Origin of the sequence: Bradyrhizobium sp. BRP22 (genome assembly GCF_020194175.1) — a bacterium.
In the GTDB taxonomy this organism is placed as follows: Bacteria; Pseudomonadota; Alphaproteobacteria; order Rhizobiales; family Xanthobacteraceae; genus Bradyrhizobium.
In genome coordinates, this window is the sequence record NZ_JADYVX010000009.1 from 1 (window position 1) to 229287 (window position 229287).

Sequence of the window (229287 nt, forward strand, 5' to 3'; positions counted from 1 at the left end):
GGGAAGTGGTGGATGGGGGGCATGAGGCACCTTAAGTTTTTTTCGCTATTCTGCCGCTCGAGCCATGCGCGCCTCGTTGAAGACTCGCTGCTGGGAAATGACCGAGCAATCGGTGTGTCCTTGTCCTTCCACAGGTTGGAGGATCTGGGCGGCGACTAACACGGCACGGTCACTAGGACAAAACTCCGATGACTTATGATCCAATTCTTCGAGGCTTCTCGGAAATGAAAGAATACAGGCGTCAGGGCTTCGTAAGCCGGCGACCCGTGCAATTGACTTGAGGATCAGCTTGTAGGCGCGCGTTGCGGTGATCTCGGCACCTCCGCGGTGGTGCAGCTTCGGGTCCGCGGCGTCGAGCCGAGCCATCGAAACGACGCCGACGTGATAGGGAGTAGTCTCATCGCCGAAACTTGTCGAGAAAACATACCGCCACGGGGATGCTTTGAGATCATACGGAACGAGCAAGTATTTGAATGACCGTGGCCCCCCGTCGGTAGCAGTTGCTCGGATGAACTGATTTCTAACCTTCTCAACGTCGAACTGGGTCGGGGTTGCGAGCAATTCGGGGCCGAGTTCAAGGCTCGATGTTTTCGTCGAAACGGGTGCAGATAGCACCCGTTGGAGGGCGCAAACCAGCGGCTGAACGAAATCAACGCTCTTCAAATCCGAATGGACATAAAGAATGACCTCGCTAGGTGCAATGAGGCCGCTGCTCGTCACGCGCGGCAGTCCCTGCGCCCATGAAATGGTTGCGCCGACGGGAAGCCAAGCAGTGACGAACAGAAGCAATAGTCCGCGGGTCAAACCCTTGCCCATCGGTTACTCTCAAAGCACCCGATTACTCTCCTTCACCTTCTCCGCATCGAGATACACGCTGCTCCCCATCTCCCTGAACTTGGCGCTCATTGCCGCCATGCCGTCCTCGATCGTGCCTGACACCGACATCCCCACGCTCGCCGGATCGTTCAGTGTCGCCGCGTAGTCCCGCACATCCTGGGTGATCTTCATCGAGCAGAATTTCGGGCCGCACATCGAGCAGAAATGGGCGACCTTGTGGGCTTCCTTCGGCAGGGTCTCGTCGTGGAAGTTCTTCGCGGTCTCGGGATCGAGGCCGAGGTTGAACTGGTCGGTCCAGCGGAAGTCGAACCTGGCGCGCGACAGGGCGTCGTCCCGGAGTTGCGCGGCGGGGTGGCCCTTGGCGAGGTCGGCGGCGTGGGCGGCGATCTTGTAGGTGATGACGCCGGTCTTGACGTCGTTGCGATCGGGCAGGCCGAGATGCTCCTTCGGCGTGACGTAGCAGAGCATGGCGCAGCCGAACCAGCCGATCATGGCGGCGCCGATGCCGGAGGTGATGTGGTCGTAGCCCGGCGCGATGTCGGTGGTCAGCGGACCCAAGGTGTAGAACGGGGCTTCGCCGCATTCCTTGAGCTGCTTGTCCATGTTGATCTTGATCTTGTGCATCGGCACGTGGCCGGGGCCTTCGATCATGACCTGGCAGCCCTTGTCCCAGGCGATCTTGGTCAGCTCGCCCAGCGTCTCGAGCTCGGCGAACTGCGCGCGGTCGTTGGCATCGGCGATCGAGCCGGGACGCAGGCCGTCGCCGAGCGAGAACGAGACGTCATACTTGCGCATGAGGTCGCAGATCTCGTCGAAATGGGTGTAGAGGAAGCTCTCCTTGTGATGCGCGAGGCACCACTTCGCCATGATCGAGCCGCCTCTGCTGACGATGCCGGTGACGCGGTTGGCGGTGAGATGGATGTAGGGCAGGCGCACGCCGGCGTGGATGGTGAAATAGTCGACGCCCTGTTCGCACTGCTCGATCAGCGTGTCCTTGTAGAGTTCCCAGGTCAACTGGACCGGATCGCCGTTGCACTTCTCCAGCGCCTGGTAGATCGGCACGGTGCCGATCGGCACCGGCGAGTTGCGCAGGATCCATTCGCGGGTGGTGTGGATGTTGCGCCCCGTGGAGAGGTCCATCACGGTGTCGGCGCCCCAGCGGATCGCCCACACCATCTTCTCGACTTCCTCCTCGACCGACGACGTCACGGCGGAGTTGCCGATATTGGCGTTGATCTTGGTCAGGAAGTTGCGGCCGATGATCATCGGCTCGAGCTCGGCGTGGTTGATGTTGGAGGGGATGATGGCGCGGCCGCGCGCGATCTCGCTTCGCACGAACTCGGGCGTGATGAAGGCCGGCACTGACGCACCAAAGCTTTCGCCATCGGCGAGCGCAGCTTCGGCGCGTTCGAGCTGCTGCTTGCGGCCGAGATTCTCGCGCTCGGCGACGTAGATCATCTCCTTGGTGATGATGCCAGCGCGAGCGAATTCGAGCTGGGTCACCTTGTGGCCATCGAGGCCGCGCAGCGGCTTGTGATGCGCAGTGAAGGCGCGCGCCGCCTTGTCGGCGGAGAGATTGCCGTTGTCCTCCGGCTTGATCGTGCGCCCCTCATATTCCTCGACGCCGCCGCGTTCCCTGACCCAGGCGAGACGGTTTCGCGGCAGGCCGGCATTGACGTCGATCACGATGGACGGATCGGTGTAGGGGCCCGAGGTGTCGTAGACCGGAAGATTGGGCTCGCCGGCGCCTTCGCTGAGGATGATCTCGCGCAGCGGCACGCGCAGGTCCGGCGCGGCATCGGGCGAGGCAAAAATCTTGCGCGAGGAAGGCAGCGGGCCGGTGGTGACGGCGGGAGTCGTGGTGTCAGGGTTGGAACGGATGTTCATGGAGTTCCTCCTTCATCTTATCTTGTCGTCATTCCGGACGGTCCGAAGGACCGATCCGGAATCTCGAGGTTGTGGCGCGAGATTCCGGGTTCGCGCTTTGCGCGCCCCGGAATGACGCTGGTGGTTGTTTCTCCGTCATTGCGAGCGTCAGCGAAGCAATCCATCGCGCCGCAAGCGGAGACGTGGATTGCTTCGTCGCTTCGCTCCTCGCAATGACGGGCGGTGAGAGTTGCATCATGCGGCCTTTGCGCTTTCGCCAAGCCATTGTCTGACCCGCGCATCGGGGTCGGCGTTCTGGGTGATGTCGGAGACGACGGCGATCGAGTCGGCGCCGGCGGCGAAGATCTCCGCGGACTGCTCGAACTTGATGCCGCCGATTGCAACCAGCGGGATGTTGCCGATGCGCTGCTTCCATTCGGTGATCTTCGGAATGCCCTGCGGGGCGAAGCGCATCGATTTCAGCGTGGTCGGGAAGATCGGGCCGAGCGCGACATAGTCAGGCTCGGCCTTCAGCGCGGTGGCAAGCTCCTCGTCGTCATGGGTGGAGATGCCGAGCGTCAGCCGCGCTTTACGGATCTCGGCAAGGTCGGCGTCGACAAGATCCTCCTGGCCGAGATGCAGATGCTCGGCTCCGGCGACGATCGCCGCGCGCCAATAGTCGTTGACGACCAGCTTTGTCGGCGTGCCCTTGGTCACCGCCAGCGCATCGGTGACGATCTGCAGCGCCTCGGCATCGTTCAGATCCTTGGCGCGGAGCTGGATCGTGCCGACGCCAAGTTTTGTCAGCCGCTCGACCCAGGCGACGCTGTCGACCACCGGGTAAAATGGATCAGGATACGCGTAGCGATCAGGATACGGCATGCCAGAACGGAGTCCCGATGACAGGGGTGGAGGGGGAGGCGAAATCGCGGGCTTCCATCAGGCCGGCCTCATAGGCGGCGCGGCCGGCCTCGACGCCGAGGCGGAATGCATTCGCCATCGCGACAGGATCGGCGGCTTTCGCCACCGCGGTATTGAGCAGCACCGCATCGTAGCCGAGTTCGAGGGCGTGGGCCGCATGCGAGGGCGCACCGATGCCGGCGTCGACCACCAGCCTGATGTCCGGCAGGCGGTCGCGCATGAGTTTCAGCGCGTCGCGATTGGTGATTCCCTTGGCGCTGCCGATCGGCGCGGCCCATGGCATCACCACCTTGCAGCCGGCATCGACCAGCCGCATCGCCACCGAAAGATCCTCGGTGCAATAAGGGAGCACCTCGAAGCCGTCCTTGATCAGGATCGAGGCGGCTTCGACCAGGCCGACGACATCGGGCTGCAGCGTGTCGTTGTCGGCGATCACCTCGAGCTTGATCAAGCTTGTGCTGAACAATTCGCGCGCAAGCTTTGCCGTGGTCACCGCCTCGCGCACGGTGCGGCAGCCGGCGGTGTTCGGCAGCACCGTGACATCAAGTTCGCGGATCAGCGACCAGAACGCATCGCCGGTCTTGCCGCCGGCGGCCTCGCGGCGCAGCGACACGGTGACGATGTTGGCGCCGGAGGCGCGGATCGCGGCCTGCATGATCGCGGGCGAAGGATAGAGCGCCGTGCCGATCAAGAGGCGGGAGGAGAAGGTCTTGCCGTAGAAGTTCAGCATGATGTCAATGTCCTCCGCTCGTCATTCCCGCATGCCGCAGGTCACCGCGAAAGCGGGGATCCAGTAACCCGCAGCGCTTTTGATTGAACCGCAACGCCGCCGCGTACTGGATCGCCCGGTCAAGCCGGGCGATGACGGCTGAATTTGTGGCGTGCCTACAACGGAGCCCTGTGGTTATGAGTCCCCGTTTTCGCGGGGACGACCGGCGGAGGGAGTGTGCGTTCATGGCTGTCACCCACCCTGCCGCGGCGTGATGATCTCGATCTCGTCGCCGGCTTTCAGCGCGGTCTCCGCCCAGCGGCTCTTCGGCAGCACGTCGTAATTCAGCGCGATCGCGAAATGGCTGCCTTCGTATTCGAGCTCGGCGAGCAGCGCGTCGACGCTGGCAGCTCGGATCTCCCGCGGCTCGCCGTTGACGATCACGCGCATTGCATCACCTCGTTGTCGATGGTGCCGCGCGCGACATAGGAGAGCGTCAGTTCCGCCAGCGCCGGCGCCAGCAGGAAGCCGTGACGGTAGAGGCCGTTGACGCTGATCCTGTCCTTGTCGATCCGGATCCGCGGCAGATTGTCGGGGAAGGCCGGGCGCAGGCCCGAGCCGAATTCGAGGATGCGCGCCTCGGCGAAGGCCGGGTGCACCGCGTAGGCGGCGCCCAGCAGTTCCAGCGCCGAACGGACGCTGACGCCGGTGTCCTCGGCTTCGATCGAGGTCGCGCCCAGCATGAAGCGGCCATCGCCGCGCGGGATCACATAGAGCGGCCAGCGCGGATGGATCAGCCGCACCTGGCGCGAAAGCTCGACCTCTGAGGTCTCGACGATGATCATTTCGCCCTTGACGCCGCGAAGCTCCGGCTCGTCCTCGCGCGCGGCGAGCCCGCGGCAGTCGATCACGATGCCCTCGATCTCTTCAGTGCGCGCCTCGCTGTTGAAGTGGATGGTGCCGCCGGCCTTGGCGATCGCGGCATGGAGCTGCGGCAGCACCCGCCGCGGCTCGACCAAGCCCTCCTCGGGATAGAACAGGGCGTCGCGGAAGCGGCCTTCCAGCGAGGGTTCGAGTTCGCCGAGCTCGCGGGCGTCGAGCCGGCAATAGCCCGACGTCAGCCGCGCGAAGCGTTCGAAATCGGCGCGGTCGCGCGGGTGCGTCACCACCAGCGAGCCGTTGAACGGGGCTTTGGGGAAAAGCTCGCGCCACAGCGCCAGCGAGCGCAGGCCGAGCCGGCTGATCACGGGCTCCGAGGCCTCGGCCTCGCACCAGGGGGCCAGCATCCCGCCGGCCCAATGGCTTGTGGATTCCGTCATCGCGGCGTCACTGCGCTCGTGCAAGGTGACGGCGTGACCGGCCCGCGCGAATAATAGCGCCTGCCAGGCGCCGGCAATGCCCGCGCCGATGATGGAGACGGGGGAATCCCCCCGCGGAGACTTGTTCTGGTACATCCCTGTCCCTTCGCCGGTATGACCCGGATCAGGTTCAAAGGGTCACCGCGGTCCCGGACATCGGCCGACATGGCCAAGCCCGAGCTTGCGATATCTCAGCTCCTCCTCGGAGCACCCCTCGGAACGCGTCTAATGTAAGCGGATGCGCAGGCCTGTCAACGTCGCGCTTCGCGGCCGCCCCTCAGTTGCCGGGGATCTGCTGTGCGTCGGCGTTGACCGTGCTTCCCAATGGCCCGGCCGCCGCCTGCTCGTTTTGCGATGCGGCGGCGAGCGTCGGACGGGCTTCCCCTCTGGCTTCCCGCAAGTGCTGCATCCGCTGCTGCTTGGCGGCGTAGTAGTACCCGCTGGCGTAGTAGCGCACGGCGCGGTCATGGTTGCCGCCGGCGGCACGGTAGGCGCCGGCGAGATATTTGATGCCGTAGGTGAGGTTGGTTTCGGGATCGCGCAGGCCCGCCGCATCGCCCTTGTAGCCGAGGCCGCGCGCGGTCGCGAGCTTGATCTGCATCAGCCCGATCGCGCCGCCGCGCCCGATCAGGTTCGGGTGATACTTGCTCTCGCGCACGATCACCCGGTGCACCAGCTCGTCCGGCACCAGATTAGCCTGCGCGTGGGACGCGACCAGCGCCTCATATTGCGAGCGCTGCTGCGCCTGCGCAGGCGAGCCCGTGAGCACCCCGGCAACGGCCGCAAGCGAGGTGAAAGCGAAGGGGAATTTCATCGAACGAGGTCTCGGCGACGGAATGGTCTGTTCCACTTACAGAACCGAATTGTTGCGGCCGCCGGGCATGGATGTGGCGATAATGAGGCGTTATGCGGCGGGCTTTAGTAAAGTCTTAGACGACGATTTGCCGCGCGGCCGCAAGATGGCTGTCGCGCAAATGACTCAATGCCGCCTTAGGATTTTGCATGACGGGCGCGGGGTTCAGCGCGTTCTGCAACGAAAATCAAGAAACGGCAATCAAAAAAGCCGACCAAGAAAAGTCGCACAAAGGGAGGACGCATCATGGCCCAATTTGATTCCGCCGACCTGCCGCGTGGCAATCCTTGCGCGCAATGCGGCAAGCCGATCACGAAGCCGGATTGGGTCGAGCGTGATGCCGGCCGCACCTTCTATCTCTGGCATTGCCGCGCCTGCGATTATCGCTTCGAGGCCATCGCGATCTATCCGGAACGCGACAGCGAGCACGCGCCGCTGGCCGCCTAGGCGTTTTGTTCGAGCATGATCTCCACGCAAACGCTTCGCGTTTGCGCCGTCAGCGCGCGTGCCGCCCACAGCCCGAGCGGCGTGAGCTGATGACCATGAACAGCAGCGTCATCATCCAGGGACCGCCGAGGAACGGAGGCCAGCGCCGATCCGCAAGCAGCCTTGCCGAGATCATCGCGCCGTCGGGCAGCACGACGCCGATCCTTGCGGTGTCGCCCGTGACCCTGGCGCCGCTCGTCAACGCTGACGCGAGTGTCCCGGGTTGCGCTTCGCTCCACCCGGGCTACGAAAGGGAAGGGTGGCTGTCTCGACGGCCGAGGAACCAGTCCTGGAATGCGGCGTTGAACCTCTCGATCATTCGTGGGGAGGGTCAGATGGCAGCCGACGCCAGCACCAATCCGCATCGGCTCATTGCCAGCGATCGCGTCGAAGGCACTGCGGTGCGGCGGCCGAACGGCGAGATGATCGGCCATATCGAACGGCTGATGATCGACAAGGTCTCCGGACAGGTATCCTATGCCGTGCTGAGCTTCGGCGGATTCTTCGGCTTGGGAACCAACTTGATTCCGGTCCCGTGGGCGCGGCTGCGCTACAATACTCGCTTCGAAGCCTATGAGCTCGACATCTCCGATGAAGAGTTGAAACGCGCGCCGTCGTTTCGCGCCGACAAGGATTTCGATTGGGGCGATCGGTCGCAGGAAGTCGAACTGCATCGCTATTACGGCATACCGCCTTATTGGGGCGGCTTCTGAAGCGCGCATCCGTCGCTTAACTTTTATCTTTTCGATTCGGTCTTCTGGATTCGATTGGCATCGCGGGTTCCGTCTCACTTGATACGGAACGCTTGCTGACGTGCCGGGTTTTCTCAGCATCGATTTCGAAACTGGAGGACCCCATCATGTTAGCGAAGTACACCATTACCGGTCTTGCGGCTTCGGCGCTGCTTGCCAGCGTCGCGTTCGCGCAAACGCCGAGCACGGCGACGGGAGACCGCCCGAGCACCGCGGAGACCACCACAACAACGGCTCCGTCATCGTTCAAAGGCAACTGGCGCGCGTCGAAAATGTCCGGCCTGAACGTCTATAACGACAGCAATGAGAGCATCGGCTCGATCAACGACATGTTGATGGACAAGAGCGGCAACATCAAAGCGGTCGTGATCGGCGTCGGCGGCTTCCTCGGCGTCGGCGAGCACCTCGTCGCCGTGCCGTTCGAGAAGGTCAAGTTCGTCAACGAGCCAGTCGCCTATACCGGCGCGTCGAACACCGGCGCGAAGCCGTCGGGCGGTGCCGGCACCGGCACCTCGACGACCACGGGCGCTGCGCCAAGTTCGACCTCGACTTCCAAGCCGAACCCCTGGTACCCCGATCACGCCGTCTACAGCGCGACCAAGGACGAGCTGAAGGCAATGCCGGAGTTCAAGTACGCGACCGACTAACGCGCATTTCTGACCTCCCCCGCCTGCGGGGGAGGTCATCGCGCGCGCAGCGCGAAGGCGGTTTGGGACTCTCTCAACGCGAGAGAGTACAAAGCGCATGACAAAGTACGAGCCCCCTTAGCCGGCCCGCGCGAGGGCGCGCAATATTCGGCGCGGCTGCAACCCCGGTCGGACGTGATCGAAGTCCTCTAAGCAATCCAGAACGTAAACCTGCTGTAGCCGGCGGCCGCCTCAGGCGCGTTCGAATCCAGATCTGATTTCGGACGGCCGCGCATCCTGCTGAAGAGCGCCGCTTGGCGGCTTTGCCGTATTTGGCTGTTCGCTTACAATCGTAATCGTTTCTCGCGAGACCGAAATAGCGCGGCAACACGCGCCCTTCAAACTGAAGGCAGTATCGGCAGTGGGAAGCAGCTCCGGCGTGGCCAGTCCTCGCTGACGCTCTACGTATCGAGCCGGATGACGCCCGCTACGCCGACGCAATTATCGCAATCGCGGCCACGGACTGGCTGGAGGGTCAACGAGCGTCGAGCGAGTAGCGCGCCACAGGAGATGCGATGAGAACGTTCGCTTTCAGACGGCTGCAGTGTGCTTGCGCCGTTCTACTGCTCAGCGCGCCCGCTACCGCGGCTGAATTCAAGTCGGAATCCGCCGGTACGACCACCATTCCGGCAGCGATGCATCGCGTCTATGTGCTGGATGCCGCGCTTCCGCACATCGTCGATGGACGCATCTACGTGCTCGATGCGGCCGATCTCAGCCTGAAGGGAATGTTGGAAGCGGGCTTCGCCGGGATGATGCTCGCAGCCCCGGACAGGCGCCGGATCTATGTCGCAACGACGTTCTACGAACGATTAACGCGTGGCAAGCGGATCGACGTGGTCCAGGTGTTCGACGATCAGACCTTGAAAGTGATCGACGAAATCCCGATTCCAACACGCCGAGCGCAGGCGCTCAGCTATCGCAGCCTGTTTCAGCGCTCCAGCGACGGCAATGTCCTCTTCATCCAGAACGCGACGCCTGCGACCTCGATCAGCGTCGTCGACACGGCGAGCAAGCGCCAGCTCGAAACGCCGGCCCCCGGGTGTTATGGCATCTATCCCGCGCCGACCAAACCACTGCGCTTCAGCACGCTATGCGGTGACGGCACGATTGGCACCTACACGATGTCGTCGAATTTCCAGTCATCCGAGCGCAAGACGAGCGCCAAGCTGTTCGATACCGGCGCCGATCCGCTCTTCATCCATGCCGAGCGCGATCAGGACGGTTACGTCTTCCTGAGCTTCAAGGGCAAGCTGTTGCGCGCCTCGCTCGACGGCGAAAGCGCGACGATCACGGAGACGCTCGATATCATTCCCCCCGACGCCGCCGATTGGGCGCCGGGCGGCTATCAGCCGTTCGCGGTCGATCCCAAGTCGGGAATGGCCTACATCCTGATGCACCCCGGCAACAAGGATGGTGACCACAAGAATCCGAGTGCCGAGATCTGGGCCTATGACCTCCGCGGCAAGCGATTGGTTGCGCGGTCGCGGGCGGCCAATCTGACGTCGCTGACGCTTTCGGCCGTCGATCCGGCGCTTCTATTCGGGATCAATCCGGTCGATCTGACGATCGAGCGTTTCACGATCGACGCCAGTTCACACCAAATATCGCGCGCGGGACAGATCAGGCTTGGCGAGACGGCCGCTTTGGTCGAGGCTCCCAGATGAATTGGCAGCTCGATCCATTGCTGCATCTGGTCGCGACGGGTTTTGTCATCGTAGTGCTGGCACGCGCCGTCGTGGAGAAACTTTCCGCCTATGGCTTCTTCGTCGCCAACCTGCAGGACTATCGGCTGCTGCCGGATGCGCTTGCGCCCGTTGCGGCGCCGACCTTGCTGATAGCGGAGCTTGCAGCGATCCTGTGTCTGCCGCTGCCGACAATCAGCGCGATCGGGTCCATCACCGCAGCCTCGCTGTTCGCCATTTATGCTCTCGCGATGGCCATGGTCCTGCTCGCCGGCCGCCACGAGATCGAATGCGGCTGCGGCGGCGAAGGGCAGGTGGTGAGCTGGGCGCTGGTGGCGCGGAACGGCGTACTCGGCGCGATCAGCGCTTCCATCCCGTTGCCAACTTCGAACCGCGCGATGAGCTGGCCGGACATGCTGGTTGGCGTGGCTGCCACATTCCTGGTCTTCCTTCTGCTGGCGATTGCCGAAAAGGCCATCGGGACGTTCGCGGCGATTCGGCGGCTAGGTTCCGGCTCGCATTGATGAGGTGTCCATGGACGGTCTTGTTGTCGCGTTTGCGCTGCTCTGGGTGCTGGTGATCGCGCTGGCGATTGCGGTGTTCGCGCTGGCGCGCCAGGTCGGCATCCTGTTCGAGCGGATTGCCCCGATGGGAGCACTCATCACCGACTCCGGCCCCACGGTCGGCGAAAAGATTTCACGCTTCGATCTGACCGCATTGGATGGTCGCGCCGTTGCGATCGGCTCGGCCACCCTGCGCTCGCAGCTCCTGTTCTTCGTCTCGCCGACATGCCCGGTCTGCAAGAAGCTTCTGCCGATCCTCTCCTCGGTCGCGGCGGCCGAGAGCTCCTGGCTCGATGTCGTGCTTGCCGGCGATGGCGACGCTGCGGCACACCGCACCTTCGTCGCACGGCGTCGCCTGGAGAAATTTCCCTTCGTGCTTTCGCGCGAGCTCGGCATAGCGTTTCGCGTCAGCCGCCTGCCTTATGCCGCGTTGATCGACAGCACAGGAGCCGTGCGGGCGAAGGGGCTGATCAACAATCGCGAGCAGCTCGAAAGCTTGTTCAACGCTCGCGAGCTCGGTGTCTCATCGGTGCAGTCGTATCTCGATGCGGTGCGCACGGCCCAGTAGTTTCGCTGATTTCGGAGAAGCCGGATGTCGGACATCATCATCAACAGGCTGATGGCGGCCTTCGACCGCGCCGCCGAGCAGGCCTTTCGCCGCTCGGCCCAGGCGATCGGGCGGCGCTCCGCGCTCAGCACAATCGGAAAACTGCTGGTGGGTGGCGCAATGCTCCCGGTGCTTCCGTTCGACCGATCCAGCGGAGTCCACGCAGCCGACGCGCCGAAGGCGGATGCCGCCGACGGCAGTTGCGACTACTGGCGCTATTGTGCGCTGGACGGCTTCCTCTGCTCGTGCTGTGGCGGCAGCGTCTCGGCCTGCCCGCCTGGTGCCGAGCCGTCCAAGGTGACCTGGATCGGAACCTGTCACAACCCGGACGAGGGCAAGGATTATCTGGTCTCCTACAATGACTGCTGCGGCAAGACGAGCTGCGGCCGCTGCCTGTGCAACGGCAATGTCGGCGAGCGCCCCGGCTATCGGATGGGCCTTCACAACGACATCAACTGGTGCATGGCCAATACCCAGAGCATGTACCACTGCACGGTCTCGGTGCTCGTCGGCATGGCGGAGAGCAAATGAAGGCCACCCGCGTCCTTGCCGGCGCGGCGCTCGTCCTGGCTTGCTCGGCGCCTGCGTTGGCTGCAGACGGGGCCAAGGTCTATGCCGAGACCTGCCAGGCCTGCCATCAGGCGGGCGGCGTCGGATCGCCGGGGCTCGCGCAGCCGCTCGTCTCGTCGGTGATCGCCAACGCGGCCAGCCGACAGAAGGACTACCCAGCCATGGTGGTGATCCATGGCATGTCCGGGTCGCTTTCGCTGTCAGGCGGCGACGTGATTGCGAGCGCGATGCCGCCGCAGCAAGGATTGAACGATGATGAGATTGCGGCCGTCGTCAGCTACGTCTATCGGCTCAATCGCATGAAGGCCTCGGTGAAGCCTGCGGACGTCGCCGGGGTTCGGGCGCAGTCAGCCGGCGGTGACGAACTGAAGCGAATCCGCTCCGGGCTGATGCCATGAAACGTCTCGCCACGCTCTTATTGGTAATCTCGATGCTTGTCGGCGCTGGGGCGGCGAACGCCGATGAAAACGTTGACTATCTCTACCGGCTGCATTGCTCCGGTTGCCACGGCGTCGATGGTGCAGGATCCAAGGTCGGTCGCATTCCACCCTTTCCTGGCATTGTCGGGCATTTCGCCGACAGCCCGGACGGGCGACTCTACCTCGTGCACGTGCCGGGGGTTGCCGGTGCGGCGCTGCCTGATGCTGAGACGGCAGAACTACTGAACTACGTGTTGCGTAGCTGGGGACGCCAAGAGCAGGCGGTGCGCGCGAGAGATTTCACGGCCGGGGAAGTGCGCGGCCTTCGAGAAATGCGCATGGACGATATTACCGCACTACGACAGAAGCTCGGCATAGAGCTTGCCAAACGGCGCATCTCAATCGCGTATTGAGGCGGAGCGGTTCGGGCCGCCCTTTGGCAGCGTCACCTCTGGCGCTATCCCAGCTCAAAAGTGGTGACGCCGAATATCCGCTCCAGCCGCAATGGCGGCACCGGGCCGGTATACATGCGCGCGGTCTCGAACACAGGCGCAAGGCCCAGATCGTGCGCCAACGCGATCGCGTCGCGGTTGATGCCGGGAACGTCGAGGAAGGTCTCGCCGTCGCCTACGCGGGCCAGCAAAGCCGACAGAACCACCTCGGCGCTGGCGCGGTCGTCGGCGACCAGCGGGCCGATCTTGCGGCCGCTGCGGCACGGACGGATCACGCCCCAACCGGCAAGCTCGCCGTCGCGCAGGAGCGCACAACCGACATGCCCGGGCGAGCCGATCCAGGCGCGCAGGAATGCGGTGCGCCGCGCCGGAAACACCGTCGCGTCATAGGCCTCCACGGTTGCCAATGGCACGTCGCGTAGCCTGACGACCTTGGCCTGCGGCGCATCCGGAGCCGTGACTGTTCCGCCATAACGGATGTTGGCATAAGCGAGCTCGAACCCGGACTTCCTGTAGTTGTCCTGCTGCGCCACCACGCCATCGAGCCCGATCACACGTCGGCCGGCATGCGCGATGGCCGCGTTCCATAGGCGCAGACCATAACCGCGGCCGCGCAAGTCCTTCCGGACGATGTAGAAGCCGAGGAAGGCGAAGCTCTCATCGTAATTGACGCAGGACACGGTCGCGACCGGGGCGCCGTCGCGTTCGCCGATGAAGAAGCCTTCCGGATCGGTCGCGGCGAAGCAGGCGGCGTCGGCGAAGCCTGGATTCCAGCCTTCGGCGGCCGCCCAGTCCACGGCTATCGAGATTTCGTCCGGCCGCATGTTGCGGATGCGCAGGCCGTCTGTCGCGGGCGATCGTACAGATGGACTCATGAACCGATATCACCACGAATGAGCTCTTGCCGGCAAATGAAGAAACGCCGCGGCGGCTGCGCTCGGGCTGGACTGCGCACCCGGATTTGAATCGCTTCCCAACCGGCGGGTGTCTATGCTGCGCTCATGTCCCGATTCATGTGTCTCTTGATTGCCATCGCCCTATCGCTGCTGCCGGTCGTGGCGCCGGCTGCGCCGGCTCATAAACGAGTGCCGCCTCGCTGGCACGGCTACGGCTTCCTCCCGGGCTATCGTCAGCCACCGAACAACAGCCTTCCGCTCTACGCCGAGAAAGCTTCGGTTTCGCGGATGGCGCGCCGCAACCGGCGCCCTTGGTACATCGATCCAGTCCCACGGTATTACGGGTACGATGGTGAGTGGCACTATTTCGGCCGGCCTGGCTTTTACGGCGGTCGCTACAATGGCGGCAGCTTCGGCCCCTGCTGGACACGGACGCCGATCGGGCCGATCTGGAATTGCGGCTGATGAGCGCGTACTCACTGCCCGCGTTTTGCGCGTCTTTGGCGCTGAAGCATCCTTGAAAGCTGAAGCACCCTTGCAAAGCGGAAGCACACCTGGAAAGCTGAAGTAGACTTGGAAAAAAGCCTACACAGGACTCAGTCAGGGTGCGAGCTCTGCTCTGACCTCACCGAGCAGCGCCATGCCACCTAGCCGGCCCAATTCGTCCGAACATTTCGCGCTCTTGCCGTAGCAGCCGAATGCAACCGCTACGCGCTGCGAAAGTGGTCCGATGCATCTCTGACTTATGGTTCAGCCAGCGCTGATGATGTAGCGAGGGCGCCTCGCGGCTCACTTCTTCACCGTCTTCGCCTGGGCCTTCGGTGGCGCCGGCTCTTTCTTCGGCACGGCCGGCTTGGCGTTGTCGACGGCGGTGTTGATGTCCTCGATCAGCTTCGACACGCGCGCGGCATTGCTGCCGAGGTCGGCCTCGAAATAGCGCGAGGCGGAGCGGATATCGACCCGCGAGTCCTCGCCATCAGGCATGATGCGGATCGCGATGTCCTCGCGGAAGCCCATGATCGGCGTGCGCGCCACCGCCTCGATGCGGCCGATGCGGCGCGGTGGCGTCGGCGGCCGCTCGTCGATGACGAGCCATTTGCGCCGGTGCACGAGCTGCAGCGTCACCGCGTAGGCGCGGTCCACCGGCACCTCGAGCTCCACGGTCTCGATATTGGGGTAGGCGCGGCGCTGCTGCTCGGCCGAGTAGAGCCCGGCATAGGCGGCCGAATTGGTGTCGTCGCTGGTGCGCAGGCGCGCCAGCGCTTCGAACCGCGGCGGATCGACCGGATCGGTGGTGATGTCGTGGATCGGCGGCAGCCGGCGATATTGCACGGCGAGATAGGCCGGATAGGCGAGCACCAGCGCGTCGATCAGGAAAGCCAGCAGGATGCGGCCCATGCCGCGCGAGCCGTTCTGCCAGATCGCGGCGAAGGCGGCAAAGCCGATCAGGATCGAAAGTCCGGCAAGGACCAATGCGCCGAAGAAGGTCGCGAGCGCCGGCTTCATCTCCAGGAAACCGAAGCGGACGATCAGGACCGAGACCACCACCGCGACGATGGAGAAGATCGCCAGGTTGCGCGCCCAGGTGGCGAGGCTGGACACCGGTTCCGATTGGTAGGGAACGGAAAACCTGCGGGCCATCGTCGAAAATCTGCCGCCTGAGACGTTGCGGGGCCGGGAAGTACCTGGCTGCTGCTGGCCGTGTGAGACCACGAACCTGCGGCAAATTCAAGGGAATTTGGAGCCTTCACCTTCTCCCTTGTGGGAGAAGGTGAAGCTCGCACAAATGCGCGCCGGACAAGGGATTGTCTCCGCGAGCGCTGGCCTTTGTGGAGAGAACCCCTCACCCTGGTGAGTCCGCTGCCGGCAGCGGAGCTGCCCTCTCCCACAAGGGGCGAGGGCACATCAATTGGCAGCGATCGTTTCTCCCGCGAGAGGGAGAGGGTACATCGTTGGCGTTGATCCTACGCCGCGGCGGTCGGGAGGCTGTAGCTCTTGAACTGATCGCGCAGCGCGGTCTTCAGGATCTTGCCGGTTGCGGTGTGTGGAATGCCGTCGACGAAGACGACGTCGTCGGGCATCCACCATTTCGCGATCTTGCCGTCCATGAACTTCAGGATCTCCTCGCGCGTCGCCTGCTGGCCCTGCTTGAGTTGCACGATCAGCAGCGGACGTTCGTCCCACTTCGGATGGTAGACGCCGATCACGGCGGCTTCGGCCACGGCCGGATGGCCGACCGCGAGGTTCTCCAGGTCGATCGACGAGATCCATTCGCCGCCGGACTTGATCACGTCCTTGGAGCGGTCGGTGATCCGCATATAGCCGTGCGCATCGACCGTCGAGACGTCGCCGGTGTCGAAGTAGCCCTCTTCATCGAGGATGTTGCCGTCGACGCGGAAATAGGCCTTGGCAATCGACGGGCCGGAGACCTTGAGCCGGCCGAAAGTCTTGCCGTCCCACGGCAACTCCTTGCCCGCATCGTCGGTGATCTTCATCTGGACGCCGAACGGCGGGTAGCCCTGCGTCTGCAGGATGTCGAGCCGTTCCTCGCCGGTGCGTTCGGCGAAGGGCGGTTTCAGCGCGGCGACCGTCCCGATCGGGCTCATCTCGGTCATGCCCCAGGCATGGCGCGGTTCCACGCCCATCTTGAGGAAGGCATCGATCATCGATCGCGGCATCGCCGAGCCGCCGCATATCACCATCTCCAGATGCGGCAGCTTCAGGCTATTGGCGGCCATGTGCTGCAGCAGCATCAGCCACACAGTCGGCACCCCGGCGGTGTGCGTGACCTTCTCGGTATCCAGCAATTCGTAGACCGAGGCGCCGTCGAGCTTCGGCCCGGGCATCACGAGCTTGGTGCCCATCGAGGGCGCGGAGAAAGCGATGCCCCAGCTATTGGCATGGAACAGCGGGACCACCGGCAGCATTGTATCTGTCGCGGATGTGCCCAGCGCATCCTTGTTGTTGGCCATGAGCGCATGCAGCACGTTGGAACGGTGCGAATACAATACGCCTTTGGGATCGCCCGTGGTGCCCGACGTGTAGCACATCGCTGCTGCGGTGTTCTCGTCGAACGTCTTCCACTGGAACTTGCCGTCGGATGCCGCGATCCAGTCTTCATAGGCGACCGCGTTCTTCAGCGTGGTCTCCGGCATATGCGCCTTGTCGGTCAGCACGATATAGCGCTCGACGCTCGGAAGCTTGTCGGCGATCTTCTCCAGCACGGGCACGAAGGTGAGGTCGGTCATCACCACGCGATCCTGGGCGTGGTTGATGATCCAGGCGATCTGTTCCGGAAACAGGCGCGGGTTGACGGTATGGCAGATCGCGCCGATACCCATGATGCCGTACCAGACTTCGAGATGGCGCCAGGTGTTCCAGGCGATGGTGGCGACACGGTCTCCGAGCTTGATGCCGTCGCGCTCCAGGCTTTGCGAGACCTTCAGCGCGCGCGCATGGATCTCGGCATAGGTGGTGCGGTGGATCGGGCCTTCGACCGACCGCGTCACGACCTCTTGTGTGCCGTGATACTTCGCTGCGTGTTCGATAATCCGGTGACACAGCAAAGGCCAGTCTTGCATCAAACCAAGCATACGAACGTCCCTCCTCAGTGTTCTTCCCTCGCATGACCGGCCGGCCGGACAGTATGGCCAGCCGTCCAATCATGAAATTGACATGAACTGTAGCGCGGAGAAAGCAAGCCGAAAATCCAATTATGGTGCGTTTGGCCGCACCGGAATGGCACTGGTTACCGCTGTAGCCATATTGCTCGGAATGCTGGCCGAACCCGCCGTGGCAGCCCGCAGATCGGTCCCGTTTCCCTTCGCTGACCTGTTCGCGCCGCCCCGATCAAGACCGCATCGCGCCGTCCATCGGGCAGTGGTGGTGCCATTGCCAAAGCCGCGTCCGGCCGAGGCGCCTGCCGCGAAGCCGCCTGAGCCGCCCGCAGCCGCCGAAAAGGCCCGTCCGGCCGACCATGGCAAGGCCGCCGAAAAAGCGCCGCCGACCGACCACGGCAAAGCCGCCGACAAGACACCCGACGACAAGGCGGCCGAGACGGCTCCGCCGCCGCAGCCCTCGGCCTGCCGGCAGGCACTGACGGAGGAGATCGCCATCGCGCCAAGCGTCCCCGACATCCATGGTCCCGGCGCCTGTGGCGGCGACGATCTGGTGCGGCTGGAGGCGATCGTCCTGCCCGACAAGCGAAAGGTTGCGGTGAAGCCGGCAGCGATCCTCCGCTGCATCATGGCCACGGCCATCGCCGATTGGGTGCGCTCCGACATCGCGCCGCTGGCGACAGGGCTCGGCAGCAGTATCAGCGAACTCGATAATTTCGATTCGTTCGAATGTCGCGGCCGCAACCGCGTCAATGGCGCGCAGCTCTCCGAGCATGGCCGCGCCAATGCGATCGATGTCCGCGCCTTCAAGCTCACGAACGGCCGCTCGATCTCGCTCACCGACCGCATTGTGCCGCGCGATCTGCGCGAGAGCGTGCTGCATTCGGCCTGCACGCGTTTCACGACCGTGCTGGGGCCTGGCTCCGACGGCTACCATGAGGACCACATCCATCTCGACCGGATGGAGCGGCGCAACAATTATCGGATCTGCCAGTGGGATGTCTGGGATCCGATGCCGGCCATCGCCCCCCTGCTGCCGGCTGAGCGCCCCGAGCAGGCGCCGCCGCGCGAGGTCGCGGCAAAGCATGATCCGGAGAGCGACGCCAAAACTGGCAGCAAGTCGGATGGGTCCAAGTCGGAGAATACGAAGCCGGAGAATGCGAAGTCGGAGAATACGAAGCCGGATGCTGGCAATTCCGATGCGGCGCAGTCAAAACGTGCGGCGACCAAACCGGAGCCAACAAAAAAGCGCCGGCATAGCCGGCGCCCCTGATCGCGTCTCGTGCGAGCGGACTACTGCACCATGGCGTTGCTGCCGCCGCCCTGCAGCGCCATCTTCGAATTGAACGGCGAGTCGCCGTGCTTCGGCTCCAGCACCACCACGACCGTGCCGACACCGACGCGGTCATAAAGGTCGATCACGTCCTCATTGGTCATGCGGATGCAGCCGGAGGAGATCGAGGCGCCGATATATTCCGGCTGGTTGGTGCCGTGGATGCGGAACAGCGTGTCCTTGCCGCCGGAGTACAGATAGAGCGCGCGCGAACCCATCGGATTGTCAGGTCCCGGTGCCACATAGGTCGGAACGCCGAGCCGGGAGATTTCGCCGGGGGTCGGATGCCAGGCCGGCCACTCGGTCTTGCTGCCGACCTTGGCAATGCCGGACCATGCCATGGCTTCTTCGCCGACGGTGATGCCGTAGCGGATCGCCTTGCCGTCCTTCTGCACCAGGTAAAGATAATGGTTGTCGGAATCGACCACGATGGAACCCGGCGCCTCCTTGCGGTGATAATCCACAATGGCGCGGCGGAACGGCTCGGCAACCGGGACTTTCGCGTAGGTGGTCTTCGCCAGCAGGTCCTTGTCGCGCTGCTTGAAGTTGGCGGTGTTGGTTGCTTCGTAAGTTGTGGCCTGCATGCAACCCGACAGCATCAGGCCGGCTGCCACAATTCCCAGCATAACTTTCAGCGACGACATGGTGCACTTCCGTTGAAAAACCTGCGTTCGCAGCGCGAAAAGTGCGCCCCAATCGCCACGATTCCATAGTTCTATTGGTCGCATTATTGCCGAAACCTGCCGCTATTCCCAGCGTTTAGAGACCTATCCCGCGCTGCGGGACCTCTGCTGTGGCTTTTTTGCCGCAATCCTGACATCGGCGGCCGGTTTCTGGGCAGATCGGCAACGGTTGCCAAATCGGGCCGCGCCGGAGCCATTTCCGCGCCACAAATATGCATGGGCGGTTAAGGCGCCGTCATGAAGCCCTTGCCAGAATCGCGTTTAGTCCTGTTGGGTGCGCCGGTGCCCGGTTCCGGAGTTGCTGATGCTGTCGGTGTTCGTTCCTTTCGATCTCGCGCTGAAAAAGGCCGTTTCCCCCGAGCTCGCGGCACTGCCGGAGAACGCGGTCTGGATCGATATGGTCAGGCCGACCCCGGAGGAGGACCGTGCCGTGGAGCGGCTCGCCGGGATCGCGGTGCCGACCCGCGAAGACATGCAGGAAATCGAGATTTCCAGCCGGCTCTATATCGAGAACGGCGCGCGCTACATGACCGCGACGCTAATGTGCCATTCCGACACCGACATGCCCCGCACCACGGCGGTCACCTTCATCCTGGCCGGCCATCGGCTGGTGACCGTGCGCTACGAACAGCCGAAACCGTTCGCGCTGGTCGAGGCCAAGCTTGGGCGGTCCTGCGCGCCCACAATCAACGGCGAGATGGTGCTGATGGAACTGCTCGACGCGGTGATCGATCGCTGCGCCGACATCCTGGAGCGTTGCGGTTCCGAGATCGACCAGGTCTCGCACGACATCTTCGAACCTGAGAGCGAGCGGCACGGCCATGCCAAGCAATATTCGCGGATCCTGATCGAAATCGGCCGCAAGGGCGACCTGACCTCGAAAGTGCGTGAAAGCCTGGTTTCGATCGGTCGCGTCGTCACCTTCATGTCGGCGGTGATCGAAGGCGTCAAATGGTCCAAGGACATGCGCGAGCAGCTCAAGACCATGCAGCGCGACGTCGCCTCGCTCACCGACCACGCCTCCTATCTCTCCAGCAAGATCACCTTCACGCTCGACGCCATGCTCGGTGTCGTCAATCTCGAGCAGAACAACATCATCAAGCTGTTTTCGGTGATGGCCGTGGTGCTGATGCCGCCGACCCTGATCGCGTCGATCTACGGCATGAACTTCAAGACTATGCCCGAACTCGACTGGCCGCACGGCTATCCGATCGCGCTCGGAATGATGCTGATCGCGGCGATCGTGCCGTACTGGATTTTCAAGTTGAAGAAGTGGCTGTAGCTACTCTGAAGTCGAGTTCCATTGCAGTCGCCATTGCGGCAACAAAGCTGCCGCAATTCCTCCGCTAATCCTCCGCTAAAATTTGAGTGTTGCGCTGAACGTTTGAGCGAAACTTTGCTGCGATAACCGCCGGCCTCAAGCCGGAGGACAGCAATGGTTGAGAAGATCATAACGCCACGGCGTAACATCATCGACTTCGCGCGCTATCAGCAGGACCGCATGGTCGGAAAGATGCAGGCGATATCGCCGCGCATCTGCCGTCACTGCGGCGCTGCCCTGCTCGATGGCGAAAACGAAGACGAGTGCTCCAGCGCGTTCAACACCAGCGCGCCGCGAGTAGTAGAGAAGCCGCGTAAGTTCTACGCGGATTGACGGCCAGGACGGCCGCTTGACGAGTGCAAGCAAAGCAATCCAGAAGACGACGGCGGAAACGGTCTGGATTGCTTGGTGCTCTCATTTGTTCTCAGCAGCGATCACCGGTCCTATACGTGCTGACCACCATTGATGTGGATCTCGGCGCCGTTCACGTAGGAACTGGTCTCCGTGCACAGCACGTAGATGATCTTGGCGACTTCGTCTGGTGTGCCCAGGCGATGCATCGGGATCTGCTGCTCGACGATCTTCTCGGTGCCCGGCGACAGGATCGAGGTGTCGATCTCGCCCGGGGCGATCGAGTTGACGCGGACGCCGACGCGGCCGAAATCGGAAGCCATCTCGCGCGTCAGTGCCGCGAGCGCCGCTTTCGAAGTGGCATAGGCCGCGCCCGCGAACGGGTGCACGCGTGAGCCGGCGATCGAGGTGACGTTCACCACCGCGCCCTTGGCGGTCTTGAGCTCGTTGATCAGCCCGCGCGCCAGCATGATCGGCGCGAAGAAATTTACGCGGAAGACGTGCAGCCAGGTGTCGATATCGGTGTCCATGGTGCCGAGCCGCGCACCGCCGGGACCTTTCGGCGAGATCGCCGCATTGTTGACCAGCGCGTGCAGCTCGTCGTTCTCCAGCCGTCTGCGGATCTCCGAGATCGCGCGCACGGTGTCGTCATGGTCGCCGAAGTCGACCTCGATGTGATCTTCCGGTCCCGCGCCCCACGGGCACACTTCCGGAAAGGCGTGGCGCGAGCAGGTGATCACGCGCCAGCCGGCCGAGGAGAAGCGGATCGCGGTGGCATGGCCGATGCCGCGGCTGGCGCCGGTCAGGAGCAGCGTGCGCCGCGGCGCATTGGAGATGTTCGGCATGGTGATCTTTCAGATTGTCGTCATCACGGATAGAGCCGCACCTTGGTCCAGGCCTGGCCCGGGCTCTCGCGGCGGAATTCGATGCGGTCGTGCAGGCGGTAGGGACGGTCGTGCCAGAACTCGATGCTGACAGGCGTGACGCGCCAGCCGCTCCACCCCTGCGGGCGCGGCACCTCGCCGATCACATATTTGGCGGCGACCTTCGCGATCGCCTGTTCGAACGCGAAGCGGCTCTCCAGCGGCTGCGACTGCTTGCTGGCCCAGGCGCCGAGCTGCGCCTGCTTCGGCCGCGTCGCGAAATAGGCGTCGGCTTCGGCGTCGCTCACCGGCGACACGTTGCCGCGGATGCGTACCTGCCGGCGCAACGATTTCCAGTGGAATAGTAAAGCGGCTTTAGGATTTGCGGCGAGTTCGCGGCCTTTGGCGCTGGCGACGTGGCTGTAGAACACGAAACCATCCGCGTCATAGCCTTTCATCAGCACCATCCGCACATCCGGCAGCCCATCGGCATCGACGGTTGCGAGCGCCATCGCGTTGGGATCGTTCGGCTCGGACTTGGCCGCTTTGGCAAACCATTCGGCGAACAGCGCAAACGGTTCTTCGGCGGCGGTAAAATCACCCGATGTTAACGGTGTCGGGTGTTTGATGGAGGTCGTGTCTGTCATGTCAGGAGTCCAGCGTTGCCTCGATCGGCCTCAGAGCGCGCGTTACTTGCCCTATATAGGACATGGGGACGCGTTGGCCTATCGGCGATCCGCCCGGCAGGCACGGTGATGACACTGGTTCTGATCGGCCTCAGCGCCGGTGGCTGCGCCCTGTCGCGCGGTGACAGTTTCGCCCGGCTGGACGACAAGGACTTGACCGGTGCGCTCGGCGTGACCCAAGTCAAGCGATCGGCGCCGACCGACAGCGATCTCGCCTTTGCCCGCAACGCCGCCTCCGACGTGCTGGCCAAGGGCGACAAGGATTCCAGCCAGGCCTGGGAAAACCCCGAGACCGGCGCGCGCGGTTCGGTGACGCCGCTATCGCAGGCTTACGCCGCCGAGGACGGTCGGACCTGCCGCGATTTCCTGGCGAGCTATGTCAACGGCCGGACCGAGAGCTGGCTGCAGGGCGCCGCCTGCAAAAGCGGACGCGGACGCTGGGAGATCCACAATCTGAAACCCTGGCGGTCCTGAAAGCAGTTGCAAAAATGCCACTGCGTCCCCAAATGACATCAAAGTGGGGCGACAAGCCCGAAAATTTCAGGTCTGATTTCCCGTGAAGGAGACGTGACGGATGCGCGACCCCTATGAGGTCTTGGGGGTGCCGCGGGGCGCCAGCGCCGCTGCGATCAAGAGCGCCTATCGCAAGCTCGCCAAGAAGCATCATCCCGACAACAACAAGAACGATCCGAAGGCTGCCGCGCGTTTCGCCGAGATCAACTCGGCCAACGAAATCATCGGCGACGAGGAGAAGCGCAAACAATTTGACCGCGGCGAGATCGACGCCGAGGGCAAGCCGCGCTTCCAGGGCTTTCCCGGTGGCGGCTTTTCGGGTGGCGATGCGCGCGGCCGTGCCGGTCCGGGCGGGTTCGAAACCTATACGTTCCGCAGCGGCCCCGGCGGCATGGAAGGCGGCGCAGGCGGCTTCGAGGACATCCTCAACAGCATGTTCGGCGCCGGCGCCCGTGCGCGGGGTGGCGGCCGCCAGTTTGAATTCGACACCGGCGGCGTCGGGCTCGACCTCGACCTCAGCGTCGCCATGACGGTGTCGCTGGAGGAAGCGGTGCAGGGCGCCGAGAAGCGCGTCCGCCTGCCGACCGGCAAGGAACTCAACGTCAAGATTCCCGCCGGCGTCAGCTCCGGTCAGCAGATCCGGCTGAAGGGTCAGGGCGAGACGGCGCCCGGCCACCGCCCGGGCGATCTGCTGATCACCGTGACGATCGCGCCGCATCCCTTCTTCAAGGTCGACGGCAACGATCTTCGGGTCGAACTGCCGATCACGCTGTACGAGGCGGTGCTGGGCGGCAAGGTCCGCGTGCCGACGCTCGGTGGCGCAGTCGAATTGTCGATTCCGAAGAACACTTCAAGCGGCAGGACGTTTCGGCTGAAGGGCAAGGGCCTGCCGAAAGCAGGCAGCCCCGGTGATCTCTATGTCACCGCCCGCATCATCCTGCCCGATGGGAACGATGCGGAGCTGGAAGCATTGATGGAAAAGTGGCGCGACCAGCATCCCTACAATCCCCGCAGCGATCTAGGCTGAGGGAGCGGCCTCGAGAGGGGGACCAGCGCTGTACCAAACCCCAATCGAGGCCGCGAGCGCCGATCGGCGGATCGAGCGCTGCGCGATAACGCGGGAACATCCGGTGCGATTCTGAGACGCGCCGATGTCCTGATTCCAGATTTTCAACGGCGGAATTGGGACATCGGGCAAGTGTGGCCGTTGCATCACGGAGCTCCGCGAAATGCGGGCGTTTTCGCAAAACCCGGAATCGCCCGGTCTTTCGAATCGCCGTGCGCGAACTACATAAGGCTGTGCGATGGCGCTTCGCGCTGTCGCAGCCCTCCTTGGGCGTTTCCTCCCTAGACTTGGGCCGCTTGCTTCCGCAGGTGGCCCTTTTTTCTTGGTCTTGGCCGGTGACGATGGTGCTCGCTCAGCCGCCGTTCTTTTCCATCTGGTCGTACACGGCTTGCGCGATCTGGGTCAGGCGGTTGCGGTCGCTGCCGCCGCTGACGACATAGCCGACGCCGCGATCGGCCCAGAACAGTGCGCCTTCATTGCCCTGCGTGGCGTAACGCATCTGCGTGGTCTCGGCCTGTGCCTTGGAGGCATAGACCGTGAAGCGCTCGCCGGAGGCGCTCTCATACATCAGGAACGAGGCCGGCCGTCCGGTCGGGCCGGGTAGCAGCCGGCCGCCGACCAGCTTCAATCCCGCCGCCGACATGTCCGGCGCACGCACTTCCCAGCCGCAGCGCTTGGTCAGCCAGGCCTGCAGATGGGCCCGTTCATTGCCGGGCACTTCGACCGGATGACGGACCTCGACCACATAGAGCCGGTGCGCGTCCATCGCATCCAGCGTGAAGCTCTGCACCGGCGAGGGCGTGGCTGCTGCGCCATGTGCGATCCAGCCGAGGCCGCCGCCGGCCACGAATGCCACCAGCGTTGCGGCAACGGCGCCATAGACCAGCTTGCGCGGCTGACGCACCAGCCGCTCGATCTCGAGTCGCCTCGGCACCGCTTCATCGGCGACCGAATCGTAGCGCGCATGCAGCACGTCGGCCATGGCGAGCCACGACCGCACCCGCTCGGCGTCATCCGGGTGCGCCGCCAGCCACGCCTCGACATCGCCGCGGCGCTCCGCCGGCAATTCGTTGTCGACGTAAGCGTGCAGCTCATCCTCGGTGACGGGAATCCTGGGGTTGGTCATGTCAGTCGTCTCTGTCTAATCCTTAAGAATCAAAAAACGTTCGAACCTGATGTCATGGCCATGCATACCGCCTGCCATCATTTCACCCGCCTCAGCTCCGTCGTCCGTTCGCCTTCGAGGAAGGCTTTAACGTGGGCGCGTGCACGCGCAAGCCGGGACATCACGGTGCCGATCGGCACGCCCTGGATGTCGGCGACCTCGCGGTAACTCAGTCCTTCCAGCATCACCAGCAGCAGCGCCGCGCGCTGCTCTTCCACCAATGTCGCCAGCGCGCGGGCAATGTCGCGGCCTTCGGCCTCGGTGCCGCTGGCGTCCGGATTGTTGTCCAGGAGCGGCATGAATTGCGGCCGTCGCGCCAGCGAGCGGCGGCGGTTCTTGTTGAGGTTGGTCAGGATCGTATAGAGCCAGCTCCTGACGTCGCCGCCGAGGAACAGCCGCTCCGACCGCAGCGCCCGCACCAAGGTATCCTGCACCAGGTCGTCGGCAATATCGGCATCGCGCGCGAGCGCCCGCGCGTAGCGGCGCAGCGCCGGGATCATGGCTTCGACACTCTGCCGGAACGCGGTCATGGCACCGGAATCTTCATCCTGCTTTGGCTCTGACGCCTACTCAACATAACACCTGAGTGACGTGGCTATTCCTTGTAGCGATTTGTAGCACGGGCGGAGCCGGGCTTCAGGATTGGGCAAAATGGGCGTGAAGGGGGCTGTACCGCGGTGGAGCGCTGGTGTACCTCGGAATGACAAATCCAATGCGGGAATGGACAGCGCATGGCACAGAAATCGGGTCTGATGCAGGGCAAGCGCGGCGTGATCCTTGGCGTCGCCAACAACCGCTCGATCGCCTGGGGCATCGCCAAAGCATGCCACGACGCCGGCGCCGAGATCGCGCTCACCTGGCAGGGCGATGCCCTGAAGAAGCGTGTCGAACCCTTGGCGAAGGAATTGAACGCGCTTCTGCTCGGCCATTGCGACGTCACCGACGCCGCGACCATCGACGCGGTGTTCGACGTCGCCAGGGAGAAATGGGGCAAGATCGATTTCGTCGTGCATGCGATCGCCTTCTCCGACAAGGACCAGCTCGACGGCCGCTACATCGAGACCACGGCGGAGAACTTCTCCAAGTCGATGCTGATAAGCTGTTATTCGCTGACCGCGATCGCGCAGCGGGCTGAAAAGCTTCTCGTCGATGGCGGCTCGATCCTGACGCTGACCTATTACGGCGCCGAGAAGTGGATGCCGCATTACAACGTGATGGGCGTCGCGAAGGCGGCGCTGGAAGCAAGCGTGCGCTATCTCGCCGCCGATCTCGGCGAGAAGAACATCCGCGTCAACGCGATCTCGGCAGGCCCGATCAAGACGCTGGCGGCCTCCGGCATCGGCGATTTCCGCTACATTCTGAAGTGGAACGAATACAACGCGCCGATGCGGCGCACGGTCACGATCGAGGAGGTAGGCGACAGTGCGCTCTATCTGCTGTCCGATCTCTCGCGCGGCGTCACCGGCGAGGTGCATCACGTCGATTCCGGCTATCACATTGTCGGCATGAAGCGTCCCGATGCGCCCGACATTTCGCTCGCCAAGGAATAATTACTGCTCCGATGCCAATGCCGACAATCTACTACATCCGCCATGGCGAGACGGCATGGAACGTGGAAGGCCGGCTGCAGGGCACCAAGGACGTTCCGCTGAACGATCGCGGCCGCACGCAAGCCTCGCATGCTGGCCATGTGCTCGCCGACCTGCTCGCGCGCGACCGGCATGACAGGGCGTCGCTGCCTTACGTCTCGAGCCCGCTGGGGCGGGCGCGCCAGACCATGGAGCTGGCGCGCAACGTGCTCGAATTGCCGCCGGCCGATTATTCGCTCGACGACCGGCTCCGCGAGATCGCCTATGGCGTCTGGGAAGGTTCGACCCTGGCCGAGATGCAGCTCGCCGATCCCGAGCTCTACGCCAAGCGCCAGACCGCGAAATGGACGATGGCGCCGGAGGGCGGCGAAACCTATGCCTCGGTGCAGCTTCGGGTGCGCGACTGGTACGACTCGCTCCTGGTCGACACCGTCGCGGTGGCCCATGGCGGCACCTGCCGCGCCCTGATGGTATCGCTCGGCATCGAAACCCCGAACAGCGCTGCCGATCTCTACATCGAGCAGGGTGCCGTCTATGTGTTTCGCGACGGCGGGCTGACGAAGTATAGTTAACCAGCTCTCCGTCATTCCGGGGCGATGCGAAGCATCGAACCCGGAATCTCGAGATTCCGGGTCTGGTCCTTCGGACCATCCCGGAATGACGGCGAGGCGGTTTGACCGCCGTGCCCTCGCGCGTTACGACAAGTCAGTATTGACTTACGAGTTAGACGACGAATGTCCCACAACACCTTCGGCCATTTGTTCCGGGTCACGACCTTTGGCGAGAGCCACGGGGTCGCGATCGGCTGCGTGGTCGATGGCTGTCCGCCGCTGATCCCGCTGACGGCGGAGGACATCCAGCACGATCTCGACCGCCGCCGGCCCGGCCAGTCCCGTTTCACCACCCAGCGCCAGGAGCCGGATGCGGTGAAGATCCTGTCCGGCGTGATGGCGCATCCGGAGACCGGCGTGCAGGTGACGACGGGCACACCGATCGCGCTCCTGATCGAGAACACCGACCAGCGCTCGAAGGACTATTCCGAGATCAAGGACAAGTTCCGCCCCGGCCATGCCGACTTCACCTATGAAGCCAAATACGGCCTGCGCGACTATCGCGGCGGCGGCCGCTCCTCGGCGCGCGAGACCGCAACCCGCGTCGCGGCCGGCGCCATTGCGCGCAAGATCCTGCCCGATATCAAGGTCCGCGGCGCGCTCGTGCAGATGGGCCCCTACAAGATCGATCGCGACAAGTGGGATTGGGATGAGGTTGGGCGCAACCCGTTCTTCTGCCCGGACAAGGACAAGGCAGCGTTCTTCGAAGACTATCTCGATGGCGTCAGGAAGAAGGGCTCTTCGATCGGCGCGGTGATCGAGGTCGTGGCCGAAGGCGTGCCGCCCGGGCTCGGCGCGCCGATCTACGCCAAGCTCGATAGCGAGCTGGCGGCCGCGATGATGAGCATCAATGCGGTGAAGGGCGTCGAGATCGGTGCCGGGTTCGGCGCCGCCGAATTGTCGGGCGAGGAGAACGCCGACGAGATGCGCACCGGCAATGATGGCGTGCGCTTCCTGTCCAACAACGCCGGCGGCATCCTGGGCGGCATCTCCACCGGCCAGCCGGTGGTGGTGCGTTTTGCGGTGAAGCCCACTTCGTCGATCCTGTCGCCGCGGCTGACCGTGGACCGCAGCGGCGCCGAGACCGACATCATGACCAAGGGCCGCCATGATCCCTGCGTCGGCATTCGCGCCGTGCCGGTGGGCGAGGCGATGATGGCCTGCGTGCTCGCCGATCACTTCCTGCGGCACCGGGGACAGGTCGGATAGAACCTGACGAGGGCACGGGCCGCGATGCAGATCGACATCAGGGGGATCGCGGACTGGCTGATCGACGGCGCAAGGTCGACCCCTGTCGTCACCGACATGATCTCCGAACTGTGCGGGCGGCTGATCGCGGCCGGCATCCCGCTGTGGCGGGCGGGCTTCTTCATCCGGACGCTGCACCCGGAAATCTATGGGCGCAATTTCATCTGGAAGCCAGGTGAGCCCGTCGTCGTCGGCTCTGTCGATTTCGACATCAGGCAGAGTCCGGAGTTCATGGCGAGCCCGCTTGCGATCGTCTTTGGCGAGGCCAAGGAGGTGCGCTGCCGCATCGATGATCCCGAGAGCCGACGATTTCCCTTCCTCGATGACATGCGCGCGGAAGGCGTGACCGATTATGCGGCCATGCCGCTGCGCTTCATCGATGGCTTCACGCACGTTTGCAGCTGGACCACCAAGCAGGTCGGCGGTTTCACCGACGAGCAGCTCGCCGCCCTGCGATCGGTGTTGCCGGCGCTGACGCGCCTGATCGAGGTGATCGGCCTTCGCCGCGTCGCCGCGACCTTGCTCGACACTTATGTCGGCAACCGCGCGGGCATGCGCATCCTCGACGGTCAGATCCGGCGCGGGCATGGCGAGACCATGCACGCGGCAATCTGGCTGTCGGACTTGCGTGGCTTTACGGCACTCTCGGATCGACTCCCGGCCGAGACCGTCGTCGACATGCTCAACCGCTATTTCGACTGCCAGGTCGCCTCGATCCGCGCCCACAATGGCGAGGTGCTGAAATTCATGGGCGATGGACTGCTCGCGGTCTTTCCGATCGACGAGTATGTCGGGGATGCGCAACAGGTCTGTTCGCACGTGTTGGAAGCCGCACAGGAGACGCGCGCCAGCATCGAGGCGCTGCAATATCCGGTCGGCGACGTCGTCGAGCGTTTCCGTTTCGGCGTCGCGCTGCATGTCGGGACAATTCTCTACGGCAATGTCGGCGGCGGCAACCGGCTCGACTTCACCTGCATCGGGCGCGCCGTGAACCTTGCCGCGCGACTGGAGAAGATCGCGGGCCGGCTCGGCCGCACCGTCGTGGCCTCCGAAGGCTTCGCCGGCATCTGCAGCGGCAGTTGGAACGATCTCGGCGAATTCCCGATCGCCGGCTTCTCAAAGGCCCAGCGCGTTTATGGTCTGGTGGACGAGGCTCCGCAAATTCGGTCGTAGCCCGGGTGAAGCGAAGCGCAACCTGGCCGCCAAGATGGCGGTGCTCCCCCTCTCCTGCTTGCGCAGGGCTGGGGTGGGGGTCTCTCCGCGATGGACACTCTTTGAGAGGAGAGAGCCCTCACCCGGCGCTACGCCATAGCCGAAGCTCCGCTTCGGCGTTCTCCAAGGACGGCCGCCGAAGGCAGCCTATGCCTCTCCCGCAAGCGGGCGAGGTGAGCGAACTCGCAGCTGTAGCGCGCTACTCTTCCGGTTCGGTGGTAAACAACAGCGGATAGCCCTTGGCGCGGCCGGCGTCGGTGGCGCGTGTCGCCTTGGTCTCGGCGACGTCCTTGGTGAAAACAGCGACCACGCAGACGCCGCGCTGGTGCGCGGTGAGCATCACCTTGTAGGCCTGGTCCTCGGTCATGCGGAATTCCGCCTTCAGCACGGTGACGACGAATTCGCGCGGCGTGTAGTCGTCGTTGACCAGGAGGACCTTGTGCAGGCGCGGCCGCTCGACCTTGGTCGTGACCTTGGTTTTCGGGGTGGTGACCGTGTCGCTCATAGCCCGGCACTTCCTGCTGCTCTGCAAACGCGGCAGGATATAGCCTCCCCGGCGATCCTGAAACCGGCGGTTTTTGCACAGGCTCCTTGCAGGAGCGGGATGATCGCGGATGCACGACAAAACCTCGCCAAAATCGGGGCGAGCGCATGGCCAAGCTTGCATCCTGGACGGAAGGCTAACCTGAATGTGAAGGACAAATGATGTTCGCTCTTTGCGCGGCGCAGTTTGCGTGTCACCATCATTGACGTTCGACGGGAGGGCAGCTTATGCGCTGGTATGTCTCGATCGGGGTTGTGCTTGTCGCAGGCTGGCTTGCCGGCGGCGACCGGGTCGGTTTCGCGGCGCCGGGGCCGGGCAACCAGGGCACCCGCCAGGTGGTGGAGAAGGATGCGAACCCCACCGTCGATGTCGAACTGATCCTTGCCGTCGACGTCTCCTATTCCATGGACATGGATGAACTGGCGATCCAGCGCGAAGGCTACGCGCAGGCGATCGTGTCGAAGGAATTCCTGCAGGCGCTGAAGGCCGGCCCGAACGGCAAGATCGCGGTGACCTATTTCGAGTGGGCCGCCTCAAGCGACCAGAAGATCATCATTCCCTGGCGGCTGATCGACGGCCCGGAAACCGCTGACGCCGTTGCCGCCGAGATCATGAAGACGCCGATCCGCCGGGCGTCGCGGACCTCGATCTCGGGCGCGATCAATTTCGCGGTGCCGCTGTTCGATGAAGACCCGTATCGCGGCCTTCGGCGGGTGATCGACATTTCCGGCGACGGGCCCAACAACAACGGCGCGCCGGTCACGACCGCGCGCGACGCGGCGCTGGAGAAGGGCATCGTCATCAACGGGCTGCCGATCATGGTGAAGGAGCCGTCTTATTCCACCATGGATATCGACAATCTCGATCAATATTACGAGGATTGCGTGATCGGCGGTCCCGGCTCCTTCGTAGTGACGATCAAGGAGCGCGACAAATTCAAGGAAGCGATCCGCACCAAGCTGCTGATGGAAGTCGCCGGCCACACGCCCAAGGTTGTCCCGGTCGCCGAGAAGGAGCCGCGCGTGAGCTGCATGATCGGCGAAAAGATCTGGCAGGACAGGTGGGGAAGGTAACATCCCTTCCTTCTCCCCCTGTGGGAGAAGGTGGCGCGCATGCAATGCGCGCCGGATGAGGGGTTCTCTCCACGAGTGACCGTGCCCGTGGAGGCAACCCCGCACCCCAACGAGTTCTTGGTCGGCACCGGAGCGGCCCTCTCCCACAAGGGGCGAGGGCACATCAACCGGCAGCCGATACGCATCCGCTATGATCCCTCGCGCATCACCTGTTCCGGTGCCCGGCGGAGCGAGTTCGGGAGCGCGGGGCCCGCGCCGAAGCGCATGATGATGTCCGGGCGCCGCTCGCCGAGGTTCAGGAACGAGGCGAATTGGGAGCGGACCGCCGCCACCTCGACCGGCTGATTGATAAACGCATATTTCAATCCGAGCGCGGTCGCCTGCAGGCCGAAGCGCTGGCAGGCGCGGCCGACGGCGATCCAGTGAGCCTTGTCGCCGGCATCGGCGGCAAGGACGACGATGCCTGCCGAACTTTCGATCTGCTCGCGGTACTTCCTGTTCTCTCCGTTCTCGGTGAAGAAGAGGCCGAGCAGCGGCCGGGCAATCCAGGCAGGAAGCGCCGGATTTCCGGAGCAGCGCGAGAACAGTCCATCCATCGTCGCCATCGCATCCGCTTCGCTGAACCGCAACCAGCGCTGCAGTTCGTCCATGAACGCCTTGTCGCGCATCTGTGCCGAATTGCCTTGAACGACATAGTCGGCGACGTTCGATATCCTGGCACGGTCGGTCAACATGATGGCGGAGACGCCGGGCTCGCGACATGCGCTCTCCAGCAGGCGCAACGTCTCGCCTGAAACGGGTCTGCCGTCGTAGGTCGTGCGGGTGCTTTGGCGGACCGTGATCGCATCGGCAAGCGGCGATTTCACAGGCGACGTGGTTTCCAGATCAATCACGATCTCCTCGCCTGTGGCGACGGGATTCGCCTTCAGTCCGAGCATCGAGGCGGCAAGCACAAGATTTTCCGCAGCGCATCCGAGGCTGACGAAGAGATGGTGGTCATCCGGATCGACCGCGGGGCATCTGCGCGCGAGGTCCGGCGCGATGACGATCCTGTCGGCGCTCGCGGTGAAGATCCAGGGCTGGGTATTATGGCTGTTGGCCGCCAGCGTGGCAAAGCGCACGAGTTCGCGGCTTCTCGGCGTGGGCTGCAACGGTGCCCTGACGATGCCGGCGGCTTCCTCATACGTCATTGGTGCTGCTCCTGCCTGCGATGATGGCGCTGCCATCACCGCGGCGCCGAGACCGAGCGCGGTTCCGAACATCTGTCGTCTGTCGATGAGCATCGATCCGCTTCCGGATACATTCGCAAGGAAGCAGTTAGCGCCGTGGCGAGCCGCAGCGGTTGACCGAGGTCAAGGCCGGCCGGGCTACCTCCTGAACCTGGCCACCAGCTCGACGTGCGGCGTGTGGCGGAACTGGTCGACCGGCGTGACGCCTTCGATCCGGTAGCCGCCGTCGATCAGGATTCTTGCATCGCGGGCGAAGGTCGCGGCATTGCAGGACACCGCGATCACGACCGGCACCTTGCTTGCGGCTAGCTGCGTTGCCTGCGCCTGCGCGCCTTGCCGCGGCGGATCGAACACGACGGCGTCGAAGTCGCGCAACTCCTGCGGCATCAGCGGGCGGCGGAACAGGTCGCGCGGCTCGGTCTTGACCGGCTTCAAACCCGGTGTCGAGGTCGCGGCCTTCTGCAGGCTCGCGACCGCGTCGGCGTCGCTGTCGAAGGCGGCGACGCGCGATTTCGCGGCGAGGCGCAGGGCGAACGGGCCGACACCGCAGAAGAGGTCGGCGATGTGCTTGGCGCGCTGGCAGCGATCGCCGACGAGCCGCGCCAGCGTCTCCTCGCCGGCGACGGTCGCCTGCAGGAACGAGCCTGGCGGCAGGATCACCTGGGCCGTTCCGATCATCACCGCAGGCGGCGCGCGCATCAGCACCAACTCGCCATGCCGCGTCAGCCGCGCCAGGCGATGCTGTTCGGCGATGCGCGACAGTGCCGCGATCATCGTCGAGGGCAGGGCGCCCGAGCCGCGGACGTCGACGTCGAGGCCATTGATGGTCGCGGTCACCTGGATGTCGAGCGGCTTGCCTATCTTTATCAGCGGCTCGGCAATTGCCCAGGCGGCATCGAGCGCGCCGCCGAGGCCGGGATCGAGGATGGGACAACGATCGACGGGGATGATGTCGTGCGAGCTTGCCACGGCGAAGCCGACCTTGAGCACTTCGTGCGTGCCCATGCGGGCGTGCAGGGTGATGCGGCGGCGCCCCAATCCGTGGGCGTCGATCAGCGGGGCGACCTCCGCCGTAACTCTGGCCTGCGCCAGCGCCTCGACGACAAGCTCGCGTTTCCAGGCGCGGTAGCTTTCATTGTCCCAGTGCTGGATCGCGCAGCCGCCGCAGAGCCCGAAATGCGGGCAGAACGGCGCGATACGCTCAGGGCTCGCGCTCTCGACCTGGAGCAGGCGTCTCCGATCGGGATGGCCGGGGACGGCGGCAACCTCGACCGTCTCGCCGGGAAGCGCGTAAGGAACATAGATCGCCTGGCCGTTTACGATCGCGACGCCATCGCCGCGATGGCCGACATGGTCGATCGCCAGCCGTTCAGCCACGGCGCGCGCCGAGGAAGAATTCGATATTGCCGTCGCCGCCGGTGATCGGGGACGGAAATACCTGGATATCCGTGCAGCCCTGAACAGCCGCGAAGGCCGCGATGTCGTCGCAGATCTCCTGATGCACCATCGCGTTACGGATGATGCCGCGGCGCGAATGTTTTCGCTGTGCCTCGAATTGCGGCTTGATCAGCGCGAGCAGGTGCATCGGCGCCGCCGCGAGCGACAGCGCCACCGGCAGCACCATCTTCAGCGAGATGAAGCTGACGTCGATGACGACGACATCCGGTCGCGCCGGCAGGCGCTTGCCCTCGAAGGAGCGGATATCGGTCTCTTCCATCGACACGATGCGGGGATGGCCGCGCAGCGATGGATGCAACTGGCCGTGGCCGACATCGATCGCAAACACCAGGCTTGCGCCGTTGGCGAGCAGCACCTCGGTGAAGCCGCCGGTGGAAGCGCCGACATCGAGGCAGACATGGCCTTCGATGTCGATCGGGTATTGCTCCAGCGCGCCGGCGAGCTTCACGCCGCCGCGCGACACATAGGGGTGCGCGGGCTCGGCTGACAGCTCCGCATCGGGCGCCAGCGTATCGGAGGGCTTTGTCACCTGCTTGCCGTCGGCGATCACGAGTCCGGCCTCGATCGCGGCCCGCGCCCGCGCCCGGCTCTCGAACAGGCCGCGCTCGACCAGCAGCACATCCGCGCGCTTGCGCGAGGCCTGCTCGCTTTCGCTTTTCTTCATATGCTTCGGCCTGTCTTTCGGTCGTGCGCCGCCGCAAGGCGGACGCAAGTCTCGAAGCAGGTAAGGTCGTGCCAGATATCCGCAGGCGCGGCCTTCGGCGTCACCAGCGGGCAGCCGTGCAGGTCGAGGGCGTGCATCATCATCAGATTGTCGGGCAAGCCAAACTCTTCCACAGTGAGACCGTGTCCGTCGGCCAGGTAGCCGTCCGGCAACGTCGTCACCTCATATAGGCGCGCCACGCGAGTTGCATATGACGCGGGGTCGTTTGAGTAGCCGAGGCACAATTTGCCGCGCCCCGCCATGTAGCCGAGCTCATAGACGGTGCCTGCGTCGGCACTGGGGCCGCGAAACGGCGTCAAATTGGCGATGATGGCATCGGCAGCCTCCATCATCGCTTCGTTGCCCTTGAAGATGGTGAGGGACGCATCCGGCGCCGACAGATCGACCGCGTTGTCGAGCGGATAGAGTCCGCTCAGGCCATAGCCGGCGCAAATCTCGACCTTGCGCCGTCCGATCTCAATCGGATCCGGCAGGAACACATCGGGACCTGCCAGATAGATCTTCATCGCGGAATCCGCGCGGGTTGGGCGTCAGGCGAGTTTGACGGTCTCGGTCTTGAAATCCTTGCCGAGGGTCTCGAACACCTTGGCGACGATGCTCTTGGCGTCGAGGCCGGCGCGCGCATACATCGCTGCCGGCGTATCGTGATCGAGGAACACGTCGGGCAGCACCATCGCGCGCATGCGCAGGCCGCCGTCGAGCATGCCGTTCTCGGCGAGGAACTGCATCACATGGGAGCCGAACCCGCCGATCGAGCCTTCCTCGATGGTGATCAGGATCTCGTGGTCGCGGGCGAGCTTCATGATCATCTCTTCGTCGAGCGGCTTCATGAAGCGCGCATCCGCAATCGTGGCGGAGAGGCCGTGGGCCGCGAGTTCGTCGGCGGCCTTCTCGCATTCGGCGAGGCGGGTGCCGAACGAGAGCAGGGCAACCTTCTTGCCTTCGCGGATGATGCGGCCCTTGCCGACCTCGAGGGGAATGCCGACCTCGGGCATTTCGACGCCGCGGCCTTCGCCGCGCGGATAGCGCACCGCGCTCGGGCGGTCGTTGATCGCCACCTGGGTTGCGACCATGTGCACGAGTTCGGCCTCGTCGGAGGCGGCCATGATGACGAAATTCGGCAGGCAGCCGAGATAGGCATTGTCGAACGAGCCGGCATGGGTCGCGCCGTCGGCGCCAACCAGGCCGGCGCGGTCGATCGCGAAGCGCACCGGCAGGCTCTGGATCGCGACGTCATGGACCACCTGGTCATAGCCGCGCTGCAGGAAGGTCGAGTAGATCGCGCAGAACGGCTTGTAGCCCTCGGCGGCAAGCCCGGCCGCGAAGGTCACCGCATGCTGCTCGGCGATGCCGACGTCGAAGGTGCGGGTCGGGAACGCCTTGTTGAAGATGTCGATGCCGGTGCCGGACGGCATGGCGGCGGTGATGCCGACGACCTTGTCGTCCTTCTGGGCTTCCTTGACGAGGCTCTGGCCGAACACGTTCTGGTAGGCCGGCGCATTCGGCTTGGCCTTGGCCTGGGTGCCGGTGGCGACGTCGAACTTGACCACGGCGTGGTACTTGTCGGCGGAGGCTTCCGCCGGCGGATAGCCCTTGCCCTTCTGGGTCACGACGTGGACCAGGATCGGTCCGGTGTCCATGTCGCGGACGTTCTTCAGCACGGGCAGCAGATGGTCGAGGTTGTGGCCGTCGATCGGACCGACATAATAGAAGCCGAGTTCCTCGAACAGCGTGCCGCCGTCCATCATGAAGCCGCGGGAATATTCCTCGACGCGGTTGGCGCGGTTGGCCAGCACCTTCGGCAGGTGCTTGTTGATCTGCTTTGCCGCCTCGCGCAGCGAGCGGTAGGTCTTGCCGGAATACAGCCGCGACAGATAGGCGCTCATCGCACCGACCGGCGGGGCGATCGACATGTCGTTGTCGTTCAGGATCACGATCAGGCGCGAGTTCATGGCGCCGGCATTGTTCATGGCCTCATAGGCCATGCCCGCCGACATCGCGCCGTCGCCGATCACGGCGATCACGTTGTTGGTGCCCCCGGAGAGGTCGCGCGCCACGGCCATGCCGAGGCCGGCGGAGATCGAGGTCGAGGAATGGGCGGCGCCGAACGGATCGTAGTCGCTCTCGCTGCGCTTGGTGAAGCCGGACAGACCGCCGCCGGTGCGGAGCGTGCGGATGCGGTCGCGCCGGCCGGTCAGGATCTTGTGCGGGTAGGCCTGGTGGCCGACGTCCCAGATCAGCCGGTCGCGCGGGGTGTCGAAGATGTAGTGGATCGCGGTCGTCAGCTCGACCACACCCAAACCTGCGCCAAAGTGACCCCCGGTCACGGAAACCGCGTCGATGGTCTCCTGGCGGAGTTCGTCGGCGACTTGCCGCACCTGATCAATCTTGAGCCGGCGCAGGTCGTCGGGCGTCCGAATAGTGTCGAGAAGCGGCGTCTTACTGTATGTGGTCACAGCGATATTCCAGTTCTTGAGGTCAGGGCCAACGAGCCCGACCGGAGATGGGGCGCATCGATTGCGCCGTGAGAGTCCAGACGCCAGTTGCCGTCTTGGCAGGCCGGTGCCTGATTTTGAAAGCCTAGATGCACTCAGGATCGAACCACGTGATATGCATCACGCCGGTAGCTTCACCCGTCCCGGTCATTTTCGTCAGCCCTTTCAGAGGTATCCGCTGCCGCCAAATTAGCGGCAAGCTGCCCCCAAACAGCCATAGAACGGCAAGCTTTACACCAAAGCCAACCGCAAAGCCAAGCGGCCCACCCGCCAAGTTCCCGGAGGACCAGGGCGGGGGGAATTGAAAAATCTAGGTTTTTTAACCGCGGCGACGGGCGGAAGGTTCCAACTCAAGCAAATTCCCGCTAGCCGTGTCGTTCGCGCCGCACTGCTCGATCTGCCGCCAAGCCCGCTCGCGGGCCGCCGGATCGCCGATCGCAACGTCCAGGGCTGCCTTCGGAAATTCCATCCGCTCCTTCAGCGGCACCGGCCCGCACACGATCATGAAGAAATCGTATGGGTGCGGGCGCTCATTAGCCATCACGAACTGGAAATGCACCCGGAAGAAGTACCAGCGGAAGGTATTGTAGTGTTCGGGCTTGACGATGTCGCGGAAGCGGACCGGCACGATGGTCGGATTGCGCCTCTCGTCGCCGAGTTTGATGCCGTGGCCTGAGATCGGATCGAACTGGTAGAAGTTCATCACGTCCTTGCGGGCCTGACAGTCGACCCATTCGATCGAAGGCTCCAGCGCCAGCAGCCGCAAATGGTCGCGAAAATCCTGCGACACCTTGTGAAAGCCCACGATAGGAAGATTGCCGCCGATGGTGAGCAGCACCACGCGGGGGCCGTGGCGGCCGAGCGACGGGTCGCACTTCAGCGCCCGCGCCAATATCTCGGTCCCCAGGAACGATCCCGAGCTGTGGCCGACCAGCACGATCTCGTCGGCGTCGCTCGTGCGCGCGACCTTGATGAGGTGTTGCGCAAAGCGGTCGATGCGCTCGTCCCATTCCGGCCGCTGTCGGTGCGAGAACTCCCAGGTCCAGATCGTATCTGACAGCAGATAGAGCACGTAGGTGTTCTTTTCGGTGTATTTCAGCACCGTGCCGATCAGGGCGACGAAGATGGCGGTCGCCGCGGCAACGCTGAACAGATCGGGGATGCCGATCGCATTGAGGCCTTGTTCGAACACGAACGCGACTGCCGCAGTGCACAAGGCCTCCAGCAGCAGCACGACATGCGGATAGGTGATGAACGCCGTGAAACGCCAGTTCGCCCGCGTGAACCGCGCGATCGTGCCGGTGAAGACCAGCCCCCAATAGATCCAGACGGCATGAAACACGGTGCGCCAGATCGGCGCGGCGAGGTCGCGCTGAATGAAATCCTCGAATCGAAGGAAATCGTAGGAGGTGCGGGTCTGCCAGTCGGCCGCCTTGGTCTCGATGGTCCATGACGCGATCTCGTCGTCGGGAGCGACCGTCGGCCGGCTTATGGTGGCCGATAGCTGATAGAGGCGGCTGAATTTCCGCAGTTCGGTCCTGAACATGCGATAGTACTGCGCGAGGCCGCGCGGATCATACCCCTGGATATAAATGATATGGCGGTGCCGAACGCGCACGTACTGTCCCCAGATGACGTCGGGACTATAGCAGCCAGCGCCACGCGCCAAGAGCTATTTCGCTCGACTCTGGGGAAGACCGGCGAATTCGCCCGATGTTCTTGACGGTTGCGACGCAGCGCCGCGCTCGGATGGCGCTTTACTGTACGTCGAGCGGCTCGGTTCCGGTGGGCTGACCGCTGGCGTCGGTCGTGATCTTGTCGACGCGCGCTTCGGCCTGCCGCAGCAATTCCTCGCAGCGGCGCTTCAACGCCTCGCCGCGTTCATATATGGCGACCGATTCCTCAAGTGGCACCTTGCCCTCCTCAAGCCGCCTGACGATCGATTCAAGTTCCTCCATCGCGCGTTCGAAGGAGAGCTTCTTGACGTCGACCTTGTTGTTTTCGACTTGGGTGGTGTTTTCGGCCATTACTCGCGTTTCCCGATTCGCGTTTTTCGGCTGCGCCCCGTTCCCGGCGCAGAATCAAAGCAATTTTCTGCGGAAGTATTGTGGCGCCGATTTATGCGCCCATCAATGCGGTGACATGCGCGGCCACCGACTCTTTCAGTCCCTGCAGATCATAGCCGCCTTCGAGCACGGAGACCACCCGTCCATCGGCGTGCCGATCAGCGAGATCCAGAAGCTTGTGCGTCACCCAACCGAAATCCTCGGCCCTGAGGTTGAGCGAGGCAAGCGGATCCCGGTAATGCGCGTCGAAGCCCGCGGAGATGATGACGAGCTCGGGCCCGAATTTTTCCAGTTGCGGCAGGATCAGATTGTCGAACGCCGAGCGGAACTGCGCGCCGCCATCTTCGGGCGCGAGCGGCGCATTGACGATGGTGTCGTGCTCGCCGCGCTCGCCGCGGCTGCCGGTGCCTGGAAACAGCGGCATCTGATGCGTGGAGCAATACATCACGGTCGGATCGGCCCAGAAGATATCCTGGGTGCCGTTGCCGTGATGAACGTCGAAATCGACCACGGCGACACGACCGATGCCGAACTTGCGCTGGGCGTGGCGCGCGGCGATTGCGGCGTTGTCGAAGAAGCAGAAGCCCATCGGCCGGCTGGCTTCGGCATGGTGGCCCGGCGGCCGAACAGCGACGAAAGCATTCTGATGCTCGCCCGACAACACGGCATCCGCGGCCGCAACGGCGCCACCGACGCCACGCATCACAGCTTCCCAGGTGCCCGGCGACATCGAGGTATCGCCATCGATGTAAACCAGGCCGGAGGTTGGAGCGACGTGCCGGAGTTCGCCGACGTATAGCTCGCCATGGCAGAGCATGACGGAATCAAGGCTGCCTTCCGGCGCTTCGCCGCGCGACAGCGCCGAGAAGCGCTCTTCCCCGAGCACCTCCGCGACCGCACGCAACCGGTCGGGGCGTTCGGGGTGGCCTGGAGGCGTCAGGTGATCGAGGCAGGCGGGATGCGTCAGAAGAAGGGTCATGCAGGTTTCCGGCGCATGCGCTGCGCGTTCTTGCCAGTAAGACCCTATTTAGGCGTTCAACCGCCGCAGCGAAAGCCCCGCAGCCCCGGGGGTGGAGCGAAGCGTAACCCGGGAAACCCCCGCGCCGATCGAAGATACCCGGGTTGCGCTTCGCTCCACCCGGGCTACAGGTCAATTGACCCGCTCGATCCGATGACCTGCGACCGGCCCGACCGGGCTGTTCGCCTGGAAATAGGCCTGGAGGGCATCGACGTCATAGGGACCGGTCACCGGCGCCCGGCCTTCTTTCAGGACCGTGAAGCCGTCGCCGCCGAGCGAGAGGAAATTGTTGACCGTCACCCGGTAGCTCGCGACAGGGTCGATCGGTACGCCATTCAGCGTCATCCGTTCGGCGATGATGCGCTCGCCGTCGCCCTTGCTCGCATCCCAGGCATAGGCGAACCCTTTCGACACCTGCAGGATCCGCGGGCGCTTCGGGTCGAGCCATTGCTGTTCGAGCGTGTCCTTGATCTGCTTGCCGGTGAGCGTCAGCGTGATCAACTGGTTGCGAAACGGCTGGCTCGAGAACAGGTCGGCGTAGGTGACGGGGCCGTTCTCTCTCCGCGCAATATCGGTGCGCACGCCGCCGGGATTGGTGAAGGCGATCACGGCTCCGCCTTTGTCCGGCGCACTCGTTGCGGCGAGCTGGGCGTCGGCGATGACGTCGCCGAGCGCGCTTTCGCCGGCCTGGTTCGGCGCGCGCGACAGCGTTTCCGTCACCGAGCCCGCCGGACGGTTGGCGATCGGCGCGGCGAGCTTGTCATAGGCGTCAATCAGCGCGGTTTGATTCGGATCCTTGGCCAGCGTCTGGCTGCGGACGATGGTGTTCTCGGCCTTGGCGCTGATGACGTCACGCGTCTTCGGATCGAGCTTGAGGTCGATCGCGGTGACCAGCGTGCCGTATTTGTCGCCGGAGGTGACGAGCCGGCCGTCGATGTCGCAGACATAGGCCTGATGGGTGTGGCCGGAGATCACGACGTCGACCGCGCGGTCGAGCTTCTTGACGATGTCGACGATCGGGCCGGAGATGCCGGGGCATTCATTGTAGTCGCCGGTCGGGACGCCGCCTTCATGGATCAGCACCACGATCGCCTCGACGCCGCGCGCCTTCAATTCCGGAATGAGCGCATTCACCGTCTCGGCTTCATCGCGGAATTCGAGTCCGGCAGCGCTCGCCGGCGAGATAATGTTCGGTGTGCCCTTCAGCGTCAGGCCGATGAAGGCGACCGGGATGCCCTCGAACTCCCTGATTTCGTAGGGCGGAAACACCGTCTTGCCGGTGGCCTTCTCGAAGGTGCTCGCGGCGAGATAGTGGAATTTCGCGCCGAGGAAGGGATGAGGACCCTGGCATTTGTCGATGGGATGGCAGCCGCCATTCTGCATCCGCCGCAATTCGTCCATGCCCTCGTCGAACTCGTGATTGCCGACAGAAGCGACCTCGAGCCCCATGATCGACAGCGACTCGATGGTCGGCTCGTCATGGAACATCGCCGACAGGAACGGGCTCGCCCCGATCAGGTCGCCGGCGGCGACGAAGATCGCGTTCTTGTGTCCTTCGCGCAGTTGCCGCACCAAGGTCGCCATGTGCTCGGCACCGCCGGCCGGCACCACGATCTTCTTGGCCTTGTCGTCGGGATCGCTGATCCGGATGCCACCCGGCGGCGGCCGCAGATAGCCGTGGAAGTCGTTGATCGCGAGGATGCGAAGATCGACCGCCGCGCCGGTTTGGGCCTGGCAGGGCGCAAGGGCAAATCCAGCCAGCAGAGCTAGCGCTGCAAGGGTATGATGGAATCTCATGAGGCGACTATGGATAAGCGCCGCAACCATTTTGCGACGTCACGGATCAATTCTGCTTGCGCGTCAAGAATGCCTTGAAGGCGGCGATCGCTTCCTTGGAGCGCATCCGCTCGCCGAACAGATGGGCCTCCTGGTCGATCCGCCGGGTCAGGTCCTCCGGTGGGAGTCTTATCAGCTTGCGTGCGATCGCGACCGCGTCGGCCGGCAGCGCACAGATCTCGCGCGCCGCTTTCCGCGCTTCGGCTTCGGTGTGGCCCGGAGCCACCACGGCATTGACGAAGCCGGCGACGCGGGCGTCGTCGGCGTCCATGGTGCGGCCCATCACCAGCATTTCGAAGGCGCGCTGGTGCCCCATCGTGCGCGGCATCAACAGGCTCGAGGCGCCCTCGGGCACCAGTCCGAGATGGATGAACGGCGTCGAGAATGTCGCGGTGTTGCTGGCGAGCACATAGTCGCAATGGAACAGCATGGTGGTGCCGATGCCGATCGCGATCCCGTCGACGGCGGCGATGATTGGCTTGACGTTGTGCGCCAGCGAGTAGAGGAATTTGACCGCGCCGGAGGTGCGCACCGCGTCGGGATTGGCGGTGCCTTGCTTGACGAAATCCTCGACATCATTGCCCGCGGTGAACACGCCGGAGCCACCCGTGATGATGAGGCAGCGGATGTTCGGATTGTTCTGCGCGGTGTCGATCGCATCGCTCATCGCGCGATACATCTGCTCGGTGATCGCGTTCTTCTTCTCGGGCCGACGCATCGTGATCACGCGCGTTGCGGCTTCGTCGGTAACGATGAGGTGCCCGGTCATCAAGCGGTCCCTTGCGGAGGCGGCCACATTGCCGCCGGCGAACGATCGGCAATTCTACATGATCTTCGGTCGGCTCCCAACGTCCCGCCCGGCTTTCCCACGCTCTTGTCATTCCGGGATGCAGGCAGATCACATGGGCGCGCAATCCGCCCGCCCGCAGGCGCCGACGATCACGACCGCCACACGGTGTCTTCGGTCCAACCAAGGCTGGCGAATTCGGCGGCCCGGAGCGGGGCTTCTCCCTCCGAAAAGAACTCATCGAGCTGAGGCGGCGCGGCGGCCGTTCCGGACAGCATCGCGTGCGCCTGGCCGCGATGATGGATCTGGTGCTGGAACAGATGCATGAGGAGGCGGTCGCGACGTTCGGTCTGTACGGACGTGTCGCGATTGACCCGCACGATGCCGTTCAGCAGGTCAGGCGTCAGTCCATTGCAGATCGCGATCAGGCGCCCGTCGATGGCCGCTTGAGCAGGCTGCAGCTCGGCGACGGTTCGACATGGCACTTCGTTTTCCCAGGCTTGCGGCCCGAGCCATCCGCCTTCGAGCGCATCCACGTAGAACAGGTCGATGACGTAGATGTGGTTCAAGGTCCGCTGCAGGCTTGGAAAGAAGCCGGTCCGCTCGGCCTCAAAATCCTCCTGGCTCAGCTTTGCGCAGGCCGTGAGTAGCCGATGGTTGGCCCACGCATTGTTGTAGGCGAAAGCGCGATAGGTCTGAACAAGTCCGGCTGTCACGGCTGTTCCCCATGCGAAGATGGTGCCAGGATTACCCCAACAACACCGCGTCCGCGCCGTTGATGGCTTCCGCGCTGTCGGTCACCGTCTTCTCCAGCGATGGCGCCTGCACTGCGATGTTCTCGGCGAAGAAGCGTGCCAGCGCGATATGGCGTTGCGGGTCGCCGGCCGCGCCACCGCCCTTCACGGCAAGCGCTTCGCCGGCGAGCATGCAGCCGCCGAGCGTTGCGCCGAACAGGCGCAGATAGGGCGTGGCGCCGGCGAGCGCATCGTTCGGCGCCGAGGCGAGGCGCTCGAGCAGCCAGCGACTGGTGCGCTCCAGCGCGGCGAGCGCGTCGCGCAGCTTGGCGCCGGTGGTGCCGAAGGCGGGATCGTTGGAGGCCTCCACCTGCTTGACGATAGCGGAGAGCTCGTCGAGCAGCGCCCAGACCGAGGCGCCGCCATTGGCCGCGAGCTTGCGCGTGACCAGGTCGATCGACTGGATGCCGTTGGTGCCCTCATAGATCGCGGTGATGCGTGCGTCGCGATAATGCTGCGCTGCGCCGGTCTCCTCGATGAAGCCCATGCCGCCATGCACCTGCACGCCGAGATAGGCGACCTCGTTGCCGATATCGGTGGAGAAGGCCTTCGCGATCGGCGTCAGCAGCGCGCCGCGCGCGGCGGCTTCGGCGCGCACCTTCGTATCCTTGGCGCGCGTCGAAACGTCGAGTGCGACTGCAGTCGCATAGCAGATCGAGCGCGCGGCGGCGGTCATGGCGCGCATCTGCATCAGCATGCGCTTGACGTCGGGATGCACGATGATCGGGTCCGAGCCTTCGCCCTTGCTGCCGACGGCGCGGCCCTGGCGGCGTTCCTGGGCATAGGCGAGCGCCTGCTGGGTGGCGCGATCGGCAAGGCCGACTCCTTCGAGGCCGACCGCAAGGCGGGCCTGGTTCATCATCGTGAACATGCAGCGCATGCCCTGGTTCTCTTCGCCGATCAGGTAGCCGATGGCGCCGCCATGGTCGCCCATGGTCATGGTGCAGGTGGGCGAGGCGTGCATGCCGAGCTTGTGCTCGACGCCGGAGGGATAGATGTCATTGCGCGCGCCGAGCGAGCCGTCCGGATTGACCAGGAATTTCGGGATCAGGAACAGCGAGATGCCCTTGGTGCCCGCGGGCGCATCGGGCAGGCGGGCGAGCACGAAATGAACGATGTTGTCGGTCATGTCGTGGTCGCCATAGGTGATGAAGATCTTGGTGCCCTTGATGCGGTAGCTGCCGTCACCGGCGCGCTCGGCGCGGGTGCGCAGCGCGCCGACATCGGAGCCCGCCTGCGGCTCGGTGAGCTGCATCGTGCCGGTCCACTCGCCGGAGACGAGTTTTGCAAGATAGATGTTCTTCAGCTCGTCGCTGCCATGGGCGTCCAGCGCCTCGATCGCGGAGAGCGTCAGCAGCGGGCAGAGGCCAAACGCCGAGTTGGAGGCGCTCCAGATCTCCGTGCAGGCGGCATTGATCGCCAGCGGCAGGCCCTGGCCCCCGAACGCTTCCGGACCCGACACCGCGTTCCACCCCGCGGCGGCCCAGCGCTGATAGGCGTCGGGCCAGCCCGGCGCGGTCGTCACCTTGCCGTCAGCGAGCTTGATGCCGTGCTGGTCGCCGACCCGGTTGAGCGGCGCCAGCACGTCGCTTGCGAACTTGCCGGCCTCCTCCAGCACCGGCTGAGCGATGTCGCCGTCGAAATCGCCGTAATGGCCTGCGGCGAGGGCGGCTTTCAGACCGGCCCCATGGTTGAGGGCGAGCAGGATATCGTCAATCGGCGCGCGGTAGGTCATGGCGTCACTCCCGAGGGAACATTGGCGCCGTCTTCCCACGAAACCATGCGTCCCTCAACCGTCCGGATGACCGATTTGGGGGGAGAAACAGTTGAAATGGCCCGACTCCCTCTGTAGACCGGCGTTGCCAGACCGAGAGGGCTGCGGCTATGGTCCGCGCGCCTTCCGGGCCTGAAATTGGGGCGTAGCCAAGCGGTAAGGCAGCGGATTTTGATTCCGCCATTCGGAGGTTCGATCCCTCCCGCCCCAGCCAGCCGCTACCTTAACGCAAGATCGTTTGATAATCCGATTGTGTCAGCGACCTTCGGGGCTTATGCCCTGAACGGGCCGACCGCGATCAATCTCGTATTCGGCCCTGGTTGTGCCCTCTCGCGCTGGGTGCGCCCGGCACTTTGTCGATCAAAACAAGCCGTTCGCTTGGAAGGAAACTCGCCGTGACAGAATCGAAAGCCGTCATCATCGACCGGCATCCAGGCCGCTCTGCCCAAACCCTCGGGATTGCGCGAGAGCTTGGCACCGATCCGGATCTGATCCACGAGCCGTCGGTTGGCGTGGTCGGCACCAAAGGCGACAGTCAGTGCTACATGGGTGTGACGGCGAAGGTCGATGCCATCCACCAAAGCCTCAAGAGCCGTATCGGAAAGGGAGCAGGCCAGTTGAAGCTGCGCCTGGTCCAGCCGGAATACACGATCGCGACGTCGGACGGCATCCGCAATGGAACCCGCGAAATGCGCTATTCGCTGATCGGGCGGGAAGTCACTCACGATGCGCTCTGCGAGCACTTGAGCGCGACCGGTCTCGGCGGCACCATCGCCGTCGTAGCCTGTGACAAGCCGCCGGTCGGCACGCTGGCCGCGCTGCTCGAGCACAATCAGCCCGCGATCATCATGTCGGATGGGGCGATCCATCCCGGTACCGACCCGAGCACCGGCGAGAAGCTCGACATCGTCAGCGCCTATCAGGTCGCGGGTAACCCAGACGCCGAGTACCGCGACCACATCGCCTGTCATGCCTGCCCCGGATACGGCAGCTGCGGCGGCATGTTCACCTACAACACCATGCAGACATTCATCGGCGTCGTCGGCATGCAGCCGCTGCACATGGTGGCGCCACCGTCCGACGATCCCCGCCGCCTCAAGGAATTCCCGGACCAGCTGGTCGACTACCTCGCGCAAATGATCGCGAAGAACCTGAAGCCACGAGACATCGTGGTTCGCGATTCGATCCGAAACGCCGTCATCGTCGCAATGGCGGTCGGCGGCTCGACCAACGTCACCCTGCATGCGCCCGAGATCGCGCGCGCCGCAGGCTTTGCAGACTTCTGGAAAGAGGTGATGACGCCGGCCGAGTTCAATCATCTGTCGCAGCATGTCGTTCCGGTCCTCACCGATGCCCGTCCGTATGGCAAGTATTCGATGGTCGACATCGACCATGTTGGCGGCGTGCAGGTGATCGTGCGCGAGCTGCTGGAGGCCGGGCTTCTCAACGGCGACGTGATGACCTGCACGGGCGAAACGCTGGCGCAGCAGGTCAAGCACCTTAACACCAAGGCCGTCGATGGCACGGTGATCTATCCCGTCGCCAAGCCGTATAAGCCGACCGGAGGCCTGCGGGTTCTTGGCGGCAATCTGTCGCCGGAATTCTCCGCGATCCTGAAGCTTGCCGGCGTCGAAGGCGGACTGGAAAACAATCTATTCCGCGGCAAGGCGCGTGTGTTCGAAGGCGAGCAGGCCCTGCTTGACGCGCTCGACAAGACGCCCGAGCGATTCCAGAACAACGACATGATCATCGTGCGCTACGAGGGGCCGAGCGGCGCTCCGGGCATGCCGGAGATGCTTGACCCGACCTCGCGCATCACCACGCTGTGCCGCGAGCGGGGAATCGTGGTGGCGCTGATGACCGACACGCGGTTCTCCGGCGGATCGGTCGGCCTTGTCATCGGCCATGTCGGCCCTGAAGCGGCCCTTGGCGGACCGATCGCCCTCGTTCAGGACGGTGACGAGATCGTCGCGGACTTGAACAAGAACGAGCTCAACTGCACGGAGCTGTCGGATCCTGCCGTTCTCAGACAGCGCAAAGCCGCATGGGACAAGGTGGTGGCTGATAACGGCGGCATCCACCCGAATTGTGGCGACGCGGATACCCGCCTGCTGCATCGCGCGCGGCTCACCGCCGTTCCCGCGACCCGCGGCGGCGGCCTGCATCCGAATCGCGAGGTCTGGGTGCGCCAGCCGCGCGAAGCAAAGCCGTCGGGTTTTGTACCGACGAACAAGCACCGGCCGGAGACAAGAAAGGCATTCTAGAAACTGCAGTTAGCACCGCCGATGGAAATGTTTTCCGCGATCGAGACCGCGCCGTTCCCCCATGCAAACAGCGCGGTCGCTCGTCTCGGGGAAAGCCTCTTCAATGCGCAGACGGAATGAGAGCGCGCAAGACGTCCCAATTCCAGATCTGTCGTGCGCTATCGAACGCCGCGAAGTCATGGTCGAACTGCCAGTAGGCCCACGCCCAGCCAAATCGGTCGGCATTTCTCGCCACGAACGACAAGTATCTCAGGCGGCTTCGAGATGGAGCACGCTCATAAACCCCGAACTCGCCAAGATAGATGGGCCGTTTTTCCCGCTGTGACCAGAGAGCAATTCTGCTGAAATCGGCGACAATTTTCGCTTCGTCCTCTGGGGTACCCCAATCCAAGGGCCCAATCTTCGAGAACGTTCGGGACCATGGCGCGCCTTGATGCGTAAACCTTATGGGTGCGTAATAATGAAAGGTCACGATCAGCTTTCTGTCGCCGGCCGGCAGCACCAGTTCGTCAATAGGCGCATCGTCGGTGTTGAGAACAGCGGCAATCACAGTCCGCTCAGGGTTTGTGACCCGTACGATGCCAAGACATTCATTAAGAAGTGAGTTCCATTCGGCCGAGGTCATGTGTCCCCCGGGCTCATTCAGAATTTCGAAGATAAGCGCGGGGTATTTCCCCGCATACCGCGACGCAATCTGCGCCCAGAACGATTTGAGCTTCTCGGCGCATCCCGAGATGTTGCGTTGGCAAAAATCAGTATCGTGCTCATCGAGAATGGGAATGAGTTTCCGCGCAAGGACCTCTTCGATGACTGTATCAAGGCGTCTCAAGACGATTTCATCAAGGACGTTCTCCGAATCCATGTACTTGAAGCCGAAGAAGTTGATTCTGACGTGCGAGAAGCCTGCCTTTTGAATTGCGGTCAGATTCTCCAGGCGAAACGGCGCATTCTCGGCGCCTTGCCAGATGCCATCGTATCCCAGAATATTGATGCCGCGTCCCAGCGCCGCCGTGTCGCGAAATGCGCCCTGCTCAGACCCGTGGGCTTGCGGGCTCCAGGCTGCAAGGACAAATGCCAGCAGCGCAAGCCTGAACGCCTTTGCCGAGCGGGCAAGTATCGCAATCATCTTTACGCCAACTCGCGATAGCTGTGATCTTCCAACAGCACCGGCCGACAGGTTGCGAGAAAGAAGGCCAGCAAGAGCACCGAAGTGAACATCGTGGAACGAAGGAATATCGTCTCCGTGAAATTCGTCTGAAAGCTGAGGACGGAAAATCCTATAATCAGCGCACAGTGAAACCGATCGATCGATCGGGATGAAATCAGATAGAGCACCTTGTTCGAAAACAGGAAGACGCTCGCCGCAAAAAGCAGGTAACCCAGAAATCCCGTCTCCATGAGGATGGCGATGTAGCCGCTATGGTAGTTGTCGAGCACCCAGCCGTGGTTCTGCTCGAAGTAATCGTAGATCGATGGGGTCGTCCAAAATCCGTTTATTCCAAATCCGAGCAGGGGGGCGTCGTCGAAATGGCTTATGGCGTATTGCCAGATGAAGGTTCTCTCCGTGAAGTCGATTGTCCAGTCAGCGAGATGGATGGCGTCGTATCCGGTCAAGTAAAAATACAGGATCAAGAAGCCGGCGGCGATGCACATGACAAAAGGCAGCACCGCGTAGACTTTCATGCAATTCACCGACCGCAGCGAGGTGAAAAGCAAGCCGCAAGCCGCCAATGCCACGGCGCCGGCGCCTCGCGATCCCGAAGCCAGGACGCAGGTTGAAGCGAGCAGGAATGTAACGAGGAAGGGTAGCCATCTCTGCCCCGTTATCTTTCGATAGTAGGCGAAAAACATGAGATAGGCGCCCACAAAGCCCAGGGTTTGTTTTGACTCGAAAACACCTTGCCATTGACCACTGTGCATCCAGCTCTGGTCGATTCCGATATCGGGCACGAAAGCCGCGAAGGCAGCGGATGCCGCCAGCAGTATAAAGAGGCCGCGAGTGATCGATTTGACGATGTCATCGATGTCAAGCCGCGTGATAAGACAGAACGCGCCGAAGGTTGTTATCGCGAGAGCCGCGCTTTTCATGATTGCCGCAAGGCTCAGATTTGTCCAAAGCACGGAGATGGCGGCAAGCACGTAGAACGAGACGATCGCGACCAAGTCAGGGTTGAACGCCAGCCGCAGATTGGGTCGCACAAACGCGCTTGCATAGATCAGCAGGATCCACATCGACAGAGCAGCGAATTGCTGCAGATAGGTCTGTTCCACCGCCAACAGTGCAGTGTTGAAGGTCCCCATCGATGCGACGACGTTGATGGTGATGGACCAATTCATGATGAGCTTCGCGGCCCGCTCGATGTCGATGCCGCGCGTTTGGCGGATCGCGCCGTCAAACGTGCTCGTGTCGATCTGAATTTGTGCTCCGGCCATGGAATGAGCTTGGTGAAGCACGGTTAATTATTTGCTAGTCCAGCCGGGCGGGGCGGACACGAGGCGTGCCGAGCTGCGCAGCGTCAGTCGTGCTTGGTTGCCGTGGAACGGCTCCTGTTAAACAGCAGATAGAGCGCGCGCGGGTTGGTGGTCAGGTAACGCCAGAACAGCCGGCGCGGCTCGAGCCAGACTCGCCAGGCCCATTCCAGCCCGACATTCTGCATCCATTGCGGAGCGCGGGGACGGGTGCCGGAGAGGAAGTTGAACAGCCCGCCCGAGGTCTTGATGACGCCGACATTGGAGAGCCGCGGCGTGAACTCTTCGACAAAGGCCTGCTCGTAGGGTACGCCGAGGGCGACCCAGAGATAGTCGGGAGCCAGCGCATTGATCTCGTCGACCTTGGCGCGCAGCGCATCGCCGCGCAGATAGCCATGCGAGTGGCCGACGATCTTCAGCCTTGGATACATTCTGCGGACATTGGCGACGGCGACTGCGTTCTCGGCCTCGTCGGCGCCGAACATATAGAAGGAGAGCCCGGCCGCCTCGGCCTTGCGAGCGACGATGTGGAACAGGTCGGTGGTGGCGACCCGTTCGGGGAGCGGCTGCGATGATTTGAAACGCGATACCGTGACCAGCGGCTGTCCGTCGGCATTGATGAGGTCGGCGGCGCGGAACAGGCGCTCGGTCATCGGCTCGGTCGAGCAGCGCGCCACCACCTCGCCATTCGCCGAGGTCAGATAGAGCGGACGGCTCGCGCGGCGTTCTGGCGAGACCTGTTCGATCATGAAATCGGCGGTCTGCTCGAGATCGAGCACGGCGAGGCGGAGCCCTCCGACCGTGACGCGGGGGATTTCGGCGGTGACGGCCCTGCCGATGGGGTTTGCGCGACGTTCGCGCGTATCGTCTTTTTCCGATGCTTGACGGCGTGACGTCGGGCCCATCGGCGCTCCGCGCGACCTGTCGCAAATCCGGACAGCCGAGACAGCCCGATCGAAACCGAGACGTCTACTCCGTTCGCCCTCGTCCCGTGACGTCGAAATCGGGCCGGAAACCTGCTCTTTCACCATGACACAAGCGCTTCAGTTAGAGATTCCAATTACCGCCCACCCGAAGTGCAATATGCGGTCCATCAGCGGCCGGGACCGCATGCGGCAGTTCGATGCCGCATGAACTGGTTAACCGTGCGTGAAGGTGTGGAGGGCTCGCTAACCACAATGAATGGTTACGCGATGCGCGGCGACCGCAGGGCCGGCCATTATCAAGCCTTTGGTAAGAAGCCGGGCGCCGCCGCAACCACGATACGTTAATCCAGATCGCGTTTTGCCCATGTCTCCGGCAGTCTGCCTCTGCTAAAAGGTCGCAGGCCCGGCCCGACCGGCGCCCTGAGTAAGTCCGGCCTGTCTGCTCGCACGTATGAACAAGAACAAAAATAATAGCGGCGCGTTCGATGTCTGCATCGACGACGCATTTGACTTTCTGTCTCAAGAGTACGCCGAACTGTTCGAGGGTTCAGACGCCACGGCGTTTCAACATCCGGTGTGGCTGGACACGCTGTATCGCAAGCTGGCGCCCGCCGCGGCAGCGAAGCCCCTGGTCGTCGCGATCCGCCGTCGCGCGACCGGAAGGCTGGCGATGGTGTTGCCCTTGCTGCGGGTGCCGCGCGGACCGATGCAGACGGTCGAATTCGCAGACCTCCGTGTGTCCGATTATCTGACCCCTGTCTGCACGGCCGAGGTATTTTCTGATCTGCTTCGCGACGAGGATGCCTGCCTGACGCTCCGGCAGCTCGTCAGGCCTTTCGACCTGTTGCGAATGTGCAAGCTTCCTGATGGAAGAATGCCGGTCGAAAATCTTCTGGCGGCGCCTCGCCGTGTCTTCATGGAGACGAATGCGTACGCGACCGTGCTGGTCGCGCCGTTTGAGCAATGGCGAGCCAGCGCGCTGAGCCGCTCCTACCAGAAGGAACTCGCAAAGAAGCTGCGCCAGCTCCAGAAGAAAGGCACGTTGAGCTTTTCATGCTGTGATGACCGTGCATCCGTCATAGCCGCGATGGAGATGATGAAGAAATTTCGCGGCCCGCGTTTTCGAGCCCGTGGCGATGGCGACCTGTTGCAACGTCGCGAATATTTCGACTTCTATTCGAACATAGCGCTCCGCGGTCTGGGAGCTTTTGTTCGGCTGTACACCATGAAGATGGACGGAAACCTGATCGCGGCAGTATTGGGATTGTGCCACCGCGGCAGCTTCCTGGTCATCATGAGCGCGTTCGACATCGCGGGATACAAGAGCCAATCCATCGGCGCGCTGATGTTCGAACAAGTCGCCAGGGATTGCATCGAGCGCGGGGATCAGGTCCTGGACTTCACCATTGGCGACGAACCATACAAGAGGATGTTTGGCGCTCAGCCCTCGCCGTTGTGGAGCGTGACTCAGGCCGGTAGCGTCGCCGGCTCCCTTGCCTTGTTCGCGCTACGCCAAGCGCCCTGGATCAAGCTGGCCGCCAAAAGGATGGCCGCATTCAAGCTGCTGCCGGTCCGCACTTGAACTTGAATGTTCTCGGCAGCCCTTGGGTTGTCTCAGGCACGAAGCACGCTGCGGACGCGCGCGATCCATCCCGGTCGAATCCGATCGACCCGATGGGTGATATTGCGACGAAGAAAATGCATCCTGCGCCGTACGTTCCATCTTATGTCGCTGCTCGACGTCAGGGCCCGGCGAAAGTGCGCCATCCGCAGCGAGTGCTGGTCGGCTGCGATCTTGCCCGGATCGGAATAGAACTGCGATATCTTCTCCTTGCCCATGCCGTCGGTTTCGAGCCAGCGCGGCACATACTCCGTGCAAAGGCGCTCAACATCCACCAGAAGACGGCTTACTCCGGTGCCGGCTGCAGGACAGTTGGTTTGAAAAGCATCACCAATCAGCACGACGCCCGGCTGCAGATGTCCTTCGGCGGCAGACAGGTCCATCACCCAATTCTGCACCGGACCGATAACGTTGAAATCTCCGAGATAAGATTGCAATCCCGGCATGAGGCGGAGCAGCGTCGATTTCGTTTCGCGTCTTAGCTCGCGCATGATCGGATCCGTCGGATCGCGAAACATGAACAGATTTGCCCGCATACCGGCCCGTACGGGAAACAGACTGAGATAGTCGACGCCGTCGGCGGCCCGTTCGCCATAGCAGGTGAGCGCCTCGAATCCGAACGGCGAATTGTCTGGACGTGCAATCGTGAAGCCGAACGAAACCGAATGGCGTTCGGCGAGAATGCGCCGCGTGATTCCGAGACTGTGCCCAAGAGCTCCGGCCATACCCGTCGCCAGGACGACGAGCCGCGCAGTGACGCGCTTCCCGGAGGCCAAACGGAGATGTTGAACGTCATCGCTGCAGCTTACGGCTGTAACCTGGTCGACGATGAAGCCGGAATGCATCGACATCAGGCGTCGCGCCATGGCAACGAGATCGGCATAGGGAAGGCCATAGGTCTGTCCGGCGCTGACGTCGACCACCCGACCTTCCCTGATGTTGATCACGCGGTCATACGCACACGCGACGGTCTCGAGTTCGCGAATGAAACCCAGCCTGCATAGGATATCGACTTGTCGTCCGGCGATCTTTTCGACGCGGAATTCTTCCGGATAAACCGCGCGCTTATCGATCAGGACAACCTGGTGTCCCGCCCTGGCGAGAACAGCCGCCGCGAGCGATCCCGCCAGCCCGCCGCCGACGATCGCGACGTCAGTGGTGATGGATTCGTCTTCCGCGATCGGTCGTATCACCTTCTCACTCACCATCATGCTGTCGTCCCCGACGATTGATGGCGGCGGAACTGCAATTTCCTCGCCTGATATTCGCTTCGCCGAGTCGGCACGATCATTTTTGAGCATCGCGGTTAACGCCGGCATATCGGCACGATCAGGGTATGTCCCGGCACGCGCTTTGCTCAACGAGTATCGTGAAATCTATTCCCGATTGCTCAGTGAAAGGGCGGACCATTGTTTACCGTCAGGTCGGGAGGCCATTTTCGCGCAAACGGACAGTGGTTGCGCGGATTTGGCTTCCGTAATCATCGTTGTGCCGTCGCACCGGCAATTCCGGGAGTTTATCGTCTGCCCTGTCCGGAAACAGACGGGACAGCGGCGTTCCAGAATGAAGCAGGCTTGCCCCGGAGCACTGCCGCGCGCCGAGAACCAAATCTTAGGCGCCGGCTATTAACACTCGCGGCTTGCACGCATGTTAGGTTTTGGACCGGCTATCAGCTACGAGCATCTTGAAAGGATAGATGCCCTGTACTTCGCATGATCGATTCCATTCTCCAGTTGATGCGACGCGACGTGACGCGCGGTGTTGCCGGGACCATTCTTCTCAAGGTCGGCAGCGGCGGCCTTGCGTTCGCGCTCTTTTCGCTCGCAGCACGGGCCATGTCGCCGGATGCCTTTGGCGCTTTCGCGATGTGGCTGTCTGTCGCCCAGATCGCATCGGTCGTGGGGCTGGTCGGCCAGGAGCTGCTCCTGGTTCGATTCCTGAATGAGTACCAGGTGCGGGAACAGGCCGATCTCACCAAGGGTGTGCTGCTATCGAGCTTGAAGATCTCCTCCATTGGAATGCTGATCGTCATTATTGCGATCGCAGCAGGCGCGAGCGTGCGCGGCGATACGTGGCTGCTGATCCTTGCGGTCTCCGCCTTTACGGCCGTGAATGCAGGGCTCATGCTCGGCAGTCAGATTGCACGATCCCTGATCAGCATTCTGATGGGCGAAGGCAATCGGGAATTTTTTTGGCGGATTGCCGTCGTGTTGTTCTTGGTTGCGGCATTGTTCGGCCATGGACGACTCGATCCCGCACAGTTGCTCGCCGTGATGGCGATCGCGATGGCCATTGGGCTCGCGATTCAAGTCGTTACGATCGCACGGGCTCTGCCGAATTTGCGCAACGTGCCGGCGGGCTCGGAGAGCTCCCGCTGGAGATCAAGCGCGCTTCACTTCTGGGTTTCTTCCATTCTTGAGGCGGCCAATCAGTACTTCGACGTGATCCTGGTTTACTGGATGCTGGATCCGGCCACGGCCGGCGTCTATTTTGCCGCCTCGCGCCTGGCGAACATCTTCGCCATGCTCTCGGCCGCCCTTTACAGTTTCGGCGCCCGCCGTCTGCCGTCGCTGTATTTCAGTAAAAATCACCGGGAGTTCGGCCACACGCTGCAGCTCATGGCGGAGGTGACCGCGCTTTGCGTTATCGCCGGGCTCGCCGTTGTCTGGATCGGCGCGCCTCATCTCCTCGGCCTGTTCGGACCTCATTTCGCCGCCCAGCAATGGGTGCTGATCGTGCTTGCGCTCGGCACTGCCTTTCAGGCTGCCGGCGGTCCATCCGCCGCCATCCTGCAGGTGACGGGCCATGAGCGTGACTATGTTCCCGTCGTCGCCGGGAATGTCGTACTGCGCCTTGTCGGGTTTCTCGTCCTCATTCCCTGGCTCGGCGTACTCGGCGCCGCCATTTCGGCCACTGTTTCACTGGCGCTCGCCACCATCGCCCTCAACGTGCTGTGCCGTCGCCGAACCGGCGTTGATCCTTCGATCCTTGCGCTTTCGCGCTTCTTGTCCTCGAAAGCAGAACCCTATGCGGTCCGCGTCGCGGACTCTAAGGACTAATGGCCGTTCAACTCGCCAGCCCCAACGTCTCGCGCTGAGATTGCGCAATGACGGAACCGATGGACACGCGATTGACGACGAGTCCCGTCGGCACCGCGCCGAACTTCGACAGGCCGGCCGTTGCCCGTTGAATTGCCGCCGGGGCGGAAGCTCCGTCGCGAACCACGACAATGATCAGATCGGCATGGGGTGCCAGCGTTCCCGCGTCGGGCTGCGCAGCGAGGGATGATGCATCGACGACGATCATGTCGAACTCTTTGCGAATGTCGTCGGCAGGGAGCGGGCCTGTCTGTGTGCCGGCACTCAAGAGGACATTGACCGAGCGAAGGTCTGTCCTGGTGATGCCTCGCTCTTGCCGGTCGGCTGCGGCGGCCCTTGCAGCGGGGAGATCCGATTGCAGCTCGATCAGAACGCTGAGCATCCCCTTGTTCAGGGCGGATCGATTCAGCGATCGTGCAACGGTGCTGCCGCCTGCGCCATTCTCGATCGACATCACGAGGACTACCTTGCCGCCGGACCCCGGCAGCTCGTCGATTTTCTCGATCAGCGAGCGCAGGTAGGCACTCAGGTCAAGTTCGGCAGTTGCCACGATCGGCTTTTGCCAGACACTTCTGGTGGATTCCTGTGCCGGAAGGTCGGGAATGCGGACCCAGACCGGCAGCTTCGGCGGCAATTCGGGCTGGGGCGGCAGTTTGGGCTGGAGCGAAGGTGAATTCGCCCGGCGCACCTTCGGGGCGGGCCTGTCCAGAACGGTCTTGATGTCCGGTACGGCCACCACCGCCGTCGATATCAGCATCGAGGCAACGGCAAGCGCGGCCAGCAGCAGCAAAAGCGGCGGCCGGGTGGGACGAAGCGGCGGAATGGCAAGCGAAGCGATCTTGGTCTGCGAGCTCTGCAGCAGGCGCTGCTCATTGGTGGTCTTGAACCGCGACAGAAACTGCTCGTAGATATTCCGGTTGGCCTCCGCGTCGCGCTGCAGCTCCTGCAGCCTGACGAGTGCCTGACCGTCGATCAGTATCTGCGATTCGGCCGCCTTCAACTGATCTTCCAGTGATTTCTGCTGCTCGCGTTGGGCTTCATATTCGGACTTTGCGGTTTCGATGTTCTTCTTCCGCTCGATCTCAATCTGCCTGTTGAGATCGTTGAGCTGGCTGTAAGAGATCACGAGATCAGGATGGCGATCGCCGAACACCGCACGTTTCTGCGCGATCTGGTCATTGAGCGCCGACCGCTGAGCGCGCAGGGCGCTCAGCAGGTCCTGTCTGACCGGCCCATCGACATTGGCCTTGAGGTCGCGTTGCGCCTGCTCGTAGCGGGCCCTTGCTTCTTCGGTACGCGCGCGAGCAGCAGAGACCTGCTGCGTCAGATCGGTAACGCGCAATTGCTGGGTCGTGGCATCCTTGCCGGCATTGACGATCCTGTGCTCGAGCTTGAACGCGGCCACGGCATCCTCTGATGCTCGCAACCGGTCGTTCAATGTCTTGAGCCTGCTGCTGAGCCAGTCGGCCGCCTCGTCGGTCGCCACGGTGCGGGCGCGGCCCTGGTTGGCGACGAACGCCTCAGCCACGGCGTTAGCGTAATAAGCGGCTCGATCCGGGCGGTTCGAAGTGAACCTGAAACCGATCACGTAAGTCAGCCCGCGGCGGGAAATATCGAGCCGGTTGCGGAATCGTTCGAGCAGGCGCGTGGTGTCGGTTTGACCGCCGGCGATATCTTCGTCGTCTCGAACCTTGAGCTGCTCGATGAGCGGTCGGAGAAAGCCGTCGGACTTGGCGATTTCAACCAGGCTCTGAAGCGCGGCGGCATCCTGGCCGATACCCGGCAGCACGTCCTGATCGGTGGTCACGCGCTGCTCTCGCGGATCGACAACAACCAGTGCGGTTGCTGCATACCGAACCGGAATCAACAGCAAGGCGATGACACCAATCGTGAAGATGACCAGCGCGAGCATCACGATGCGCCGGCCATTTTCCCGCAGAAAGGAAAGCATGCCCGAGATGGTCAGCAATCCCTTAATGCGTTGGGCAGAGGTCGCGCCGGGCGGCGAACCTGGAGCTTCCCACGACGCCGCGGTGGACTCCGTCGGACCGGAACTTCTCGGGCCTGCGCGGCTACCGAACATCATGGGTTTTGACTCGAATTCAACTGGCAGACACGGTTCAGTGGCCTGCCCCAACGTAAATATCTATGGTTAATCCGCGGTTACCCCCTGTCGGCGACGCCATGACCAATTAGTTAACGAACTGGCTCTATCTTCCCGCGATGCAACGACGTCTCTTCCGCAGCGATGTGGTCAAACAGGGGTGTGCTGCATTAACCCCGTTACGCGCCGGCCGGTGTACGATCTAGCACCGCGTGATAGGCACGATTGCGAAAATGGGGGAAACGTCCCAGTCCCTCAACGGGTGAGGAATCCGTGCTCCGTTACCAGCCAAGCACAGAATTGCGCGAGGCACCGATACGATCGTCGACAGCGTCACGTGATCGGTCAAACAGCATAAAGCCGAAACGACGTATCGTTCTGGTGCAGACCCAGGCGGAGAATGCCGGTGCTCAGGAGATCACAAGGCTGCTCGGTGCCGGCCTGACCGCGCGCGGCTATGAGGTCTTCAATCTATTCTTCTTCCGCAAATCAGATTCCTTCGACGAGCCGCCGAACACGTTCTATTGCGCTGAGAACCGGCCAGGAAATCCGGTAGCGCTGCTGCGGATGCTGTGGAAGCTCGGCGGCCATCTCAGGGTCATCAGACCCGACGTTGTCCTCACATTCCAGCATTTTGGCAATGTCATCGGCGGAGCGGTATCGCGCGTCGTCAGTCGCGCTCCGGTGATTGCCAACCAGGTTTCCTCGGCGATGTCGATGAACTGGCCGGTCCGCATCGCCGATATCATCATGGGCAGCGTTGGCTTCTTCAAATGCATAACGCTCAACTCGCTGGAGATGGAGCGCGAGTATGCGCGGTATCCGGCTCCTTACCGATCGCGCATGAAGCATGTCCCACATGGTTTCGACGACAAATCGCTCGATCTGCCAAAGGATATTGCGCGGCAGCGGTTCGAACTGCCTTCGGATCGCGTGCTGCTCGGTTGTGCTGCAAGATTGCACCCTCACAAGCGGCTCGATGCGGCGATACGTCTCTTGCCCGGTGAACCGTCCTGGCATCTTGCGCTGGCCGGGCAAGGCGCGGACGAGGCACGGTTAAGACTGTTGGCCGATGAGCTGAAAGTATCCGACAGGGTGCATTTTGTCGGCGAGATTCCGCCGCGACGGATGGCGGACTTTCTCGCTTGCCTCGACGTGTTCGTGTTCCCCTCGCAAGCCGAAACTTTCGGTCTGGCCGCGGTTGAGGCCGCGAACGCTGGCGTTCCGTCCGTCGTGAACGATCTCCCCGTTCTGCGCGAGGTGTTGTCGTTCGAAGGCAAGCCTACGGCGCTCTTTGTCGATGCCGCGGACGATGGGAAACTATCGGCCGCCGTTTCCACAATCTTAACAAACAGAACGTTGAGCGACGAGCTGCGGCAAAACGCTCGAGGCCTGAGATCGCGCTATTCGGTAGACACGATGGTGGAGGAATACGTCCAAATTCTTAGCCAGACTGTTTGATCAGACGCGCAGTGGGCAGGTGGGCCGGTCATGATGATCGAATTTCGGTGCGAACGCGAGCGTGCACGGCAGTGGATGTGCCGCGAAACGCTCTCCGTCAACGGCCGGGACGTTCCGGTTCAAGTCGCGTGGACAACAACTGCGGAATCGCGGCCTGCCGGCCTGGAGGCGCTCTTCGAACTTGAACGGATGGTATTGCGCAAGGGCAGGCGCGGTGGGGCCGACCAACTGAAAATCATCCCGGAACGGTCCCAGGCCCATACCGGCAACGCCGACGTGATCGTCGATTTCACACACGCCGCACGGGATCCGGACTGCTCCGCCCGACTATATCTTCGCCCGCTGTTTAATGGGGTGCCAGGGGAAAACGCCGCGCTGGCGGCCATCCTCGCGGGTGACTTGCCGGTTATCGAAATCGTCAATGAGCTTGACGGCACGGTTCTCGATCGCGGGCATCCGTCCGGAGAAATTGCAGTCGGCTTGAGCGGCGCGCTCGAAACAGTCATGGCGCGAACCCTGACCATGCTGGCGGCAATCCTGTCGGGAGCGCCAAGACTGGTTCCGGAGCTGGCTTATTCAGCCGGCGCGCGCACTTCACAATCGGCGGCCACGTATGTTGTGCGCGGCTTGGCCCTGTCGATCGCGAAGGAAATATATCGGCTTTGCTGTTACGCGCCGCATTGGCACATCGGATGGCGCTACAGCGATCATGCCGATGTGTGGCAGACCAGAAATCTATCCGGGCCGGACTGGAAAGTGCTCGGGGATCCCGGACATCGCTTCTACGCCGATCCCTTTCCGGTCAAATGGAAGGGAAGAACATTCGTCTTCTTTGAAGATCTCGATCACAGGGTCGGCAAGGGTATCATTTCCGCGGTCGAGTTCGACCACACGGGACCGGTCGAAAACGTCGTGCCCGTCCTGGAAGAGCCCTGGCATCTGTCTTACCCGTTTCTCATTGAGGACAATGGTGAACTGTGGATGATCCCGGAAAGCTCGGAGCATCGGGACGTCGCTGTCTACAAATGCGTTCGGTTTCCGGACAAATGGGAGCGTCACTGCACGCTGCTTTCAGGACTTGAACTGGCCGACGTCACCATCACGCGGCATAACGGCATGTACTATCTGTTCGGAGCCTGGCGCGACGGGACCGGAGGCTATTCCGACACCCTGGCGATCTATTATGCCGAGCAGTTCTTTGGTCCCTGGCGGCCACATGCAAGCAATCCGGTCCTGATGGATCGCGCAAGTGCGCGGCCGGCCGGCAACTTTGTGACCATCAATGGGGGCCTGTGGCGGCCGGTGCAGGATTGCTCCAACGGCTATGGCGCAGCGCTCGGTCTTGCGGAAGTTCTCGAACTGTCGCCGACCACGTTCAAGCAGGTCGTTCGGCACTCGCTTCAGCCAGGGCCTGCATGGCCCGGCAGGAAGTTGCACACGCTGAACCGCTGCGGCGAACTCGAGGTGATCGACGGATCGCGGGTGCAGCCGAAGACCACGGCGTTCGTGAACGGACCGATATCGGCCGTCTGGCCACTCTCGGGGAGTGGGGTAGCCCGGCGGAGCGGAGGCCGATCGCGAGGCGTCCCTAACAGCGTTCTGACCGCTGATTAGTTTGGCGCTGCTCAACGATGGTCGCCGAGGGTGCGCGGATATTAGCTACGTTTACGCACGATTGATGGGTCCTGGAAGCTTGTCTGGAGGATTTCGTTGAATAGCGCCTCGGCGGCTGCCGACAGTGTACGACCGCGCCGGCGTCGCCACGATAGGAATCGCTGACGGATATTGAACGGTGAAGGTCACTCATGATCCATGCCCGGTGACGAGGTCAGATGGAGAGGGTCGTCGTGCTCGCGCCGAAATCGAGCGGCGCATCGAATGGCTTCGACAGCATCGCGAACCGGTTAAGGATGGATCTTGCCTCTTCGCCCTCTGCGAGACGTGGGCGGCCCCGCAGATGCCTCCGTTCGCCAAGACCAAGCGAAACAGGATGAATCTCAAGGCCAGACAAGCGGCCGTCCTTGAAGCGGCAGATTGGAACGACAGTTTCCCAAAAACGACGGTCGGCAGGAAAGCTCTTGCGATCGCCATCGGTACGCTGCCAGTAGGCCATCCCCGGTGTGAGCTGCGGATCGACGCGAAAACGTTCGTAGGAATCGGCGGGCAGGCGCGACACCAATTCATTTTGTCCAATGAAATTGCCGAGGCTGTAGAAGATCGGGCTGCCGTTGTATATTTCCATGCCTCGCAGCAAATGCGGGCCATGCCCGACCACAAGGCTGGCGCCTTCATCGATCATGCGGCGTGCGAAAATCGGGACGAATTCGGCGGGACTCTCTTCGTGCTCGCCGTATTCATGGGTATGGATGCTCACCAGCACCACATCGCTGAGCTCGCGAGCCTCGCGCACCCACCGCGCAATACCCTCGACGTCCTCTGACTTGGCGTACATGCGGATCGCCGGCCGCTCGGCTGCGCGGAAGCGCAGGTCCTTGAATTCGACCAGCGCAGGATCATCCGGCGGAAAACCGAATCCCAACTCGATGATCTTGCGCCGCATGCGCTCGAGGCCGAGCTGCTCGGCGATCTCTGCAAGCGAGGAAAGTTGGTGTGGTGTGACCTCGTAGACCGTGCTGTAGCGCAGCGGGTTGACGCCGGGCCGGCCGGGCATGTCAGGTCGTTGCGCGCTCGCTTCCTGACCTTTGGCGAAAGTAGCTGAGCATGACAGCAGGGCGACTGTTCCGTTTGGATGCGTATGGTAGACGGGACGACGCGCCTCTTCGAGATTGCGTCCGACGCCGGCGAAACTCAGTCCGCGTTGTTCCAAGGCGTCGATGCCTCGAAGCAGCCCGGAGACGCCGTAGTCGAGACAGTGGTTGGTCGCCGCCGCGAACAGATCGAAGCCGGCTTCGGTCAGTTCATCCAGCACCCAGGCCGGAGCGCCGAAATGCGATCCTCCGCTCTCGAGCGCCGGATCACCCTCGAAATCATTCGGGACGACTTCGAGATTCGTGAAGGACACGTCGGCGTTCCGGATGAGATCGAACAGTGGACGGACCGTCGTGTCCTGGTGCGTCAGTAGCCGTCGCTGGACGATACTGTCTCCCGTCAGGGCAAGGCGTAGCTCGGATCGATTCGTCATCATAGCCTCCCCAAAATGGTCGGAAAGATGGGGGCGCGTCGTTCATGGCCATGTTGCGGTATTGGGCGCTACGCTAGTATTTCCGCCTTCGGGATTAACGCTTCAATTGTAACCTACTTCGAATAGCTTACATGTGAGCAGCCACTGCAAAGCGTGGGGTGTGATGGCGGAAGCCGAAGCGGCCCGGATATTGTTCTCGTCGAGATAAGCGGGACGGTTGCCGGTGCGGCTGGCGTGCTCGCAAAAATCGTGATTTTGGGCGGCTCGGTTACAGGCGTAATATGATCCTTGTGTACTGAAACGGTCGCGTAGTGCGCGCACTGCACAATCTCTCCCGATTTGCGAGGCGGAGACAAGAACGTGAGCTACAGCGATACTCAGGCGGGCTCGCAGCGGCCGGCAAAAACGGGTGCGATGGCTCCAGCCAAGCGACGTTTGGAGGATCTTCCGGCGCCGCGCGGATTGCCATTGCTGGGTAATTTGCTCCAGCTCGATCCAAAGCAGCTGCACATCCAGCTCGAAACATGGAGCCGGGAGCTAGGATCGACCTATACGATCAAGCTCGGCTCGAAACGCGTCCTCGTGACATCCAGCGTCGAGATCGCGCTCTCTGCGTTAAAGGATCGCCCAACCCGGTTTCGGCGGTTGTCCGCGATCGAGTCGGTGGCCAGGGAAATCGGAACCAACGGTGTTTTCTCTGTCGAGGGAGAGGCGTGGCGCCCGCAGCGCGATCTCGTCATGCGCGCACTTGCGCCATATCAGCTCGAGGGCTTCTTCCCCACGTTGCAGCTCATCTCCGATCGGTTGCGTCGACGCTGGCAAAAGAGCGTCGATGCCGGCACAGACACGGACGTGTTGCAGGATCTCACGCGCTTTACCGTCGACGTCACGACAAGCCTGGTATTTGGACGGGATGTGAACACGCTGGAGACGGACGAGGACGTGATTCAGCAGCACCTTGGTGTCGTTTTTCCGATGATCAATTACAGGATAAACGCAGCGCTTCCCTATTGGCGCTATTTCAAGCTGCCCCAGGATCGTCGGCTCGACCGCTCCCTGCATGCGGTTCGCAGCTTCGTTGAAGAGATGATCCGGCATGCGCGCGAGCGCATGCGGCGGGAACCGGCGGAGACGCCGCGCAACTTGCTTGAGGCCATGCTCGCGCTCAGGGACGAGCCCAATTCCGGTTTCAGCGACGGCGACGTCTACGCCAATGTCCTCACGCTGCTGCTTGCGGGCGAGGACACCACGGCCCACAGTCTGGCCTGGGCCATGCACGGCCTGGCCGGCAATCCCGAGCTGCAATCGCAATTACAGCATGCGGCGCGGGACGCTCTCGGCGCGGCGCGTGTGCCGGCAAGCTTCGCCGACACGGCCAAGCTTGCTATCTTTGAAGGTGTCGCATTTGAAGCGATGCGCATGCGGAGCGTGGCGCCGCTGCTTTTTCTGGAGGCCAACGAGAACACTGAGCTGGCCGGCATCGAGATTCCCAAAGGCGCCCCGGTGTTTCTGCTGACCAGACCCCCGACGCTCGACGACAACAACTATCGGGATGCCAGCGAATTCAAGCCGGAACGATGGGTCGGCCCTCGCGAAAGCAATCGCGATGGGCACAATGCAAGGGCGTTCCTTCATTTTGGCGCTGGTCCGCGCTTCTGCCCGGGGCGCTATCTCGCCAGTCTGGAAATGAAGATGGTGCTGGCAACGCTGGCTCGCAATTTTTGCGTTGAATACGCCGAAGAGCCGAGCGCCACCCGGGAAGTGTTGGCCTTCACCATGATGCCAAGCCGCCTCCGTTTGCGCCTTACCGCCATCGACTGATGGTCAGCATCCGCGATCGAGCGTAGCGTGTTTGCTGCCAACGGTCCCGCAACGCGTTGGCCGGGTTCAAGCTACCTCGCTCATGGTTCGCGGAGCATCGCGTGCAGACGCCGGGCCAGGTCTGCAAGTCGGAAGGGCTTTTCGACAATTGGAAACTCTCCGACTGCATTGTGTCGCTCCAGCACATCCGCCGCATAGCCAGAGGCGAGAAGGATTTTGATACTCTTGCTGAGCTTCCTCGTTTCGCGGGCAAGCTCAACGCCGCTCATTCCGTTCGGCATCACGATATCGCTCAACAAGAGATCAAAATCCTGCCCGCTCTGGAGGATCCGAAGCGCATCCATGCCGTTCCGGGCACAAGCAACACGATAGCCGCACATGGTCAGCATCGCTGACGTGGCCTCCAGCAGATCCTCATTGTCTTCAACGAGCAGAATCCGCTCCGTGCCCGTTGGTATGGCCTGGGGTTGACTGCGCTCCGGTTCAGCTTCGCGCGCTTGCGCAGCCTTGGGCAGATACAGATCGATCGTCGTTCCGAGCCCCGGTGCGCTGTCGATGGCAATATGGCCGCCAGACTGTCGAACAAAACCATAGACCATGCTGAGTCCGAGCCCCGTACCCTTGCCGACGTCCTTGGTCGTGAAGAAGGGCTCAAACACGCGATCCAGCACTTCCGGGGTCATTCCGCAGCCGGTGTCTGAAACGGACAGCCTCACATACGATCCCGGCTGGCCGCCGGACATTGAGCACTTGTCTTGGACGATGTTCCGGGTCTCGATCTGGAGCACACCTCCATCCGGCATGGCATCGCGTGCATTCAGGGCCAGGTTGAGCAGAGCCGTCTCCAGTAGCGACGGATCAACGTGACACATCCACAATCCTTCATCCAGGTGCAGTTCGACTTCGCATCCGTTCCCGACAGCTTGGAGGATGAGCCCCTGGAACTCGGAAAGAAGCTGATTGGCATTGACCAGTTTTGGCTTCAATGCCTGCCCACGGGAAAAGGCGAGAAGCTGCGTCGTCAGCTTTGTCCCCCGATGGACGGAACGGCGCGCCGCCGCAGCGTACTGGCGGACCTTGCCGATATCTGCCGCGTCCTCGATGAGTTCGAGGTTCGCTGAGATCACCGTCAGCAGGTTGTTGAAGTCGTGCGCAACGCCGCCGGTGAGCTGGCCGACGGCCTCCATCTTCTGGCTCTGATGGAGCTGCTCCTCCATCAAGCGACGTGCCTCCAGGGCCTGCTTGTGATCGGTGATGTCTCGGACGAAGATCGCAAGACCTTGACTTGAGGGAAACGCATTGATTGCGTACCAGACGTTCCTGCGCGGACAGAATATTTCGATGTAACTTGGGCGCTGTTCTGACACGGCCTCGCGAATTTTGTCCAGGACGTCCAGACCGGCGACCACTGGAAAGGCTTCCGTAACGGTCATGCCGACGATGTCTCGACCTTCGGCGACCTTCGCCGAAGCCGGTCCATTGAGATAGCCAATCTTCCAGTCCTGATCGATGATGAGCACGCTGTCGGTGGTGCTTTCGAAGATCATCGTGATCCGGGCGGCAGCTTCCTCGGCTCTCTCCTTTGCCTCGGACAATTCGTGCTCGCGGCGTTCGAGCGCATCGGCCATCGTGTTGAACGCTTCCGCGACCCGCACGATTTCGCATGTTCCATGGATGTTCACGCGTTGTGCAAGATCACCGAGCCGCCATTGGTTCGCGGCATCGACCAACTGCCCAAGCGGGCGATGGATGAACCGCCGAGCACCCAACGATGTCAGGCTCAACACCAGTGCGGCGCTCAGCACGATCAGGAAGACGCCGCGCTGTGTGCCGTGTTGGATCTCAGTAAACGCCCGGGCCTTGTCGAGGCCAAAGGCGATAACAAGCCCTCCATTTTGCAGGACTGAATAGCCGACGATCCGCTCCACGCCATCGAGATCGACAATGTCGGCCGTGCTCCGATGGCCAGGCTTTCGATCGGAAATCCCGGGCACCCTTCGGCCAACAAATCGGGCGTTATCAGGATAGCGGGCCAGATACGTGCCGTTGCGGTCCATGATCGCAAGTGCGGCCCCCGGCGGCACATCCTGCTGAGCGATCGAGTCGGCAAGCCAATCCAGGCTGAGAGCGGCTATGACGACGCCGCCAAGCCGGGCATCGTCGCCATAGAATGGTAATGCGAAGTGCAGGACGTTCCGGCCGGTCTGCCGACCGACTGCAAACTCTCCGATTGTGAATCGGCCGGTCTTCAATACGTCGGCGAAGTACGCCCTTCCAGCCGCGGTCGACCGCTTGTAATCATTGTTTGTATCGCAGAAGGCGTCGCCGTTGGTATCAACCACGATAAAGCTGATGAATCCTGGGTATCGCCGCATGATCCTGGCGAGGTAGGCATTGCATCCCTCCGTGTTCTTCGCCTTTATCGCCGGAAGCTCCGATAGCGCGATCAGGGCTTGATGCGTCCCCATGACGATCTGCCGTTGTTCCGCCGCGGCGAGCTCCACCAGGTTGAGCGCCTGGGCTTGCACTTCGACCTGGCGGGCGCGACGCAGTTGCAATTCGTTATATGCTTGAATCGCGATGGCTGGAATCAGTGCGATAGCCACCAGCACGAATAGGCGTGATAAAAGGGTCACCTGGTTTCTTACCTTCTGCCGCGATCCTGCGCCCGTGGAGCCCGTGGCGCTCTGATGTCGATCGTCGGCGAAATGCCGTCTGCGATGTGCAGGACAATTATCCTTATCGCGACGTTGATCGTAACGTTGCGTAAATGTCGCCTCAGACAAATCCTTCAGTCTCCTGCTCCCTCAGTCTCCGATGCCCGGGGGCGACGTTCGTTCCACGTCCTCGCGAGCGTGATGCAAGGTCGCTGCCAGATGCGACCCTGCCGTCTTCAAATGTTAGCAAGCTCTGCTACCGGATCATGACTTGAACGGACTGAGCAGTTACAGCCGTAACGATCGGAGCGCGCATGACGGATGGTGACCACGAAGGTGAGGGGTATTACGTCGACAACGTTATCCTGAGGCCTGCCATCAATCGGTAACCGTGGACGCCGCACTCTACATCCGATGTATCCACGGAGTTGCACCATGAATGTCTTCGTTTACGGGACCCCGCGCGCGGGGGAGGTTAACGACATCAGCGTGGTCGCATCGAAGCACGATATTTCGGCCCCTGCACTGCCCGCGTCAATTCCCGCAGCCTCGCCTAATCTGTGAATGAAACTGGCGGTGCTTGAACGCCGTCAACGCGACGACGACCGCGCAGCACAGCGCGTTGAACCCATTGATCAAGCCCATGGTGATGTCCCCGAGATTGGAGAACGAGTAGACGGCCGTCGACCCGTTCGCAGCAGTCCAGAGGAACCAGGTCGAATAGGAAATGGCTGACGCGCCATTGACATCCTGTGCGATCCTGTAGATCTGCGGCAGATAAGAAACGAGCCGCAGAGTGTTGAAGATCGTGAACAGGTAATACGCTATATCTGCGAACGTCATTCCTGCACCCGGTTTTGTCCGATCTCAAATAGAGCTCGTTCGTCAAGCGCCCGGTTTTACGGCGCGCCGCTCTCTGTGCTTCTTGGAATGTTGGCTAACTCTGCTACCGGATCATGACGCGCGCCGGCTGAGCGGCTACATCCGTAACCGAAGCGCGATCTGCCGCACCGCGGTTTGAGCCATCACACGGTTCGGCCATATGTCGCTGAGGCCGCGTGTCAAGCGTTAGACGAAGCAGTCGAGATCAGTACACGCGCTCTTTTGGCGGAATCGACTGCACCTCGTTCGAGAGGGGCTGCAGATGCACTGGCCTGTAGTCGAGACGCGCGCGGCCGTTATCATCGAGCCGGCACAAGGTATGCTTCAGCCAATTCTCATCGTCGCGCTTGGGGAAGTCTTCTCGCGCATGGGCGCCGCGGCTTTCTGTGCGGCCGATTGCCGAATGAAAGCTGACGCTCGCCTGTGCAAGCATGTTGTCCAGTTCGAACGTCTCGGCGAGATCCGTATTGAAGATCATGGTATGATCAGCGACCCCGATGTCATCCCGCATCATGGCGATCACATCGTCAAGTTTTGCCAGACCTTCCTCCAATAGAGCGCCGATGCGAAACACGGCGCAGTGGCGCTGCATAGTCCGTTGCATGGCAAGCCTGACCTCGCCGGCGCCAGCCTCGCCTTTCGACCACCTGATGCGATCGAGACGCGCGATGGCACGATCGGTTGCCTTGTCGGGGGCTGGCGCGTGGCTTTCCTGCGGACGCAAGGTCTCCCGCACCCGGTGAGCGGCCGCTCGTCCAAATACGATGATGTCGAGAAGCGAGTTGGAGCCGAGGCGATTCGCGCCGTGCACCGAAACGCAAGCTGCTTCCCCAATCGCCATCAGCCCTGGGACAACCGCTTCCGGATCGCCGTTGCGAGACGTGATGGCCTCACCATGCAGATTGGTCGGAACTCCGCCCATGTTGTAATGGACGGTTGGCAGCACCGGAATGGGCTGGCGCGTGACATCGACTCCTGCGAAGATTTTCGCGGTCTCGCTGATACCCGGCAGGCGTGTGTGCAGAAGCTCCGGGTCGAGATGCTCCAGATGCAATTCGATGTAGTCCTTGTGCGGACCGCAGCCGCGCCCTTCGTTGATCTCGATCGTCATGGCGCGGCATACGACGTCGCGTCCGGCAAGATCCTTCGCGCTTGGCGCATAGCGCTCCATGAAGCGCTCGCCTTCGGCGTTGGTGAGATAGCCACCTTCGCCGCGCGCCCCCTCGGTGATCAGACAACCGGAGCCATAGATGCCGCTCGGGTGAAACTGCGTGAACTCCATGTCCTCGAGCGGCAAGCCCGCCCTCAGGGCCATCGCGTTGCCGTCACCGGTGCAGGTGTGTGCGGCGGTGCAGGAGAAGTAGACGCGGCCGTAACCACCGGTGGCCAGCACAGTGCGGTGAGCATTGAAGCGATGGATGGTCCCATCTTCCATGTTCCATGCCAGCAGGCCACGACAGGCGCCGTCATCGTCCATCAACAGGTCCAGCGCGAAATATTCGACGAAGAACTCCGTGCCGTGGGCCAGGCACTGCTGATAGAGCGTGTGGAGGATGGCATGGCCCGTCCGATCGGCCGCCGCACAGGTGCGTTGAGCCATCTTCTTTCCGTATCCGATGGTCTGGCCGCCGAAGGGACGTTGATAGATCCGACCATCCCCGGTGCGCGAGAAGGGCACGCCATAGTGCTCCAGTTCAAGCACCGCGGGTACGGCTTCGCGGCACATGTACTCGATCGCGTCCTGATCCCCGAGCCAGTCTGAGCCCTTGATCGTGTCGTACATGTGAAAGCGCCAATCGTCGTCATCGCCCATGTTCCCGAGCGAGGCGGCCATGCCGCCCTGTGCGGCGACGGTGTGGCTGCGCGTCGGAAAGACCTTTGTGATGCAGGCGGTCTTCAGACCTGACGACGCCATTCCGAGTGCGGCGCGCAGTCCGGCGCCTCCAGCACCGACGATCACGACGTCATAGTTCTGGTCGATGATTTCGTATGCTTTGGCCATCCTGCGGTTCTCCGGCCGTTCCTGCGATACAGCTCAATATGGCGCCGCGCGGGTCGAATTCCATCGGCTTAGCTATGATAATACTTATCTCGGCAAGGAGAGATTCCGATATCGCTGGATGAGATGATACGCATCTCGATATTTGATTTTTCAAGGTGGAGATCGAACCTATATCTTCGTGCATCAGACAGTCAGGGGATGCCGATGGCAAGCCTCGTCGCGCTTCGCTGTTCGCAGGACATGTCTCTTCGCGCGTTTCGGCGCAAGTCAACCAAATCGTATTGCCGGAGGTTTAAGGATATGAAGCTTCCAACCGTTCTATCGGCCGTCGCGGCGCTTGCCGTTGGTCAGGGCACCCGGGCCGCAGCCCTGCCGTCGACGTCGGCTACGATCACCTATCATCGCACGCAGGTGGACGGCGTCGGCATCTTCTACCGCGAAGCGGGGCCGAGCGACGCGCCGACGATCGTGCTGTTGCACGGCTTTCCATCATCCTCGCGGATGTTCGATACTTTGCTTCCGCTTCTTGCCACGCGCTATCACCTGATCGCACCTGATTATCCGGGGTTCGGCCAGAGCGAGGCGCCGCCGCCCTCGCGTTACGCCTACACCTTCGACCATCTCGCCGAGACCACAAATGCCCTGCTCGAGCAACTGAAGATCAGCCGTTACGTCCTTTACCTGCAGGACTATGGCGGTCCGGTCGGCTATCGCATCATGCTGGCTCATCCCGAGCGAGTGCGTGCGCTTGTGATCCAGAATGCGAACGCATACAGGGAAGGGCTCGGCGCCAAATGGAGTGGCATTGCGCAATATTGGGCCGATCGTGATGCCCACCCGGAGCAAGTCGACGCCTTCACCTCGCTCGAAGGCGCCAGGATTCGTCACATTGGCAACAGCCCGAACCCCGAGCGCTACAATCCCGATACATGGACCGACGAATATGCGTTCCTGTCCCGACCTGGACAGCGCGAAATCCAGGCCGACCTGCTTTACGACTATCGCACGAACGTAGCCTCCTATCCCGCATGGCAGGCGTTTCTGCGCGAGCACAGGCCGCCGACGCTGATCGCGTGGGGACGTTACGATCCGTCCTTCATTGCTCCGGGCGCAGAGGCGTTCAGGCGCGACCTGCCGGACGCTGAGATTCATCTGCTGGACGCCGGTCACTTCGCGCTCGACGAGAAGGTCGACGAGATCGCGCGTCTCATGATCGACTTCCTGTCGAAGCAGCCCGAATAGGGCCCAATGCGAACGACACCAGGAGCGACTGCGTCGACCGCCGATCTGCCGTATCGACCAGGGTGCCTGACGATGTGTCTGTTCTAATTGAAGAAAATATCTAGGTGGGGCATAACTCCGGCGATTGAAGCGCTGATTGCCCCCACCGATATGACCAGGCCCCGGGTTCCATCCCTCGTTGCGTTGAGAGCTTTTGAAGCTGTTGGCCGCACCGGCAGCATGCGTGCCGCTGGCGACGAGTTGGCGGTGAGCCATACGGTCGTTTCGCGTCACATCCAGAATCTCCAGGAAAGCCTCGGCGTAACGCTCGTCCGGGCCCAAGGTCGCGGCGTCATACTGACCGAGCGAGGTTCGTTTCTCTATGAGCAGTTGTCGCAGGCGTTCGATATCATCGCGCGCGCCACGGTTGCGGTGCGCCCGCCGTCGCGAACCACTCTGAACATCTGGTGTATTCCCGGCATCGCCAACCGTCGTTTGCTGCAGAGGCTTCCCGAACTGACGGACCCACCCAACCGGTGGGAAGTCAACCTGCAGCCGACATTGTCGCACCCCGATCTCTCGCGTGGTGAGGCAGATGCCGAGATCGTCTATGCCGACGTGATCACCACGCATCTCGATATCGCGTCCGAGCCTTTGATCCGTCCGAGGGTCTTCCCTGTGGCCAGCCCGAGTTATCTGGCCCGTCATCCCGCCATCACGAGCCTGAAGGACCTCGCCTCGATCGCGTTGATCCACGAAGAATCGACGGAGCAGTGGGAGCGCTGGTTTAGACTGGCGGGATTGGTCGATTTGCCGCAGCTCGGCGGTCAGCGCCTTTGGCATGCCCATCTCGCCATCGAGGCGGCTCGACTGGGGCAGGGCGTGGCGATCGCCAATGACGTCCTTGTCGAGGACGACCTTCGCACCGGCGCATTGGTTGAGCTGCTCTCCACCTCCGTTTATATGGGCACGTATCAATTGGTCGCCTTGAAGGAGCGCTGGCGCGACCCGGCGATTGTTGCATTGCGGAATTGGCTACAAAATGTGCTGGCCGGCGCACCGAACGGCCGGACCGGTGCATGTGAGTCACCATAACGAGATAATAAAACTGGTTGTTCGTTCGATACCGCCAACTACGGTCCCCCCAACTTGGGGAAGTAAGTATGGCGCTAAACTCCGAATTGATGTCGCGCAGGCAGTCTGCGGTGGTGCGTGGTGTTGGTCATGCCACGCCGGTTTTTGTTGACCGGGCACTCAACAGCGAGCTTTGGGACGTCGAGGGGCGACGTTACGTTGATTTTGCCGGTGGTATTGCGGTTCTCAACACCGGCCATCGCCATCCGCAGGTGATCAAGGCGGTTCGCGATCAGCTCGATCGCTTTACGCATACGTGCTTTCAGGTCGCGCCCTATGATTCCTATGTTGAACTCGCGGAGCGTCTCAACGCGCTGGTGCCGATCAGCGGGCCGGTAAAGTCGATCCTGCTTACGACCGGTGCCGAGGCTACTGAAAATGCGGTCAAGATCGCTCGTGCGGCAACCGGCCGCAGCGGAGTCATCGCGTTCACTGGCGGCTTCCATGGGCGCACAGCCTTTGCCTCGGTGATGACGGGAAAAGTCGTCCCCTACAAGAAGGGTGTCGTTTCTCCTCTGCCCGGCGTGTGGCATGTACCGTTCCCCATCAGCGGCAGCGAGATCAGCGTCGACGACGCGCTGCGCTACATCGGCTTCATTTTCAAGGCCGATATCGATGCATCTCAGGTGGCGGCGATCATCATCGAACCTGTGCAGGGCGAAGGCGGCTTCCACCAGGCTCCCCCTGAACTGATGCGCGGGCTGCGCCGCATTTGCGATGAGAATGGAATCGTTCTGATCGCGGACGAGGTTCAGACCGGATTCGGTCGGACCGGGAAAATGTTCGCGATGGAGCATTACGACGTCAAGCCGGACCTCATCTGTGTCGCGAAAAGCCTTGCCGGCGGTTTGCCGCTATCGGGCGTGATCGGACGTGCCGCGATCATGGATGCGGCGGAGCCGGGCGGCCTCGGGGGCACGTATGCCGGCCATCCGCTGGCATGCGCGGCTGCGCTTGCGGTCCTCGATGTGTTCGAACAAGAAAACCTTCTCAAGCGTGCCAATGAGATCGGCGCCCGCTTGCGTGATGCGATCGACCGCTTCGCGCAGGCCAACCACCTGCTGCCGATTTCCCGGGCTCGTGGATTGGGGGCGATGATCGCCTTTGATGTGCTCAAGCAGCGGGGAAGCAACGAGCCGGACGCTGAAGCCACCAGTCAGGTCACGAAGCTTGCGCACCAAAACGGTCTGATCCTTCTTTCTTGCGGGACGACTGCGAACACGATTCGGATTTTGGTCCCGCTCACGGCATCGGATGAGATCGTCGACGAGGGGCTTTCGATCCTCGAATCTTGCCTCGTCGCGTGAAGAGCCGGGTGGCTCCCATACCCATGCACTACGACCGGCGAAAATCGACCAACGAGAAACATTCGGGTGAATTTAACCCTGCGAACAGGAGAGGACCTTGGAAACTGAACTGACCAAGACCAACAGTCTTGCGGAAGAGTTGCGCGCTGCGGTCGATCGCAACTTCGACGACCAGGTGGCTTTCCTCGCACGGCTGGTCCAATTTCGCAGTCTCCGCGGTCAGGAAGCCCCGCTCCAGGCCTGGATGGCCGAGCGTCTGGCCGAGCGCGGCTACAAGGTCGATCCCTTCAGCCTCGCCGATGTCGATCTGATGAGCCATCCGAAGGCGGCCCCGATGGATGGGATCGATCTTGCCGGCTCGAGACAGGTGGTGGCGACTTATGACGGCGGCGGAAAGGGACGCAGCCTGATCATGCAGGGCCATATCGACGTGGTGCCGGAAGGTCCGGTCGATTTCTGGGAGTTTCCGCCATTTGACGGCGTGGTGCGCGACGGCTGGATGCACGGTCGCGGCGCTCAGGACATGAAGGCGGGCGTCTCGGCGATGATCTTTGCGCTCGATGCGATCCGCGCGGCCGGCTACGCGCCGCAGGGCCGCATTCACTTGCAGACCGTCACCGAGGAGGAGAGCACCGGCAACGGCGCGCTGTCGACATTGATGCGCGGCTATCGCGCCGACGCGTGCCTGATCCCGGAGCCGATCGGCCATAAGCTTTTACGCGCGCAGGTCGGCGCCATCTGGTTCAGGGTGCGCGTGCGGGGCACGCCGGCCCATGTCGCCTACTCCGAGACCGGAACCAGTGCGATCTTGTCGGCCATGCACGTGATCCGCGCGTTTCAGGATTATACCAGGCAGCTCAACGAACAGGCCGTGGATCATCCATGGTTCAAGACCGTCAAATCGCCGATCAAGTTCAATGTCGGCATCATCAAGGGCGGCGACTGGGCGAGCTCCACGGCAGCCTGGTGCGAGTTCGATTGCCGACTCGGCCTGCTTCCCGGCACGACACCGCAGGAGGCGATGCGTGGCATCGAAAAGTGTCTGGCCGATGCACAAAGCACCGACAGCTTCCTGTCGAGCAATCCGGCTGAGCTGATCTGGAGCGGTTTCCAGGCAGATCCGTCGGTCTGCGAACCCGGAAGCGAAGCCGAGCAGGTGCTCGCCTCGGCGCATCAAGCGGTTTTCAACGCGCCGATGGAATTGCAGATCGGCACCGCCGTTACCGATACGCGCTACTACAACGTCGACTATGGCATTCCGGCGCTGTGCTACGGCCATTACGGCATTGGGCCGCACGCCTTCAACGAGCGCGTCGATCTCGAAAGCGTCCGCAAGATTACACTAAGCATCGCGCTCTTCATTGCCAATTGGTGCGGGCTGAAGAAGCTGTGATGGTCGCCGCCGCATCTTTATGCGGCGCGTCTCATCCGAAGAGTTATGTGAACAGGAGTGGGGGGTGTCATGGGAATGAATAGACGTGAGTTCGGCAAGCTGGGACTGGCCGCAGGAATGGCCAGCGTCGCGGGAATCCCTCTCGGCTTGCAGCGTGCCGCGGGGCAGACGCGCGGCGGCACGCTCAACACCATTATCCATCCGGAGCCGGCCATGCTGGTCAGCGCGATCAGTCAGCTCCAGCCGACGCTGACTGTCGGCGGCAAGATCTACGAGAGCCTGCTGCGCTACGATTTTGACCTGAAGCCGATCCCGGGATTGGCGCAGTCCTGGACCGCCTCACCCGATGGCTTGACTTACACGTTCAAGCTCTTCCCGAACGTCACCTTCCACGACGGCAAGCCGCTGACGGCCGACGACGTGATCTTCTCGATGACGAAGTTCCTGCCGGAAACCCACGCGCGGGCCCGGCCGATCTTCACCCGCATCGAAAGCGCGGAAGCTCCCGATCCGCTGACGGTCGTGTTCAAGCTGAAGTCGCCGTTTTCTCCGTTCCTGGGAGCGTTCGATTGCACCACGGCACCGATCGTGCCGAAGCATATCTATGAGGGCACCGACTTCAGGACCAACCCCGCAAATGACAAGGCGATCGGTTGCGGCCCATTCAAGCTGAAGGAATGGGTGCGGGGATCGCACATTCACCTGGTCAAGCATGAGGGCTATTACCGCGCCGGTGAACCTCATATCGACGAGATCATCTACCGGGTCATTCCCGATGCCGCGGCGCGTTCGGTCGCGCTCGAGCAAGGAACCGTCAAGCTGACGCAGTGGAGCGACATCGAGCAATACGATGTGGCTCGCCTTGTCAAACTGCCTCATCTCGACATGACCACGAAGGGATATGAGTACTTCGCGCCGCATCTGTGGCTCGAACTGAACAACCGCATCGCGCCGATGAACGACAAGCGCTTCCGTCAGGCGGTGATGTACGCGATCGACCGCAAGGCGCTGCTCCAGCGCGTCTACTTCGGTCTCGGGAAGATTGCGACCGGTCCGATCTCGACCAAGACCCGCTTCCACGAGAAGAACGTCAAGCAGTACGAGCATTCGCCTGACAAGGCAAAGGCTCTTCTCGACGAGATGGGATTGAAGCCGGGCGCGGACGGCAAGCGGATCACCGTTCCGTTCCTGGTCACGCCATCGGGCGAACTCTATCGCCGCGTCGCGGAATTTCTCCGGCAGTCGCTGCTGCGGGTCGGTATCGACCTGCAGTTTGAAGGCACCGACGTCGCGGGCTGGATCCAGAAGGTCAGCAACTGGGAATACTCGATGACGACAAATCTCGTCTATCAGCTCGGGGATCCCGCTGTCGGCGTATCGCGCACCTACATTTCGTCGAACATCCGCAAGGGCATCATGTTTTCCAACACCGCCGGATATTCCAATCCGGAAGCCGACCGGCTGTTCGAGGAGGCGGCGACAGCCACGTCGGACGAAAAGCGCCAGGAACTCTATAGCGCGGTGCAGAAGATCCTGGTCGAGGATGTGCCGATCGTGTGGCTGCTGGAACAGGACTTCCCGACGTTCACCGACAAGAAGCTCAAGAACGTGACGACGACCGCCATCGGCGTTCACGAAACCTTCGGCGCGGTCCGGTTCGAATGAGCGTCGTCGCCATCACCCGGTATGGCGGCCGCTTGTCGGCCTACGTGCTGGGCGCAGCCTCCGGAGCGGTGAAGATCATCGGCGTGATCCTGGTCATCGCGACCTTCAACTTCATCCTCGTTCACGCGGCGCCGGGCGACCCGGCGCAGGTGATCGCCGGACAAAGCGGCGCCGCCGACGAAACATTGCTGCGCCAGATACGGTCGGCCTATGGCCTTGATCAGCCGTACCTGGTGCAACTGGCGAGCTCCTTGAAGAAAACGCTGACGCTCGATCTCGGCTATTCCTATCGGCAGCAGCGTACAGTGTTGTCGCTGCTGCTCGAGCGGCTGCCGGCGACGTTGCTGCTCACCGGTACGGCGTTCATCTTGTCGCTCGTCTTTGGCACGGCGCTCGGAACGATCGCCGGCACACGGGCGGGAAAATGGTCCGACACCTTCTTTACCATTGTCTCGCTGCTGCTTTATGCCTTGCCGGTGTTCTGGCTCGGCCTGATGCTCGTGCTGCTGTTCTCCGTGCAGCTCAACTGGCTTCCGCCCTTCGGCTACGTGACTGTCGGCGTCGAGATGACGACGTGGCAGCGCATCGCGGATATTGCCTGGCACATGGTGCTGCCGACCTTGTCGCTGGCCGCGGTCTATCTCGCGATCTACGCCAGGCTGATGCGTTCCTCGATCATCGAGGTCAAGCAGCAGGATTTCATCAAGACCGCGCGCGCCAAAGGCGTGACCGAGTCCCGGATCGTGATGCACCATCTGCTTCGCAATGCGATCCTGCCCGTGATCACGGTTGCCGGAATGCAGGCCGGCGGCGTGGTAGGCGGCGCGGTGGTCGTCGAGACGGTGTTTGCCTGGCCCGGCCTGGGGCGGCTGATCTATGACGCCGTGCTGCAGCGCGACTATCCGGTCATGCAGGGCATCTTCCTGATCATGTCGATTGTCGTGATCGGGCTGAACCTGCTCACCGAGGCGGTCTATCGCATGGTCGATCCGCGCATCTCGGTAAGGAGCGTGACGTGAGGCGCGCGCTGAACACCCTGGCATCCTTCCTTCGGCATCCGGCCGGCGTCATCGGACTGGTCATCCTGATCGGAGTCGTCGTGCTGGCGATCGTGGCGCCGACCCTGTTTCCTGTCGATCCCTGGGATATGGTCGCTGCGCCGTTTCAGCCGCCGTTCGATGGCGAGACGTGGCTCGGCTCCGACATGCTCGGCCGCGATGTTGCCGCCTGCATTGCCTATGGCGCACGGGTCTCGCTGCTCATCGGCGTGTCGTCGACACTTGCCGCGCTCGTGATCGGCGTCACCGTGGGAGCTGTTGCCGGCTATTTCGGCGGCCGGGTCGACGAAGTCCTGATGCGCTTCGTCGAACTGTTCCAGACGATTCCGGGCTTCATCCTTGCCATCCTGCTGGTGGCGACGCTCGGGCCTTCACTGACCAACGTGATCCTCGCCATCGGTGCCGTGAGCTGGCCTCAGCTCGCCCGGCTCACGCGCGCCGAATTCCTGCGGCTGCGCAGCAGGGAATTCGTGCAGGCCGCGGTCTGCCAGGGACAGCCGCCGCTGTCGGTGGTGTTGCGTCACATCCTGCCGAACGCCGTGTCGCCGATCATCGTCACTGGCTCGCTGATGATCGCGAGCTCCATCCTGATCGAAAGCGCGCTGAGCTTCATGGGGCTCGGCGACCCCAATCTGATGTCGTGGGGTTTCATGATCGGGGCGTCCCGTTCGGTGATGCGCCAGGCGTGGTGGATGAGCGTGTTCCCCGGCATAGCCATCTTCCTCACCGTGCTGGCGATCAACCTCGTTGGCGAAGGACTGAACGATACCCTGAACCCGAGATTGTCGCGGAAGGCGCGAGGGGCATGACGGACGAACCGCTGCTTTCAATCGAAAATCTGTCCGTTGCCTTGCCCAAGGGCGGCGATCGCCAGTTTGCGGTGGAAAACGTCTCGCTTGCCGTGCGCCGCAACGAGATCGTTTGCCTGGTCGGCGAGTCCGGTTCGGGCAAGTCGATCACCGCGCATGCCGTGCTTCGGCTGCTGCCGCCCGGTCTTGATGTCGCCGCTGGCGCCATCCGGTTCAAGGATACGGACCTTGCGCGGGCGGATGAAGGGACCATGCGGGCGCTGCGGGGCGGCCCGATCTCGATGATCTTCCAGGAGCCGCTTAGCGCGCTCAATCCGTTGACGCGTGTCGGCCAGCAGATCGCGGAAGCCATCATCACGCACGCCGGCGCGAAGCTGTCCGGCTCCGAGGTCGACGCGCGTGTCATCGAACTGATCGCGGCCGTCGGCTTGCCCGATCCGCCCGCGCTTGCTCGCAGCTATCCATTCCAGCTTTCCGGCGGTCAGCGCCAGCGCATCATGATCGCGATCGCGATGGCGAACGAGCCGGCACTCCTGCTCGCCGACGAGCCGACCACTGCGCTTGACGTCACCACGCAGAAGCAAATCCTCGCACTGGTCCGGCGGTTGCAGGCCGAGCGAGGCATGGGCGTCCTGTTCATCACACACGACTTCGGCGTTGTCGCTGATATCGCCGACCGCGTCGTGGTGATGCGCAATGGCTGTGTGGTTGAGCAGGGCGCGGTCGATGAAGTGCTCCGCGCTCCGAAGAATGACTACACCAAGGCACTCATTGCGGCCGTGCCGGGTGGCCGGCCCGCCTCGATGCGCGGCCACGCTTTGGGGACCGATCCGCTGTTGGTCGCCCGTGGTCTCAACAAGGTGTTCACATCGCGTCAGGGCGTTTTCAGGCCGGTGCGACGGGTGCCGGCCGTGCAGGACGTCGCCCTCACGTTGCGGCCACGCGAGACGGTCGCTGTCGTCGGCGAGTCCGGATCCGGCAAGTCGACGCTCGCACGCATGATCATGCGGCTGATCGAGCCCGATACCGGCGCGATCGATTTCGATGGGGTGGACTTTCTCAAATTGAAAGGCGTGCAGTTGCGCGCCATGCGCCGCAAGGTGCAGATCGTCTTTCAGGATCCCTTTGCGGCCCTCGACCCACGACAAAAGGTCGGCGAAGCCATCGCGCGCGGACCGATGACCTATGGAACGCCGCCAGTCGACGCGATTGCGGAAGCAAAGCGGCTGTTGGCGCGAGTGGGCCTGAAGGAGAGCGCCTACGAGCGTTATCCTCATGAATTCTCGGGCGGGCAGCGCCAGCGCATCTGCATCGCGCGCGCGATCGCTTTGAAGCCGCTGGTGCTGGTTGCGGACGAGGCCGTTTCGGCGCTCGACGTTTCAGTGCAACAGCACATCCTGGAATTGCTGGCGGAATTGCGCGAGGAAATGAGCCTGGCGATGCTGTTCATCACGCACGATCTGCGCGTCGCATCCGAGATTGCCGACAGGATCGTCGTGATGCGGCGCGGCGAAATCGTCGAGCAGGGTGAGACGCAATCGGTATTCGGCGCGCCGCAGCACGCTTACACCCGCGAACTGCTCGAGGCCATCCCAGGGCGTTCGCTGTTCGGTCGGCCGCACGAGCCGTCGGCCAATCTGCGTTTTGCTTAGCGGACAATAGCCTTGCCGGACGAAAACTGAAAACAGGGCGCAATGACATGAAAACTGGTGCGGATCATCTCTGCGACGCGCTGCTCGCTCTTGGTGTTGATACCTGCTTCGCCAATCCGGGGACATCGGAGATGCACTTTGTCGCCGCGCTCGATCGCCGACAGGACATGCGATGTGTGCTTGGCCTGTTCGAAGGCGTCGTTACCGGCGCTGCCGACGGCTACGGCCGGATGACGGACCGGCCCGCGGCCACGCTTTTGCATCTCGGCCCGGGTCTCGCGAATGGGCTAGCCAACCTCCACAACGCCAGGCGCGCCGGCACCCCGATCATCAACATCGTCGGCGAGCATTCGACCGCGCATCTCCCGCTCGACGCACCATTGACGAGCGACATCGAGACGCTCGCCCGGCCGATGTCGGCGTTCGTACGCCGGATCGGCAGTGCTGCCTCGATCGAGCAGGATGTCGCCGACGCCTGGGACGCAAGCCTGGCAAATGGCATCGCGACGCTGATCCTGCCGGCCGACATGGCCTGGTCGGAACGGTCGGCCGGCGCTCTGCTCGCCAGGCGTTCGCCACCGGCCAGGCGCGAGGTCGATCCGGACAAGTTCAGGACGGTCGTCGATCGGCTGCGCGGCGGTTGCAAGGCCGCATTGATCCTGTCGGGGCAGGCGTTGCGCGCCGATGCGCTCGCGGACGCCGAGAGGATTTGCGCCACGACCGGCGCGAGGCTGTTTGCACAGGGCGTCAATGGACGCATCGAGCGCGGGCGCGGTCGGGCGCCGATCGAAAAGATATCCTTTGCCTGGGAGCCGGGTCGCGCCGCATTGGCGGGTCTCGATACGATCGTGCTGATCGGTGCCAAGGAGCCGGTCACCTTCTTCGGCTACCCAACGCAGTCGGGTCGTCTCGCGCCCGAGGGTTGCAGCGTGGTCGAGCTCGGACGGCTCGACCACGATCTGAAGGGAATTCTTGCCCACCTTGCGGAATCCGTCGGCGCCAGGTCGGCAGCAGGTGTGCGTACGGATAAGCCGCCGGTCGCCGAGTTGTCCCTCCAGGCCAACGGACCCCTGACGGCCGACATGATCAATCGCGTGGTTGCGGCAAAACTGCCGGAGAACGCGATCGTATGCGACGAGGCGATCACGTCCTCCGGATTCTACGAGCTGTCTTACAATGCGCTACAGCACGATTATCTGCAGATCACCGGCGGCGCTATTGGCATCGGAATGCCGATGGCGGCAGGGGCTGCGATCGCCTGTCCGGGACGGAAGGTCGTGTCGCTTCAGGCTGATGGCAGCGGCCTCTACACCCTTCAGGGGCTGTGGACGCAAGCGCGCGAGAAACTCGATATTGTGACCATCATCTTTGCCAACCGTGGCTATGCAATTCTCCACGGGGAGATGCGCAAGGTTGGCGTCGCAAGCCCCGGCCAGAATGCCCGCCGGATGCTCGACATCGAGGATCCCGAGGTCGATTGGGTCAAGCTCGCCGGCGGCATGGGTGTCGCGGCGGAACGGGTGACGACCGTCCAGCGTTTCGCAGAGGTGTTCGACGCTGCGCTTCGGCAGCGCGGGCCGTTCGTGATCGAGGCCTCGTTGCTGTAACTTCTAAGAGGCGCTATCCATCGACGGGCAAAGCCAGATGACGCATTCCGATGCGACCGATCTTGACGGAACCTTCGCGACGCACAGCGCGCATTGGGGAGCGTTTTCTGCGCGCTGGGACGGTCAGGATGTCTCGATCCTGCCCTATGCCGGCGATCCGGCGCCATCGCCGATCCTCGGCAATTTCAAGGGTGCGCTGCGCCACAAGGCGCGCATCCTGAAACCGATGGTCCGCCGCAACTGGCTCGAGCATGGTCCAGGCCCGCAACGCCGCGAGATCGGCGACGATTTTGTCGAATGCGGATGGGATACGGCGCTCGATCTGCTCGCCGGCGAACTCGCGCGCGTTCGCGACAATTTCGGCCCGCAGGCGATCTATGGAGGCTCATACGGCTGGGCCAGCGCGGGACGTTTTCATCATGCGCAGAGCCAGATCCACCGCTTTCTCAATCTGGTTTGCGGCGGCTATGTGCGTTCGGTCAACAGCTACAGCGCGGGCGCGTCGTCGGTCATTCTGCCGCATGTGATGGGGCCGTTCGAGGTGCTTTCGCGGCGTAATGTCACCTGGGATCAGGTACGCACGTACACCGACGTGGTGCTCGCGTTCGGCGGCATGGCGATCAAGAACTCGATGATCGCCAGTGGTGGGCTGAGCCGTCATGTCGAGCCCGATGCCATGCGCGAAGCGGTGAAGCGAGGCACACGGTTCATCTCGATCAGCCCGTTGCGCGACGATTTTCCGCCCGAGGCCAGGGCCGAATGGATTCCGATTCGTCCGGGTACCGACGTCGCCGTGATCCTCGCGATGGCGCACACCTTGCTGGTCGAGAATCTTTGCGATCGCGCGTTTGTCGATCGCTACACGACAGGCTTCGACGTGTTCGAACGCTATTTGCGGGGCGACAGCGACGGACAGCCCAAGCATGCGGATTGGGCGGCTGCGATCAGCGGAATTGCGGCCGACAGGATCAGGGATATCGCCCGCTCGCTGGTGCATGGCCGCAGCCTCATTGCGGTGGCGCATGCGTTACAGCGCGCGCAGTATGGCGAGCAGCCGGTGTGGGCCGCCGCGGCACTTGCGGCGATGGTCGGTCAGATCGGCCTGCCCGGCGGCGGCTACAATTACGCGCTCGGCGCGATGGGCCACACCGGGCGCCGTGTCAACGCCGTGCCGATTCCGACGATGCCGCAAGGATCCAATCCGGTCCGCGAATTCATTCCGGTGGCGCGGATTTCCGACATGCTGCTTAATCCGGGCGCATCGTTCGCGTATAACGGCAGCGAGTTGCATTATCCCGATATCAAGCTGGTCTATTGGGCCGGCGGCAATCCCTTCCATCATCATCAGGACATTCATCGTCTGCGCCAGGCGTTCGCGCGCCCTGATACGATCGTGGTTCATGAACTCGCCTGGACGGCGATGGCACGGTCCGCCGACATCGTGCTGCCTGCGACGATGACGCTGGAGCGCGATGATATCGGCGCGGCCGCGACCGATCCGCGATTGATCGCGATGCGCCAGGTCGCGCCGCCTATCGGTGAAGCGCGCGACGACTTCGCCATCCTCCGCGATCTCTCGGAACGGCTTGGCGCCGCAAACGTCTTTGCCGAAGGGCGCGATGCCGCGCAGTGGATGCGTCATCTGTATGAGCCGACCCGGCGCGCCCTGGCCGAGCGCGGCTGGGAGGCCCCTGATTTCGAGGAGTTCTGGGAGCGCGGCGAACTGGCGCTTCCCTCGGAGCCGGACGACGGAGGCATCCTGCGCCGCTTCCGAACGGAGCCGGACGCAAATCCGCTGCCGACGCCCAGCGGCAGAATCGAGATATTCTCGAAGACGATCGCCAGCTACGGCTACGATGATTGTCCGGGGCATCCCACCTGGCTTCCTTCCACCGAGCAGCCGGACACGGCAGCCCCATTGTGGCTGGTCGCCAACCAGCCGGCGACGCGACTTCACGGCCAGCTCGATTTCGGCGGATACAGTCAGTCCAGGAAGATCGAGGGCAGGGAAGTCGCGCGCATGCATCCAGACGACGCCGCGCCGCGCGGGATCGTCGACCGTGACGTCATCAGGATCTTCAATGCGCGCGGCGCCTGTCTTGCGGCGGTGCAGGTGACCGACGACGTCATGCGCGGCGTCGTCCATCTGCCGACTGGCGCCTGGTACGATCCTGCCCCTGATGGTGCCGAGAAACCCCTGTGCCTCCATGGCAATCCCAATGTGCTGACGCGCGACGTCGGCACGTCACGATTGGCTCAAGGCTGCTGCGGCCAGATCACCGTCGTCGATTGCGAGAAGTTCGTCGGAACGGCTCCGTCCGTCCGCGCCTATGAGCCGCCGGTCCCCACGTCCTCGCGTAAGCGATGAAGGCCGCTCAGTGGCCGGGTGGCAGCACGGCATAGTGTAGCTGAACGACGCCGTGCTCGAGCGTATCAGCGGACTTGAGTTGCAACGCCAGCTTGCCGGCGAGTCCATCGCCATAAGCGACGATGCCTTGCACATTCTCTCCGCCGTCGATGGCGGGCGCCACCAGGATGCGCATTTCGTCAACCAGTCCTGCCGCCAGGAAGGTGCCATTGGTGCCGGCACCGCCTTCGAGCACAAGGTGACGGATCCCAAATTCGCGTCCGAGAACGTCGAGCATGGCGGCGATGTCAATGTCCGCCCTGTCCGAGACGATGTACGACACGCCATCGGCTGCCAGCTCTGCGAGATGGCTGTCCGGGACGTCACGACCCAGCAGAGCGATGACGTGGTCACCGCCAAGGCCGCCGGGCTTGAAATGCACTTTGCCCGACGGATCGAGTGCTATGGCATAGCTCCCCTCGCTCTTGCTTGCGATGTGCAGCGGCCTTTCGACCGCAGCCGCTTTAGATGGCGCGTGCGGACCAGCCTTGCTGATTTCGGCCATCGTGACGCGGCCGACGAGCCAGGCATCGGCCTTGAGGGCCTCGTGAACCTTCTCGTACTGCGCGGACCAATCGCGGCGCGTCCCATCCGGGCTGCTCGTGAAGCGGCTGGGATGCAGGCGGCCGTCGACGGATGTGATCATGAGCAGCGTGACTTTGGGTTTCATGTGAACGTTCCTTTTGGCGGCCGCCATTCCTGCCATTGCATGGTCGTTTCTTCCACCGCGGCGGATATCGAAAGAGGTAGGCAAAAGTTGCTGGGCTAGGCAATTCTGATCTGGCTTCCCTACCGGGCTTCATCTCCATCTATATGATTTTACTGTGATTTTCGTCTGGCAGGATGCTTGCACCGCCCGCACCGGTTGCGGCCATTACAGCGATAAACATCCCGGCGGCCGCCCGGATCCCAGTTGGAGACGATGTCATGGGTATCTTCGGCGCTCTCACCACGTCCGTCGCAGGGTTGCGGGCAAATTCGTATGCGCTGGAAAATATTTCCGGCAACATCGCGAACTCGCAGACGACGGGCTTCAAGCGCATCGACACCAGCTTCCTCGATCTTATTCCCGACACCGGCACCAACGCACAGCTTGCGGGCAGCGTCGTCGCGAACTCGCGGAGCACCAACACGATCGCCGGTTCGGTCCAGTCGGCTTCGGTCGCCACCTACATGGCGATCAACGGCGACGGCTTCTTCGCGGTGCAGAAGCCGGGCAGCATGTCCGACAACCAGCCGATATTCGACGGCGTCAACCGGTACACCCGCCGCGGCGACTTCACGCTGGATCAAAACGGATATCTCGTTAACGGTGCAGGCTACTATCTCGAGGGCGTGAAGATTGATCCGACGACTGGGAATCCCACCGGAAGCGCGCCGGAAGTCCTGAGGTTCCAGAACGATTTCCTGCCGTCGCAAGCAACCACCAAGATCGACTATCGCGCCAATCTCGCCAGCTACCCGCTGACGACCAATCACCAGACATCGGTGCCGGGCTCTGAACTGCTGAGGCCTGCGGATTTCATATCCAATCCACGGACCCTTGGAACGGCCGCGACGCCGTTTGCCAATACAGGCGTCACCGGCAATGCGCGAAACAACTTTGAGACGATCGCGCAACCGATTTCCGCGGCGACGGCCCTTGCGGGCGCGTCGGGCACGAACTCGCTTACCGCCGGCTTTGCGAGTGGCGACACGCTGGTGCTGAAGACCACCAATGGCGGCGTCACCACAACCAACACCATTTCATTCTATACCGGAGCCGCGCCTGCGCCCGTCGCTGGCACGACTTTTGTCGATCTTTCCACCGCGACGGTCGGAAGCCTCTTAAGCACCATTGACGGTCTTACCGGCAACGTTTCGCCATCACCGGCGTCCAGCGTGTCGAGCACCGGTGCAATCACCTTGAACACCGGTACGGCAAATGACTTCAGCCTTGCCCCAGGCTCCTCCGCATCGGCGGTCGCGGCATTTCAGGCGCTGGGCTTTTCGGGCACTGTTACCGGGTTGCGTGCGGGCGGCGGGACGGCCGGTACCGGCATCGTCATTGGCAGCGACAATCAAACCTTTCTGAATGAGTCGATCAGCGGCGGTACCACGACCGCATATGACGGCAACGGCGCTCCGGTCAGCCTGCAGTTCCGATGGGCCAAGGTTGAATCGTCCACCATGGGTGGGACCGATACCTGGAATCTGTTTTACCAGGTGAATTCCAACGCGACCGGAAATACCGTTGCCTGGCAGAACGTCGGAACGGACTTCAAGTTTGGTCCGAATGGACAAATGCAGCCTGTGATCGGCCAGATCACACTGGCCGGGCTCACCGTCAACGGTACCAGCTTGGGCAACGTCACGATGGCATTTGGCACCGGCGGACTGACGCAGTTTGCGGACACCAATGGCAACGTGCAAGTGAACCAGCTGCAGCAGGACGGTTACGCCGCAGGTCAACTGCAAAGCGTGTCGGTCAGCGACGAGGGACGTGTTGTCGGCACCTATTCGAACGGCCGCAACATCGATCTCGCGGAGGTCAGCATCGCCACCTTCAACGGCGCCAACTTCTTGAAGCGTGTCGACGGCGGCGCCTTTGAAGTGACCAACGAATCCGGAGAAGCGCTCTACGGGAAGGGCGGGAGTATTTCGGGCTCGTCACTCGAATCGTCGAACACGGATATCGCCGACGAATTCACGAAACTGATCGTAACGCAGCAGGCCTATTCGGCGAATACCAAGGTGATCACGACGACGAATACCATGGTCCAGGATCTCTTGAACGTGATGCGGTAATCAACACCGGGCGCGCACGTAATCGCTTGGGAGCATTGTTGTTATGAGTCTGAATGACGCCCTCGCTATCGCCATGTCCGGCCTCCGTGCCAACCAAGCGGCGATGTCGCTGGTCTCGTCGAACGTCGCCAATGCGGAAACGCCCGGCTATGTTCGCAAGACGCTCGACCAGGTCACGTCCTATTCTGGCGCATATGGCAGCAATGTCGTCGTTGCCGGCATCAATCGTGAACTCGATCAATATATCCAGGCGCAGTTGCGCACGGAAACGTCCGGCGCGGGTTACGCCTCGTTGCGTTCAAACGTGCTGCAGCAGCTGCAAAGCCTCTATGGCGATCCGGGCTCCATCGGAACGCTGGAGAACGCGTTCAACGACCTCACGACGGCGCTACAGGCGCTCAGCACCAGCGCTGACAATCAGTCGGCCCGAATAAGCGTTCTCAACGCGGCGTCGACGCTCACGCAGCAACTCAACTCGATGACGCAAGGTATTCAAACCTTGCGCGGCAATGCCGAGACCGGCATCAGGGACTCCGTTGCGACGGCGAACAATCTGCTGAAGCAGATTGCGTCGATCAACAACCAACTGATGGCCAATCCACGCGGCGGCACGTCGACGGATGCGTCGACTGCCGCATTGCTTGATCAACGTGACCAGTACGTGACTCAGCTGTCGGAGCTGATGGATATCCGTGTCACGACCAACAGCGCCAACCAGATCACGGTTTTTACCGGCTCCGGCATTCAGCTCGTGGGCAACGAAGCAGCGACCCTCACGTTCAACGCTCAGGCTACCGTCACTGCTGGTACGACGTGGAGCAGCGACCCGAACCAGAGCCAACTCGGCTCGGTCATGCTTGAGTTTCCAGGCGGTGGCGGGTCGGTCAATCTCACGGCCACCGGTGCGATCAAATCGGGCCAGATCGCGGCTTATACCGAGCTGCGAGACAAGACGTTGGTCACGGCGCAGAACCAGCTCGACCAGTTTGCCGCCTCGCTGTCGAGCGCGTTGTCCGATCAGACAATAGCAGGCACGGCAATAACGGGTGCGCCGGTCCCAACCGGAACGCCTGCAGGATTCGCGCTCGATATCTCGGGCATGAAATCCGGCAACGTCATTCATCTCACCTATACCGATGCGGCGACCAATCAGCAGCGTCAAATCTCCCTCGTGCGCGTTGATGACGCTCGCGTGCTGCCTTTGTCGAATGACGTGACGGCGGACCCGAACGATCAGGTGATCGGGATCGATTTTTCCGGATCGTTCTCCTCGGTGCTCAATCAGCTCAATGCTGCACTGGGCGGCAATGTCACGTTCAGCGGGACCAGCACATCGCTGAGCGTTCTCAATAATCCCGCCTTCTCCCGGATCGATAGCGCCTCGGTGACGGTCACCAAGGACCCGAGCGCCTTGAACGACGGCAGCCCGCAGATCGCTCTGTTTACTGACAACGGTTCATCTTACAGCGGTGCGATTGGCGCCTCTGGATCTCAGATGACGGGTCTTGCAGGGCGCTTGTCGGTCAACAGCGCGCTGATCAATGATCCCGCCAAGCTCGTGATGTATGGGAGTTCGACGCTCGCTGGCGACACCACGCGGCCCTCGTTCATTCTCAGCCAGCTAAGCAACGCGACCTACACATTTGGTGCGCAGGGTGGCGTCGGCAGTGCGAGCGCGCCGTTCAAGGGAACGTTGCTCAGCTTCATGCAACAGTTCACCAGTCAGCAGGGTGCAGACGCCGACGCGGCGAAGCAGCTGGCCGATGGTCAGAACGTCGTGCTCAGCACGCTCGAGCAGAAGATGTCGACGTCCTCTGGTGTCAACATGGACGAAGAGATGGCGCATCTGTTGTCACTGCAGAACGCTTATTCGGCAAACGCGCGCGTGATGTCTGCGGTCAACGACATGTACAAAACCCTGATGCAGGTATTCTGAGGCAGCCATGACAATATCCGGGGTCAGTCAACGCACGTCCTATATCGGTTCAGGCATTCTCGATTTGCGCAGTCAGCTGGATACGCTGACGCAACAACTCGCGTCCGGCAAGATTTCCAATACTTACGCCGGGCAGGGGAGTGGCCGCAGCCTTGCCATCGCGCTGCGCGCGCAGATCACCGGGATAGGAGCCTATTCCGATACGGCGACCAACCTGAACACACGCGTTGGTGTCGTCAACCTTTCGCTGCAGCAACTCGTGAAGATCGGGTCGGAAGTGAAGGGCGCCGCCGTCAGCGGGAGCACGGATCTCGACAATGAGGGCAAGACCTCCGGCCAGAAGACCGCATTGCTCGACTTCACCGATTCAGTCGACATGCTCAACGCGAAGTCGGGTGATCGCTATCTGTTTTCCGGCCGCGCCACGGATACCGCGCCCGTGGCACCGTCTGACGAGATCATGAATGGCCGCGGCGCTCAGCTCGCCGGACTGAAGCAGGTCATTGCCGAGCGAAAGATCGCGGATCTCGGTGTCAATCAGAACGGTCGCGTCGGCAGTGCCGTCGGCACGCCGGCAACGTCGGTTGTTCTCACCGAGGAGGATGCAACACCGGCACCTCCGCAGCAGGCCCAGCCGTTCGGGATCAAGCTCACCGGCGTATCCACAAACATAACGGGCGCGACCGTCACTCAGCCTGTGGACCTGCCCGCGACCGTTCCGCCGGCGCCGCCGGCCACACCGGTGCAAAAGTCCATGTCTGTAGACCTTGGTACGACCAATCCGAAGGTCGGCGACCAGGTCAAGTTCACCTTCACCATGCCGGATGGCACGAAGGAAGATATTGTCATGACGGCGTCGGACACCACGCCGCTTGCCGCCAACAGCTTCCTGATTGGTGCTGACAGCACCGAGACCGCCGCCAACCTGAACACCGCGCTGGGAACTTCGATGAAGAACCTGGCGAACGGTCCGATGGTGGCGGCTTCCGCGATGGAGGCCGGTGAGAATTTCTTCGATCAACCGCCGCTGCGGGTTGGCACGACGCCGCTTGCGTCGGCTACGACACTTGTGGCCGGCACGCCCGACAACACCGTGTTTTGGTACAACGGCGAGCCGAATACCTCAGCGAACGGTTCGGCGCGCGGATCGGCGGTAGCCCAGATCGATACATCCATCACGGTGCAGTATGGCGCCAGGGCCGACGAACCGGCATTGCGTGCGCAGCTGCAGACGGTGGCAGTGTTCGCAGCGGTGAGCACGTCGGCGACGGATCCCTATGCCAGCGCCCAGGTTACGGCGCTCAACCAGCGGGTGGCGAACAGTCTCGCCGTGGTCCCAGGGACCCAGACGATCGAAGATATCCAGGCCGACTTCGCCGGCGCGCAGGGCTCCATCAAAGCGGCCACCGATCGGCAGGTTCAGACCAAGGCGATGGCGCAGACGATGCTGGATTCCATCGAAGGCATCAATGACGACGAAGTCGCGACCAAAATCCTGGCACTGCAGACGGCGCTGCAGGCGTCATATCAGACGACATCGATGCTTTACCAGATGAGCCTGGTTAAATTCATCTAAGCGGCACGACAGGACGCGACGCTGCTTGCGCCGCAAAGCTCAGCCGCGTCCGCCGAGAAAAGCGTCCGAAACGACCGGGTCTTCGATCAGCTTCTGCGCCGCGCCCGATGCGACCACGCGGCCGGTCTCGAGCAAATAGGCCCGATCCGCGACCTTCAACGTTTGACGCGCCTTCTGCTCGACCAACAGCACGGACAATCCTTCGGCGCGGGTCTCCGCAATGACGCCGAAGAGGTAGGCCGTCGCCTGCGGAGCGAGGCCGAGCGATGGTTCATCCAGCAGCAACAGGCGCGGTTTCGACAACAGCGCACGCGCCGTTGCCAGCAATTGCTGCTCGCCGCCGCTGAGCAGGCTGGCCGCGTTGTGACGCCGCTGCCCCAGGATCGGAAAGCGCTCCTGCATGCGCTTGAGGTCAGCAATCCCCTGGCTTTTGTCCGCGCGGGTGTAGATCCCCATCGCCAGGTTCTCCTCGACCGTCATGCGCCCGAGGATGCCGCGGCCTTCGGGAACCAGCACGATGCCGCGGCGAACGTTGCGTTCGGCGTCGTTCGGCCTGAGCTTCTCGCCTTTGTAGGCGATCTCGCCCTGGAAAGGCAGCAAGCCGGCGATCGCGCGGGCGATCGTGCTCTTGCCTGCGCCATTGGCGCCGAGCAAGGCGACGATCTCGCCTTCAGCGACGTCGATGTCCACGCCGCGGACCGCGGTGATGGCGCCATAGCGAACCTGCAAGCCTCGCGCCGAGAGTATCATTCGTCCTTACCGAGATAGGCGTCGAGGACGCGGGAATTGGTCCGGACTTCGCTTGGCGTTCCTTCTGCGATCAGCACGCCGAAATCGAGCACGTAGAGATAATCGCAGAGCCGCATCACGAAGTTCATGTCGTGCTCGATGAGGAGGATCGTCAATCCGGTTGCACGAAGCTTCAGCATCAATTGCCGGACCTCTTCGGCCTCGTCATGATTCATGCCGGCGACGGGTTCGTCGAGCAGCAATAGTTTCGGCCGCGCGGTGAGGGCGCGCGCCATCTCCACCCGGCGCTGCAATCCGTAGGGCAGCGACTTGGCAGGGCGGTCGCGCAAGTCCGTCAGGCCGAAGAACTCCATCACCTCCTCGGCGCGTACCTGTGCGGCGGGATCGCCCCAGCCGACCGGCAGCAATCGGCGCCACCAGGCCTCGCCGTGCGGCTGCACCACGAGCAGATGCTCCCAGACCGTCATGCTGGGGAAGAGACGGATGTTCTGGAAGGTTCGCGCAATGCCTTCGCGCGCGATTCGGTGCGAAGGCAGGCCGTTCAGCGCCGCGCCATTCAGGCGGACGGCGCCGGAATCGGCGCGATAGGCACCGGTGATGACGTTGAACAGCGTCGTCTTGCCGGCGCCGTTGGGACCGATGATGCCGACGATCTTGCCCTCGGGCACGCCGCTGGTCACGGCGGAGAGCGCATGGATGCCGCCGAAGCTTTTCGTCACCTCGGTCAGTTGAAGCAGCGGCGCGCTCATGACGCCGCCTTCCTGAACGTCAACCCGCGCAGCAGCGTGCGGTCGACGATGCCCTGGCGACGCACCAGCAGCACCAGGATCAGCAGCGTGCCGAACGCGGCGAGGCGCCAGTCCGCGATCGGCCGCAGGAACTCGGGCAGGAATACCAGCAATATCGCGCCGATCAGCGAGCCCAGCCCGAGCGTGGAGCCACCGAGGATGGTCGCGAGCACGAAGTCGATCGAGCGTTCGAAGCCGAAATTGGCGGGCTCGATATAGACGTGATGATGCGCGAACAGCCCTCCAGAGACCGCGGCAACGGCTGCGCCGATCCCGAACGCGCTCACCTTGATCGCCACGGTGTTCAGTCCGACCAGCCCTGCGGCAGTTTCGTCGTCGTGCACGGCCTGCATTTCGAGCCATACGCGCGAGCGCTCGACGACGATCAGGACAACGAGGATGCCGCCGGCCCACGCCCAGATATACCCGACCGAGATGTGCGCCATGCCATGAAAGCCTCCGGACCCGCCCATTGCCGGGAAGTTGATGAAGAAGCTGCGGATCATCTCGCCGAAGCCGAGCGTGGCCATCGCAAGATAGATGCCCTTCAGCCGAAGCGCAGGGAAGCCGACGATGACGCCGATGATGCCGGCCGCGATTGCGGACACGATCAGCGCTGCCGTGACCGGCATGCCGACCACCACGGTGAGGTAGGAACTCAGATAGGCGCCGATCGCCATGAAGGCGGCGTTGCCGAGTGACAACTGGCCGGTCGCAAGGATGATGTAAACGCTGAGCGCGCCGAGCAACAGGATGCCGGCTTCGGCGAACAGGCTGGCGTAATAGGTCGACATCAGACGCGCTGGCCCTGGTCGGAACGCGCGCCGCCGAGCAGGCCTTGCGGGCGCAGCAAAAGGATCAGAATCATGAAGCCGTAGACGACGAAGTCGCGGACCTGCGAGCCGCCATAGGCCACCGTGAGCACCTCGACCACGCCGATCAGGGGACCCGCGAGCAGCGCGCCCCAGATATTGGTGGTGCCGCCGATCACCATCACGGCGACGGCCTTCAGCCCGATCTCCACGCCAAGATATGGCGTGATGGCGCCGTAATGCAGCGCGATCAGGACGCCGGCGACGCCGGCAAGCGCGCCCGAGAGCGCGAATGCGAACAAGGTCAGCCGGTCCGCCGAGACGCCGAGCAGGCGCGACACTTCACGATTCTCGGCGACCGCCCGCAGCGCACGGCCAATGGTGGTTCGCTGCACGGTGTAGGCAACCAGCGTCACCAGCACGATGGTGGCGCCCACCACGATCAACTGCATCTGGCCGATGTTAACCGGGCCGACCGTGTATTGCCGCCCCAGATACTCATCGGGCAGCTGCAGCGGGTCGGAGCCCCAGAAGTTTGTCGCGACGTTCTGCAGGATGATCGAGAAGCCGAGCGTGCTCAGCATCGGCGTGACGACGGGGGCGCCGCGCAACGGTTGATAGCCGATCTTCTCGATCAGCATGGCGGCGATGGCAGCGCCCGCCATGCCGCCGAGCACGGCGACAGGAAGCGGAAAGTTCGCGGCGATCAGCGTGAATCCGAAATAGCCGCCGATCATGAAGAGTTCGGCGATCGCCAGGTTGAGAATGCCGAGAATTCCCATCACGATGGAGAACGACAGCGCCAGCAGCGTGTAGATCGCTCCTAGCGTGAGGCCGTTCACGAGTTGCTGCCACAGCATGAAGTTTTCAGTCGGTCGGATGAGCGTTAGGGAGAGTGGCCGGGCGAACCCGGCCACCGAATGACTGTTGCGCCGATCAGCAGCCGGCGTGGTTGGGTGCGGAGCTGCATCCGCGGACCTTGGTGTCCCAGGCGCCGTTCTGGCCCTGCAGCACGTAGAACGCCTTGATTGCGTCGCCGTCGTCGTTGAAGCCGATCGGGCCGCCGAGGCCCTGGAAGCCTTCCAGCTTGGCGAGATGGTCGCGGATCTTGGCGCGATCGGCCTCGACGTCCGCAGGCTTGCCGGTCACGCCGGATCTCTTGATGGCATCGATATACATGCTGACGATCTCGTAGATGTTGGCATCATACATGCTCGGTTCGATCTCGGCCGGCAGGCCGCTCTCCTTGCGCAAGAGCGGCTGCAGATTGGCGACGAACTTCTCGGCCGCCTCGCCCTTCATGGTGGCGAAAAAGGTCGCGGGCGCGATGATCGGGATTTCCGGCGCGGCCTTGAGGATCGCCGACGAGATCAGCTGGGTGGCGCCGACCACCGGCTTGATCAGGCCCTGGCGCTTCATCTCACGCAGCACCGTGATGGCCTGGCTGTAGTCCGCGCTGACGACCACGCCGTCCGGATTCAGCGACTTCAGCTTGGTGACCTGGGCGCTGACGTCGAGATCGCCGGTGTTGAACGACAGCGGGTCGGATTCGTTGACGATGGAAATCTCGTTCGCCTTGAGGGCGGCGGGCATGATCGCCTTGCCGACGGTGGCCGCGGTGGCATCCTTGGCGTCGAAGATGATGCCGACGGTCTTGATGTTGAATGCCTTCTTGAAATAAGGCACCGTCGTCTTGGCGAGCACGCCTTCGTCGATCGTGTTGCGGAAGGCCCAGGGGCGGTTCAGCTTGGCGACGCCCGGTTTGGAGGAGGCCTGCGAGGTTGCGACCACCTTCATCTCGTTGGCGACAGGAAATGTCACTTCGGCGGCGCTGCTGGTCAGCGGGCCTGCGACTGCGAGAACCTTTTCGTCGCCGGCCAGCTTGCGCAGCGAGCTTGCCGCCTGCGCCGGCTTGGCGCCGTCGTCGAGAATGGTGATCTTCAGCTTGGCGCCGTTGATGCCGCCGGCATCGTTGGTCTGCTTCTCCAGCATCTTCAGCGTGACGCTGTTGCTGCGTCCCCATTCGGCGAATGGGCCGCTGCTCGGCACGATCGCGCCGAGCGCGATCTCCTGCGCCGAGGCGCCACCCGCGCCCAGCGAGATCACGGCGAGAGCGGCGAGAGTGCCCAGCAGCCGCGACGGGTTCGGTTTGACCTTCAACATCGACTTCTTTCCGTTGCTGTTAACCATGGCTGCCTTCGACGCAGCCGATCTCGGAAGCATGCAATGCACGCGGCGTGCCAGCGGCCCGCGACGTCGCCAATGTTCCAATAGATTTGGCTTTTTGACAAACGATAATTTGAGAGCTTTGTCGATTAGTTCTCTTTAGAAGCTATTTTTTCGGCACTGCGGCGAAGTTTGCGGCAACCTGTCGCGCCTTGCCGCTCTTCCGCGGCTTCGGGGCGGACTTGCGCGAAGGCGTGGCGATGGGCTGGACGTTGGTGTCAGCCAGGTAGCGCTGCAGCGCGATGGCGCGGTCGCTCGAGTCGACCAGGCGCTGTACGAGGTCGAGCAGCAACTCGAACTCCCGCGCGCTGAGGCAGCCGAATTCTACGTCGTTGACCTGCATCTGGGTCGGCGCCAATCGCTCGAGCAGTTCGGCGCCCCGCGACGTGACGCTGAGCGAGAGCCGCCTGCGGTCGCTCTCATGGGCGGCCTTTTCGATCAAGCCCTTGCCTTCCAGCTTGTTGGTCACGGTGGTAACGAAGGCGCCGCTCAGATGGAGGTGATCGGCGACAGTCTTGACGTGCACGTCGCCCTGCAAGGCCAAATGCCGGATCGCGATCAGCGTGGTGTATTCGATCCCGGGAAGACCGATGACGGCGGCATGGCCGTCGCGCAGGGTCTGATGCCGGACCAGGAATCCGAACAGGCTGTGCACCAGTTTGCGAAACTGCTGGTCGGAGCCGCCTACGAGCAATTCGGGGCGGGAAGTCGTGAGCGCAGCGCGATGGGCGATGCGTCCGGCGCCGGGCTTGGTGGTGATGGCGCGCGCTGCTGTCTTAGCCAAGGGATCATCTCGTTGATTGGGTTCGTCGCAAGATTGAACGCTCCTATCGGCAATTGCAATGCTTGTGTCCGGATGAGCACAGCGTTTATTGCCGTCTTGACATTCAATTGATAATAGCTTCGGATATTAGCTATCTAATCCTACATCAGGTTGGCCGGAAACGCCATCCGGTGTTTCGTTTTTTGGGGATCGCGATGAGCGAGGCATCATCCGGGACGGCGGCGGGCGGTTTGGTCAAGAACGGCGCCGAGCACGTCGCAAGCGTGCGCGACGGCAGAGCGGTCTTTCTCGACGGCGAGCGCGTCGCCGACGTATCGACGCATCCTGCCTATCGTCATGCCGTCGAATCGGCCGGCGTGCTGTACGACTATCAGGCGCATTCCGACAATCTGGAGCGGATGACCTTCGACGTCGGCGGCGGCCGGCGCATCAACCGCGCCTGGCAGTTCCCCAGGAGTTACGAGGATCTGGTCGAGCGTCGAAAGGCGTTGGTGGAATGGGCCGAATTGTCCTGCGGCTATCTCGGCCGGTCGCCCGATCACGTCGCGTCCTCGATGTGCGGCATGATGATGGGCATCGAGGTTTTCGAGAACTATGACGTGAAACGCGCCCAGGCGTTTCGGGACTGGTTTGACTACGCCTGCAAGAACGACCTGTTTCTGACCTACGTCATCAACAACGTGCAGGGCGACCGCTCCAAGGCGTTCGGCAGCCAGGGCAAGGGCGCCGAAGACATGGTGGCCCGCATCGTCGACGAGGATGCTTCCGGCATCACCATTCGCGGCGCCAAGCTGTTCGCCACCAGCGCGATCATGGCCAATGAGCTGTTCGTCGGCTCCGGCCAGCCGCTCCGGCCGGGCGAGGAGCATCTGGCATTCTCCTGCGCGCTGCCGATGGGCACCAAGGGATTGAAGATGCTGTCGCGGAAGTCGTTCGAGGCGCATGCGGTCAGCGAGTACGACAATCCGCTGGCCTATCGCTACGACGAGAACGACGCCCTCGTGTTCTTCGACGACGTCAAGGTGCCGTGGGAACGCGTGTTCCTGCTGCGCAACACCGATATGTGCCGGGCACAGCTGCACGATACGCCCGCGCACATCTATCAGAACTATCAGGCGCAGATCCGGCTTTCGGTCAAATTGCGATTTCTGGTCGGCCTCGCGCGCGGCATCGCGCAGACGATCGGCACCATCAATTTTCCTCCGGTGGTCGAGACGCTCGGCAAGCTGGCGTCGCAGGCGGCGCTGATCGAGGGCATGGTGTTCGGCATGGAAGCCGGCGGCGCCATGCGCGGCGAATATTTTCTGCCCAACAAGCATCTGCTTTACGCGGCGCAGGTTCAGTCGCAGGAAATGTACCCGCAGATCATCAGCACTATCCGCGAATTGGCCGGCGGGGCGCTGTTGATGCTGCCGTCATCGGTGCGGGATTTCGCCAATCCGGAATTGGCCGACATCATTTCGCTGACCCAGATCTCGCCGGCGATGAGCGGCGAGCAGCGGGTCAAGATGCTGAAGATGACCTGGGATGCGGTCGGCTCGGAATTCGCCTCGCGCCATCTGCAGTATGAGATGTTCTACGCCGGTGCGCAGTTCGTCACCCGCGGCCACAGCTACCGCACCTATGACTGGGATCGCGCCTCGGGCCTCGCCGACCGCTTGGCGAGCAAGTATCGGCTGCCGGAGTTCGGAAACTAATGCGCGGCGCCTGAGAAGTCGCGCGGCAGGCGGTTTTCCGCGACGCGCACGTTGCGGATGCCGGCCGGCGTGTTGCGGCTGCGACCCACAAAGCGCGGAACGCCTGCCGTCAACACGGCTGATACCGCGGGAACGTCGCCGTTGCGCAATGCCGACAACGCATCGTCCTGCGAGCCACCGGCGCAGGCATCGATCAGGAGCACGTCGGCTTCCTTGCCGGGTTGCAGCAGGCCGGTGTTCAGCCGATAGAGGCGCGCATTGTTGCCGGTCGCCGCGGCGATCGCCTGTTCCGGCGGCATGCCGCCGAGACTGGCGAGATGGCTGATCGTGTAGAACATGCCGAGCGGCATGATGCCGCTTCCGGTCGGCGTATCGGTCGCGATCAACAGCCGCTCCGGCTGTCCCGCTTCGTCGAGCAGTTTTGCCGTCAGCAGTGCGGTGCGCAGATTGCCCGCGGTGCAAAGCTGCAGGGCAATGCTGCTCTCATTGACCAGTCGGGCAAATCCCGCCTCCGGCATCGCCACCGGACCGCCATTGACGTGAAAGGACACCGTCGGATTGGATGCCAGCACATGCTCGGCCCAGATGCCTGACGAGCCGGGGATCGACGAGCCACCGGTGTGCATGGTGGTCACCATGCCCAACCGTCGCGCCGCCAGCATCAACGGCGCATAATCGAAGGGCGTTGCGAAGGCGCCGAACCCCGCCTTGGCGAGCCAGATCCCGGCGCGCGCGAGATCCTCGAGGTCAGCTTCGGTGAGGCCGGGCTCCAGAATGACCGAACCGGCGTGAACCCGCACGCCGCCGGGGCGATAGTCCAGGAAGCAGGCCCGCGCCGCCAGCGCCAGCGCCTTGACGCCGGCCGCATCCTTCGGCCGGCCCGGCACATGCACTTCCGATGCGGTGATCGCCGTCGTCGTGCCGCCGTGCAGATAGCTCTCGAGATAGCCGACGACGCGCTGCCGCGGGGTGTAGTCGCCGAACGTGATGTGCACGTGGCTGTCGATCAGCCCGGGCACCGCCGTCGTTCCCGCGGCGTCGATCACCACATCGCAAGCTGCGACCGCGTCAGCGGAAAGCGTTCCGATCTCGACGATCATGCCATCGTTGATCAGGATGCCATCGCCCTTGGCGAAGGGCATGGCGAGGTCGCCTGTCACGATGGTGCCGATGTTGACGATCGCGGTGTGCATGGGGTGGATCCGTGTCGCTGGAGCATGATCCGGAAAAGTGGAGACCGGTTTTTCCGAAAAGATCATGCTCAAACAAGAGATGAGATCATGATCCGATTCCATCCAATCGGATCATGATCTCGGCTAGTGCAGGCCGTCCTCGCCGACGACGGCGTCGGCAGACAGGCCTCCAACGCGCGCGTTGAGGCGACCGCGATTGGCGAGGCAGACGATCAGCGCGATTTCGTCAGCGGCCGGTGCATCCGGCGGCAGCGTCACCGAGACGCCGTCGTAATGCGAGCGGACGTAAAGCGCGTCCTTGTGGGCCAGCGGAACGTCGATCAGGCACCCCGGCGCTGCGAGTTTCGTGAAGGAGGGGATCCAGGCCTTGGCGCCGCCGACGGCCTCCCGCAGCGGCGTTGCAAAGGTCGTGGTCAGCAAGGCGTTGGCATGCTCGAGCTCGCCGCCGAGGCCGACGACGCCGCCCTTGCCATAGCTTTCAGCCTTGTGCGGCCCTAGCGCCTCAATTGCCAGCTTGGCCAGCACTGCCCCGATCTCCACGCTCGCAGCGATTCCCTCGGACAGGTCCTCGACGTAGCGGCCGGCATAGGGGTTCTGGATGATCGCGACCGCGGCAACGCGGCGCAGCGGGCTGGCGTGGCGCCGGCCGGCCTCGACCTCCTTGTGATCGGTGAAACAGAGCAGGCGCCTGACGTCGAGTTTCATTTGGATGAGTCTCTCTTAAAACAGCTGCCGCAAATCCTGCCGCATCAGATATATTTGGGCAATAGCTTAGTTGCGAAGCGAGAGCGTGCCGCGCGGACACCAACACGAGATGGATGGCGTGAAGCGCGAGGGCGGCGCGCACATATCGTCCGACGCAAGCGCAAGCAAGCTTGCGGTGCATTGCCGCAAAGATCGGCAGCGGCTTGCTTGACAGAGGTCTTTTTACCTCGATAATATAGCTTTGTTATAAAGCTAATTATGGATCTGCGACTCCTGATGACGGCGACCTCGGATCTCGATGCGCGTGCCTTCCGCCGGGCGCTGGGGCAGTTCGCCACCGGGGTTGCCGTGATCACCGCGCAGGCCGCGGACGGAAGCGCGATCGGGCTGACCATGAGCTCGTTCAATTCCGTCTCGGTCGATCCTCCGCTGATCCTGTTCTCGATCGACCGCAAGGCATTCAGCCTGGCCGCAATGACGGAGGCCAAGGGCTATGCGGTGAACATCCTGGGTCACGATCAGGAACATCTGTCGAACCAGTTCGCCCGGGCGCTCGGCGACAAATGGACCGCCGTGGAGCACACGATCGGCCATATGCAGGCGCCGCTGATTGCCGGCGCGCTGGCGCATTTCGAATGCGCGCCCTATGCGCAGTATGACGGAGGTGACCACGTGATCTTCGTCGGGAGGGTCGTGCGGTTTTCCGCCCATCCTCCCAAAGAACCGCTTATATTCTTTCGCGGGGCCTATCGCAGCCTTGCCGGAACCGAAAGCAGCCCGGAATGGCCGCTGCCGATGCACTACTAAATCCATCCACGGGATCTCGAGGCCTTCATGATCAAGACTGGCGCCCAGCACATTGCGAGCCTACGCGACGGACGAGAGGTTTATCTCGACGGCGAATTGGTGACGGATGTCACCACCCACCCGGCGTTCCGCGGCGCGGTGGCTTCGGTCGGTCGGATGTTCGACTTCCAGAGCGCGCCGGAAAATCGCGATCTGATGACGTTCGAGACCGACACCGGCACGCGCGCCAACCGCATCTGGGAATTGCCCGGCAGCTATGAGGCGCTGGTCAGGCGCCGCCGCGGCCTGGAAGCCTGGACCGAGTTGCATGCCGGCTTCATGGGTCGCTCGCCCGACCATGTGGCCTCGTGCATCGCCGGCATGTATATGGGGCTCGAGGTCTTCGAGGCTTATGACAAGGAGCGCGCCAAGGCGCTTGCGGATTATTACCGCTACGCGCGCGACAACGATCTCTATCTGACTTACGTCATCATCAATCCACAGGCGGACCGCTCGAAGAGCGCCGCCGGACAGGCCGATCCATACCTGACCGCGGGCGTCGTGTCGCGCGACGCCGACGGCATCACCGTGCGCGGCGCCAAGATGCTGGCGACCGGCGGAATCATGGCCAATGAGGTGTTCGTCACCTGCATCCAGCCGCTGCAGCCCGGCGATGAGAAATACGCGCTCTCGTTTGCGATCCCGATGAACGCCAAGGGGCTGAAGATCCTTTCGCGCAAATCCTACGAGGCTGCGGCCGGCGCGGTGTTCGACAATCCGCTCTCCAGCCGCTTCGATGAGAACGACGCGGTTCTGTATTTCGACGACGTCAAGGTGCCCTGGAACAGGGTGTTCATCGTCGAGGACATCGCGATGTGTCAGAAGCAGTTCCACGTCACGCCGGCGCACGTCTATCAGAACTACCAGGCCATGATCCGGCTCTCGATCAAGCTGCGGTTCCTGGCGGGGATCGCGCACCGCATCGCGGAGACCAACGGCATCATCGGCTTCCCGCAGGTGAAGGAGACGCTCGGCCAGCTCGCCGCCGAAGTCAGCATGGTGGAAGCGTTCATGGTCGCGATGGAGACCAAGGGCCAGCAGCGCGGCCCCTATTTCGTGCCGGATCGGCAGATGCTCTACGGGGCGCAGACCATGACGCAGCAGCTCTATGCCAAGATCATCAACGCGCTGCGCGAACTTGCCGGCGGCGGCATGATCATGCTGCCGTCCTCGGTGAAGGATTTCGACAATCCGGATCTGGCCAGATTGATCGGCAGGACCCAGCAATCGCCGGCGGCAAACGCGGTGGACAAGGTGAAATTCTACAAGCTCGCCTGGGATGCGGTCGGATCGGAATTCGCCTCGCGGCATGCGCAGTATGAAATGTTCTATGCCGGTGCGACCTTCGTCACCAAGGGGCACGCCTTCCGCACCTATGACTGGCAGAAATCGGCGGCGTTGCTCGACAAGATGCTGTCGAGCTACGATCTGACCGATGAATTGACCAATGGCCAAAAACCGGCTTCATCGTCCCGGGCCGTTGCCTAAACTTCAGGAAAGTCGAAAATGGCAATCAACAAGCTTCACGACGAGTTTCGCGCTATCGATATGTCCAGCGGGTGGGAGACGCCGCCGGGCTATCCGGCCGGGATCCAGCAGAAAATCCTCTCAGGCGCGCTCGATGAAGTGAACAAGCGCGGCAGCCGCACCCGGCTGCTTCGCTTCGAGCCGGGCGTCTACACGACCAAGCCGTTCGTGCACGAATATTGGGAAGAGGTCTTCCTGTTTTCGGGCGACCTGATCGTCGGCAATGACGAGCAGGGCAATGGCGGCGAGTCGTTCAAGCCGAATACCTATGCCTGCCGTCCGCCGGGCGTCTATCATGGACCGTTCAAGTCGGTGACCGGCTGCCTTCTGATGGAGATCCACTATTTCGATCCGGCCTGAGGGCGAGCCGAGGCGTCTGATCGTCGGCATTACCGGAGCATCCGGCGCCATCTATGGCGTCCGGCTGCTGCGGCTGTTGAAGTCGGCGCCGATCGAGACTCATCTGGTGATGAGCCGCTCGGCAAAGATCACGCTGACCCAGGAACTCGATGTCAAGGTCTCTGATGTGATGGCCTTGGCGGATGTCGTCCATCAGGTCGATAATATCGGCGCCTCGATATCGAGCGGCTCGTTCAAGACGCTCGGAATGGTGATCGCGCCGTGTTCGGTGCGCAGCCTTGCCGAGATCGCCAGCGGCGTCACGTCATCGCTGGTGACCCGCGCAGCCGACGTGGTGTTGAAAGAACGGCGCCGGCTCGTGTTGATGGTGCGCGAGGCGCCGCTGCATCTCGGGCATCTCAGATCGATGGCGGCTGCGACCGAAATCGGCGCCATCGTCTACCCGCCGGTACCGGCGTTCTACGCACGGCCGGAAAGCCTCGAGCAAATGGTCGATCATACGCTCGGCCGCGTCCTCGACCTCTTCGATATCTCGACCGATGTGGTCAGCCGTTGGCAGGGGCTGGCGCCGGCCGATGCGAAAGAATCGCGTTGAGCGGCGACGCGCCGGGGCCTGAACGCGGCGCCATGGCCGGCGCGAGCCAGGCGATCGATGCGGAAAGCTGGGCGTTTGCGCTGGAGCTTTATGCCGAGCCCGGCATCGCCGATGCCTGTCTTCAATTGCAGAACGAATGCGGCGTCGACGTCATGATGTTGTTGATGGCGACGTTCGCCGCCGTCCGCCGTGGGATCGTGTTGACGCGAACAGATATCGCGGAGATGGATGCGGCTTGCCGCGACTGGCGCGAGCGGATCGTGCGTCCGCTGCGGGCGTTGCGCACGACATTGAAAACGGGGCCGGCTCCCGCGCCGAACGAGCGCACCGAGAAATTGCGGTCGAGCATCAAGGCGGCTGAATTGTCCGCCGAACGGCTGCAAAACGAAGTGCTGGCGCAATGGCTCGCGAAACTGCCGCCGCAGCCGCGTGCAGTGCAGCGTAAGGACATGATCAGCGCATTGCGAGCCGCGATTGATTTCGCGTTGCGGGAGCGCGGCGCAGAGCCGAGCGCCGCGCAGCTCGCACTGATCGAAACGATGGTCGACAAAGCGCTCGGGATCTCCCGTTAAGCACCACGCGCACTTCTTCACCACATGGTGCCTAGCAAGCAGGCTTGACTAGCTTTATTGCTTAGCTATTCTTGTTTGGCAATTTTCAGAGCGTGATCCGGAAAAGTGGAGACCGGTTTTCCGAAAAGATCATGCTCCAACAAAGAAAAGAGATCATGAGCCGATTTCTTCCACTCGGATCATGATCTAATGGGATCGATCTTGCAGCCTGAAGTTCTCGATACGCGTTTCCGTTCGGCGTTGGCCCGTTTGGCGCAGCGTGGCCGCATCCTCACCTTTGAAAAGCCGGTTGATCCGCATCTCGAGCTCGCCGCGATGCTGAAGAAGCACGACGGCAAACAGGTGTTGCTGTTTCCGTCGGTGAAGGGCGCGGACGTTCCGGTCGTCGGCAATCTCCTGAGTTCGAAAGAAAACTGTGAAGCCGGCTTCGGGTTGGACTTCAGGGGCATCCGCGGTCTCGTGCAGCGCGCCCTCGGCAATCCGATGAAGCCGGAGCTCGTGCGCGAGGTTCCTGTTCAGGAAGTGGTGCTGCGCACCGGCTTCGACATCACGAAGATCATTCCCGCGCTGTTTCATGCGCCTGGCGATGCGGGGCGTTACATCACTGCCGGCATCGTGGTGGTGAAGGATCCGGTCACCGGCATCTACAACGCGTCCTATCATCGCCTGCAGTTGCTGGGGCCCGACCGGGTCGCGATCAAGCTCGACTTCGGTCGTCATTTGCGGCTCGCATTCGAGCGCGCCAAGGAGCAGGGCAGGTCGCTGCCGGTCGCTGTCTGCATCGGCGCCGATCTCGCGCTGCATTTCACCGCGGCAACCATGGGCTCGCAGATGCCGGAAAGCGCCGACGAGCTCGCCGTCGCGGGCGCACTGGCGGGCCGGCCGCTCACGGTCGGCAAAGCGGTGTCACAGGACATCGTGGTGCCGGCAGAGAGCGAGTTCGTTCTCGAAGGTGAGATCCTGGCCGACGAGGTGGCGCCCGAGGGACCGTTCGGCGAGTTCGTCGGCTTCGCCGCGCCGGCGGCCGACGCGCCGGTCCTGAAGATCACCGCGGTCACGCATCGGCTGCGGCCGATCTACCACGTCATCAACGGCTTCGGACGCGAGACCATCATCCTGCGGAAATACGTTCTGGAGGCGAGCCTCCTGAAAGTGTTGCAGTCGGCGATCCCGATCGTGACTGACGTCGAGATGACGTCGGGCGGCCTGCATCGCTTCCACGCGGTGATCCAGGTCCACAAGCAGAGCCGGCAGCACAACGGGCTTCAGCGCAACGCCATCCTGGCCGCGTTCGGCGCCTTGAAGGACCTCGATCTCATCACCGCGGTCGACCACGACATCGACATCCGCGATCCCATCGATGTGGAATATGCGGTAGCAACGCGGATGGAGGCTTCCAGCGATCTGTTTCTCATCCCGGGTGCGCGCGGCCACGAATATGTGCGCGTCAGCAAGGAAGGCGTGCGCACCAAGCTCGGCATCGACGCCACGGTGCCGTTCGAGGATCAGGCAAAGTTTCGGCGCGTCGAATTCGCGCCGACGTCGGTCGAGCTCAGCGATTTTGCCGCGGGTGAGGCAGTCGCCAGGGGCGCTCTAGGCCTTGCCGGATCGAACATCACCTGAAGCATTTTCACTAAGCAGATCACACGGGGGAAACCAAAGATGATGCGAGTTGCGGCCGCCATTCTGTCGGCGGGCATGGCATTGAGTGCCACGGCGGTATCGGCACAGGAGTGGCCGAGCAAGACCATCAAGCTGGTCGTGCCCTATGCCCCCGGCGGCTACACCGATTCGGTTGCGCGCATCACCGCGCGATATCTCGAGAAAGAGCTTGGGCAGACGGTGATCGTCGACAACCGCGCGGGTGGCGGCGGCATCGTCGGCTCGGACCTCGTGGCGAAGTCGCCCGGCGACGGTTACACGCTCTGCATCTGCAGCGTGGGCGCCATCTCGGTTGCTCCGGTCGCGCAAACGACGTCGTATGATCCGCTGAAGAGCTTCAAGCCGGTCAGCGTCGTCAGCACGATTCCGCAGACCGTGATCGTCAACCCGTCGCTCCCGATCAACACGATGCAGGATCTCGTTGCCTATGCCAAGTCCAATCCTGGCAAGCTGAGCTATGGGTCCAGCGGCGCCGGCGGTCTGATGCATTATTCGGTGCAGCTGTTCGATGCACGGAACGGGACCCGGATGACCCACGTTCCATTCAAGGGCGGCGCGCCTGCCACGGCAGCCGTGGTCTCGGGTGAGGTCAACGTGTCCTTCACCAACATGACCGATGCGTTGCCGCAGATGGAAGCCAACAAGGTGCGTGCGCTGGCGGTGACGTCCGCGAAGCGCAACGAGTTCGCGCCGCAGTTGCCGACGGTTTCTGAAACGGTGACGCCGGGCTACAGCGTCGAGTCGTGGAACGGCGTGATGGCTCCGGCCAGCACGCCGGACCCTATCATTGCCAAGCTATCCGATGTGCTGAAGAAGATGGCGGCCGACCCCGAGGTCAAGAAGAGCATGGCTGTGGTCGGCGCCTCGACGGTGTTCACGACGCCAGAGGAATACAAGGCGAAGATCGCGGCTGAAGTCGAGCAGTGGCGCGAGCTCCTCAAGGAAATCGCCGAGAAGAAGAACTGACGGGCCTCAGGGCAGGTCAGCGGGGAGGCAATACGAGTATGAGATCACCTGCCCGGCGCGGCCACAACACCGACTTCTATTCCGGCTTGCTGCTGGTAGCCGTCGCGACCGTCGCGCTGCTTTATATCCGCACGCTTTCAGTCGGCACTGTCCTAGAGATGGGGCCGGGCTACTTCCCGCTCGGGCTTGCGCTCGTTCTGCTCGGCATGGGGCTTTGCCTTGCCATCAAGGGGCTGTTCGCCGAAGGCAGTCCGATTGGATCGTTCCATCTGCGGCCGTTGATCTGCATCCTGCTGTCCTTCACGGCGTTCGGCGTGCTGGTCGAGCGCGCGGGGTTGATTATCGCGATCCTGGCGCAGGTCGCGATCGCGCATTTCGCGTCCGTCGAGACCCGTTGGCGGCAGAGCCTCGTGAGCGGCGTGCTGCTCGCGGCGGCGTCGGCCGTGATCTTTGTCTGGCTTCTCAAGATCCCCGTGGACCTCTTGCCATGACCGATGTCTTCGCCCTGCTTGGTCATGGCTTCGCTGTCGCCGCGACGCCGATAAACCTGTTCTTCTGCCTGGTCGGCGCCATCTGCGGCACGCTGATCGGCGTGTTGCCTGGCCTTGGCCCGGTCGCGACGATCTCGTTATTGCTGCCGGCGACCTACGCGCTCAGCCCGGTCTCGGCGATCATCATGCTGGCCGGCATCTACTATGGCGCCCAGTATGGCGGGTCGACCACGGCGATCCTGGTCAACATTCCCGGCGAATCCACCTCCGTGGTCACCGCCATCGACGGCTACAAGATGGCGCAGCAGGGCAGGGCGAGCGAGGCGCTCGCGATTGCCGCCATCGGGTCGTTCATCGCGGGGTGCATTGGCACGGTCGTCATCGCGCTTCTTGGCCCGCCGCTTGCCTTGATGACGCAGCAATTCGCTTCGCCGGATTATTTTTCGCTGATGGTGCTCGGACTGGTCTCGGCCGTCGTGCTCGCCAATGGCTCGGCGTTTCGCGCCATCGCAATGATCTTTCTCGGCCTGCTGCTCGGCATGGTCGGCATGGACCTCAACACCGGCGAAGCCCGCATGACGTTCGGCCTTGTCGAACTGTCCGACGGCATCAATTTCGTCGCGCTTGTCATGGGACTGTTCGGGGTCGCCGAGGTGATCTCGAATCTCGAAGGAGCGTCAGTCCGCATCGTCAACAAGATGCGCATCGGCACCATCTGGCCGTCGTTCAGGGCATTGCGAGGCGCCTGGGGCGCGGTTCTGCGCGGCACCGCGCTCGGCACGCTGTTCGGCATCCTGCCGGGCGGTGGCGCGACCATCGCCTCGTTCTCTGCTTACGCGCTCGAGAAGCGCGTCGCCAGGGATCGGTCACGGTTCGGCAACGGCGCCATTGAGGGCGTGGCGGGGCCCGAAAGCGCCAACAATGCCGCGGCGCAGACCTCGTTCGTGCCCTTGCTGACCATGGGCATTCCGACCAGCGCGACCATGGCGCTGATGGTCGGCGCCTTGACGCTGCACGGCATCGCGCCCGGACCGATGATCATCTCCCGGCAGCCCGACCTGTTCTGGGGCCTGATCGCCAGCATGTTCCTCGGCAATGCCATGCTGGTGATCATCAATCTGCCGATGATCGGAATCTGGGTTCGTCTGCTCGCGGTTCCCTACCGGCTGCTTTATCTGGCGATCGTCGTGATCTGCGCGATCGGCGTCTACTCGGTGAACAATTCGAGCTTCGACGTTTACATGACGGTCGGCTTCTCGGCGTTGGGCTACATCCTGCGCAAGCTCGACGCCGAGCCGGCGCCACTGTTGATGGGCTTTGTGCTCGGACCCACGGTCGAGGAGAATTTCCGGCGCAGCCTGATCACCTCGCATGGTGATCCCATGATCTTCCTGCAGCGGCCGATCAGTCTCGCGCTGCTCCTGGTCTCGGCGGCGTTGCTGATCTCGATCATGATGCCGGCGGTCCGGCAGCGGCGCGTCGAAGTCTTCCAGGAATGAGCGGTCGGCACAACGCATAGCGCGACAAGGGACGAGTTCGTGAACAAGCATGATCCGGCCAGCCCGGTAAAGGCTCTGCGTAGCGGCGGCCAGTTGCTGGTCTCAGCCTTGCGCGTCAATGGGATCGACCGAATGTTCGGCGTGCCCGGCGAAAGCGCGCTGCCGATCTTCGATTCGCTCTTGGATGGAGGCATCCAGTTCGTAACCTGTCGTCACGAAGCCACGGCTTCGCACATGGCCGAGGCGGACGGCAAGATGTCCGGACGCCCCGGCGTCTGCGTCGTCAGCCGCGGTCCCGGCGCGATGCATGCCGCGATCGGCTTGCACACGGCCTGGCAGGATTCGACGCCGATGATCCTGATCATCGGGCAGGTGCCGCGCAGCCACCGCGGCCGCGAGGCGTTCCAGGAGATCAATTATGTTAGAACATTCGACGACATGACGAAGTGGGTCGGCGAGGTCGAGTCGCCGGACCAGATCCCGGAGTTCGTCAATCGCGCCTTACACATTGTGATGCAGGGACGCCCGGGCCCGGTGGTGCTGTCGCTTCCGGAAGACGTCCTCAGTGCCACGAGCGATGTCGCCGATCCGCTCCCCGCGCGCATGATCGACACCGCGCCATCCAATGAGCAGATGGCGCAGGTCCGCGAACTGCTCGATCGCGCCCGGAAGCCGCTCGTTATCGTCGGCAATCTCGGCTGGACGCCGGAGGCGGCCGAGCAATTCAAGGCGTTCGTTGCGCGCAACGACCTGCCGGTCGTGGCAGGTTTCCGCTCCCAGGACGTGCTCGACAATCGAAGCCCGCATTATGTCGGCGATCTCAGCCTCGGCTGCAGCAAGGCGCTGATGGAGCGCGTCAAGGCGGCAGACCTGCTGCTGGTGATTGGCGATCGGCTTGGCGATGTCACCACCAACCATTTCTCCCTGCTTGACGTGCCGACGCCGAAGCAAGTCCTGATCCATGTGTTTCCTGGCGCCGAAGAGCTCGGCCGGACCTACAATCCGACGCTCGCGATCCAGTCGAGATCATCCAGCTTCGTGAGCGCGCTGGCGAAGCTGCCGCCGCTGGATGCAAGGCCGTGGGCGGCCTGGCGCGAGCAGTCACGTCAGGCTTTGGTCGACTATCAGGCGCCACGAACAGATACGGCGAGCTTCGACCTCTCCAGGGTGATCGCCCACCTCGATCGCGTATTGCCCGATGATGCTGTGGTCACCAACGGCGCCGGGAATTACACGATCTGGCTGCATCGCTACTACCGCTACCGGCAGCTCGGCACCCAGATCGCGCCGAAATCCGGTTCGATGGGCTATGGGCTGCCGGCCGCGATCGCAGCCAAGCTGCGTCACCCGAACCGCACGGTGGTCTGCCTCGCCGGTGACGGCTGCTTCATGATGGCGTCGCAGGAGTTCGCGACTGCGGTTCAGCACCGGCTTCCGATCATTGTCATCATCGTCAACAACGGCATGTACGGCTCGATCCGGATGCATCAGGAAAACCATTTTCCTCATCGGCCGAGCGGCACCGATCTCCTGAACCCGGATTTCGCGGCCCTGGCGAAATCGTATGGCGCGCGCGGCGAGGTCATCGATCACCATGATCAGTTCCCCGATGCCTTTGCCCGGGCGGTGAAGGCGGATCGACCGACAATCATCGAGCTGCGCGTCAACTGTAATCAACTCACCCCGGACCGCAGCTTGTAAAGCTCGGCTGAAAGATCGGGCACAGGCCCATATGGAACGGACATGAACAACGATATCGAATTCACCCTGGTTGCCAGGAACGCCACCACGCCGCTCAAACTGTCGATCACGCAGGCGGTGATCGCCGGCTGGACCGGGCGCGATCCGGTCGCGCGCGACAAGCACATTGCCGAACTGGCGGCAATCGGCATCGCGCCTCCGGCCTCGACGCCGATCTATTATCGATGCGCCGCGCGCAGGCTGACGACCGCCGGCAGCATCGAATGCACCGGCGCCGAGTCGAGCGGGGAGGTCGAGTTCGTATTGTTTGGATTCGAAGGGCGCACGCTCGTCGGCGTCGGCTCTGACCACACCGATCGCAAGGTCGAAACCTACAACATCACGGTGTCGAAGCAGATGTGCGACAAGCCCGTGGCGCCGATGCTGTGGGATCTCGCCGAGATCGAAGGCCACTGGGACCAGATCATGCTGCGGTCCTGGGCGACGATCGATGGCGAGCGCGTGCTGTATCAGGAAGGCGCGCTGAGCGGGATGCTGCCGGTGCGTGACCTGATCGAGCGCGGATTTGGCAGCGCCGGACTGCCCGACGGCTGCGCGATGTTCTGCGGCACCTTCGCCGCCAAGGGCGGCATCCGTCCGGCCAGCCGCTTCGACTATGTGATCGAAGATCCCGTTCTGAAGCGCAGCATCAGCCACGGATACGAGATCATCACGCTGCCGGTGCTCGGCTAAGTTGTTGCGCCCGGATTTCAGCGCTTGGGGGCGTCAAATTCGCAGAAGCGCTTGTAAAGCCATTTGTGGCCGTCATGCCGACGCCACACGCGGCCGCGCACCAGTTTTCCCGTGATCGATCGCCGAGGGACGATCACGGTCCATAGATGCCAGAGTTTCGTCCAGGATGGCTTTGCGCGACGCGTGATCATCAGCGGTGCTTCCGGTGTTGGAACGAAGCCCACCGGGCGGAATATGATCGCCCGGTGGGCATCGCCATGCTAGGCCCCGGAGACAGCAATTTCCGGTAGGTCAACGCTATCGCGACCGCGCGCGAGGTCTCAACGACATTCGGTCGTTAAGCTTGATGCCGATGATTCCGGTTAATTCTGGAACTCGGTCGGTGGCTTCCGATCCGGCTCTCGATCCTTCTTGTTGCTTTCGGACAGCCGGATGCGCCGCTCATAATGGTGAGCCAGTTGCAGCAGGCGCCGTTTGATCAAGGGATCCGCTTGCTCCGCAATGGCCCGAACCGCGCGCGCTCTTTCTCTGCAAAACTCGTCGTCCATGGATTTGTCCCCGCAGATATTCAGCAAGCGCCGGGGACGTTAGCGCGGTTCGCCGGATTTTGTTGTGATCGAGATCACATCTCCAGGTCTAAGTCGCGATCATGCGATCGCTTGAATGCTGTCGGCGAACACGCTTCCCGGCCGGTCGAGGCCGTAATGGTCGCGCAATGTCTTGCCGGCATACTCCTCGCGGAACAGGCCGCGCTTGCGCAGGATCGGCACGACCTGTTCGGCGAAGATGTCGAAACCGCCGGGAAACCATGGCGGCATCACGTTAAAGCCGTCGGCGGCCCCCTTCTCGAACCAGGTCTGGATATTGTCCGCGATCTTTTCCGGCGGCCCGGCGATCACCCAATGGCCGCGGGCTCCGGCGAGACGCTGCACCAATTGCCGGATGGTCGGCTTCTCGCGATCGACGATGTCGACCACGAGCTTGAAGCGGCTGGCGACGCCGCGGGCGCTGTTCGTATCGACCAGATGCCGAGGGAACGGCCCGTCGAGGTCGAAGCCGGAGAGATCGAGCCCGATCATCTGGCGTAGCTGGGTCAACGAATACTCCGGCTGAATGAGCTCGTTGAATTCGTCCTGCAGCCGATCGGCTTCAATTTGCGTCGAGCCGATGAAGGGACTGATCCCGGGCAGGATCTTGACCTGGTCCGGGTGACGATCGAAGGCGCGCGCTTGCCGCTTGATGTCGGCATAGAACTCCTGCGCGCTCGCTAAGGTCTGGTGCGCGGTGAAGATCGCCTCGGCAAAGCGCGCCGCGAAGGCGCGGCCGTCATCGGACGAGCCGGCCTGCACATAGACCGGCCGGCCCTGCGGCGGCCGCGAGATGTTGAGCGGGCCGCGGACGCGAAAATATTTCCCGACGTGGTCGATCGTGTGCACCCTGTCGGTGTCGGCAAAGATGCCCGAGACGGGGTCATTGACGAGGGCGTCGTCTTCCCAGCTATCCCAGAGCCGGGTGACGACGTCGAGGAATTCCCTGGCGCGTTCATATCGCTCGTGATGGGGCGGGTGCTCCGGCAGCCCGAAATTCTGCGCCGCCTGCGGCACGCTTGTCGTGACGATGTTCCAGCCGGCGCGGCCGCCGCTGATATGGTCCAGCGAGGCGAACAGTCGCGCCAGGTTATAAGGCTCCATGTAGGTGGTCGACGCGGTCGCGATCAGGCCGATGCGCCTGGTGACGGCGGCGATCGCCGAGAGCCAGGTGATGGGCTCCAGCCGGAAGCGCTGTGCGTAGCGGACATTATCGGCGAGAGCGGGTCCGTCCGCAAAGAAGATCGCATCGAATTTGTACGCCTCGGCGCGCTGCGCCAGCTCCTGATAATAGCTGACGTCGAGGATCCGCTCGGGTGCGGAACCCTTGTAGCGCCACGCGGCCTCGTGATGGCCGCCGGGATAGATGAAGAGATTGAGGGTTAGCTGCCGTCGATCGCTCATACCTGAAGCCTTCGGATGTTGTTTATGAATTGGACGATGGCGCCTTGCGCGCGAAGGCGAAGCGCAAATAGCGTTCGAGCCTCAAGCCTTCAGGGATACGATTGGCTTCGACCAGTTCGGCGAACGCGGTGCTCACGCGGTCGCGCTCCGCGTTCGAGAAGCCGTCGAGGAAATTGCCGAAGGCGCTTGCTTCCGACCATCTGAGAACAGTGTCTACATCGCGATGCAGATCGATCAGGGATCGCAGGTCGCTGCGGTAGTCGATAAAGCCGGCGGCGGTGAACAGCGACTTGAGCTTGTCATCGGTGACGCCGAGAACAGGGTTCGAGTCCCGATGCGCATCGCCGAGACCGGCCTGCACGATCGCTGCACGAAGAAGCTGGCGCGACTGGTGCGGTCGCGAAGGATCCTGCACATTGAGCCCGAGCCTGCCGCCGGGCTTCAGCACGCGGTGGATTTCCCGCAAGGCACGGCCCTTCTCTGCGATCCAGTGCAGCACGCTGTTGAGATAGACCGCATCGAACTCACCGTCGCCGAAGCGCGACAGGTCCTCCGCGCGCCCGGTCTCGAACGTCAGAGTCTCCGACTGCCTGAGTCGCGCGATCTCGATACGGCTTTCCAGCGGATCGATGCCGACCACGCGGCCCTGCGGACCAACCAGGCCGGCAACGAATTCCGCGAGGCGCCCGGTTCCGGTGCCGATATCGAGCACATGCTCGCCCGCCTTCAGCGCAAGCGGGCCGATCAGGAATTTGCCGTGATGGAATTGAACGATGCCGGCCTGTTCATAGGCGCGGGCAAGTTCGGGAGTATCCTGCTCAAGGCTGATGACGCCGCTGGGTTGCGACATTTCCGGACTGTCCATCGTCACTGCATGCTGCGCTCGAGCATGAGACGCTGCCGGCAAACTCTACGTCTTCAGTCGCGAGAATGTCGATGAAATGAATTTGCATAGTTGCATCGGAAGCGAGCATGAACATTTTGGGTTGCTCGCCAATCGGAGACGAGACCGTATGCCGCGACGGATATTTCGACATACGAAGCGATCCACGTGGCTTCTGCATACGCCGGTTGCAGCGATGAAGTCCAATTTTGATCGGACGATGAACGCGTCGCGCGTCGGTGTGGCGGCGATCGTCGCAAATCTTCCAGCGCTCGCATTGGCGACAACGCGATCATTGCCTGTCCTCGCAAACAAAGCTGGTTTCATTTCATTGACTGAAGATCGATCGCTCTTACGATTTGCGGATCATTGCGAGGTTGATCAGCATGCCGCAATCCGATCCCGACAGCGTAGCCCGTGAAACCCTTCGTTTGATCGGGCCGGATCCGCAAGACTGGGTGCCGGACCGCGATGGGATCGACCACAACGTCTTCGTGGTCGGCGGCGGACAATCTGGGACCGCCTTCGCCTTTGCGCTGCGGCGCGCCGGGATCGGCAAGGTCTCCGTGATCGATGCGGCCGCCGGGAGCGCCGGCGTCGGCGTGTGGCGGACCAGCGCGCGCATGCACAAGCTGCGCACGCCAAAGAACCTGCCGGGGCCCGAGTTCGGGTTGCCTGGGCTCGGCTTTCAGGCGTGGTACGAAACGCGCTACGGCGCGGCGGCCTATGAGGCGCTCGACCGCATTCCGCGCCTGGATTGGGCTGCCTATCTCGACTGGTATCGCAACATCCTCGACGTCCGCGTCCGCTACGGCACGCGGCTGACCCGCATCGAGCCGAAGGCCGATCACTTGCGCCTCCATCTGGAAAAGGACGGCGCGACGAGCGTTGAGACCACGAGAAAGCTCGTGCTCGCGACCGGTTTCGTCAGCAATGGCGGTCCCGCCGTGCCTGACGTCGTGAAGCAAAATCTGCCGAAGAGCGCCTATGCCCATACCTCGGAGGCGATCGATTTCGAGGCGCTGCGCGGCAAGGCGGTTGCTGTGCTCGGCAGCGCGGCGTCGGCGTTCGATGCCGCGGCGGTTGTGCTGGAAGCGGGCGCCAAGGAAGTGCATCTGTTCGCGCGGCGCGAAGCGCTCGCTTCGCTGCCGGTAATCCGCATCCGCGGCTATCCCGGTGCTTATGACAATTACGGTGCGCTGCCCGACGTCGTGCGATGGCAGCAGGCGGTCCGCTTCCGCCGCGCCGGCTCGACCCCGCCGCCGGATGCGATCACGCGCGCGGTGAGATTTCCTAACTTTCATCTGCATCTGGCCTCGCCCTGGATTTCCGCGAAGCCCACGGCGTCGGGGCTCCTGGTCGGTACGCCGAGCGGCGAGTTCGCATTCGATTTCGCCATCATTGCCACCGGCTATTCCGTCGATCTCGCGGCGCAGCCGGAGCTGCGCGACTTCGCGCACGAAATCCTGCGCTGGCGCGATCGCTTCGCGCCGGCGGATGATCAACAGGATGAGACGCTGGCCGTCTATCCCTACCTCGGCGCAGGGCACGAATACCTGGAGAAGGAGCCGGGTCGCGCGCCGCACCTGAACGACATTCACGTCTTCAACCCGGCGGCGTTCGTCAGCTTCGGCGTACCTGTCGGCGATGTCTTGAGCTTCAAGCGCGACATTCCGGCGATCGTGGCGCGCATCAGCCGCGATCTGTTCCTCGCCGACCTCGCGGCGCATGAAGAGCGCATCAACGGCACGATCGCGGAGGATTTCGCGGCCGATCTCTACGCACCTGCAGTCTGGCAATCGCCGCAGAACGTGGCGGCGGAATAGGAAGCATAACCATGGCTCAAACCGACCTCATCGACAACGTCATTCCGCGCGCGGACATCGTCAAGCGCGCGGCCCGCCTCGGCGCGGAGATCCGGAACATCAAGCTGTCGGGCGATCTGTCCGACCAGACGATCGCCGCGATCAACAAGGTGCTGCTCGAGCACAAGGTGATCTTCTTCTGCGACCAGGATCATCTCGACGATGCCGAGCAGGAACGCTTCGCCATTCGGCTCGGCAGACTGGTGCCGCATCCGACCATCGGCGCGGCCAAGGGCACCTCTTCGATTCTCGAATTGGACTCAGGGCGGGGCGGGGGCCGCGCCGACCAGTGGCACACCGACGTCACCTTCGTCGACGCCTATCCGAGGATCTCCGTGCTTCGCGGCGTGGTGATCCCGCCCTATGGCGGCGACACCGTCTGGTCGAACACGGCCGCCGCCTATCTCGATCTGCCGCCGCCGCTGCAGCGCCTTGCCGACGAGCTCTGGGCGATCCACAGCAATGCCTATGACTACGCGGTGAAGTCGCGCGCGACCGAGGCGGACAAGAAGCACTTCGACGAAGTCTTCACCGGCACGGTCTACGAGACCGAACATCCGGTGGTCCGTGTTCATCCTGAAACCGGCGAGCGGACGCTGGTGCTCGGCAATTTCGTGCAGCGCTTCGTGGGCCTGCCGAAGTATGACGGCCAGAAGCTGTTCGATCTGTTCCAGTCGCATATCACCGCGCCGGAAAACACCGTGCGCTGGAGCTGGAGGGCCGGCGACGTCGCGATCTGGGACAATCGCGCGACGCAGCACTACGCCGTCAACGACTATGGCGACCAGCATCGCGTCGTCCGCCGCGCCACGATCGATGGCGAGGTGCCGGTCAGCATCGACGGCCGCCGCAGCGTGACGCGCATGAACGCCACCAAGCCGCAAGCGGCCAAGGCCGCGTAACAGGGAGTTCGGCAGATGAACATGCGGCGTCCAATCGTTCGTTTGGCTGGCTCCTCGTCAGGGGCCAGTGTTGCAACAAGGCTCCGGCATCTGTCATGGGCGCTGCTCCTGATGCTGGGCTTCATCGGCCAGGCCTTGGCGGAGCCGTTGGAAAAGACCGAGATCCGCTATCAGGGCTGGGCGGGCCAGGTGACGTTCCCCGAACTCGCCGAGGATCTTGGTTACCTCGCGCCACTGAAGCTCAAATGGGTCGGCAACACCATCAGCGGGCCGCAGGACATTCAGACCGTCGTCACCGGCGACATCGATGTCGGCGGCGCCTTCTATGGCGCGATCATCAAGCTGATTGCCGCCAAGGCGCCGATCAAGGCCGTAGTCGGCTATTACGGTTCCGATGCGGATACGTACTACGGCTATTACGTGAAGGAGGACAGCCCGATCAGGAGCGCGCGCGACCTGATCGGTAAGAAAGTCGCGGTCAATACGCTCGGCGCCCATCTCGAATTCGTGCTCCGCGAGTATCTGGCGCGCAATGGGCTCAGCGCCAGCGAGGCGAAGCAGGTCACGCTGGTGGCGGTGCCGCCGGTCACCGGCGAGCAGGCGCTGCGCCAGGGGCAGGTTGAGGTAACCGCGCTCAATGGCGTGCTGCGTGACAAGGCATTGGAACGCGGCGGCCTGCGAAAGCTGTTCGCAGATACCGACCTGTTCGGCAATTTCACCGGCGGCGCCTACGTGCTGCGGGACAAGTTCATCAGGGAGAATCCGAACACGGCTCGCAAGCTGATCGAAGGCATCTCGCGTGCCATTGAATGGGTGCGGGAAACCCCGCCGGAGGAAGTGCGGGCCCGCTTCGACAAGATTGTCGCCGAGCGCAAGCGCAACGAGGACGCCTCATCGATCAAATATTGGAAGAGCACCGGCGTCGCATCGAAGGGCGGGCTGATCGCCGATCAGCAATTGCAGGTGTGGATCGACTGGCTGGTGAAGGACGGGCTTCTGAAGCCGGACCAGATCAAGGCCTCGGACATCTATACCAACGATTTCAACTATTATCGTCCGGGCAAGACAGCGGAAGCCAAATGAGGACCGCAAAGATCCGGTTCGAGCAGGTCCGCAAGGAGTTCCTCGTTCGCGGCGAAAGTGGCGGAGCGGCGCGACGCTTCACGGCGCTCGAGGATGTCACGCTCGACGTCGGGCCGGGCGAATTCCTGGCGCTGGTCGGCCCGAGCGGCTGCGGGAAATCGTCCTTGCTCGATCTCCTGGGCGGGCTGACCGCGCCGACCAGCGGCCAAATCCTGCTCGATGGACGACCGATCTCGGGCCCGGCACGGGACCGCGGCATCGTTTTCCAGCAATACGCGCTGTTTCCCTGGCGGACAGCGGCGCAGAATGTCGAGTTCGGGCTCGACATTGCAGGCCTGAAATCGAAGCAACGGCGCTCGATCGCATTGCATTATCTCGACCTCGTCGGGCTTACCGGGTTTGCCGACCGCTATCCGCACGAGCTGTCCGGCGGCATGAAGCAGCGCGTGGCGATCGCGCGCAGCCTCGCCTACGATCCGGAAGTATTGCTGATGGATGAGCCGTTCGCGGCGCTCGACGCCCAGACCCGCGAGACGCTGCAGGGCGAACTCCTGCGCATCTGGCGAACGACCGGCAAGACCATCGTCTTTATCACGCACGGGATCGACGAGGCGGTCGTGCTCGGCCAGCGTGTCGCGGTGATGACGTCACGGCCCGGCCGCATCAAGCATGTCGTCGAGATTCCCGAGCTGTTGCGCAGCGAGGCCGACGACGTCCGATCGCTGCCCGAATTCGGGCGAGTCCGGCACGAGGTCTGGCGCCTGCTGCGCGAGGAAGTGCTCAAGGCCCAGCAGGGACAGCTTGCCGGTGCCGGCGTCGCGGCGCGCGCCAATCGTTCGGTGGAGACTGTTGCGCATGTCTAGTCTTGAGATGCTGACGCTGCTCGAACTCGCGCACGGAAGGCCGGCGTCGCTCGGCAGGGTGGAGGAAGAACCATCGGCTGTGGCGCGGGCGGTACGTCGGGTCGCACGCTGGCTGGTCGCGTTCGGCCGCCGGTCGCTGTTGGTGCTGGTCCTTCTGGCGGCATGGGAGGCTGCGCCCCGGTTCGGCCTGGTTGATCCGGCGTTCCTGCCGCCATTTTCGGAGGTGGTCGCGGCGGGCTGGCAGCTTGCACAGAGCGGCCAGCTCTACGACGATGTTTCTGCCAGCCTGTTGCGCGCATTGAGCGGCTTCCTGATCGCGGTCGTGTTGATCGTTCCGCTGGGGCTTGCGGTCGGCTGGTATGCCCGGCTTGGCGATCTCCTCAATCAAACCATCGAGATTTGCCGCAACACGGCCCCGCTGGCGCTGCTGCCGGTGTTCATCCTGCTGCTCGGGATCGGAGAGCTCTCGAAGGTCACGATGGTGATCTATAGCTGTGCCTGGCCGTTGCTCCTCAACACCATCGCCGCAGTGAAGCAGGTCGATCCGCTCCTGATCAAGTCAGCGCGCACCATGGGCGCAACACCGCAACAATTGTTCCGCAAGGTGATTCTGCCGGCCGCGCTTCCGACGATCTTCGTCGGTATCCGCCTGGCGAGCGCTGCGGCCATGCTGGTGCTGGTTGCTTCCGAGATGGTCGGCGCGAAGGCCGGGCTCGGCTACCTCATCATCTACAGCCAGTACAGCTTCCTGATCCCGCAGATGTATTTCGGGATTCTGGGGATCACCGTGATCGGTCTGACATTCAATGCCATCCTCGAAGCGCTCGAGCAGCGCTTCATGCGGTGGAAGACCGGGATGGCATGAAGCGCGGCGGTTCAGGCGGAATCCTCGTCCCCGAGGATGGCGCGTAGCCGCGCAATCAACTCCCGGTTCGCCGGATCGTCGCGGCGGCGAGGGCGGGCAACGTCGATCGGAATGGAAGCGGCAAGGCGCCCCGGCTTTCCGGTGATCGCGATCACTTCGTCGGCGAGATAAACCGCTTCCGTGATCGAGTGGGTCACGAAGATGACGGTCTTGTGGGTGGCGGCATGGATGCGCGCCAATTCGTCCTGCAGCGCCTCGCGGGTAAGGGCGTCGACGGCGGCGAACGGTTCATCCATCAGCAGGATGTCGGGATCGACCGCGAACGCACGCGCCAGCGCCACGCGCTGACGCTGGCCGCCGGACATCTCGTGTGGATATCGCTTCTCGAAGCCGGGCAAGCCAACCAGCGCTAGCGCAGCGCGCGCCATCTCGTGGCGCTCATGGGCGCCGACCTTGCCGTGCTCGAGGCCGAAGCCGACATTGGAAAGCACCGTGCGCCACGGCAACAGGCGCGCATCCTGGAACACCAACGCGACCGGTAGCCTGAAGCCTTCCGTACGCGCATTCACGCTGACCTCTCCGGCATTCGGCTGCAGCAATCCGGCGATCACGCGGAGTAGCGTCGACTTGCCGACGCCGGAAGGACCGAGTACGGCGACGAAGCGGCCGGGCGCAATGTCGAGGTCGAGATCGCGCAGCACCTCCGTCCGCTCGCCATCGCGCGCGAACGTTAGGCCGACACCGCGCAGCGAGATTATCGCTTCCATCGCAGCACCCGCGATTGCAGCGCAATGAAGGAGGTGTCGATCAGCCCATACAGCGCGGCCATCGTCGCCATGTAGATCACGACGACATCGCTCGCCAGCAGGTTGGAAGCCTGCATCATGCGTTGGCCGAGGCCCGGCACGCCGAAGATCTCGGAGGCGACGACCGCCATCCAGGCCTGGCCCAAAGCGGTCCGCAGCCCGACCAGGATGCCGGGCGCGGCGGCCGGCAGGATCACCTTGACCAGCTTTTGATCCGCGCGGCGGAATCCGAACGCATCAGCTACTTCGATCAGGTCGCGGTCGACCGCGTGGACCGAGCCAAGGGCGGCGAAATAGCAGATCCAGAACACGCCGGTCGAGATGATGAAGATCGCGGCCGCCGGATCGATGCCGAACCACAGGATCGCGAACGGCACCCAGGCAAGCCCTGGGATCGGCCGCAGGATGCGCACGACCCAGGCGAGAAAGGATTCCAGCGTCTTCGACATGCCGGTGGCGACGCCGAGGGCGATGCCGAGCAGGCTGCCGATCGCAAGCCCCGCGAGATAGTTGCGCAGGCTGGTCGTCAGCGCCGCGAACCAGATGCCGCTCGAAAGCTCGCGCCAGAACGCCTTCGGCAGCGCGCTCGGCGGCGGCAGCACCGATGCCGGCACGATATGAAAGGCGGGCATCGCCTCCCACAGCGCGAGGAACACGACAAGTCCCAGCGCGCCCAGCGTCAGCGATCGTGTGCGTGTCACCGGCCGCGTCCGTTCCTTGAATGACAGACGGCGTTAATTGGCCGCGGCGCGGTTATAGACGTCGAAGGCAAACAGGCCTTCGAGCGGCTCCGCCTTCTGCAGCGCGCCGATCTTCACCTGATAGTCCTGCAATTGCCGCGTCGATTCCTCGATGCGGTGCGGATCGGAAGTGAACTGGGTCTGCGGCGATTTCAGCGACTCCAGCAGGATATCGTCGGGCACGAGGCCGTTGCCGAAGGCGGCGCCGACATGCTTCACGGCTCGCTCGGGATGCTCCTTCAGGAACGCTGTGGCGCGGATGACCGAGCGCACCAGCCCGTCGACCGCTTTGGGATTCTTGTCGGCGAAGGAACCCATGACAGCAACCACGACACCGGGGAAATTAGGGAACATGTCCTTGCCGGTCGCGATCAGCTTGATTGCCGGGTTCTGCTTGCGGATGATGGAGAGCGCGGGCTCGCGCACCGAGCCGCCTTCGACCGCGCCGGTTGCGATCGCGCGCTGGGTCGCATCGATGCCCATCTCGACGATCTGGACGTCAGCCTTGTCGGCCTTCACGACTTCCCACAGCCAGTGCTGCAGGGCCGTGTTCGGTCCCGAGCCGATCGGCTGCGTCGCGAGCTTGACGGGGCGGCCGTTCTTCTCGCGGAACGCCTTGAACGCCGCGGCCGCATCCTTGCCCTCGATCTGCGGAGAGAACGCGGCGCTGGTCGCAAAGCCCATTTCTTCGACCACGGTCGCAGCGACGATGCGCACATCGATGCCCTTCGATCGCGCCACCAAGAGCGGCGCAAGGCCGGCGACATAGACGTCAAGCGTGCCCGATTGCAGCGCCTGGATCATGTTCGGGCCGGATTCAAAGGTGCTCGTGGTCAGCGTCAAGCCGGCCTGCTTGATCCAGCCCTCACCCTCGGCGACGAAGACCTGCGCCGCGCCCATCACCGGGATGAAGCCGACGCGCAACGGCTGCTGAGCCTGGACCGGAGCCGACAGGCCGAGCGCGATCCCGACCGCCGTCAGGGCAGCAAACATGGTTGTCACGAGGCGCATCGTCATCCTTCCGAGCGATGAGGGGAAATGTGGCCGTAACGTCTCTTTTCGGGGACATCCGGTCCATTGCGTTGTTTCACTTTGGATGAATGAAATATGCTGTCTTGACGCCAAATAATAGAAGATCGTTCTAAGTTGACGTCAGAACACCTCTCGCCAAGCCTATAGCGGCGGCGGCCTACACATTCCCGTTATCTCGGTGTCTCGCTCGGATCGATGCCCGTGCCGACTTTGTTGCGGGCCGTGGCCTGCGTCACCACGCTGTTTGGCGGCACGTCACGCGTCAGCCAGACATTGCCGCCGATGGTGGAGCCGCGGCCGATGGTGATCCGGCCGAGAATGGTCGCGCCCGCGTAGATGACCACGTCATCCTCCACGATCGGGTGGCGCGCGTCGCCCTTGACGACGTTGCCTTCGTCATCGGTCGGGAAATGCCGCGCGCCGAGCGTGACGGCCTGGTAGATGCGCACATTGTCGCCGATCACGGCGGTCTCCCCGATCACGACTCCGGTGCCGTGATCGATGAAGAAGCCCGATCCGATGCTGGCGCCCGGATGGATGTCGATGCCGGTCCTGGCATGAGCGATCTCGGCCATCAGCCGCGCCACCAGCCGTGCGCCCTGGCGATGCAGGATGTGGGCGAGGCGATGGTGGATGATCGCGGTCATGCCGGGATAGCCGATCAGGATCTCCGGAAAATTCCGCGCCGCCGGATCGCCGACGAAGGCCGCGCGCAGGTCACTGATCAGGATGCCGCGCACCGAAGGCAGCTCCGAAGCGAAGCTGCGCGTCAGCTCGATCGCGTCCTCGCGGCGAAAGCCCGGCAACAGCTCGTCGCCGATGAACAGCGCGCCGCGATGGATCTGCTCGAACAGCGAATCCAGGGCCACGCTCAACGTGCTGCCGACGAAATAGTCGATGTTCTCGCCGTCGAGATCGAATTGCCCGTAGTGCCTTGGAAACAGCGCTTCGGTCAGGCCGTTGAGGATGGCTTCCAGCGCCTCGCGGGATGGCGCGCGGCGCGCCTCGCCGTCGCGGCGGATGCTGTGGGTCTCCTCGCGCGAGACGCGCAATTCGGCGACAATCCGGTCGAGCTGCCAGCGTGCCGTCGGCGCGCCGCTGTCGTTGGCTGCGACGAGTTGCGATTGCGGCGGAACTTCACGCTTCATGCTGTTTCGCCCCGTGTTGCCCCTCAGCGGACGTGCGCCAAGGGAATGCTCACCTCCGCAAGTCGGTCCAGATCCGTGTCGTGATCGATCCCGACATATTGACCGTTCCAGTAGACGAGGCCGGACAGGCGGTGCGACAGCTCCATGCTGAGCAGGCGGCCGACGATGATGCCATGCGAGTAGCGCTCGATGATCTCTTCGGCTTCGCATTCCACCGTCGCAAGGGACTTCGTCAGCAGCGGCACGCCGGAGGAGCCAGCGGACCAGGGCGTCCCCTCGAACCGCTGCCCACCTTTCAGCCGGCGATTGCTGAAACGCGCCGCCAGCACCTGCTGGTCCGCGCCCAGTATGTTGACGCCGAACAGCCGATGCCGCTCGATCAAGGCAAAGGACGAGGCCTGCCGGTTGATGCTGACCAACAGTCGCGGCGGGGCGGCGCTGAGCGAGGTCAGCGAGCTGACCGTCATGCCGGTGATATCGTCACCATGTCCGGCGGTGACGATGGTCACCCCGCCGGCGAGCCGGCGCATGACCGAGTGAAACTGGCGTTCGATCTCGTCATTCTCGTTGACGAGATGGATATCCGCTTTGCCCATCGGTTACTCCTCTCGTCGCCTGCGGATATGGTCTCCGCTAGAAGAAGCCCTTGGCCGGCAAGGGCGTACCGCTGATCTCGTATTGCCCGATCGAGCGCGCCTTGAAGGTGGTCGGGTTGTGCGAGGACAGGGTCCGCGCATTGCGCCAGTGGCGGTCGAAATTCGTGACCTTCTTGGTGGCGGAGGCGCCGCCGACGTCGAACAGCAGGCTCCCTGCGCGGATCGCGAATTCATCCGCCACGATCTTGGCCTTTGCCGACAGCAGCGCCGCCCTGTGCGCTGCTTCGACCGCATTGGCGGCGCCTGCGTCGAACGCGTCGGTTGCGACGTCAAGCGCTTCGGCGGCCGCGAGCACCACGGTCTCGGCGGCGAACGCGCCGCTTGCGATCTGGCCTACGGTCTGCTGCAGCAGCGGATCGTCGGTCGGGGTCTGGCTCGGCGCGTAGTAGAAGGTCCGCTTGCGGGAGCGGACGAGAGCCGCGGCTTCATGCAGGCTGGCGCGCGCGATCCCGGCGACGATCGCGGTCAGGAACAGCTGCGCGAACGTGTTCGAATAGGGCACGCCATAGCCGATATCAGGCGCGTCGAACACGACCTCCTGCGGCTTGACCTTCACATTGCGAAAATGGGTGGTGCCGGTCGCCGTCAGCCGCTGGCCGAGCCCGTCCCAATCGTCGATCAGTTCGATGCCTTCGCGCTTGACGGGGATGATCGTCGCGCCGGCCGCGCCGGACGGATCGGCGGCGCGCACCAGGACGTAGTCCGAATACAGCGTGCCGGTGCTGTAATATTTCGTGCCGTTCAGCAGGAAGTCACCGTTTGCGTCGGGCGTCAGCGTCGTGTTGGGCGTGATGTCGCCGACCTTCGGGCTTTCCAGCTCGGTGGTCGCAAGTCCGATGATGGCGCCTTCGGCGACCGCCTTCTGCCATTGTCGGCTCTGCTCGTCCTTGGGAGTCCGCACCAGCCGCTCGACGACGCTGAAATGGTTGCGCAGGATATGCGCGACGTTCGCGTCGGCCTCACCCAAGCGGATGACGACCTCGAACAATTCGCGGATCGTGCTGCCGGCGCCGGCGGCCGCCGTCGGCAGCCGCAACGCGCCGAGGCGCGCCTTGCGGATCAGATCGATCTCCTGGAACGGAAGGACACGGTCGCGCTCGCGTTCGCTGGCGCCTTCGGCGATATGCTTCAGGAGCGCCTCAAGGTCTGGTGAACGGAGATCGAGACGGTGCGACGATCCCAGGGAATTTGCGGATACAGGCTTGTTCATCGTTTAACCCGGATGGAGTTGGAGTAGTGGTTACAGTTGCGCAAGGTGATCGGTGATCTTGACCGGCTCGGGCAAGACCTTGCGCGCCACCAGCCAGTCGGCCGCCTTCTGCAGCTCGGCGAGGAACTTTTCGTCGTTGACCGGGAAGTAGCGATACTGCCGCTTCAGCGCGATGAACTGATCGCGCACCTGGTCGCTGTACTTGCCGGCCTTCTGCGCGATGTATTCGGCGTCCTTGCTGTTCTCCGAAATCCATTTGCCCTCGGCGCGGAAGGCGTCGTTGACGGCGCGGACCAGGGCCGGATTGTCGGTCGCGAATTTGCGGGTGGTGAGATAGGAGGTGTAGTCGATCTGGAAATCGAGGTCGCGGCCCTCGAGGAAGATGTCGTGCGCCTTGTATTCGAGCCGCGCGATGTCGACGCCCGGACTCCACATCGACCAGGCATCGACCTTGCCGGAGGCGAGCGCCGGCGCTGCATCGGGCGGATTGAGGTAGACGAATTTCACCGCGGAGCGGTCGACCTTGTGCTTCTCCAGCGCCGCCACCAGCAGGAATTCGCCGAGGCCCGAACGGTTCACCGCGACCGACTTGCCAACGAGGTCTTCGATCTTGTTGATGCCGGAATCGTCCTTGGCGATGATCGCGGTGGTGCGCGGCTCGTAGACGACGAACTGCGTAAACACCAGCGGCGAGCCGGCGATGATCGCTGCCAGTGCCGGCGTGGTGCTGCCGCCGAAGCTGAAGTCCGCGCTGCCGCCCGTCACCGCCTGCAGTGTCGGCGCATGGTTCGGGAACGGCCCGAGCCATTCGACCTTGATGCCGTCCTTGGCGAGCAGCTTATCGAACTCGCCGCGTTCCTTGGCAATCAGATTGAGGCCGCTGAGGCCCCAGGTCAGGCGGACCGTGTCGGTGGTGCGCCCGGTCGCCGATTGTGCGGTCTTCGGCAAGCCTAGGCCGGCAAGAGCGCCGAGGCCCGCGGCCGCCGAGCCGAGGAAGCTCCGGCGGGACGGTTTTGCAAACGAGAAGTCAGACATGGATGAACGATCCTTCCGAAGAAACTCAAGCAGTGTGGTGAGACGCAACGACGCCGAGCTCGGTAAGCAGCTCGGCGCGGGCTATCCGGCTCGCACCATGGCCCTTGGTTCGATGCTCGAACGCGATCCGGCCCTCGCGCATCACCAGGATGCGGTCGGCAAGCGCGATGGCTTCGTCCACATCGTGCGTCACGAGCAGGACGCCCGGCCGATGGCTGGCCACGAGTTCGCGGACGAGATCGTGCATGCGGATGCGGGTCAGCGCGTCGAGCGCGGCAAAGGGCTCGTCGAGCAGCAGCAACTCCGGCTGCTGCACCAGGGCGCGGGCCAGCGCGACGCGCTGGGCCTGCCCGCCGGAAAGATTGCGCGGCCAGTCATCGAGCCGGTCGCCAAGGCCCACTTCCGCCAGAGCCGCCGCGGCGCGCTCGCGCGGATCGTTGACCTGCAGCCCGAGCGACACGTTGCGCCAGAGATTGTCCCACGGCAGCAGGCGATGCTCCTGGAATACAACTGCGGGACGCCGCGGCGCGACGATGCGGCCGCCGTCGATCGAATCGAGCCCTGCGAGCGCGCGCAGCAGCGTGGTCTTGCCGCAGCCGCTCTCGCCGAGCAGCGCGACGAATTCGCCGCGCTCGATGCGCAAATTGAGGTTCTCGATCACGACGCGATTGCCATAGGCGCGGCGCAGGTTGGTCACCACCACGGCCGGCGCGACGGTCGACGATGGCACGACGTGAAGGGTCACCGTGCGCCTCCATAGTTCGGGTGCCAGGCGAGCAGGCGCCGTTCGAGGAAGCGTGCGATCCCGTCCGCCGCGACGCCGATCAGCGCGTAGATCACGATGGTCAGCACGATCACGTCGGTGCGCAGGAATTCGCGGGCATCCATCGCGAGGAAGCCGATGCCGGATTGCGCGCCGATGGTCTCGGCCACGACCAGCGCGAGCCACGCCGTTGCGAGCGCATAGCGGACACCGGTCAGGATCGAGGGCAGGGCGCCCGGCAGAATGATCCGCCGGATCAGTTCAAGCGTGCCGAGACCCTGGATGCGTCCGAGTTCGACCAGCTTCGGATCGACCTGGCGGATCCCCAAGGTGGTGTTGATGTAGATCGGAAAGGTGACGCCAAGCGCGACCAGGAAGATCTTCTCGGCCTCGCCGACGCCGAGCCAGACGATCACGAGCGGCAGGGCCGCCAGGAAGGGAATCGCGCGGATCATCTGCACGCTGCGGTCGATCGCGGCCTCCGCGATGCGGGAGAAGCCGACCAGCGTGCCAAGCGCAAAGCCGACGGCGCCGCCGATTGTAAAGCCCGCGGCGGCGCGCAACAGGCTGATGCCGAGATCGTTCAGCAGGCTGCCGCTCGTCGCAAGCTTGAATGCCGTCCTGACGACCTTGCTCGGCGCCGGTAACACTTGCGGCGACAGCCAGCCGGCCTGCGCGAGTACCTCCCAAACGATGAGGAGCGCGACCGGCGCGAGCCAGGAGAGCAGTTGCAGTCCGCGCCGGCCCAGCTCGAATGGTTTCCGTACGGGTGCCGACGCGCCGTCCTTGGGCTCAACTCCATCAAATTCGGCCGGAGAGACGGTTTGTTCCAGGTTGCTCAAGATAGCGTCGCCCTCGCTTTATCGTGTTGCATGATGCGCGCGCGGATGAAGCGACATCAGAATGCCACGCGCGGGACGCACCAAGGCATTTACTCTGTCGGCGGCGCGGCGCGCCCCTGAGTGCAAGCCCTTTCACACGTCGCAAAATGTCCCACGAATTTGGCCGGACAGAAATAGAGCGGTTTTCCAATTGTCTGGTGCCGGAGAGTTTTCTGGTTTCTTTGCGCGCGCAACACGGCAAAGAATATCTTTCAGCGCCGCTCCGCTTGATCTCTGTTCGCGCTTTGGCGAAAACAGTCGCGCGCGTGGCGATGCGCACGAGAGAAATCAGAACAGAGAACTGGTAATGACGTCACGACCGCTTCGTTTCGGCATCTGGGCACTGGTCCATGGACCGCGCGCCGCGCATCAGGATCCGGAAGAACCCTATGATGCGTCGTGGGAACGCAACCGCGATCTGGTGCTTGCGGCCGAGCGGCTGGGCTATGACTCGACGCTGGTCGCGCAGCACACCATCAATCCGCATCAGGAGGATCTCGATCAGTTGGAGGCGTGGAGCGCGGCGGCGGCGCTCGCGGCACTGACGAGCCGGATCGAGATCATCGCCGCGATCAAGCCGTATCTCTATCACCCGGTGGTGCTGGCGAAGATGGCGCTCGGCATCGAGAACATCAGCCGCGGCCGCTTCGCCATCAATCTGGTCAATGCCTGGAACAGGCCCGAGCTCGAAAAAGCGGGTATCGGCTTTCCGGAGCATGACGCGCGCTATGCTTACGGCCGCGAATGGATCAGTGTGGTGTCGCGCCTGATGCAGGGCGAGCGCCTGAGCTATAAAGGCGAGCACTTCGATGTGCGCGACTATGCCCTCCGGCCCGCCGACCTCTACCGGCAGCGGCCGCTGATCTACGTCGGCGGCGAATCCGAGCCGGCCCGCGCGCTGGTGGCCGATCACGGCGACGTCTGGTTCATCAACGGTCAGCCGCTGGAGGATGTCGCCGGGCTGATCGCCGACGTCGCAGCGCGGCCGCGCCCTTCCGCGCCGTTGCGCTTCGGCCTCTCGGCGTTCGTGATCGCGCGCCAGACCGATGAAGCGGCCCAGGCTGCGCATCGGCGGCTGTTGGACCTCGCCGCCAAGGATGCGCCGATGCGGGCGATCCAGAAGCAGAACACCGATCCGAAGGTCGTGATGATGCAGACGATGCAGAAGAGCGCGCGGGTCGGCAGCAATGGCGGCACGGCGGCCGGCCTCGTCGGCAGCTACGACGACGTGGCATCGCGCATCCTTGCCTTCCACGCAGCGGGGATCGAGCTGTTCATGCTGCAGTTCCAGCCGTTCGAGGGGGAGATGGAGCGCTTTGCCAGGGAGATCATCCCGCGCGTGCGGCAGGCGCAGTCCGCGGCCGAGAGGAATCTTCTCCCGGTGAGGCAAGCGACGAAAGCTTAGCCCACGTCTGCGCCGATATCTGGAATTGCCAGCGGCGACCGCTCGCGTAATTTTGCGGTGCAGCGCGCAGCCGAAGGACCGGAATCCAGCAATGAATGTGCATCAATCCCTCGCGGCCTCACGGCCGGCGGAGGCCTTTCCGCCCATCGTGACCGATGTCGTCGCCGAAGATGCGATGGTGCGGTTCGAGGCCGTCTCGAAGACCTATCCCGCCTATCGCGGCAAGCCGAGCGTGACGGCGCTCCAGGACATCGACTTCGCCATTCCCCGCGGCGCGATCACCGGCGTGATCGGGCGCTCAGGGGCCGGCAAGTCCAGCCTGGTGCGGCTGATCAACGGGCTGGAGAAACCGACGACCGGCCGCGTGATCGTCGACGACAGCGACATTTCGGCGCTTTCCGGCAGCGCATTGCGACTGGCGCAACGCTCGATCGGCATGATCTTCCAGCACTTCAATCTGCTGTCGTCGCGGACGGCGGCTGACAACATCGCCTTGCCGCTTGAAATCGCCGGCTGGCCGAAAGCCGAGATCGCCGCGCGCGTCTCGGAACTGCTCGACCTCGTCGACATCGCCAACAAGCGCAACCGCTATCCGTCCGAACTCTCTGGCGGCCAGAAGCAACGCATCGGCATCGCGCGAGCGCTGGCGACGCGGCCGAGCGTGCTGTTGTCTGATGAGGCGACCTCGGCGCTCGATCCGCAGACGACGCGCTCGATCCTCGACGTGCTCGCCAACATCAACCGCGAACTCGGCGTGACCATCATCCTGATCACCCACGAGATGTCGGTCGTGCGGCAGCTCGCCAAGGAGGTGATCGTGCTCGATGCCGGGCGCGTCGTCGAGCGTGGTCACGTCGCCGACATCTTCACCCATCCGCAGCATGCGATCACCCAGAGCTTCCTCTCCGAGGTGCTCGGCGACGCGGTCCCGGTGTCGTTGTCGAGCCGCCTGCAACAGCAGGCTGCGCCCGGTGCCCAGGCCGTGATCCGGGTGCTCGTCCGCGGCGATGGCGGCGACCGGCTGGTGGCGCGCCTGTCGCGCGAGCTTGCGATCGACGCGGCGCTGCTGTCGGCGCGGATCGACGAGATCGGCGGCCAGCAGGTCGGGTCACTGACGCTTGGCGTGCCCGGCGACGAGGCCGTGGTTGCGCGCGTGCTGTCCTTCCTCTCTCAACATCGGTTTTCCGCGGAGCGTCTCGGCTATGTCGCCTGAACTCATCAATCTCATCATCCAGGCGACCGGCGAAAGCCTGTTCATGGTCGCGGTTGCAGCCTCGCTCGGCACGCTGTTCGGGCTGCCGATCGGGGTGTTTCTCGCCACCAGCCGCAAGGGCGAACTATTCGCCGCACCGGCCGCGAATGCGGTCCTCGGCGTGATCGTCAATGCGACGCGCTCAACGCCCTTCATCATCCTGGTCGTCGCGATCATCCCGTTCACGCGCCTCGTCGCGGGCACCTCGATCGGATCGGGAGCGGCCATCGTTCCGCTGACTATCGCCGCGACGCCCTTCATCGCGCGCCTTGTCGAGGGGGCGATCCGCGAAGTCGATGCCGGCCTGATCGAAACCGCGTCGTCCTTCGGTGCAACCCCGCTACAGGTCGTGTTCAAGGTCCTGATCCCGGAGGCGCTGCCGGGGCTGGTGCTGTCGCTGACGCTCGCGGTGGTCAGCCTGCTCGGCTATTCGGCCATGGTCGGCGCGGTCGGCGGCGGCGGGCTGGGCGATCTCGGCATCCGCTACGGCTATCAGCGCTTCATGCCGGGCATGATGCTGGCCGTGGTGGTGGTCCTGATCGCGCTGGTGCAGACGGTGCAGACCGCCGGCGACTATCTGGCGCGCCGGGTCAACCGCCGGTTGCGCCATCGCTAGCCTACGGACGACGATGCGGCCGCGATGATCCCTGCGCTCCCTCTCCCGCTTGCGGGAGTGCTCGCGCTACGATCCCTTCGGCGCCCAGATCTTGACGTCGGTGGTATCGACCTTCTTCGGGATCAATCCCTCCGCGACGAAGGCATCAGCGATGCGCTGCTGCTCCGACAGGCCGGTGACGGTGACCGCGCCGACCTTGTAGGAACGATGGCTGTTGGCCTCTTCGACCGCCGCGGCATCGATGCCCCAGAGGCCGGCGAGAATCGTCGCAGCGTCCTTCGGATTGGCTTTGACCCACTTGCCGGTCTCGGCGAGCTTGTTGAAGATCACGTTCAGCGCATCGCTGCGGCGATCGGCGAACGCGGCCGAGGCAACGTAATAGCGCTTGTAGCTGGCGAGGCCGTTGCTGCCGTCGGACAGCACGCGCGCGCCGGACTGGCGGCTTGCGCTGGTGAGGAAAGGATCCCAGGCCACCCAGGCGTCGACATTGTTGCTGACGAAGGCGGCGCGGCCATCGGCGGGCGTCAGGTAGGCGGGCGAGATGTCCTTGAAGGTGAGACCGGATTTGGCGAGCGCGGCGAGCAGCAGGAAATGGCTGCCGGCGCCCTTTGTCACCGCAACCTTCTTGCCCTTGAGATCGGCCACGGTTTTGACCGGCGAGTCCTTCGGAACCAGGATCGCCTGTGCCGATGGCGAAGCGGCTTCTTCGGCGACGTAGGCAAGCTTGGCGCCCGCGGCCTGCGCAAAGATCGGCACGGTGTCGGCGACGTCAGCGCCGAAATCGACGCTGCCGACATTGATGGCCTCGAGCAGCGGCAATCCGCTGGTGAACTCATGCCAGGATACGTTGATGCCGAGCGGCGCGAGCGCCCTCTCCAATTCACCATTGGTCTTGAGGATCGCAGTGAGCGTCGATGACTTCTGATATCCGATCCGGATTTCCTCCGAGGCCGCAGGCTGCGCCAGTGACACCATTGCCAAGAGGCCGAGTGCGCTCATTGCGAGCCGGCGCGTGATGGGTTTGATCCGGGAGGCGGCTGGAACTTGCGGGGCCGAGCGGGGCGAGAACAGCATGGCTATGGCTTCCAAAATAATACGGCAATCGATGGCGGATGATCCGGAACGTCATTTGCGGTCAATCGCGCCCCGGTGGCAATTGCGGAGAAATCGTCGGATGTGGTGCAAAATTCTCCGCCGGCGACAGTTATGAGAATTGCATTTCACGCGGCGTCCTCTCCCCGCGCAGCGTCATTCGCAGCTACGAGAGATCGATCCCTTGCGGAGAACAGAAGCATCGCGCTGCAGCATGTAGAGCGAATGTTTTGTTCCCGGCATTGAATGATCGCAACCGTTTCGTCGTTTTGTCGCGCAGGCGGTTGAAGGGGTGAACGATCGGCGCTAGTGGCAGCCGAGTACGTTTGTCTGATCTTTGGAGAGCTTTATGCGTATCTTTACCGCGATCGTTGCGGCAGCCGCCTTGTTTGCCGGCGCCGCAAGGGCCGAAACCATCCGGGTTGGCGTCACCGCCGGGCCGCACGCCGAAATCCTCGAGGTGGTGAAGAAAGTGGCTGCCGAGCGCGGCCTCGACATCAAGGTCGTCGAATTCACCGACTATGTCATTCCCAACCAGGCGCTGGCGCTGAAGGATCTGGAACTGAATTCGTTCCAGCATGAGCCCTATCTGAAGAACCAGATCTCCAAGACCGGCTGGAAGATCGTGAAGGTCGCCAATACCATCGCGTCGCCGCAGGGCGTCTACTCGCTGAAATACAAGAAGCTGTCGGATCTGCCGGAGGGCGCGCGGGTGGCGATCGCCAACGATCCCTCGAACGGCGCCCGCGGACTGATGATCCTCGCCCTTCACGGCGTGATCAAGCTGAAGGATCCGAACAACGTCGCCTCGACGATTGCCGACATCACCGACAATCCGAAGAAATTGCGCTTCGTCGAGCTCGACGCCGCACAGCTCCCTCGCTCGCTGCAGGACGTCGATCTCGTCTCGATCAACAACAATTACGCGGTGCAGGCCGGCCTCAATCCCGCGACCGACGCGATCGCGCACGAGTCGAAAGACGGTCCGTGGGTCAACATCATCGCGGTGCGCGAGGAGGACAAGGAGAAGCCCTGGGTCAAGCAGTTCGTCGACGCCTATCACTCGGACCCCGTGAAGGCCTTCCTCGACAAGCGCTTCAAGGGCACCTACATCGCGACCTGGTAATAGACCTGACGTAGGGTGGCAAAGCGAAGCGTGTCTACCCTACGCAGGGTTTGTTTGCTTCGCGCTGCCGAACAGTCAACGCACTATTCGGCGGCGTCGGATCGAACGGCGTCGCTAGACGAGCGGCGAAAGCCTGCGCCCGGATGCGTCGCGTGCAGGCGCGGTCCCCGTCCTGGAAACAGCTTCTCGCGCAAGGTGCCGTCGCGATAGGCGGTCTTGTAGACGCCGCGGGATTGCAGTTCGGGTACCACCAGGTCGACGAACGCGTTCAGCGATTCCGGCACGACCAGACGGAATAAATTGAATCCGTCAACGTCGGTCTCCTCGGCCCAGGCGATCAGCTCGTCGGCAACGTCCTGCGGCGAGCCCACCACGAAGGGCGAGCGGGCGCCGACGTGGCTCAAGCTGGCGAGATCTCCGATCCTGACCGGCCGCTCGCTTCGCAGCGTGAAATTCTCGACCATCGACTGGATGGCGTTGCTCTCGACATATTGCACGGCCTGGTCGGGACGGTGGGTGGAGAAGTCGATACCGGTCCAGCCCGAGAGCAGCGCGAGTTGCCCGGCTTGATCGACATGGCGGGCGTAGTCCTCGAGCAGGTCGTTTGCCTCGGCGCGCGTCGGTGCAACGATCACGGTCGCGCCGGCGAACAGCCTGATGTCATAGGGATCGCGCCCGAACTCCCTGGCGGCGTCCCTGATCTCGCGCACGGCGCGCTTAAGGATCGGTCTGGTCTGGCCGTTGAGGAAGATCGCTTCCGCATGCCGCGCGGCGAAGGCGCGGCCGCGCCGTGATGTTCCCGCCTGATACAACAGCGGCGTGCGCTGCGGCGACGGCTCGGCGAGATGGATGCCGTCGACACGATAGTGCGAGCCTTCATGCCTGATGCGATGGACCTTCGCCGGATCGGTGAACAGGCGCGTTGCGCGATCGCGGCTGACGGCGCCGTCTTCCCAACTGCCTTCCCAGAGCTTGTAGACGGCGGCAAGAAAATCCTCGGCCGCATCGTAGCGCTCGTCATGGATGCGGGAGGTGGCGTGTCCCATCCCGCGCGCGCCACTGTCGAGATAGCCGGTGACGATGTTCCAGCCGATCCGCCCGTTGGTGAGGTGATCCAGCGTCGAGAAGCGGCGGGCGAATTGATAGGGATGCTCGAACGTCAGGTTCGACGTCACGCCGAAGCCGAGATGCCTGGTAACGAGCGCCATTGCTGAGACGAGCAGCGTCGGCTCGGCGTTCGGCAGTTGCACGGCATGGCTGATCGCCGTGTCCGGATTGCCGCCATAGACGTCGTAGACGCCGAAGACGTCGGCGAGGAAGATGCCGTCGAGCAGGCCGCGCTCCGCGGTCCTGGCATAATCGACCCAATAGTCGAGCGTGTTGTAGTTGATCGACGCATCGCGCGGATGTGACCACAGGCCGACCCAGTTGTGGCTTGGCGCGGTCATGTTGAACGCGTTGAAGCGGAGTTCTCGCGGTCTCGTCATCAGCGGTTCTCTGGCAAAGGGTTCGTGTCGCGCGGAAACTATCATGCGAGCCGGACGACTTTGTTTTCAATTTGCCGCACCGGACGAAAGATTACCGCCGCGCCAGGGCAAAGCGGCAGCACGCGCATCGCTATTTTCTCCGGTGGCTCGACAGCATGGGCGTCGGCAAGCATCATTTCCTCGCTGATGACGTAGAGGTCAGGGATTCAAGGGAGAGTTCGAAATGCCGATCGAAACGAAGAACGTCGAGACGCTCGCTTTGCACGGCGGTTCCTATCGTTCAGACCCTGCGACCGGCGCGGTGGCCGTACCGATCTATCAAACCACGTCCTATCAGTTCGAGAATACCGATCACGCATCGCGGCTGTTTGCACTCGAGGCGATCGGTCAGATTTATACGCGGATCAAGAACCCGACCCAGGATGCTTTCGAGGAGCGGCTTGCGGCGATCGAAGGCGGCGTCGGCGCGCTTGCCGTGGCCTCCGGCCAGACAGCTTCGGCGTTCGCCATCTTCAACATTGCGCAGGCTGGCGACAATGTCGTGTCGTCCACGGATCTCTATGGCGGCACCTGGACGCTGTTCTCGCAGACGCTGAAGCAGTTCGGCGTCGAAGTCCGCTTTGTCGATCCCGCCGACCCCGAGAATTTCCGTCGCGCCACTGACGCGAAGACGCGGGCGTACTATGCCGAGACGCTGCCGAACCCGAAGCTCAACGTGTTTCCGATCAGGGAAGTTGCCGATATCGGTCGCTCGCTCGGCGTGCCGCTGATCCTCGACAACACGGCGGCGCCGGTCATCGCGCGGCCGTTTGAGCATGGCGCTGCGATCGTGGTCTATTCGACCACCAAATATATCGGCGGACACGGCACCTCGATCGGCGGCGCGATCATCGATGGCGGCAATTTCGACTGGGAGGCGCACGCGTCGCGTTTCCCGCTATTGACGCAGCCGGATGAGGCCTATCACGGCGCGGTCTGGACCGAGGCGGCCAAGCCGCTCGGCCCGATCGCCTATATCCTGCGGGCGCGGGTGAAGCTGCTGCGCGACCTTGGTGCCGCGATCGCGCCGCAGAACGCGTTCCAGTTCATTCAGGGGCTCGAGACGCTGCCGCTGCGCTTGCGCCAGCACAATGAGAACGCGATCAAGGTCGCGAACTTCCTTGTCAAGCATCCGGCGATCTCGCATGTGATCTTCCCGGGCCTGCAGAGCGGCGCGAACCGGCGCCGGGCCGATATTTATCTGAAAGGCGGTTACGGCGCGCTGGTCGGCTTCGAGTTGAAGGGCGGTGTCGACGCCGGGCGCCGGTTCATCGATGCGCTGAGACTCTTCTATCACGTCGCCAATATCGGCGACGCGCGCTCGCTCGCCATCCACCCGGCATCGACCACGCATCAGCAGCTCAGCGCGGAGGAGCAGCTCGCGGCCGGGGTGACACCCGGCTACGTGCGCCTGTCCGTCGGCATCGAACATCCCGACGACATCCTCGCCGATCTCAACCAGGCCCTCGCCCATGCCGATGCCGGCGCGCGCAAGGCGGCCTGACCAATACGATCCTTCGAGAAGAAATGGACCCGACACGATGAAGACGTTCGTGCGTATGGCGCAGGCTGCCGGCCTGTTCCTTGCCCTGACCACCGCTGCGGTTGCCGACGAGCCGCTGAAGATCGCGACCAGCGCCGGCCCGGTCGGGCAGTTGGCGCAATATGCCGCCAAACTCGCCAAGGAAAAGGGGCGGGACGTCACGATCGTTGAACTCGCCGACTGGGTCGCGCTCAATGAGGTGGTCCACAGCGGCGACGTCGACGCGAATCTGTTCCAGCACGCGACCTATCTTGCCCTTCAGAACAAGCAGCGCGGCTTCAATCTCGTTCAGGTCGACAAGGTCGGCGTGATCGCGCCGGTCGGACTGTTTTCGAAGAAGATCAAGAGCCTCGAGGAGATCAAGTCCGGCGACAGCGTTGCGATTCCGAACGAGCCGCTCAACGGCGCGCGCGGATTGATCCTGCTCGAGCGTGCCGGCCTGATCAAGCTGACGCCGGGCAAGGGCTTCTCGGTGAGCAAGTTCGACATCATCGAAAATCCCAGGAACCTGAAGATCGTCGAGCTCGATCCCGCGCAGACTTACCGTTCGCTTGACGACGTCACGCTGGCGCTCGTCAACATCACCTATCTGATCCCGGCCGGCGGCGATCCGAAATCGGCGCTGATCATTGACCGCACCATCGATGACGGCCTGGTGCTGCGGTTCACCGCGCGCGCCGACAAGAAGGACGACCCGCGCCTGAAGGCGTTCATCCAGGTCTTCAACTCGCCGCAGGTGAAGCAGTTCATCGAGGAGAAGCTGCCGGCCTTCATTCCTGCCGGGTTCGGTAGCTAGGCCCGGTTCAAGACGAGCTGCGCACGATCGGCGTGGCGTCGCGATCGCTCGGCGCCACCGTGTGCAGGATGCTGGTCCGATTGCGTCCCGCCTTCTTCGCTGCGTACAGGGCGGAATCGGCCGCCGATATGAGCCGATCCAGGACGATCCCTTGAGCGTGGGCGATCGATATTCCCGCGCTCGCGGTGGCCATAATTTCAATGTCGCCGTGAACGACCGGCGCACCGCCGAATGCGGCCCGCACCCGATCGACGACCAGTCGTGCATCGTTGATCGTGGTGTCCGGCAGCAGTAGCGCGAATTCCTCCCCGCCGATCCTGCCAAGGATATCGCCCTGGCGAATCGCATGCGCGGCGCGCCTTGCAAACTCGGCGATGACGCTGTCTCCGGCCGGATGGCCATGTTTGTCGTTGATGGCCTTGAAGAAGTCGATGTCGAAGAGCGCAATCGCGATCTCGCACGATCTTCCGGAGAGTTTGGCAAGGCGCGCAGCGCTGGCCTCAAAGAAGCCGCGCCGATTGAGGACGCCGGTGAGCTGATCGGTCATCGCGAGATCGCGAAGCCGGCGCTCGGAACGCTCGCCGATCATCAGAATGCCGAGAACGACGATCGCCACCATCGCGACCGCGGATTGGAAGGGCGCAAATGTGAGCCATCCCCGGAGCGGGCCCTGGCCGATCTCCTCGCGCATGGCAAAGATGGCGATCGCCTGGCTGTAGCTGACCACCGTCTCGAACAGGCAGATCACCGCGATGCAAAGGCGCGGCGAAAGTTCCCTGGAAGACGAGCGCCAGAGATCGAGGCCGATCAGGAGCGTCATCGTGCCGATCGCAAGATTGTAGTCGATCTGGCGAAGCGCATAGCTCGGATACGCGATCGGCAGGCCCACTGCCCAGATCAGCGGCGGCAGCAGGGCCGATGCGGGCAGCGGCCGTTGGTCGAAAACACGCAGGCCGCACCAGAGCGCGCCGGTGCCAAACAGGGCGAAAAAGCCAGGAATGCCCACGGCCGAGATCAGGGGCAGCGTCTGGCGCTGTGCCGCCAGGATGACGCCAAGGCCGGACAGCAGGAATCCGAGCATCCACCAGGAATACGATTTAGTGGAGCGGTCGCGCACCCATGTGATCACGATGATCAAGCAACCGATCGCGCATGCGGCCTCGGCCAACAGCCCGACGGTGAACATATCGAACAAGGACCACAACTCCGGACCTTTCCCCGGCACGACCAGCTATCCGCCCGACCTTAATGGAACGGGAGCGAATTCACTACAATTCGATCGACTGTGGTCACGGAAGATAGCGCGGAGGCCGCGACGATGCGCGGCCTCCGGAGCGATCCGGATCTTCTGATTCGTTCAGAATCTATAGTTGACGCCGGCCTTGACCGTATGAAGCTTGGTGCTGACGTCCATGCTGGCGCTCGAGAAGAAGCCATTCGCGACGTCGTTGACGGCGTTGCTGAACAAAGCATGGCTGCCAAAGTCCAAATAGAGATATTCGGTCTTGAAGGACCAGTTCGGCGTGATGGCGTATTCGAGGCCGGCGCCGGCGGTCCAGCCCCATTGCGTGTCGCTCGCCGAGATCACAGCCGGCAGCGGACCAACGAGTCCGTTGGCGTTGAAGCTGGCGTGGGACTTGACCTTGCCGTAAGCCGCGCCGCCGGTCGCATAGAGGAGGACCCTGTCCCAGGTGTAGCCGAGGCGGCCGCGAATGGTCCCGAACCATTCGATCTCGGAGCCGATGTCGAAGCTCGCGTTGCTGATCACGCCGGGAGCGGTGAAAAGCGCGGCGCCCGCGAGCTTGCCCTCGATGCCCGACCATTGGAAGTCGGCTTCGATGCCGGCGACCACATTGTTGTTGAACTGATGATTGTAGCCGATCTGGCCGCCGCCGAAAAATCCGATCGAGTTGAGGCTGAAATTGCCGGCGGCGCTTGATTCGAGCGCGGGCGCTTCCGCCTGAAGCTGCCGCTGGAATGCGTTGAACGGATAGTCAAACTTGTCGCCGCCAAAGCCCACATTGGCGCCGATGTAGAAGCCGGTCCAGGAGAACACCGGGACGGCCGCAACCGGCGCCTTGACCGGATAGGACAAATCGGCGGCAAGGGTCGGGCCCGCCGCCAAGCCAAGACCACAGACAGTACCGAGTAGAAACGTCTTCATTACCACGCCCCTAAATTTCCCTGGAGAAAGGGTTTTCCAGTGCATCGCCGTCGTGGACGGCGACATGTGAAGGCCGGGCGATCGCGTCGGGTGATGCAGTGGTTGCATTCGACGCAGTCTCTCGCGGCAGCCGTGTCGCAACATGGCAGTGGTCGCGGCGGCGGTCTTGTTCTCGCCCGCACTGGATTTGAGCCCGAGCGCGCTCCCGCTAAACCGTTGGTCGCTGTGGCTGTCGCGCAACAATCCGACGCGGCGTGGCAGCGATTCATGGCGCGCTGCGGCAGAGTTACTCATGGCTCGCGTGGAGGAGTGCCGGTAGTATGAATGTGTAAATGCAATTACAAGAACAATGCATCAAGCAAGCTTCCACTCCGACAATCTCGATCCAGCGCTCGAAGACGATCGAAGGTTTTCCCTCTGGTATGAGACGGTGGAGGCGCTCACCTGCTGCGTCGACATCACGCGATTCGACGATCGGCCATTCCAGGGATTTCTGCGCTGGTCCGACTTTCAGGACGTTCACGTCACGCGATTCGGCGGCACTTTCGGCAGGATCAGGCGATCGAGAAGCGCGATTTCCCGCGGTCCCGACGATGATTTCTGCCTCGTCTTCCACCGCGGTTCGGGCACGCTGCGGGTGGATCAGTCGAACCGCGAGGCGAATCTGGCTGCCGGCGGCGCATTTCTCGGCACAAACGGCATGCCGGCCGACATGAGCTCCGATGCGCCCTTCGCCTGGACGACGTTGACGGTCGGCAGGGAAAGGCTAAGAGCGCTTGTCGGGCACGCGGATGACCTGCTGGCAAGGCCGCTCGATCCGCAGCGCCCGGCCGTGACGCACCTGCGGCGCTATATCGAAAGCGTCGTGAAGCTGTCGCGAGCGCCCCACGATCCGCAGCTCGACGCGCACATCCGTACGACCCTCCTCGATCTGACCGCGCTGGTGCTCGGCGCACGCGGTGACGCCGCACAGATCGCCACGACGCGCGGCCTGCGGGCGTCGCGCATTCACGACATCATCGCCGAGATCGAGCGAGGCTTCATGAATGCCGGCTTCTCGGCGGCGCACGTTGCCCGGCATCTCGGTCTCTCGACCAGATATGTCCAGGACCTCCTGCACGAGACCGGCCAGAGCTTCACCGAGCGCCTATTGGAGCGGCGGCTGCAGCAGGCGCGGCATATGCTTGCGAGCGAGCGCGGGGATCGTCTCAAGATCAGCGAGATTGCGCTCGCATGCGGCTTCGGCGAGGTCTCCTACTTCAACCAGCGGTTCCGCCGGCGTTTCGGCGTCACGCCGACAGAGTGCCGCCGCGATTCGCCCCGCTGAAGCTCGCACGCGAGTCGTCCAGGCCTGCAATGGTGATGCTGTGGCTTCAATGCAGGCCGCTGCATCATGCGCGTTCAACGGCGCGCATGATGCTCGCCCTTGATCATCAGCGATCGTGGCCGTCGCGCGCTATCAAGCCAAGCAGGTTTCGCGCCTGCGGATGGAGCCGATATCGTAACGTGACAGTCCGATGTCGCGCAGCATCCGGTCGTCAAGATCCCGAAGCTCCGATATCGCCCGGCGTATCGCCAGTTCTTCGCGCATTTTTGACAGCAGGAACATCACCATCGCGCTGATCGAGACGTACCATCGCGGGCCGTTCGGTGCCTGTCGCCTGTCTATCAGGTACGGTCGGCTGTAAAACAGTTGCTCTACGTGTGACATTGATATCTCCCGGCAAAATATCAGTCGGGAGATTCTCGTGCTGCCATATTTCCGGAGCATTCCGGCGCTGGAAAATACGGCTACAGCCGTAACACGGGAACGCGGCGACGCCTCCAATATGCCAAAACGTGCGTCGTCAAAAAAATACGGTGACATCGCGTCGATGTCAGACGACAATGATATACCCTCAAGAATTCGCGCTTTCGCGGTCTCTCCAAGACAACCACGGTCTCCAAAACAACCCCAAGGACTTTCGTATGAAAGTGGTCAAGCTCTTCGGTTTAACACTAGGTATGTCACTTGTGCTGTCGTCGGCAGCGCTGGCCCAGGACATCAGGGTGGCGGTTGCCTCATCGATGACGGGCGGCGAAGCCGCGTTCGGTCGCCAGTTCCGGAACGGCGCCGAGCAGGCGGTGGCCGATATCAACGCCGCTGGCGGTCTCCTTAACAAGAAGCTCGTGCTTGATGTCAACGACGATGCCTGCGATCCCAAGCAGGCGCGCTCGGTGGCCGAGAAGATCGCCAGCGCGGGAATTCCGTTCGTCGCCGGCCACTATTGTTCGTCCTCCTCGATCCCGGCGTCGGAAGCCTATGCGGACGGCAACGTATTGCAGATTTCGCCGGGCTCGACCAATCCGCTGCTCACCGAGCGCAAGCTGTGGAACGTGCTGAGGGTGTGCGGCCGCGACGACCAGCAGGGCCTGGTCGCCGCCGCCTATATCGCCAGGAATTTCGCCGGCAAGAACATCGCGATTCTCAACGACAAGACCACTTACGGCAAGGGACTTGCCGACGAGACCAAGAAGGCGCTCAACAAGGCCGGCGTCACCGAGAAGATGTTCGAATCCTTCAACAAGGGCGACAAGGATTTCAATTCCATCGTGTCGCGGCTGAAGCGCGAGAACATCGACCTGGTCTATGTCGGCGGCTATCATCAGGAAGCCGGCCTGATCGTGCGCCAGATGCGTGATCAAGGGCTCAAGACGGTGCTGATGGCGGGCGATGCGATCAATGACAAGGAGTTCGCCTCGATCACCGGTCCGATTGCGGAAGGCACGCTGTTCACCTTCGGCCCCGATCCGCGCGAAAAGCCGACCGCAAAAGCGATCGTCGACAAGTTCAAGGCCAAGAACATCGATCCCGAAGGCTACACGCTCTACACCTACGCTGCGTTCCAGGTGTGGTCGCAGGCGGTGGCGAAGGCCGGCTCGACCGATCCGAAGAAGGTGATCGATACCATCAAGGCCGGCGAGTGGGACACCGTGCTCGGCAAGATGGCCTTCGATTCAAAGGGTGACATCAAGGCAATCGATTATGTCGTCTATAAGTGGGACGGCAAAGGAGGCTACGCACAGGTCGACAAGGGGCTGTGAGGTCGCGACTGCCGCAGCCCTCGGCGCCGGGCGAGCTCTGCTGAATCGTATGATGTCGAAGGCCAACGGGCGGGTTTCCGCCCGTTGGTGCGGACGGTGCAGATTGACGCCGGCTAGAGCTTGACCACGGCCAAGACGACCACCGCGAGCAGGGAGACGAGGATCAAGGGCAGCGTTGGCAAGGGTTTTAGCGCCTTCTTCCTGACAAGGCGCCGGAGTTGTCCTGACTGGAGTCCATGTACGGCGGAGAGCAGGACAACAAAGGCCAGCTTGACTTGCAGCCACGTGCTGGAAAACCACCCGGCTGTGACCGCCAACGTCAAGCCGAAAGCCCAGACCAGCAGCATGGCCGGTGTGGTCAGCCAGCGTTCCGATTTCGCCAGAAGACCTGCGACAGGCGCAGCCGATCCCGGATTTGCGCGCTCCGCTGCCAGCACCATCGACGTGGTGAGGATGCCGGCTACGAAAAGGAAGGCGCTGACGACATGCAGCGCCTTCAGCCATGGATAGAGCGTAGCAAGGCTCACTGGACCACACCGGTGCGCAACGCCGCGGACTTTCGTGCGATGAGCCGCACGTTGGCAAAGCCAGCGAACGGGATGAATGCCGTCGCAAGCAGCCGCGCCGCCTCCAGTCGGCTCCAGCCGCCTTCCGCGATCGATTGGATCGCAGCCCAGCAATAAGCGAGAAACGCAAGGCCGTGGACCGGCCCCATGACATGGACGGCGATGGTCCAGCCGGCGATATGCTTCAGTGGTACGGCTACTGCGACAAGCAGGACCAGCGTTGTGGCTTCGAGGACCGACAGGATTCCCAGCCATCGCAATTGCGTCGAATCATCATGGCTGGACATGCGTACCTTCCCGCTTCCGAGACAGGCGGCACGCATAGACAAAGCCCCGCGCATTCGGTGAGCGGCTGAAATGACAATCTGCGATCATTTCCTGCCAAACCGCGCTTCGGCTATGCTCGCCGTGGAAGATGCTCGCTGTGAGGTGTCCATGCATAAGGTTTCGGTTCTCGCGATGGACGGCTTCGTGCCGTTCGACCTCTCGGTCCCGTGCGAGGTGTTCGGGCGGGCGAGTGCCGCGACGGGCGTCGCCAGCTACAGTGTCCGCGTGTGCAGCGAAGCGGCCGAAGTCCGGTCGAGGAATTTCACGCTGCAGACGGATTGGGGCCTCGAGGAGCTCGCATCGGCCGATACGATCCTGGTGCCGGGAGTGGAGGATGCGACCGCTCCGATCTCCCCGGCTGTGCTCGAGGCGCTTCAGTCCGCCTGGGAGCGCGGCGCAAGATTGGCGTCGATCTGTTCGGGAGCGTTCGTGCTGGCGGCAACTGGCCTGCTGGATGGACGCCGGGCCACGACGCACTGGGTTTGCGCGGACGAGCTCGCGCGGCGGTATCCGCGCATCCAGGTCGATCCAAATGTGCTGTTTGTGGACGAGGGCCGGCTGATCACCTCTGCCGGCGCTTCGGCCGGGATGGACATGTGCCTGCACCTGGTACGCCGCGATCACGGCCAGGCCGTTGCGGCCGACGCCGCGCGTCTTGCCGTTGCACCTTTGGTCAGGGACGGCGGCCAATCCCAGTTCATCCGGCACGAACCGCCGAAGTCCGCCGCCAGTCTGGCCCCGCTGCTCGAGTGGATGAGCGCCAATCTTGACCGCACGCTCACGGTCCGGACGCTGGCTGCTCAGGCGCGCATGAGCGAAAGGACGCTGGCACGCCGCTTCCAGCAACAGACTGGAAGCACACCGCTGCAATGGCTGCTCAAGATGCGCATTCGTCGGGCGCAGGAGCTGCTCGAGACCAGCGAGGTGTCGATCGATCGGATTGCAAGCGCAGTTGGATTCGAATCCGCGGTCAGCTTCCGATCCCGCTTCCGGAAGGTCGCGGGCATCAGCCCAACTGCCTACCGCCATCGCTTCGGCGCCCGCCAGAGCTGACCCCATATTATTGTCGGACAGATAGGAGACCCACCCGTCGAGTCGGATCGGATCTCTCAAAGATATCAGTGTATTGCGATATCGTAGATCCCTCCACCCTCGATTTTCTATACCCATCATTGCAAATTCAGGCGCCTTGCGGCTAATTTTTGTCCGACAGTAATAACTCTCGTGCCTTGAGGCGGCGGGTTGCGAGGACCCCAACTTTGGTATTCGAAAGAGGAAGCTGAGGCGCGTGACCACTGATCCGTCGCCATCAGGACATCCGGAACTATTGTCGGCCGCGGACACCGCGCCGTCCGACTGGGAGCGCTTGGCGCGCTATCTGGAAGCGCATGGCATGAGCGTCGATCTGGCGCAGCCGATCCGGCAATTCGCCGGCGGCCTCGCCAATCGCAACTATCTCCTGATCATCAACGGCGCGCCAACCGTCTTGCGTCGGCCGCCGGATGGCGATCTGCCGCCGGGCGCTCATGACATGGCGCGCGAGCATCGCATCCTGTCGCGGCTTGCCGATGCGCTGCCGTTCATCGCGCGCGGCCTGCATTATTGCGGGGACCGCGACGTCATCGGTGTTCCCTTTCAACTGATCGAGTACCGCGCCGGCTTCGTCGTCCGCGGCGCTGATCTCTCGCCGCTGCAAGGACGCGACGATGCGCCCGGGATTCTCTCGGAGATGATGGTTGCGACGCTGGCTGCGCTGCACGGGGCCGATGCGCGCGCGGTCGGACTTGAGGATCTCGGCCGCCCCGAGGGATTCATCGCCCGCGCGATTGCCGGCTGGTCGAAACGCGGCGCGCTGGTCGCCGAGGACGGCGCGTTGCAAGGTCTGCTGCAGGACATCTCAAAGTGGCTGTCCCGGCAGACATTCCGCGAGCGGACGCCGACGCTGCTGCATTGCGATTTCAAGCTCGACAATCTGATCCTCAATCCGCAGACGCTGTCGCCGGTCGCGCTGGTCGACTGGGACATGGGAACGCGAGGCGATCCGCTGTTCGACCTGGCGACGCTGTTGAGCTATTGGGCCGAGCCGGACGATCCGCCGCCATTGCAGCGCCTGCAGCAGATGCCGACGACCCATCCCGGATTCTGGCGGCGTGCCGACGTCGCGCGGCGCTATGCTGAGCTGACCGGAATTGATATCGACGACCTGCCGGCGATGCGCGTGCTGGCGCTGTTCAAGCTCGGCATCGTGTTCCTGCAACTGCACCGGCAATGGGTCAATGGCGCGGTGAAGGACAATCGCTATGCGAACTTCGCCCGGCTTGGCGAAGATCTTCTTCTGGTCGCGCGCGATGCCGCCACCGGAACTGAGTGAGGAAGCTGACGATGCACCAACTCGACATGGACTTTTCGTTGCCGCCACGCGTGACCGAACTGGCGGATCGCGTGAAAGCCTTCGTCAAGGAGGCGGTGGTCCCGTTCGAGAAGGACAAGCGCTGGACCTCGCATGGCCCGACCGACGAGTTGCGGCGCGAACTCAACGCGCTCGCGCGCAAGGCCGGTGTTTTCGCGCCGCACGTGCCGGCGGAATATGGCGGCCAGCATCTGTCGCATATCGGCCGCGCCGCCGTGTTCACCGCCGCCGGCTATTCCATGCTCGGGCCCGTGGCGCTGCATTGCGCGGCACCCGAGGAGGGCAACATCCATCTCCTCGATGTCGTGGCGCGGCCCGATCAGCGCGAGCGCTATTTGAAACCGCTCGCAACCGGAGACGTCCGCTCCTGCTTCTGCATGACGGAGCCCGCACCGGGAGCTGGCTCCGATCCGGGCCAATTGCAGACCACGGCGCGGCGCGACGGCAATGACTGGGTCATCGACGGCGAGAAATGGCTGATCACCGGCGCCGAAGGCGCGGCGTTCGCGATCATCATGGCGAAGACGAGCGGCGCAGGCATGGACGGGGCTGCGACCATGTTGCTCGCCGACATGTCCGATCCCGCGATCACGATCGAGCGCACGCTCGACACCATCGATTCCTCCTTTGTCGGCGGGCATGCGGTGGTCCGCTTCAACGGGCTTCGCGTGCCGGCCGACGCTGTGCTCGGCGAGATCGGCCAGGGCTTTCGCCACGCCCAGGTTCGCCTCGCCCCGGCGCGTCTCACGCATTGCATGCGCTGGCTCGGCGCGGCGATCCGCGCGCAGGAGATCGCAACCGAGTTCGCGCGGCGTCGCACCGCATTCGGCAAGCCGCTCGGCGAGCACGAGGGCGTCTCCTTCATGCTGGCCGACAACGCCATGGACATCCACCAGGCGCAATTGACGATCTGGCATACGGCCTGGCTGCTCGACAAGGGCGAACGCGCCTCGACGGAGAGCTCGATGGCCAAGGTGATCTGCTCCGAAGCGATCGCGCGCGTCGCCGACCGCTCGTTGCAGATTCTCGGCGGGCTTGGCACCACGCGCGACACGGTGGTCGAGCGGTTCTATCGCGACGTCCGCGCCTTCCGCATCTATGACGGACCGTCGGAAGTGCACCGCTGGGCGATCGGACGGCGGATCGTGACCCACGGCGGGAGATAGCTCGCGGCAACAGCGGCTACAGAACAACAAGCGCAAAACGCGCGAACAGGGAGGAGATGATGCGCGATATCTGGTCGCCACCGAAGGAGTCCGCGGTCGAAGGCTATCAAGCCTTGTGCGCCAATTTCCGTTGGCAGGTGCCGGAGGCCTTCAATTTCGGCGCCGACATCATCGACCGGCGCGCCCGCGAGCAGGATGGTCCGGCGCTGATCTGGGAGAACGCCGCGGGCGAAACCCGGCGCTACAGCTATTCCGATCTGTCGCTGATGTCGAACCGGCTCGCGAATGTGCTGCGCGCGAACGGCGTGGAGAAGGGCGACCGCGTCATCATCATGCTGCCGCGGCTGCCGGAATGGTTCATCGCGCTGATTGCGGCGATGAAGATCGGCGCAGTGCCGATCCCATGCATCGAGATGCTGACGGCGCGCGACATCGAATATCGCGTCACCAATGCCGAGGCCAAGGCGGCGATCTGCCGCCCCGAACAGACCGCGAAGTTCGCTTCCGTCGAGCAGGCGATTCCGGTGCGGATCGCGCTCGGCCAGACATCCGCCTGGCTCGACTGGAACAGCGAGGTGGCGCGCGCCTCGGAGACGACCGAGCCGGCGATCGTCCGCGCCGAAGATCCCGCCATCATGTACTATACGTCAGGCTCGACCGGCCATCCGAAGGCTGTCGTCCATGCCGCGCGCGCGATCTATGCGTGGCGAGTGTCGGCGATCTACTGGCTCGATCTGCGTCCAGGCGAGGTGATCTGGTGCACGGCCGACACCGGCTGGAGCAAGGCCGGCACCAGCATCATCTTCGGGCCCCTGAGCTGCGGCGCCTGCGCGTTTTTCTTCGACGGCCCCTTTGTGCCGAAGGATCGGCTCGACCTCATACGCAAGCACCATGTCACCGTCTATTGCGCGCCCGGCACGGAGCTGTCGCGGGTCGTCGGCGAAGTCCGCGCACGCAGCGATCTCGGCCGGCTGCGCCGCGTCGTCACCGCCGGCGAGGCCATGAACCCCGTCGTCGCCGAGCGCTGGGAAGCGGCGACCGGCATCCGCATCGATGAAGCCTATGGGCAGACCGAAGCGCTGATGGTCGCGCTGAATTATCCAGGCGAACCGGTCCGCTACGGCTCGATGGGGCGTCCATCGCCGGGCTCCGACCTCGACGTGATCGATGCCAGCGGCAACCGCTTGCCGCCGGGGCAGGAGGGCGATCTCGCGCTGAAAGTGCCGAGCCCGCAATTGATGCTCTGCTACTGGAAGGATGCGGAGCGCACCGCGGCCTGCTTTGTCGACGGTCCCGACGGACGCTGGTTTCTGACCAGCGATCGCGCGGAGAAGGATGCCGACGGCTATCTCTGGTATCGCGGACGTTCGGACGATGTCATCAATTCAGCCGGATACCGCATCGGCCCGATCGAGGTCGAGAACGCGCTGGCCGAGCATCCCGCAGTGCAGACGTGCGCAGTCGTCGGCAGTCCCGATGCCGAGCGCGGCGAGATCGTGAAGGCGTTCGTCGTGCTGCGGCAAGGCCATGCGCCGTCGCCCGAGCTGACGCGCGCATTGCAGGACCACGTCAAGTCGGTCACCGCGCCTTACAAATATCCCCGCGCGATCGAGTACATCGCCGAGTTGCCGATGACGATCACCGGCAAGATCCGCCGCCGCGAGCTGCGCGACCGCGAGTTCGCACGTCGGGTTTAGATTGGAAATCAATTGATCCGAATAGGCGGCTGCGAGTCCACTCGCTCGTCAAAACGACACTTGCGGCTTCCGCGCTTGGCGGGATTTGGACGCTTGAAAATCGGGAGCTTTTCCCAGCCAACACCAGACAGAATTCCCGACGGGACGACGTCTAATTCACGCGCGGGCGGGATTGACGGCGCTGAAGTTTGCGAAGACCATCGAACAAGAACGAAGAATATCGCAAGGGATGACCTCAAGGAATCTTGGCCGATCGCAACGCGAGCGGTTTGAGGGCTTCGAACAATCCAAATTTCTGATGTCGAGAGATTGAAACGGCAGTTTCAAGGGCACTCGGCAATTGGATGAGTGCAAATGAGCGTGAAAGACTCTGACATCCGATCCTGTTGTTCTCGCAATCTCCTCATTGAACGTCGCGCTCTTCTCGCCTGCAGCCTGGCAATGACGTTACCCGGTCTCGGCATCCCGGCTGCGCGAGCGGATCCGGCCGACCCACGGGCAGCGCGTCCTCAACCGGGAGATCATCTCGTGTTCATATCGGGCGATCGACGTGAACAGATCATTGCACCTGCCGACCTGACCGTTGGAGCGTTACCAACGCTTGCATATCCGATGGATCCCGCGTCGCGGAGCATCCGGGACGGCTCGCGCGTCAACATGATCTTGCTTCTTCGCGTCAATCCAGACGAGATTGCAGAATCCGATCGCAGTCGCGCCGCTGATGGGATCGTTGCGTTCTCCGCAATCTGTACCCACTACGGCTGCCCGGTCACGGGCCTGGACCAGGCAGCGAAGAATCTCGCGTGCAAATGCCACGGCTCTATCTTCGATCCGCGAAACAATGCCGAAGTGATTGGCGGGCCTGCGCCACGCCGGCTCGCCGCACTGCCGCTCAAGCTGGAAGAGGGCGAGCTCAAGGTAGCCGGCGGATTTTCCGGCGCAGTGGGACAACAACGATAAGAGGTTTGCTGCTGACTTAATTGCAATCGCCGTGCATCAGGGAGGAAACGTCGATGAAGATGCTGTTGGCAATCGGTGCGCTCGGCTTGGCTATCGTTCCCAGTATATGCGCAGCACAAGGAGGGCCGGGCGACTACAAGCCCGTGACGCACGGGCGGCTCGTCAATCCCGAACCCGAGAACTGGCTCTTGACCAAGGGCAACTACGCCGGATGGAGTTACAGTCCTCTCAACCAGATCAATGCGAGCAACGTATCCAGGCTGAGGCCGGTCTGGTCCGCGGCAACCAATGTCGGCTCTGGCCACGAGGCGCCGGCGATCGTCAACGGACGCTACATGTTCGTGGCGACACCACACAATCAGGTGCTCGCTTTCGACTCCAAGACAGGGGAGTCGCTTTGGCGATATCGACGCGAACTGCCCGAAGGATTCGGCGCTCTTCACATGACCAATCGCGGCGTCGCGTTGTGGGGCGACAAGGTCTACATCGCCAGCGTCGACTGCATGCTGGCTGCCCTTGACGCCAAGACCGGCAAGAAGGTCTGGGAATCTCAGGTCTGCGATTGGAAGACCGGGAACGCTTACATCACCTCGGCGCCGCTGGTCGTGAACGGCAAGGTGATGGTCGGACCATCCGGCGGCGAGTTCGGCGTCCGCGGTTTCCTGAAGGCGTTCGACGCCGAGACCGGCAAGGAGCTCTGGACGCGCTACAGCGTTCCCGGGCCCGGTGAGCCGGGTTCGGAGACATGGCCGCAGGACGGGCGCTGGAAGGACTCATGGAAGAATGGCGGCGGCACCATGTGGATGCCGGGCAATTACGACGCAAGGAATGACGTGCTCTATTGGGGCGTCGGCAACGGCGCGCCATGGATTGGCGATCAGCGTCCCGGGGACAATCTGTATCTTGCCTCGGTGCTTTCGCTGAATCCCAACGACGGCGCCGTCAAGGGCCACTTCCAGTATCACTGGAACGACTCTTGGGATTGGGCCGGCATGAACGCACCGACGCTGGTCGACTTCAATCGCGACGGTCAAAAGGTGCCGGGGCTGATCTCGGCGCAGCGAAACGGCTATTTGTTCTGGCTCGATCGCGATGCCAATGGCCGCATCCAGTACAGGAAGTCGCTGCCCTATGTGAAGAACACCGTGTTCAAGAGCGTCGATCCCAAGACAGGGCGTCCGACCTACAACGAGGATGCAAAGCCCAGCACCGGCAAAAGCGCGACCTACTGCCCCAGCCTTTGGGGCGGAAAGGACTGGCCCTATGAGGCCTATAGTCCGAATACCGGCATGCTCTACGTGCCTTTCAACGACAATCACTGCATGAAGTTTACGGGCATCGTTCAGCCGGTTGCGCCGGGGCAATGGTCCGCCGGCGTGGAGACCACCGACATCAAGCTCGTTATCGAAAAAGACTTCCCCTATATCGGCGGGATTCAGGCATGGAGCGTCGACGGGGCTAAGGAGATTTGGCGCAATACCTATCCGAAGTCCTGGAATTTTGGGTCCATCCTGGCGACGGCTGGTGACATCATCTTCGCCGGCGGCACCAACGATCGTTCTTTCCGCGCTTACGATGCCAGGAGCGGCAAGTTGCTCTGGGAGTTTCCCACCCCGTCGGGAATCATCTCGCCTCCAAGCAGCTTTGCCATTGACGGCAAGCAGTACATTGCCGTGGTGGCGGGCTGGGGCGTCGATGTCGCCATCATCCAGGGCATGATGCACGATCAGTTCGGATGGGAGAAGGCGGTGCCTGAGGGCGGATCCGTTTGGGTCTTTGCTCTCGGCGACTGACGCATTCAGGCGGAGGGGTCTGTTGATCTCCCCGCCGCTTCCGCTACGATCCCGAAAACCCCGGGGTTGTCGGACCAAAATGTCGCTAGCGGACCTCAGCAATGCCGCCGCCCAGGAGCGAGCCGGCCAGGAGCGAAACGAGCCGGTCTATAGGCTGGTGGTGCGCAGCATCGAAGCCAAGATCATGTCGGGCGAGTGGGCGGTCGGCGATCGGGTGCCGGCGGAGACCGCGCTCGCTGCGGGCTTCGGCGTCCACCGCTCGACGGTCCGGGAGGCCATCAGGGTGCTGGAGCAGAACGGCCTCGTCCGCCGTCACGACGGCGGCAAGCTGCTCTACGTCACCGCACCTCGCGAGGCCGACATTTCCGAGAAGGTGACGGCGGCGATCGTGCTGCAGGAGATCAGCTTCTTCGAACTCTGGGAGAGCATGCGCTGTTTCGAGCCGGTGCTGGCGGAATGCGCGGCGATGCGGATCGACGACGACATGCTGGCCGCGCTGCGCGCCAATGTCGAGAAGACCAAGGCCGCGCTCGAGGATAAGCAGAGCCTCGTCGAACTCGACATCGAATTTCATCAGATCATCGCCCGCGCCTCGCGCAACCGCGCCCTGCAGCTCAGCCGCGAGCCGATGAGCCAGTTGTTCTATCCGGCTTTCCTCAAGGTGTTCTCGCGCCTGAACGCGGGCGAGCGCCTGGTGTTCGCCCATGAGAAGATCCTGCAGGCGCTTGCGACCCGCAATTCCGCCGAGGCGCGGTCCTGGATGGACAAGCACATCGTCGATTTCCGGCGCGGCTACGAGCTTGCCAATTTCGACATCGAGGCGCCGGTGGTCTGGTCGGGACGACCCGCATAGGGGCGCTCAAAAGCGGAAGCGCAATCCTGCCGTAGGGGCGACGTTGCTGTGCTGGAAAAAGCCGGATGCCAATCCGCCATTGACCTGCGTGAACATCACGCCGAAATAGGCATCCCATTTCGGCGCAAACCTCCAATCGACCGCGGCAGAGATTGCGTCGAACGTGCCGGCGCATTGCGCGTGTGCGCTGCTCGAGCAGAAGGCTTGGCCGCCGGCGGCGGTGCCGAAGAAGGAATTCTGGATGTAGTGATAGTAGGCGGCGATCACGTCCAGGTCGTCATGCACGGCGTATTTAATGCCGGTCCACATCACCTGGAAGGTCTTGTTGCCGAACCCGTTCATGCCGAACGCTGCATTATTGATATTCGTATTGTTGAAGGCGTCGCAGCCCTGGCAGAGGAAATTTCCCGCGATGTCGGTGAAGGCGGCCTGCGGATTGCTGGGCGGCTCGTAGCGGATGTATTCGTAGCCGGCGTAGAGTTTCAGCGACTTGGTCGTGTATCTCGCCACCAACATCGCGGCCGTGTTGTCGGAGATCGTCGCTGTCAGCGTCTGCGGCAGGAACGGCGGGATCGGTGTCCCGAACGCATTATTGGCTCCCGGCGCCAACGCGAGCGACACCGAGTCCTTTACATGGCTGTAGATCGCATCGACCGAGAGCACGTCGCTGCCGTGGATCGGAATATCGGCGCCGAGCTGGAATTGATAGGCGCCGTTGGAGGCATTGTTCTCTTCATAGCCGCCGAACTGCCACAGCGCCGCTGCCCGGAAGTGGTTCAGGAAGTTGATCCGATACTTCAGCGAGGTCGAGTGTCTGCAGTTCTCGGTATTGCCGCCGCCGCAGGTTATGCCCTGGAAGCCGATCGCGGAGAAACCGTAGGAGGCGCCGAACGGGTCGTAATCGAACACGGCATCCAGCGTCAGCGAGTTCTGCCGAAAGACAGTCAGCGTGCCGTAGGTCGGAGAGCTGACGCCGACATAACCCTGACCGTTGTACCACTGTCCCGCTCGGCTGGAGTCAGAATAGGCGGATTGCAGGTTTTGCGGAACGCCGGCATTCGCGGCGATCGATCCCGGTCCGTTCGAGAATCGCAGCGAGTAGGGATCGAAGCCGGCATCGAGGTCGAAGATGACGGAAAAGTCCCCGCCGATCGGCCTGGTTCCTTTGATGCCGATGGTCGAATTGCTCAGCGCGTTGGGCGCCAAGCTCCAGATCGCCGACCTGTTCTGCTTCTGGATCAGGTAGGAGGCTCCAACCGCGGATCGTGAGTCAAACGGCGCGCCGTGGCTTTGCCAGCCGAAGCCGGTGTCGACGATCCCGAAGACCGTGATGCCTTCCCAGGTGAGCTGGCAGTTGGTCGTGACGAAGTCCGAGGGATCGGTGCACGGACGCGGCGTCGCGGCGGAGGCGGCCGGGGTCTTGGTCGGCGCCACATCGGCTGCCCACGCCTTTGATGCGCCCGACGCGCAGACAACCGCAACGAGGAACGCCGCACAGATTCCCAGCTTTGCCATCAGAAAGCACCCAGCGGCCGCCCCCCAACGCCCGCATCACCGACCTTGGCTTGCTGGTGAGTCGCGCTGCAAGCCGGATTTGATGCTATGCACAGCGGCCAGCGGGGAAAATTTTTTCCCGTGGCGGCACGGACACACCGCCTTGTCAGCCAGCCACCACGGCCGCGTCCATTCCACTGGCCATCACATTTTGGTGCGATGCGGCGATCCGGGCCGCGGAGCGAGCATCGATCTAGTGTTGCTCTACGTTGATACCGTTGGCTTTCCGGATCCGGGTGCTATTGATCCGGAGCAAACGGGACAAAGGCGCGAACAGTGAATCTTGCAGGGATGACAGGGAGCCGGCTTGCCGGGGCCGCCGCGTTGGGAGTCGCCATGTTTGGCGCGCTGACTGCGGCCGAGGCCCAGCCGGCTGCGGGACCTCCGGCCGTCGGTATCGTCGAGGCGGTCAAGCGGCCCGTCACCGAGTCCAACGAGTTCCTGGGACGGATCGAGGCCACCAATCGCGTCAACGTGGTCGCGCGCGTCACCGCCTTCCTGGAGAAGCGGAACTTCGTCGAGGGCGCCGAGGTCAAAACCGGCGACATGCTCTACGAGCTCGAGCGCGGCCCATTCGAGGCCGACCTTGAATCCAAGAAGGCGCAGGTCGCGCAATTGCAGGCGACCCTCGTCAACGCCAAGCTGACGACCGGCCGCGCCAAGGCCTTGCTCGGCGGCCCGGCCGGCCAGCAATCGACCTATGATGCTGCGCTCGCGAACGAGCAGAGCCTGGAAGCCCAGGTGCAGGCCGCCCAGGCGCAAGTGGACCTCTCGAAGATCAATCTCGACTACACCCAGATCCGCTCGCCGATCGACGGCAAGATCGGCCGCACCGCAGTGACCGAGGGCAACGTCGTCAGCCCGAGCTCCGGGGTGCTCACGACCATCGTGAGCCAGGACCCGATGTATGTCACTTTCCCGGTCTCGGTGCGCGAAGCCCTCGTGCTGCGCGACCGCTACGCGACGCAGGGCGGGTTCAAGGCGGTGGTGATCAGGGTTCGTCTGCCCGATGGCAAGCTCTATGACCAGACGGGCGAACTCAACTTCGTCAACAACACCATCGCGCAGAACACCGACACCATCATGCTGCGTGGCACGATTCCCAATCCGGTGCTGCCTCGCCTGTCGGCCGAGGACGGGACGGTGCGCCAGCTCACCGACAACGAGTTCGTCACGGTGCTGCTCGAGGGCGTGCAGCCGGTAGAGGTGGTGGCGATCCCGCGCTCGGCGGTGCTGTCGGACCAGCAGGGCGACTATGTCTTCGTGCTCGGCGCCGACAACAAGGCGGTGCAGCGGCGGATCGTCCTCGGACAGTCGACCGCGACCATCGCTGCGGTGACAAGTGGGCTTTCGGTCGGAGAGAAGGTGATCGCTGAAGGGATGCAGCGGGTGCGGCCCGACCAGCCCGTGGCGCCCGGACCGGCGAGCGCGCTGATCCAGTCCAGCCTGAAGGAATCGGCGGAAAATACCGGTCCGCGGCGCAGCGGGGCGATCGGTCCGAAGCCTGCGGGCACCAGCCCATGATTTCCGCCGTCTTCGTCGATCGTCCGCGGCTCGCCATTGTCATCGCGCTGGTCATCACCATCGCGGGTGCGCTCGCGCTTCTGCAAATTCCCGTGGCGCAGTTTCCGGACATCGTGCCGCCGCAGGTCACCGTCACCGCCAACTTCCCCGGCGCCTCCGCCGAGGTGGTGGAATCGAGCGTCGCGCAGCCGCTCGAGGCCCAGGTCGTCGGCGTCGACAAGATGCTCTACATGAAGTCGACCAGCGGCAATGACGGCAGCTACACGCTGACCGTCTCGTTCGCGCTCGGCACCAACCCTGACATCAACACCGTCAACGTCAACAACCGCGTCCAGAGCGCGCTCGCGCAACTGCCGACCGAGGTGCAGGCGCAGGGCCTGGTGGTGCAGAAGCGATCCTCGGCGGTGCTGCAGTTCATCGTGCTGTACAGCAAGACCGGCCAGCAGGATCCGCTGTTCATCACCAACTACGCCATCATCAACGTGCTCGACGCGATCTCGCGCACGCCGGGTGTCGGCCAGGCGACGCTGTTCGCGAAGCTGAACTACTCGATGCGGATCTGGTTCGATACGCAGCGGCTCACCAGCCTCAACCTGGCGCCGTCGGACGTGATCGCGGCGATCCGGGCGCAGAGCGTGCAGGCGCCGGTCGGCCGCATCGGCGCCCGTCCGATCGCCGAAGACCAGCAGTTCCAGTTCAACGTGCAGACGCAAGGGCGGCTCACGACCTCGACCCAGTTCGGCAACATCGTGCTGCGCGCCAATCCGGACGGCTCGGTGCTGCGGATCAGCGATGTCGCCCGGGTCGAGATCGGCGCCCAGAACATGGACAGCGAGTCGCGGATCGACGGCCAGCCCGGCGTGCCGATCGGCATCTACCTTGCGCCGGGCGCCAATGCGGTGACCACCGCCAGCGCGGTGCAGGCGACGCTCACCAAATTGTCCGAGCGATTTCCTCCGGGCCTGACCTATCTGGTGCAATACGACTCCACGACCTTCGTCTCCGACACCATCAAGGAGGTGCTGAAGACGCTCGGCGAAGCTTTCGTGCTGGTCGTGATCGTCGTGTTCCTGTTCCTAGGCAATCTGCGCGCCACGGTGATCCCGGCGGTCGCGGTGCCGGTCAGCCTCATCGGCACCTTCGCGATTCTTTTGATCCTCGGCTATTCCGCCAACACCGTGTCGCTGCTTGCGATGGTGCTTGCCATCGGCATCGTGGTCGATGACGCCATCGTCGTGGTCGAGAACGTCGAACGGGTGATGGAGAGCGAGCCGGAGCTGTCGCCGGCGGAGGCCACCAAGAAGGCGATGGCGCAGATCACTGCGCCGATCATCGCGATCTCGCTGGTGCTGCTGTCGGTGTTCGTGCCGATTGCGTTCATACCCGGAATCTCCGGAACCCTGTTCCGCCAGTTCGCGGTGACGATCAGCGCCGCGATGGTGATCTCGGCACTGAACGCGCTGACATTATCGCCGGCGCTCTGCGCCGTGTTCCTGCGGCATACCGGGCCGCGCCACGGCATCATGGGGCGCGTGCTCGGCGGCATCGACTGGGTCCGCGACCGCTACGCCGGCGTGGTGCGCCGGCTGCTGCGGGTGGCGATAGTGTCGCTGGTTGCGGTCCTGGTGTTTGCCGGCGGCGTGTTCGGCGTGTCGCGAATAACGCCGACAGGTTTTCTGCCCGAGGAGGACCAGGGCGCCTTCTTCATCGCGGTGCAATTGCCTGACGGCGCGTCGGTGGCGCGCACCAGCAACGTGACCAAACAGGTCGAGGCGTTGCTCAAGAACATGCCGCAGGTCGAGCACGTGCTCTCGATCATCGGTTTCTCGCTGCTCGACGGCGCCAGCGAGCCGAACTCGGCCTTCATGGTGGCGCGCATGAAGCCGTTCGCCGATCGGCAGGCGGCCGTGGATTCGGTGCAGGCAACGATCCGCCGAATGTTCGGCGAGGGCGCGCAGATCCGGCAGGCCAACATCCTGCCGTTCAACCTGCCGCCGATCATCGGGCTTTCGACCTCCGGCGGCTTCGAATATCAGCTCGATGCGCTTGAAGGTCAGGATCCGGCCGCGCTCGGCAGCGTGATGGGCGGGTTGATCAATGCGGCCAACCGCGACCCGCGGCTGGCACGCGTGTTCTCGACCTTCACCGCGACCAATCCGTCGATCTATCTCGACATCGACCGCGCCAAGGCGCAGGCGCTCGGGCTGAACATGGCCGACGTGTTCACCGCGCTGCAGGCGACGCTGGGCGGCATCTACGTCAACAACTTCAACCTGTTCGGCCGCACCTGGCAGGTCAATGTGGAGGGCGAGGCCGCCAATCGCGGCGACATTCCCGACATCTGGCAGATCTACGTTCGCAACAGCACCGGCGACATGGTGCCGATGCGTTCGATCGCCAGCTTGCGCATCGTCACCGGACCGCAGGTCATCACTCGCTACAACAACTACCGCTCGGTCACCGTCAACGGCAGCCCGGCTCCGGGCGTCTCGTCGGGAACTGCAATCGCCGCGATGGAGGAACTGTCGAACAAGACGCTGCCTGCCGGCTACTCCTACGAATGGACCGGCACGGCCTATCAGGAGCAGGCGGCGTCGGGGCAGACCGGCATCATCCTCGCTCTCGCGGTGCTGTTCGCCTATCTGTTCCTGGTTGCGCTCTACGAGAGCTGGACCATTCCGATCCCCGTCCTGTTGTCGGTCACCGTCGGTGTGCTCGGCTCGTACCTGGCGATCAAGGTCGCAGGGTTGAACCTCGATCTCTACGGCCAGATCGGCCTCGTGGTGCTGATCGCGCTTGCCGCCAAGAACGGCATCCTGATCGTTGAATTCGCCAAGGAGCAGCGCGAGGGCGGATTGCCGATCGCGCAAGCCGCGGAGCTCGGCGCCCAGATGCGTTTCCGTGCGGTGATGATGACGTCGATCGCCTTCATCCTCGGCCTGGTGCCGCTGGTGGTCGCGACCGGGGCCGCCGAGATCAGCCGCAGGGCGGTCGGCACGGCGGTGTTCGGCGGCATGCTGGCGGCAAGCTCGATCGGCATCTTCCTGGTGCCGATGCTCTACGTCGTGTTCCAGCGCTGGCGCGAAGGCGTGAAACGCCGGTTCGGCAAGCCGGCCGAAGCGTCGCACGCGCCGCCAGCGGAGTAGGTTTCGATGATCAACGCCCGACGTTCGTTCACGCAGATCTTTCTGGTCCCGGCGATCATCGCGGTGATCGTCGCTTTCGGCCTGGTGTCCGCCTTACTCGGCGACGGCATCTGGGACACGACCTCATGGATCGCACTAGGCGTCCCACTCGCCGTCACCGCATTCTTCGCGTGCAGGGCGCGATAGCGATCATCGCAGAATCCGCAATCCGCTCATCCCGGCTACCGGCCTCATTCCGGGACGCGCATAGCGCGAACCTGGAATCCATTCGTCCATTCGCGCAAGCAGCGAAATGGATTCCGGGCTTATCGCTTCGCGATGCCCCGGAATGACAGAGAAAAATTCGCCAGCGATTCCAAGGTGATTTTGGTCGTCCAGCCCTCGCGCGAAAAATATTCCGCTTCCGTCGTCGGGCAAATCAGAACTATGACTCCGCGCGTCTCATCCAAATGAGGGGCGGGTCGCGATCGTCACGAACGTTGCGGTGAGATGCGGTGGACGTGATGGGCGTGACTGACGAGCACGCGCATCACGGACGGCGAAGTCGTGTGGTTCTGGCGCCCCGACGCTGGCGCTAAGTTCGTAGAGATAATCTGCGAGCGACGGTGGCAAGAAAGCCCGGTCACCGAGAAGAGCACGAAGTAAGCCGTAAAACCATCGCGCAGGGAAAGCCGGAGTTGCTTCGGTGACCTGTGGTCCTACCCCCGTGCTTTTTGTTGCACGGGGCCCACGGGTGCAACCGGCACCCGGCTTTCCCTGCGCCCTCACTTCAATGAGAGGGTGGAAAGTGAAGCAAGACTCGGGCGCCATGCGCCGCGAGAATGCGATCTCACGTCCACTCCACCGTCATGCCCCGCGGAGGCGGGGCATCCAGTATCCGGCGGCCTCTCGGCTCAAGCTCAGGCGCCTCTGGAATACTGGATCGTCCGCCGGAGCCTGTCATCGGGCGGCGCTTTGCGCCGACCCGGTGGCGGACGATGACAGCGGAGAGCTGTTTGAAATTTGAATCAGGACTCTCACCGCGTCATTGCGAGAAGCGATGCACGAAGCAATCCATGCGTCCACAAGCGGAAAGTCGGATTGCTTCGCTTACGCTCGCAATCACGACGTCGTACCGGCGCAAACCCGATACGACGCCGCGTTGTATCTGTGAGACCTACAGCGCCCTACGCGAAGCTGATGTTCTGCTGCCGCAGCGGCACCGAGCGGATACGCTTGCCCGTTGCTGCGAAGTAGGCATTCAGCACTGCGGGCGCGGCGACGCCGATGGTCGGCTCGCCGACGCCGCCCCAGAAGCCGCCGCTCGGCATCAGGATCGTCTCCACCTTCGGCATCTCGCTGATGCGCATCGAATTGTAGGTATCGAAGTTGGTCTGCTCGATCCGGCCGTCCTTCACGGTGCAGCCGCCATAGAACAGGGCCGAGAGGCCGTAGACGAAGGAGCCCGCGACCTGCCGCTCCACCTGCGCCGGATTGACGACATAGCCGGGATCGGTGGCGGCGACGATGCGATGCACCTTGATCTTGTTGCCGTCGGTCACCGAGATCTCGGCGGCGCCGGCGACATAGCTGCCATAGCCCATCACCTGCGCCAGCCCGCGATAGACGCCCTTCGGCGGCGGCTTGTCCCACCCGATCCGTTCGGCGACCGCATTCAGCACCGCGAGATGCTTGGGATGGCCGCCCATCAGCTTGCGACGGAACGCGAGCGGATCCTGGCCGACCGCATGCGCGAGTTCGTCCATGAAGCTCTCGAGATAGATCGTGTTGGGGTTGATGTTGACGCCACGCCAGAAGCCGGGCGGGACGTGCGGGTTGCGCATCGAATGCTCGATGAGCAGGTTCGGGATCGAATAGCCGATCGCCGCTTCGCCGCCGGGCGCGAGTCCCTGGAAGGTCGCGGGATCCATGCCGTTGATCATCGCCTCGGGCCGCAACCGCGCCAGGATCGACTGGCCGGAGATCCGCATGCGCAGCGCGGTCAGGTTGTTGTCGGCGTCGAAGGCGCCGACCATCCGGCACTGTGTGACCGGATGATAGAAGCCGTGCTGCATGTCCTCTTCGCGCGACCACAGCAGCTTGATCGGCGTGCCCTGCATCTCCTTCGCGATCAACACCGCCTGCCGCACATAGTCGCTCTGGCCGCGCCGGCCGAAACCGCCGCCGAGGATCAGCTTATGCACGTCGCATTTGTCGGCCGAAAGGCCGGAGGCCTGCACCGCGGTGGCGAAAGCTGCCTCGCCGTTCTGCGTGCCGCACCAGACATCGAGCTTGTCGCCGGTATGGAGCGCGGTCGCGTTCATCGGCTCCATCGTGGCCTGGTTCTGGTAGGGATAGTTGTAGACGGCCTCGACCACCTTTGCGGCACGTCCGATCTCGGCCATGGCATTGCCGTTCTGGTTGCCGACGAACGCCGCCTGCGAAGGTTCGAGGCCTTCGGCCAGCCATTTGCTGATGGTCTCGCTGGAAGTCTGTGCGTTCGGACCTTCGTCCCACACGATCGGCAGTGCATCGAGGGCGGTCTTGGCGTGCCACCAGGTGTCGGCGACGACCGCCACCGCGCTGTCGCCGACCTTGACCACCTTCTTGACGCCTTTCATGTTGGTGATCTTGGCTTCGTCGAAGCTCTTCACCTTGCCGCCGAACACCGGGCAATCCTTGATCGCGGCGTTCAGCATGCCTGGCAATTTGAAGTCGATGCCGTAGACCATCGCGCCGGTGGTCTTGTCGGCGGTGTCGAGGCGCTTCAGGCCTTTGCCGGCGATCTTCCACTCCTTGGCGTCCTTCAGCTTCACGTCGGACGGCGGAGAGAGCTTTGCCGCCGCTTCCGCCACCTTGCCGTAGGTCGTGGTGCGGCCCGTCGGCAGATGGGTGATGACGCTGCTCGCGGCCGAGCATTCCGAGGCAGGTACCTTCCACTCGTTCGCTGCGGCCTGGATCAGCATCAGCCGCGCGGTGGCGCCGCCCTTGCGAACGTAGTCGTGCGAGCCGCGGATGCCGCGGCTGCCGCCGGTCGAGAAGTCGCCCCAGGGCCGGCCACGTGCGGCGCTCTGGCCGGGTGTCGGATATTCGGTCGTGACCTTCGACCAGTCGCATTCGAGCTCTTCTGCAACGAGCTGCGCGAGACCGGTGAGCGAACCCTGGCCCATCTCCGAACGCGCGATGCGGATCACTACCGTATCGTCAGGGCGGATCACCACCCAGGCGTTGACCTCGGGCGAGCCATCGGCGGCGCGCGCCACCGCCCCGCCAAACGGAAGATTGAAGCCGAGTGCAAGGCCGGCGCCCGCCGCGGCGGTGCCAATCACGAACGCGCGGCGATTGAGCATGACGTGCTGATTCATCACGGCACCTCACGCGTTCGCGGCAGTGTGGATCGCTTCGCGCACCTGCGCGAAGGTGCCGCAGCGGCAGATATTGGTGATGGCCTCGTCGATATCCTGGTCGGTCGGCTTCGGGTTGTCCTTCAAGAGCGCCGCCACCGCCATGATCATGCCGGTCTGGCAATAGCCGCATTGCGGCACGTCGTGTGCGATCCAGGCCTGCTGCACCTTGTGGAGCTTGCCGTCAGCGGCAAGGCCCTCGATGGTCGTGATCTCCTTGCCGTCAGCTTCGCTGACGAGCACGCCGCACGAGCGCATCGCCACGCCGTCGACATGAACGGTGCAGGCGCCGCATTGCGCGATGCCGCAGCCATATTTGGTGCCGGTCAGTCCAATGTTTTCGCGGATCGCCCAGAGCAGCGGCGTATCCGGCTCGACATCGATCTCGATTTTCTTGCCGTTGATTGTGAGGTTAGCCATCGCAGTCCCCTTTTGATCCAGTTCCACCAACTGGACCTCGCTGCGAGTGTGACCCGGCCGCTAGAACGATTCAAATCAAGAAAATGCGTAGGCGATGAGGCAGGAACAAAGACGGTGATGCGGTGTTCTCTATCTCTTGTGCCCGGCGCAGGGTCATGCGCCCTTGGGCGCGACGGCCAGTCGCAGGAAGCTCATCGCGCTTCCGAGCGCCGCAAATCCAGCGCCAAGCGCGAGCGCGTAAGTGGCGCCTTCGTGCCCGGCGATGGCAAAGCAGAAGGCAGCGAGCGCAGCGCCGATGGTTTGCCCGGTCAGGCGCGCGGTGGCGACGATGCCGCTGGCACTGCCGCTGCGGTGGGGCGGCGCGCTCGTCATCAGTGCCTTCATATTAGGCGTCTGGAAAAAGCCGAATCCGATCCCGCAGATCACCATGCGCCAGACGATATCGGGCATGCTGGGCGAGGCGGGCAGCGTCGCCAAGAGCGTCATGCCGATGCCGAGCAGGATCAACCCGATACCGCCGAGGATGCCGACCGGATAGCGGTCAGCCAATCGGCCGCCGATAGGTGCCATGATGCCGACAACCAATGGCCAAGGCGTCATGAAGAATCCGGTCTCGACCTGCGACCGCATCAGCACGGCTTCGAAATAGAACGGCAGCGAAACGAAGGCGAGGCCCTGGATCGCGAAGGAGCAGACCGCGGTCACCGCGGACAGTGCGAACATCGGCCGGCGGAACAGGTCGATCGGGAGCATCGGCGCCGGATGATCCCGATGCCGGTGCATCAACAGCCAGCCCAGCAGGACCGCTCCCGCAAGCTCAACCAGCACCAGTGTCGGCGATGTCTTGTGCGCGGCGCTGCCGATGCCGATGATGAACAGGCCGAGGCAGCCCGCCGCCAGCACTGCGCCGGCGAAGTCGAAGGCATGCACGGCGCGCGGCGTCGGCGGCAAGGTCTTCATCCCGATGAGCAGCGCGATCAGGCCGAACGGGATGTTGATGGCAAACAGCCACGGCCAGGTTCCGAACGCGAGGATGCCGGAGGCGATCGTCGGCCCGAGCGTGAAGGCGGTCGCAACCACCAGCGCGTTGTGGCCGAACCCGCGACCATGCATCCTGCTCGGATAGACGTAGCGGACCAGCGCGGTGTTGACGCTCATCAGCCCGCTGGCGCCGAGTCCCTGCAGCGCTCGCGCAATCAGAAGGCTCTCGAGCGACCATGCGAGCGCGCAGCCGAGCGAGGCCAGCGTGAACAGGAGCAGGCCGCCGACATAGATGCGCTCATGGCCGACGATTTCCCCAAGGGCGCCGAGCGGCAACAGAGTCGCGACCAGCGCGATCTGGTAGACATTGACGACCCAGACCACATCCGCCGGGCTGACCTGGAGATCGGTCGCGATCGCCGGCAGGGCGATGTTGGCAATCGCAGTGTCGAGCGAAGCCATCGCGAGCGCGGTGAAGATCGCGGCAACGGCCCACCGCCGCCGCTCGGGCGGCAAGCCGTCCATGACCGGCGCGACTGGCGCCTTCGCCGCGAGCATATCCATTGTGGTCAGATTCTCCGGAAGGACGGGATCCCGCCCTTCCAGCCATGTACTACGCGCGCGTGGGTTGCCACAGGCATGCGGTTGCATGATGCGTATGCGCAATTCTGCCTGCTTGCGCGGCGTAAGCCGTCCGGGCGCGATGGATCAGGCGTTCGCGCTGAGCCCGAGCCGGGCATAGATGCGCCGGGCATAGGCGCCGAATTCGTCGGTCGTCTTGATCGGCAGTGCGCGAGGGAAGGGCAATTCGATCGGGAAATATTCCGCCATCCGCGCCGGCCCCGCGGTGAGCACGGCGCAGTGGGAGCCCAGGAACACGGCTTCTTGGATGCTGTGGGTGACGAAGATGATGGTCTTGCCGCTCTCGCGCCAGATCCGGAGCATTTCGAGATTCATCTGCTCGCGTGTCAGCGCATCCAGAGCGCCGAACGGCTCGTCCATCAGGATCAGTTTGGGATCATGGATGAAGGCGCGCGCAATCGCGGTGCGCTGCTGCATGCCGCCGGAAAGCTGCTGCGGATATTTGTCCTCATAGCCGGCGAGGCCGACGAGTTTCAAGAGGTCGCGGGCGCGTGCGCGCGCGGCCTTCATCGGCAGGCCGACGATCTCGGCCGGCAGCAGCACGTTGTCCAGGATGGTGCGCCATTTGAGCAGCAGCGCCTGCTGGAACACCATGCCGATATCGCGTGCCGGATCGAACGGCGTCTTCGCGTTGCCGATCTTGATCGTGCCGCCATCGGCGCCGTGCAGGCCGGCAAGGATCTTCAGCACGGTGGTCTTGCCGCAGCCGGATGGTCCGACCAGCGCCACCAGTTCGCCCTCGGCGATATCCATGGTGACGTCGGAGACGGCGAGGAACTCGGCTCCCTTGGACCGATAGACCTTGCGGACATTGCGCAGGCTGATGAAAGGCTCGGCCGTCATGCCAGCCATTTCTGCAGGTTCGCGGCGACGAAGGCGTCATCACTGAGATCGGCATGCTCGCGGCAGACGCGGTCGATTTCCTGCATCTGGCCCGGGCTCAGGCCCTCATTCGGATCGAGGCACCAGATGCCTTCCATCAAGCCCTGGCGGCGGAGGATCTCGTGACAGCCGGCGATGCAGCCGTGGAAATTGTTGGCGACGTCGAAGAACGCGCTGTTGCAATCGGTCACCCGAGCATCGAGCGCGAGCAGATTGGCAGGCACGCTATCCTTGTGGCGCGCGTCCCTGCACATCTCGAATTGCCTGATTGCCGTTTGCGTCCACACCGACCAGTGACCGAGCAGGCCGCCCTTGAAGTAAGTGCGGGTGGTGACGCCGTTCTCGCGCAGGTCGAACGGCAAAGCGAGGTCGAGCAGGATGTGGTCGTCATTGCCGGTATAGAGCGCGACGCGGTCGAGGGCACCAGCCGCGGCGACGCCGCGCAGCACGTCGAGGGTGCGATAGCGGTTGAACGGCGCGATCTTGATCGCGATCACATTGTCGATCGCCGCGAAGCGCCGCCAGAAATCCGCGCTCAACACCACGCCGCCAACCGCCGGCTGCAAATAGAAGCCGACCAGCGGGATCTCGCGCGCGACCGCTTGGCAATGCGCGATGATGTCGTCCTCCGACGCAGCCTTCATCGCGGCGAGGCTGAGCAGGCCGGCGTGATAGCCGATATCGCGCGCGGTGCGCGCTTCCGAGATCGCCTGCTGCGTCGGGCCGGCGAGGCCTGCGACCATCGCCAGTGGCCGCGTCGTCCAGTTCGCCGCCGTCTCGGCGGCAAGCTCGAGTACGGGCCGATAAAGCCCGACCTCGCGGATCGCGAATTGCGTGGTGTGGACGCCGACCGCAAGGCCGCCGGCGCCGGCGTCGATATAATAGCGCGTCAGCGCGCGCTGATGCGTCTTGTCGAGCGTGCGATTGGCGTCGAGCGCGAGCGGGTGCGCGGGCAGCACGGTGCCGTCGGCGATCAGCTTGCGTATTTCGGATTTGATCTCGCTCTGGTGCATGGTCAATCCTATCCAAATTCCGGGCCGGCGACAGCGAAGGGAAGCTCCTCGCTTTGCGCCGTGGCGCGACCGAACCGCATGCGCTGGAACGGCCGCTCGATGTTCCAGCCGGCGCCGGTCAATCCGGCGATGAATGGCTCCTGCGACGCGATCGCGTCGATCAGGAACGGGCCGCTTTCGGTTCGCCTGATTGCATCGACCAGCGCCAGAGCGTCCGCACCGCTGTCCGCGAACAATGGCCCGATATGGCGCGCGATGCGGCCGTCGCGCACGAGCGCTATCGCGTTGCCGTGGGATAGAATGCGCGACTTCGAGCGCGCGCCGAATTCGGCGAGCAAGGCATTGCGCTCAAATCCCATGGCGCGCCGGTCGCGCGCGCTCAGTGCGCCGATATCGGAGGTCGCGAGCGTCGCGGGCGCCTCGTGCGTTGAATGTTCGAGCCGCAAGCGCCGAAGCTCCAATGTCGGTGTGAAGCCGAGTGGACCGTATACCGTGGCGCCCGCCGGCGTCGCGTCGAGCCAGGTGGTGAGCCCGCGCTGTCCTGCTGCGTCGAGACAGGCATCGACCAGCCGGGTCGCAATGCCGCGGCGGCGCCAGCGTTCGGTCACCAGCACCATGCTGATCCAGGCATTGCCGGCGGAATACGGCAGCAGCGCCGCGGTTGCGACGAGATGGGTTCCGTCGCGGACGCCGAACACGATGCCGTTGGTGAGGAAGAAGCGCCAGTCGGCTTCGTTCTGGTTCCAGCGCGCCTCGGTCGACAGCGCCAGGCCGGCGGCTGCGTCGTTGACGCCGAGTTCGACGATGGCGACGGGCTCAGTATCGGCCATCGCGCACCTCATATTTGGTCGGCTTGCCGAGGCTCGGCATCGAGCGCGCCACCCAGTCCGCAGTCCAGGCGATCAACTGCTCGGTGTCGACGACCGGCGGGCCAAACAGGCTGACCGCCTGCGAGGTGTCGGTCAGCCACGCCGTCGGCTCTTCGTTGCCGACGATCACGGGCTCGCGGCCGAACCGCGCGCCGAACTTGGCGGCGAGATCGCGCACCGCAAGGATCTCGTGGCCGCTGACATTGATCGGCGAGGTCGGCACCGTGCAATGTGCAAGGCACCGCAGCGCCTGCGCGGCGGCGTCGCCCTGCCAGATGAAATTGACATGGCCGAGGCTGACGTCGATCGGCGTGCCCGAAAGCACCTTGGTCGCGATGTCGTGCAGCACGCCGTAGCGCATGTCGATCGCGTAATTCAGGCGGAACAGGCGGCCGGGCGTTACGAACTTCTTCGAGAAATACTCGAACATGCGCTCGCGCCCGACGCAGGATTGGGCGTATTCGCCGGGCGGGTTCGGCGCCATGCTCTCGTCGGAGCCTTTGCCGTCGACCGGCACGAAGGGATAGACGCAGCCGGTCGAGAACGCGACGATCCGCGAGGTGGGGAAGGCCTGCGCGACCAGCGCGGGGACATGCGCATTCATCGCCCAGGTCAGCGACGGGTCGCCCTCGGCCCCGAATTTGCGGCCGGCCATGAAGATGATGTTGGGCGCCTTCGGCAGCGTCTTGATCGCGATCTCGTCCATGAGGTCGCAATTGATGGTCTCGATGCCGCGCTTCTCGAGCCAGCCCTTCACTGCAGGATCGCTGAAGCGGGCGACGCCGATGATGCGGCGATCCGGTGCGGCGGCCTTGGCGAGGCCGGCCAGCGTCGGTCCCATCTTGCCGGCGACGCCCAGGATCATGATGTCGCCGTCGACCTTGCCGAGATCGTCGATCAAGGCCTGACTGGGCCTGCACAGCAACTCGTCGAGCGCTGCAATATCCGGGATCGTCTTCGGCAGGGTTTCGCGCGTGAGCAGCATGGTTCGTCCCTTCGTTTCTTATTGCAGCCGGATGTCGGAGACCACGAACAGTCGTTCAAGTGCCAGCACCAGGCCATAAAGCCCGACGCCGAGCAGCGTCAGCAGCACGACCGCCATCACCATGGCTGGCATATCGAGCGAGGACTGCACCTGGATCATGAGATAGCCGAGGCCGCGCTCGGAGGCGATGAACTCTCCGACGATGGCGCCGGCAACCGCGAGAATGGCGCCGACCTTCATGCCCGAAAACACGTAGGGCAGCGATCCCGGCAACTGGATTTTCCGGAACAGCGTCCAGCGCGATCCGCGCAACGATTTGACGAGATCGAGCAGGTCGGGTTCCACCTCGCGCAGCCCGCGCGCAGTCGTCAGCAGGATCGGAAAGAAGCAGATGCTGAAGGCAATCAGGATGTTCGGAATGATGCCGTAGGAGAACCAGACGATGATCAGCGGCCCCAGCGCCACTTTCGGGATCATGTTCAGCGTCACGAACAGCGGCAGCAGCAACAGGCTCACCAGCGGCGACCAGCTGAAGATGACGGCGAGCGCGACACCGACCAGCGCGCCGAGGCAGAACCCGCCGAGGATCTCGGCCGCGGTGACCAGCAGGTTCGACAGCCAGGCATATTTGGCCGAAGCGAGCGTCGCGACGGTCGCGAGCGGCGAAGGCAGGATGAATTTCGGCACCTGGAACGCGTCGACCAGGACCTGCCAGAGCACGATCACGGCAAGATGCACGATCAGGATGATCGCGATGGACCGCCTGGATCGCCCGCCGTCACCGAACACCAATTGCTCCTTCGAAACCCCGCGGCACCCCGGCCGTCGGCTGTCAGCCTAGTCGGGTCGCATCAATCTTTCAACCATCTGGTTGATTGTGGGGAACCGATGGACGGCGGTGGCAGCGGCTATGGCCGGAGCGACTGCATCACCAGATCGGTCACGTGCCGCCGCCGGGCTCGCCGCGCGGCCGTGCTCGACAGGTCCTTGCCGAAGATCGCCGACAATGTCGGCGTGTTGGAGAAGAAGAAATAGCCGAGCGCCGCGATCGAGATATACAGGTGGACCGGATCGATGCCGCGCCGGAACGCGCCGGCGCGCACGCCTTCATTCAGGATCTTCGAGACCATGCTGACCAGCGGCGAGTGCATGGCCTCCAGCCGGCGGGAGCCGCGGACATGCCGGGCGCCGCCGCGGTTCTCGTCGTTCAGGAGCACGATGAAGTCGGGATGGGCCGCCAGGTGATCGAACGACGCCTCGATCAGCTTCTTGATCGCCTGCTCCGGCGGCAGCCCCTCCAGGTTGAGCTTGCGCTCCTGCTCGCGGATTTCCTCATAGACCCATTCGAGCACGGCGAGGTAGAGCGCGTCCTTGTCCCCGAAATAATGGTAGACGAGCTGCTTGTTGACGCCGGCCCTGGCCGCGATCTCGTCGACCCTGGCGCCGGCGAGCCCGTTCTGAGCGAATTCGCGCCGCGCCGCGGTCAGGAGTTTCTGTTGCGTGGCGACGGGGTCGCGCCGCTGCGGCTTTGTGTCGTCGGATCGTCTCTTCAGCATTTCCAACCAAACAGTTGACAATTGCACTTGTCCCTTGTTGCATTGGTAACGTCACAAACGAGCAGCGACAAGGCCGGGTTGCGCACAAGGAGAGTTGCGATGAAGGGTTCGAAGCTTGCAGCCCTGGCGTTTGCCTTTGCGCTGGCCGCGTCAGTTGCGCCGGCGCGCGCCGCCGAATCCGTCAATTTGATCCTGAACTGGACCCCGACGGCGGATCATTCGCCGTTCTATTACGCCAAGGCGCAGGGCTGGTACGAGAAGGCCGGCATCGATCTCACGATCGAGACCGGCAAGGGCTCCGGCGTCTCGTCGCTGAAGGTCGGCTCCGGCGGCTCGCCGTTCGGCATTGCCGACCTCGCGACCATGCTGGTGGCAAAGAGCAAGGGCGCCGATGTGGTGGCGCTGATGAGCATCTACGCCAACACCGGGCAGACCTTCTATTGGCTGAAGAGCTATGGCGTGAACAGCGTGAAGGACTTTCCCGGTCACAAGATCGGCAATCCGCCCGGCGACGCCTCGCGCGTGATGTGGCCGGCCTTCGCCAAGGCCGCCGGCATCGCGCCGGACGCCGTGAGTTTCGTCAATGTCGGCCCGACTGCGAAGATAGCGGCGCTGAAGAGCCATACGGTCGATATCATCAGCGATTTCTACAACGAGCACGATCTCAAGGTGATCGAGTTCGGCGCCGACCTCGGCTATGTCAACTGGAAGGACATCGGGCTCAATCCGTACGGCAATTCGCTGATCGTCAACGGCGCGTTCCTTCAGAAGAATCCGAAGCTGGCGGAGGAATTCGTGCGGGTCACGCAGAAGGCCTACGCCGCCTGCGTCGCTGACGTCGCCCCCTGCCTGAAGGCGCTGCTCGACCAGGTCTCCGGCCTCGACCGGGAGAACCAGGAGCGGCAGTGGGAGCGCATCAAGTTCCTGATGACGGACGAATTTACCACGACCAGGGCGCTCGGCTGGATCGACGCCGAGCGGATGAAGAAGGATTATGACCTGGTGCACACGTACCTGGGCATGGAAAAGCCGTTCGACGTGAGCACGGCGTTTTCCACCAAGATGCTGGATACCGGCATCAAGATGGATGCGAGCAAGGTGAAGAAGTAGCGCGGGCTGCAGAACGCATTTGACGCCCGAAGCCGCACGCTCATAAATCCCTCTTCACAGCCGGACCGAACCGTCGGGCAGGAGGGACCAGAGATGACCGAGACAATCGCCGGCGAAGCTTCCAAGGACGCCTCGCCCTCCGTGGTCGCGCAACAGGCGGCGATGCTGGACGCGCTGCCATTCTACGACACCGCCGATTTCGACGACGCCGCGCGCGGCTTCCTCGGCACCATCGACAACGCGCAAATCACCACCGCGCAAGGCAGGGTGGTCTGGAGCCTTGAGCCCTATCAGTTCCTGGCTGCGGAAGATGCCCCGCCCACCGTCAATCCGAGCCTGTGGCGGCAATCGCGACTGAATATGCATCACGGCCTGTTCGAGGTGGTGCCCGGGGTCTACCAGGTGCGCGGCCTCGATATCGCCAACATGACGCTGATCGAGGGTGACAGCGGCGTGATCGTGGTGGACACCCTCACATCGATCGAGGGCGCCAGCGCCGCGATGGAGCTCTACTTCAGGCATCGCGGCAGGCGTCCGGTCGTGGCCGTCATCTTCACGCATACCCATACCGATCATTGGGGCGGGGTCCGCGGGGTGCTCGATGACGAGACATTGGCGAGCCGCGAGGTGCCGATCATCGCGCCCGACCTGTTCATGGAGCACGCGGTTTCCGAGAACATCATCGCTGGCCCCGCGATGCTGCGGCGGGCGCAGTATCAGTTCGGGCCCTTCCTGGCGAAGGGGCCGCGAGGCCAGGTGGATTGCGGCCTCGGCAAGTCGATGGCAGCGGGATCGGTGGCGCTGCTGCGGCCGACCGACCTGATCCTCGCCACCGGAGATACGCGCACCATCGACGGCGTCGAATTCGAATTCCAGATGGCGCCGAACAGCGAGGCACCGGCGGAGATGCACTTCTACCTGCCGCGCTACAAGCTGCTGAACCTCGCGGAAAACTGCACCCATAATTTCCACAATCTGCTGCCGTTCCGCGGCGCGGATGTGCGCGATGCGCTGGCGTGGTCGAAATATCTCGGCGAGGCACTCAGGATGTGGGGCGGCAAGGCAGAGGCGATGTGCGGCCAGCATCATTGGCCGGTGTGGGGGCGGGAGCGGATCGACACCATGATCCGCCAGCAGCGCGATCTCTACAAGTTCGCGCATGACCAGACCGTCCGCCTGATGAACCATGGGCTCACCGCGAGCGAAATCGCCGAGACCATTCGTCTGCCGAAAAGTCTTGAGGGCGCCTGGCATGGGCGCGGCTATTACGGCCACATCAGGCACAATGTGAAGGCGATCTACCAGAAATATCTCGGCTGGTACGACGCCAACCCCGTCAATCTCGATCCGCTGCCGCCAACCGAGTCCGGCAGGAAATATGTCGAGTATATGGGCGGCGCGGACGCGATCCTGGAGCGGGCGCGCAAGGATTTTGCCAACGGCGAATTCCGCTTTGTCGCGCAGGTGGTAAGCCACCTGGTGTTCGCCGAGCCGGATAATGCTGCGGCTCGCGCGCTGCTCGCCGATACGTTCGAGCAGCTCGGCTATGCCGCGGAAAGCGCGACCTGGCGCAACAGCTATCTGTTCGGCGCGCAGGAATTACGGCAGGGTATGCCAAAGGCGCCGGCACGACCGGCGATGCCGCGCGAGACGCTTGCCGCGCTCCGCACCGAGCAGCTCTGGGACGTGCTCGGCATTCGCCTCAACGGTCCAAAGGCCGAGGGCAAGCGCATCGTGTTGAACTGGACGTTCACTGACACCAACGAGACCTTCATCCTCAATTTGGAGAATTGGGCATTGACCTGCGCCGCCGACGCACAGGCCGACGACGCCGATGCGGCATTCACGCTGCCGCGCAGCACGCTCGACGAGGTCATCGCCAAATTGACGACGTTTCCGGAAGCCGTCGCCGGCGGCAGGATCAGCGTCAGCGGCAACGCGATGCGGCTTGCCGAACTGATGATGCTGATGGATGAGTTTCCGCGGATGTTCGAGATCGTCGAGCCGAAGCGGACGACGGTAAGTTGACTGGCGTGTCCACCATCACGGGCAGAGCGCGAAAGGTGGGCACGGCGCTTGCGCGCCTTTGCCCACCCCTACCGCACCTACGGCACCTTACTCCGCGCTTGCGACCAGCCTGACGCGCGGCGAGGCCGCTTCCATCAGGTCGCGATAGGCGTTGAGATAGTCGAGCGCCATGCGACGCGCAGTGAAGCGCGCCTCGAACCGCTGACGGATCGTCTGTCGGCTTAACGCGGGCAGCCGGCCGACCGCGCCGACCGCGCTGGTCTCATCTTCGACGATGAAGCCGGTCAGGCCATCCTCAATGATCTCCGGCACCGAGCCGCGATTGTAGGCGATCACCGGCGTACCGCAGGCCATGGCCTCGATCATCACGAGGCCGAACGGCTCCGGCCAGTCGATCGGCAGCAACAGCGCGATGGCGCCGCTCAGGAACTCCGGCTTCTCGCGATCGCTGATTTCGCCGATGAACTCGACCAGCGAATTGCCCTCGATCAGAGGGCGGATGCACGCGTCATAATACTCCTGGTCGGCGCGGTCGACCTTTGCCGCCATTTTCAAGGGGATGCCACAGCGCATCGCAATCTTGATGGCGCGGTCGACCGCCTTTTCCGGCGCGATACGACCGAGCACCGCGAGATAGGATGGGGTGACCGCCTGTGGCGTCAGCAGGTTCTCCGGCAGACCGTGGTGGATCGTCGATACCCAGTTCGCCTGCGGCACCGGGCGGCGCTGGGCGTTGGAGATCGAGATGACAGGCACCTCCGGGAACGTGTCGAACACCGGCTGGTGTTCGGGCAGGTCCAGCCGGCCGTGCAGGGTGGTCACAAAAGGCGTCGGCTGCCGCTGGAACAACGACCACGGATAATAGTCCAAATGGAAGTGGAGGAAGTCGAACTCCTCCTGATCGCATTTCTGTCGGACACGCTCGAGCAGCACCATATGCAGCGCGTTGGGGTCGCGAACCGATCCATCCAGGCGCAACGCCTTCGGCCAGGTCGCCTCCAGCTTGCCCGAGGTCCGGGAATCCCCGCTAGCGAACAGGGTAACGTCGTGGCCTAACGTGACCAGTTCTTCGGTCAGCCAGTGCACGACCCGTTCCGTGCCGCCATAGAGCTTCGGGGGAACAGCCTCCGTCAGCGGCGCAACCTGCGCGATGCGCATGTTTTCGTCTCCTCTGTGTGATGTGAGATAACCAAGCCCAACCCCATTTGTCCGGCACCGGCATGCCGTAACGGGAACGTATTCGCACGTGCGAAGTTCCTTTGACGTGCGGGTCGTTCTTTCTTCCTTCACAGTCTGGTCTTGCTGATGCCATCTGCCGCGAACAAATTTTCGCAACTATCGATGCTGCAGAATTGTTGCGCAGTGATGGCTTCGCGATACGAAACATCGATCGCCGTTCCTCACGGAATCGTGTGCGGGACGGTGCCCTAAGAAATTCACCTTACTGCTCAACAGGTTTGCAGGCGTCATGGACAATCTTTCAGGATATGCGCACCGCCCCTTTCCCTTTGTGCTGCGCTATCTGCGGCGGCGGCCCGCATCACACGCCGTGATACTGGGTTGCGTTCTCGCCGCGGTTGCCTGCTCGGTGGGCACGCAGTACGGCGTGAAGAACCTGGTCGACAGCCTCTCGGGCGGTCCGACCAAGGCCGGTGGCGTATGGCTGGCATTCGTTCTGCTCATGTCACTGATCGCGGCTGACAATTTCCTGTGGCGGATCGCAAGCTGGATCGCGAGCTATGCCTTCGTCGGCGTCACCGGCGACCTCCGGCGCGACCTGTTCCGCCACCTCACCGGCCACGCGCCGAGTTATTTCAGTGATCGCCTGCCGGGCATGCTGACCAGCCGGATCACGGCGACCTCGAACGCCGTCTATACGGTCGAGAACATGTTTGTCTGGAATGTGCTGCCGCCGTGCGTGGCGACATTCGCGGCCATCGCGCTGATCGGGACGGTGAGCCTGACGATGTCGGCGGTGCTGATCGTCATCGCGGGAACCATGGTGTTCGCGATGTTCCGGATGGCGGCGGCGGGCCGGCCGTTGCACGACGATTTCGCCGACAAGGCTGCGGCGGTGGATGGCGAGATGGTCGACGTCATCAACAACATGCCCCTGGTGCGGGCATTCTGCGGATTGAGCTTCGAGCATGCCCGGTTCGATGCGACGGTAAACCGGGAACTGACCGCCCGGGGGCGCAGCCTGCGCTATCTCGAAAAGCTGCGGCTCACCCATGCTGCGGTAACGGTCGTCCTCACCATCGGCATGCTGGCCTGGGCAATCAGCCTTTGGCAGCAGGGCGCCGCCACCACCGGCGACGTCGTGCTGGTCTGCACGCTCGGAATCTGCATTCTCAGCGCGACGCGCGACCTTGCCGTAGCGCTGGTCGATGCCACCCAGCACGTCGCCCGCCTGATGGAGGCGCTTGCGACGCTGCTGGTGCCGCACGAATTGAAGGATCACCCGGAGGCCGAGCCGCTGATCAAGAGCGGGGCCGCGATCGCCTTCAACAACATCTCGTTCCAGTATCCCGGCGGCATGCAGGTATTCGACAAGTTCAGCCTGCGGATCCAGCCCGGCCAACGGGTCGGGCTGGTCGGGCAGTCCGGCGGCGGCAAATCGACGCTGTTCACGCTGCTGCAGCGCTTCTACGACGTGCAGCGCGGCAGCATCACGATCGATGGCCAGGATATCTCACGGGTCACCCAGCAGAGCCTGCGTGAGGCGATCTCGGTGGTGCCCCAGGATATCTCGCTGTTCCACCGCTCGATCCTGGAGAACATCCGCTACGGACGGCCGAATGCGACTGACGACGAGGTGCTGCGCGCGGCGATCGCGGCGCGCTGCGACTTCATCGAGAACTTGCCTGAAGGCATGGATACCATCGTCGGCGATCGCGGGATCAAGGTGTCGGGCGGCCAGCGCCAGCGCATCGCGATCGCCCGTGCGTTCCTGAAAGACGCACCCATCCTTCTGCTCGATGAAGCGACGGCGGCGCTTGACAGCGAGTCGGAGGAAGCCATACGTGAAGCCCTGTCGCGCTTGATGCGCGGGCGCACCGTGGTCGCGATTGCCCATCGTCTGGCCACGCTGCGCAGCTTCGATCGCGTGGTCGTGCTGCAGGGCGGCCGCATCGTCGAGGACGGGCCGCCCGATATCCTGGTGCAGGGCAGGGGGCCGTACCGCGAACTCGTTGCGCGCGAAGTGGGCCGCCTCACCACTCAGGCTGCCTGATCCACTGTAGTTGCGTATAATCAGCGTCCATCGCAACCCGAGAGAATCGCTCGAGGTCTAAATGGCAGCGGAGATCGTGACGCAATTTTCGACCACGCGCGTCGTCGAGCAAATCGCGGAATCCCCCTTCTACATCCCGATGACGGGTCCCGCCGCGCGGCCGCGGCGGTCGCTCAAGCATGACGACACCTTCATCGTGCTCGACAGCCATGGCGACATCGGCGCTTCCGCCGGCGGACCCGATGGCCTGTTCAACGCCGATACGCGTTATCTTGCGCGGCTGGAAATGGTGCTCGACGACGTGCAGCCGCTGTTGCTCGGCTCCAACCTGCGCGACGACAATTCCGCGCTGACGGTCGACCTCACCAATTCCGACGTTTACCGCAACGGCCGGCTGGTGCTGCAGAAGGATACGCTGCACATCGTGCGCTCGATCTTCCTGTGGCGCGGCACGGCCTATCAGCGGATCGGCCTGCAAAATCATGGCGACCATTTGGCAAGCTTCGATCTCACCTTGCTGTTCGACAATGATTTCGCCGATCTGTTCGAAGTGCGCGGCGAGCGCCGACCGCGGCGCGGCACCGGCTCGAGCAGGTTGCTCGGCCCGACCGATGTCGTGCTCGAATATGGCGGGCTGGACGGCCAGTCGCGGATCACGGCGCTGCATTTCGATCCCAAGCCGACGCGGCTCTCGGTCAATGCCGCGACTTATCATTTCGAACTGGCGCCCAAGGCGGTCACCTCGCTGTTCATCGCGGTGTCCTGCAACAAGCCGATCATGCACAAGCCGGTGCCGTTCTTTCGCGGGCTCCTCGCGCATCGCCGCGAGATGCGGTACTCGACCGCCGGCGCCGCCAGTATCGAGACCTCGAATAACATCTTCAACGAGGTGCTGTGCCAGGCGATGGCCGACCTCAACATGCTGATGACCGAGACGCCGCAGGGCCGATATCCTTATGCCGGCATCCCCTGGTACTCGACGACGTTCGGCCGCGATGGATTGATCACCGCGTTGCAGATGCTGTGGGTCGATCCGCGTATCGCGCAAGGCGTCTTGAAGCGGCTCGCATTCTTCCAGGCCAAGAGCGTCGATCCGCTTGCCGATGCCGAGCCCGGCAAGATCCTGCATGAGATGCGCGGCGGCGAGATGGCGGCGCTGCGCGAGGTGCCGTTCGCGCAATATTACGGCAGCGTCGACTCGACGCCGTTGTTCGTGCTGCTGGCCGGCCATTACTACGAGCGCACCGGCGACGAAGCGACGCTCGCCGAGCTCTGGCCTTCGATCGAGGCGGCGCTGCAATGGATCGACGGCCCCGGCGATCCCGATCACGATGGTTTCATCGAATATCAGCGCGCGACCGAGCAGGGCCTCGCCAACCAGGGCTGGAAGGATTCCTTTGATGCCATCTTCCATGCCGACGGCAGATTGGCGGAGGGCTACATCGCGCTCTGCGAGGTGCAGGGCTATGTGTTCGCGGCCAAGCGGCTCTTGGCCAGGGTGGCGCGCCGGCTCGGTTATGCCGATAGGGCGGATAAGCTCGATGCGGAAGCCGAGACGCTGCGCCAGCGCTTCGAGGAGGCGTTCTGGTGCGAGGAACTCGGCACCTATGCGCTGGCGCTCGACGGCAAGAAGGAACCATGCCGGGTGCGGACCTCGAACGCCGGCCAACTCCTGTTCGCCGGCATCGTCCGGGAAGACCGCGCACGGTTGGTCGCCGCCGACCTGATGAGCCAGAGTTTCTTCTCGGGCTGGGGCATCCGCACGGTCGGCAAGAACGAGGTGCGTTACAACCCGATGTCCTATCATGACGGCTCGATCTGGCCGCATGACAATGCGCTGATCGCGCTCGGTTTCGCCCGCTACGGGCTGAAGGGCTCGGTGGCGCATCTGTTCAAGGGGCTGTTCGACGCCGCAAGCTACATGGATCTGCGGCGCCTGCCCGAGTTGTTCTGTGGGTTCCAGCGCGAGCGTCGGCGCGGACCTGTGCTCTATCCGGTGGCCTGCGCGCCGCAGGCCTGGGCGAGCGCGACCCCCTTCACGCTGGTGGAGGCGGCGCTGGGACTCGAATTCGATGCCGCGCGCGGCGAGATCAGGCTGCGCGATCCTCGCTTGCCTGAATTCCTGAATGAGGCGATCCTGCGCGACCTGCGGCTCGGCGCCTCCAGCGTCGATCTGAGAGTCCGCCGCCATGATGGCGAAGTGTCGCTCGAAGTATTGCGTACACGCGGTCAAATCCAGGTGTCGATCGTGCTGACGCATTAGAATGTCGGCCAGAATGTTTAGCTTTATTCCTGGTTTGGAGACCCCCGATGTGGGCGAGCATGGTGACGACAATTGTTGCTGCGGCCTTTGCCGCAATTGCGGCCGCACAAGCGGCCGATGATCCGGCGGCACCGCCGCCGACCAAGCCTCCGGCTGCGCAGAAGGAACCGGCGCCTCCACCGTCGGTGACGGTGATCGGCGCCAGGGATGCGCACGGCATCCTCGGCCGCGACGTGCGCAGCGCCGCCAATGAGGACATGGGACGGATCGTGGATGTGATCGTCGATCGCGAAGGCACCGTGCGCGCCGCCGTGATCGACTTCGGCGGCTTCCTCGGTGTCGGCAGCCGCAAGATCGTTGTTGATTGGAACGCACTGCATTTCGGCAAGGTCGCCAACAAGAGCGACAGCATCACGCTCGAACTGACCAAGGAGCAGGTGAGCGCGGCGCCGGAATACAAGGAGGATACGCCTCTCATCGTGCTCGGCGCTGCCGGCAGTTTGCGTCCTTGGCAATATGACCATTAAAGACGGAGATACATTGATCGCTCGTCCCTCCTCCTTGGCGGACAGGATCGGCGGCGATCGCAGGCGGTCGACGGCGGACGATCACGGTGCGCCACTGGTGCCGGAGTTACCGGCACCCGACCCATCGCGCCAACCTTCGCGGCAGAGCCAGCGTGGACTCGACTGGTTCATCTTCTTCCTGGCCGATGTGCAGACCGGGTTCGGCCCGTTCGTGGCGGTCTACCTGACCACGCAGAAATGGACCCAGGTCGAGATCGGCTTCGTGCTGTCGATCGGCGGCATCGTCGCGTTGCTCGGGCAGATGCCGGGCGGCGCCATCGTCGACGCCGCACGCTCCGAACGATTTGTCGCCGGGGCCGCGGTCGCGACCATTGGCTGCAGCGCGCTGGCCTATGCGGTGTGGCCGATCTTCCCGGTGGTGACGGCAGCCGCCACCCTGCATGCGCTTGCGAGCTGCGTGTTGGGGCCCGCAATCGCCGCGATCAGCCTCGGCCTGGTCGGGCCATATGCGATCGGGGAGCGGCTCGGGCGCAATGCCCGTTTCGCGTCGCTCGGCAACGGCTCGGCTGCGGCGCTGATGGGTGCCTGCGGCTACCTGATCTCGAGCCGCTCGGTGTTCCTGGTCACCTTCATCCTGGCGATACCGACTTTGATCGCGCTGTCGCGGATCCGCGAGAAGGAGATCGACATCGCGCAAGCCCATGGTGCCGTTGTCCGCAAGATTCCCGACAAGAAAGCGACCAGCGTGCTGGCGCTGTGCAGCAAGCGGCCGCTGTTGATCTTCGCCTTCAGCGTGCTCCTGTTCCAGCTCGCGAATGCGGCGATGCTGCCGCTGATGGCGGGCGTGGTGACGATGCGCTCCAGCCAGTGGGCGCCGGTCCTGATCGCGGCCTGCATCATTGTGCCGCAGGCGATCGTGGCGCTGGCCTCGCCCTCGGTCGGGCGCAAGGCGCAGACCTGGGGCCGCCGGCCGCTGCTCCTGCTCGCCTTTGGCGCGCTCGTGATCCGCGGTGTGCTGTTTGCAACCGTGCGCGACCCCTACCTGCTGGTGGCCGTGCAGATCTTCGACGGCATTACCGCGGCAGTGTTCAGCGTCATGGTGCCGTTGATCGTGGCTGACGTCGCCTTCGGCAGCGGGCACTTCAACCTGGCGCAGGGCATCGTCGGCACCGCGACCGGGATCGGCGCATCACTGAGCACGGTGCTCGCCGGCTATGTCAGCGACAAGTTCGGCAGCAACATCGCTTTCTTAGGGCTTGCCGGGATCGCCGCGCTCGGCCTGCTGATGATCCTGTCGATCATGCCCGAGACGCGACGGACGGCGCCGGCACCAGACGCACGGTGAGCAGCGCAGCTATCGCAACTGACGTGGCGACGCCCGCCACGCAGGCGGTCCATCCCCACCGATCGAACAATTGGCCAAGCACCGCGCTGCCGACGAGCCCGCCGAGAAAATAACAGGCCAGATAGGTGCCGCTCGCGACGCCGCGGTTGCCGTTTGCTGCGCGGCCGACGAAGCCGGTCGCGCACGCCTGCGCGAAGAAGGTTCCGACGCCGACCAGGATCATGCCACTCAACACCAGCCAAAGATGTGACGAGAGCAGGGGCGGCAGGCCGATGCCCGCAACCACCAGCGCGGCCCAGATCGCCGGCCGCGTGCCGAAGCGCGCGATCGCCGCTCCCGCAAACAGCGTCGTTACGATCGAAGGAAGGAAGGCCAAATAGATCAGGCCGAGGTCCATGCGACTGAGCGACAGCGGCGGGCGCACAAGGACGAAGTTGACGAAGGTGAAGGTGCCGATGAAGGCGAACAGAATGCAGAAGCCGAGCGCGAAAGCGGCACGCAGTGCTGGATTGCACCAATGCTCGATCGTCGCTTGCAGCGGCGAGATCGTCGTCGTCATCGCCCGCATCGGTTTCGCTCGGGCGACGGTGAAATAGACCAGAACTGCGCCTGCGATATTGAGCAGCGCAAAGAAGCAGAAATTCGAGGCCAATCCGAATGTGTCGGCAATCGCCGCGGATACGAGGCGGCCCACCAGATTGCTCGCGACATTGCCGGTAACATAAGCCGCAAACGCGCCCGCTGAATCCGTCTCGCTGCACTGCTCGCCGAGATAGGCCAGCGTCAGCGTGAAGGCCGAGGCCATGCACAGGCCCTGCGCGATGCGGAGTACCGTGAAGGTGGCGAGGTCGGGCGCAACTGCGAGCAGGTTGGTTGGTACCGCAAGCAGGAGGAGACTTACGAGGATGCCCAATCGCCGGTCGATGTGCGGGCTTAGCATGCCGATCACGAGGCCGGCGACGGCCATGCCGAGCGTGCTCGCATTGACCGCCACGCTCATGGCCGCCGGCGACACGTTGTAATGCCGGGTGAGTGAGGGAAGGATTGCCTGGGTCGCGAACAGATCCACAACCGTCAGAAACGCGGTCACGCCGATAACGAGGGATCGCAGCGCTATCCCCGGCGAGTGGCCGCCCATCTCGATTGTTTCTGCTCTGATATGCGCGGTCAGGTCGGTCATGGCGGACCTCGCGAAGAGAGGGAGGATGTGACGCCTGGGCGTGTGGGCGGCACGGGAACTCCAGGACGTCACATCCGGTAACGAGGCTGGGGTGGGCGCTCGTCACATATTATGGTCGTGCGGATCCTTGCGGACGTCGCCGACATAGAGAATGACGGTTTCCTTGCCGAGATTCTTCCACCAGTGCGACGTGCCGAACACTTCGGGACGAATGTCGCCGGCCTTGTGCACGATCGGCTCGGCGCAATTGCTGGCATATTCGACGATCTCGCCCTGCTGGACGAAGATCAGCGCCGGCCGGTCGTCATGGCTGTGCCACGGCACGATGCCGCCGGGCTCGATCGTCAGTCTGCGAAAGCGCAGTTCACGATCCTTGATATGGGCGGGCTGCTTTTCAAGGTCGATCGAGCCGAGGGTGTCATCGCTGACGCCGACCGCCTTGGTGTCGACCTTCTCGCGGACATTGGGCTTCAGCTTGTCGGCCGGACATTCGCCGGCGTGCGCGACTGAGGTTGCGGCCATCGACCCGGCGAGGGCGGCGGCAACGGTCAGGCGGCGCCAGGGCAGGCGTGCAGGGATACCAAACATGTCGTGCTCTCCTTCGTGCGTCGGCCTCGGATGTTCCGGCCGGCTATGCCATCACCATCGTCGAAAGATCGCATCGGATGAAATGCCGGCTGGCTCTCGACTCGATAGCGCCCTGCTATGCCGCGTTGTCAGCTCGCGATGCTTGGCGGCTATCGAAGCGATTGGACAGCGGCATTTCCAATTTCGGAGGTGTGAGCCCTTCATGAGGCACGCGCCCGGTTGGCGGGCGTTTCGTCCAGCGAGAGGATTTCCCATGAGCAAGTCGTTCAGGACTGTCATTTTCGCCGCGGCGTTCGCCGCGACTGCCACCTCCGCGCTTTCGCAGGTGGCCTGGGAGTTCAATCCCGGCATGGCCTATATGTACGCCGGTCCCGGAAAGATGACCGCGATGGCCATGGCGCCAGGCGAAAAGAACCACGAGGCGATGATGAAGCACGCCACCAGGGTGCCCAACAGCACCATCTTCTTCCTGGACGGTGGCCAGCTCTATTCAGTATCCGGCACCCTCGATCCGACCGGCAATTTCTATCGGCCGTGAACATGCATTCGGCGAGGCCGCCCCCTTGCGGGCGGCCCCCTGGAGAAAATAAAACCGGGCTTACCAATTGATCGGAGTCAGAGATGACCGAGCTTTTGCCCGCCGATGCCGAACGCCTCAGGCAGGCATTTCAGCGCTGTCGCGACATGGACGGCACGTTGGGCGAGCAGCTGGAGGTTTATGCCGCGGCTGGCCGCGAGATCTTTCCCGCTTATAGCGATGCGGTGGACCGTCTGGTCTGTCGCCTTCGCGAGAACGGCGGCGGCGAAAATGCGCCGCGGCCGGGCGAGGTGATGCCGTTCTTCGTGCTTCCGGACGAAACCGGCCGGTTGGTCAACCTGAACTGGTTGCTTGCTGACGGGCCGGTGGTGGTGATGTTCTATCGCGGGCACTGGTGCCCTTATTGCAGGTTGAGCATCAATGCAGTGGTGCAGGCTCACGATCGGATAAAGGCGATGGGGGCTCGGGTTGTGGCAATCATGCCTGAGACGCAAAGATACGCCGAGCAATTCAAATCGGAGTCGGGCGCGCCGTTTCCCGTGCTGAGCGATCTCGACAACGGCTATGCATTGTCGCTGAATCTCGCGATCTGGCTGGGTGCCGAGATCCAGCAACTGTTGTCCTATCTCGACTTGTCGGGCTTTCACGGCAATAACGGCTGGGTGTTGCCGATCCCGGCGACTTTCGTTGTCGGCCGCGATGGGATCGTGAAAGCTCGGTTCGTCGATCCCGATTTCCGCAAGCGGATGCAGATCGACGCGCTGATCGCCGCGGTGCAGAGCGCCAGCCACGGATAGCGGCAAGGCAAGCGCAATTCAGGCGATCGCTGTCCCGCTCAGGAGATGTTGCCAGTCGGCGCCGCGAAGCATTCGCATGACCGCGGACGCAACCGCAGTACGCTGGCGTCCCACCACGCCATAGAGATTCACCGTACGGCGGGAGTCCAGCCCGTCGAGCGCGGTGCGCTTCAGAGTGTCCGGAATAACGCTCGTATGAGGGATCACTGCAATCCCGATATCGGCCTCCAGCAATTCGATCAGGTCGCGCTCCGAGGCGATTTCGTGGCTGTGATCGACCGCGATACCGCGCTCGCGCAGCGACAGCCCCAGGCGCTCGGAGTGCTCACAATAGGTTCGGGAAAGCAGTTGCTCGGATCTGAGATCATCGAAGCTGATATTGTCGCGCTCCGCCAGCGGATGCTGCCGGCTCATGACCAGATAGAAATCTTCCGTGAACAGCGGCCACGTGTCCAGCCGGTCCCAGTCGCTGCCGAGTTCTGCGGCGATGCCAAGTTCCGCTTCGCCTTTCTTCAGGTATTCGCCGACCTCCTCGCTGCTGCCGCGCAGGAAGCGAAATTCCAGGCGGTTGAACTGCCGCTTGATCTGCTCGAGATGCGGGATCAGAAGCGACAGGTCGATCGAATGGGTCAGCGCGATCCGCAATGCGCCGATTTCGCCGCTCTTGAAGGACGACGCCAGCATTCGCGCGCCGGCGGCCGCATCATAGCATTGCTGCAACAGCGGATGCATACGCTGGCCGAGTTCGGTCAATTGCGCCGTCGGCCGCTCTCGTCGGAACAGGTCGCCTCCGAGCTCGGCTTCGAGCTGCTTGATGGCGCGCGTCAGCGAAGGCTGCGTGACATTGCATTCCTCGGCGGCGCGCGTGAAATTCAACAGCCGCGCCACCGCGAGGAAATACCTGACCTGATGCATCTCCATGATCGCACTGCCCTGTCCGACCCAGGGTGAAGGTTAGCCGAAACCCGCCGGCAACTACACCAGAACCGCTATAGCGCCCGCCTATGGTTTCGGAAGCCAAGAGGCATTTGCGATATTTGCGTGCGGCGCAGATTGTGCCCGCAGTGGCGGTGTAGCCGCCGCGCCGGGCGGCGGGCCCTCGCACTGAAACGTGATCGTAACGGATCAGGAGCGCACGCGAATATCACACGGATAAGCGGAGGAAGCGTGACATGAGCAATGCGAAGGACAGGAATTCTTCCCTAAATCTTCGCACCCGGGGTGATGCGGGGCCGGGCCAGGTCGTTCTGGTGCTGCAGGGCGGCGGGGCGCTCGGCTCCTATCAGGCTGGTGTCTATCAGGCGCTGCATGAAGCCGGCATCGAGCCCGACTGGATCATCGGCACCTCGATCGGCGCGATCAATGCGAGCCTGATCGCAGGCAACTCGCCGCAGCACCGGTTGTCGCGCCTGCGCGAGTTCTGGAAGAGGATGGAGCAGTCGCCGGTCTGGAGCTTTCGCGATGTCTTTCCCGGCTTCAACGACAAGCTGTCGTACTGGTCGACCGTGACCAGCGGCATTCCCGGCTTCTTTCGGCCCAATCCCTTGGCCCATGCCGGCGACTCCTATCCGCTCGGCGCCGACAAGGCCGGATACTATTCGACCGCGCCGCTGGAGCGGACGCTTGCCGAACTGGTGGACTTCGACCTCGTCAACAATTGCTCGCTGCGGCTGACGGTCGGCGCCGCCCATGTTCGCACCAGCCAGATGCGTTATTTCGACAGCCGCGATATCCGGCTCGGCGTCAGGCACATCATGGCCTCCGGCGCGCTGCCGCCGGCTTTCCCGGCCGTGCGCATCGACGGCGAGTTCTATTGGGACGGCGGAATTTTATCGAACACGCCGACGGAAGCCGTATTCGACGACAATCCGCGCAGGGACTCGCTGATCTTCGCGGTGCATTTGTGGAATCCGCATGGCGCGGAGCCGACCACGATGGCGGAGGTGCTCAACCGTCACAAGGATGTGCAGTATTCCAGCCGGATCTTGAGTCACGTTGCGCGCCAGCAGCAGGCCCACCGGCTGCGCCACGTGATCAATGAGCTCGTTGCCAGGTTGCCGGAAGCCGAGCGCAATAGCGAGGCAGTGCGGGAGTTGGCCAGTTACGGCTGTCCGACCCGGATGCATGTGGTGAGGCTGCTCGCGCCGCAGCTCGATCACGAGACCCACACCAAGGACATCGATTTCAGCCCGTCTGGCATCATGAAGCGCTGGGATGCCGGCTACACCCATACCAAGGCGGTGCTGCAGCGCGCCCCCTGGATTGGCGAATTCGACCCGCTGTCGGGCGTCATTCTGCACGAGCAGATGGCGACCATGCCACAGGCGGCGGAATGACGCCGGTCAGCCGCTTATGACCTGCGGCACCGCCAGCTTGCGATAGAGCGCACTATACAGGGCGGCCGAGATGCTCCAGCTAAAGCTCCGCGCCATGGCGCTGCGGCGCATGGTGTCGAGCCGATCCTTGGCGACGAACGTCTCGAATGCCCGGCGCACGCCGCCGAGGAAGGACTCCGGCGACGGTTGCGGGAACAGGAAACCGGTCTCGCCGTCCTTGATGGTCTCGGCCAGCCCGCCGGTCTGATGGCCGATCGGCAGCGAGCCGAACCGCTGCGCATACATCTGGCTCAGGCCGCACGGCTCGAACCGCGAGGGCATCAGGGTGAAATCGCTGCCGGCAAAAATCCGCCGCGCCTGGGCATCGTTGAAGCCGATTGCCACCCCGATCGCGTCCGGCCGCCGCCGGTGTGCCTCCACCAGCGCCTGCTCGATCCCCGGCTCGCCGGAGCCGGTGACGACGATCTGTCCACCGGCCGCGACGATCTCGTCGGCTGCCGACAGCACGAGGTCGACGCCCTTCTGATGCACCAGGCGGGCGACCAGGCCGAACATGGGTCCGCGGGAGACGGCGAGGCCGAACTGCTTGCGGACGTAATCCGCATTGGCCTGCTTGCCGGCCCAGTCGCCGGCGCCGAACTGCTGCGCGAGCTTGGCATCAAAGCGCGGGTCCCAGCTCTCGTCGATGCCGTTAAGAATTCCGGTGAGCTGCGCGGCATTGGAGCGGATGCGAAGCAGGCCTTCGAGCCCGCAGCCGAGCTCTGCGGTCGTGATCTCCCTGGCATAGGTCGCGCTGACGGTCGTGAGGTGCGAGGCGTAGACGATGCCGCCCTTGAGGAAAGACAGCTTGTCGTAGAATTCGAGCCCGTCGATGTGGAAGGAGTTTTCCGGCGCGCCAATCCGGCGCAGCGAATCCTTCGGGAAGAGTCCCTGATAGGCGAGGTTGTGGATGGTCAGGATCGAAGGGATGCGTGCGCCGCGCCAAGCCAGATAGGCCGGCACCAGCGCGGCCTGCCAGTCATTGGCGTGCACGAGGTCGGCTGCCCAATTCTTGTCCAGACTGCCTGCGGCAAGTTCTGCGGCGGCGGACGCGAAGCGGCCGAAGCGGATGTCGTTGTCCGACCAGTCGCGTCCCGACTCGTCGCCGTAAGGATTGCCCGGCCGGTCGTAGAGCTCCGGGCACAGCACGACGTAGACAGGTATGCCGTCGCGGGTCGAGGCGCGACCGATCGTGCACGCGGGCATCTCGGCAAGGGGCGCGCATTTGCCAGCAATTTCAATATGAGTGAGTTGTTCGACCACGTCCCGATATCCGGGCAGCATGATCCGGACATCGCCCCAGGGACGTAGCGCGCGGGGAAGGGCGGCGGAAACAGCGGCAAGGCCGCCGACGCGGACGAAATCGTCCATTTCAGTTGTGACGAATAAGACCCTCAAAAAGCGCCTCGCTCCAACCCTGTAAACGACTATGCAAAAATGGGTCCAATTTCCCTTTGATTGAAATCAAGGGCCTCGCCCAGTCCGGTCTGGATCAGACGCTTCCCTGTAGAAGCAGCTCACTTTAGGTTGGCGCCGCGCCGACAAGAGGTACGGCCGAGGGGAGCTTTGCGAATGACGATAGTCGAGAACGATGAGGGCTGTTTGACAAAGAGTCTTGATGGCCTTCGTGTGCTTGATTTTTCGACCACGATCGCCGGGCCTCATTGCACGCGCATGCTTGCCGACCTCGGAGCGGAGGTGATCAAGATCGAACCGGCGGAAGGCGAGATGATGCGTACCCGACCACCGGTGCGCAACCATTGCTCCACCGCATTCGGCCAGCTCAATGTCGGCAAGAACAGCCTGACGCTTGACCTGAAGTCGGCGGGAGCGGTGGAGGTGGTCCGCCGGCTTGTCGCGACTGCCGATATCCTGGTGGAGAATTTCCGCCCCGGCGTGATGCAGCGCTTGAGGCTCGATTATGCCAGCCTCCGCGGGCTCAACCCGCGGCTGATCTATTGCTCGATTTCCGGCTACGGCCAGACCGGGCCGTCGGCCGGTCTGCCGGCCTATGCCCCGGTCATCCACGCCGCCTCCGGCTACGACATGGCGCATCTCGCCTACCAGGCCGGGCGGAGCAGGCCTGACTATTGCGGCATCTACATCGCCGACGTGCTGAGCGGCGTCTACGCGTTCGGCGCGATCGGAGCGGCGCTGCATCAGCGCCACCGCAGCGGGGAGGGGCAGCACATCGACGTCTCGATGCTCGAAGTGATGCTGAGCCTGACCTTGAACGAGGTGCAGTGGGCGCAGTTCAAGGTGCAGCCGACGCAGCGGCCGATGTTCGGTCCGGTTGAGACCTCCGACGGCTACGTCATGGTCGCGATCGCCAGTGAGAAGACATTTCAGAGCCTGATGCAGGTCATCGGGCGTCCCGAATGGGTCGGCGATTCGCGCTTCGCCAAATATTCCGACCGCCGGGAAAACTGGGCGGCCTTGATGGATGGCGTCGAGGATTGGTCGCGCCGGGTGACGACGGAACAGTGCCTGGCCGCGCTCAATGAGGAGGGCGTGCCCTCCTCCGCCTATCGCACGGTCGCGCAGGCGCTGGCCGATCCGCAGCTCGCGCATCGCGGCGCCCTGGCCGAGGTCGAGGACGGCGGCGGCACCTTCAAGGTGGTCAACCTGCCGTTCAGGATGTCCGGCGCAAAGGTTGCCGCCGCAACGCGCGTCGCGACGCTCGGCGAGCATACCCGCGCCTATCTCAAGGCGGCGGGCCTGTCCGAAGCCGAGATCGCTGCATTCGCGGATTAGCAGGGCGGTGGTTTGTCTCGCGTCGGCAGACGTGGCAATGTCCGCCGCAACAACAAAAGAATGTTGGGAGAACAATGATGAAGAGTTTCCAGGTAGCCGAATTCAACGCCCCCCTGAAGGAAGTCGATCAGCCGACGCCGGAGCCGACCGGAACCCAGGTGCTGATCAAGGTGAAGGCGGCCGGCATCTGCCACAGCGACCTGCATATCTGGGAAGGCGGCTATGATCTCGGCCACGGGCGCAAGCCGCTGTCGCTGAAGGATCGCGGCGTCTCGCTGCCACGCACGATGGGGCATGAGACCGTCGGCGAGGTGGTGGCGTTCGGGCCGGACGTGAAGCCGGGCGACACCGGCGGTCTCAAGGCCGGCGACGTTGCGCTGGTCTATCCATGGCTCGGCTGCGGCAAGTGCCCGACCTGCCTCGGCGGCGACGAGAACATGTGCGCGGTCAAGCCGAACTCGCTCGGCGTCTATTGCGACGGCGGCTATGCCGACCATATGCTGGTGCCGCATCCGAAATACCTGCTGACCCTCAAGGGGCTCGATCCCGTCACCACCGCGCCCTATGCCTGCTCGGGCGTGACCACCTACAGCGCGCTGAAGAAGGTGGAGTACGCCTTCGATATGCCGATCGTGATCATCGGCGCCGGGGGCCTCGGCTTGATGGCGCTGTCGCTCCTGAAGGCGATGGGCGGCAAGGGCGCCATCGTCGTCGACATCGACGCACGCAAGCGCGAGGCGGCGGAAGCTGCCGGCGCGCTCGGCACCGTCGACGGCAAGGCGCCCGACGCGCTGGAGCAATTGGCGAAGAAGGCGGGCGGTCCGATCCGCGCGGTGATCGATCTCGTCGGCAACGCCCAGACCACCCAGCTCGGTTTCGACTGCCTGGCTAAGGGCGGCAAGCTCGTGATCGTCGGCCTGTTCGGCGGCGGCGCGACCTTCCCGCTGCCGCTGATCCCGATCAAGGCGATCACGATCCAGGGCAGCTATGTCGGCAACCTCCGCGAGACCCAGGAATTGCTCGACCTCGTCCGCAGCAAGAAGATCGCGCCGATCCCGGTCACGCCCGTGCCGCTCAGCAAGGCCTATGACTCGCTGCTCGAATTGCAGAAGGGCAAACTGGTCGGCCGCGCCGTGCTGACGCCTTAAGAGATGCGGTCGTTCCGGGATGGTGCGCCAGCACCAGACCCGGAACCTCGAGATTCCGGGTTCGATGCTGCGCATCGCCCCGGAATGACGCGATTGTCTTTTCAGGAAGGCACCCCATGTCCGCAAACAATGCGCTCCACATCGCCGTGCTCGGCGGTGACGGTATCGGTCCGGAGGTGATGGCGCCCGCACTCGAGGTGCTGCGCAGGATCGAGGCGACGACGGAGCTTCGCTTCCGCTTCACCGAGGCGCCCGCGGGCGCCAACCATTACAGGGAGACCGGCGCCTCGATGCCGGAATCGACGGTGAGGCTATGCGAGGAGGCGGATGCGATCCTGCTAGGGGCCTGCGGCCTGCCGTCGGTGCGCTACCCCGACAACACGGAGATCGCGCCGCAGATCGAACTGCGTTTTCATTTCGACCTCTATGCCGGCGTCCGGCCGGCGCGGCTGATTCCAGGCGTGCCAAGCCCGATCGTCGGCGCAGAGCAGCGCGGCATCGATCTCGTCGTAGTCAGGGAATCGACCGAAGGTCTGTTCGCCTCGATGGGCAAGGGCGTCGTCACCGAGGATGAGGCGCGCGAGACCATGGTGATCACGCGCCGGACGTCCGAACGCCTGTTCGAGTTCTCGTTCCGTCTCGCCGAGCGTCGCAAGGCGCGCGGCCGCCCCAGCGGGGGGCTGACCTGCGTCGACAAGGCGAACGTGTTCAAGGCCTTTGCATTCTTTCGCGGGATGTTCGACGAGGCGGCAACGCGGCATCCGGACGTCAGGGCCGACCACCTTTATATCGATGCCTGTTCGGCGCTGCTGGTGCGGCGTCCGTGGGATTTCGACGTGATGGTGACGGAGAACATGTTCGGCGACATCCTCTCCGACCTCACCGCCGGCCTGATCGGCGGCATGGGCATGGCGCCGTCGGCCGACATCGGCGACCGCTACGCGGTGTTCCAGCCCTGCCACGGCACCGCGCCTGACATCATGGGGCAGGGCAAGGCCAATCCGACGGCGATGATCCTCTCGGTTGCGATGATGCTGGATTGGCTTGCCGACAAGCATGGGCTGCAGAGCGCGGCGGAAGCCGGCGAGCGGATCGAGCGCGCCGTCGACAAGGCCTATGCCGGCGGCATCAAGCCGTTCGAGTTCGGCGGCGGCAACGGCACCGCCGACATCGCCAAGGCGGTGCTGGCGCTGCTGTAGCGCGAACGCAGAAGAAAGCCCCCGACGATCGCGCGACCAATCGTCGCCTCGGCATCAATGCTGGAAACAGACGAGTCTGTGCGCACCGCATCGAGAGCCGCGGTAAAGCAAAAAGCGCCGCCATCTCGATGGCAGCGCTTCAGCAAAACCTCGATCCGAACCAACACGCCGCCCGGGTGCAGCGTTACGCCACGGTTCGACCCGCTCGCGCGGATCGATGCGGTCCGCGCCACGAAACGGAGAAGGGCCGACTGCTCAGCCTTCGTTCGCGGCGATCGACTCCATCAAGGACACCAGCTGACGTTGAACCGTCTGGTCCTTGATCTTGCTGTAGGCTCGCAGCAACCTCAGGCTGAACGCGCTGTCCAGGAACAGGAGGCTCTCGACCTCGCGCGACTTGTTGTCACCGTCGTAGAAGAACGTGACCGGCACGTCGAGCGCGGCAGCGATCTGCTGAAGGCGAGCAGCGCCGACGCGGTTCACGCCCTTCTCGTACTTCTGGACCTGCTGGAAGCTGACGCCGAGCTTTTCGCCCAGCTCCGCTTGCGAGATCTTTTGCTCCACACGCCGCAGGCGAATCCGTTTGCCCAACTCAATGTCGGGCTTGCCGGCACTGCGCTGCTTCATCTTCTTTGCTGCTGATCTGTTCATTCTGGTTACCCGTCCTTCAAATCGGGAGGCCCTGCGCAGATTGGTCAGGGATTCGTCCATACTTCCGCGTTAACTTTGTCCGGATCGTGAGCTCGTCTCGAGAACCACGACATTCCAAGCAGATTGCCGAATGGTAGCCAAACGCCAGGCGCTTTGGAAGTAGCCGGATACCGGCGCCGTCGGACTACCTAAAGTCGTCAACGCCCGGGACATCCTGCGACACCCCGTCATCTACATTTGGCAAAATATTGGACAAACCACAACTACTACGGGTTCAATCGACACAGATTTTGAACGCATGCTTACTGCCGCTTCCCTGCATACGTAGGTCTACACCCCGTACTTGTACGGTCCCTGAATGGCTCGGGGTTCGCCGAAAAGTGATAGGGATACAGCCGCAGCGGCCCGCCGTCCCGAACATGAGCGGGAAAATTCGGCACCAATCACCCGCTGGACAATTTCGCAAAATTTCTGGATCATCTGCTCGTTCACGCGCCCGACCACCACCGGACTTTTGTGGAGAGGCCCATGAAACGAAGAACTGAAACGCCGCGGATCTATCTCGCAAGTTCGGGAGCGGAAGAAATGCCGGTTGCTCATACCGAAGAACGTTTGCTCTCGCTGCTTGCGACGCTTGAGGAGTGCAGGGACTACCTCACGGACAAGGCCAGCCCGGAAACGGCGCGTTTGCTGTCGCTGGCAATTCTCGAACTACGGATGGAGCTGCATCAGGTGACCGACGCCGAGCTCAAGGCGCTGTGCGATCTGATGACTCCGGAGGAGCGGCCGTCCCAGCAAGCGAGGTCGGCCTCCGGCAGGCCGCTGCCGCCTTATCTCAAGCTGGTCAAATAGCGCGGCCGGCGCGAGCGCCGGATTACGCTTCGCTCTAGCCCGCCGTCACGTCGACCAGTTCATCGCCGTCGAGCACGCGGTTGGCTTTCTCGCGGTCGAGATCGCCCTCCCACGCCGCCACCACCACGGTCGCGACGCAGTTGCCGATCAGGTTGCCGAGCGCGCGGGCCATGCCGATGAACCAGTCGACCGACAGCACCAGCACAAGGCCGATCGCGGGAATGGTCGGTACCGCGTTCAGCGTCGCCGCCAGGATCACGATTGCCGAGCCCGGCACGCCATGCGCGCCCTTGGAGGTGATCAGGGAGACGCCGAGCACCAAGAGGAGATCGCCGAACGACAGCGGCGTGTTGGTCGCCTGCGCGATGAACACCACCGCCAGCGTGAGATAGATCGAAAAGGCGTCGAGGTTGAACGAATAGCCGGTCGGGATCACGAGGCCGACAACGGAGTCCTTGACGCCGAGCCGCTCCAGCTTGCGCATGATCTGCGGCAGCACCGCGTCCGAAGAGGCGGTGGCCAGCACGATGGTCAATTCCTCGCGCAGGTAGCCCAGGAATTTGAGGATGTTGATGCCGGCGAGCGCCATCACGCCGCCGAGCACGCCGAACACGAAGATTGCGACCGAGACGTAGAACAGCGCGACCAGCGAGACCAGTTGCTTGAGCGAACCGACGCCGTATTTGCCGACCGTATAGGCCACCGCGCCAAGCACGCCGAGCGGGGCGACGCGCACGATCAGCCCCATTGCGCGGAACAGCACCGCCGATACCGCGTCGATCAGGGAGGTGACCTTCTCGCCCTTTTCGCCGCCGACCAGCGCCAGGCTGACGCCGAAGATCACCGCGAAGAACAGCACCTGCAGCACGTCGTTGCGCGACAGCGCATCGAAGGAGGTGCTCGGGATGATGTTGAGCAGGAAAGCGCCGATGCCGCCGCCCTGCAGCTTGTGGGCGTTGTCGGCATAGGTGTTGAGCGCCTTGGCATCGAGCGTCGCGGTGTCGATGTTCATGCCATGGCCGGGCCCGAACAGATAGGCCAGCAGCAGGCCGACCACGAGCGCGATCGTCGTCATCACCTCGAAATAGATCAGCGCCTTGACGCCGACGCGGCCGACCTTCCTGAGGTCGCCGGCGCCGGCAATGCCGTGCACGACCACGCAGAACACGATCGGCGCCACGATCATCGAGATCAGTTTGAGGAATGCGTCGCTGAGGATCTTCAGCCCGATCGCGAAGTCAGGGGCAATCACACCGAGCGCAATGCCGAGCAACAGCGCTGCAAGCACCTGGACGAAAAGCGAGGTGTAGAGCGGCTTGCGGGTTTCGGTGGTTGCTGCGGCGACGATGCTCGACATGGCCTGTTCCCCATGGGTTTCGTCCATTCGTAGCAACTTGCGTGCCAAAAGGTCGCAGGCGTGTCTCGAGCGAAGCGGGTGACGGGCGGAACATCTCGCTGATTGCGCGCGCCCCAGGTCTTCGCTTCGTGGACGCAGCGAGATTTCGGCCCGCCAGCGTGCCGCCATCGCCGCTGCCGTGCAGCGTGGGGCCCCGAATGGGCGTTCGATCCCCGCCTTGGAATCAGCTTCCATCGCTCGGTTCTTTTGCATACGCTTCGAGATCGCTGCCGCTTCGTCGGCGGCACCCATGACCCCCGGTTAACAGGGGGCGGGGCATCACAGGGAGGGAGACGATGAAGCGAAGATCCGTGCTCGCCGGGCTTGGTGCCACGGCCGTTATCGGCACATTCGGCACGCCGTCAATTCTCAGAGGTCAAACGCCTGTCTCGTTGAATGGCGCAGTGCAGTTCAATGACGATCACGCGTTCACCAAAGCGCTGGTGCGATTCCAGGAACTGGTGCAGAAATATTACGGCAAGCCGGTCAATTTCACGCTGCACAAGAACTCGTCGCTGGGTCTCGAAAAGCAGTATTTCGAATACATGTCGCAGGGCAGGGCGGTCGACTACGCGATCGTCTCGCCGGCCCACATGTCGACCTTCGCCAAGGCCGCGCCCTTCATCGATGCTCCCTTCGTGTTCAAGGGCATCGAGCACATGAACAAGGTCGTCGAACAGAATATCCTGGCGCCGATCGCCGATGAAGTGGCGAAGAAGGCCGAGGTTGTTCTCGTCGGTTACGCAGGCGGCGGCGTCCGCAACATCTTCGCCAACAAGCCGCTGAGGACGCTTGCCGATATCAAGGGTCTCAAGATCCGCGTGCAGGGCGCGCCGATATGGTCGAAGACGTTCGCTGCCGCCGGCATGAGCCCGACTGTGATCGCCTATAACGAGGTCTACAACGCGATCCAGAATGGCGTGATCGCGGCCGGGGAGAACGAGGCGGCAGGGGTCGAGGCGATGAAGTTCTACGAAGTCGCGCCGCACCTCAGCCTGACGCAGCACGCCGTGTCGATCCGGCCGATCTGCTTCTCGGTGAAGACGCTCAAGACCCTGCCCAAGGAGCTGCAGGACGCGATCTTCAAGGCCGGCAAGGAGGCCGGTGATTTCGGCCGGCAGCTCGAATCGAGCGAGGAAGTTGTCAAGCTCGATACCTTGGAGAAGGCAGGCAAGCTGAAGCGTGTGCCGTTCGAGGAGCGCGACGCCATGAAGAAGCTCGCTGATCCCGTGATGGCCACCTACGCGAAGGAAATCGGCGCCGAAGGCATCTTTGAAAAGATCAACGTCGCGTAAGCCGGCAAGCCGTTGAATGAGATGTCGGGGCAAGCATCGTTGCTTGCCGCGGGGCGACCGAGAGCGCGGGGGCCAATGACCGAAATGCCGCTGACAACCAGGCCAAGCTTGTGGCGTCGCGTCACGGCCGGCTACGCGAAACTGCTGGAAATCCTGCTGGCGGCCTGCGTCGGCATCCTGGTCGTGCCCGTCACACTGCAGGTGCTCTCGCGCTACACGCCCTTCATCCCGTCCTACATCTGGACCGAGGAGATGGCGCGATTCCTGTTCATCTGGACCATCATGATCGGCGCCATGGTCGGCGTCAGGGAGGCCCTGCATTTCGAGGTCGACGTCTGGCCGGACCTGTCGCGGCGGGCCGAGGCCGCGGTGCGGATCCTTGCGCGTCTGGGCATCCTGGGGCTGGCGCTCGTGTTCGTATGGGCGGGGTTCGAGTTCACCCAGTTTGCCTGGAACAGGACATCGGAATTGGCGGATCTGCCGCTCTGGCTCATTCACGTTGCCTGGCCGGTCGCGGGCGTCACCTGGATCGTGTTCGCCGGCGAGCAGATCATCGATGAGGCGCGCATCCTGTTTGGAGCCGCGCGATGAGCGGGAACGTCCTTTCCGCCGGACAGGCCGCCATGATCTTGTTTGGCTGCTTTGTCGCGCTGTTGATCGTGCGCGTGCCGGTCGCTTTCGCGCTCGGCCTTGCCTGCCTGCCCATCCTTCTGATCGAACCGCACCTGTCGGCGATGACGCTGGCGCAGGAAACCTTCAACGCTTACAACTCATTCATCCTGCTCGCGGTGCCGTTTTTCCTGTTGACGGCGAACCTGATGAGCATCGGCGGCATCACGGACCGGCTGGTCGCGCTGTCCCGCTCCATGGTCGGGCATTGGCCGGGATCGCTGGCGCAGATCAACGTCGTGCTGTCGGTGTTCTTTGCCGGTATCTCGGGTTCTTCGACCGCGGATGCGGCGAGCCAGTCGAAAATCTTCATCGATGCCCAAACCAAGGAAGGGTACGACCTCTCCTTCTCCATCGCGATTACGGCGGTCTCGGCGGTGCTTGCCGTCGTCATCCCGCCCTCGATTCTGATGATCGTGTGGGGCGGGCTGATCTCCACCTCGATCGCCGCCATGTATCTGGCGGGCATCGTGCCCGGACTGTTGATCGCGGGCGCGCAGATGCTGACCGTGCACGTCTACGCGGTGCGCCGTGGCTATCCGACCTATCCGAAGGATAGCTGGGTGGATTTCGGACGCGCCGTCTGGCGGTCGTTGCCGGCATTGATGACGCCGTTCATTATCGTGGGCGGCATTCTGCTCGGCTGGTTCACGGCAACCGAGTCCGCGTGTGTCGCGGTGCTCTATTCCATGGCGCTGTCAACGTTCTTCTACCGCGAGACCGGCGGGCGCGAATTGTACAAGGCACTGCTCGACACCGGGCGTCTGGCCGCGGTCGCGCTGTTCTGCGTCGGCACCGCCAGCGCATTCGGCTGGCTGCTGGCCTATTACAGGATTCCGCAGGAACTGCTGGCCAACGTCTCGACCTGGGGCATGGGGCCGATTGCGGCTGGCTTCTTCATCTCCTTCTGCTTCCTTGTCGTGGGCTGCTTCCTTGACGCGATTCCGGCAATCGTGATCGTCGGCACCGTCCTGGAGCCCCTGGCAAGGTCGGTCGATCTGCATCCGGTGCAGTTTGCGATCATCTCGATCGTCTCGCTGGCGTTCGGCCTGGTGACGCCGCCCTATGGATTATGTCTGATGATCGCCTGCGCCGTTGCCGGCGTCCGGCTGCGCTATGCCCTCAAGGATACCGCGATCATGCTGGTGCCGATGCTGATCGTGCTGGCGTCGCTCATCATATGGCCCGGCGTGTCGCTGTTTCTGCCGCGCCTGATCGTTCCGGAGATGCTGAAATAGCCTTGATCCGTTCCGCGGCGCCGAGAATCTGCGCCGCGGAATCTCTGGAGCATGATCCGGAAAAGTGTGAAGCGGTTTTCCGAAAGATCATGCTCAAACAACAACCTAAAGCGCGATGATGGTTCATCCTCATGTCATCGCGCCTCAGGGGGTCAGAGATTGCTGTCGGTGATCGCCGCGTAGACCATGGTGCGCAGCTCGCGCCGGATCGGATAGGCGCTGGAGGGAAGCACCTGGGTCATGAAGATCGTGATCAATTCCTCTGCCGGATCGATCCAGAACGACGTGGTCGCAGCGCCGCCCCAATTGTATTCGCCGGGGCTGCCGGCGAGCAGCGTCTGCGCCGGGTTCATGGTCACCGCAAAGCCGAGCCCGAAGCCGATGCCGTTATAGGTCGCCTCGGAGAACAGCGAGCGCGACATCGCCGGCAGGTCGACATTGCCGGGCAAATGGTTGGACGTCATCAGCTTCAGCGTCTTTGGGCCGATCAGCCGCACACCGCCGACTTCGCCGCCATTGAGCAGCGCGCGGCAGAAGGTGAGATAGTCTGACACCGTCGAGCACAATCCGCCGCCGCCGGAGATCAGCGAGGGCGGCGACAGGAACGAACTGGTCGCCGGGTCATCCTGCAGTGTCAGCCCGCCCTTGCGCTCGGCGGCGTGAAAGGTCATGCCGCCTTGCGGGTCGGCGGAATAGCAGGCCGCCAGACGATGCGCCTTGCCCGCGGGCACGAAGAAATCGGTATCGTTCATGCCGAGCGGATTGAAGATGCGTTCTTTGAGGAACTGCTCGAACGGGATGCCGCTGATCTTGCCGACGAGATAGCCGATCACGTCGGTGGCAACCGAATAATTCCAAGCTTCCCCCGGCGAGAATTCCAGCGGGATCTTGGCGAGATCCTCGATCATGCTGTCGAGCGTGCCGGCCTTGACGACCTCGCCGATCTTCTTCTCGCGATAGGCGGCATCTACATTGGAGCGTTGCTGGAAGCCGTAGGTGAGCCCCGACGTGTGCCGCAGCAGATCGACGATCAGCATCGGCCGTAACGGCGGCCTGGTCAGGAATGCCGGCGCGGTGCCGGCCTGGAACACGCCGAGGTTCTTCCATTCCGGGATATATTTGTGAACGGGCTCGTCGAGCGCGACGCGGCCTTCCTCGACCAGCATCATGAAGGCGATCGAGGTGATCGGCTTGGTCATGGAATAGATGCGGAAGATGGTGTCGTCCTTGACCGGCACCTTGCGCTCGACATCCGCAAACCCCTGCACGGTCGAATGCACCACCTTGCCGCGCCGATAGACCAGAAGCTGGGTGCCCGGGAACCGGCCGCCCTCAATGTAGTGCCGCTTGAGATGCTCCTCGAGGCGGTCGAGTGCCGCCTGCGACATGCCGGCGGATTCGGGGGAGGCGGGGGTGGGGGCTAGCATCGCTCTTCTCCGGTTGTGAGGCAGGCTTTGATAGCCGAAAAGTGTCCAATGTTCCAATCACCCGGCGCTTACTCCACTATGGGGCGTGGTGTAGGCTGAAGCCAAGCAATATCGATTTCGCAGGGATGGAGATAATGCCCCAATTCAACGACACTGAGCTGACCGCTGCCGTCATCCAGAGTTTCGAGAACACGCCGAACCCGCGGGCAAAATTCCTGCTGCAGGAATTGGTGAAGTCGCTGCACGATTATGTCCGCCGCACCGACCTCACCTTCGACGAATGGGAGTATGCGATCGATTTCCTGACCCGCACCGGCCACAAATGCACCGACATCCGCCAGGAGTTCATCCTGCTCTCCGACGTGCTCGGCGTCTCCATGCTGGTCGATGCGGTCAACCACCGCGATCGCGATGGCGCTACGGAGACCACGGTGCTCGGTCCGTTCTATGTCGGTGAGCACAAGGTGACGCCGCACGGCACCGATATCTCGGCAACGCTGCCCGGCGAGCGGCTATACGTGCAGGCGCGAGTCATCGATCTCGACGGCAAGCCGGTCGCAGACGCGCCTGTCGACGTCTGGCATGCCGACGACGATGGCTTCTATGATTCACAGAAGCCGAGCTATGAAACGCAGGGCCCGTCGTCGCGGGCGCGCTTCATCACCGGCGATGATGGCCGTTTCCATTTCCGCACCATCCTGCCCTGCAGCTATCCGATCCCGACCGACGGCCCGGTCGGCGAGATGATCATGCAGACGCGACGTCATCCGATGCGCCCCGCTCATATCCATTTCCTGGTCGCGGCGCGCGGCCATGAGCCGCTGATCACCCATGTCTTCATGGAGGGCGACAAATATCTCGACTCCGACGTGGTGTTCGGCGTCAAGGACGAGCTGGTCGCCAAGATCGAGAAGCGCACCGATCCGGTGATGCCCGACGGCACGAAGGCGAGCGAGCCGTGGCATATGATGACCTACGATTTCCGTATCAAGCGGGGCGAGGGAACGCCGCCGGCGCCGCTCGGCGTGAAGGTCGAGAAGGTCGGCGAAGACGCGTAGCGCTGCCGCCATTTGGGTTTGATCGGTCGTTCCGCGAACTCGCTGTAACCTCTCCCGCTTGCGGGGGAGGTCGGCGCGCCAGCGCCGGGTGGGGGCTCTCGCCCCACGGATGGTCCCATCGTGGAGGCACCCTCACCCCAGCCTCTCCCGCAAGCGGGAGAGGGAGTGTAGCGCTCTGCTCAATTTTTGTGCGGCGCACAAGGATTGAGCGAATCGCAAATTTTGGTGGCGGAACCGTGCCGGCCGCGCGAACCGGCCCGACTCTCAACTCATTATTTTCCTTAGAATTTTTCCAATATCGCGGCTTGGCACGAAGCTTGAATAGCTAGCGCGCGACGCCATTGAAGCCGTCCCTCGAAAACCAATCATCCGAATTGTGACACCGCCAGACTGGGGCCTCCCCAGAACGCGACCCCGTGCGCTTTGGGGCAGTGCCGCAAGCGGACGGGCATTCAGACGCAAAGGACATTTGCACCCATGACGAAGCCGACCAAAGAGACCTCCCGCCGTGGCATCAGCCGCCGCCAGATCCTGAAGGCGGCAAGCGGAACGGCCGCATTGCTGGCCGCGGCGAGATTGAACTTTCCGGCCGGCGCGTTTGCGCAAGGGGCAGGCCCCGAAGTGAAGGGCGCCAAGCTCGGCTTTATCGCGCTCAGCGACGCCGGTCCTCTGTTCGTCGCCAAGGACAAGGGCCTGTTTGCCAAATACGGCATGCCCGATGTCGACGTGCAGAAGCAGGCTTCGTGGGGCACGACGCGCGACAATCTCGTGCTCGGCTCCGAAGGCAACGGCATCGACGGCGCACATATCCTCACCCCGATGCCCTACCTGATCTCGGCCGGCAAGGTGACGCAAAACAACCAGCCGACGCCGATGTACATCCTGGCGCGGCTCAACCTCGATGCGCAGTGCATTTCGGTCGCGAAGGAGTATGCGGACCTCAAGCTCTCCGCCGACGCCTCGCCTTTCAAGGCGGCGCTGGACAAGAAGAAAGCCGCGGGGAAGGCGGTGAAGGCCGCCATGACCTTCCCCGGAGGGACCCACGATCTCTGGATCCGCTATTGGCTCGCCGCGGGCGGCATCGATCCCGACAAGGACATCGAAACGATTGTGGTGCCGCCGCCGCAGATGGTCGCCAACATGAAGGTCGGGACCATGGATTGCTTCTGCGTCGGCGAGCCCTGGAATTTGCAGCTCGTGCACCAGGGCATCGGCTACACCGCCGTCAACACCGGCGAGATCTGGAACAAGCATCCGGAGAAGTCGTTCGCGATGCGCGCCGCCTGGGTTGACAAATATCCGAACGCGGCAAAGGCCATTACCATGGCCGTCATGGAAGCCCAGCAATGGGCTGACAAGGCTGACAACAAGCAGGAGCTGGCTGCGATCATGGCCAAGCGGCAGTGGATCAACTGCCCGGTCGAGGATGTCTATGATCGCAGCGCGGGCAAGTTCGACTACGGCACCGGCAAGGTGGTCGAGAACTCGCCGCACATCATGAAGTACTGGCGCGACTTCGCGTCCTATCCGTTCCAGAGCCACGATCTTTGGTTCCTCACGGAGGATATCCGGTGGGGCAAGTTCGAGCCTGGTTTCGATACCAAGGGACTGATCGCCAAGGTCAACCGCGAGGACATCTGGCGCGCGGCCGCCAAGGAAATGGGCGTGCCCGCGTCCGAGATTCCGACCTCGACCTCGCGCGGCAAGGAGACCTTCTTCGACGGCAAGGTGTTCGATCCCGAGAATCCGTCGGCCTATCTGAAGTCGCTGTCCATCAAGCGTGTTGACGTCTGATCCGCGCAGGGCCGCGCGCATCTGCGCGTGGGCCTCGCCACCTGAACACGGAGAGAGATTTTCGATGTCTATGCCTGCAGTGAAAACCGACGTCGCGACGGCGCTTCCGGTCGCCGCCGCACCAGTCGTGACCATGACGCCGAAGCGTGCGCCGCAGTCCGAGAAATACGTCAAGATGGCGAAGGAGGCCGCGGTGCGCGTGGTGCCGCCGCTGATCGTCGTCGTGCTCCTGCTCGTAGTCTGGGAGCTGATCTGCCGGCGCGCCGGCTCGACGCTGCCGCCGCCCTCGCGCGTGTTCAGCGATACCAAGGAACTGATCTTCGATCCGTTCTTCGACAATGGCGGCATCGACAAGGGCCTGTTCTGGCATCTGTCGGCGAGCCTGCAGCGCGTTGCCTACGGCTATTCCATCGCCGCGGTCGTCGGCGTTGCGCTCGGCACGCTGGTCGGGCAGTCGGTCTGGGCGATGCGCGGGCTTGATCCGCTGTTCCAGGTCTTGCGCACCATTCCGCCGCTCGCCTGGCTGCCGCTGTCGCTTGCGGCGTTCCGCGACGGCCAGCCATCGGCGATCTTCGTGATCTTCATCACCTCGGTGTGGCCGATCATCATCAACACTGCGGTCGGCATCCGCAATATCCCGCAGGACTACCGCAACGTCGCCGCGGTGGTGCAGCTCAACCCGCTCGAGTTCTTCACCAAGATCATGATCCCGGCGGCCGCGCCCTACATCTTCACTGGCCTGCGGATAGGCATCGGCCTCTCTTGGCTTGCGATCGTCGCGGCGGAAATGCTGATCGGCGGCGTCGGCATCGGCTTCTTCATCTGGGACGCCTGGAATTCCTCGCACATCAGCGAAATCATCCTGGCGCTGTTCTATGTCGGCATCATCGGCTTCGTGCTCGACCGCCTGATCGCGGGACTGGCAAAATTCGTGACCCGCGGCACCGCCGTGAACTGAAGGGGATTGTCATGCAGGCCTATCTGAAGCTCGACCACATCGACAAGACCTTCACCCGCGGCAATGCCACGACGGAGGTCTTGAAGGAAATCAACCTGACGATCGACAAGGGCGAATACGTCTCGATCATCGGTCACTCCGGCTGCGGCAAGTCCACGCTGCTCAATATCGTGGCTGGCCTCACCGGCGCCACCCATGGCGGCGTGCTGCTCGAGAACCGCGAGGTCAACTCCCCGGGTCCGGATCGCGCGGTGGTGTTCCAGAACCATAGCCTGCTGCCGTGGCTGACGGTCTATGAAAACGTCAAGCTCGGCGTCGACAAGGTGTTCTCCAAGACCAAGACCCGGGCCGAGCGCCACGCCTGGGTGATGCACAATCTCAACCTGGTGCAGATGGCGCATGCCAAGGACAAGCGCCCCAACGAAATCTCCGGCGGCATGAAGCAGCGCGTCGGCATCGCGCGAGCGCTCGCGATGGAGCCGAAGGTGCTGTTGCTCGACGAGCCGTTTGGCGCGCTCGATGCGTTGACCCGGGCGCATCTGCAGGATTCGGTGATGGCGCTGCACCAGAAGCTCGGCAACACCATCCTGATGATCACTCACGACGTCGACGAGGCCGTGCTGCTCTCCGACCGCATCGTCATGATGACCAACGGTCCGAGCGCGCGGATCGGCGAAGTGCTGGAAGTGCCGCTGGCGCGGCCGCGCAAGCGGCTCGAGCTTGCGACCAACGCCGGCTATCTCAAGTGCCGACAGCGCGTGCTCGAATTCCTCTACGAACGGCATCGCTTCGTCGAGGCGGCGTAAGCGTCACTGGCGGTGCCCAGGCTTTGAACCTGGGTTCCGGCTTCTCAACAAGAGGCTTCACTTTAGAGAAACAAGGAGGCTTGAGATGACACCGGCACAGGTCACGTTGGTTCAGGAGAGTTTCGCCAAGGTCGCGCCGATTTCCGAGCAGGCCGCGATCATCTTCTATGATCGCCTGTTCGAGGTTGCGCCGACCGTGAAGGCGATGTTTCCGGCCGACATGACCGAGCAGCGCAGGAAATTGATGGCCACGCTGGTGGCGGTGGTGAACGGCCTCTCCAATCTCGAAGCCGTGCTGCCTGCGGCAAGCGCGCTCGCCAAACGACATGCGAGCTACGGCGCAAAGCCTGCGCATTATCCCGTCGTCGGCGCCGCGCTGCTGTGGACCTTGGAGAAAGGTCTCGGTGACGCCTGGACATCTGATGTTGCCGACGCCTGGACCGCAGCCTACGGCACACTCTCCGGCTACATGATCTCGGAAGCCTACGGCACCATCGAGGCCGCGGAATAGAGGAAGTGCCGTGAGTGAACCGCTGGTCATTGTCGGCAACGGGATGGCAGCCGCGCGCCTGGTCGACGAATTGTCGAAGGTGGCGCTCGGGCGCTACGCCATCGCGGTAATTGGGAGCGAGCCGCGGCTGGCCTATAACCGCGTGCTGCTGTCCTCCGTCCTTGCCGGCGAAACCACCTCTGAAGATATCGAGCTGCAGCCGGCCTCGTGGTGGCGCGATCGCGGCGTCACGCTGAAATATGGCTGCGTCGCCACCGAGATCGACGTCGGCCGCCGCGAGCTGAAGATCGCGGGCGAGGAGAGCGTCACCTTCTCGAAGCTGGTGTTGACCACCGGCTCGTCGGCGCTGCGGCTCAATGTGCCGGGCGCCGATCTTGCCGGCGTGCACACCTTTCGCGACAGCCGCGACGTCGACCTGTTGCTTGCGCTCGCTGCGCGCAAGACGCGGGTGGTCGTGATCGGCGGCGGACTGCTCGGGCTCGAGGCTGCCTATGGGCTTGCGAAAGCCGGGGCGGCGGTGACATTGGTGCATCTGATGGACCGGCTGATGGAGCGCCAGCTCGATGCACCGGCAGGCGCGCTCCTGAAATCGCTGGTCGAGGCCAAGGGCATCGAGATCCTGCTCGAGGCCAGTACCGCGCGCATCCACGGCGATGTCAGCGTCGAAGGCGTCGAGCTTGCGGACGGGCGCCTGATCAAGGCGGATGCCGTGATCTTCGCCGCCGGCATCCGGCCGAATATCGCGCTGGCAAAGCAAGCCGGCATTGCCGTCAATCGCGGCATCGTGGTTGACGATTGCTTGCAGACCGGCGCGGAAGGCGTGTTCGCGATCGGCGAATGCGCTGAACATCGCGGCATCTGCTACGGCCTGGTCGAGCCGGCCTATGAGCAGGCGCGCGTGCTGGCGCGGCATCTCGCGGGGCACGATGTCACCTATGCCGGCAGCATCGTGGCAACCAATTTGAAAGTGTCCGGTGTCAGCGTGTTTTCCGCCGGCGATTTCATGGGCGCCGAAGGCAGCGAGAGCATCGTGTTCAGCGACGTTAACCATGGCGCCTACAAGAAGCTCGTGATCGCGGACGGGCGGCTGACCGGCGCGGTCCTGATCGGCGACACGTCAGATGCGCTCTGGTATCTCGACTTGATCCGCAGCGCGCGGCCGGTTGCGAAGATCCGCGGCGACATGATGTTCGGCCGTTCGTTGGCGGAGGCGGCATGAGCGCCGATCCCGTCCTGCGCACCGTCAGGACCACCTGCGCCTATTGCGGCGTCGGCTGCGGCGTGCTGGCGACGCCTGATGGCAACGGCGGTGCCGCGATCGCGGGCGATCCCGATCATCCCGCCAATTTCGGCCGCCTGTGCTCGAAGGGCTCCGCACTCGGCGAGACGCTGGGGCTGTCGAGCCGGCTGCTGCATCCGATGATCCGCTGCGACAAGGGCATGGAGCGCATCGCCTGGAGCGACGCGCTCGACCATGTCGCGCACCGCTTCAAGCACATCATCGCCCGCGACGGTCCCGGCGCGGTCGCATTCTATCTCTCCGGCCAGTTGCTCACCGAGGATTACTACGTCGCCAACAAGCTGATGAAAGGCTTCATCGGCAGCGCCAATGTCGACACCAATTCGCGGCTATGCATGTCGTCCTCGGTGGCAGGCCACCGTCGCGCCTTCGGCGCCGACACCGTGCCCGGCTGTTACGAGGATCTCGAACAGGCCGACCTTTTGGTGCTGGTCGGCTCCAACGCCGCCTGGTGCCATCCGGTGCTGTTCCAGCGCATGCTCGCCAACAAGCAGCAGCGCGGCGCGCGCATCGTGGTGATCGATCCGCGGCGCACCGACACGTCAGGAGATGCCGATCTGTTCCTCGGCCTGAAGCCAGGCACCGATACTGCACTGTTCTGCGGCCTGCTGGTGCATCTCGCCGATAACGGCGCACTCGATCACAATTATATCGATCTCCATACGGCCGGCTTCGACGAGGCGCTGGCGCGCGCCCGCAGCATGGCCGGCAGCGTCGGCGCGACGGCGCTCGCCACCGGCCTCTCCGAGCAGGACGTCGCGACGTTCTTCAAGATGTTCGCCAGCACACAGCGCGTGGTCACCTTGTATTCGCAGGGTGTCAACCAGTCGGCGCAGGGCACCGACAAGGTCAACGCCATCCTGAACTGCCACCTCGCCACCGGTCGCATCGGCAGGGTCGGCGCCTCGCCATTCTCGCTGACAGGGCAACCCAACGCGATGGGCGGCCGTGAAGTCGGCGGCCTCGCCAATCAGCTTGCCGCCCATATGGCGTTCACGCCGCCGGATATCGATCGCGTCCGCAGATTCTGGAAGGCGCCGCGCATCGCCACCCACGAGGGGTTGAAGTCGGTGCAGATGTTCGAGGCGATCGGGCGCGGTGAGATCAAGGCGTTGTGGGTGATGGGCACCAACCCGGCGGTGTCGCTGCCGGATGCCGACGCCGCGCGCGAAGCGCTGAAGAAGCTGGAGCTGTTCGTCATATCGGAGAATGTCCGCTCCAACGACACCGTCGATGCCGGCGCGCATGTGCTGTTGCCGGCGCAGGCCTGGGGCGAGAAATCGGGCACGGTGACCAATTCGGAGCGCCGCATCTCGCGCCAGCGCGCATTCCTGGAATCGCCGGGCGAGGCCAAGCCTGATTGGTGGATCGTGTGCGAGGTCGCCAGGCGCCTCGGCTTCGGCGCGGCGTTCGACTTCAACTCTGCAGCCGATATCTTTCGCGAGCATGCGGCACTGTCGGCATTCGAGAACAACGGCATCAGGGATTTCGACATCGGCGCGCTGACGTCGCTGTCGGACGAGGACTTTGACACGATGGCGCCGGTGCAATGGCCGGTGCGGCAGGAGTCGTCGCCGCAGCCGCGGTTCTTCGCCGAAGGCGGCTTCTTCGCCAATGACCGCAAGGCGCGCTTCGTCGCACCGGAGATTCCGGCGCTGCGGACCGAAACCACGCCGGCGCGGCCCTTGCGGCTCAACACCGGCCGTATCCGCGACCAGTGGCACACGATGACGCGCACCGGCGCGAGCCCGAGGCTCGGCCAGCATCTGCCCGAGCCGTTCGTGGAGGTTCATCCTGACGACGCGCTGCGCTACGGCGTCGCCGAGGGCAGCTTTGCCCGCGTCACCACTGATTACGGGCAATGCACGCTCCGCGTCGTCGTCAGCGAGCGCCAGCAGCGCGGCATGCTGTTCGCGCCGATCCACTGGAGCGAGGCCACCGCCACTGCAGCCCGCGTTGGCTCGCTGGTCGCGCCCTTCACCGATCCGTTTTCCGGCCAGCCCGAGAACAAGGCGACGCCAGCCTCGATCGCGCCTTACGAATATGTGTTCCGCGGTTTTGCGCTGTCCCGCGAGCCGCTGCAACTGCCTGCGCATGCCTGGGTCGCGCGCGTCGCGGTCAGTGGCGGTCATGGCTATTTGTTTGCCGACAATGCCGACCTTCTGGGCTGGCAGCTCTGGCTGCGGATGCACACCGAAGGCGATCTCGCCGAATACAAGGATTTCGGCGGCGGCATTTACCGCGGCGCGTCCTTCAATGCCGGTCATATCGAAACCTGCCTGTTCATCGGCCCAGCCGACGATGCCGGTGACTGGAACGTGGTGAAAAACCTGTTCGCCGCTGATACGCTCAGCGACGAGCAGCGCCGCATGCTGCTCTCGGGCAAGTCGGCTGACGGCCTCGCCAATGCCGGTCCGATCGTCTGCGCCTGCTTCGGCGTCGGCCGCGCCACGATCTGCGATGCCATCGCCGCGGGTGCGGACTCTCCGGCCGAGATCGGCGCGAAGCTCAAGGCCGGCACCAATTGCGGCTCCTGCATTCCGGAATTGAAGCGCCTGATCGCGCAGACGGGATCACGAGACTCTGAACAGCCTCCATTGGCCGTCGCCAATTGAGTAACTACCAGCCCCTCACGGTGAGGAGCGCGCAGCGCGTCTCGAACCATGAGGCCCCGATCTCGCCCGTGGCCATCCTTCGAGATGCGCGCGATGCGCGCTCCTCAGGATGAGGTCGGAGGAGACGTGCGATGCACGCACGAGGGGCGACATCCCTACCGACCTCCTCTATGGTGCCGCCCGTTCCGCTAACGGGTGAACCAAGAAATGCTGTACCTGGAAACGCCGCCAAAGCTGATCGAGACCACGATCTTCTCCGCCATGCCGGATGAATTTCGGCGCAAGCAATCGACCGAATGGGCCGATGCCAATCGCCCCGGCCAGACTACCGATTGCTTCATCGAAGGTCCGTCGTTCGATGCCGATGGCAATCTCTACATCGTCGACATCCCCTTCGGCCGCATCTTCAGGATTTCGCCTGACAGAAAATGGTCGCTGGCCGTCGAGTATCAGGGATGGCCGAACGGACTGAAGATCGATTCGAAGGGCCGCATTTTCGTCGCCGACTACAGGCACGGCATCATGGAGCTCGACGCGCGGGCAGGGCGGATGTTGCCCGTGCTGACCTCGCGCAATTCGGAATCGTTCCGCGGCTGCAACGATCTGCATATTGCTTCCAACGGTGATATCTATTTCACCGATCAGGGCCAGACCGGCCTGCACGATCCGAGCGGCCGGGTCTATCGCCTGCGCGTGAGCGGGCAGCTCGATTGCCTGATCAATACCGGCGTCAGTCCGAACGGGCTGGTGCTCGATCCGCACGAAGCCGTGCTGTTCGTCGCGATGACGCGCGACAATGCGGTGTGGCGGGCGCCGTTCATGAAGGACGGCAGCGTATCGAAGGTCGGCCGCTTCTGCACGATGTTCGGCCCCGGCGGCCCTGACGGGATCACGATGGACAAAGCCGGCCGGCTGTTCGTCGCGCACGTCTCGCTCGGCCATGTCTTCGTGTTCGCGCCGTCGGGCGAACTGATCGCGCGCATCAAGTCGTGCACTGGCAGCGCCGTCACCAATGTCGCGATCGGCGGCCCAAACCGCGACTGGGTCTACATCACGGAGTCGGCCACCGGCAGCGTTCTTGTGGCTGATATCAGTGTGCTCGACCGTTGATGCAGCCGGGCTGCATCCTTCGAGACGCCGCTGCGCGGCTCCTCAGGATGAGGTCTGACAGCGGGCAAGGACGTTAGACCCTCATGGTGAGGAGCGCGTAGCGCGTCTCGAGCCATGAGGCCCGGGACAGCGACACCCGCGCCTCACGACTTCCTGTTCTTCGCATTCACCGCAATCGCCGCCGCGGCGGTCCGGTTCTCCACCCCGAGCTTGGAGTAGATCTGCTCCAGATGCTTGTCGACGGTGCGCGGACTGAGCCCCAGGATCTGCGCGATGTCGCGGTTGGTCTTGCCCTTGGAGAGCCAGGACAGCACCTCGCCCTCGCGGGTGGTCAGTCCGAGCTCGCTGGAGAATTCCGCGGGCATGTCTCCGCTGGTGTCTTTCGCGAGCCGCAGCAGGAATTCGTTGGCGCCGAGCTTGCCCATATATTGCAGCCGCAATTGCTCGCTGCCGGGAAACGATGCCATGGTCGTGGTCTTCGCCGCGGTCTTGCCCTTCTGCGCCTGCTCCAGCCATTGCGGTATTGGATCCGGCAGCATGACGTCATCATCGCCGTCTTCCGCCAGCGTGTCCGACAGCAGCTTCTGCGCCTGCGGCGTCGCCCACAGGATCCTGCCGCGGTCGTTGACCGCGAGCAGAAAGCGGCCGGAGACGTCGAGCGCGGCGCGCGCACTCTGCGTCAGCCGCGCATTGGCGAGATGGACGCGGATGCGCGCCAGCATCTCTTCCACCACGATCGGCTTGGTCACATAGTCGACGCCGCCGGCCTCCAGGCCGCGCACGATGTGCTCGGTCTCGGCCAATCCCGTCATGAAGATGATCGGCACATTGTCGAGCCCGGCGTCGCGCTTCAGCCGGCGGCAGGTCTCGAAGCCGTCCATGCCGGGCATCACGGCGTCGAGCAGCACGATATCGGGCGTGATCTGGTCGACGATCCGCATCGCGGATGCGCCGTCGAGCGCCACCATCACGGTCATGCCGGCGCCGTCGAGCGCATCGGTCAACAGCCGCAGCGTCTCTGGCGAGTCGTCGACGACGAGCGCGACGTCGCGCTTCTTGCTTTCAATGGTCATAGCTGTGCAGTGTCTTCAAAGTCGCCATGTACTGGTCGAGGTCGAAGCGATCGACCAGGATGCGCATCTGCGAGACGAAATCGGCATGCTCGGGATATTCAGTTCCGATCTCCTCGAGCTTGAGCTGGATCGCCCGGATGTAACCCAGTTGCCCGAGGCCGATCAGTTCCTCGATGTATTTTACCGGCGGCCGCGAGCCGCTCTCCGGCCGCCATTGCGGCACGGGCACCTCGTCGGCATCGTGCTGCCATTCGAGTTTGAGCAGCAGGCGGATGGTCTCGAGCAGGCGCGGGATGTCGATCGGCTTCATCAGATAGCCGTCATGGAACGGCTGCGCCAGCGGTGCGCCATGCGCCTCCAGCGCGCTCGCGGAGATCATCAGGATGCGCGCCTGGTGATGGCCGGTCGATCGCAGCGCTTCGGCCACCGTCCAGCCGTCCATGCCGGGCATGGAGATGTCGAGCAGGAACAAATCGGGCCGGCAGTGCTGTGCCAGCGCCAGGCAGCCGGGCCCGTCAGGCGCGCTGAGCAGGATGAAGCCGAGCGGCGCCAGCACTTCGCGCAGGAGATCGCGGTGCGTCGGATCGTCGTCGGTGATCAGGATGGTCTTGCGCGGGCCATGATAGCCATAGACTGGCGCATCGGTCGGCGCGCTGCGCCTGGGATTGGTGACTTCCGATAGCAGGATCTTGACGCGGAAGGTGCTGCCGGTGCCCACGGTGCTGGTCACCTTGATGTCGCCGCCCATCACGCCTGCCAGCAGCCGGCTGATGGTCAGTCCCAACCCGGTGCCGGTCTGCGGCTGGGACGCGCCGAGCGCGCCGCGTTCGAACGGCGCGAAGATGCGCTCGAGATCGTCAGGCTGGATGCCCGGGCCGGTATCGATCACCTCGAATTCGGCGACCGGACTGCGGTAGTGCACGACGAACTGCACGCGGCCGGTTTGCGTGAATTTGATCGCGTTCGACAGCAGGTTGATCAGGATCTGCCGCAGTCGTTTCTCATCGGCATAGACTACGACCGGCAGCACGGCAGGCCGCTTGAACACGAAGTCGATGCCCTTGGCCGCCGCCTGCAGGCGGAACATGCCGACGAGCTGGTCGAGGAAATCGTTCAGCCGAACCTCGTCGCGCGACAGGTACAGCCGGCCCGCCTCGATCTTCGAGATGTCGAGGATGCCATCGATCAATCCGGAGAGATGATCGGCACTGCGGCGGACCACGCGCACCTGCTCGCGCGGCCGCGTCTGCAAGGTGTTGTCCTGCTCCAAGAGTTGCGCATAGCCGGAGATCGCGTTCAGCGGCGAACGCAATTCGTGGCTCAGGCCGACGACATAGCGGCTCTTGGCGAGGTTGGCGGATTCGGCGACTTCCTTGGCGCGCTGCAATTCGGCGTCGGTGCGCTTGTGGGCGTCGATTTCCTGGATCAAGAGTGTGGTCTGCCGCCTGGTCTCTTCCTCCGCCGCGCGCCGGCTCTGCTGCGCCAATACGAACAGCCAGGCAACCACGCCGATGATGATCGTCAGCGCAAAGAACACTTTCCACAGCACGTCCGACAGCAGGTCGCCGGCTTCAACGGCCGCCGAGGTTTGCAGATAGATCAGGCCGAGCACCAGCCCGACCAAGCCGGCGGAGACCGCGAACACGCCGAGATAGTGCCCGAGCTGCGAATTGATGCGGGCATAGATCGGCTGCGGCAGCAATTTGCCCAGCGTCTCCGACACCTGCGCCTGGATCCGCGCATGCGGCTTGCAGAGGTCGTGGCAGCGCGCGTCGAGCGAGCAGCACAAGGAGCAGATCGGGCCGGCATAGGCGGGGCAGGCCGCCATATCCTCGGGCTCGAAGGAATGCTCGCAGATACAGCACTGGATCTGCTCGAGGTTCTGCCAGCTCCGCTTCGGCTTGCGCGCGATGTAGTATCTGCCGCCCGTTCCCCAGGCGATCAGCGGCGCCGCCACGAAGGCCACCGCCAGCGCGACGAAGGCTGAGAGCGCTTTCGCGGTCGGACCGAACACGCCGTAGAACGCGCTGATCGACACGATGGTCGCGATCAGCATCGCGCCGACGCCGACCGGGTTGATGTCGCAGAGATGCGCGCGCTTGAACTCGATGTGCTGAGGCCTGAGGCGCAGCGGCTTGTTGATGACGAGATCGGCAACGAGCGCGCCGACCCAGGCGATCGCGACATTGGAATAGAGCGCCAGCGTCTGTTCCAGCGCCTTGTAGACGCCGATTTCCATCAACAAGAGCGCGACGATCACGTTGAAGACCAGCCACACCACGCGGCCGGGATGGCTGTGGGTGAGGCGGGAGAAGAAGTTCGACCAGGCGATCGAGCCGGCATAGGCGTTGGTGACGTTGATCTTGACCTGCGACAGGATCACGAACGTCCCGGTCAGCGCCAGCGCCAGATCCGGCTGCGACAGCACGTAGCGATAGGCTTCCAGATACATGTTCGCCGGCTCGGCGGCGTGCTCGTAGGAGACACCGTGGCTGATCGCGAAGAAGGCGAGGAACGATCCGGCCAAGAGCTTCAGCGCGCCCAGCACGATCCAGCCCGGTCCCGCCGCCAGCAGCGCGATCCACCATGCTCGCCGCGAGGTGCGCCGGTCGCGCGGCAGGAAGCGGAGGAAGTCGACCTGCTCGCCGATCTGCGCCACCAGCGAGAACACGACGGAAGCCGCCGTGCCGAACAGCAGGAGGTCGATCTGCCCGGAAGGATCGCCGTGCTCGCCGGCAAAGTTGCGCCATTCGATGAAGGAGCGCGGATGGGCGTAGGCGATCGCGGCAAACGGCAGGATATGCAGCACGATCCAGAGCGGCTGCGTCCAGAGCTGGAAGCGGCTGATCAGGGTGATGCCGTAGACCACCAGCGGGATGATCACCACGGCGCTGATGAGATAGCCGATCGGTCGCGGGATGCCGAAGCACATCTCCAGCGCGGTGGCGAGGATCACCGCCTCGATCGCAAAGAAGATGAAGGTGAAGGAGGCGTAGATCAGTGAGGTGATGGTTGAGCCGATATAGCCGAAGCCGGCACCGCGGGTGAGCAGGTCGATATCGATGCCGAATTTGGCGGCGTTATAGGCGATCGGCAGTCCGCAGCAGAAGATGATGGCGCTGACCACGAGGATGGCGGCTGTCGCGTTCATCGCGCCATAATTCAGCGTGATGGTGCCGCCGATCGCTTCCAGGGCCAGGAACGAGATCGCGCCCAGCGCTGTGTTGGCGACGCGGGCGGCGGACCAGCGGCGCGCGCTCTTGGCGGTGAAGCGCAGCGCGTAATCTTCCAGCGTCTGGTTGGCAACCCACTGATTATACTGGCGCCTGACGCGGTCTATGCGCTGTCGCCCTGCCAATTCCCCACCTCCTGAGCCGGCGTTGGTCTCGCCCGGCAGTCCCAGCTCTGCCCGCTCGCAAATCCCGTACCAAAATCTACGTCGCTATTTTGCGGTGCAGTATACGCAATCTTGCGTATCAGTGCGCTGCACAAATCTAGGCAATCCTCGCCTGACCATTAAGCGCGTTCTCGAACCAGTGGGGTGCTCATGTCAGACGAACAGAAACCGGGCCTGCGGTCGCCGCTTCGGCGCAAGCTCCTGATGGGAATGGCGGCGCTGCCGGCCATCTCGATGCTGCCACGCGCCTCGTTCGCGGAAGCGCCTGCAACTTCCGCGGTCAACACCACTGGTCTCGCCGTCACCGACAGCGAGGTGACCGTCGGCATCCTGCATTCCGTCACCGGCACCATGGCGATCTCGGAAACCGGATCGGTTGAAGCGGAAAAACTGGCAATCGAGCAGATCAATGCCGCCGGCGGCGTGCTCGGCCGCAAGATCAAGTTCATCCAGGAGGACGGCGCCAGCGACTGGCCGACATTCGCGGAGAAGGCAAAGAAGCTCCTCGTCAACGACAAATGCGCCGCGGTGATGGGTTGCTGGACTTCCGCCTCGCGCAAGGCGGTGCTGCCGGTGTTCGAGCAGTATAACGGCATGCTCTACTACCCGACCTTCTATGAAGGCCTCGAGCAGTCCAAGAACGTGATCTACACCGGCCAGGAAGCCACCCAGCAGATCATCGCGGGGCTCGATTGGGTCAACAAGACCAAAGGTGCGAAAACCTTCTATCTGCTCGGCTCCGACTACATCTGGCCGCGCACCTCGAACAAGATCGCGCGCAAGCACATCGAGGGGCATCTCGCGGGCGCCAAGATTGTCGGCGAAGAATACTTCCCGCTCGGCCACACCCAGTTCAATTCGGTCATCAACAAGATCAAATTGACAAAGCCCGACGTGATCTACGCCATCATTGTCGGCGGCTCCAATGTCGCGTTCTACAAGCAGCTCAAGGCGGCCGGCATCGACCTCTCCAAGCAGACGCTGCTCACGATCTCCGTCACCGAAGACGAGATCGACGGCATCGGCGGCGAGAACATCGCGGGTGCTTATGCCTGCATGAAATATTTCCAGTCGCTCGACAATCCCAACAACAAGGCCTTCGTCTCCGCGTTCAAGAAGATGTGGGGCGAGAAGACCGTGATCGGCGACGTCACCCAGGCTGCCTATCTCGGCCCGTGGCTGTGGAAGTTGACGGTAGAGAAGGCGGGCAGCTTCGACATCGACAAGGTGGCGGCAGCTTCGCCCGGCGTCGAGTTCAAGGGCGCCCCGGAAGGCAATGTCCGCATCCACGAGAACCATCACCTCTGGTCGAAGACGCGCGTCGGCCGCGCCAAGGCGGATGGCCAGTATGAATTGATCTACGAGACCGCCGATCTCGTCGAGCCCGATCCGTTCCCGAAGGGCTACCAGTGAGAACGCGCCTCGGCTGAAGCCGTGTCTCGACTCTTGTTGGCGTGGGTCGCAAGACCCGCGCCATCACAAAGCGCACGCGCCATGCGCGGGCGCAAAGCTGACCCATGCAGAGGACGGATCATGTTCGGTGACTATTCGCTCAGCGATCTCGGCGCCATCTTCGCGATGCAGGGCTTTGCCGGATTGATCCTGTTCTCGGTTTACGTGCTGATGGCGCTGGGGCTCGCCATCATCTTCGGCCAGATGGGCGTCATCAACATGGCCCATGGCGAGTTCATGATCCTGGGCGCCTACGTCACCTGGATGACGTCGAGCGCGTTCCAGCAATATCTGCCCTCGCTGTTTCCCGGCTATTTCTTCCTCGCGATGTCGCTGGCGTTCATCGCCTCGGGCGCGCTCGGCATGCTCGTCGAATGGGCGCTGATACGCCATCTCTACAAGCGCCCGCTGGATACGCTGCTTGCGACCTGGGGCCTGAGCCTGATCCTGCAGCAGGCCTATCGCTCGGTGTTCGGTGCCCGCGAGGTCGGCGTCGAATTGCCGGAATGGATGATGGGCTCCTGGCAGGCGACCGATGCGATCCAGATTCCGATCAACGGCATGTTCGTGATGGGGCTGACCGTGCTGATCACGATCGTGGTCGCCTATGTGCTGTTCTGGTCGCGCTGGGGCCGTCAGGTCCGCGCCGTCGTGCAGAACCGCGTCATGGCAGGCGCCGTCGGCATCAATACCGAGAAGGTCGATCGCTACACATTCGGTCTCGGCTGCGGCATCGCCGGCATCGCAGGAAGCGCCTTCACCATGATCGGCTCGACCGGGCCGACCGCCGGCCAGCTCTACATCGTCGACACCTTCCTGGTCGTCGTGTTCGGCGGCGCGGCTAGCCTCGTCGGCACCATCGCCTCCGCCTTCACCATCTCGCAGGCGCAGTCGACCATGGAGTTCTTCCTGTCGGGTTCGATGGCGAAGGTGCTCACGCTTCTGGCAATCGTCGCGATCCTGATGGTGCGGCCACAAGGGCTATTCGCACTGAAGGTCCGCAAATAAGAACAAGCAGGCAAAGGTCATGATCATCAACTCGCGCTTTTTCAATCGCTCCGAGCTGATCGGCTTCCTCACGCTCGCGCTGCTGCTCTTCGTCATCCTGCCGCTGTCGCTGGATATTTTTCGCCTCAACCTGGTCGCCAAATATCTCACCTACGCCTTCGTCGGCATCGGGCTGGTGCTGTGCTGGGGCTATGGCGGCATCCTCAGCCTGGGGCAGGGCGTGTTCTTCGGCCTCGGCGGCTACTGCATGGCGATGTACCTGAAGCTGGAAGCCTCCAGCGTCGCGAACACCAAGATCCAGTCGACCCCCGGCATTCCCGATTTCATGGACTGGAACCAGCTCACGCAGCTCCCGTTCTTCTGGAAGCCATTCCACAGCTTCCCGATCACGCTGGTCGCCATCATCCTGGTGCCCGGCATCTTCGCCTTCATCATTGGCGCGGCGATGTTCAAGCGCCGCGTCGGCGGCGTCTATTTCGCGATCATCACGCAGGCGATCGCCGCGATCATGACCATCCTGATCGTGGGCCAGCAGGGCTACACCGGCGGCATCAACGGCATCACCGATTTGCGCACGCTGCACGGCTGGGACATCCGCACCGACCACGCCAAGTTCATCCTCTACTTCGTCGAGGTCGTGCTGCTGTTCGCCTGCATCATCGCCGCGCAGTTTATCCGTCTGACCAAGCTCGGCCGCATCCTGGTGGCGATGCGCGAGCAGGAGGACCGCGTCCGTTTCTCCGGCTACAGCGTCGCCAATTTCAAGATCTTCGCTTTCTGCGCGGCCGCGATCTTCGCCGCGATCGGCGGCGCCATGTTCACGCTAGAAGTCGGCTTCATGTCGCCGTCCTTTGTCGGCATCGTGCCATCGATCGAGATGGTGATCTACACCGCGGTCGGCGGCCGGATGTCGATCTTCGGCGCGGTCTGGGGTTCGCTGCTGGTGAACTTCGCCAAGACCAGCCTTTCGGAATCCTTCCCGCAGCTCTGGCTGTTCGGTCTGGGCGCGCTCTTCATCGCGGTCGTGCTTGCCTTCCCGAACGGACTCTCCGGCATCTGGCAGGACTACGTTCAGCCGCATATCGACCGCCTGCTGGCGTCACGCAAGGCAAAACCCGGCAACGGTTTCTCCGTCGCCGACGGCGCACCGGCGGAATAGGGGAGAGGGTCATGCTCATCGGTCATCAGCCCAAGGACTTCCTGCTCGCCGTCTCCGGCCTCACCGTGTCCTTCGACGGCTTCAAGGCGGTCAACGATCTCTCCTTCTATGTCGAAGACAACGAGATCCGCGTCATCATCGGCCCCAACGGCGCCGGCAAGACCACCGTGCTCGACCTGATCTGCGGGAAGACCAAAGCAACCTCCGGCTCGATCCAGTTCCGCGGCCAGGAGCTGACGAAATTGCGCGAGAACGAAATCGTGCAGGCCGGCGTCGGCCGCAAGTTCCAGACGCCGTCGGTGTTCGAGGACCTCACCGTGTTCGAGAACCTCGAAATCTCCTTCCCGCGCGGCCGCACCGTGTTCGGCTCGCTCACCTTCCAGCGCGACGCCGCCGTGAAAGAGCGCGTCGAGGAAGTCGCCGAGATGATCTTCCTGAAGGATCGTCTCGATACTTACGCCGATCAATTGAGCCACGGCCAGAAGCAATGGCTCGAGATCGGCATGCTGCTGATCCAGGACCCGGACCTGCTGATGCTGGACGAACCCGTTGCCGGCATGAGCGTGTCCGAGCGCGCCAAGACTGCCGAACTGCTCAACCGCATCATCAAGGGCCGCTCGGTGCTCGTCATCGAGCACGACATGAAATTCGTCGAGGACATCGCCCACAAGGTCACCGTGCTGCATCAGGGCCAGATTCTGTCCGAGGGCACGATGGAGCACGTCAAGAACGACCCGAAAGTCATCGAAGTCTATCTCGGGCACTAGCGCATGATCCCCGAAAGTGGCGTCCGGTTTCCGGACAAGATCATGCGCAAAAAATAGGGAACAGGTCGATGCTGGCAATCTCCGATCTTCACGTCGCCTATGGCCAGAGCGAGGTGCTGCACGGCCTCAACGTCTCGGTCGCAGCCAACGAGATCGTGGCGATCATGGGCCGCAACGGCATGGGCAAGACCACGCTGATGAAGTCGCTGATGGGCATCCTGCCGGCCAAGAGTGGCTCGGTGACCATGGATGGCGCCGAGCTCAACACGCTCGAAAGCTATGAGCGCGTCGCCAAGGGCCTCGCCTATGTCCCGCAGGGCCGCATGATCTTCTCCACCATGACGGTGAAGGAGAACATCGAGACCGGCCTCGTTGTGCACGGCGAGTCCGAGGTGCCCGGCGACATCTACGAACTGTTTCCGGTGCTGCTCGAGATGAAGAACCGCCGCGGCGGCAATCTGTCCGGCGGTCAGCAGCAGCAGCTCGCGATCGCCCGCGCGCTTGCCACCAAGCCGAAGGTGCTGCTGTTGGACGAGCCGACCGAAGGCATCCAGCCGTCGATCATCAAGGAGATGGCGCGCACCTTGAAGCGCATCCGCGACGAACGCGGCCTGTCGATCGTCGTCTCCGAGCAGGTCCTGAGCTTCGCGCTCGACATCGCCGACCGCGTGCTTGTCATCGAGAACGGCGAGATCGTCCGCGACAATCCGCGCGACGATGTCGATGCCGCGCAGATCTCGAAATATCTGTCCGTCTAACCAAGGCAAGTAAAAGGGGAGCTTCTGATGCCAGAGACACTCATCAAGGTCGATCTCACCAAGTCGGCTTATGACAACGACATGGTGCATAATCGCTGGCACCCCGACATCCCGATCGTGGCGTGGGTCAATCCCGGCGACGACTTCATCATCGAGACCTATGACTGGACCGGCGGCTTCATCAAGAACAACGATTCCGCCGACGACGTGCGCGACATCGATCTGTCGATCGTGCACTTCCTGTCCGGCCCGATCGGCGTCAAGGGTGCCGAGCCAGGAGACCTGCTGGTCGTCGACCTGCTCGACGTCGGCCCGCTCAAGGAGAGCCTGTGGGGCTTCAACGGCTTCTTCTCCAAGCAGAATGGCGGCGGCTTCCTCACCGATCATTTCCCGTTGGCGCAGAAATCGATCTGGGACATCAAGGGCCTCTATACGTCCTCGCGCCATGTGCCCGGTGTCAATTTCGCTGGCCTGATCCATCCCGGCCTGATCGGCTGCCTGCCGGATCCGAAAATGCTTGCGACCTGGAACGCGCGCGAGGCCGAGTTGATCGCGACCAATCCCACCCGCGTGCCCGGGCTGGCCAACCCGCCGTTTGGTCCGACCGCGCATGGCGGCCGCGCCAAGGGCGACGTGAAAGCCAAGATCGGCGCGGAGGGCGCACGCACCGTCCCGCCGCGCGAGCATGGCGGCAATTGCGACATCAAGGATCTCTCGCGCGGCTCGAAGATCTACTTCCCGGTCTACGTGCCCGGCGGCGGCCTCTCGATGGGCGACCTCCACTTCAGCCAGGGCGACGGCGAGATCACCTTCTGCGGCGCGATCGAGATGGCCGGCTGGCTGCACCTCAAGGTCGATGTCATCAAGGACGGCGTGGCCAAATACGGCATCAAGAATCCGATCTTCAAGCCGTCGCCGATCACGCCGAACTACAAGGACTTCCTGATCTTCGAGGGCATCTCGGTCGACGAAGCCGGCAAGCAGCATTACCTCGACGTCCACATCGCCTATCGCCAGGCCTGTCTGAACGCGATCGAATACCTGAAGAAGTTCGGCTACTCCGGCGCGCAGGCCTATTCGATCCTCGGCACCGCGCCGTGCCAGGGCCACATCTCCGGCGTCGTCGACGTGCCCAACGCCTGCGCCACGCTGTGGCTGCCGACGGAGATCTTTGACTTCGACGTGATGCCGTCGTCGGCCGGGCCGATCAAGCACATCACGGGCGACATCCAGATGCCGATCTCACCGGACAAGTAACTCCCTGCGCGAAGGATGCGGAACGGCGCGCCTTTGCCGCCCCGCATCCTTCGCGTATTTTCAAGCTCGATCGCGCGAGGAGAAAAGATGCCCGTCTACGAATATCTCTGCAACGATTGCGGCCCGTTCACCGACATGCGGCCGATGTCCGAATGCGACCTGCCGCAGGACTGCCCGCACTGCGACGCGCAATCGCCGCGCGTGATCCTGACCGCGCCGAGCTTCTTCTGCATGCCCTCCGACAAGCGCAAGGCCCACGCCGTCAACGAGCGCAGCGCGCACGCGCCGAAGACCCTCGATCAGTACAAGGCCTCCCACGGCCCCGGCTGCGGCTGCTGCACCGGGAAGAAGCCCGCAAGGTTGATGACCAAGAGCAGGAGCGGCGCGAAAGGCTTCCCCACGGCGCGCCCCTGGATGATCAGCCATTAGAGCGTTTTCGAGCGAAGTGGATACCGGTTCGCGTGAAGAAAACGCGTCAAAACAAGAATCTAGAGCTTCGGTTCTGATTCAATCAGAACCGAAAATGCTCTAGAGTGCGTCCGCCCGAGGCGTCAACGCGCCGCGTTGTAGACATCACGCAGAATCTTCGTCTCAAGCTCCAGATCTTCGAGCCGGTCCTTGACGACATCGCCGATGCTGACGATGCCGGCCAGCTTGCCGCCGCGCAGGACCGGCATGTGGCGCACGCGATGGTGCGTCATCAGTTTCATCACGCGATTCACACTTTCGTCCGGAGACACGGTGGCCACACCGCATTGCATGATTTCCTTCACCGGCATCGACCCGGCTGTATCGCCATAACGCGAAAATGCATGAACGATTTCACGTTCGGAAATCAGGCCGAGAACCGAGTTCTCGCTCGTCACCACGAGAGCGCCAATATTCTTTGCGCGAAGCCAGTCCGCGGCTCTCTTGACGCTGGCATCCGGAGCTATTGTTGTGACCTCGGTGCCCTTCCGCCTCAGAATGCTTTCGATGGTCATCGTCTCCTCCCATCGTTAGCCTAGCCACCTATTTCATCTGCCCCTCAGGAGGGCGATCACATGCCATGGCATCCATTCGCCTCGATCGGCATCAGTATACCATATGAGCAGGAAGCAGTCAGCGAGTATCAGGGCCGCAGTGCAACATCGGCAGCGGCCCTCGGCCGTTGGTTTGAAGTCGTTGTTCGAACGGCGGTTGTGCCTCAGCGGTCGGCGTGCATTCGTTCGAGGAAATCCTTCACGCCGCTGACGGTGCCGGTCTCGGAGGCGACATAGCCCGGAAGGGCGTCGATCGCTTCGTGGAAATCGCCGCTCTTCATGATCTCGAGCACGCGCTGCATCGGGTCGGTGCCGAGGAACGCGCGCTTGCAGACGAAGAAATAATCCTCCGTGAGCAGGCGGATGAAATCGAGCCCGAATTGACGGGCGGCCGCCTCGACGCCGAAGCTCGCGTCCGCCATGCCGCTGGCGACATAGGCGGCGACCGCGGCGTGGGTGAACTCGATCTGCTGCGCGCCGTTGATCCTGCTTTCGGGAATCCGGTGCAGCGCCAGGAGCTGGTCGAACAACTGCCTGGTGCCTGAATCGTGATCGCGATTGACGAAGCGCGCCTTGCGGTCGACCAGATCTTTCAGTGACTTGATCTTCAGCGGGTTGCCGCGCTTGACCATGAGTCCCATCTCGCGCGTGACGAAGCTGATCACGCGGTCCTCGCGCGGATCGAGCCATTCGCGGCACGCCTTGATGCCCTGCGCGCGCAATTCGCCGCGCGGCAGGTGCACACCGGAGAGATCGCAGGCGCCCTGCGCCAGCGAGACCAGCGAATTCTGGTTGCTGACATAGCGGAGGTCGACGCCCATGCCGGGCTCGCGGTCGAGGAATTCACGCAGCTTGGAGACGGCAAAGCCGTGGCTGGCATGGACGCGGATCACCGAGGGACGCTGGTGCAGGAACGGCTTGATCTCCGTGACCAGTTCCTGCGCGAGGTTCTCCAGTTGCGGGCCAAGGCGAGCCTGCATGCGCTCGCCGGCCCACACCAGCTTCTCGCCGAACGGCGTCAGCTTCGAGCCTTTGCCGCGCTGGGTCTCCACCAGCGGCACGCCGAAGAACTCCGACCATTGGTCGATCAGGTTCCAGACATGGCGGTACGACAGATGCGCATCGGTGGCTGCGCTGGAGATTTTTCCGGTTTTGCGGATCTCGTTGAGGATGCCGAGCATCACCACCGCCGTGTGCGGGCTGCCTTCGCGGTGAAATCGCCAGACGGTTTCGATCTCGATCTGCAGCATCGGCGCATCTTATGAAATTGAGTTCATATTATCGTCAGCCATAGGCAGAACATGAGTTATATGCTCCTAGGTTTGGTATACCAGACAGGAGGAAATATGACGTCAATTGCATATGACTACAGGCAGGACGCACCAGGCCGTTCTGCCATCCGGGACGAGCTGCTGCTGATCGACGGCGCCCGCGTCCCGGCCATCTCGGGGCGCACGTTCAAGTCCCTCAATCCCGCGACCGAAGAGGTGATCGCGACGATCGCCGAAGGCGGTGCGGCGGACGTCGACCGCGCCGTCGCCGCCGCGCGCCGCGCGTTCGAAGGGCCGTGGCGTACCATGCGCGCAGCCGAGCGTGGCTACATCCTGCTGAAATGGGCCGGGCTGTTGAAGCAGCATGCCGACGAGATCGTCGAACTGGAAAGCCTCGACGCCGGCAAGCCGATCGCGGCGGTGCTGCGCCAGGATTTTCCGGCGGCGATCGACACGCTGACCTACTACGCCGGATGGGCCGATAAGATCGGCGGCGATGTGGTGTCCACCCGCGACGATGCGCTGACCTACACCGTCCGCGAGCCGGTCGGCGTGGTCGCTGCGATCGTGCCCTGGAATTTTCCGCTGATGATCGGCATGTGGAAGCTCGCGCCGGCGCTGGCGTGCGGCTGCACCATCGTCATGAAGCCGGCCGAGCTGACCCCGCTGTCAGCGCTGCGGATCGGCGAGCTCGCGCTCGAAGCCGGTCTGCCGCGCGGCGTGCTCAACATCGTCCCGGGGCCCGGCCGCATCGCCGGCGAGGCGCTGGTCAATCATCCTGACGTCGACAAGGTCACGTTCACCGGCTCGCCGGGCGTGGGGCGCGGCATCATGCGCGGCGCAGCCGGCAATTTCAAACGCGTGTCACTCGAGCTCGGCGGCAAGTCGGCCAATGTCATCTTCGATGATGCGAATCTGGATGCTGCCGCGAAGGCCGCGGCCGCCGGCATCTTCTTCAATGCCGGGCAGGTCTGCTCGGCCGGCTCGCGTGTTCTCGTGCAGGAGAGCGTCTATGACGAGGTGGTCGAACGGTTGGCCGCACGCGCGAGCGCGCTGCGCATCGGCGATCCCCAGGACCGCGCGACGGCACTCGGACCGGTGATCTCCGAGAAGCAGATGAAGACCATTCTCGACTATGTCGACATCGGCAAGAGGGAGGGCGCGCTGCTGGTGACCGGCGGTGAGCATGTCGGCGGTCGCGGCTATTTCATCAGCCCCGCGGTGTTCGCCAACGTCAAGCACGAGATGCGGATCTCACAGGAGGAGATCTTTGGTCCCGTCGTCAGCGTGATCAAGTTCAAGGACGAGGCCGATGCGCTCAGGATCGCCAACGGCACCGCCTACAGCCTTGCCGCCGGCGTCTGGAGCAGCGACATCGGCCGCGTGCAGCGTTTCGCAAAGCGCGCCCGGGCCGGCACGGTGTGGATCAACACCTATGGCTACACCGATGTGCGGCTGCCCTGGGGCGGCGAGCGCGATTCAGGTCTCGGCCGTGAGCACGGCACCGCCGCCATCGACAATTTCACCGAGCCCAAGGCGGTCTGGATGAACCTCAACGTTTGACGGCGTGAGAGGTCGGTGCGCGCGCCACGCTGTCGTCCCTGCGCAAAGCAGGGACCCATAACCACAGGAGGTTGTTGTGGCGCGAGCAAGCGGTTGCAGCGGAGCGCACCACAAAGTCCTGTGGTTATGGGTCCCGGGTCAAGCCCGGGACGACAAAGTGCATTGCCGCGACATTGCCGCACCAATCGTCTAAGGTCTGCCTCTCAAGCCAGCGAGGCGATCATGCGCAGCAAGAAATTCGGCCACCATGGCCCCGACGTTTCCGTGATCGGGCAGGGCACCTGGTATCTCGATCGCGGTGACCGCAAGGCGGCGGTCGCTGCCTTACGCCGTGGCATCGAGCTCGGCATGACCCACATCGACACCGCAGAGATGTATGGCGATGCTGAACTCGTGATCGCGGATGCCATCGCAGACCGACGCGACGAATTGTTCCTGGTCTCGAAGGTGTTGCCGAGCAACGCCTCGCGCCGTGGCACCATCACAGCCTGCGAGCGCTCGCTGAAGCGGCTGAGAACCGATCGGCTCGACTGCTATCTGTTGCACTGGCGTGGATCCTATCCGCTGGAGGACACCGTCGCGGCGTTCGAGGAACTGGCCGCAGCCGGGAAAATACGGTCCTGGGGCGTCAGCAATTTCGACGCCGATGATCTCGACGAGATCCTGGAAGTTTCGGATCAGGGCAGGATCGCCTGCAATCAGGTGCTCTATCACCTGCAGGAGCGCGCGATCGAACACGCGGTGATCCCCTGGTGCGAGCAGCACGGTGTCGCGGTCGTCGCCTATTCTCCGTTCGGCCACAATGATTTTCCCTCGCCGCGCAGCAAGGGCGGCGCGGTGCTGCAGGCGATCGCGGAGGCGCACAATGCGACGCCACGCCAGGTCGCGCTGGCCTTCCTCACCCGCGCGGCTTCTGTGTTTGCGATTCCCAAAGCGTCGAGCGCGGAACACGCAGCCGAGAACGCCGCGGCCGGCGACCTCGTGCTCAGCGGCAGCGAGATCGAAGCTTTGGACAAGGCATTTCCCCGCGGCCCGAAACCGCGCAGCTTGCCGATGTTGTAGCGAACACGATTGTTAACAAAGTGTTGCAACGGCGACGGCGAGTTGCCGCGCCGGCCGTAGCGTGCTGCTGCGCACATTCGCGCATATCGGAGTCCTGTTTTCAGCGCTTGTGGTTGCGCTCCGATTGGAGTTTTGTGGCACCTCGCCAGATTCGCTGGATATTGCCTTCGAGATTGCCGTGACTCCGCCCCCCGCCGCAGCCGCCAGGCTGGACAGCGCTCCACTGCCATTGCCTGCAAAGAAATCGCCTGCAAAGAAATCTTCCTCGCGCAAGGCGCCCGCGCGCGCCGACCGGCCGTTCAAGGGCATCGCCCTGATCCTGCTGTCGACGGTTTTCCTCGGCACCTCAGACGCCACCTCGAAATATCTGTCGGCGACGCTGCCCTCGATCGAGATCACCTGGATCCGCTTCCTGGTGTTCACGCTGATCATGTCGCCGGCAATGCTGCCCGGCTCGCCGCTCTATGCCATGCGCACCGGCAGCGTCGGCCTGCAATTCGTCCGCGGCGCCACGCTGCTCGGTTCCTCGCTGTTCTTCATCTCGGGCCTGCGCTTCCTCCCCATCGCGGAAGCATCCTCCACCAGCTTCGTGTCGCCGTTGTTCGTCACGGCGCTGTCGATCATTTTCCTCAGCGAAAAGGTCGGGCTGCGCCGCTGGATCGCGACCGGCGTCGGCCTTCTCGGCGTCCTCATCATCCTGCGGCCTGGCACCAGCGCGTTCCACGCCGCCGCCTTCTTCCCGCTGGTGTCGGCGTTGTGCTGGGCCTCGACGCTGATCATGACGCGCATGATCAGCGGCCGCGATGCCGCCATCACCACCATGGCCTATTCCGCCATCGTTGGCTTCGGCATCATGAGCATGATGGTGCCGTTCGCCTGGGTCACCCCGACCTGGCACGACATTCTTTTCGGCATCCTGATCGGCGTGGCCTCGACCGCCGGCCAGTGGATCGTGGTGCTGGCGTTCCGCTATGCCGATGCTTCGGTGCTGGCGCCGTTCTCCTACACGCAATTGCTGTGGGTCAGCCTGCTCGGCTTCTTCATCTTCGGTGAGGTGCCTGATGTCTGGACCATCACCGGCGCGGCGTTCATCGTCGCCTCCGGCCTTTACACCGCCCACCGCGAGCGCGTCCGTCACTCGCAGTTGTTGACCGTGCCCGGCGAGCCCTCGTCGAACGCCTGAGTGGATTGCCCGCACATTCGTTCTTCCCTTGGCAGGCGACCTGTGGAACAGGTGTAGCCAACAAGAAAGGGAGGAAACGATGCGCGCAGCGATTTTCAGGAACGGCGAAATCGTCGTCGATTACATGCCCGAGCCGAAGCCGGGCGCAGGGCAGGTGCTGGTGAAGTCGCTCGCATGCGGCATCTGCGGCTCCGATCTGCACGCGCGCAAGCACGCCCATCGCATGGCCGAGATGGCAAGGTTCTCTCCCGGCCGCAAGCCGATGGACCTCTCCCGCGACGTCGTGTTTGGCCACGAATTCTGCTGCGAGATCCTGGACTATGGTCCGCAGACCCAGCGCAGGTTCAAGCCGGGTGCGAAAGTGTGCTCACTGCCGGCGCTGCTGACGGAGCAGGGGCCGCAGGGCATCGGCTATTCCAACGACAACATCGGCGGCTATGCCGAGCGCATGCTGCTCAGCGAGGCGCTGCTGCTGGAGGTGCCGAACGGACTTCCGGCCGAGCACGCGGCGCTGACCGAGCCGCTGGCGGTCGGCGTGCATGCCGTGGCGAAAGCCAACATTGCGGGCGGCGAGGTGCCGTTGGTGATCGGCTGTGGGCCGGTTGGGCTCGCCGTGATCGCCGCGCTGAAGATCAAGGGCCTGCATCCGATCGTTGCCGCCGATTATTCGCCGGCGCGCCGTGTGCTTGCGGAAAAGCTCGGCGCCGATATCGTCGTCGATCCGGCGCGCTCGCAGCCCTATGCGACCTGGGCCGAGCATGCGCAGATGTCGGACGCGGAGAAGGCCGCGCGCCCGCCGCTGCAGGCGATGCTGCCGGCGCTGAAGCCCGCCTTGATCTTCGAATGCGTCGGGGTGCCGGGCCTGCTGCAGCAGGTGTTCGAGGGCGCCCCGCGCGATGCCCGTATCGTCGTGGTCGGCGTCTGCATGGAGACCGACCGCTCCGAGCCGATGCTCGGCATCATGAAGGAGCTCAACGTCCAGTATGTGCTGGGCTACACGCCGGAGGAATTTGCCGCTTCGCTCCGCCTGATCGCGGAAGGTCGGGTCGATGCCGCCTCCATGGTCACAGCCCGCGTCGGCATCGACGGCGTCGCGCAGGCCTTCGCCGATCTCGCCAATCCCGAAGCCCACACCAAGATCATCGTCGAACCCTGGCGGTAGGCTTGGTTTGCAGATTGCCAGACCCTCGCGGTGAGGAGCGAAGCAATCCGTCTCTCCGCTCGCTGAGGCATGGATTGCGTCGTCGCTGTCGCTCCACGCAATGCCGGTCGCTAGATCATGATCCGATTAAATGGAATCGGATCATGATCTCATCTCTTTGTCTGAGCATGATCTTTTCGGAAAACCGGTTTCCACTTTTCCGGATCATGCTCTAGAACTGCGCCGGAACGTACATCTCCGGCGGGATCGGGCCGCGGTGATAGTCGGGATTGCGCACGCGCGGCGGCAGCACGACCGGGATGTGCTGAACCGGGGCATACGGAATCTGGCTGAGCAGGTGCGAGATGCAGTTCAGCCGGGCGCGCTTCTTGTCCACGGCGTCCACGATCCACCACGGCGAGTCGCGCAGATGAGTGTGCTCCAGCATCGTCTCCTTGGCCTTGGTGTACTGTTCCCACCGCGACCGTGCCTCGACGTCCATCGGACTCAGCTTCCACTGCTTCAGCGGATCCTGGATCCGCATCATGAAGCGGAATTGCTGCTCGTCATCGGTGATCGAGAACCAGTATTTGACGAGGATGATCCCGGAGCGGATCAGCATCCGCTCGAACTCCGGCACCGATTTGAAGAACTCCTGATATTCCTCCTCGGTGCAAAAACCCATCACACGCTCGACGCCGGCGCGGTTGTACCAGCTGCGGTCGAACAGCACGATCTCGCCGCCGGCCGGCAGATGCGCGACATAGCGCTGGAAGTACCATTGCGTCCGCTCGCGTTCGCTCGGCGCGGGCAGGGCCGCGACACGGCAGACGCGCGGATTGAGGCGCTGGGTGATGCGCTTGATCACGCCGCCCTTGCCGGCGGAGTCGCGTCCCTCGAACAGGACCACGATCTTCTTCTTCTCGTGCTGCACCCAGTCCTGCAGCTTCACGAGCTCGCCCTGCAGCCGCAGCAGTTCCCGGAAGTAGAGCTTGCGATCGAGCGCCGGCAGGCCGCCGCGCGCGGCGTTGTCGAGGTCGTCCAGCCGGGTGTCGTCGAGCTCGAGTTCGAGCTCTTCGTCCAGATTGTCGGCGATTTCCTGGTTGATGCGCTCGCGCAGGGCGGCTTCGTCGATCGGAGTGGATGTGGTCATGAAGTGGCGTCTCTCTCGGCTGCTCACAGACGGGTGTGGACCCGCGGAATTGACGATGCTTCCGTGACATCGGGATGACGATGCCCTCACACTGTCATCGCAGCCGTGCTAATAAGCGCCGCCAACAACGAAACGGATGGGAGAAAGCCCGATGATCATGCTGACCGCCAAAGACATCCTGCCGGAGGACGGCACCAACGGCACGCTGGTCGGGCGCGTCTGGTTGCCGCAGCTTCAGGGTCCGCTCGTGGTCGCAATCCGCGGCGACGGCGTGTTCGATGTGACCGCGCGATTTCCGACCGTCAGCGCATTGTGCGAGGAGAGCGATCCGGCCGCCGCGCTGCGCGGCATCGGCGGCGAGCGCGTCGGCGATCTCGAAACCATCCTCGCCAACACGCCACCGGACCGCCGCGATCGGCGAAAGCCGTGGCTGCTCGCGCCGCTCGATTTGCAGGTGTTGAAGGCGGCCGGCGTCACCTTCGCCATTTCGATGCTGGAGCGCGTGATCGAGGAGCGGGCGCGCGGCAATCCGGCGTCCGCGGAGGCGATCCGCAAAGAGGTGGTGCGGCTGGTTGGCGACGATCTCTCCAAGCTCAAGCCCGGCTCGGAGCAGGCGATGCGGCTGAAGCAGGTGCTGATCGAGCAGCAGGCCTGGAGCCAATATCTGGAAGTCGGCATCGGCCCCGATGCGGAGGTGTTCACCAAGGCGCCGGTGTTGTCCTCGGTCGGCACCGGCATGGATGCCGGCCTGCATCCGAAATCGACCTGGAACAATCCGGAGCCGGAGGTCGTGCTCGTCGCATCGAGCCGTGGCAACATCGTCGGTGCCACGCTCGGCAACGACGTCAACCTGCGCGACTTCGAGGGACGTTCGGCGCTGCTGCTCTCCAAGGCCAAGGACAACAACGCCTCCTGCGCGGTCGGCCCGCTGCTGCGACTCTTCGATGCCAGTTTCACGCTCGACCATGTGCGGAACATGGATGTCGGCCTGACCGTGAAGGGACCGGACGGCTTCGTCCTCGAGGGCCACTCATCGATCAGCAAGATCAGCCGCGATCCGACCGATCTCGTGGCGCAGACCATCGGTCCGGTGCATCAGTACCCCGATGGCTTCGCGCTGTTCCTCGGCACCATGTTCGCACCGGTGAAAGACCGCGACGCGCCCGGCCAGGGCTTTACCCACAAGCGCGACGACATCGTCACGATCGCAGCCCCCGAGCTCGGCAAGCTCGTCAACCGCATGCGCCCAAGCGACGAATGCGAACCCTGGACGTTCGGCATCTCGGCATTGATGAAAAGCCTCGCAGTCCGCGGTTCGTAGGGCCGGGTAACCCACCGTGCCTTCTCGCGGCAACTACCGCCGTCATTCCGGGGCGCGCGCAGCGCGAGCCCGGAATCCATCGCGCGGCAGATGCAAGCGGCGAAATGGATTCCGGGCTCGTCCTTCGGACGCCCCGGAATGACAACCCCCGTCATTGCGAGCCATCGGGCGGCGCTAACGCGCCGATCTGGTGGCTCGCAATGACGATGTGGCTACTTTGGGTGCGACAAATCAACCCGACGGGCAAATCACCCGAAAGTCTGTCCAGCCCTTTGCTAAAAAATATTCCGCTTCCGTCGTCGGGCAAATCAGCACTATGACTCCGCGCGTCTCACGCGAATGAGGGGCGGCTCGCGATCGTCACGAACGTTGCGGTGAGATGCGGTGGACGCGATGCGTGTGACTGACGAGCACGCGCGTCACGGACGGCGAAGTCGTGTGGTTCTGGCGCCCCGACGCTGGCGCTAAGCTTCTTGCGAAGTGATGGTGGCAAGAAAGCCCGGTCACCAGGGAGAGCACGAAGTAAGCTGTAAACCATCGCGCAGGGAAAGCCGGTGTTGCTCCGGTTGACCTGTGGTCCTACCCCCGTGCTTTTTGTTGCACGGGGCCCACGGGTGCAACCGGCACCCGGCTTTCCCTGCGCCCTCACTTCAATGAGAGGGTGAAACGAGATGCAGACCTCGGGCACATCATGCCGCGAGAACGCCAATTCACATCCTCACTCCACCGTCATGCCCGCGAAGGCGGGCATCCAGTATCCTGCGGCCCGGCATAAGCACTGACGTCTCTGGAATACTGGATCGTCCGCCGGAGCCTGTCATCGGGCGGCGCTTTGCGCCGACCCGGTGGCGGACGATGACAGCGGAGAGCTGTTTGACATTTGAATCAGAACTCGCCGTCCGTCATTGCGAGGAGCGAAGCGACGAAGCAATCCATGCCTCCACGTGCCGAGAGATGGATTGCTTCGTGGAGCCTGTCATCGGGCGGCGCTTCGCGCCGACCCGGTGGCTCGCAATGACGACTTTGTCCTGAAGGCAACAATCGCAGGATGGGTAGAGCGAAGCGAAACCCATCATTCGTGCCGCTTGCTCCATCGCGATGGGTTTCGCTGCGCTCTATCCATACTACGGAATCGCAACGCCTCACACCGGCAGTGCGATCGAATACTTCACCTGGCTCAGCGCAAAGCTCGATTCGATCGAGGCGATGCCGTCGAGCCGCGTCAGCTTGTTTTTCAGGAAGGCCTCATAGGACGAGAGAT

At 63.3% G+C, this 229287-nt stretch carries 202 protein-coding genes, 1 tRNA gene and 1 riboswitch (1 of these 204 only partly in view); of the genes, 111 read left to right on the top strand and 92 right to left on the bottom strand.

Annotation, left to right across the window (positions count from 1 at the left end):
• Positions 1–45: 45 nt before the first annotated feature.
• From I6F35_RS14070 to I6F35_RS14100, 7 genes are all read right to left on the bottom strand, one after another.
• Positions 46–816 carry a hypothetical protein gene (locus I6F35_RS14070; RefSeq protein ID WP_225118274.1) on the bottom strand — a complete coding sequence of 257 codons (771 nt, stop codon included), beginning with the start codon at positions 814–816 and terminating at the stop codon, positions 46–48.
• Positions 817–825: 9 nt separating this feature from the next.
• Entirely contained in the window at positions 826–2724 is a 1899-nt protein-coding gene (thiC, locus tag I6F35_RS14075) for a phosphomethylpyrimidine synthase ThiC (protein WP_225118275.1), read from the bottom strand.
• Positions 2725–2958: 234 nt separating this feature from the next.
• A complete protein-coding gene (locus I6F35_RS14080) occupies positions 2959–3585 on the bottom strand; it encodes a thiamine phosphate synthase (protein WP_225118276.1) in 627 nt (208 codons plus the stop codon).
• Positions 3572–4354, bottom strand: a complete 783-nt coding sequence (locus I6F35_RS14085; protein WP_225118277.1) for a thiazole synthase — start codon at positions 4352–4354, stop codon at positions 3572–3574. The genes I6F35_RS14080 and I6F35_RS14085 overlap by 14 nt, the downstream gene beginning before the upstream one ends.
• A gap of 231 nt (positions 4355–4585) precedes the next feature.
• On the bottom strand, positions 4586–4783 hold the full coding sequence (gene thiS / locus I6F35_RS14090; protein ID WP_225118278.1) for a sulfur carrier protein ThiS: 198 nt from the start codon (positions 4781–4783) through the stop codon (positions 4586–4588).
• Positions 4774–5787: an FAD-dependent oxidoreductase gene (locus I6F35_RS14095; RefSeq protein ID WP_225118279.1), complete on the bottom strand. Its 1014-nt coding sequence runs from the start codon at positions 5785–5787 to the stop codon at positions 4774–4776. The genes thiS and I6F35_RS14095 overlap by 10 nt, the downstream gene beginning before the upstream one ends.
• Positions 5775–5916: riboswitch (TPP riboswitch) on the bottom strand. Its footprint overlaps the gene before it by 13 nt.
• A 52-nt stretch (positions 5917–5968) precedes the next feature.
• Positions 5969–6505, bottom strand: a complete 537-nt coding sequence (locus I6F35_RS14100; protein WP_225118280.1) for a lytic transglycosylase domain-containing protein — start codon at positions 6503–6505, stop codon at positions 5969–5971.
• A 285-nt stretch (positions 6506–6790) separates the two neighbouring features.
• On the opposite strand from I6F35_RS14100, the gene I6F35_RS14105 reads away from it, so the two are divergent.
• A complete protein-coding gene (locus I6F35_RS14105; protein ID WP_225118281.1) occupies positions 6791–6991 on the top strand; it encodes a hypothetical protein in 201 nt (66 codons plus the stop codon).
• A 49-nt stretch (positions 6992–7040) separates the two neighbouring features.
• Here I6F35_RS14105 and I6F35_RS14110 read toward each other — a convergent pair whose 3' ends face one another.
• On the bottom strand, positions 7041–7232 hold the full coding sequence (locus I6F35_RS14110; RefSeq protein ID WP_225118282.1) for a hypothetical protein: 192 nt from the start codon (positions 7230–7232) through the stop codon (positions 7041–7043).
• A gap of 133 nt (positions 7233–7365) precedes the next feature.
• On the opposite strand from I6F35_RS14110, the gene I6F35_RS14115 reads away from it, so the two are divergent.
• The 8 genes from I6F35_RS14115 to I6F35_RS14150 all read left to right on the top strand — a co-directional run bounded on the left by I6F35_RS14115 (position 7366) and on the right by I6F35_RS14150 (position 12725).
• A complete protein-coding gene (locus I6F35_RS14115) occupies positions 7366–7743 on the top strand; it encodes a PRC-barrel domain-containing protein (RefSeq protein ID WP_225118283.1) in 378 nt (125 codons plus the stop codon).
• Positions 7744–7889: 146 nt separating this feature from the next.
• Positions 7890–8429 (top strand): PRC-barrel domain-containing protein, encoded by a 540-nt coding sequence (locus I6F35_RS14120; RefSeq protein ID WP_225118284.1) that lies wholly within the window; start codon positions 7890–7892, stop codon positions 8427–8429.
• A gap of 554 nt (positions 8430–8983) precedes the next feature.
• The gene (locus I6F35_RS14125; protein ID WP_225118285.1) at positions 8984–10135 is read left to right on the top strand and encodes an amine dehydrogenase large subunit; all 1152 of its coding nucleotides are present in this window, start codon (positions 8984–8986) and stop codon (positions 10133–10135) included.
• Complete coding sequence (locus I6F35_RS14130; RefSeq protein WP_225118286.1) at positions 10132–10677, top strand: MauE/DoxX family redox-associated membrane protein; 546 nt, start codon at positions 10132–10134, stop codon at positions 10675–10677. Before I6F35_RS14125 ends, I6F35_RS14130 begins: the two co-directional genes overlap by 4 nt.
• A gap of 10 nt (positions 10678–10687) precedes the next feature.
• The gene (gene mauD, locus I6F35_RS14135) at positions 10688–11284 is read left to right on the top strand and encodes a methylamine dehydrogenase accessory protein MauD (protein ID WP_225118287.1); all 597 of its coding nucleotides are present in this window, start codon (positions 10688–10690) and stop codon (positions 11282–11284) included.
• A gap of 24 nt (positions 11285–11308) precedes the next feature.
• Complete coding sequence (locus I6F35_RS14140) at positions 11309–11854, top strand: methylamine dehydrogenase light chain (protein ID WP_225118288.1); 546 nt, start codon at positions 11309–11311, stop codon at positions 11852–11854.
• On the top strand, positions 11851–12291 hold the full coding sequence (locus tag I6F35_RS14145; protein ID WP_225118289.1) for a cytochrome c: 441 nt from the start codon (positions 11851–11853) through the stop codon (positions 12289–12291). Before I6F35_RS14140 ends, I6F35_RS14145 begins: the two co-directional genes overlap by 4 nt.
• Positions 12288–12725, top strand: a complete 438-nt coding sequence (locus tag I6F35_RS14150; RefSeq protein WP_225118290.1) for a cytochrome c — start codon at positions 12288–12290, stop codon at positions 12723–12725. Before I6F35_RS14145 ends, I6F35_RS14150 begins: the two co-directional genes overlap by 4 nt.
• 44 nt (positions 12726–12769) lie before the next feature.
• On the opposite strand, the gene I6F35_RS14155 is transcribed toward I6F35_RS14150, so the two are convergent.
• Positions 12770–13639, bottom strand: a complete 870-nt coding sequence (locus I6F35_RS14155) for a GNAT family N-acetyltransferase (protein WP_225118291.1) — start codon at positions 13637–13639, stop codon at positions 12770–12772.
• 126 nt (positions 13640–13765) lie between these two features.
• Here I6F35_RS14155 and I6F35_RS14160 point away from each other — a divergent pair, with 126 nt between their 5' ends.
• Positions 13766–14125 (top strand): hypothetical protein, encoded by a 360-nt coding sequence (locus tag I6F35_RS14160; protein WP_225118292.1) that lies wholly within the window; start codon positions 13766–13768, stop codon positions 14123–14125.
• 324 nt (positions 14126–14449) lie between these two features.
• Here the strand turns inward: I6F35_RS14160 and I6F35_RS14165 are convergent, their stop codons facing one another.
• Positions 14450–15301: a DUF1499 domain-containing protein gene (locus I6F35_RS14165; protein WP_225118293.1), complete on the bottom strand. Its 852-nt coding sequence runs from the start codon at positions 15299–15301 to the stop codon at positions 14450–14452.
• Positions 15302–15624: 323 nt separating this feature from the next.
• A complete protein-coding gene (locus I6F35_RS14170; protein ID WP_225118294.1) occupies positions 15625–17253 on the bottom strand; it encodes a fatty-acid--CoA ligase in 1629 nt (542 codons plus the stop codon).
• A gap of 181 nt (positions 17254–17434) precedes the next feature.
• Here I6F35_RS14170 and I6F35_RS14175 point away from each other — a divergent pair, with 181 nt between their 5' ends.
• Complete coding sequence (locus I6F35_RS14175; RefSeq protein WP_225118476.1) at positions 17435–18550, top strand: extensin family protein; 1116 nt, start codon at positions 17435–17437, stop codon at positions 18548–18550.
• 20 nt (positions 18551–18570) lie between these two features.
• Here the strand turns inward: I6F35_RS14175 and I6F35_RS14180 are convergent, their stop codons facing one another.
• Entirely contained in the window at positions 18571–19254 is a 684-nt protein-coding gene (locus I6F35_RS14180) for a L,D-transpeptidase (protein WP_225118295.1), read from the bottom strand.
• A 343-nt stretch (positions 19255–19597) separates the two neighbouring features.
• Between I6F35_RS14180 and I6F35_RS14185 the strand changes: the two genes are divergently transcribed.
• Positions 19598–20575, top strand: coding sequence for a magnesium transporter CorA family protein (locus tag I6F35_RS14185; RefSeq protein ID WP_225118296.1), 978 nt, complete (start codon positions 19598–19600; stop codon positions 20573–20575).
• Positions 20576–20728: 153 nt separating this feature from the next.
• Complete coding sequence (locus I6F35_RS14190) at positions 20729–20947, top strand: hypothetical protein (RefSeq protein WP_225118297.1); 219 nt, start codon at positions 20729–20731, stop codon at positions 20945–20947.
• A gap of 110 nt (positions 20948–21057) precedes the next feature.
• On the opposite strand, the gene I6F35_RS14195 is transcribed toward I6F35_RS14190, so the two are convergent.
• Positions 21058–21810 carry an SDR family oxidoreductase gene (locus tag I6F35_RS14195; RefSeq protein ID WP_225118298.1) on the bottom strand — a complete coding sequence of 251 codons (753 nt, stop codon included), beginning with the start codon at positions 21808–21810 and terminating at the stop codon, positions 21058–21060.
• Positions 21811–21833: 23 nt separating this feature from the next.
• Positions 21834–22475, bottom strand: a complete 642-nt coding sequence (gene pdxH, locus I6F35_RS14200; RefSeq protein ID WP_225118299.1) for a pyridoxamine 5'-phosphate oxidase — start codon at positions 22473–22475, stop codon at positions 21834–21836.
• A 108-nt stretch (positions 22476–22583) separates the two neighbouring features.
• On the opposite strand from pdxH, the gene I6F35_RS14205 reads away from it, so the two are divergent.
• Positions 22584–22988, top strand: coding sequence for an RT0821/Lpp0805 family surface protein (locus tag I6F35_RS14205; protein WP_225118300.1), 405 nt, complete (start codon positions 22584–22586; stop codon positions 22986–22988).
• A gap of 100 nt (positions 22989–23088) precedes the next feature.
• Positions 23089–24054, top strand: coding sequence for a DnaJ C-terminal domain-containing protein (locus I6F35_RS14210; RefSeq protein ID WP_225118301.1), 966 nt, complete (start codon positions 23089–23091; stop codon positions 24052–24054).
• Between the two features lie 391 nt (positions 24055–24445).
• Here the strand turns inward: I6F35_RS14210 and I6F35_RS14215 are convergent, their stop codons facing one another.
• Together I6F35_RS14215 and I6F35_RS14220 are read right to left on the bottom strand one after the other, a co-directional pair.
• The gene (locus I6F35_RS14215) at positions 24446–25219 is read right to left on the bottom strand and encodes an anti-sigma factor (protein ID WP_225118302.1); all 774 of its coding nucleotides are present in this window, start codon (positions 25217–25219) and stop codon (positions 24446–24448) included.
• A 77-nt stretch (positions 25220–25296) separates the two neighbouring features.
• Entirely contained in the window at positions 25297–25788 is a 492-nt protein-coding gene (locus tag I6F35_RS14220; protein WP_225118303.1) for a sigma-70 family RNA polymerase sigma factor, read from the bottom strand.
• A gap of 201 nt (positions 25789–25989) precedes the next feature.
• Here I6F35_RS14220 and fabI point away from each other — a divergent pair, with 201 nt between their 5' ends.
• The 4 genes from fabI to I6F35_RS14240 all read left to right on the top strand — a co-directional run bounded on the left by fabI (position 25990) and on the right by I6F35_RS14240 (position 29879).
• Positions 25990–26808 carry an enoyl-ACP reductase FabI gene (gene fabI / locus I6F35_RS14225; RefSeq protein WP_225118304.1) on the top strand — a complete coding sequence of 273 codons (819 nt, stop codon included), beginning with the start codon at positions 25990–25992 and terminating at the stop codon, positions 26806–26808.
• An 11-nt stretch (positions 26809–26819) separates the two neighbouring features.
• On the top strand, positions 26820–27419 hold the full coding sequence (locus I6F35_RS14230) for a histidine phosphatase family protein (protein WP_225118305.1): 600 nt from the start codon (positions 26820–26822) through the stop codon (positions 27417–27419).
• A 162-nt stretch (positions 27420–27581) separates the two neighbouring features.
• On the top strand, positions 27582–28667 hold the full coding sequence (gene aroC, locus I6F35_RS14235) for a chorismate synthase (protein WP_225118306.1): 1086 nt from the start codon (positions 27582–27584) through the stop codon (positions 28665–28667).
• A gap of 24 nt (positions 28668–28691) precedes the next feature.
• On the top strand, positions 28692–29879 hold the full coding sequence (locus I6F35_RS14240) for an adenylate/guanylate cyclase domain-containing protein (protein ID WP_225118307.1): 1188 nt from the start codon (positions 28692–28694) through the stop codon (positions 29877–29879).
• 238 nt (positions 29880–30117) lie between these two features.
• Here the strand turns inward: I6F35_RS14240 and clpS are convergent, their stop codons facing one another.
• Positions 30118–30423, bottom strand: coding sequence for an ATP-dependent Clp protease adapter ClpS (gene clpS / locus I6F35_RS14245; protein ID WP_225118308.1), 306 nt, complete (start codon positions 30421–30423; stop codon positions 30118–30120).
• Between the two features lie 266 nt (positions 30424–30689).
• Here clpS and I6F35_RS14250 point away from each other — a divergent pair, with 266 nt between their 5' ends.
• Complete coding sequence (locus I6F35_RS14250) at positions 30690–31535, top strand: DUF1194 domain-containing protein (RefSeq protein ID WP_225118309.1); 846 nt, start codon at positions 30690–30692, stop codon at positions 31533–31535.
• A gap of 188 nt (positions 31536–31723) precedes the next feature.
• Here the strand turns inward: I6F35_RS14250 and I6F35_RS14255 are convergent, their stop codons facing one another.
• From I6F35_RS14255 to I6F35_RS14310, 12 genes are all read right to left on the bottom strand, one after another.
• Positions 31724–32818 carry a Tat pathway signal protein gene (locus tag I6F35_RS14255; RefSeq protein WP_225118310.1) on the bottom strand — a complete coding sequence of 365 codons (1095 nt, stop codon included), beginning with the start codon at positions 32816–32818 and terminating at the stop codon, positions 31724–31726.
• Between the two features lie 84 nt (positions 32819–32902).
• On the bottom strand, positions 32903–34141 hold the full coding sequence (locus I6F35_RS14260; RefSeq protein WP_225118311.1) for a methyltransferase: 1239 nt from the start codon (positions 34139–34141) through the stop codon (positions 32903–32905).
• Positions 34134–34886 carry a TlyA family RNA methyltransferase gene (locus tag I6F35_RS14265; protein ID WP_225118312.1) on the bottom strand — a complete coding sequence of 251 codons (753 nt, stop codon included), beginning with the start codon at positions 34884–34886 and terminating at the stop codon, positions 34134–34136. The genes I6F35_RS14260 and I6F35_RS14265 overlap by 8 nt, the downstream gene beginning before the upstream one ends.
• Positions 34883–35452 (bottom strand): nucleoside 2-deoxyribosyltransferase, encoded by a 570-nt coding sequence (locus I6F35_RS14270; RefSeq protein ID WP_225118313.1) that lies wholly within the window; start codon positions 35450–35452, stop codon positions 34883–34885. Before I6F35_RS14270 ends, I6F35_RS14265 begins: the two co-directional genes overlap by 4 nt.
• A gap of 24 nt (positions 35453–35476) precedes the next feature.
• Positions 35477–37402 carry a 1-deoxy-D-xylulose-5-phosphate synthase gene (dxs, locus tag I6F35_RS14275; protein WP_225118314.1) on the bottom strand — a complete coding sequence of 642 codons (1926 nt, stop codon included), beginning with the start codon at positions 37400–37402 and terminating at the stop codon, positions 35477–35479.
• Positions 37403–37760: 358 nt separating this feature from the next.
• Complete coding sequence (locus I6F35_RS14280; RefSeq protein WP_225118315.1) at positions 37761–39110, bottom strand: hypothetical protein; 1350 nt, start codon at positions 39108–39110, stop codon at positions 37761–37763.
• Between the two features lie 88 nt (positions 39111–39198).
• Positions 39199–39468: an exodeoxyribonuclease VII small subunit gene (locus I6F35_RS14285; RefSeq protein ID WP_225118316.1), complete on the bottom strand. Its 270-nt coding sequence runs from the start codon at positions 39466–39468 to the stop codon at positions 39199–39201.
• A 91-nt stretch (positions 39469–39559) separates the two neighbouring features.
• Positions 39560–40486: a histone deacetylase family protein gene (locus I6F35_RS14290; protein WP_225118317.1), complete on the bottom strand. Its 927-nt coding sequence runs from the start codon at positions 40484–40486 to the stop codon at positions 39560–39562.
• A gap of 171 nt (positions 40487–40657) precedes the next feature.
• Complete coding sequence (locus I6F35_RS14295) at positions 40658–42322, bottom strand: bifunctional metallophosphatase/5'-nucleotidase (protein WP_225118318.1); 1665 nt, start codon at positions 42320–42322, stop codon at positions 40658–40660.
• Positions 42323–42368: 46 nt separating this feature from the next.
• On the bottom strand, positions 42369–43130 hold the full coding sequence (locus tag I6F35_RS14300) for a crotonase/enoyl-CoA hydratase family protein (protein WP_225118319.1): 762 nt from the start codon (positions 43128–43130) through the stop codon (positions 42369–42371).
• A 170-nt stretch (positions 43131–43300) separates the two neighbouring features.
• Positions 43301–43864, bottom strand: coding sequence for a DinB family protein (locus tag I6F35_RS14305; RefSeq protein WP_225118320.1), 564 nt, complete (start codon positions 43862–43864; stop codon positions 43301–43303).
• A gap of 31 nt (positions 43865–43895) precedes the next feature.
• Positions 43896–45677: an acyl-CoA dehydrogenase gene (locus I6F35_RS14310; protein WP_225118321.1), complete on the bottom strand. Its 1782-nt coding sequence runs from the start codon at positions 45675–45677 to the stop codon at positions 43896–43898.
• Positions 45678–45855: 178 nt separating this feature from the next.
• On the opposite strand from I6F35_RS14310, the gene I6F35_RS14315 reads away from it, so the two are divergent.
• Positions 45856–45930, top strand: a tRNA-Gln gene (locus tag I6F35_RS14315).
• A gap of 181 nt (positions 45931–46111) precedes the next feature.
• On the top strand, positions 46112–47980 hold the full coding sequence (locus I6F35_RS14320) for a dihydroxy-acid dehydratase (protein WP_225118322.1): 1869 nt from the start codon (positions 46112–46114) through the stop codon (positions 47978–47980).
• 100 nt (positions 47981–48080) lie between these two features.
• Here I6F35_RS14320 and I6F35_RS14325 read toward each other — a convergent pair whose 3' ends face one another.
• The 3 genes from I6F35_RS14325 to I6F35_RS14335 form a co-directional block, all read right to left on the bottom strand.
• On the bottom strand, positions 48081–49106 hold the full coding sequence (locus I6F35_RS14325; protein WP_225118323.1) for a cellulase family glycosylhydrolase: 1026 nt from the start codon (positions 49104–49106) through the stop codon (positions 48081–48083).
• Between the two features lie 2 nt (positions 49107–49108).
• Positions 49109–50413 (bottom strand): O-antigen ligase family protein, encoded by a 1305-nt coding sequence (locus tag I6F35_RS14330; RefSeq protein ID WP_225118324.1) that lies wholly within the window; start codon positions 50411–50413, stop codon positions 49109–49111.
• Between the two features lie 83 nt (positions 50414–50496).
• The gene (locus I6F35_RS14335) at positions 50497–51354 is read right to left on the bottom strand and encodes a WecB/TagA/CpsF family glycosyltransferase (RefSeq protein WP_225118325.1); all 858 of its coding nucleotides are present in this window, start codon (positions 51352–51354) and stop codon (positions 50497–50499) included.
• A 472-nt stretch (positions 51355–51826) separates the two neighbouring features.
• On the opposite strand from I6F35_RS14335, the gene I6F35_RS14340 reads away from it, so the two are divergent.
• A complete protein-coding gene (locus tag I6F35_RS14340) occupies positions 51827–52957 on the top strand; it encodes a GNAT family N-acetyltransferase (RefSeq protein ID WP_225118326.1) in 1131 nt (376 codons plus the stop codon).
• Positions 52958–52989: 32 nt separating this feature from the next.
• Here the strand turns inward: I6F35_RS14340 and I6F35_RS14345 are convergent, their stop codons facing one another.
• Entirely contained in the window at positions 52990–54204 is a 1215-nt protein-coding gene (locus I6F35_RS14345; protein WP_225118477.1) for an NAD(P)/FAD-dependent oxidoreductase, read from the bottom strand.
• 504 nt (positions 54205–54708) lie between these two features.
• On the opposite strand from I6F35_RS14345, the gene I6F35_RS14350 reads away from it, so the two are divergent.
• Positions 54709–56055: a polysaccharide biosynthesis C-terminal domain-containing protein gene (locus tag I6F35_RS14350; protein WP_225118327.1), complete on the top strand. Its 1347-nt coding sequence runs from the start codon at positions 54709–54711 to the stop codon at positions 56053–56055.
• Positions 56056–56062: 7 nt separating this feature from the next.
• On the opposite strand, the gene I6F35_RS14355 is transcribed toward I6F35_RS14350, so the two are convergent.
• On the bottom strand, positions 56063–58180 hold the full coding sequence (locus tag I6F35_RS14355; protein WP_225118328.1) for a Wzz/FepE/Etk N-terminal domain-containing protein: 2118 nt from the start codon (positions 58178–58180) through the stop codon (positions 56063–56065).
• 333 nt (positions 58181–58513) lie between these two features.
• Here I6F35_RS14355 and I6F35_RS14360 point away from each other — a divergent pair, with 333 nt between their 5' ends.
• Positions 58514–59659 (top strand): glycosyltransferase family 4 protein, encoded by a 1146-nt coding sequence (locus I6F35_RS14360; protein ID WP_225118478.1) that lies wholly within the window; start codon positions 58514–58516, stop codon positions 59657–59659.
• Positions 59660–59689: 30 nt separating this feature from the next.
• Positions 59690–61273, top strand: a complete 1584-nt coding sequence (locus I6F35_RS14365; RefSeq protein ID WP_225118329.1) for a hypothetical protein — start codon at positions 59690–59692, stop codon at positions 61271–61273.
• 214 nt (positions 61274–61487) lie between these two features.
• Here I6F35_RS14365 and I6F35_RS14370 read toward each other — a convergent pair whose 3' ends face one another.
• Positions 61488–62801 carry a CapA family protein gene (locus tag I6F35_RS14370; RefSeq protein WP_225118330.1) on the bottom strand — a complete coding sequence of 438 codons (1314 nt, stop codon included), beginning with the start codon at positions 62799–62801 and terminating at the stop codon, positions 61488–61490.
• 360 nt (positions 62802–63161) lie between these two features.
• Here I6F35_RS14370 and I6F35_RS14375 point away from each other — a divergent pair, with 360 nt between their 5' ends.
• Positions 63162–64622 carry a cytochrome P450 gene (locus tag I6F35_RS14375; RefSeq protein ID WP_225118331.1) on the top strand — a complete coding sequence of 487 codons (1461 nt, stop codon included), beginning with the start codon at positions 63162–63164 and terminating at the stop codon, positions 64620–64622.
• A gap of 80 nt (positions 64623–64702) precedes the next feature.
• Here I6F35_RS14375 and I6F35_RS14380 read toward each other — a convergent pair whose 3' ends face one another.
• From I6F35_RS14380 to sdhA, 3 genes are all read right to left on the bottom strand, one after another.
• Positions 64703–67408: a cache domain-containing protein gene (locus tag I6F35_RS14380; protein WP_225118332.1), complete on the bottom strand. Its 2706-nt coding sequence runs from the start codon at positions 67406–67408 to the stop codon at positions 64703–64705.
• Between the two features lie 405 nt (positions 67409–67813).
• Positions 67814–68122 carry a hypothetical protein gene (locus tag I6F35_RS14385; RefSeq protein WP_225118333.1) on the bottom strand — a complete coding sequence of 103 codons (309 nt, stop codon included), beginning with the start codon at positions 68120–68122 and terminating at the stop codon, positions 67814–67816.
• A 244-nt stretch (positions 68123–68366) separates the two neighbouring features.
• On the bottom strand, positions 68367–70163 hold the full coding sequence (gene sdhA / locus I6F35_RS14390; RefSeq protein WP_225118334.1) for a succinate dehydrogenase flavoprotein subunit: 1797 nt from the start codon (positions 70161–70163) through the stop codon (positions 68367–68369).
• A gap of 300 nt (positions 70164–70463) precedes the next feature.
• Here sdhA and I6F35_RS14395 point away from each other — a divergent pair, with 300 nt between their 5' ends.
• The 10 genes from I6F35_RS14395 to I6F35_RS14440 all read left to right on the top strand — a co-directional run bounded on the left by I6F35_RS14395 (position 70464) and on the right by I6F35_RS14440 (position 84377).
• A complete protein-coding gene (locus tag I6F35_RS14395; RefSeq protein WP_225118335.1) occupies positions 70464–71405 on the top strand; it encodes an alpha/beta hydrolase in 942 nt (313 codons plus the stop codon).
• 150 nt (positions 71406–71555) lie between these two features.
• On the top strand, positions 71556–72479 hold the full coding sequence (locus I6F35_RS14400) for a LysR substrate-binding domain-containing protein (protein WP_225118479.1): 924 nt from the start codon (positions 71556–71558) through the stop codon (positions 72477–72479).
• A 68-nt stretch (positions 72480–72547) separates the two neighbouring features.
• Positions 72548–73825 (top strand): 4-aminobutyrate--2-oxoglutarate transaminase, encoded by a 1278-nt coding sequence (gene gabT, locus I6F35_RS14405; RefSeq protein WP_225118336.1) that lies wholly within the window; start codon positions 72548–72550, stop codon positions 73823–73825.
• Between the two features lie 97 nt (positions 73826–73922).
• Positions 73923–75218, top strand: a complete 1296-nt coding sequence (locus I6F35_RS14410) for an ArgE/DapE family deacylase (RefSeq protein ID WP_225118337.1) — start codon at positions 73923–73925, stop codon at positions 75216–75218.
• Positions 75219–75293: 75 nt separating this feature from the next.
• Positions 75294–76883, top strand: a complete 1590-nt coding sequence (locus tag I6F35_RS14415) for an ABC transporter substrate-binding protein (RefSeq protein ID WP_225118480.1) — start codon at positions 75294–75296, stop codon at positions 76881–76883.
• Positions 76880–77902 (top strand): ABC transporter permease, encoded by a 1023-nt coding sequence (locus I6F35_RS14420; RefSeq protein ID WP_225118338.1) that lies wholly within the window; start codon positions 76880–76882, stop codon positions 77900–77902. Before I6F35_RS14415 ends, I6F35_RS14420 begins: the two co-directional genes overlap by 4 nt.
• A gap of 8 nt (positions 77903–77910) precedes the next feature.
• Entirely contained in the window at positions 77911–78750 is an 840-nt protein-coding gene (locus I6F35_RS14425; protein ID WP_225118481.1) for an ABC transporter permease, read from the top strand.
• Entirely contained in the window at positions 78747–80402 is a 1656-nt protein-coding gene (locus I6F35_RS14430) for an ABC transporter ATP-binding protein (protein ID WP_225118339.1), read from the top strand. The genes I6F35_RS14425 and I6F35_RS14430 overlap by 4 nt, the downstream gene beginning before the upstream one ends.
• A 47-nt stretch (positions 80403–80449) precedes the next feature.
• Positions 80450–82009, top strand: coding sequence for an acetolactate synthase large subunit (locus tag I6F35_RS14435; RefSeq protein WP_225118340.1), 1560 nt, complete (start codon positions 80450–80452; stop codon positions 82007–82009).
• A 37-nt stretch (positions 82010–82046) separates the two neighbouring features.
• Positions 82047–84377 carry a molybdopterin guanine dinucleotide-containing S/N-oxide reductase gene (locus I6F35_RS14440; RefSeq protein WP_225118341.1) on the top strand — a complete coding sequence of 777 codons (2331 nt, stop codon included), beginning with the start codon at positions 82047–82049 and terminating at the stop codon, positions 84375–84377.
• A gap of 7 nt (positions 84378–84384) precedes the next feature.
• Here I6F35_RS14440 and I6F35_RS14445 read toward each other — a convergent pair whose 3' ends face one another.
• Entirely contained in the window at positions 84385–85086 is a 702-nt protein-coding gene (locus I6F35_RS14445; protein ID WP_225118482.1) for a dihydrofolate reductase family protein, read from the bottom strand.
• A gap of 257 nt (positions 85087–85343) precedes the next feature.
• Here I6F35_RS14445 and I6F35_RS14450 point away from each other — a divergent pair, with 257 nt between their 5' ends.
• From I6F35_RS14450 to I6F35_RS14460, 3 genes are read left to right on the top strand one after another with little or no spacing between them, the layout of a single operon-like run.
• Positions 85344–87203 carry a flagellar hook-basal body complex protein gene (locus tag I6F35_RS14450; RefSeq protein ID WP_225118342.1) on the top strand — a complete coding sequence of 620 codons (1860 nt, stop codon included), beginning with the start codon at positions 85344–85346 and terminating at the stop codon, positions 87201–87203.
• A gap of 43 nt (positions 87204–87246) precedes the next feature.
• A complete protein-coding gene (flgK, locus tag I6F35_RS14455; RefSeq protein WP_225118343.1) occupies positions 87247–89139 on the top strand; it encodes a flagellar hook-associated protein FlgK in 1893 nt (630 codons plus the stop codon).
• 7 nt (positions 89140–89146) lie between these two features.
• Complete coding sequence (locus tag I6F35_RS14460) at positions 89147–90715, top strand: flagellar biosynthesis protein FlgL (protein WP_225118344.1); 1569 nt, start codon at positions 89147–89149, stop codon at positions 90713–90715.
• Positions 90716–90754: 39 nt separating this feature from the next.
• Here the strand turns inward: I6F35_RS14460 and I6F35_RS14465 are convergent, their stop codons facing one another.
• The 6 genes from I6F35_RS14465 to I6F35_RS14490 form a co-directional block, all read right to left on the bottom strand.
• Complete coding sequence (locus I6F35_RS14465) at positions 90755–91444, bottom strand: ABC transporter ATP-binding protein (RefSeq protein WP_225118345.1); 690 nt, start codon at positions 91442–91444, stop codon at positions 90755–90757.
• Positions 91445–91461: 17 nt separating this feature from the next.
• Positions 91462–92214: an ABC transporter ATP-binding protein gene (locus I6F35_RS14470; RefSeq protein WP_225118346.1), complete on the bottom strand. Its 753-nt coding sequence runs from the start codon at positions 92212–92214 to the stop codon at positions 91462–91464.
• The gene (locus I6F35_RS14475) at positions 92211–93047 is read right to left on the bottom strand and encodes a branched-chain amino acid ABC transporter permease (RefSeq protein ID WP_225118347.1); all 837 of its coding nucleotides are present in this window, start codon (positions 93045–93047) and stop codon (positions 92211–92213) included. The genes I6F35_RS14470 and I6F35_RS14475 overlap by 4 nt, the downstream gene beginning before the upstream one ends.
• Entirely contained in the window at positions 93047–93925 is an 879-nt protein-coding gene (locus tag I6F35_RS14480; RefSeq protein ID WP_225118348.1) for a branched-chain amino acid ABC transporter permease, read from the bottom strand. The genes I6F35_RS14475 and I6F35_RS14480 overlap by 1 nt, the downstream gene beginning before the upstream one ends.
• Before the next feature lie 76 nt (positions 93926–94001).
• Positions 94002–95228 carry an ABC transporter substrate-binding protein gene (locus I6F35_RS14485; protein WP_225118349.1) on the bottom strand — a complete coding sequence of 409 codons (1227 nt, stop codon included), beginning with the start codon at positions 95226–95228 and terminating at the stop codon, positions 94002–94004.
• Between the two features lie 169 nt (positions 95229–95397).
• Positions 95398–96075, bottom strand: a complete 678-nt coding sequence (locus I6F35_RS14490) for a MarR family transcriptional regulator (protein ID WP_225118350.1) — start codon at positions 96073–96075, stop codon at positions 95398–95400.
• Positions 96076–96269: 194 nt separating this feature from the next.
• Here I6F35_RS14490 and I6F35_RS14495 point away from each other — a divergent pair, with 194 nt between their 5' ends.
• Positions 96270–97772, top strand: coding sequence for a 4-hydroxyphenylacetate 3-hydroxylase N-terminal domain-containing protein (locus tag I6F35_RS14495; protein ID WP_225118351.1), 1503 nt, complete (start codon positions 96270–96272; stop codon positions 97770–97772).
• On the opposite strand, the gene I6F35_RS14500 is transcribed toward I6F35_RS14495, so the two are convergent.
• Both I6F35_RS14500 and I6F35_RS14505 read right to left on the bottom strand, forming a co-directional pair.
• The gene (locus I6F35_RS14500) at positions 97769–98965 is read right to left on the bottom strand and encodes an amidohydrolase family protein (protein WP_225118352.1); all 1197 of its coding nucleotides are present in this window, start codon (positions 98963–98965) and stop codon (positions 97769–97771) included. The genes I6F35_RS14495 and I6F35_RS14500 overlap by 4 nt on opposite strands.
• 123 nt (positions 98966–99088) lie before the next feature.
• Positions 99089–99670 carry an amino acid synthesis family protein gene (locus I6F35_RS14505; RefSeq protein ID WP_225118353.1) on the bottom strand — a complete coding sequence of 194 codons (582 nt, stop codon included), beginning with the start codon at positions 99668–99670 and terminating at the stop codon, positions 99089–99091.
• 276 nt (positions 99671–99946) lie between these two features.
• Here I6F35_RS14505 and I6F35_RS14510 point away from each other — a divergent pair, with 276 nt between their 5' ends.
• From I6F35_RS14510 to I6F35_RS14560, 11 genes are all read left to right on the top strand, one after another.
• Positions 99947–100477, top strand: a complete 531-nt coding sequence (locus I6F35_RS14510) for a flavin reductase family protein (RefSeq protein ID WP_225118354.1) — start codon at positions 99947–99949, stop codon at positions 100475–100477.
• Between the two features lie 27 nt (positions 100478–100504).
• Positions 100505–102004 carry a 4-hydroxyphenylacetate 3-hydroxylase N-terminal domain-containing protein gene (locus I6F35_RS14515; RefSeq protein WP_225118355.1) on the top strand — a complete coding sequence of 500 codons (1500 nt, stop codon included), beginning with the start codon at positions 100505–100507 and terminating at the stop codon, positions 102002–102004.
• An 18-nt stretch (positions 102005–102022) separates the two neighbouring features.
• The gene (locus I6F35_RS14520) at positions 102023–102403 is read left to right on the top strand and encodes a cupin domain-containing protein (RefSeq protein ID WP_028162054.1); all 381 of its coding nucleotides are present in this window, start codon (positions 102023–102025) and stop codon (positions 102401–102403) included.
• Positions 102393–102998 carry a UbiX family flavin prenyltransferase gene (locus I6F35_RS14525; RefSeq protein WP_225118483.1) on the top strand — a complete coding sequence of 202 codons (606 nt, stop codon included), beginning with the start codon at positions 102393–102395 and terminating at the stop codon, positions 102996–102998. The genes I6F35_RS14520 and I6F35_RS14525 overlap by 11 nt, the downstream gene beginning before the upstream one ends.
• Positions 102995–103570: a TIGR02444 family protein gene (locus tag I6F35_RS14530; protein ID WP_225118356.1), complete on the top strand. Its 576-nt coding sequence runs from the start codon at positions 102995–102997 to the stop codon at positions 103568–103570. Before I6F35_RS14525 ends, I6F35_RS14530 begins: the two co-directional genes overlap by 4 nt.
• A 201-nt stretch (positions 103571–103771) precedes the next feature.
• Complete coding sequence (locus tag I6F35_RS14535) at positions 103772–105193, top strand: UbiD family decarboxylase (protein WP_225118357.1); 1422 nt, start codon at positions 103772–103774, stop codon at positions 105191–105193.
• Between the two features lie 39 nt (positions 105194–105232).
• Positions 105233–106198: a tripartite tricarboxylate transporter substrate binding protein gene (locus I6F35_RS14540; RefSeq protein ID WP_225118358.1), complete on the top strand. Its 966-nt coding sequence runs from the start codon at positions 105233–105235 to the stop codon at positions 106196–106198.
• Between the two features lie 38 nt (positions 106199–106236).
• Positions 106237–106689, top strand: coding sequence for a tripartite tricarboxylate transporter TctB family protein (locus I6F35_RS14545; protein ID WP_225118359.1), 453 nt, complete (start codon positions 106237–106239; stop codon positions 106687–106689).
• Positions 106686–108188 carry a tripartite tricarboxylate transporter permease gene (locus I6F35_RS14550; protein ID WP_225118360.1) on the top strand — a complete coding sequence of 501 codons (1503 nt, stop codon included), beginning with the start codon at positions 106686–106688 and terminating at the stop codon, positions 108186–108188. The genes I6F35_RS14545 and I6F35_RS14550 overlap by 4 nt, the downstream gene beginning before the upstream one ends.
• A gap of 39 nt (positions 108189–108227) precedes the next feature.
• Complete coding sequence (locus I6F35_RS14555; protein WP_225118361.1) at positions 108228–109889, top strand: thiamine pyrophosphate-binding protein; 1662 nt, start codon at positions 108228–108230, stop codon at positions 109887–109889.
• A 42-nt stretch (positions 109890–109931) separates the two neighbouring features.
• A complete protein-coding gene (locus tag I6F35_RS14560; RefSeq protein ID WP_225118362.1) occupies positions 109932–110621 on the top strand; it encodes a DUF2848 domain-containing protein in 690 nt (229 codons plus the stop codon).
• 17 nt (positions 110622–110638) lie between these two features.
• Here the strand turns inward: I6F35_RS14560 and I6F35_RS14565 are convergent, their stop codons facing one another.
• The 4 genes from I6F35_RS14565 to I6F35_RS14580 all read right to left on the bottom strand — a co-directional run bounded on the left by I6F35_RS14565 (position 110639) and on the right by I6F35_RS14580 (position 113462).
• Positions 110639–110812: a hypothetical protein gene (locus I6F35_RS14565; RefSeq protein ID WP_225118363.1), complete on the bottom strand. Its 174-nt coding sequence runs from the start codon at positions 110810–110812 to the stop codon at positions 110639–110641.
• A gap of 171 nt (positions 110813–110983) precedes the next feature.
• Positions 110984–111169: a hypothetical protein gene (locus I6F35_RS14570; RefSeq protein ID WP_225118364.1), complete on the bottom strand. Its 186-nt coding sequence runs from the start codon at positions 111167–111169 to the stop codon at positions 110984–110986.
• A gap of 99 nt (positions 111170–111268) precedes the next feature.
• Entirely contained in the window at positions 111269–112612 is a 1344-nt protein-coding gene (locus tag I6F35_RS14575) for an LLM class flavin-dependent oxidoreductase (RefSeq protein WP_225118365.1), read from the bottom strand.
• 22 nt (positions 112613–112634) lie between these two features.
• On the bottom strand, positions 112635–113462 hold the full coding sequence (locus tag I6F35_RS14580; protein WP_225118366.1) for a methyltransferase domain-containing protein: 828 nt from the start codon (positions 113460–113462) through the stop codon (positions 112635–112637).
• A gap of 419 nt (positions 113463–113881) precedes the next feature.
• Here I6F35_RS14580 and I6F35_RS14585 point away from each other — a divergent pair, with 419 nt between their 5' ends.
• The 5 genes from I6F35_RS14585 to I6F35_RS14605 are packed head-to-tail and all read left to right on the top strand — an operon-like array spanning position 113882 to position 119073.
• A complete protein-coding gene (locus I6F35_RS14585; protein WP_225118367.1) occupies positions 113882–115321 on the top strand; it encodes an NAD(P)/FAD-dependent oxidoreductase in 1440 nt (479 codons plus the stop codon).
• An 11-nt stretch (positions 115322–115332) separates the two neighbouring features.
• Positions 115333–116262, top strand: coding sequence for a TauD/TfdA family dioxygenase (locus I6F35_RS14590; RefSeq protein WP_225118368.1), 930 nt, complete (start codon positions 115333–115335; stop codon positions 116260–116262).
• A gap of 15 nt (positions 116263–116277) precedes the next feature.
• Complete coding sequence (locus I6F35_RS14595) at positions 116278–117345, top strand: ABC transporter substrate-binding protein (RefSeq protein WP_225118369.1); 1068 nt, start codon at positions 116278–116280, stop codon at positions 117343–117345.
• Positions 117342–118208 carry an ABC transporter ATP-binding protein gene (locus I6F35_RS14600; RefSeq protein ID WP_225118370.1) on the top strand — a complete coding sequence of 289 codons (867 nt, stop codon included), beginning with the start codon at positions 117342–117344 and terminating at the stop codon, positions 118206–118208. Before I6F35_RS14595 ends, I6F35_RS14600 begins: the two co-directional genes overlap by 4 nt.
• Positions 118201–119073 carry an ABC transporter permease gene (locus tag I6F35_RS14605; protein WP_225118371.1) on the top strand — a complete coding sequence of 291 codons (873 nt, stop codon included), beginning with the start codon at positions 118201–118203 and terminating at the stop codon, positions 119071–119073. Before I6F35_RS14600 ends, I6F35_RS14605 begins: the two co-directional genes overlap by 8 nt.
• An 11-nt stretch (positions 119074–119084) precedes the next feature.
• On the opposite strand, the gene I6F35_RS14610 is transcribed toward I6F35_RS14605, so the two are convergent.
• From I6F35_RS14610 to I6F35_RS14650, 9 genes are all read right to left on the bottom strand, one after another.
• Entirely contained in the window at positions 119085–119840 is a 756-nt protein-coding gene (locus I6F35_RS14610; protein WP_225118372.1) for an ABC transporter ATP-binding protein, read from the bottom strand.
• On the bottom strand, positions 119828–120511 hold the full coding sequence (locus I6F35_RS14615) for an ABC transporter permease (RefSeq protein WP_225118484.1): 684 nt from the start codon (positions 120509–120511) through the stop codon (positions 119828–119830). Before I6F35_RS14615 ends, I6F35_RS14610 begins: the two co-directional genes overlap by 13 nt.
• Before the next feature lie 102 nt (positions 120512–120613).
• Positions 120614–121630 carry an ABC transporter substrate-binding protein gene (locus I6F35_RS14620; protein WP_225118373.1) on the bottom strand — a complete coding sequence of 339 codons (1017 nt, stop codon included), beginning with the start codon at positions 121628–121630 and terminating at the stop codon, positions 120614–120616.
• Between the two features lie 191 nt (positions 121631–121821).
• Entirely contained in the window at positions 121822–122799 is a 978-nt protein-coding gene (epsC, locus tag I6F35_RS14625; RefSeq protein ID WP_225118374.1) for a serine O-acetyltransferase EpsC, read from the bottom strand.
• A gap of 23 nt (positions 122800–122822) precedes the next feature.
• Complete coding sequence (locus I6F35_RS14630; protein WP_225118375.1) at positions 122823–123395, bottom strand: flavin reductase family protein; 573 nt, start codon at positions 123393–123395, stop codon at positions 122823–122825.
• Between the two features lie 37 nt (positions 123396–123432).
• Entirely contained in the window at positions 123433–124665 is a 1233-nt protein-coding gene (locus tag I6F35_RS14635; RefSeq protein ID WP_225118376.1) for an acyl-CoA dehydrogenase family protein, read from the bottom strand.
• Positions 124666–124695: 30 nt separating this feature from the next.
• Positions 124696–125700, bottom strand: coding sequence for an NrtA/SsuA/CpmA family ABC transporter substrate-binding protein (locus I6F35_RS14640; RefSeq protein WP_225118377.1), 1005 nt, complete (start codon positions 125698–125700; stop codon positions 124696–124698).
• 25 nt (positions 125701–125725) lie between these two features.
• Positions 125726–126445, bottom strand: a complete 720-nt coding sequence (locus I6F35_RS14645) for an ABC transporter ATP-binding protein (RefSeq protein WP_225118378.1) — start codon at positions 126443–126445, stop codon at positions 125726–125728.
• The gene (locus tag I6F35_RS14650) at positions 126442–127212 is read right to left on the bottom strand and encodes an ABC transporter permease subunit (protein WP_225118485.1); all 771 of its coding nucleotides are present in this window, start codon (positions 127210–127212) and stop codon (positions 126442–126444) included. The genes I6F35_RS14645 and I6F35_RS14650 overlap by 4 nt, the downstream gene beginning before the upstream one ends.
• A gap of 439 nt (positions 127213–127651) precedes the next feature.
• On the opposite strand from I6F35_RS14650, the gene I6F35_RS14655 reads away from it, so the two are divergent.
• The 3 genes from I6F35_RS14655 to I6F35_RS14665 all read left to right on the top strand — a co-directional run bounded on the left by I6F35_RS14655 (position 127652) and on the right by I6F35_RS14665 (position 130617).
• Complete coding sequence (locus I6F35_RS14655; RefSeq protein WP_225118379.1) at positions 127652–128749, top strand: LLM class flavin-dependent oxidoreductase; 1098 nt, start codon at positions 127652–127654, stop codon at positions 128747–128749.
• A 91-nt stretch (positions 128750–128840) separates the two neighbouring features.
• On the top strand, positions 128841–129962 hold the full coding sequence (locus tag I6F35_RS14660; RefSeq protein ID WP_225118380.1) for a methionine ABC transporter ATP-binding protein: 1122 nt from the start codon (positions 128841–128843) through the stop codon (positions 129960–129962).
• Positions 129952–130617, top strand: a complete 666-nt coding sequence (locus tag I6F35_RS14665; RefSeq protein ID WP_225118381.1) for a methionine ABC transporter permease — start codon at positions 129952–129954, stop codon at positions 130615–130617. Before I6F35_RS14660 ends, I6F35_RS14665 begins: the two co-directional genes overlap by 11 nt.
• Before the next feature lie 66 nt (positions 130618–130683).
• On the opposite strand, the gene I6F35_RS14670 is transcribed toward I6F35_RS14665, so the two are convergent.
• A complete protein-coding gene (locus I6F35_RS14670; RefSeq protein ID WP_225118486.1) occupies positions 130684–131616 on the bottom strand; it encodes an aliphatic sulfonate ABC transporter substrate-binding protein in 933 nt (310 codons plus the stop codon).
• 442 nt (positions 131617–132058) lie between these two features.
• Between I6F35_RS14670 and I6F35_RS14675 the strand changes: the two genes are divergently transcribed.
• A complete protein-coding gene (locus tag I6F35_RS14675; RefSeq protein WP_225118382.1) occupies positions 132059–132835 on the top strand; it encodes a MetQ/NlpA family ABC transporter substrate-binding protein in 777 nt (258 codons plus the stop codon).
• 83 nt (positions 132836–132918) lie between these two features.
• Here I6F35_RS14675 and I6F35_RS14680 read toward each other — a convergent pair whose 3' ends face one another.
• Together I6F35_RS14680 and I6F35_RS40180 are read right to left on the bottom strand one after the other, a co-directional pair.
• Positions 132919–134322, bottom strand: a complete 1404-nt coding sequence (locus tag I6F35_RS14680) for an LLM class flavin-dependent oxidoreductase (RefSeq protein ID WP_225118383.1) — start codon at positions 134320–134322, stop codon at positions 132919–132921.
• 41 nt (positions 134323–134363) lie between these two features.
• Positions 134364–134495, bottom strand: coding sequence for a hypothetical protein (locus I6F35_RS40180; protein WP_275945459.1), 132 nt, complete (start codon positions 134493–134495; stop codon positions 134364–134366).
• A 50-nt stretch (positions 134496–134545) separates the two neighbouring features.
• Between I6F35_RS40180 and I6F35_RS14685 the strand changes: the two genes are divergently transcribed.
• Positions 134546–135865, top strand: a complete 1320-nt coding sequence (locus I6F35_RS14685) for a PLP-dependent transferase (RefSeq protein WP_225118384.1) — start codon at positions 134546–134548, stop codon at positions 135863–135865.
• A gap of 37 nt (positions 135866–135902) precedes the next feature.
• The gene (locus I6F35_RS14690) at positions 135903–136700 is read left to right on the top strand and encodes a MetQ/NlpA family ABC transporter substrate-binding protein (RefSeq protein WP_225118385.1); all 798 of its coding nucleotides are present in this window, start codon (positions 135903–135905) and stop codon (positions 136698–136700) included.
• A 7-nt stretch (positions 136701–136707) separates the two neighbouring features.
• Here I6F35_RS14690 and I6F35_RS14695 read toward each other — a convergent pair whose 3' ends face one another.
• Both I6F35_RS14695 and I6F35_RS14700 read right to left on the bottom strand, forming a co-directional pair.
• Complete coding sequence (locus I6F35_RS14695) at positions 136708–137886, bottom strand: diguanylate cyclase (RefSeq protein WP_225118487.1); 1179 nt, start codon at positions 137884–137886, stop codon at positions 136708–136710.
• Between the two features lie 171 nt (positions 137887–138057).
• Positions 138058–138864 carry an outer membrane protein gene (locus I6F35_RS14700; RefSeq protein WP_225118386.1) on the bottom strand — a complete coding sequence of 269 codons (807 nt, stop codon included), beginning with the start codon at positions 138862–138864 and terminating at the stop codon, positions 138058–138060.
• A gap of 349 nt (positions 138865–139213) precedes the next feature.
• On the opposite strand from I6F35_RS14700, the gene I6F35_RS14705 reads away from it, so the two are divergent.
• Entirely contained in the window at positions 139214–140191 is a 978-nt protein-coding gene (locus I6F35_RS14705; protein ID WP_225118387.1) for an AraC family transcriptional regulator, read from the top strand.
• 132 nt (positions 140192–140323) lie between these two features.
• On the opposite strand, the gene I6F35_RS14710 is transcribed toward I6F35_RS14705, so the two are convergent.
• Entirely contained in the window at positions 140324–140752 is a 429-nt protein-coding gene (locus tag I6F35_RS14710; RefSeq protein WP_225118388.1) for a DUF1127 domain-containing protein, read from the bottom strand.
• A gap of 80 nt (positions 140753–140832) precedes the next feature.
• Here I6F35_RS14710 and I6F35_RS14715 point away from each other — a divergent pair, with 80 nt between their 5' ends.
• On the top strand, positions 140833–141948 hold the full coding sequence (locus I6F35_RS14715; protein WP_225118389.1) for a branched-chain amino acid ABC transporter substrate-binding protein: 1116 nt from the start codon (positions 140833–140835) through the stop codon (positions 141946–141948).
• A gap of 113 nt (positions 141949–142061) precedes the next feature.
• Here the strand turns inward: I6F35_RS14715 and I6F35_RS14720 are convergent, their stop codons facing one another.
• Together I6F35_RS14720 and I6F35_RS14725 are read right to left on the bottom strand one after the other, a co-directional pair.
• A complete protein-coding gene (locus I6F35_RS14720; protein ID WP_225118390.1) occupies positions 142062–142475 on the bottom strand; it encodes a CopD family protein in 414 nt (137 codons plus the stop codon).
• On the bottom strand, positions 142472–142801 hold the full coding sequence (locus I6F35_RS14725; RefSeq protein ID WP_225118391.1) for a DUF3817 domain-containing protein: 330 nt from the start codon (positions 142799–142801) through the stop codon (positions 142472–142474). Before I6F35_RS14725 ends, I6F35_RS14720 begins: the two co-directional genes overlap by 4 nt.
• A gap of 148 nt (positions 142802–142949) precedes the next feature.
• Here I6F35_RS14725 and I6F35_RS14730 point away from each other — a divergent pair, with 148 nt between their 5' ends.
• From I6F35_RS14730 to I6F35_RS14760, 7 genes are all read left to right on the top strand, one after another.
• Positions 142950–143894, top strand: coding sequence for a helix-turn-helix domain-containing protein (locus I6F35_RS14730; RefSeq protein WP_225118488.1), 945 nt, complete (start codon positions 142950–142952; stop codon positions 143892–143894).
• Positions 143895–144129: 235 nt separating this feature from the next.
• Positions 144130–145212 (top strand): phosphotransferase family protein, encoded by a 1083-nt coding sequence (locus tag I6F35_RS14735; protein ID WP_225118392.1) that lies wholly within the window; start codon positions 144130–144132, stop codon positions 145210–145212.
• Positions 145213–145223: 11 nt separating this feature from the next.
• Positions 145224–146417: an acyl-CoA dehydrogenase family protein gene (locus tag I6F35_RS14740; protein WP_225118393.1), complete on the top strand. Its 1194-nt coding sequence runs from the start codon at positions 145224–145226 to the stop codon at positions 146415–146417.
• Between the two features lie 59 nt (positions 146418–146476).
• Positions 146477–148114 carry an AMP-binding protein gene (locus I6F35_RS14745; protein WP_225118394.1) on the top strand — a complete coding sequence of 546 codons (1638 nt, stop codon included), beginning with the start codon at positions 146477–146479 and terminating at the stop codon, positions 148112–148114.
• Positions 148115–148642: 528 nt separating this feature from the next.
• Positions 148643–149074 (top strand): ubiquinol-cytochrome c reductase iron-sulfur subunit, encoded by a 432-nt coding sequence (locus I6F35_RS14750; protein WP_225118395.1) that lies wholly within the window; start codon positions 148643–148645, stop codon positions 149072–149074.
• 53 nt (positions 149075–149127) lie between these two features.
• Positions 149128–150867, top strand: a complete 1740-nt coding sequence (locus I6F35_RS14755; protein ID WP_225118396.1) for a PQQ-dependent dehydrogenase, methanol/ethanol family — start codon at positions 149128–149130, stop codon at positions 150865–150867.
• Between the two features lie 79 nt (positions 150868–150946).
• A complete protein-coding gene (locus tag I6F35_RS14760) occupies positions 150947–151720 on the top strand; it encodes an FCD domain-containing protein (protein ID WP_225118397.1) in 774 nt (257 codons plus the stop codon).
• Between the two features lie 6 nt (positions 151721–151726).
• On the opposite strand, the gene I6F35_RS14765 is transcribed toward I6F35_RS14760, so the two are convergent.
• The gene (locus tag I6F35_RS14765; RefSeq protein ID WP_225118398.1) at positions 151727–153235 is read right to left on the bottom strand and encodes a porin; all 1509 of its coding nucleotides are present in this window, start codon (positions 153233–153235) and stop codon (positions 151727–151729) included.
• Between the two features lie 375 nt (positions 153236–153610).
• On the opposite strand from I6F35_RS14765, the gene I6F35_RS14770 reads away from it, so the two are divergent.
• Genes I6F35_RS14770 through I6F35_RS14780 form a run of 3 tightly spaced genes read left to right on the top strand, consistent with a single transcriptional unit; the run spans position 153611 to position 158130 of the window.
• Positions 153611–154798: an efflux RND transporter periplasmic adaptor subunit gene (locus I6F35_RS14770; RefSeq protein ID WP_225118399.1), complete on the top strand. Its 1188-nt coding sequence runs from the start codon at positions 153611–153613 to the stop codon at positions 154796–154798.
• Entirely contained in the window at positions 154795–157944 is a 3150-nt protein-coding gene (locus I6F35_RS14775; RefSeq protein WP_225118400.1) for a multidrug efflux RND transporter permease subunit, read from the top strand. The genes I6F35_RS14770 and I6F35_RS14775 overlap by 4 nt, the downstream gene beginning before the upstream one ends.
• 6 nt (positions 157945–157950) lie before the next feature.
• Positions 157951–158130: a hypothetical protein gene (locus I6F35_RS14780; protein WP_225118401.1), complete on the top strand. Its 180-nt coding sequence runs from the start codon at positions 157951–157953 to the stop codon at positions 158128–158130.
• A gap of 980 nt (positions 158131–159110) precedes the next feature.
• On the opposite strand, the gene I6F35_RS14785 is transcribed toward I6F35_RS14780, so the two are convergent.
• The 9 genes from I6F35_RS14785 to I6F35_RS14825 all read right to left on the bottom strand — a co-directional run bounded on the left by I6F35_RS14785 (position 159111) and on the right by I6F35_RS14825 (position 168675).
• Positions 159111–161288 carry a molybdopterin cofactor-binding domain-containing protein gene (locus I6F35_RS14785; protein WP_225118402.1) on the bottom strand — a complete coding sequence of 726 codons (2178 nt, stop codon included), beginning with the start codon at positions 161286–161288 and terminating at the stop codon, positions 159111–159113.
• 9 nt (positions 161289–161297) lie between these two features.
• Complete coding sequence (locus tag I6F35_RS14790; protein ID WP_225118403.1) at positions 161298–161747, bottom strand: (2Fe-2S)-binding protein; 450 nt, start codon at positions 161745–161747, stop codon at positions 161298–161300.
• Between the two features lie 153 nt (positions 161748–161900).
• Positions 161901–163292 (bottom strand): MFS transporter, encoded by a 1392-nt coding sequence (locus I6F35_RS14795; RefSeq protein WP_225118404.1) that lies wholly within the window; start codon positions 163290–163292, stop codon positions 161901–161903.
• Between the two features lie 144 nt (positions 163293–163436).
• On the bottom strand, positions 163437–164222 hold the full coding sequence (locus tag I6F35_RS14800; RefSeq protein ID WP_225118405.1) for an ABC transporter ATP-binding protein: 786 nt from the start codon (positions 164220–164222) through the stop codon (positions 163437–163439).
• Entirely contained in the window at positions 164210–165265 is a 1056-nt protein-coding gene (locus tag I6F35_RS14805; protein WP_225118406.1) for a dihydrodipicolinate synthase family protein, read from the bottom strand. The genes I6F35_RS14800 and I6F35_RS14805 overlap by 13 nt, the downstream gene beginning before the upstream one ends.
• Positions 165266–165273: 8 nt before the next feature.
• Positions 165274–166095, bottom strand: coding sequence for a GNAT family N-acetyltransferase (locus tag I6F35_RS14810; protein WP_225118407.1), 822 nt, complete (start codon positions 166093–166095; stop codon positions 165274–165276).
• Complete coding sequence (locus tag I6F35_RS14815; protein WP_225118408.1) at positions 166082–167119, bottom strand: NAD(P)-dependent oxidoreductase; 1038 nt, start codon at positions 167117–167119, stop codon at positions 166082–166084. The genes I6F35_RS14810 and I6F35_RS14815 overlap by 14 nt, the downstream gene beginning before the upstream one ends.
• A gap of 18 nt (positions 167120–167137) precedes the next feature.
• The gene (locus I6F35_RS14820; RefSeq protein WP_225118409.1) at positions 167138–167908 is read right to left on the bottom strand and encodes an ABC transporter permease; all 771 of its coding nucleotides are present in this window, start codon (positions 167906–167908) and stop codon (positions 167138–167140) included.
• 119 nt (positions 167909–168027) lie between these two features.
• Positions 168028–168675: a TetR/AcrR family transcriptional regulator gene (locus tag I6F35_RS14825; protein ID WP_225118410.1), complete on the bottom strand. Its 648-nt coding sequence runs from the start codon at positions 168673–168675 to the stop codon at positions 168028–168030.
• Between the two features lie 99 nt (positions 168676–168774).
• Here I6F35_RS14825 and I6F35_RS14830 point away from each other — a divergent pair, with 99 nt between their 5' ends.
• On the top strand, positions 168775–169785 hold the full coding sequence (locus tag I6F35_RS14830; RefSeq protein WP_225118411.1) for an ABC transporter substrate-binding protein: 1011 nt from the start codon (positions 168775–168777) through the stop codon (positions 169783–169785).
• A gap of 93 nt (positions 169786–169878) precedes the next feature.
• The gene (locus I6F35_RS14835; protein ID WP_225118412.1) at positions 169879–171813 is read left to right on the top strand and encodes an alkyl sulfatase dimerization domain-containing protein; all 1935 of its coding nucleotides are present in this window, start codon (positions 169879–169881) and stop codon (positions 171811–171813) included.
• A gap of 87 nt (positions 171814–171900) precedes the next feature.
• Here I6F35_RS14835 and I6F35_RS14840 read toward each other — a convergent pair whose 3' ends face one another.
• Positions 171901–172971 (bottom strand): glycosyltransferase family 4 protein, encoded by a 1071-nt coding sequence (locus I6F35_RS14840; RefSeq protein WP_225118413.1) that lies wholly within the window; start codon positions 172969–172971, stop codon positions 171901–171903.
• A 310-nt stretch (positions 172972–173281) separates the two neighbouring features.
• Between I6F35_RS14840 and I6F35_RS14845 the strand changes: the two genes are divergently transcribed.
• The 4 genes from I6F35_RS14845 to I6F35_RS14860 all read left to right on the top strand — a co-directional run bounded on the left by I6F35_RS14845 (position 173282) and on the right by I6F35_RS14860 (position 179180).
• Complete coding sequence (locus I6F35_RS14845; RefSeq protein ID WP_225118414.1) at positions 173282–175045, top strand: ABC transporter ATP-binding protein; 1764 nt, start codon at positions 173282–173284, stop codon at positions 175043–175045.
• 61 nt (positions 175046–175106) lie between these two features.
• Positions 175107–177308, top strand: coding sequence for an amylo-alpha-1,6-glucosidase (locus tag I6F35_RS14850; RefSeq protein ID WP_225118415.1), 2202 nt, complete (start codon positions 175107–175109; stop codon positions 177306–177308).
• Positions 177309–177355: 47 nt separating this feature from the next.
• Positions 177356–177835 (top strand): PRC-barrel domain-containing protein, encoded by a 480-nt coding sequence (locus I6F35_RS14855; protein ID WP_225118416.1) that lies wholly within the window; start codon positions 177356–177358, stop codon positions 177833–177835.
• A gap of 97 nt (positions 177836–177932) precedes the next feature.
• Positions 177933–179180, top strand: a complete 1248-nt coding sequence (locus I6F35_RS14860) for an MFS transporter (RefSeq protein ID WP_225118489.1) — start codon at positions 177933–177935, stop codon at positions 179178–179180.
• On the opposite strand, the gene I6F35_RS14865 is transcribed toward I6F35_RS14860, so the two are convergent.
• Together I6F35_RS14865 and I6F35_RS14870 are read right to left on the bottom strand one after the other, a co-directional pair.
• On the bottom strand, positions 179134–180360 hold the full coding sequence (locus I6F35_RS14865) for an MFS transporter (RefSeq protein WP_225118417.1): 1227 nt from the start codon (positions 180358–180360) through the stop codon (positions 179134–179136). The two genes, I6F35_RS14860 and I6F35_RS14865, sit on opposite strands and share 47 nt — an antisense overlap.
• A 102-nt stretch (positions 180361–180462) precedes the next feature.
• Positions 180463–180948, bottom strand: a complete 486-nt coding sequence (locus I6F35_RS14870; protein WP_225118418.1) for a cupin domain-containing protein — start codon at positions 180946–180948, stop codon at positions 180463–180465.
• Positions 180949–181201: 253 nt separating this feature from the next.
• Between I6F35_RS14870 and I6F35_RS14875 the strand changes: the two genes are divergently transcribed.
• Together I6F35_RS14875 and I6F35_RS14880 are read left to right on the top strand one after the other, a co-directional pair.
• Complete coding sequence (locus tag I6F35_RS14875) at positions 181202–181486, top strand: hypothetical protein (protein WP_225118419.1); 285 nt, start codon at positions 181202–181204, stop codon at positions 181484–181486.
• 83 nt (positions 181487–181569) lie between these two features.
• On the top strand, positions 181570–182283 hold the full coding sequence (locus I6F35_RS14880) for a peroxiredoxin-like family protein (RefSeq protein ID WP_225118420.1): 714 nt from the start codon (positions 181570–181572) through the stop codon (positions 182281–182283).
• An 18-nt stretch (positions 182284–182301) separates the two neighbouring features.
• On the opposite strand, the gene I6F35_RS14885 is transcribed toward I6F35_RS14880, so the two are convergent.
• Positions 182302–183204, bottom strand: coding sequence for a LysR family transcriptional regulator (locus I6F35_RS14885; protein ID WP_225118421.1), 903 nt, complete (start codon positions 183202–183204; stop codon positions 182302–182304).
• Between the two features lie 251 nt (positions 183205–183455).
• Here I6F35_RS14885 and I6F35_RS14890 point away from each other — a divergent pair, with 251 nt between their 5' ends.
• Positions 183456–184619, top strand: a complete 1164-nt coding sequence (locus I6F35_RS14890; protein WP_225118422.1) for a patatin-like phospholipase family protein — start codon at positions 183456–183458, stop codon at positions 184617–184619.
• A gap of 6 nt (positions 184620–184625) precedes the next feature.
• Here I6F35_RS14890 and glgA read toward each other — a convergent pair whose 3' ends face one another.
• Positions 184626–186056, bottom strand: coding sequence for a glycogen synthase GlgA (gene glgA, locus I6F35_RS14895; protein ID WP_225118423.1), 1431 nt, complete (start codon positions 186054–186056; stop codon positions 184626–184628).
• A gap of 174 nt (positions 186057–186230) precedes the next feature.
• On the opposite strand from glgA, the gene I6F35_RS14900 reads away from it, so the two are divergent.
• The 3 genes from I6F35_RS14900 to I6F35_RS14910 all read left to right on the top strand — a co-directional run bounded on the left by I6F35_RS14900 (position 186231) and on the right by I6F35_RS14910 (position 189759).
• Positions 186231–187412, top strand: a complete 1182-nt coding sequence (locus I6F35_RS14900) for a CoA transferase (protein WP_225118424.1) — start codon at positions 186231–186233, stop codon at positions 187410–187412.
• Positions 187413–187489: 77 nt separating this feature from the next.
• The gene (locus I6F35_RS14905; RefSeq protein ID WP_225118425.1) at positions 187490–188560 is read left to right on the top strand and encodes an alcohol dehydrogenase; all 1071 of its coding nucleotides are present in this window, start codon (positions 187490–187492) and stop codon (positions 188558–188560) included.
• Positions 188561–188676: 116 nt separating this feature from the next.
• Entirely contained in the window at positions 188677–189759 is a 1083-nt protein-coding gene (locus I6F35_RS14910) for an isocitrate/isopropylmalate dehydrogenase family protein (RefSeq protein WP_225118426.1), read from the top strand.
• Positions 189760–190014: 255 nt separating this feature from the next.
• On the opposite strand, the gene I6F35_RS14915 is transcribed toward I6F35_RS14910, so the two are convergent.
• Complete coding sequence (locus I6F35_RS14915) at positions 190015–190410, bottom strand: helix-turn-helix transcriptional regulator (protein ID WP_130222530.1); 396 nt, start codon at positions 190408–190410, stop codon at positions 190015–190017.
• 528 nt (positions 190411–190938) lie between these two features.
• Between I6F35_RS14915 and I6F35_RS14920 the strand changes: the two genes are divergently transcribed.
• Positions 190939–191262 (top strand): hypothetical protein, encoded by a 324-nt coding sequence (locus tag I6F35_RS14920; RefSeq protein WP_225118427.1) that lies wholly within the window; start codon positions 190939–190941, stop codon positions 191260–191262.
• Positions 191263–191296: 34 nt separating this feature from the next.
• Here the strand turns inward: I6F35_RS14920 and I6F35_RS14925 are convergent, their stop codons facing one another.
• Entirely contained in the window at positions 191297–192619 is a 1323-nt protein-coding gene (locus I6F35_RS14925; protein ID WP_225118428.1) for a dicarboxylate/amino acid:cation symporter, read from the bottom strand.
• A gap of 335 nt (positions 192620–192954) precedes the next feature.
• On the opposite strand from I6F35_RS14925, the gene I6F35_RS14930 reads away from it, so the two are divergent.
• From I6F35_RS14930 to I6F35_RS14940, 3 genes are all read left to right on the top strand, one after another.
• The gene (locus tag I6F35_RS14930; protein WP_225118429.1) at positions 192955–193953 is read left to right on the top strand and encodes a TRAP transporter substrate-binding protein; all 999 of its coding nucleotides are present in this window, start codon (positions 192955–192957) and stop codon (positions 193951–193953) included.
• Between the two features lie 75 nt (positions 193954–194028).
• The gene (locus I6F35_RS14935; protein WP_225118430.1) at positions 194029–194544 is read left to right on the top strand and encodes a TRAP transporter small permease; all 516 of its coding nucleotides are present in this window, start codon (positions 194029–194031) and stop codon (positions 194542–194544) included.
• The gene (locus tag I6F35_RS14940; protein ID WP_225118431.1) at positions 194541–195860 is read left to right on the top strand and encodes a TRAP transporter large permease; all 1320 of its coding nucleotides are present in this window, start codon (positions 194541–194543) and stop codon (positions 195858–195860) included. Before I6F35_RS14935 ends, I6F35_RS14940 begins: the two co-directional genes overlap by 4 nt.
• A gap of 152 nt (positions 195861–196012) precedes the next feature.
• Here I6F35_RS14940 and I6F35_RS14945 read toward each other — a convergent pair whose 3' ends face one another.
• Positions 196013–197287 carry a serine hydrolase domain-containing protein gene (locus I6F35_RS14945; RefSeq protein ID WP_225118432.1) on the bottom strand — a complete coding sequence of 425 codons (1275 nt, stop codon included), beginning with the start codon at positions 197285–197287 and terminating at the stop codon, positions 196013–196015.
• Positions 197288–197421: 134 nt separating this feature from the next.
• Between I6F35_RS14945 and I6F35_RS14950 the strand changes: the two genes are divergently transcribed.
• The 8 genes from I6F35_RS14950 (at position 197422) to I6F35_RS14985 (ending at position 207439) form a co-directional block, all read left to right on the top strand.
• The gene (locus tag I6F35_RS14950) at positions 197422–198345 is read left to right on the top strand and encodes an intradiol ring-cleavage dioxygenase (protein WP_225118433.1); all 924 of its coding nucleotides are present in this window, start codon (positions 197422–197424) and stop codon (positions 198343–198345) included.
• 477 nt (positions 198346–198822) lie between these two features.
• The gene (locus I6F35_RS14955; RefSeq protein WP_225118434.1) at positions 198823–200139 is read left to right on the top strand and encodes a CmpA/NrtA family ABC transporter substrate-binding protein; all 1317 of its coding nucleotides are present in this window, start codon (positions 198823–198825) and stop codon (positions 200137–200139) included.
• 64 nt (positions 200140–200203) lie between these two features.
• On the top strand, positions 200204–201097 hold the full coding sequence (gene ntrB, locus I6F35_RS14960) for a nitrate ABC transporter permease (protein WP_225118435.1): 894 nt from the start codon (positions 200204–200206) through the stop codon (positions 201095–201097).
• 11 nt (positions 201098–201108) lie between these two features.
• Positions 201109–201903, top strand: coding sequence for an ABC transporter ATP-binding protein (locus I6F35_RS14965; RefSeq protein WP_225118436.1), 795 nt, complete (start codon positions 201109–201111; stop codon positions 201901–201903).
• A gap of 85 nt (positions 201904–201988) precedes the next feature.
• Positions 201989–202414: a globin family protein gene (locus I6F35_RS14970; RefSeq protein WP_225118437.1), complete on the top strand. Its 426-nt coding sequence runs from the start codon at positions 201989–201991 to the stop codon at positions 202412–202414.
• 10 nt (positions 202415–202424) lie between these two features.
• A complete protein-coding gene (locus I6F35_RS14975) occupies positions 202425–203633 on the top strand; it encodes an FAD-dependent oxidoreductase (RefSeq protein WP_225118438.1) in 1209 nt (402 codons plus the stop codon).
• Positions 203630–206329 (top strand): nitrate reductase, encoded by a 2700-nt coding sequence (locus tag I6F35_RS14980; RefSeq protein ID WP_225118439.1) that lies wholly within the window; start codon positions 203630–203632, stop codon positions 206327–206329. Before I6F35_RS14975 ends, I6F35_RS14980 begins: the two co-directional genes overlap by 4 nt.
• A gap of 207 nt (positions 206330–206536) precedes the next feature.
• A complete protein-coding gene (locus I6F35_RS14985) occupies positions 206537–207439 on the top strand; it encodes an SMP-30/gluconolactonase/LRE family protein (protein WP_225118440.1) in 903 nt (300 codons plus the stop codon).
• A 143-nt stretch (positions 207440–207582) separates the two neighbouring features.
• Here I6F35_RS14985 and I6F35_RS14990 read toward each other — a convergent pair whose 3' ends face one another.
• Both I6F35_RS14990 and I6F35_RS14995 read right to left on the bottom strand, forming a co-directional pair.
• A complete protein-coding gene (locus I6F35_RS14990; RefSeq protein WP_225118441.1) occupies positions 207583–208512 on the bottom strand; it encodes a response regulator in 930 nt (309 codons plus the stop codon).
• The gene (locus I6F35_RS14995) at positions 208502–211870 is read right to left on the bottom strand and encodes an ATP-binding protein (protein WP_225118442.1); all 3369 of its coding nucleotides are present in this window, start codon (positions 211868–211870) and stop codon (positions 208502–208504) included. The genes I6F35_RS14990 and I6F35_RS14995 overlap by 11 nt, the downstream gene beginning before the upstream one ends.
• Before the next feature lie 189 nt (positions 211871–212059).
• Between I6F35_RS14995 and urtA the strand changes: the two genes are divergently transcribed.
• From urtA to I6F35_RS15030, 7 genes are all read left to right on the top strand, one after another.
• Entirely contained in the window at positions 212060–213322 is a 1263-nt protein-coding gene (urtA, locus tag I6F35_RS15000; RefSeq protein WP_225118443.1) for an urea ABC transporter substrate-binding protein, read from the top strand.
• A gap of 120 nt (positions 213323–213442) precedes the next feature.
• Positions 213443–214369 carry an urea ABC transporter permease subunit UrtB gene (gene urtB, locus I6F35_RS15005; protein ID WP_225118444.1) on the top strand — a complete coding sequence of 309 codons (927 nt, stop codon included), beginning with the start codon at positions 213443–213445 and terminating at the stop codon, positions 214367–214369.
• A 19-nt stretch (positions 214370–214388) separates the two neighbouring features.
• The gene (gene urtC / locus I6F35_RS15010) at positions 214389–215528 is read left to right on the top strand and encodes an urea ABC transporter permease subunit UrtC (protein ID WP_225118445.1); all 1140 of its coding nucleotides are present in this window, start codon (positions 214389–214391) and stop codon (positions 215526–215528) included.
• Positions 215529–215539: 11 nt separating this feature from the next.
• Positions 215540–216295: an urea ABC transporter ATP-binding protein UrtD gene (gene urtD, locus I6F35_RS15015; protein WP_225118446.1), complete on the top strand. Its 756-nt coding sequence runs from the start codon at positions 215540–215542 to the stop codon at positions 216293–216295.
• A gap of 68 nt (positions 216296–216363) precedes the next feature.
• A complete protein-coding gene (gene urtE / locus I6F35_RS15020; protein WP_225118447.1) occupies positions 216364–217053 on the top strand; it encodes an urea ABC transporter ATP-binding subunit UrtE in 690 nt (229 codons plus the stop codon).
• A gap of 27 nt (positions 217054–217080) precedes the next feature.
• Complete coding sequence (gene fmdA / locus I6F35_RS15025) at positions 217081–218310, top strand: formamidase (RefSeq protein ID WP_225118448.1); 1230 nt, start codon at positions 217081–217083, stop codon at positions 218308–218310.
• A gap of 87 nt (positions 218311–218397) precedes the next feature.
• A complete protein-coding gene (locus I6F35_RS15030; RefSeq protein ID WP_225118449.1) occupies positions 218398–218739 on the top strand; it encodes a zinc ribbon domain-containing protein in 342 nt (113 codons plus the stop codon).
• A gap of 122 nt (positions 218740–218861) precedes the next feature.
• On the opposite strand, the gene I6F35_RS15035 is transcribed toward I6F35_RS15030, so the two are convergent.
• Together I6F35_RS15035 and I6F35_RS15040 are read right to left on the bottom strand one after the other, a co-directional pair.
• Positions 218862–219293, bottom strand: coding sequence for a CBS domain-containing protein (locus I6F35_RS15035; protein WP_225118450.1), 432 nt, complete (start codon positions 219291–219293; stop codon positions 218862–218864).
• A gap of 203 nt (positions 219294–219496) precedes the next feature.
• Positions 219497–220582: a substrate-binding domain-containing protein gene (locus tag I6F35_RS15040; RefSeq protein WP_225118451.1), complete on the bottom strand. Its 1086-nt coding sequence runs from the start codon at positions 220580–220582 to the stop codon at positions 219497–219499.
• Between the two features lie 96 nt (positions 220583–220678).
• Here I6F35_RS15040 and I6F35_RS15045 point away from each other — a divergent pair, with 96 nt between their 5' ends.
• From I6F35_RS15045 to I6F35_RS15060, 4 genes are all read left to right on the top strand, one after another.
• Entirely contained in the window at positions 220679–222166 is a 1488-nt protein-coding gene (locus I6F35_RS15045) for an aldehyde dehydrogenase family protein (RefSeq protein ID WP_225118452.1), read from the top strand.
• 222 nt (positions 222167–222388) lie between these two features.
• Positions 222389–223228, top strand: a complete 840-nt coding sequence (locus tag I6F35_RS15050) for an aldo/keto reductase (RefSeq protein WP_225118453.1) — start codon at positions 222389–222391, stop codon at positions 223226–223228.
• A gap of 178 nt (positions 223229–223406) precedes the next feature.
• A complete protein-coding gene (locus I6F35_RS15055; RefSeq protein ID WP_225118454.1) occupies positions 223407–224411 on the top strand; it encodes a DMT family transporter in 1005 nt (334 codons plus the stop codon).
• Between the two features lie 79 nt (positions 224412–224490).
• The gene (locus I6F35_RS15060) at positions 224491–225573 is read left to right on the top strand and encodes a zinc-binding dehydrogenase (RefSeq protein ID WP_225118455.1); all 1083 of its coding nucleotides are present in this window, start codon (positions 224491–224493) and stop codon (positions 225571–225573) included.
• 211 nt (positions 225574–225784) lie between these two features.
• On the opposite strand, the gene ppk2 is transcribed toward I6F35_RS15060, so the two are convergent.
• Entirely contained in the window at positions 225785–226705 is a 921-nt protein-coding gene (gene ppk2 / locus I6F35_RS15065) for a polyphosphate kinase 2 (RefSeq protein ID WP_225118456.1), read from the bottom strand.
• A gap of 151 nt (positions 226706–226856) precedes the next feature.
• On the opposite strand from ppk2, the gene I6F35_RS15070 reads away from it, so the two are divergent.
• A complete protein-coding gene (locus tag I6F35_RS15070) occupies positions 226857–228026 on the top strand; it encodes a fumarylacetoacetate hydrolase family protein (RefSeq protein ID WP_225118457.1) in 1170 nt (389 codons plus the stop codon).
• 1142 nt (positions 228027–229168) lie between these two features.
• Here the strand turns inward: I6F35_RS15070 and I6F35_RS15075 are convergent.
• Positions 229169–229287 carry the end of an Lrp/AsnC family transcriptional regulator gene (locus I6F35_RS15075; RefSeq protein ID WP_028165031.1) on the bottom strand. Its footprint extends 343 nt past the window's final position, so the window shows 119 of its 462 coding nt (coding positions 344–462); its start codon lies beyond the right edge, outside the window; its stop codon occupies positions 229169–229171.

What these genes read in the sequence shown, in the direction of transcription:
- I6F35_RS14495 (WP_225118351.1), top strand. Translation starts at nt 96,270, where the DNA reads ATGAGCGAGGCATCATCCGGGACGGCGGCGGGCGGTTTGGTCAAGAAC.
- I6F35_RS14985 (WP_225118440.1), top strand. Translation starts at nt 206,537, where the DNA reads ATGCTGTACCTGGAAACGCCGCCAAAGCTGATCGAGACCACGATCTTC.
- I6F35_RS14800 (WP_225118405.1), bottom strand. Translation starts at nt 164,222, where the DNA reads ATGGCTGGCATGACGGCCGAGCCTTTCATCAGCCTGCGCAATGTCCGC.
- I6F35_RS14485 (WP_225118349.1), bottom strand. Translation starts at nt 95,228, where the DNA reads ATGTTGAAGGTCAAACCGAACCCGTCGCGGCTGCTGGGCACTCTCGCC.
- clpS (WP_225118308.1), bottom strand. Translation starts at nt 30,423, where the DNA reads ATGAGCGACACGGTCACCACCCCGAAAACCAAGGTCACGACCAAGGTC.
- I6F35_RS14600 (WP_225118370.1), top strand. Translation starts at nt 117,342, where the DNA reads ATGAGGACCGCAAAGATCCGGTTCGAGCAGGTCCGCAAGGAGTTCCTC.
- I6F35_RS15050 (WP_225118453.1), top strand. Translation starts at nt 222,389, where the DNA reads ATGCGCAGCAAGAAATTCGGCCACCATGGCCCCGACGTTTCCGTGATC.
- I6F35_RS14325 (WP_225118323.1), bottom strand. Translation starts at nt 49,106, where the DNA reads ATGATTGCGATACTTGCCCGCTCGGCAAAGGCGTTCAGGCTTGCGCTG.
- I6F35_RS14575 (WP_225118365.1), bottom strand. Translation starts at nt 112,612, where the DNA reads ATGAGCGATCGACGGCAGCTAACCCTCAATCTCTTCATCTATCCCGGC.
- I6F35_RS14180 (WP_225118295.1), bottom strand. Translation starts at nt 19,254, where the DNA reads ATGTCGTCGCTGAAAGTTATGCTGGGAATTGTGGCAGCCGGCCTGATG.
- I6F35_RS14795 (WP_225118404.1), bottom strand. Translation starts at nt 163,292, where the DNA reads ATGGATATGCTCGCGGCGAAGGCGCCAGTCGCGCCGGTCATGGACGGC.
- I6F35_RS14430 (WP_225118339.1), top strand. Translation starts at nt 78,747, where the DNA reads ATGACGGACGAACCGCTGCTTTCAATCGAAAATCTGTCCGTTGCCTTG.
- I6F35_RS14505 (WP_225118353.1), bottom strand. Translation starts at nt 99,670, where the DNA reads ATGAAACTCGACGTCAGGCGCCTGCTCTGTTTCACCGATCACAAGGAG.
- I6F35_RS14670 (WP_225118486.1), bottom strand. Translation starts at nt 131,616, where the DNA reads ATGAGCGCACTCGGCCTCTTGGCAATGGTGTCACTGGCGCAGCCTGCG.
- I6F35_RS14220 (WP_225118303.1), bottom strand. Translation starts at nt 25,788, where the DNA reads ATGACCGCGTTCCGGCAGAGTGTCGAAGCCATGATCCCGGCGCTGCGC.
- I6F35_RS14335 (WP_225118325.1), bottom strand. Translation starts at nt 51,354, where the DNA reads ATGGGCCCGACGTCACGCCGTCAAGCATCGGAAAAAGACGATACGCGC.
- I6F35_RS14480 (WP_225118348.1), bottom strand. Translation starts at nt 93,925, where the DNA reads ATGCTGTGGCAGCAACTCGTGAACGGCCTCACGCTAGGAGCGATCTAC.
- urtE (WP_225118447.1), top strand. Translation starts at nt 216,364, where the DNA reads ATGCTGGCAATCTCCGATCTTCACGTCGCCTATGGCCAGAGCGAGGTG.
- I6F35_RS14190 (WP_225118297.1), top strand. Translation starts at nt 20,729, where the DNA reads ATGGTTGAGAAGATCATAACGCCACGGCGTAACATCATCGACTTCGCG.
- I6F35_RS14765 (WP_225118398.1), bottom strand. Translation starts at nt 153,235, where the DNA reads ATGGCAAAGCTGGGAATCTGTGCGGCGTTCCTCGTTGCGGTTGTCTGC.
- I6F35_RS14420 (WP_225118338.1), top strand. Translation starts at nt 76,880, where the DNA reads ATGAGCGTCGTCGCCATCACCCGGTATGGCGGCCGCTTGTCGGCCTAC.
- I6F35_RS14130 (WP_225118286.1), top strand. Translation starts at nt 10,132, where the DNA reads ATGAATTGGCAGCTCGATCCATTGCTGCATCTGGTCGCGACGGGTTTT.
- I6F35_RS14560 (WP_225118362.1), top strand. Translation starts at nt 109,932, where the DNA reads ATGAACAACGATATCGAATTCACCCTGGTTGCCAGGAACGCCACCACG.
- I6F35_RS14810 (WP_225118407.1), bottom strand. Translation starts at nt 166,095, where the DNA reads ATGGCCGATACTGAGCCCGTCGCCATCGTCGAACTCGGCGTCAACGAC.
- I6F35_RS14590 (WP_225118368.1), top strand. Translation starts at nt 115,333, where the DNA reads ATGGCTCAAACCGACCTCATCGACAACGTCATTCCGCGCGCGGACATC.
- I6F35_RS14690 (WP_225118385.1), top strand. Translation starts at nt 135,903, where the DNA reads ATGAAGACGTTCGTGCGTATGGCGCAGGCTGCCGGCCTGTTCCTTGCC.
- thiS (WP_225118278.1), bottom strand. Translation starts at nt 4,783, where the DNA reads ATGCGCGTGATCGTCAACGGCGAGCCGCGGGAGATCCGAGCTGCCAGC.
- urtB (WP_225118444.1), top strand. Translation starts at nt 213,443, where the DNA reads ATGTTCGGTGACTATTCGCTCAGCGATCTCGGCGCCATCTTCGCGATG.
- I6F35_RS14940 (WP_225118431.1), top strand. Translation starts at nt 194,541, where the DNA reads ATGAGCGGGAACGTCCTTTCCGCCGGACAGGCCGCCATGATCTTGTTT.
- I6F35_RS14095 (WP_225118279.1), bottom strand. Translation starts at nt 5,787, where the DNA reads ATGTACCAGAACAAGTCTCCGCGGGGGGATTCCCCCGTCTCCATCATC.
- I6F35_RS14630 (WP_225118375.1), bottom strand. Translation starts at nt 123,395, where the DNA reads ATGGGCAAAGCGGATATCCATCTCGTCAACGAGAATGACGAGATCGAA.
- mauD (WP_225118287.1), top strand. Translation starts at nt 10,688, where the DNA reads ATGGACGGTCTTGTTGTCGCGTTTGCGCTGCTCTGGGTGCTGGTGATC.
- I6F35_RS14205 (WP_225118300.1), top strand. Translation starts at nt 22,584, where the DNA reads ATGACACTGGTTCTGATCGGCCTCAGCGCCGGTGGCTGCGCCCTGTCG.
- urtD (WP_225118446.1), top strand. Translation starts at nt 215,540, where the DNA reads ATGCTCATCGGTCATCAGCCCAAGGACTTCCTGCTCGCCGTCTCCGGC.
- I6F35_RS14780 (WP_225118401.1), top strand. Translation starts at nt 157,951, where the DNA reads ATGATCAACGCCCGACGTTCGTTCACGCAGATCTTTCTGGTCCCGGCG.
- pdxH (WP_225118299.1), bottom strand. Translation starts at nt 22,475, where the DNA reads ATGACAGACACGACCTCCATCAAACACCCGACACCGTTAACATCGGGT.
- I6F35_RS14365 (WP_225118329.1), top strand. Translation starts at nt 59,690, where the DNA reads ATGATGATCGAATTTCGGTGCGAACGCGAGCGTGCACGGCAGTGGATG.
- I6F35_RS14825 (WP_225118410.1), bottom strand. Translation starts at nt 168,675, where the DNA reads ATGCTGAAGAGACGATCCGACGACACAAAGCCGCAGCGGCGCGACCCC.
- I6F35_RS14755 (WP_225118396.1), top strand. Translation starts at nt 149,128, where the DNA reads ATGAAGATGCTGTTGGCAATCGGTGCGCTCGGCTTGGCTATCGTTCCC.
- I6F35_RS14605 (WP_225118371.1), top strand. Translation starts at nt 118,201, where the DNA reads ATGTCTAGTCTTGAGATGCTGACGCTGCTCGAACTCGCGCACGGAAGG.
- epsC (WP_225118374.1), bottom strand. Translation starts at nt 122,799, where the DNA reads ATGAAGCGTGAAGTTCCGCCGCAATCGCAACTCGTCGCAGCCAACGAC.
- I6F35_RS14875 (WP_225118419.1), top strand. Translation starts at nt 181,202, where the DNA reads ATGAGCAAGTCGTTCAGGACTGTCATTTTCGCCGCGGCGTTCGCCGCG.
- I6F35_RS14475 (WP_225118347.1), bottom strand. Translation starts at nt 93,047, where the DNA reads ATGTCGACCTATTACGCCAGCCTGTTCGCCGAAGCCGGCATCCTGTTG.
- fabI (WP_225118304.1), top strand. Translation starts at nt 25,990, where the DNA reads ATGGCACAGAAATCGGGTCTGATGCAGGGCAAGCGCGGCGTGATCCTT.
- I6F35_RS14255 (WP_225118310.1), bottom strand. Translation starts at nt 32,818, where the DNA reads ATGCTCATCGACAGACGACAGATGTTCGGAACCGCGCTCGGTCTCGGC.
- I6F35_RS14370 (WP_225118330.1), bottom strand. Translation starts at nt 62,801, where the DNA reads ATGACGAATCGATCCGAGCTACGCCTTGCCCTGACGGGAGACAGTATC.
- I6F35_RS14230 (WP_225118305.1), top strand. Translation starts at nt 26,820, where the DNA reads ATGCCAATGCCGACAATCTACTACATCCGCCATGGCGAGACGGCATGG.
- I6F35_RS14725 (WP_225118391.1), bottom strand. Translation starts at nt 142,801, where the DNA reads ATGTCCAGCCATGATGATTCGACGCAATTGCGATGGCTGGGAATCCTG.
- I6F35_RS14785 (WP_225118402.1), bottom strand. Translation starts at nt 161,288, where the DNA reads ATGAATCAGCACGTCATGCTCAATCGCCGCGCGTTCGTGATTGGCACC.
- I6F35_RS14385 (WP_225118333.1), bottom strand. Translation starts at nt 68,122, where the DNA reads ATGACGTTCGCAGATATAGCGTATTACCTGTTCACGATCTTCAACACT.
- I6F35_RS14165 (WP_225118293.1), bottom strand. Translation starts at nt 15,301, where the DNA reads ATGGCCCGCAGGTTTTCCGTTCCCTACCAATCGGAACCGGTGTCCAGC.
- I6F35_RS14265 (WP_225118312.1), bottom strand. Translation starts at nt 34,886, where the DNA reads ATGAAGAAAAGCGAAAGCGAGCAGGCCTCGCGCAAGCGCGCGGATGTG.
- ntrB (WP_225118435.1), top strand. Translation starts at nt 200,204, where the DNA reads ATGTCTATGCCTGCAGTGAAAACCGACGTCGCGACGGCGCTTCCGGTC.
- I6F35_RS14865 (WP_225118417.1), bottom strand. Translation starts at nt 180,360, where the DNA reads ATGACCGACCTGACCGCGCATATCAGAGCAGAAACAATCGAGATGGGC.
- I6F35_RS14805 (WP_225118406.1), bottom strand. Translation starts at nt 165,265, where the DNA reads ATGCACCAGAGCGAGATCAAATCCGAAATACGCAAGCTGATCGCCGAC.
- I6F35_RS14470 (WP_225118346.1), bottom strand. Translation starts at nt 92,214, where the DNA reads ATGAGCGCGCCGCTGCTTCAACTGACCGAGGTGACGAAAAGCTTCGGC.
- I6F35_RS14195 (WP_225118298.1), bottom strand. Translation starts at nt 21,810, where the DNA reads ATGCCGAACATCTCCAATGCGCCGCGGCGCACGCTGCTCCTGACCGGC.
- I6F35_RS14770 (WP_225118399.1), top strand. Translation starts at nt 153,611, where the DNA reads ATGTTTGGCGCGCTGACTGCGGCCGAGGCCCAGCCGGCTGCGGGACCT.
- I6F35_RS14270 (WP_225118313.1), bottom strand. Translation starts at nt 35,452, where the DNA reads ATGAAGATCTATCTGGCAGGTCCCGATGTGTTCCTGCCGGATCCGATT.
- I6F35_RS14675 (WP_225118382.1), top strand. Translation starts at nt 132,059, where the DNA reads ATGCGTATCTTTACCGCGATCGTTGCGGCAGCCGCCTTGTTTGCCGGC.
- I6F35_RS14580 (WP_225118366.1), bottom strand. Translation starts at nt 113,462, where the DNA reads ATGTCGCAACCCAGCGGCGTCATCAGCCTTGAGCAGGATACTCCCGAA.
- I6F35_RS15040 (WP_225118451.1), bottom strand. Translation starts at nt 220,582, where the DNA reads ATGCTGCAGATCGAGATCGAAACCGTCTGGCGATTTCACCGCGAAGGC.
- I6F35_RS14955 (WP_225118434.1), top strand. Translation starts at nt 198,823, where the DNA reads ATGACGAAGCCGACCAAAGAGACCTCCCGCCGTGGCATCAGCCGCCGC.
- I6F35_RS14900 (WP_225118424.1), top strand. Translation starts at nt 186,231, where the DNA reads ATGACGATAGTCGAGAACGATGAGGGCTGTTTGACAAAGAGTCTTGAT.
- I6F35_RS14890 (WP_225118422.1), top strand. Translation starts at nt 183,456, where the DNA reads ATGAGCAATGCGAAGGACAGGAATTCTTCCCTAAATCTTCGCACCCGG.
- I6F35_RS14715 (WP_225118389.1), top strand. Translation starts at nt 140,833, where the DNA reads ATGAAAGTGGTCAAGCTCTTCGGTTTAACACTAGGTATGTCACTTGTG.
- I6F35_RS14115 (WP_225118283.1), top strand. Translation starts at nt 7,366, where the DNA reads ATGGCAGCCGACGCCAGCACCAATCCGCATCGGCTCATTGCCAGCGAT.
- I6F35_RS14355 (WP_225118328.1), bottom strand. Translation starts at nt 58,180, where the DNA reads ATGATGTTCGGTAGCCGCGCAGGCCCGAGAAGTTCCGGTCCGACGGAG.
- I6F35_RS14185 (WP_225118296.1), top strand. Translation starts at nt 19,598, where the DNA reads ATGCTGTCGGTGTTCGTTCCTTTCGATCTCGCGCTGAAAAAGGCCGTT.
- I6F35_RS14870 (WP_225118418.1), bottom strand. Translation starts at nt 180,948, where the DNA reads ATGTTTGGTATCCCTGCACGCCTGCCCTGGCGCCGCCTGACCGTTGCC.
- I6F35_RS14945 (WP_225118432.1), bottom strand. Translation starts at nt 197,287, where the DNA reads ATGCTAGCCCCCACCCCCGCCTCCCCCGAATCCGCCGGCATGTCGCAG.
- I6F35_RS14150 (WP_225118290.1), top strand. Translation starts at nt 12,288, where the DNA reads ATGAAACGTCTCGCCACGCTCTTATTGGTAATCTCGATGCTTGTCGGC.
- I6F35_RS14350 (WP_225118327.1), top strand. Translation starts at nt 54,709, where the DNA reads ATGATCGATTCCATTCTCCAGTTGATGCGACGCGACGTGACGCGCGGT.
- I6F35_RS14500 (WP_225118352.1), bottom strand. Translation starts at nt 98,965, where the DNA reads ATGCACACCGCGATCGTCAACATCGGCACCATCGTGACAGGCGACCTC.
- I6F35_RS14160 (WP_225118292.1), top strand. Translation starts at nt 13,766, where the DNA reads ATGTCCCGATTCATGTGTCTCTTGATTGCCATCGCCCTATCGCTGCTG.
- ppk2 (WP_225118456.1), bottom strand. Translation starts at nt 226,705, where the DNA reads ATGACCACATCCACTCCGATCGACGAAGCCGCCCTGCGCGAGCGCATC.
- I6F35_RS14970 (WP_225118437.1), top strand. Translation starts at nt 201,989, where the DNA reads ATGACACCGGCACAGGTCACGTTGGTTCAGGAGAGTTTCGCCAAGGTC.
- I6F35_RS14640 (WP_225118377.1), bottom strand. Translation starts at nt 125,700, where the DNA reads ATGTCTGACTTCTCGTTTGCAAAACCGTCCCGCCGGAGCTTCCTCGGC.
- I6F35_RS14910 (WP_225118426.1), top strand. Translation starts at nt 188,677, where the DNA reads ATGTCCGCAAACAATGCGCTCCACATCGCCGTGCTCGGCGGTGACGGT.
- I6F35_RS14585 (WP_225118367.1), top strand. Translation starts at nt 113,882, where the DNA reads ATGCCGCAATCCGATCCCGACAGCGTAGCCCGTGAAACCCTTCGTTTG.
- I6F35_RS14125 (WP_225118285.1), top strand. Translation starts at nt 8,984, where the DNA reads ATGAGAACGTTCGCTTTCAGACGGCTGCAGTGTGCTTGCGCCGTTCTA.
- I6F35_RS14240 (WP_225118307.1), top strand. Translation starts at nt 28,692, where the DNA reads ATGCAGATCGACATCAGGGGGATCGCGGACTGGCTGATCGACGGCGCA.
- I6F35_RS14905 (WP_225118425.1), top strand. Translation starts at nt 187,490, where the DNA reads ATGAAGAGTTTCCAGGTAGCCGAATTCAACGCCCCCCTGAAGGAAGTC.
- I6F35_RS40180 (WP_275945459.1), bottom strand. Translation starts at nt 134,495, where the DNA reads ATGCTTGCCGACGCCCATGCTGTCGAGCCACCGGAGAAAATAGCGATG.
- I6F35_RS14635 (WP_225118376.1), bottom strand. Translation starts at nt 124,665, where the DNA reads ATGAACAAGCCTGTATCCGCAAATTCCCTGGGATCGTCGCACCGTCTC.
- I6F35_RS14415 (WP_225118480.1), top strand. Translation starts at nt 75,294, where the DNA reads ATGAATAGACGTGAGTTCGGCAAGCTGGGACTGGCCGCAGGAATGGCC.
- I6F35_RS14450 (WP_225118342.1), top strand. Translation starts at nt 85,344, where the DNA reads ATGGGTATCTTCGGCGCTCTCACCACGTCCGTCGCAGGGTTGCGGGCA.
- I6F35_RS14980 (WP_225118439.1), top strand. Translation starts at nt 203,630, where the DNA reads ATGAGCGCCGATCCCGTCCTGCGCACCGTCAGGACCACCTGCGCCTAT.
- I6F35_RS14440 (WP_225118341.1), top strand. Translation starts at nt 82,047, where the DNA reads ATGACGCATTCCGATGCGACCGATCTTGACGGAACCTTCGCGACGCAC.
- I6F35_RS14285 (WP_225118316.1), bottom strand. Translation starts at nt 39,468, where the DNA reads ATGGCCGAAAACACCACCCAAGTCGAAAACAACAAGGTCGACGTCAAG.
- I6F35_RS14460 (WP_225118344.1), top strand. Translation starts at nt 89,147, where the DNA reads ATGACAATATCCGGGGTCAGTCAACGCACGTCCTATATCGGTTCAGGC.
- I6F35_RS14990 (WP_225118441.1), bottom strand. Translation starts at nt 208,512, where the DNA reads ATGACCATTGAAAGCAAGAAGCGCGACGTCGCGCTCGTCGTCGACGAC.
- I6F35_RS15070 (WP_225118457.1), top strand. Translation starts at nt 226,857, where the DNA reads ATGATCATGCTGACCGCCAAAGACATCCTGCCGGAGGACGGCACCAAC.
- I6F35_RS15045 (WP_225118452.1), top strand. Translation starts at nt 220,679, where the DNA reads ATGACGTCAATTGCATATGACTACAGGCAGGACGCACCAGGCCGTTCT.
- I6F35_RS14210 (WP_225118301.1), top strand. Translation starts at nt 23,089, where the DNA reads ATGCGCGACCCCTATGAGGTCTTGGGGGTGCCGCGGGGCGCCAGCGCC.
- I6F35_RS14330 (WP_225118324.1), bottom strand. Translation starts at nt 50,413, where the DNA reads ATGGCCGGAGCACAAATTCAGATCGACACGAGCACGTTTGACGGCGCG.
- I6F35_RS14345 (WP_225118477.1), bottom strand. Translation starts at nt 54,204, where the DNA reads ATGGTGAGTGAGAAGGTGATACGACCGATCGCGGAAGACGAATCCATC.
- I6F35_RS14120 (WP_225118284.1), top strand. Translation starts at nt 7,890, where the DNA reads ATGTTAGCGAAGTACACCATTACCGGTCTTGCGGCTTCGGCGCTGCTT.
- I6F35_RS14215 (WP_225118302.1), bottom strand. Translation starts at nt 25,219, where the DNA reads ATGACCAACCCCAGGATTCCCGTCACCGAGGATGAGCTGCACGCTTAC.
- I6F35_RS14685 (WP_225118384.1), top strand. Translation starts at nt 134,546, where the DNA reads ATGCCGATCGAAACGAAGAACGTCGAGACGCTCGCTTTGCACGGCGGT.
- I6F35_RS14660 (WP_225118380.1), top strand. Translation starts at nt 128,841, where the DNA reads ATGAATGTGCATCAATCCCTCGCGGCCTCACGGCCGGCGGAGGCCTTT.
- I6F35_RS14790 (WP_225118403.1), bottom strand. Translation starts at nt 161,747, where the DNA reads ATGGCTAACCTCACAATCAACGGCAAGAAAATCGAGATCGATGTCGAG.
- I6F35_RS14300 (WP_225118319.1), bottom strand. Translation starts at nt 43,130, where the DNA reads ATGACCGGGCACCTCATCGTTACCGACGAAGCCGCAACGCGCGTGATC.
- I6F35_RS14740 (WP_225118393.1), top strand. Translation starts at nt 145,224, where the DNA reads ATGCACCAACTCGACATGGACTTTTCGTTGCCGCCACGCGTGACCGAA.
- I6F35_RS14140 (WP_225118288.1), top strand. Translation starts at nt 11,309, where the DNA reads ATGTCGGACATCATCATCAACAGGCTGATGGCGGCCTTCGACCGCGCC.
- I6F35_RS14775 (WP_225118400.1), top strand. Translation starts at nt 154,795, where the DNA reads ATGATTTCCGCCGTCTTCGTCGATCGTCCGCGGCTCGCCATTGTCATC.
- I6F35_RS14290 (WP_225118317.1), bottom strand. Translation starts at nt 40,486, where the DNA reads ATGACCCTTCTTCTGACGCATCCCGCCTGCCTCGATCACCTGACGCCT.
- I6F35_RS14540 (WP_225118358.1), top strand. Translation starts at nt 105,233, where the DNA reads ATGATGCGAGTTGCGGCCGCCATTCTGTCGGCGGGCATGGCATTGAGT.
- I6F35_RS14310 (WP_225118321.1), bottom strand. Translation starts at nt 45,677, where the DNA reads ATGACCTACCGCGCGCCGATTGACGATATCCTGCTCGCCCTCAACCAT.
- I6F35_RS14615 (WP_225118484.1), bottom strand. Translation starts at nt 120,511, where the DNA reads ATGCCCGCCTTTCATATCGTGCCGGCATCGGTGCTGCCGCCGCCGAGC.
- I6F35_RS14680 (WP_225118383.1), bottom strand. Translation starts at nt 134,322, where the DNA reads ATGACGAGACCGCGAGAACTCCGCTTCAACGCGTTCAACATGACCGCG.
- I6F35_RS14915 (WP_130222530.1), bottom strand. Translation starts at nt 190,410, where the DNA reads ATGAACAGATCAGCAGCAAAGAAGATGAAGCAGCGCAGTGCCGGCAAG.
- I6F35_RS14695 (WP_225118487.1), bottom strand. Translation starts at nt 137,886, where the DNA reads ATGTTCACCGTCGGGCTGTTGGCCGAGGCCGCATGCGCGATCGGTTGC.
- urtA (WP_225118443.1), top strand. Translation starts at nt 212,060, where the DNA reads ATGTCAGACGAACAGAAACCGGGCCTGCGGTCGCCGCTTCGGCGCAAG.
- I6F35_RS14700 (WP_225118386.1), bottom strand. Translation starts at nt 138,864, where the DNA reads ATGAAGACGTTTCTACTCGGTACTGTCTGTGGTCTTGGCTTGGCGGCG.
- I6F35_RS14925 (WP_225118428.1), bottom strand. Translation starts at nt 192,619, where the DNA reads ATGTCGAGCATCGTCGCCGCAGCAACCACCGAAACCCGCAAGCCGCTC.
- I6F35_RS14965 (WP_225118436.1), top strand. Translation starts at nt 201,109, where the DNA reads ATGCAGGCCTATCTGAAGCTCGACCACATCGACAAGACCTTCACCCGC.
- I6F35_RS14565 (WP_225118363.1), bottom strand. Translation starts at nt 110,812, where the DNA reads ATGATCACGCGTCGCGCAAAGCCATCCTGGACGAAACTCTGGCATCTA.
- I6F35_RS14705 (WP_225118387.1), top strand. Translation starts at nt 139,214, where the DNA reads ATGCATCAAGCAAGCTTCCACTCCGACAATCTCGATCCAGCGCTCGAA.
- I6F35_RS14145 (WP_225118289.1), top strand. Translation starts at nt 11,851, where the DNA reads ATGAAGGCCACCCGCGTCCTTGCCGGCGCGGCGCTCGTCCTGGCTTGC.
- flgK (WP_225118343.1), top strand. Translation starts at nt 87,247, where the DNA reads ATGAGTCTGAATGACGCCCTCGCTATCGCCATGTCCGGCCTCCGTGCC.
- I6F35_RS14610 (WP_225118372.1), bottom strand. Translation starts at nt 119,840, where the DNA reads ATGGAAGCGATAATCTCGCTGCGCGGTGTCGGCCTAACGTTCGCGCGC.
- I6F35_RS14515 (WP_225118355.1), top strand. Translation starts at nt 100,505, where the DNA reads ATGATCAAGACTGGCGCCCAGCACATTGCGAGCCTACGCGACGGACGA.
- I6F35_RS14070 (WP_225118274.1), bottom strand. Translation starts at nt 816, where the DNA reads ATGGGCAAGGGTTTGACCCGCGGACTATTGCTTCTGTTCGTCACTGCT.
- I6F35_RS14920 (WP_225118427.1), top strand. Translation starts at nt 190,939, where the DNA reads ATGAAACGAAGAACTGAAACGCCGCGGATCTATCTCGCAAGTTCGGGA.
- I6F35_RS14845 (WP_225118414.1), top strand. Translation starts at nt 173,282, where the DNA reads ATGGACAATCTTTCAGGATATGCGCACCGCCCCTTTCCCTTTGTGCTG.
- I6F35_RS14855 (WP_225118416.1), top strand. Translation starts at nt 177,356, where the DNA reads ATGTGGGCGAGCATGGTGACGACAATTGTTGCTGCGGCCTTTGCCGCA.
- I6F35_RS14100 (WP_225118280.1), bottom strand. Translation starts at nt 6,505, where the DNA reads ATGAAATTCCCCTTCGCTTTCACCTCGCTTGCGGCCGTTGCCGGGGTG.
- I6F35_RS14730 (WP_225118488.1), top strand. Translation starts at nt 142,950, where the DNA reads ATGCATAAGGTTTCGGTTCTCGCGATGGACGGCTTCGTGCCGTTCGAC.
- gabT (WP_225118336.1), top strand. Translation starts at nt 72,548, where the DNA reads ATGGCGCTAAACTCCGAATTGATGTCGCGCAGGCAGTCTGCGGTGGTG.
- I6F35_RS14880 (WP_225118420.1), top strand. Translation starts at nt 181,570, where the DNA reads ATGACCGAGCTTTTGCCCGCCGATGCCGAACGCCTCAGGCAGGCATTT.
- I6F35_RS14815 (WP_225118408.1), bottom strand. Translation starts at nt 167,119, where the DNA reads ATGCTGCTCACGCGCGAAACCCTGCCGAAGACGATCCCGGATATTGCA.
- I6F35_RS14400 (WP_225118479.1), top strand. Translation starts at nt 71,556, where the DNA reads ATGACCAGGCCCCGGGTTCCATCCCTCGTTGCGTTGAGAGCTTTTGAA.
- I6F35_RS14835 (WP_225118412.1), top strand. Translation starts at nt 169,879, where the DNA reads ATGACCGAGACAATCGCCGGCGAAGCTTCCAAGGACGCCTCGCCCTCC.
- I6F35_RS14930 (WP_225118429.1), top strand. Translation starts at nt 192,955, where the DNA reads ATGAAGCGAAGATCCGTGCTCGCCGGGCTTGGTGCCACGGCCGTTATC.
- I6F35_RS14510 (WP_225118354.1), top strand. Translation starts at nt 99,947, where the DNA reads ATGACGGCGACCTCGGATCTCGATGCGCGTGCCTTCCGCCGGGCGCTG.
- I6F35_RS14655 (WP_225118379.1), top strand. Translation starts at nt 127,652, where the DNA reads ATGACGTCACGACCGCTTCGTTTCGGCATCTGGGCACTGGTCCATGGA.
- I6F35_RS14085 (WP_225118277.1), bottom strand. Translation starts at nt 4,354, where the DNA reads ATGCTGAACTTCTACGGCAAGACCTTCTCCTCCCGCCTCTTGATCGGC.
- thiC (WP_225118275.1), bottom strand. Translation starts at nt 2,724, where the DNA reads ATGAACATCCGTTCCAACCCTGACACCACGACTCCCGCCGTCACCACC.
- fmdA (WP_225118448.1), top strand. Translation starts at nt 217,081, where the DNA reads ATGCCAGAGACACTCATCAAGGTCGATCTCACCAAGTCGGCTTATGAC.
- I6F35_RS14155 (WP_225118291.1), bottom strand. Translation starts at nt 13,639, where the DNA reads ATGAGTCCATCTGTACGATCGCCCGCGACAGACGGCCTGCGCATCCGC.
- I6F35_RS14665 (WP_225118381.1), top strand. Translation starts at nt 129,952, where the DNA reads ATGTCGCCTGAACTCATCAATCTCATCATCCAGGCGACCGGCGAAAGC.
- I6F35_RS14760 (WP_225118397.1), top strand. Translation starts at nt 150,947, where the DNA reads ATGTCGCTAGCGGACCTCAGCAATGCCGCCGCCCAGGAGCGAGCCGGC.
- I6F35_RS14830 (WP_225118411.1), top strand. Translation starts at nt 168,775, where the DNA reads ATGAAGGGTTCGAAGCTTGCAGCCCTGGCGTTTGCCTTTGCGCTGGCC.
- I6F35_RS14395 (WP_225118335.1), top strand. Translation starts at nt 70,464, where the DNA reads ATGAAGCTTCCAACCGTTCTATCGGCCGTCGCGGCGCTTGCCGTTGGT.
- I6F35_RS14295 (WP_225118318.1), bottom strand. Translation starts at nt 42,322, where the DNA reads ATGAGATTCCATCATACCCTTGCAGCGCTAGCTCTGCTGGCTGGATTT.
- I6F35_RS15060 (WP_225118455.1), top strand. Translation starts at nt 224,491, where the DNA reads ATGCGCGCAGCGATTTTCAGGAACGGCGAAATCGTCGTCGATTACATG.
- I6F35_RS14250 (WP_225118309.1), top strand. Translation starts at nt 30,690, where the DNA reads ATGCGCTGGTATGTCTCGATCGGGGTTGTGCTTGTCGCAGGCTGGCTT.
- I6F35_RS14935 (WP_225118430.1), top strand. Translation starts at nt 194,029, where the DNA reads ATGACCGAAATGCCGCTGACAACCAGGCCAAGCTTGTGGCGTCGCGTC.
- I6F35_RS14435 (WP_225118340.1), top strand. Translation starts at nt 80,450, where the DNA reads ATGAAAACTGGTGCGGATCATCTCTGCGACGCGCTGCTCGCTCTTGGT.
- I6F35_RS14570 (WP_225118364.1), bottom strand. Translation starts at nt 111,169, where the DNA reads ATGGACGACGAGTTTTGCAGAGAAAGAGCGCGCGCGGTTCGGGCCATT.
- I6F35_RS14620 (WP_225118373.1), bottom strand. Translation starts at nt 121,630, where the DNA reads ATGCGCCTCGTGACAACCATGTTTGCTGCCCTGACGGCGGTCGGGATC.
- urtC (WP_225118445.1), top strand. Translation starts at nt 214,389, where the DNA reads ATGATCATCAACTCGCGCTTTTTCAATCGCTCCGAGCTGATCGGCTTC.
- I6F35_RS14595 (WP_225118369.1), top strand. Translation starts at nt 116,278, where the DNA reads ATGAACATGCGGCGTCCAATCGTTCGTTTGGCTGGCTCCTCGTCAGGG.
- I6F35_RS14445 (WP_225118482.1), bottom strand. Translation starts at nt 85,086, where the DNA reads ATGAAACCCAAAGTCACGCTGCTCATGATCACATCCGTCGACGGCCGC.
- aroC (WP_225118306.1), top strand. Translation starts at nt 27,582, where the DNA reads ATGTCCCACAACACCTTCGGCCATTTGTTCCGGGTCACGACCTTTGGC.
- I6F35_RS15035 (WP_225118450.1), bottom strand. Translation starts at nt 219,293, where the DNA reads ATGACCATCGAAAGCATTCTGAGGCGGAAGGGCACCGAGGTCACAACA.
- I6F35_RS14550 (WP_225118360.1), top strand. Translation starts at nt 106,686, where the DNA reads ATGACCGATGTCTTCGCCCTGCTTGGTCATGGCTTCGCTGTCGCCGCG.
- I6F35_RS14105 (WP_225118281.1), top strand. Translation starts at nt 6,791, where the DNA reads ATGGCCCAATTTGATTCCGCCGACCTGCCGCGTGGCAATCCTTGCGCG.
- sdhA (WP_225118334.1), bottom strand. Translation starts at nt 70,163, where the DNA reads ATGGCCAAAGCATACGAAATCATCGACCAGAACTATGACGTCGTGATC.
- I6F35_RS14840 (WP_225118413.1), bottom strand. Translation starts at nt 172,971, where the DNA reads ATGCGCATCGCGCAGGTTGCGCCGCTGACGGAGGCTGTTCCCCCGAAG.
- I6F35_RS14850 (WP_225118415.1), top strand. Translation starts at nt 175,107, where the DNA reads ATGGCAGCGGAGATCGTGACGCAATTTTCGACCACGCGCGTCGTCGAG.
- I6F35_RS14175 (WP_225118476.1), top strand. Translation starts at nt 17,435, where the DNA reads ATGCTGGCCGAACCCGCCGTGGCAGCCCGCAGATCGGTCCCGTTTCCC.
- I6F35_RS14745 (WP_225118394.1), top strand. Translation starts at nt 146,477, where the DNA reads ATGCGCGATATCTGGTCGCCACCGAAGGAGTCCGCGGTCGAAGGCTAT.
- I6F35_RS14950 (WP_225118433.1), top strand. Translation starts at nt 197,422, where the DNA reads ATGCCCCAATTCAACGACACTGAGCTGACCGCTGCCGTCATCCAGAGT.
- I6F35_RS14080 (WP_225118276.1), bottom strand. Translation starts at nt 3,585, where the DNA reads ATGCCGTATCCTGATCGCTACGCGTATCCTGATCCATTTTACCCGGTG.
- I6F35_RS14545 (WP_225118359.1), top strand. Translation starts at nt 106,237, where the DNA reads ATGAGATCACCTGCCCGGCGCGGCCACAACACCGACTTCTATTCCGGC.
- I6F35_RS14520 (WP_028162054.1), top strand. Translation starts at nt 102,023, where the DNA reads ATGGCAATCAACAAGCTTCACGACGAGTTTCGCGCTATCGATATGTCC.
- I6F35_RS14885 (WP_225118421.1), bottom strand. Translation starts at nt 183,204, where the DNA reads ATGGAGATGCATCAGGTCAGGTATTTCCTCGCGGTGGCGCGGCTGTTG.
- I6F35_RS14340 (WP_225118326.1), top strand. Translation starts at nt 51,827, where the DNA reads ATGAACAAGAACAAAAATAATAGCGGCGCGTTCGATGTCTGCATCGAC.
- I6F35_RS14170 (WP_225118294.1), bottom strand. Translation starts at nt 17,253, where the DNA reads ATGCTTGGTTTGATGCAAGACTGGCCTTTGCTGTGTCACCGGATTATC.
- I6F35_RS15030 (WP_225118449.1), top strand. Translation starts at nt 218,398, where the DNA reads ATGCCCGTCTACGAATATCTCTGCAACGATTGCGGCCCGTTCACCGAC.